This window comes from Fructobacillus durionis (assembly GCF_900112405.1).
In the GTDB taxonomy this organism is placed as follows: Bacteria; Bacillota; Bacilli; order Lactobacillales; family Lactobacillaceae; genus Fructobacillus; species Fructobacillus durionis.
Map to the genome: position 1 here is coordinate 1 of NZ_FOLI01000002.1, position 175,703 is coordinate 175,703.

The 175,703-nt window shown below is 44.5% G+C and carries 161 protein-coding genes, 3 tRNA genes, 3 rRNA genes and 2 other annotated features; of the genes, 143 read left to right on the forward strand and 24 right to left on the reverse strand.

The genetic code is table 11. From position 1 onward, the window contains the following. Both BMZ93_RS02590 and rrf (BMZ93_RS02595) read left to right on the forward strand, forming a co-directional pair. Positions 1 to 142: ribosomal RNA gene (locus BMZ93_RS02590) — 23S ribosomal RNA — on the forward strand; the annotation flags it as partial. A 76-nt stretch (positions 143 to 218) separates the two neighbouring features. Further along, positions 219 to 335: ribosomal RNA gene (gene rrf / locus BMZ93_RS02595) — 5S ribosomal RNA — on the forward strand. A gap of 235 nt (positions 336 to 570) precedes the next feature. Here rrf (BMZ93_RS02595) and BMZ93_RS02600 read toward each other — a convergent pair. Next, on the reverse strand, positions 571 to 1,548 hold the full coding sequence (locus BMZ93_RS02600) for a Ppx/GppA family phosphatase (protein WP_091501946.1): 978 nt from the start codon (positions 1,546 to 1,548) through the stop codon (positions 571 to 573). A gap of 15 nt (positions 1,549 to 1,563) precedes the next feature. Continuing rightward, the gene (gene ppk1, locus BMZ93_RS02605) at positions 1,564 to 3,642 is read right to left on the reverse strand and encodes a polyphosphate kinase 1 (protein ID WP_091501948.1); all 2,079 of its coding nucleotides are present in this window, start codon (positions 3,640 to 3,642) and stop codon (positions 1,564 to 1,566) included. A 234-nt stretch (positions 3,643 to 3,876) separates the two neighbouring features. Here ppk1 and rrf (BMZ93_RS02610) point away from each other — a divergent pair. The 3 genes from rrf (BMZ93_RS02610) to BMZ93_RS02620 all read left to right on the forward strand — a co-directional run bounded on the left by rrf (BMZ93_RS02610) (position 3,877) and on the right by BMZ93_RS02620 (position 5,292). After that, a 5S ribosomal RNA gene (gene rrf / locus BMZ93_RS02610) occupies positions 3,877 to 3,993 on the forward strand. A gap of 123 nt (positions 3,994 to 4,116) precedes the next feature. Then, the gene (locus BMZ93_RS02615; protein ID WP_091501950.1) at positions 4,117 to 4,827 is read left to right on the forward strand and encodes an adaptor protein MecA; all 711 of its coding nucleotides are present in this window, start codon (positions 4,117 to 4,119) and stop codon (positions 4,825 to 4,827) included. 63 nt (positions 4,828 to 4,890) lie between these two features. Next, positions 4,891 to 5,292 (forward strand): rhodanese-like domain-containing protein, encoded by a 402-nt coding sequence (locus tag BMZ93_RS02620; protein WP_159427780.1) that lies wholly within the window; start codon positions 4,891 to 4,893, stop codon positions 5,290 to 5,292. Positions 5,293 to 5,341: 49 nt separating this feature from the next. On the opposite strand, the gene BMZ93_RS02625 is transcribed toward BMZ93_RS02620, so the two are convergent. Further along, positions 5,342 to 5,527: a DUF3042 family protein gene (locus tag BMZ93_RS02625; RefSeq protein WP_091501953.1), complete on the reverse strand. Its 186-nt coding sequence runs from the start codon at positions 5,525 to 5,527 to the stop codon at positions 5,342 to 5,344. 84 nt (positions 5,528 to 5,611) lie between these two features. Here BMZ93_RS02625 and miaA point away from each other — a divergent pair, with 84 nt between their 5' ends. From miaA to trxB, 24 genes are all read left to right on the forward strand, one after another. After that, complete coding sequence (miaA, locus tag BMZ93_RS02630; protein ID WP_091501955.1) at positions 5,612 to 6,514, forward strand: tRNA (adenosine(37)-N6)-dimethylallyltransferase MiaA; 903 nt, start codon at positions 5,612 to 5,614, stop codon at positions 6,512 to 6,514. Positions 6,515 to 6,518: 4 nt separating this feature from the next. Next, positions 6,519 to 6,692: a hypothetical protein gene (locus BMZ93_RS06625; RefSeq protein WP_200769363.1), complete on the forward strand. Its 174-nt coding sequence runs from the start codon at positions 6,519 to 6,521 to the stop codon at positions 6,690 to 6,692. Between the two features lie 96 nt (positions 6,693 to 6,788). After that, positions 6,789 to 7,796, forward strand: coding sequence for a rod shape-determining protein (locus BMZ93_RS02635; RefSeq protein WP_091501956.1), 1,008 nt, complete (start codon positions 6,789 to 6,791; stop codon positions 7,794 to 7,796). Positions 7,797 to 7,862: 66 nt separating this feature from the next. After that, positions 7,863 to 8,717, forward strand: a complete 855-nt coding sequence (gene mreC / locus BMZ93_RS02640; RefSeq protein ID WP_091501958.1) for a rod shape-determining protein MreC — start codon at positions 7,863 to 7,865, stop codon at positions 8,715 to 8,717. Further along, complete coding sequence (gene mreD / locus BMZ93_RS02645) at positions 8,718 to 9,242, forward strand: rod shape-determining protein MreD (protein ID WP_091501960.1); 525 nt, start codon at positions 8,718 to 8,720, stop codon at positions 9,240 to 9,242. It begins immediately after the preceding gene. 38 nt (positions 9,243 to 9,280) lie between these two features. Beyond that, positions 9,281 to 9,509, forward strand: a binding site (T-box leader). A 47-nt stretch (positions 9,510 to 9,556) separates the two neighbouring features. Beyond that, a complete protein-coding gene (locus BMZ93_RS02650) occupies positions 9,557 to 10,198 on the forward strand; it encodes an amino acid ABC transporter permease (protein WP_091501962.1) in 642 nt (213 codons plus the stop codon). Positions 10,199 to 10,200: 2 nt separating this feature from the next. Further along, the gene (locus tag BMZ93_RS02655; protein ID WP_091501963.1) at positions 10,201 to 10,839 is read left to right on the forward strand and encodes an amino acid ABC transporter ATP-binding protein; all 639 of its coding nucleotides are present in this window, start codon (positions 10,201 to 10,203) and stop codon (positions 10,837 to 10,839) included. Further along, positions 10,836 to 11,699: an amino acid ABC transporter substrate-binding protein gene (locus tag BMZ93_RS02660; protein ID WP_091501965.1), complete on the forward strand. Its 864-nt coding sequence runs from the start codon at positions 10,836 to 10,838 to the stop codon at positions 11,697 to 11,699. Before BMZ93_RS02655 ends, BMZ93_RS02660 begins: the two co-directional genes overlap by 4 nt. Positions 11,700 to 11,761: 62 nt before the next feature. Continuing rightward, the gene (locus BMZ93_RS02665; protein ID WP_091501967.1) at positions 11,762 to 13,057 is read left to right on the forward strand and encodes a M16 family metallopeptidase; all 1,296 of its coding nucleotides are present in this window, start codon (positions 11,762 to 11,764) and stop codon (positions 13,055 to 13,057) included. Beyond that, on the forward strand, positions 13,054 to 14,307 hold the full coding sequence (gene yfmH / locus BMZ93_RS02670) for an EF-P 5-aminopentanol modification-associated protein YfmH (protein ID WP_091501968.1): 1,254 nt from the start codon (positions 13,054 to 13,056) through the stop codon (positions 14,305 to 14,307). The genes BMZ93_RS02665 and yfmH overlap by 4 nt, the downstream gene beginning before the upstream one ends. Further along, positions 14,307 to 15,158 carry a helix-turn-helix domain-containing protein gene (locus tag BMZ93_RS02675; RefSeq protein ID WP_091501970.1) on the forward strand — a complete coding sequence of 284 codons (852 nt, stop codon included), beginning with the start codon at positions 14,307 to 14,309 and terminating at the stop codon, positions 15,156 to 15,158. Before yfmH ends, BMZ93_RS02675 begins: the two co-directional genes overlap by 1 nt. Positions 15,159 to 15,169: 11 nt before the next feature. Next, entirely contained in the window at positions 15,170 to 15,745 is a 576-nt protein-coding gene (gene pgsA / locus BMZ93_RS02680; RefSeq protein WP_091501972.1) for a CDP-diacylglycerol--glycerol-3-phosphate 3-phosphatidyltransferase, read from the forward strand. A 127-nt stretch (positions 15,746 to 15,872) separates the two neighbouring features. Continuing rightward, complete coding sequence (gene recA, locus BMZ93_RS02685) at positions 15,873 to 16,988, forward strand: recombinase RecA (protein WP_091501974.1); 1,116 nt, start codon at positions 15,873 to 15,875, stop codon at positions 16,986 to 16,988. A 169-nt stretch (positions 16,989 to 17,157) separates the two neighbouring features. Beyond that, positions 17,158 to 18,039, forward strand: a complete 882-nt coding sequence (locus tag BMZ93_RS02690; RefSeq protein WP_091501976.1) for a phosphate ABC transporter substrate-binding protein PstS family protein — start codon at positions 17,158 to 17,160, stop codon at positions 18,037 to 18,039. A gap of 17 nt (positions 18,040 to 18,056) precedes the next feature. Then, the gene (pstC, locus tag BMZ93_RS02695) at positions 18,057 to 18,980 is read left to right on the forward strand and encodes a phosphate ABC transporter permease subunit PstC (protein ID WP_091501978.1); all 924 of its coding nucleotides are present in this window, start codon (positions 18,057 to 18,059) and stop codon (positions 18,978 to 18,980) included. Continuing rightward, positions 18,980 to 19,864: a phosphate ABC transporter permease PstA gene (gene pstA / locus BMZ93_RS02700; RefSeq protein ID WP_091501980.1), complete on the forward strand. Its 885-nt coding sequence runs from the start codon at positions 18,980 to 18,982 to the stop codon at positions 19,862 to 19,864. Before pstC ends, pstA begins: the two co-directional genes overlap by 1 nt. 85 nt (positions 19,865 to 19,949) lie before the next feature. Beyond that, positions 19,950 to 20,714, forward strand: coding sequence for a phosphate ABC transporter ATP-binding protein PstB (pstB, locus tag BMZ93_RS02705; RefSeq protein WP_382419390.1), 765 nt, complete (start codon positions 19,950 to 19,952; stop codon positions 20,712 to 20,714). Continuing rightward, positions 20,711 to 21,478: a phosphate ABC transporter ATP-binding protein PstB gene (pstB, locus tag BMZ93_RS02710; protein WP_091501983.1), complete on the forward strand. Its 768-nt coding sequence runs from the start codon at positions 20,711 to 20,713 to the stop codon at positions 21,476 to 21,478. The genes pstB (BMZ93_RS02705) and pstB (BMZ93_RS02710) overlap by 4 nt, the downstream gene beginning before the upstream one ends. A gap of 48 nt (positions 21,479 to 21,526) precedes the next feature. Continuing rightward, the gene (gene phoU, locus BMZ93_RS02715; protein ID WP_091501985.1) at positions 21,527 to 22,201 is read left to right on the forward strand and encodes a phosphate signaling complex protein PhoU; all 675 of its coding nucleotides are present in this window, start codon (positions 21,527 to 21,529) and stop codon (positions 22,199 to 22,201) included. Positions 22,202 to 22,309: 108 nt separating this feature from the next. Next, positions 22,310 to 22,666: a phage holin family protein gene (locus BMZ93_RS02720; protein WP_091501987.1), complete on the forward strand. Its 357-nt coding sequence runs from the start codon at positions 22,310 to 22,312 to the stop codon at positions 22,664 to 22,666. Position 22,667: 1 nt separating this feature from the next. After that, positions 22,668 to 23,633 (forward strand): HPr(Ser) kinase/phosphatase, encoded by a 966-nt coding sequence (gene hprK / locus BMZ93_RS02725; protein WP_091501989.1) that lies wholly within the window; start codon positions 22,668 to 22,670, stop codon positions 23,631 to 23,633. After that, on the forward strand, positions 23,626 to 24,636 hold the full coding sequence (locus tag BMZ93_RS02730) for an NAD(P)H-dependent glycerol-3-phosphate dehydrogenase (protein ID WP_091501990.1): 1,011 nt from the start codon (positions 23,626 to 23,628) through the stop codon (positions 24,634 to 24,636). Before hprK ends, BMZ93_RS02730 begins: the two co-directional genes overlap by 8 nt. 69 nt (positions 24,637 to 24,705) lie before the next feature. Further along, the gene (gene galU, locus BMZ93_RS02735) at positions 24,706 to 25,578 is read left to right on the forward strand and encodes a UTP--glucose-1-phosphate uridylyltransferase GalU (RefSeq protein WP_091501992.1); all 873 of its coding nucleotides are present in this window, start codon (positions 24,706 to 24,708) and stop codon (positions 25,576 to 25,578) included. Positions 25,579 to 25,650: 72 nt separating this feature from the next. Continuing rightward, positions 25,651 to 26,628 (forward strand): thioredoxin-disulfide reductase, encoded by a 978-nt coding sequence (gene trxB, locus BMZ93_RS02740; protein ID WP_143404270.1) that lies wholly within the window; start codon positions 25,651 to 25,653, stop codon positions 26,626 to 26,628. Between the two features lie 108 nt (positions 26,629 to 26,736). Here trxB and BMZ93_RS02745 read toward each other — a convergent pair whose 3' ends face one another. Genes BMZ93_RS02745 through BMZ93_RS02755 form a run of 3 tightly spaced genes read right to left on the reverse strand, consistent with a single transcriptional unit; the run spans position 26,737 to position 28,901 of the window. Then, the gene (locus tag BMZ93_RS02745; RefSeq protein ID WP_091501995.1) at positions 26,737 to 27,123 is read right to left on the reverse strand and encodes a VOC family protein; all 387 of its coding nucleotides are present in this window, start codon (positions 27,121 to 27,123) and stop codon (positions 26,737 to 26,739) included. Positions 27,124 to 27,159: 36 nt separating this feature from the next. Beyond that, positions 27,160 to 27,873 carry a DUF6198 family protein gene (locus tag BMZ93_RS02750; protein WP_091501997.1) on the reverse strand — a complete coding sequence of 238 codons (714 nt, stop codon included), beginning with the start codon at positions 27,871 to 27,873 and terminating at the stop codon, positions 27,160 to 27,162. An 11-nt stretch (positions 27,874 to 27,884) separates the two neighbouring features. Next, positions 27,885 to 28,901 carry a zinc-dependent alcohol dehydrogenase family protein gene (locus BMZ93_RS02755; RefSeq protein ID WP_091501998.1) on the reverse strand — a complete coding sequence of 339 codons (1,017 nt, stop codon included), beginning with the start codon at positions 28,899 to 28,901 and terminating at the stop codon, positions 27,885 to 27,887. A 475-nt stretch (positions 28,902 to 29,376) separates the two neighbouring features. Here BMZ93_RS02755 and BMZ93_RS02760 point away from each other — a divergent pair, with 475 nt between their 5' ends. From BMZ93_RS02760 to BMZ93_RS02785, 6 genes are all read left to right on the forward strand, one after another. After that, positions 29,377 to 30,054: a DedA family protein gene (locus BMZ93_RS02760; RefSeq protein WP_091502000.1), complete on the forward strand. Its 678-nt coding sequence runs from the start codon at positions 29,377 to 29,379 to the stop codon at positions 30,052 to 30,054. A 1-nt stretch (position 30,055) separates the two neighbouring features. Then, on the forward strand, positions 30,056 to 31,762 hold the full coding sequence (locus BMZ93_RS02765) for a phospho-sugar mutase (protein ID WP_091502002.1): 1,707 nt from the start codon (positions 30,056 to 30,058) through the stop codon (positions 31,760 to 31,762). A 124-nt stretch (positions 31,763 to 31,886) separates the two neighbouring features. After that, positions 31,887 to 32,246, forward strand: coding sequence for a 50S ribosomal protein L19 (gene rplS / locus BMZ93_RS02770; protein WP_091502003.1), 360 nt, complete (start codon positions 31,887 to 31,889; stop codon positions 32,244 to 32,246). Between the two features lie 71 nt (positions 32,247 to 32,317). Beyond that, positions 32,318 to 33,412 carry a DNA polymerase IV gene (gene dinB, locus BMZ93_RS02775; RefSeq protein ID WP_091502005.1) on the forward strand — a complete coding sequence of 365 codons (1,095 nt, stop codon included), beginning with the start codon at positions 32,318 to 32,320 and terminating at the stop codon, positions 33,410 to 33,412. A gap of 75 nt (positions 33,413 to 33,487) precedes the next feature. Next, the gene (locus BMZ93_RS02780; protein WP_091502007.1) at positions 33,488 to 34,450 is read left to right on the forward strand and encodes a DHH family phosphoesterase; all 963 of its coding nucleotides are present in this window, start codon (positions 33,488 to 33,490) and stop codon (positions 34,448 to 34,450) included. 63 nt (positions 34,451 to 34,513) lie between these two features. Then, positions 34,514 to 35,875: a DEAD/DEAH box helicase gene (locus BMZ93_RS02785; RefSeq protein ID WP_091502009.1), complete on the forward strand. Its 1,362-nt coding sequence runs from the start codon at positions 34,514 to 34,516 to the stop codon at positions 35,873 to 35,875. A 50-nt stretch (positions 35,876 to 35,925) separates the two neighbouring features. Here the strand turns inward: BMZ93_RS02785 and BMZ93_RS02790 are convergent, their stop codons facing one another. Further along, complete coding sequence (locus BMZ93_RS02790) at positions 35,926 to 36,759, reverse strand: YslB family protein (protein ID WP_091502011.1); 834 nt, start codon at positions 36,757 to 36,759, stop codon at positions 35,926 to 35,928. 108 nt (positions 36,760 to 36,867) lie between these two features. On the opposite strand from BMZ93_RS02790, the gene murI reads away from it, so the two are divergent. The 9 genes from murI to BMZ93_RS02835 all read left to right on the forward strand — a co-directional run bounded on the left by murI (position 36,868) and on the right by BMZ93_RS02835 (position 42,718). After that, positions 36,868 to 37,686: a glutamate racemase gene (murI, locus tag BMZ93_RS02795; RefSeq protein ID WP_244269338.1), complete on the forward strand. Its 819-nt coding sequence runs from the start codon at positions 36,868 to 36,870 to the stop codon at positions 37,684 to 37,686. Positions 37,687 to 37,699: 13 nt separating this feature from the next. Further along, entirely contained in the window at positions 37,700 to 38,305 is a 606-nt protein-coding gene (gene rdgB / locus BMZ93_RS02800; RefSeq protein WP_091502018.1) for an RdgB/HAM1 family non-canonical purine NTP pyrophosphatase, read from the forward strand. 82 nt (positions 38,306 to 38,387) lie between these two features. Further along, on the forward strand, positions 38,388 to 39,440 hold the full coding sequence (ruvB, locus tag BMZ93_RS02805) for a Holliday junction branch migration DNA helicase RuvB (protein ID WP_091502020.1): 1,053 nt from the start codon (positions 38,388 to 38,390) through the stop codon (positions 39,438 to 39,440). Positions 39,441 to 39,469: 29 nt separating this feature from the next. Continuing rightward, positions 39,470 to 40,531 (forward strand): tRNA preQ1(34) S-adenosylmethionine ribosyltransferase-isomerase QueA, encoded by a 1,062-nt coding sequence (gene queA, locus BMZ93_RS02810; RefSeq protein ID WP_091502022.1) that lies wholly within the window; start codon positions 39,470 to 39,472, stop codon positions 40,529 to 40,531. An 87-nt stretch (positions 40,532 to 40,618) separates the two neighbouring features. Beyond that, positions 40,619 to 41,074 (forward strand): tRNA (adenosine(37)-N6)-threonylcarbamoyltransferase complex ATPase subunit type 1 TsaE, encoded by a 456-nt coding sequence (tsaE, locus tag BMZ93_RS02815; RefSeq protein WP_091502024.1) that lies wholly within the window; start codon positions 40,619 to 40,621, stop codon positions 41,072 to 41,074. Next, complete coding sequence (locus BMZ93_RS02820) at positions 41,071 to 41,628, forward strand: GNAT family N-acetyltransferase (protein ID WP_091502026.1); 558 nt, start codon at positions 41,071 to 41,073, stop codon at positions 41,626 to 41,628. Before tsaE ends, BMZ93_RS02820 begins: the two co-directional genes overlap by 4 nt. Further along, positions 41,625 to 42,158 (forward strand): 3'-5' exonuclease, encoded by a 534-nt coding sequence (locus BMZ93_RS02825; RefSeq protein ID WP_091502028.1) that lies wholly within the window; start codon positions 41,625 to 41,627, stop codon positions 42,156 to 42,158. The genes BMZ93_RS02820 and BMZ93_RS02825 overlap by 4 nt, the downstream gene beginning before the upstream one ends. Before the next feature lie 224 nt (positions 42,159 to 42,382). Beyond that, positions 42,383 to 42,556: a class IIb bacteriocin, lactobin A/cerein 7B family gene (locus tag BMZ93_RS02830; protein WP_091502031.1), complete on the forward strand. Its 174-nt coding sequence runs from the start codon at positions 42,383 to 42,385 to the stop codon at positions 42,554 to 42,556. A gap of 9 nt (positions 42,557 to 42,565) precedes the next feature. Then, a complete protein-coding gene (locus BMZ93_RS02835) occupies positions 42,566 to 42,718 on the forward strand; it encodes a class IIb bacteriocin, lactobin A/cerein 7B family (RefSeq protein ID WP_091502033.1) in 153 nt (50 codons plus the stop codon). 258 nt (positions 42,719 to 42,976) lie between these two features. On the opposite strand, the gene BMZ93_RS02840 is transcribed toward BMZ93_RS02835, so the two are convergent. Then, the gene (locus BMZ93_RS02840) at positions 42,977 to 43,744 is read right to left on the reverse strand and encodes a helix-turn-helix transcriptional regulator (protein ID WP_091502035.1); all 768 of its coding nucleotides are present in this window, start codon (positions 43,742 to 43,744) and stop codon (positions 42,977 to 42,979) included. Between the two features lie 239 nt (positions 43,745 to 43,983). On the opposite strand from BMZ93_RS02840, the gene BMZ93_RS02845 reads away from it, so the two are divergent. From BMZ93_RS02845 to BMZ93_RS06580, 4 genes are all read left to right on the forward strand, one after another. Continuing rightward, on the forward strand, positions 43,984 to 46,146 hold the full coding sequence (locus tag BMZ93_RS02845; RefSeq protein WP_091502036.1) for a peptide cleavage/export ABC transporter: 2,163 nt from the start codon (positions 43,984 to 43,986) through the stop codon (positions 46,144 to 46,146). Positions 46,147 to 46,159: 13 nt separating this feature from the next. Further along, positions 46,160 to 47,263 (forward strand): HlyD family efflux transporter periplasmic adaptor subunit, encoded by a 1,104-nt coding sequence (locus tag BMZ93_RS02850; RefSeq protein WP_091502038.1) that lies wholly within the window; start codon positions 46,160 to 46,162, stop codon positions 47,261 to 47,263. A gap of 365 nt (positions 47,264 to 47,628) precedes the next feature. After that, positions 47,629 to 47,796, forward strand: a complete 168-nt coding sequence (locus tag BMZ93_RS02855) for a class IIb bacteriocin, lactobin A/cerein 7B family (protein WP_091502040.1) — start codon at positions 47,629 to 47,631, stop codon at positions 47,794 to 47,796. 15 nt (positions 47,797 to 47,811) lie between these two features. Next, complete coding sequence (locus BMZ93_RS06580; RefSeq protein ID WP_159427781.1) at positions 47,812 to 47,967, forward strand: hypothetical protein; 156 nt, start codon at positions 47,812 to 47,814, stop codon at positions 47,965 to 47,967. Between the two features lie 267 nt (positions 47,968 to 48,234). Here BMZ93_RS06580 and BMZ93_RS02860 read toward each other — a convergent pair whose 3' ends face one another. The 3 genes from BMZ93_RS02860 to BMZ93_RS02870 all read right to left on the reverse strand — a co-directional run bounded on the left by BMZ93_RS02860 (position 48,235) and on the right by BMZ93_RS02870 (position 50,755). Beyond that, positions 48,235 to 48,936: a class I SAM-dependent methyltransferase gene (locus tag BMZ93_RS02860; RefSeq protein ID WP_091502041.1), complete on the reverse strand. Its 702-nt coding sequence runs from the start codon at positions 48,934 to 48,936 to the stop codon at positions 48,235 to 48,237. Between the two features lie 118 nt (positions 48,937 to 49,054). Continuing rightward, positions 49,055 to 49,873 carry an exodeoxyribonuclease III gene (locus BMZ93_RS02865; protein WP_091502043.1) on the reverse strand — a complete coding sequence of 273 codons (819 nt, stop codon included), beginning with the start codon at positions 49,871 to 49,873 and terminating at the stop codon, positions 49,055 to 49,057. A 21-nt stretch (positions 49,874 to 49,894) separates the two neighbouring features. Beyond that, positions 49,895 to 50,755 carry an NAD(P)H-hydrate dehydratase gene (locus tag BMZ93_RS02870; protein ID WP_091502044.1) on the reverse strand — a complete coding sequence of 287 codons (861 nt, stop codon included), beginning with the start codon at positions 50,753 to 50,755 and terminating at the stop codon, positions 49,895 to 49,897. Between the two features lie 115 nt (positions 50,756 to 50,870). Between BMZ93_RS02870 and pepV the strand changes: the two genes are divergently transcribed. Further along, the gene (gene pepV / locus BMZ93_RS02875) at positions 50,871 to 52,286 is read left to right on the forward strand and encodes a dipeptidase PepV (protein WP_091502046.1); all 1,416 of its coding nucleotides are present in this window, start codon (positions 50,871 to 50,873) and stop codon (positions 52,284 to 52,286) included. 70 nt (positions 52,287 to 52,356) lie between these two features. On the opposite strand, the gene BMZ93_RS02880 is transcribed toward pepV, so the two are convergent. Next, positions 52,357 to 52,788: a GtrA family protein gene (locus BMZ93_RS02880; protein ID WP_091502048.1), complete on the reverse strand. Its 432-nt coding sequence runs from the start codon at positions 52,786 to 52,788 to the stop codon at positions 52,357 to 52,359. Positions 52,789 to 52,967: 179 nt separating this feature from the next. Between BMZ93_RS02880 and tig the strand changes: the two genes are divergently transcribed. The 21 genes from tig (at position 52,968) to BMZ93_RS02985 (ending at position 73,001) form a co-directional block, all read left to right on the forward strand. Then, a complete protein-coding gene (gene tig / locus BMZ93_RS02885) occupies positions 52,968 to 54,260 on the forward strand; it encodes a trigger factor (protein WP_091502050.1) in 1,293 nt (430 codons plus the stop codon). 72 nt (positions 54,261 to 54,332) lie between these two features. Next, positions 54,333 to 55,580, forward strand: coding sequence for an ATP-dependent Clp protease ATP-binding subunit ClpX (gene clpX / locus BMZ93_RS02890; protein WP_091502051.1), 1,248 nt, complete (start codon positions 54,333 to 54,335; stop codon positions 55,578 to 55,580). Between the two features lie 3 nt (positions 55,581 to 55,583). Further along, positions 55,584 to 56,168 (forward strand): ribosome biogenesis GTP-binding protein YihA/YsxC, encoded by a 585-nt coding sequence (gene yihA / locus BMZ93_RS02895; RefSeq protein ID WP_091502053.1) that lies wholly within the window; start codon positions 55,584 to 55,586, stop codon positions 56,166 to 56,168. A gap of 60 nt (positions 56,169 to 56,228) precedes the next feature. Further along, entirely contained in the window at positions 56,229 to 56,753 is a 525-nt protein-coding gene (gene msrA / locus BMZ93_RS02900; protein WP_091502055.1) for a peptide-methionine (S)-S-oxide reductase MsrA, read from the forward strand. Beyond that, positions 56,750 to 57,187, forward strand: a complete 438-nt coding sequence (msrB, locus tag BMZ93_RS02905) for a peptide-methionine (R)-S-oxide reductase MsrB (RefSeq protein ID WP_091502057.1) — start codon at positions 56,750 to 56,752, stop codon at positions 57,185 to 57,187. Before msrA ends, msrB begins: the two co-directional genes overlap by 4 nt. Positions 57,188 to 57,300: 113 nt before the next feature. Further along, positions 57,301 to 57,609, forward strand: a complete 309-nt coding sequence (locus tag BMZ93_RS02910) for a PadR family transcriptional regulator (protein ID WP_091502059.1) — start codon at positions 57,301 to 57,303, stop codon at positions 57,607 to 57,609. Positions 57,610 to 57,611: 2 nt separating this feature from the next. Next, the gene (locus BMZ93_RS02915) at positions 57,612 to 58,184 is read left to right on the forward strand and encodes a DUF1700 domain-containing protein (protein ID WP_091502061.1); all 573 of its coding nucleotides are present in this window, start codon (positions 57,612 to 57,614) and stop codon (positions 58,182 to 58,184) included. Beyond that, positions 58,181 to 58,888 carry a DUF4097 family beta strand repeat-containing protein gene (locus BMZ93_RS02920; RefSeq protein WP_091502062.1) on the forward strand — a complete coding sequence of 236 codons (708 nt, stop codon included), beginning with the start codon at positions 58,181 to 58,183 and terminating at the stop codon, positions 58,886 to 58,888. Before BMZ93_RS02915 ends, BMZ93_RS02920 begins: the two co-directional genes overlap by 4 nt. 138 nt (positions 58,889 to 59,026) lie before the next feature. Further along, the gene (locus tag BMZ93_RS02925) at positions 59,027 to 60,142 is read left to right on the forward strand and encodes an AAA family ATPase (RefSeq protein ID WP_091502064.1); all 1,116 of its coding nucleotides are present in this window, start codon (positions 59,027 to 59,029) and stop codon (positions 60,140 to 60,142) included. Positions 60,143 to 60,228: 86 nt separating this feature from the next. Next, positions 60,229 to 62,652 carry a primosomal protein N' gene (gene priA, locus BMZ93_RS02930; RefSeq protein WP_091502065.1) on the forward strand — a complete coding sequence of 808 codons (2,424 nt, stop codon included), beginning with the start codon at positions 60,229 to 60,231 and terminating at the stop codon, positions 62,650 to 62,652. Between the two features lie 86 nt (positions 62,653 to 62,738). Continuing rightward, positions 62,739 to 63,710 (forward strand): methionyl-tRNA formyltransferase, encoded by a 972-nt coding sequence (fmt, locus tag BMZ93_RS02935; RefSeq protein WP_091502067.1) that lies wholly within the window; start codon positions 62,739 to 62,741, stop codon positions 63,708 to 63,710. Beyond that, a complete protein-coding gene (rsmB, locus tag BMZ93_RS02940) occupies positions 63,703 to 65,049 on the forward strand; it encodes a 16S rRNA (cytosine(967)-C(5))-methyltransferase RsmB (protein ID WP_091502069.1) in 1,347 nt (448 codons plus the stop codon). The genes fmt and rsmB overlap by 8 nt, the downstream gene beginning before the upstream one ends. 5 nt (positions 65,050 to 65,054) lie before the next feature. Next, positions 65,055 to 65,924 (forward strand): PP2C family protein-serine/threonine phosphatase, encoded by an 870-nt coding sequence (locus BMZ93_RS02945; protein WP_091502071.1) that lies wholly within the window; start codon positions 65,055 to 65,057, stop codon positions 65,922 to 65,924. Next, entirely contained in the window at positions 65,924 to 67,771 is a 1,848-nt protein-coding gene (pknB, locus tag BMZ93_RS02950) for a Stk1 family PASTA domain-containing Ser/Thr kinase (RefSeq protein ID WP_091502073.1), read from the forward strand. Before BMZ93_RS02945 ends, pknB begins: the two co-directional genes overlap by 1 nt. Before the next feature lie 82 nt (positions 67,772 to 67,853). Beyond that, positions 67,854 to 68,771 carry a ribosome small subunit-dependent GTPase A gene (gene rsgA, locus BMZ93_RS02955; RefSeq protein WP_091502075.1) on the forward strand — a complete coding sequence of 306 codons (918 nt, stop codon included), beginning with the start codon at positions 67,854 to 67,856 and terminating at the stop codon, positions 68,769 to 68,771. A gap of 33 nt (positions 68,772 to 68,804) precedes the next feature. Next, positions 68,805 to 69,461 (forward strand): ribulose-phosphate 3-epimerase, encoded by a 657-nt coding sequence (gene rpe, locus BMZ93_RS02960; RefSeq protein ID WP_091502077.1) that lies wholly within the window; start codon positions 68,805 to 68,807, stop codon positions 69,459 to 69,461. A gap of 67 nt (positions 69,462 to 69,528) precedes the next feature. Beyond that, complete coding sequence (locus tag BMZ93_RS02965; RefSeq protein WP_091502079.1) at positions 69,529 to 70,173, forward strand: thiamine diphosphokinase; 645 nt, start codon at positions 69,529 to 69,531, stop codon at positions 70,171 to 70,173. A gap of 2 nt (positions 70,174 to 70,175) precedes the next feature. Then, the gene (trxA, locus tag BMZ93_RS02970) at positions 70,176 to 70,493 is read left to right on the forward strand and encodes a thioredoxin (protein ID WP_091502081.1); all 318 of its coding nucleotides are present in this window, start codon (positions 70,176 to 70,178) and stop codon (positions 70,491 to 70,493) included. 90 nt (positions 70,494 to 70,583) lie between these two features. Next, the gene (gene rpmB / locus BMZ93_RS02975; protein ID WP_010691569.1) at positions 70,584 to 70,784 is read left to right on the forward strand and encodes a 50S ribosomal protein L28; all 201 of its coding nucleotides are present in this window, start codon (positions 70,584 to 70,586) and stop codon (positions 70,782 to 70,784) included. A gap of 150 nt (positions 70,785 to 70,934) precedes the next feature. Continuing rightward, the gene (locus BMZ93_RS02980; protein ID WP_091502083.1) at positions 70,935 to 71,294 is read left to right on the forward strand and encodes an Asp23/Gls24 family envelope stress response protein; all 360 of its coding nucleotides are present in this window, start codon (positions 70,935 to 70,937) and stop codon (positions 71,292 to 71,294) included. Between the two features lie 6 nt (positions 71,295 to 71,300). Beyond that, positions 71,301 to 73,001: a DAK2 domain-containing protein gene (locus BMZ93_RS02985; RefSeq protein ID WP_091502085.1), complete on the forward strand. Its 1,701-nt coding sequence runs from the start codon at positions 71,301 to 71,303 to the stop codon at positions 72,999 to 73,001. 96 nt (positions 73,002 to 73,097) lie between these two features. Here BMZ93_RS02985 and BMZ93_RS02990 read toward each other — a convergent pair whose 3' ends face one another. Next, positions 73,098 to 73,325 carry a DUF4044 domain-containing protein gene (locus tag BMZ93_RS02990; RefSeq protein WP_091502087.1) on the reverse strand — a complete coding sequence of 76 codons (228 nt, stop codon included), beginning with the start codon at positions 73,323 to 73,325 and terminating at the stop codon, positions 73,098 to 73,100. Between the two features lie 103 nt (positions 73,326 to 73,428). Between BMZ93_RS02990 and BMZ93_RS02995 the strand changes: the two genes are divergently transcribed. From BMZ93_RS02995 to cls, 23 genes are all read left to right on the forward strand, one after another. Continuing rightward, the gene (locus tag BMZ93_RS02995; RefSeq protein WP_091502089.1) at positions 73,429 to 73,767 is read left to right on the forward strand and encodes a hypothetical protein; all 339 of its coding nucleotides are present in this window, start codon (positions 73,429 to 73,431) and stop codon (positions 73,765 to 73,767) included. A gap of 170 nt (positions 73,768 to 73,937) precedes the next feature. After that, entirely contained in the window at positions 73,938 to 74,369 is a 432-nt protein-coding gene (mraZ, locus tag BMZ93_RS03000) for a division/cell wall cluster transcriptional repressor MraZ (protein ID WP_091502090.1), read from the forward strand. 41 nt (positions 74,370 to 74,410) lie between these two features. Further along, positions 74,411 to 75,367 carry a 16S rRNA (cytosine(1402)-N(4))-methyltransferase RsmH gene (gene rsmH, locus BMZ93_RS03005; protein WP_091502092.1) on the forward strand — a complete coding sequence of 319 codons (957 nt, stop codon included), beginning with the start codon at positions 74,411 to 74,413 and terminating at the stop codon, positions 75,365 to 75,367. Positions 75,368 to 75,420: 53 nt separating this feature from the next. Beyond that, positions 75,421 to 75,789, forward strand: coding sequence for a hypothetical protein (locus tag BMZ93_RS03010; RefSeq protein ID WP_091502094.1), 369 nt, complete (start codon positions 75,421 to 75,423; stop codon positions 75,787 to 75,789). A gap of 2 nt (positions 75,790 to 75,791) precedes the next feature. Then, on the forward strand, positions 75,792 to 77,933 hold the full coding sequence (locus BMZ93_RS03015; protein ID WP_091502096.1) for a penicillin-binding transpeptidase domain-containing protein: 2,142 nt from the start codon (positions 75,792 to 75,794) through the stop codon (positions 77,931 to 77,933). Between the two features lie 3 nt (positions 77,934 to 77,936). Then, positions 77,937 to 78,893: a phospho-N-acetylmuramoyl-pentapeptide-transferase gene (gene mraY / locus BMZ93_RS03020; protein ID WP_091502098.1), complete on the forward strand. Its 957-nt coding sequence runs from the start codon at positions 77,937 to 77,939 to the stop codon at positions 78,891 to 78,893. A 59-nt stretch (positions 78,894 to 78,952) separates the two neighbouring features. Further along, the gene (gene murD, locus BMZ93_RS03025; RefSeq protein WP_091502100.1) at positions 78,953 to 80,314 is read left to right on the forward strand and encodes a UDP-N-acetylmuramoyl-L-alanine--D-glutamate ligase; all 1,362 of its coding nucleotides are present in this window, start codon (positions 78,953 to 78,955) and stop codon (positions 80,312 to 80,314) included. 3 nt (positions 80,315 to 80,317) lie between these two features. Further along, positions 80,318 to 81,415, forward strand: a complete 1,098-nt coding sequence (gene murG, locus BMZ93_RS03030; protein ID WP_091502102.1) for an undecaprenyldiphospho-muramoylpentapeptide beta-N-acetylglucosaminyltransferase — start codon at positions 80,318 to 80,320, stop codon at positions 81,413 to 81,415. Positions 81,416 to 81,424: 9 nt separating this feature from the next. Beyond that, on the forward strand, positions 81,425 to 82,126 hold the full coding sequence (locus BMZ93_RS03035; protein ID WP_091502104.1) for a cell division protein FtsQ/DivIB: 702 nt from the start codon (positions 81,425 to 81,427) through the stop codon (positions 82,124 to 82,126). Between the two features lie 111 nt (positions 82,127 to 82,237). After that, positions 82,238 to 83,578, forward strand: a complete 1,341-nt coding sequence (gene ftsA / locus BMZ93_RS03040) for a cell division protein FtsA (RefSeq protein WP_091502106.1) — start codon at positions 82,238 to 82,240, stop codon at positions 83,576 to 83,578. 21 nt (positions 83,579 to 83,599) lie between these two features. Beyond that, positions 83,600 to 84,880, forward strand: a complete 1,281-nt coding sequence (gene ftsZ / locus BMZ93_RS03045; protein ID WP_091502108.1) for a cell division protein FtsZ — start codon at positions 83,600 to 83,602, stop codon at positions 84,878 to 84,880. 13 nt (positions 84,881 to 84,893) lie between these two features. Then, positions 84,894 to 85,340, forward strand: a complete 447-nt coding sequence (locus BMZ93_RS03050) for a cell division protein SepF (protein WP_091502109.1) — start codon at positions 84,894 to 84,896, stop codon at positions 85,338 to 85,340. Between the two features lie 15 nt (positions 85,341 to 85,355). Next, a complete protein-coding gene (locus tag BMZ93_RS03055; RefSeq protein WP_091502244.1) occupies positions 85,356 to 85,610 on the forward strand; it encodes a YggT family protein in 255 nt (84 codons plus the stop codon). 1 nt (position 85,611) lies between these two features. After that, a complete protein-coding gene (locus BMZ93_RS03060) occupies positions 85,612 to 86,406 on the forward strand; it encodes a YlmH family RNA-binding protein (RefSeq protein ID WP_091502111.1) in 795 nt (264 codons plus the stop codon). 27 nt (positions 86,407 to 86,433) lie between these two features. After that, complete coding sequence (locus BMZ93_RS03065) at positions 86,434 to 87,156, forward strand: DivIVA domain-containing protein (protein ID WP_091502112.1); 723 nt, start codon at positions 86,434 to 86,436, stop codon at positions 87,154 to 87,156. A gap of 275 nt (positions 87,157 to 87,431) precedes the next feature. Next, positions 87,432 to 90,230 carry an isoleucine--tRNA ligase gene (gene ileS / locus BMZ93_RS03070; protein WP_091502114.1) on the forward strand — a complete coding sequence of 933 codons (2,799 nt, stop codon included), beginning with the start codon at positions 87,432 to 87,434 and terminating at the stop codon, positions 90,228 to 90,230. A gap of 120 nt (positions 90,231 to 90,350) precedes the next feature. Then, positions 90,351 to 90,806 (forward strand): 30S ribosomal protein S16, encoded by a 456-nt coding sequence (rpsP, locus tag BMZ93_RS03075; protein ID WP_091502116.1) that lies wholly within the window; start codon positions 90,351 to 90,353, stop codon positions 90,804 to 90,806. 116 nt (positions 90,807 to 90,922) lie between these two features. After that, positions 90,923 to 91,441 (forward strand): ribosome maturation factor RimM, encoded by a 519-nt coding sequence (gene rimM, locus BMZ93_RS03080; RefSeq protein ID WP_091502118.1) that lies wholly within the window; start codon positions 90,923 to 90,925, stop codon positions 91,439 to 91,441. After that, the gene (gene trmD, locus BMZ93_RS03085) at positions 91,441 to 92,184 is read left to right on the forward strand and encodes a tRNA (guanosine(37)-N1)-methyltransferase TrmD (protein ID WP_091502120.1); all 744 of its coding nucleotides are present in this window, start codon (positions 91,441 to 91,443) and stop codon (positions 92,182 to 92,184) included. The genes rimM and trmD overlap by 1 nt, the downstream gene beginning before the upstream one ends. Before the next feature lie 26 nt (positions 92,185 to 92,210). Then, on the forward strand, positions 92,211 to 93,161 hold the full coding sequence (gene rnz / locus BMZ93_RS03090; protein WP_091502122.1) for a ribonuclease Z: 951 nt from the start codon (positions 92,211 to 92,213) through the stop codon (positions 93,159 to 93,161). Beyond that, complete coding sequence (recJ, locus tag BMZ93_RS03095; RefSeq protein WP_091502124.1) at positions 93,154 to 95,205, forward strand: single-stranded-DNA-specific exonuclease RecJ; 2,052 nt, start codon at positions 93,154 to 93,156, stop codon at positions 95,203 to 95,205. The genes rnz and recJ overlap by 8 nt, the downstream gene beginning before the upstream one ends. A gap of 18 nt (positions 95,206 to 95,223) precedes the next feature. Continuing rightward, positions 95,224 to 95,757, forward strand: coding sequence for an adenine phosphoribosyltransferase (locus tag BMZ93_RS03100; RefSeq protein ID WP_091502126.1), 534 nt, complete (start codon positions 95,224 to 95,226; stop codon positions 95,755 to 95,757). A gap of 34 nt (positions 95,758 to 95,791) precedes the next feature. Further along, positions 95,792 to 97,246: a cardiolipin synthase gene (gene cls / locus BMZ93_RS03105; RefSeq protein WP_091502129.1), complete on the forward strand. Its 1,455-nt coding sequence runs from the start codon at positions 95,792 to 95,794 to the stop codon at positions 97,244 to 97,246. Positions 97,247 to 97,281: 35 nt separating this feature from the next. Here cls and BMZ93_RS03110 read toward each other — a convergent pair whose 3' ends face one another. Then, a complete protein-coding gene (locus tag BMZ93_RS03110; RefSeq protein WP_091502132.1) occupies positions 97,282 to 98,016 on the reverse strand; it encodes a hypothetical protein in 735 nt (244 codons plus the stop codon). A gap of 79 nt (positions 98,017 to 98,095) precedes the next feature. Here BMZ93_RS03110 and BMZ93_RS03115 point away from each other — a divergent pair, with 79 nt between their 5' ends. The 7 genes from BMZ93_RS03115 to asp3 all read left to right on the forward strand — a co-directional run bounded on the left by BMZ93_RS03115 (position 98,096) and on the right by asp3 (position 106,490). Further along, positions 98,096 to 98,770, forward strand: a complete 675-nt coding sequence (locus tag BMZ93_RS03115; protein WP_091502134.1) for a uracil-DNA glycosylase — start codon at positions 98,096 to 98,098, stop codon at positions 98,768 to 98,770. 63 nt (positions 98,771 to 98,833) lie between these two features. Continuing rightward, positions 98,834 to 99,823, forward strand: a complete 990-nt coding sequence (gene pta / locus BMZ93_RS03120) for a phosphate acetyltransferase (RefSeq protein ID WP_091502136.1) — start codon at positions 98,834 to 98,836, stop codon at positions 99,821 to 99,823. A gap of 34 nt (positions 99,824 to 99,857) precedes the next feature. Beyond that, a complete protein-coding gene (locus tag BMZ93_RS03125) occupies positions 99,858 to 101,327 on the forward strand; it encodes a glycosyltransferase (RefSeq protein WP_091502138.1) in 1,470 nt (489 codons plus the stop codon). Further along, positions 101,317 to 102,150, forward strand: a complete 834-nt coding sequence (locus tag BMZ93_RS03130) for a hypothetical protein (RefSeq protein ID WP_091502140.1) — start codon at positions 101,317 to 101,319, stop codon at positions 102,148 to 102,150. The genes BMZ93_RS03125 and BMZ93_RS03130 overlap by 11 nt, the downstream gene beginning before the upstream one ends. Before the next feature lie 39 nt (positions 102,151 to 102,189). Beyond that, a complete protein-coding gene (gene asp1, locus BMZ93_RS03135) occupies positions 102,190 to 103,608 on the forward strand; it encodes an accessory Sec system glycosyltransferase Asp1 (RefSeq protein WP_091502142.1) in 1,419 nt (472 codons plus the stop codon). A 29-nt stretch (positions 103,609 to 103,637) separates the two neighbouring features. Further along, the gene (asp2, locus tag BMZ93_RS03140; protein ID WP_091502144.1) at positions 103,638 to 105,176 is read left to right on the forward strand and encodes an accessory Sec system protein Asp2; all 1,539 of its coding nucleotides are present in this window, start codon (positions 103,638 to 103,640) and stop codon (positions 105,174 to 105,176) included. Further along, positions 105,177 to 106,490, forward strand: a complete 1,314-nt coding sequence (gene asp3 / locus BMZ93_RS03145) for an accessory Sec system protein Asp3 (protein ID WP_091502146.1) — start codon at positions 105,177 to 105,179, stop codon at positions 106,488 to 106,490. A 36-nt stretch (positions 106,491 to 106,526) separates the two neighbouring features. Here the strand turns inward: asp3 and BMZ93_RS03150 are convergent, their stop codons facing one another. Further along, on the reverse strand, positions 106,527 to 107,321 hold the full coding sequence (locus BMZ93_RS03150) for a sulfite exporter TauE/SafE family protein (RefSeq protein ID WP_091502148.1): 795 nt from the start codon (positions 107,319 to 107,321) through the stop codon (positions 106,527 to 106,529). Between the two features lie 180 nt (positions 107,322 to 107,501). Further along, positions 107,502 to 107,585: transfer RNA gene (locus BMZ93_RS03155), tRNA-Leu, on the reverse strand. 333 nt (positions 107,586 to 107,918) lie between these two features. Between BMZ93_RS03155 and BMZ93_RS03160 the strand changes: the two genes are divergently transcribed. Then, the gene (locus BMZ93_RS03160) at positions 107,919 to 108,698 is read left to right on the forward strand and encodes a phosphatase PAP2 family protein (protein WP_159427782.1); all 780 of its coding nucleotides are present in this window, start codon (positions 107,919 to 107,921) and stop codon (positions 108,696 to 108,698) included. A 128-nt stretch (positions 108,699 to 108,826) separates the two neighbouring features. Beyond that, complete coding sequence (locus BMZ93_RS03165; protein WP_091502152.1) at positions 108,827 to 109,552, forward strand: YebC/PmpR family DNA-binding transcriptional regulator; 726 nt, start codon at positions 108,827 to 108,829, stop codon at positions 109,550 to 109,552. 38 nt (positions 109,553 to 109,590) lie between these two features. On the opposite strand, the gene BMZ93_RS03170 is transcribed toward BMZ93_RS03165, so the two are convergent. Further along, positions 109,591 to 110,049 (reverse strand): flavodoxin domain-containing protein, encoded by a 459-nt coding sequence (locus BMZ93_RS03170; RefSeq protein WP_091502155.1) that lies wholly within the window; start codon positions 110,047 to 110,049, stop codon positions 109,591 to 109,593. A 293-nt stretch (positions 110,050 to 110,342) separates the two neighbouring features. Then, positions 110,343 to 110,550 (forward strand) — a binding site (T-box leader). Between the two features lie 102 nt (positions 110,551 to 110,652). On the opposite strand from BMZ93_RS03170, the gene thrS reads away from it, so the two are divergent. The 5 genes from thrS (at position 110,653) to BMZ93_RS03195 (ending at position 117,434) form a co-directional block, all read left to right on the forward strand. After that, positions 110,653 to 112,617: a threonine--tRNA ligase gene (gene thrS, locus BMZ93_RS03175; RefSeq protein ID WP_091502156.1), complete on the forward strand. Its 1,965-nt coding sequence runs from the start codon at positions 110,653 to 110,655 to the stop codon at positions 112,615 to 112,617. Between the two features lie 64 nt (positions 112,618 to 112,681). After that, the gene (locus BMZ93_RS03180) at positions 112,682 to 114,052 is read left to right on the forward strand and encodes an amino acid permease (protein ID WP_091502158.1); all 1,371 of its coding nucleotides are present in this window, start codon (positions 112,682 to 112,684) and stop codon (positions 114,050 to 114,052) included. A gap of 64 nt (positions 114,053 to 114,116) precedes the next feature. Beyond that, a complete protein-coding gene (locus BMZ93_RS03185) occupies positions 114,117 to 114,773 on the forward strand; it encodes a VTT domain-containing protein (RefSeq protein ID WP_091502160.1) in 657 nt (218 codons plus the stop codon). Positions 114,774 to 114,932: 159 nt separating this feature from the next. Further along, a complete protein-coding gene (locus tag BMZ93_RS03190) occupies positions 114,933 to 116,345 on the forward strand; it encodes a nicotinate phosphoribosyltransferase (protein ID WP_382419198.1) in 1,413 nt (470 codons plus the stop codon). Positions 116,346 to 116,570: 225 nt separating this feature from the next. Beyond that, positions 116,571 to 117,434, forward strand: a complete 864-nt coding sequence (locus tag BMZ93_RS03195) for a fructosamine kinase family protein (RefSeq protein ID WP_091502162.1) — start codon at positions 116,571 to 116,573, stop codon at positions 117,432 to 117,434. A 183-nt stretch (positions 117,435 to 117,617) separates the two neighbouring features. Here the strand turns inward: BMZ93_RS03195 and BMZ93_RS03200 are convergent. Beyond that, a tRNA-Arg gene (locus BMZ93_RS03200) sits at positions 117,618 to 117,690 on the reverse strand. 157 nt (positions 117,691 to 117,847) lie between these two features. Here BMZ93_RS03200 and upp point away from each other — a divergent pair. Next, positions 117,848 to 118,477: a uracil phosphoribosyltransferase gene (gene upp / locus BMZ93_RS03205; RefSeq protein WP_091502165.1), complete on the forward strand. Its 630-nt coding sequence runs from the start codon at positions 117,848 to 117,850 to the stop codon at positions 118,475 to 118,477. A gap of 66 nt (positions 118,478 to 118,543) precedes the next feature. Next, positions 118,544 to 119,932, forward strand: coding sequence for a D-alanyl-D-alanine carboxypeptidase family protein (locus BMZ93_RS03210; RefSeq protein ID WP_159427783.1), 1,389 nt, complete (start codon positions 118,544 to 118,546; stop codon positions 119,930 to 119,932). A gap of 52 nt (positions 119,933 to 119,984) precedes the next feature. On the opposite strand, the gene BMZ93_RS03215 is transcribed toward BMZ93_RS03210, so the two are convergent. Then, entirely contained in the window at positions 119,985 to 120,314 is a 330-nt protein-coding gene (locus tag BMZ93_RS03215; RefSeq protein WP_091502169.1) for a hypothetical protein, read from the reverse strand. Between the two features lie 179 nt (positions 120,315 to 120,493). Between BMZ93_RS03215 and map the strand changes: the two genes are divergently transcribed. The 8 genes from map to BMZ93_RS03255 all read left to right on the forward strand — a co-directional run bounded on the left by map (position 120,494) and on the right by BMZ93_RS03255 (position 129,238). Then, entirely contained in the window at positions 120,494 to 121,282 is a 789-nt protein-coding gene (gene map / locus BMZ93_RS03220; RefSeq protein ID WP_091502171.1) for a type I methionyl aminopeptidase, read from the forward strand. A 27-nt stretch (positions 121,283 to 121,309) separates the two neighbouring features. Further along, positions 121,310 to 122,671 (forward strand): RsmF rRNA methyltransferase first C-terminal domain-containing protein, encoded by a 1,362-nt coding sequence (locus BMZ93_RS03225; protein ID WP_091502173.1) that lies wholly within the window; start codon positions 121,310 to 121,312, stop codon positions 122,669 to 122,671. A gap of 24 nt (positions 122,672 to 122,695) precedes the next feature. After that, complete coding sequence (locus BMZ93_RS03230; protein ID WP_091502175.1) at positions 122,696 to 123,034, forward strand: cysteine desulfurase; 339 nt, start codon at positions 122,696 to 122,698, stop codon at positions 123,032 to 123,034. Then, on the forward strand, positions 123,031 to 123,687 hold the full coding sequence (locus BMZ93_RS03235) for a histidine phosphatase family protein (protein WP_091502177.1): 657 nt from the start codon (positions 123,031 to 123,033) through the stop codon (positions 123,685 to 123,687). The genes BMZ93_RS03230 and BMZ93_RS03235 overlap by 4 nt, the downstream gene beginning before the upstream one ends. A 51-nt stretch (positions 123,688 to 123,738) precedes the next feature. Next, positions 123,739 to 126,273, forward strand: coding sequence for an SF1B family DNA helicase RecD2 (recD2, locus tag BMZ93_RS03240; RefSeq protein WP_091502179.1), 2,535 nt, complete (start codon positions 123,739 to 123,741; stop codon positions 126,271 to 126,273). Between the two features lie 66 nt (positions 126,274 to 126,339). Then, a complete protein-coding gene (locus tag BMZ93_RS03245; RefSeq protein ID WP_091502180.1) occupies positions 126,340 to 127,302 on the forward strand; it encodes a ribose-phosphate diphosphokinase in 963 nt (320 codons plus the stop codon). 3 nt (positions 127,303 to 127,305) lie between these two features. Further along, positions 127,306 to 128,235, forward strand: a complete 930-nt coding sequence (locus BMZ93_RS03250; protein WP_091502183.1) for an SGNH/GDSL hydrolase family protein — start codon at positions 127,306 to 127,308, stop codon at positions 128,233 to 128,235. Between the two features lie 10 nt (positions 128,236 to 128,245). Then, positions 128,246 to 129,238 carry an aldo/keto reductase gene (locus BMZ93_RS03255; protein ID WP_091502185.1) on the forward strand — a complete coding sequence of 331 codons (993 nt, stop codon included), beginning with the start codon at positions 128,246 to 128,248 and terminating at the stop codon, positions 129,236 to 129,238. Positions 129,239 to 129,274: 36 nt separating this feature from the next. On the opposite strand, the gene BMZ93_RS03260 is transcribed toward BMZ93_RS03255, so the two are convergent. Beyond that, complete coding sequence (locus BMZ93_RS03260) at positions 129,275 to 129,817, reverse strand: YiiX/YebB-like N1pC/P60 family cysteine hydrolase (RefSeq protein ID WP_091502186.1); 543 nt, start codon at positions 129,815 to 129,817, stop codon at positions 129,275 to 129,277. Between the two features lie 166 nt (positions 129,818 to 129,983). Between BMZ93_RS03260 and brnQ the strand changes: the two genes are divergently transcribed. Next, entirely contained in the window at positions 129,984 to 131,357 is a 1,374-nt protein-coding gene (gene brnQ, locus BMZ93_RS03265; protein ID WP_091502188.1) for a branched-chain amino acid transport system II carrier protein, read from the forward strand. Between the two features lie 47 nt (positions 131,358 to 131,404). Here brnQ and BMZ93_RS03270 read toward each other — a convergent pair whose 3' ends face one another. Further along, positions 131,405 to 132,355: a sugar-binding transcriptional regulator gene (locus BMZ93_RS03270; protein WP_091502190.1), complete on the reverse strand. Its 951-nt coding sequence runs from the start codon at positions 132,353 to 132,355 to the stop codon at positions 131,405 to 131,407. A 290-nt stretch (positions 132,356 to 132,645) separates the two neighbouring features. Here BMZ93_RS03270 and BMZ93_RS03275 point away from each other — a divergent pair, with 290 nt between their 5' ends. The 11 genes from BMZ93_RS03275 to BMZ93_RS03325 all read left to right on the forward strand — a co-directional run bounded on the left by BMZ93_RS03275 (position 132,646) and on the right by BMZ93_RS03325 (position 151,520). Further along, on the forward strand, positions 132,646 to 133,794 hold the full coding sequence (locus tag BMZ93_RS03275) for an NAD(P)-dependent malic enzyme (RefSeq protein ID WP_091502192.1): 1,149 nt from the start codon (positions 132,646 to 132,648) through the stop codon (positions 133,792 to 133,794). A 2-nt stretch (positions 133,795 to 133,796) separates the two neighbouring features. Further along, positions 133,797 to 134,861 carry a [citrate (pro-3S)-lyase] ligase gene (citC, locus tag BMZ93_RS03280; protein ID WP_091502194.1) on the forward strand — a complete coding sequence of 355 codons (1,065 nt, stop codon included), beginning with the start codon at positions 133,797 to 133,799 and terminating at the stop codon, positions 134,859 to 134,861. Beyond that, positions 134,851 to 135,141: a citrate lyase acyl carrier protein gene (gene citD, locus BMZ93_RS03285; protein ID WP_091502196.1), complete on the forward strand. Its 291-nt coding sequence runs from the start codon at positions 134,851 to 134,853 to the stop codon at positions 135,139 to 135,141. Before citC ends, citD begins: the two co-directional genes overlap by 11 nt. Continuing rightward, entirely contained in the window at positions 135,141 to 136,052 is a 912-nt protein-coding gene (gene citE, locus BMZ93_RS03290) for a citrate (pro-3S)-lyase subunit beta (RefSeq protein ID WP_091502198.1), read from the forward strand. The genes citD and citE overlap by 1 nt, the downstream gene beginning before the upstream one ends. Then, on the forward strand, positions 136,042 to 137,580 hold the full coding sequence (citF, locus tag BMZ93_RS03295; RefSeq protein WP_091502200.1) for a citrate lyase subunit alpha: 1,539 nt from the start codon (positions 136,042 to 136,044) through the stop codon (positions 137,578 to 137,580). The genes citE and citF overlap by 11 nt, the downstream gene beginning before the upstream one ends. Positions 137,581 to 137,725: 145 nt before the next feature. Beyond that, positions 137,726 to 139,144 (forward strand): citrate lyase holo-[acyl-carrier protein] synthase, encoded by a 1,419-nt coding sequence (citX, locus tag BMZ93_RS03300; RefSeq protein ID WP_159427784.1) that lies wholly within the window; start codon positions 137,726 to 137,728, stop codon positions 139,142 to 139,144. Positions 139,145 to 139,156: 12 nt separating this feature from the next. Continuing rightward, complete coding sequence (locus tag BMZ93_RS03305) at positions 139,157 to 139,945, forward strand: alpha/beta fold hydrolase (RefSeq protein WP_091502204.1); 789 nt, start codon at positions 139,157 to 139,159, stop codon at positions 139,943 to 139,945. A gap of 72 nt (positions 139,946 to 140,017) precedes the next feature. Next, positions 140,018 to 141,331: a 2-hydroxycarboxylate transporter family protein gene (locus BMZ93_RS03310; protein WP_091502206.1), complete on the forward strand. Its 1,314-nt coding sequence runs from the start codon at positions 140,018 to 140,020 to the stop codon at positions 141,329 to 141,331. Between the two features lie 175 nt (positions 141,332 to 141,506). Then, on the forward strand, positions 141,507 to 142,823 hold the full coding sequence (locus BMZ93_RS03315) for a 2-hydroxycarboxylate transporter family protein (RefSeq protein ID WP_091502208.1): 1,317 nt from the start codon (positions 141,507 to 141,509) through the stop codon (positions 142,821 to 142,823). A 235-nt stretch (positions 142,824 to 143,058) separates the two neighbouring features. Next, complete coding sequence (locus BMZ93_RS03320) at positions 143,059 to 149,886, forward strand: coiled-coil domain-containing protein (RefSeq protein WP_091502210.1); 6,828 nt, start codon at positions 143,059 to 143,061, stop codon at positions 149,884 to 149,886. Positions 149,887 to 150,044: 158 nt separating this feature from the next. Further along, positions 150,045 to 151,520 carry an ABC transporter substrate-binding protein/permease gene (locus BMZ93_RS03325; RefSeq protein WP_091502211.1) on the forward strand — a complete coding sequence of 492 codons (1,476 nt, stop codon included), beginning with the start codon at positions 150,045 to 150,047 and terminating at the stop codon, positions 151,518 to 151,520. Positions 151,521 to 151,615: 95 nt separating this feature from the next. Here BMZ93_RS03325 and BMZ93_RS03330 read toward each other — a convergent pair whose 3' ends face one another. Beyond that, positions 151,616 to 152,647 carry a lactonase family protein gene (locus tag BMZ93_RS03330; RefSeq protein ID WP_091502213.1) on the reverse strand — a complete coding sequence of 344 codons (1,032 nt, stop codon included), beginning with the start codon at positions 152,645 to 152,647 and terminating at the stop codon, positions 151,616 to 151,618. A 130-nt stretch (positions 152,648 to 152,777) separates the two neighbouring features. On the opposite strand from BMZ93_RS03330, the gene BMZ93_RS03335 reads away from it, so the two are divergent. The 6 genes from BMZ93_RS03335 (at position 152,778) to BMZ93_RS03360 (ending at position 158,464) form a co-directional block, all read left to right on the forward strand. Further along, positions 152,778 to 153,296, forward strand: coding sequence for a tRNA (cytidine(34)-2'-O)-methyltransferase (locus BMZ93_RS03335; protein ID WP_091502215.1), 519 nt, complete (start codon positions 152,778 to 152,780; stop codon positions 153,294 to 153,296). Positions 153,297 to 153,391: 95 nt separating this feature from the next. After that, positions 153,392 to 153,463, forward strand: a tRNA-Glu gene (locus BMZ93_RS03340). Between the two features lie 308 nt (positions 153,464 to 153,771). After that, the gene (locus tag BMZ93_RS03345; RefSeq protein WP_091502217.1) at positions 153,772 to 154,419 is read left to right on the forward strand and encodes a Fic family protein; all 648 of its coding nucleotides are present in this window, start codon (positions 153,772 to 153,774) and stop codon (positions 154,417 to 154,419) included. 2 nt (positions 154,420 to 154,421) lie between these two features. Further along, complete coding sequence (locus BMZ93_RS03350; protein WP_091502219.1) at positions 154,422 to 154,601, forward strand: hypothetical protein; 180 nt, start codon at positions 154,422 to 154,424, stop codon at positions 154,599 to 154,601. A gap of 130 nt (positions 154,602 to 154,731) precedes the next feature. Beyond that, positions 154,732 to 157,134 carry a DNA translocase FtsK gene (locus tag BMZ93_RS03355; RefSeq protein WP_091502220.1) on the forward strand — a complete coding sequence of 801 codons (2,403 nt, stop codon included), beginning with the start codon at positions 154,732 to 154,734 and terminating at the stop codon, positions 157,132 to 157,134. Between the two features lie 292 nt (positions 157,135 to 157,426). Continuing rightward, positions 157,427 to 158,464, forward strand: a complete 1,038-nt coding sequence (locus BMZ93_RS03360; protein ID WP_091502222.1) for a trypsin-like serine peptidase — start codon at positions 157,427 to 157,429, stop codon at positions 158,462 to 158,464. A gap of 96 nt (positions 158,465 to 158,560) precedes the next feature. Here the strand turns inward: BMZ93_RS03360 and BMZ93_RS03365 are convergent, their stop codons facing one another. Together BMZ93_RS03365 and ade are read right to left on the reverse strand one after the other, a co-directional pair. Continuing rightward, complete coding sequence (locus BMZ93_RS03365; protein WP_091502225.1) at positions 158,561 to 159,064, reverse strand: hypothetical protein; 504 nt, start codon at positions 159,062 to 159,064, stop codon at positions 158,561 to 158,563. Between the two features lie 10 nt (positions 159,065 to 159,074). Next, positions 159,075 to 160,733, reverse strand: a complete 1,659-nt coding sequence (gene ade, locus BMZ93_RS03370; protein ID WP_091502228.1) for an adenine deaminase — start codon at positions 160,731 to 160,733, stop codon at positions 159,075 to 159,077. 247 nt (positions 160,734 to 160,980) lie between these two features. Here ade and glmS point away from each other — a divergent pair, with 247 nt between their 5' ends. From glmS to BMZ93_RS03410, 8 genes are all read left to right on the forward strand, one after another. Next, positions 160,981 to 162,789, forward strand: coding sequence for a glutamine--fructose-6-phosphate transaminase (isomerizing) (glmS, locus tag BMZ93_RS03375; RefSeq protein ID WP_091502230.1), 1,809 nt, complete (start codon positions 160,981 to 160,983; stop codon positions 162,787 to 162,789). 148 nt (positions 162,790 to 162,937) lie between these two features. After that, the gene (locus tag BMZ93_RS03380; protein WP_091502232.1) at positions 162,938 to 163,729 is read left to right on the forward strand and encodes an undecaprenyl pyrophosphate synthase; all 792 of its coding nucleotides are present in this window, start codon (positions 162,938 to 162,940) and stop codon (positions 163,727 to 163,729) included. A 20-nt stretch (positions 163,730 to 163,749) separates the two neighbouring features. Then, positions 163,750 to 164,553: a phosphatidate cytidylyltransferase gene (locus BMZ93_RS03385; protein WP_091502234.1), complete on the forward strand. Its 804-nt coding sequence runs from the start codon at positions 163,750 to 163,752 to the stop codon at positions 164,551 to 164,553. Positions 164,554 to 164,583: 30 nt separating this feature from the next. Further along, positions 164,584 to 165,840, forward strand: coding sequence for an RIP metalloprotease RseP (gene rseP, locus BMZ93_RS03390; protein ID WP_091502236.1), 1,257 nt, complete (start codon positions 164,584 to 164,586; stop codon positions 165,838 to 165,840). 54 nt (positions 165,841 to 165,894) lie between these two features. Next, positions 165,895 to 167,610: a proline--tRNA ligase gene (locus tag BMZ93_RS03395; RefSeq protein ID WP_091502238.1), complete on the forward strand. Its 1,716-nt coding sequence runs from the start codon at positions 165,895 to 165,897 to the stop codon at positions 167,608 to 167,610. Positions 167,611 to 167,665: 55 nt separating this feature from the next. Next, positions 167,666 to 171,979, forward strand: a complete 4,314-nt coding sequence (locus BMZ93_RS03400; RefSeq protein WP_091502240.1) for a PolC-type DNA polymerase III — start codon at positions 167,666 to 167,668, stop codon at positions 171,977 to 171,979. Positions 171,980 to 172,088: 109 nt separating this feature from the next. Then, positions 172,089 to 173,540 (forward strand): NCS2 family permease, encoded by a 1,452-nt coding sequence (locus BMZ93_RS03405; protein WP_091502242.1) that lies wholly within the window; start codon positions 172,089 to 172,091, stop codon positions 173,538 to 173,540. Positions 173,541 to 173,775: 235 nt separating this feature from the next. Beyond that, on the forward strand, positions 173,776 to 175,703 hold a 1,928-nt coding region (locus BMZ93_RS03410; RefSeq protein ID WP_143404272.1), incomplete at its 3' end, for a KxYKxGKxW signal peptide domain-containing protein.

The window sequence follows — 175,703 nt, forward strand, 5'->3', positions numbered from 1 at the left end:
GTGTGAAACTCGCCTCGAGATGAGATTTCCCATCTAATTAATAGAGTAAGACCCCTCAGAGATGATGAGGTAGATAGGCTAGAAGTGAAAGTGCTGTGAGGCATGGAGCGGACTAGTACTAATCGGTCGAGGACTTAACCAAAGAGTCAAATGAGTGGTTTGTTTAAGGAAAAAGAGAAGTAAGGATTATTTAGTTTTGAGTGTAAAAGCTCAAAAGGTGTCGTGTCGATGGCAAAGAGGAACCACCTGTTCCCATCTCGAACACAGAAGTTAAGCTCTTTAGCGCCAAAAGTAGTTGCCGGAACGCTGGCTGCGAGGATAGGACGATGCGATGCCTGTACATAGTAAGGAAGAACCTAATCATTAGGTTCTTCTTTTTTTGTCTTCATTTGTTTTAATTGGCGGTCAATACGTACGTGTCTATCATTTTAAAGGAATTAACTGTTGGCACGTTCTATTACTACTTGATTGTCTTAAAGTGCTTCAGAGCTATTTTAAGGATAATAAAAAGACCAGGCCTAGCAATTTATACTAGGCCTGGTCTTTTTGCTCTTATAGGACGTTTACTGTCTAATTAAAACGTGGTCCGTTTTTCTCTGCGTCATCCTCAGCATGGTTAGCCTTGCGGATGTTTGCTAACCGTTCATGCAAAATACCAAAGCGAACGCCGCGCTTTGAGAAAATCATGCGATCGGAATTCAAACGGCGCATCAAGGTCATTGCTGGTGCAAGTCCACCAATAATGATATCAGCACGTTCCTTTGAAAGACCCGAAATGTTCTTTCGTTCATCCAAATTAGAGGAAAGCATGTTAATAAAGATTGACTTCACTTCTTGAATGGACATGTGGAAGCCATGAATATCTTCCCAGTCTTTAATGGTGTCATCGTTACGACGCTTAATCTTAGCTAGGGTACGGTTTGAACCACCTAGTGCGATGAGTGGAAGGTTTGTTCCACGGTTTAACCACCAGATATCATTATAAATGGTATTCAAATGATCGAAGAGTTGGAAGAGCTGGCTAGCAGATGGTACATCAGTATCCAGTTGTGCCTCTGTCAACGTCACAGCACCTTGTGGAATACTGATGGCGTTTATTTCTTCACCGTTTTGGATAAGAACCAATTCGGTACTAGCACCACCAGTATCCATAATGATACCGTTTACGATTGGTAGGGAGTTAATAACACCTAAATAATCGTAGTGGGCTTCTTGCTGTCCAGTAATAACCTCTAGTTGAATGCCGGTCTTCTCGAAGACTTCTTCTAAGAACTCAGCCTGGTTGGTTGCATTTCTTGTTGCTGCTGTACAGATAGCCTTAATGTTTAAGTTTGGTAGATTTTCAAACTTCTTCTTAAAGGAGGCAATCGCTTCAATCGTTCGATCAATGGCGGGCCGTTTTAAGGTGTTTTCGGGACCCATGTTTTCAGATAGTCGAACAACTTCTTTTGCTTCTAAGATGGGCTGATATGAGGCATCGTCATTAATTTGATCAACTTCTAATCGGATTGAGTTGGAACCCAAATCAATAATGGCAAAGTTTTCCATGTACGATTCTCCTTTTTAATTTTCTTCTTTCATTATACCGGTTTCAAACAATCGCTTGTTCATAATTGGAACCTGATTTTCCACTAGGTAGTCTTGAACGTTGAATGATTTAATGCCACGGTGAGAAATTCGTGTCCACTTGTCATTTGCTTCGAGGTTTCGTGCTTTCACGTTGTCCTTGCTAAAGTCATTGAAAATCTCTCGAACATCTCGATTAAGGACTTTGTTCAAAACAGGGAAAAGAATTTCAACACGGCGGCTGAGATTGCGCTTCATCAAATCGGCACTTGAAAGGTGAACCGTTGGCTTACCAGCGTTTTCGAAAATGTAGATTCGGCTATGTTCAAGTAGTCGACCAACAATTGAGTGAACGGTAATTTTGTCACTAATTCCTGGAATGCCAGTACGAAGATTACAGATACCACGAATGATCAGTGTGATTTTAATCCCAGCTGCATTGGCTTCGTAAAGTTTCTTAATCATCTTGGTATCGGATAGAGAGTTCATCTTCATCAAAATACCGTTTGGCTTGCCGGCTTTGGCGTTTTCAATTTCTTCGTCGATTCGGTCCATTAAGTAGTCTCGAATGTTATTTGGAGAAATGACTAACTTCTTTAACGTTGGCTCTTGTGTTTTACCAGCCAAGTAATTAAATATTTTTTCTGCGTCGTCGCCAATTACCTGGTCGGCCGTAAAGAGTCCCATGTCAGTGTAAAGCTTAGCCGTTTTATCATTATAGTTTCCAGTTGCTAAATGAACATAATGCTTCTTAGCTCCAGCGACTTTACGGGTAATTAAACAGAGTTTTGAATGAACCTTCAATCCTGGAATTCCATACAAGACCTTACATCCGGCTGCTTCAAGTTCATCCGCCCACTTTAAGTTATTTGCCTCATCTGATCGAGCCTTTAGTTCAATCATGATGGAAACTTCTTTGCCGTTTCGAGCAGCTTCTAGTAGAGACTTGATGATTGGGGACTTTTTCGATACACGGTAAAGAGTCATCTTAATTGCAGTGACCGTTTTGTCCATTGCTGCTTGGTTAATGAAACGGAGGACTGGTTTAAATGAATCATATGGATGGTGGACTAAAAGATCGTTCTTATCAATGTTGTCAAACATTGGTGTTTCTTGGAAGACCTCAGGATCATAGGGAATGACTTTTTTGAAGAGTAAATCTGCATGTCCTTCGATTTGATCAATCATTGAATTAACAAAGGTTAATTCCAAAGGAGTGGCCAATTTGAAAATATAGGCTGGCTTCAACTTGTAGCACTTTGCTAACCAATCGATTAAAGTCAGATTTGAATTCAGAGTGGTTTCCAAACGAATGACGCTGCCGTGTTCACGTTCTTCGAGTGTTTTGACAACGGCCTGCTTATACTTCTTAGAATTACGATCATTAATATCGTAATCCATATAGCGTGTAATCTTGAAGAGTGCCCAAGCATCAACTTGCTGACCAGGAAAACAACGCTTCAAGAAGTGGCGAATGATATCTTCGATGAGAATAAATTGGTTTGAAACGCCAGGAATGGCCTGAACACGTTCCATATCTTCTGGAAGTGGGATAATCACACGTGAGTGCTTATCTCCACGGTGTGTACGAACGATAAAGTTAATGGAGTCGTTTGCTAGGAAGGGAAGAGTTTCCGAATCATCCACTTTGAGTGGCGTGATGTTCGGGAAAATATCTTCTTCGAAAACTTCTTCAAAATAGTCTTTCTGTTCATCAGTCAACTTGGACCAGATTAATAGTTTAATCTGGTGACGGCTCAACTGGGGTAAAACCATGCGACGTAGTATATGTCCCTGCTGAGAGATGAGCTCCTGCGTTTTTGCTAAGACCATGTCTAACTGTTCATGAGGGGTATGCCCCGCCGCATCTTCGGGTTCTTTTTCCTTCTTCTTCTTTAGAAGGGTAGCCACACGAACATTGAAAAATTCATCAAGATTATCCTGACTAATTCCAAGAAAGCGCAGGCGCTCTAAAAGTGGATTTTTTTTATCTTGTGCTTCTTCTAGAACACGGAAATCAAAATCCACCCAGGATGTCTCGCGACTATTGAAATATTTCGGATTATCTAAGTTCATTCTGTATACCTTATATATATGTTTAAATAATGTTTCAAATATCTATTAATATAGCACGTATTCGCTTTATAATGGGCTTTTTTTCCGAATATTAAAGGAAATATACACCTATTATTACGTTTATTTCGAACGTTGTTACAAACGTAATTTTACAATTAGAATGGTTATAAAACAAGGGTTAGAAAGTAGACAAATCAGAAAAAATGGGATAAAATTTAAGCATAAATATTTAGGTGTCGTGTCGATAGCAAAGAGGAACCACCTGTTCCCATCTCGAACACAGAAGTTAAGCTCTTTAGCGCCAAAAGTAGTTGCCGGAACGCTGGTTGCGAGGATAGGACGATGCGATGCTAATGTTATTGAAAGCAGCAGTAGGCGACCGGCCCACTGTTGTTTTTTTAGTTAATTTTGGATAAAATGTAGTAAATACAAGATGAAATTCAAGTAGTCTTCTGGTAGAACAGAGGTGATCTGATGGAAATGGAACGTATCAACGATAACACCATCCGGGTAATGGTCGAAAACGACGACTTGAAAGACCGCGGTACTTCAGTACGCGATTTACTATCTGACCGGAATAAAATTGAAAGCTTCTTTTACAATATCTTATCTGAACTTGATACTGATCAAGATTTTGCTGACAATGATAAGGTTTCTTTTCAGGTGCTACCAAATCAAAATGGTTTAGAGCTCTTTATCTCCCGTCTTGATGACGAAGAGGCCCTTGGTTCCTTACTTTCGACTCTTTCACAGCGTGAGGAGAATGAGGCGGCTAATCAAGAACAAGCTTCGGACAGCATGTCACCAATTGATGATTTGTCCTTTGAGCAAAAACAAGCGCTTCAAGAAAGTGACCAAACACAAGAAAACGCAGTTTCCGTATCTTCAGCGGGCCGTATCGACGTTGTCGAGTTAAAGGATTTTGAAGACTTACTGTCCTTGGTTGCACTTTTAAATGACTTTGAAGGTAACTCTTCAGCCTACCAATATAAGAACAAATACTATCTTTCAATTGATAGCCGTTTCTTGAACCTTTCTGCATCTGAGTTAAATAGTTTCTTTGCAACATTAATCGAGTATGGCCGTTTTGCTAAGCAATCCGATTCATTCTTATCTGAGCATGGTGACTTACTCTTCAGAGGAAAGGCAATTCAGTCATTGAATAAGATTTTTGCTTCCGCCTAGATTTTTTCCAACTGACCTGCAAAGTCGGTTATAATGGCTTTATCATCTTTTTTGGAGAGAATAATGCAAATTTTAAATACCATTACGCTTATTTTAGTTTTCTTCTTGCTTTTCTATGTTGTCTCAGCCTTGACTTCAAAGTTCTTGGCCCGTCAACGAGCAACGGTATTGAAGGCTGACGCTTTTATTGAAAAGCAGCAAGAATTGCACGGCCAGTTGATTGATGTGCGTGAAAAGCAACCCTTTAAGCGTTCACACCTGCGCGGTGCGCGGAACATGCCAGCGATGACTTTTTCACAAGGAAAGTCTGGTTTGCGTCAAGATATTCCCGTATTCGTTTATGGTGATACATTGGCAAACGCCTTAGGCGTTGCTAAGCGCTTGCGTAAGGAAGGCTTTAGCAAGTCCAACCTTTACTTAATGGCAGGTGGGTTCCGTCAATACACTGCAAGAAAAAATCGCTAAGAGCACAAAAAAAGAATCGCCCTTGAGCGATTCTTTTTATTTATCAGTTTTAGAAACGTGATTGGTGTGCAGCCTTTGAACGACGAACAGCTTGCTTTGAAACTTCTTCGTATTCTTCTTCGGCCTTTTGTTGAGGAGCAACAACGGCCTTCTTGTAACCAAATGCGGTTGCTGCAGCAGCAATAGCTGAACCTAGAATACCAGTTGCAACACCTGACTTAAATCCCTTAGCCATAACAATCTCCTTTTTAGTTATATCTTATTTATTATCGTTTATTTTATGACATTTGTAAACGGCTAGTCCATGAAAGGCACTGAAATGAAAAAAATCAAAGTTATTGTGATTGCTGGACCGACAGCTTCTGGTAAATCAGATCTTGCAATGGATTTAGCTGAAAAATACAATGGTGAACTGATTTCTGCTGATTCTCTCCAAGTATATAAGCAATTAGACATTGGTACAGCGAAGGCTAGCAAAGAAGAGTTGAAGCGAGGTCCGCAACACTTAATCGACATTGTGCCCTTTGATGCTGACTATTCAGTGGCTGACTTTGTGGAAGATGCAGATGAAGCGATTGAGGAAGTGGTAGGCCGTGGTAAAGTGCCGATTATCGTTGGTGGTACTGGCTTTTATATTAAGGCCTTACTTGGGCAGCAACAGCTAGATTTTGCACCGTCTGTGGCTGCAGAGGTAGCGGTTGATCAGCAAAAAGATTTAAAGGACTTGGTTTCTGAGCTAAAAAACAGTGCTGATTCTGAACTAGTTAGTCGTGTTGATTTGCATAATAAATCCCGTGTGATTCGAGCACTGCAAATTGCTCGACACGGAAGTAAAGATGCTGTTAAAGTCCGTCCTGAATATGATAGCCTTGTCTTAGCAATTGATTGGCCCAGAGAGGTTCTTTACGAACGAATTAATCAACGAGTCTACAATATGGTTGAAAAGGGTTTGGAGCAGGAAGCCCGGTTGCTCTATAACGCTGGGGGATTAAACGTACAAGCCGGACGGGGAATTGGTTATAAGGAATTTTATCCTTACTTCGATGGCAATCTGACCCTCGAACAGGTGATTGAAGATATTCAACAGGACTCGAGAAGGTATGCCAAACGTCAATTAACGTATTGGCGCCATCAGATTGAGGGCCTTGAGTGGATTGCTGGTGACAATCGTGAGGCCAAAGCAAGCGCACGCGTTCATGACTTTTTATTAAACAAGGAGTGATCAAATGGATTACGAAAAAGCATTATTGGATTTAAAAGACGGTAACATTGAGGAAATTGAAATTGAACCCGAAAACTTTCCTGCCTTTCAAAAGGCCTGGTCGGCATTTCCCTATCAAAACACTGTTCGAGGCATTGCTCACCGTGCTGGAAAAGTCACTTACGTTCGCGCAAAATAGGGTGTTCCTAGCAGTCTTTTGTGCTACAATATTAGCAAGTAAAGTAAAATTAAAAATGGCCAGCTATCGGCTTGGCCCTAATTGAGAGGCAAGATTGTGGCATTATCATTTGGACAACATAATATCGGTATCGATTTAGGAACCAGCAACACTTATGTATACGTTGAAGGTAAGGGAATCGTACTCCGTGAACCTTCAGTTGTAGCACGTAATACTGAGACCAATGAAATTATCGCAGTTGGTGAAGAGGCCCGTGATATGCTTGGCCGTACACCTGCATCAATTGCAGCAATCCGTCCAATGCGCGACGGTGTTATTGCTGACTACGACACGACTGTTGCAATGATTTCATATTACATGAAGAAGGCACTTGGTGGCCGTGTTGGGAAGCCTTTCGTTACCTTGGGTGTTCCAGCAAAGATTACTGCTGTTGAACGTCGTGCGGTTATCGATGCAGCCCGTGTGGCTGGTGCTCGCGATGCTTACGTATTAGACGAACCATTTGCAGCCGCTATTGGAGCTGGTTTGCCAGTTATGGAACCTACTGGTTCAATGGTTGTTGACTTTGGTGGTGGAACAACGGACGTTGCCACAATTTCACTTGGTGGAATTGTTTCTGCACGTTCAACCCGTTTTGCCGGTGATAAGTTGAACGAAGCCATCATCTCTTATGTTCGTAACAACAACAACCTGGCAATTGGTGAATCAACTGCTGAACGCTTGAAGATTGAAGTGGGAACTGTTTCACTTGAAGAAGCAAAGACATTGCCTGCATGTACGGCACGTGGACGTGACTTGTTGACTGGTCTTCCAAAGACTGTTGAAGTTCCTGCCATCGACATTGCACAGGCTATCCAAGATCCAATTAACGAAATTGTGAATGCAATTCGTGAAACTTTGGAATCAACACAACCTGAAATTGCAGCCGATGTCATCGACCACGGAATGGTTTTGACCGGTGGCGGTGCTCAATTGAAGGGCTTGCCTGAAATTATCGAAGGTGTTACTAAGGTTTCTGTACACGTTGCAGAGGACCCAATGGATGCCGTTGTTAAGGGTGTCGGTGAATCATTGAAGTCACTTGAAGTCTTGCGCCGAAACTAATGTTTTTAAAGAAAGCGTAGCGCTTGCGCTACGCTTTTATTTATAAGCGCAGAGGAGAATCAGAGCATGCGTAAAATCTTTTCATCTAAGACTGTTGTCTTATTGATGCTGGGGTTCCTAGTTGTAGTCGGCTTAATTGTCGGTTCTAACTGGTGGGCAAAAAGAACGAATAATCCACCTTTCTTCCAGCGAGCAGTGAATGATCTTACTGGAGGGGCTGCCAAAATTATCTCAATTCCAACGAATGCTGTTGGTAACCGAGCAAATTCTTTGGCGAACTTATTAAATACTTTTTCTGAAAACAAGGCTTTGAAGTCAAAGCTGGATGGTTATGCAGAAAACAAGGTGAAGTTACAAACAGTTGAAGAAGAGAATCAATCATTGAAGAAACAGCTTGATTTGAAAAAGACTCTAACTGATTATGAAACCATTTCAGCTGTGACGATTTCCCGTTCACCAACCACTTGGAACTCACAGTTGGTTATCGATAAGGGTGCTAAGTCTGGAATTAAGAAGGGGATGCCCGTTCTCGGTGATTCAGGAATTATCGGCCTGGTTTCCGAAGTAAACACGGTTAACTCAAAGGTTACTTTAATTTCAAACACTACGGAAGATACCAACCAGATTGCCATCACCGTTAAGGGCTCTGCTGGTGATACGAATGGTATCATCACAGACTATGATGCGGATAAGAAGATGCTTGTTATGGGTTCTGTGTCAAACACAGCGAATGTGAATAAGGGTGATACGGTGGTTACTTCTGGATTGGGAGGACGTGTTCCTTCTGGTTTGTTGGTTGGAAAAATCTCTGAAGTGACAACGGATTCTTATGGATTATCAAAGAAGATTTACATTGAACCTTCGTCTGATCTTTCAAAGATTTCAACAGTCCTAGTTGCAAAAAGTAGTATGGAGTCCTAAATGGCAGGCTGGCAATTTATACGTTTTCAATTTATTTTTCCATTAATTCTCTTGGTTCTATTTCTAGTAGACGGTAATTTGGCTGCTTCCTTGGGATTCTTAATGAAAGAGCCTTTCCACACCATCCCAATGTTGACCTTTACTTGGCTCTTTTACGCCATTCAGTTTGGAGCGTACAAGTCTTTGCCATACTACGTTTACGTTGTCATTTTCGGTGTACTATTTGATATTTTTTATACCGGTATCTTAGGAACCTATACGATTGCCTTTTTGTTGGGCACCTTGGTGATGGAAAAAATCCGTCCATTCTTTGATGAAAAGATGATGTCTGGATTGCTATTACTCTTGATTGGACAGGTTGTCTATTTGATTGTGACTTTCTTATCCGGTTATCTAATTGGTTCTGCTAATTTGTCAATTTTGTCTTTCTTCGTTTACCTTTTGTTACCAACGGTATTCTTAAATTTGGTGGTCGCTGCGATTTTCTACTATCCAGCATGGTCGTTGTTGCAGCGAATTGTTTAAACTTGCAAAGTGTTCTCGACCTCGTTATAATTAAGCAAGTTAAATCGTGGATTAGGCGAGTAGTTATTAAGTTCTTTTTAGGAAGCTTACGGTGATTGAGAGTAAGCAAGACTTAATAACGAAACACACCTAGGAGTGTGTTAGTGAACAGTATAGTAGCTAACATCGGTTGTGCCCGTTACGCACGAACGTTCAACGAACGTTTTGAGGCTTATCTAGTAATAGGTAGGCAATTATGAGGTGGGACCGCGTCTATACGCCCTCTAAGCAATTGCTTAGAGGGCTTTTTATATGCTTTAAAGTAGGAGAATGAGATGGAAAATATGTTGACTTTCTTACCCGGAATTTTATCTGGGTTACAGATGACGCTTGGTGTTTTCTTTATTACAATTATTGGTTCTATTCCCTTGGGAGTTCTTGCTTCACTGGGGATGAAGTCACCATACTTCACCATCCGTTGGTTGGTGAATGGCTACATCTGGATTATGCGTGGCACGCCACTGCTTTTACAGTTGATTTTTATTTACTACGGGTTGGCAATGGTCGGTGTACCTTTTACTCGTTTTGAATCAGCTGCTTTTGCTTTTATTATTAACTATGGTGCTTACCTGGCTGAAATTTTCCGTGGTGGGTTGCAGTCCATTCCCCAAGGACAGTTTGACGCTGCAAAAGTCTTAGGACTATCAAAGTCACAGACTTTCTTCAAAATCGTTCTTCCTCAGGTGATTAAGATTGTTGTGCCATCCTTTGGAAACGAAGTGGTGAACTTGGTTAAGGATACTTCCTTGATTTACGTTATTGGATTGGGCGATATCTTGCGTGCTGGACAAATTGCAGCCTCCCGTGACGTCACCCTTGTCCCATATTTGATTGTTGGTGTCTTGTACTTGCTGATGACGGCCATTGTGACAATTATTCTGCGTCGCAGTGAAAAGCGCCTGAATGTTTGGAGGTAATTATGATTGAAATCAAAGACTTATCAAAGCAGTATGGCGATAAAGTTATTTTTAAAGATTTGTCCATGACATTAAAAGATGGCGAAATCTTAGCCATTCTTGGGCCTTCAGGAATTGGAAAAACAACATTGATTAAGACCTTAACTGGTTTGGAAGAAGCGCAGTCTGGTCAAGTCGTCGTGGATGGAGAAAGCTATGCCGTTTCAGATCCTGCCATGACTTCTCAAATTGGTTTGATTTTCCAGGACTTCAATCTTTTTCCACACTTAACGGTACGTGAGAACATTAATCTGGCGCCCATGAATGTGAAAAAAGTTAGTCGTGTAGAGGCTGATAAGAAAACAGATGATTTGTTAGCTAAGTTAGGGTTGACTGAACAGGCTGACCTTTATCCATACCAGCTTTCAGGTGGTCAGAAGCAACGTGTCGGAATCGCCCGTGCTTTGGCGATGGATCCACAAGTGATCGCCTATGACGAACCAACTTCTGGTTTGGATGAAAAGGCCACGGAACAAGTTGTTGACATCATGCTTGCTTTGAAAAAAGAGGGTGTTAGTCAATTAGTGGTTACCCACGATTTGCCTTTTGCTGATAAAGTCGCCGATGAAACCTTCGACTTTGAAAAAGAGGTTCAGAAATGATTTCGATGAAGAAAAAAATAATTGTTAATTCAATTGTTTCACTGGTCTTTTTTGCCTTAGTTGGCTGGATGATTTTTGTTATCGCACAGCCAGGTTCTGAAACGGGTGTTGCCCGAGAAGACAAGTGGTCTGAGATTAAGGAAAAAAAGTCGATTACCATTGGGCTTGATGATACCTTTGTGCCAATGGGCTTCCGCGATAGCTCAGGAAAAATTGTTGGTTTTGACGTTGATTTGGCCGAAAAAGTCTTCTCAAATCTTGGAATTAAGGTGAACTGGCAGCCAATTGACTGGTCGATGAAAGAGACGGAATTGAATACCGGAAACATCGACGCCCTTTGGAACGGTTACACGAAGACGCCAGAACGTGCTAAGCAAGTAGCCTTTTCATCTACTTATCACCGCGCCCGCCTGGCATTGGTTGTTAAGAAGAGCTCGGGTGTTCGCTCCTTCTCAGAAATGAAGGGAAAGGTCCTTGGGCTTCAAACCGGTTCTTCTGGCGAAACAGCCTTCAACAATGAACCATCCGTTTTGAAAAAGTATGTTTCTGGAAATAAGGCGGTCGGTTATGATACCTTTGACAAGGCCTTTACCGATTTGAATGCCAACCGTATTACCGGGCTATTGGTCGATGAAGACTATGCCCGCTATTACATTAAGCATCAAGCCAATCCAGATGACTACCAAATTATGACCGGTGGCTTTACGGTGGCAGACGACGTTGTTGCCTTCCGAAAGGGTGACACAAAGCTTAAGAAGGCTGTTAATGAACAGCTTGCTAAACTTGAAAAGTCTGGTTACATTAACGAACTAGAATTGAAGTGGTTTGGTCAAACAAGTAGTAATCTTTCAAGCAAATAAAAGATAAAAAGGTCGCGCGCTGGAATCCCGGCAGCGACTTTTTTAGCAGAAACAGGTGAAAAATGATGAAGACGGATGAATTCATGGGATACCGTGTCAAACAGGTTCATAGCCAGCAGTTTAATAGTAATGTGATGATGTTGGCTTTTGCACAGCCTGCCCGAAAGCATGCGACAAGTGCGCGAGCTTTGCTTTCATATTTGATGGCGGTTTCATCCACAACGTATCCGAATCAGCAGGTGGTATCGAAAGAGCTGATGGAGCTGTACGGCGCTTCCTACTCTGTGAAAGTGCTTGCCTACGGGGATATGAACCTAATTCTCTTTTCCGTCACCTTCGTCAAGGAGGAGTGTCTGAAGAATCTGGGGCTCGCTGGCCAAAAAGTGTTAACTCGAGTATTTGAATTTCTGCGTTCGATGGCCTTTGGACTCGATTTCAAAGCCTTAGAGGAAAACCCTGCGTTGCTATCTATTGAAAAGCAAAACTTGATTCAAGCTATCTTGTCCCGGCAGGATGATAAAGTCGCCCAGGCCCTTGATGAATCACGTGTTCGGCTCTTTGAAGATGAGGCGCTGCAGGAATCCATCCTTGGGGATGTGTCGGAGATTGAAGCAGTCGGTATTCCGGAGTTGGAAGAAGCATACACCGAGATGTTGAATTCCGATGAAAGATTGTTATTCACGCATGGGGCCATCCAGGAAGACGAAGTAAGGGCGGCCTTACGTTCTTGGCCGATGAAGGATAGCTCAGAATTGCCCCCTCGTTTTGCTAAGGTGCCGCGTTTGAAAGCGAAGAATTCGGAAAAAATTAAGGTGGCTGGTTTCCAACAGGCGGTAACAATTATGAACTATCAATTGCCTGTTAAAAAGGATGATATCGCAGCAACCCTTGTCTTAAACGCGCTGTTCGGGGCGGGCCCTTCTTCACTGCTCTTCACGGAAGTTCGAGAGAAAGAATCCTTAGCTTATAACATTTCCTCTCGACTGCAGGTTGACCTCAACCTAATCACTGTATTGGCGGAGTGCCAGCCAGAACAGGCAGAACGGATAAAGGCTCTGGTAGAAGAGCAGCTAGCTAAAATCCAAGAAAAGTCTGTTGGGCTGGAGCGCTTTTCTCAGGCGAAGCAGGCCGTCTTGTCCGATAGAATTCGACTGGAGGACCATGCTCAGGGACAAGTGGTCGAAGGCCTATTAAAGATGCTAGCGGAAGAGTCGATTTCTTCGTCTGATTTGTTGAAGGCGGTGGAAGAGATTTCATTGGATGCTGTGTCGACTTTGGCAAAGAAGATGATTGAAAAAGCAAGCTTAGTTCTTGCTGGTCAAAGAGATGAACAAAAGGAAGAGGAGGAAGGCCGATGACGGATTCGATTAGAGTTTTTCATACAAAAGACGGACTCGAGGTCAACCTAGTCCAAAAGAAAGGCTACAAACAAAGTGTTGTTTCCTTAGCGGCTAAATTTGGTTCCTTAAGTGACCATTTTATTAATGAAAAGGGAGAGCTTGAAAAGATACCAGCCGGGACTGCTCACTTTTTAGAGCACAAACTCTTTGATAAAAAAGATGGCGATGCTTTAGTTCAATTAGCAAACGTGGGAGCCGATGGCAACGCTTTTACGTCCAACGGGTTAACGGCTTACTATTTTTCGGCCTATCAAAATATTCAAGAAAGCTTATCCATTTTAATGCACTTTGTTCAGGAGCCTTACTTCACTGAAGCAAGTGTGGAGCGAGAGCGGGGGATTATTGAAGAGGAGATTGCTAGCTATCAGGATGATCCTTTTACTGTCTTGTACCAAGGGCTTTTAACAACAGCCTATCCCAAGACCGCCCTGGCAGAAGACATTGCTGGAACGGCTGAATCCTTGCAGGAAATAACACCGGAACTACTGTACCGGGTGCACCGATCCTTTTACCAACCGAGAAATTTAGTTTTAACGTTGGTGGGGGATTTCGACTTTGATACGGTTCGCCAGTGGGTGGAAAACATCCAAGAAGAAGTAAAAGTCGAGCCAGCCTTGCGTCAAGAAGGACTTCCAGTAGGCCCGATTAACGCTCGTTCAAATGGGAGTGGGCAAAAAGAGATGGCGGTCTCTTTGCCCCGGATGGGACTCTTGAAGAAGCTTCATCGAGTACCTGGAATGTCGACCGTTGAACAGGTTCAACTAGCTGAAATGGTATTAGATATCGTGCTTGGTGAACAAAGCGACTGGTACCAGGACTGTTATCAAGCCGGGATAATTGGGGATGACTTTGACTATGAGGTGACGATTGTCGATTCTTATGCCTACATGACCTTCTTTGCTGCAGGCGAAGAGCTGGATAAACAGGAAAAATTGATTCGTGAGCGACTGGAAAAAATAGAAGAAGTTATGGCACGGTCGGGTGATGACCTTCGGTTGTTACAAAAGGGCTTAATTGGTGAGAGTATTCAAAGCCAAGACCGCTTGTCCAGACAGGGTTTAGATGAAGATTTTCTCTTGTACGGTTATTCACTCTTTGATAAAATGAAACTAATAACACAGTTCAAGCAAAGTGACCTGCTGGCGTATTGCCAAGTCGCTTTGGAACAGGGTCCGCTGACCCGATTTATTGTAAAGAAGTCGAGATAATGGTTGAAAATTTAACGAGTGAAGTAAGGCAAGAATTGAAAGAAGCCCGTGAGGCGAAGGGGTACTCCTTTGAACAACTGGCAGAAATCACTAAGATTCAGCCAAAGTTTTTGAAGGCGATTGAAGAAGACGATACAGATGTTCTTCCTAGTCCTTTTTACACGCGTGCTTTTGCAAAGAAGTTTGCAAAGGCCGTTGGATTAAACCCTGACGACTTATTTGAAGAGGTTGAATTTGATCCTTATGTGTCATCAGATCTCTCCTATGCTCATCGTGATGACGATGGGGTTGTTCGTGCTGGAACAAGTTCGAATGAAAGCATGAAGTCACGCTTTCGTGGGTGGATTCCTAAGATTTGGCTATTGATTATCGTGATTGCCATTCTTGGTGTTGTCTGGTTTGTCATTACTCGAATGGGTGGTGGAAACGGTAGCTCAACAAACGATACAGTTCAAGTGGCCTCATCTTCAGTTCCACAGTCATCTTCTGTTGTTTCCTCTTCTTCAGCAAATACGTTGAAGTTGGAGAACCCACAGACGGATACAGCAAACCGTAAGACAACCTACAACGTTGCCAACGCCTTGACGCAATCACATAAGTTGGTGGCCAAGGGTCAAAACGGAGATACGACTTTGAAGGTGACGGATGGAACCGGTAAGGTACTCTTCAACAAGACTGTCACAAAGGATGCGGAAGAAAACATTGATCTGCCAGCTAATACGGCATCAATTACCATTACTGCGGGACAAATTAGCCACTTGACTTTGACTTTGAATAATACGCATGTTGATGTGCCAAACTTGCCAACTGGTGCCACAGTTTGGAACGTATTAATGAACTTTAGTAAGTAAGGGGCTGCTTGATGAATTTACCTAACAAATTAACCGTATTTCGAATTATCTTAATTCCTGTCTTTATGATTATTCTTTCATGGCCAGGACAGGATGAGTCAATCTTTATGACAGAGCCTAATTTAAATTGGGTGATTGCAGCGATTGTCTTTGCGGTTGCTTCATTAACTGATTTCTTAGATGGTCAAATTGCTCGTCGTAAGCATTTGGTTACAAACTTTGGAAAGTTCTTTGATCCATTGGCTGATAAACTATTGGTGATGACGGCCTTGATTTACCTTACGGCCTTCTTACAAATCCCTGCCTGGGTAACAACGGTAATCGTTGTTCGAGAACTAGCTGTTACTGGGCTGCGAACATTGGTTGTTGAAAACAACGGCACTGTTTTGGCAGCAGCATGGCCAGGTAAGATTAAGACCTTCTCCCAAATGTTTGCCATCTTCTTCCTCTATTTGAAGGATTGGCCATTTGCAGGTATGGGATTCCCAATTGGGGAAGTTCTCTTGTACATCGCCGTGTTCTTTACAATTTATTCAGGAATTGATTATTTCTGGCAGAACCGCTCGGTTTTTGCTGACGGACTATAAGCGCATTAAGCGCTTTTTTCGTTTAATGAAATGAAGGCGGAAAAGATACGAACAAATGTTCGAAAAAGTCTTGCATTTTAGAAAGATTATCCGTAAACTAGTTGATAGACAATAAGGAGTTTTCAAAATGGTTGCAAAGAAAACGAGTGATAATAAGAAGGACGGCCGCCAAGCTGCCTTAAACGAAGCACTTAAGAAAATTGAAAAGAACTTTGGTAAGGGATCAATTATGACCCTTGGTGATAACCAAACAACGCAAATCGAAACGTCGCCTTCTGGCTCTGTTAAGTTGGATGTGGCTCTTGGTGTTGGTGGCTATCCAAAGGGACGAATCGTTGAAGTTTATGGTCCTGAATCATCAGGAAAGACAACGATTGCATTACACGCTGTTGCTGAAATTCAAAAGGCCGGTGGTACTGCTGCTTATATCGATGCTGAAAACGCATTGGACGTGAAGTATGCAGAAGCCTTGGGTGTTAAGAAGGATGAATTGCTTCTTTCACAGCCTGATACCGGTGAACAAGGATTGGAAATTGCCGATGCCTTGGTTCAGTCCGGTGCGGTGGATATGGTTGTTGTCGACTCTGTTGCGGCCCTTGTTCCCCGTGTGGAAATTGAAGGGGAGATGGGCGATGCCCACGTTGGTTTGCAGGCCCGTTTGATGTCCCAAGCTTTGCGTAAGCTAGCTGGAACGTTGAACCGTACCGGAACCATTGCCATTTTCATTAACCAGATTCGTGAAAAGGTTGGGGTCATGTTTGGTAACCCTGAAACAACACCAGGTGGTCGTGCCTTGAAGTTTTACTCAACTATCCGTTTGGAAGTTCGTCGTTCCACCCAAATTAAGGACGGTTCCGATGTCATGGGTAACTTAACCAAGGTAAAGGTGGTTAAGAACAAGGTAGCGCCTCCATTTAAGGTTGCTGAAGTCGACATCATGTATGGAAAGGGAATTTCACAAACTGGTGAAATCCTGGACCTTGCCGTTGACCAAGACATTATTGATAAGGCTGGTTCTTGGTATGCTTACCAGGGCGAGCGAATTGGTCAGGGACGTGAACGTGCCAAGGAATACCTCGATGATCCAGAACACGCTGAACTCCGTGAAGATTTGTATCGTCAAGTTCGTAATGCCTACGGTATTGGTGATGAGCAACCTGCTGAAGAAGGTACGGATGAAAACGCAGCTGATAAGGCTAAGCCGGCAGATGATGATCAACTGACCGATGAACCAATTATTTAAAAGTTAATATTAAATTAATTTCAAAAAGCGTCCGGTACGCTTTTTTTTGTTATAATGTGCTTGTTCCTTAGTATTTTGTTTCGTGTTTGCGTAACAATCGAAATATTTTCAGGAACATTTTTTCTGTTGTTAGTTTATCTTTTGCACACAGTGGGGGAAAATAGCGCTCATGCAAAGATCGCATCGCGGGTCGATCATAACGACCCTTGTCGTCGTTTTCATTGGAGCTTTACTCGTATTTGCTTATCAAACACGAGATAAGAATGGAAACAATGCACCAATCACTGCCGTTGGTTCAACGGCACTTCAGCCATTGGTTGAAGCTGCCGGTGAAGACTTTCAGAAAACACACCCAGGTGTTTCTGTTACGGTTCAAGGTGGTGGTTCTGGAACTGGGTTGTCGCAAATTGCACAAGGAGCGGTTTCTCTTGGAAACTCAGACCTTTATGCTGAAGAAAAGAAGGGGATTGACAGTAAGAAAATTGTCGATCACCGAGTCGCCGTTGTTGGAATTATGCCAATCGTTAATAAAAACGTTGGTGTTAACAACCTGACCCTTAGTCAGTTGACGGACATCTTTACTGGTAAGATTACCAACTGGAAACAAGTTGGTGGTAATGATCAGAAGATTGTTCTTGTTAACCGTGCTGCTGGTTCGGGAACCCGTGCCGCCTTTGAAAAGTGGGCAATGGGTGGCAAGACTTCAAAGGAAGCACAGGAACAAGATTCTTCTGGAATGGTGAAGTCCATTGTTCAGAGTACGCCTGGTGCCATTTCTTACGTAGCCTTCGCCTATAAGTCGAACGATGTGACGACAGTTAGCGTAAACGGGGTAACTCCAAATGATACTAACGTTGAAAACGGTACTTACCCAATTTGGTCTTACGAGCACATTTATACCAAGGGTAAGCCAACTGGTGATACGGCAAAGTTCTTGGAGTACATGAACTCAGCGGATTTCCAGAAGAAGTATGTTAAAAAGTTGGGTTACATTTCAATGCATAACATGCAAATTGATCGTGACTTAAACGGTCGAATTACCCGGAAATAAAAGGGGTAGACTGAATAATGGATTTAATTACTGAAAAAATTAAAAAAACTTCCTTGTCGACGAAACAAGATCGATTTGGAAAAGCTATCTCAATTTCAGCCTTGATTTTGATTGCCGCAATCGTGGTCTTGATCTTTGGCTTTGTGATTACACGTGGAATGGCGACTTTTACAAGCGATAAAGTCTCTGTTTCAGAGTTCTTATTTGGCACTCACTGGAACCCCAGTGTTGTCAATAAAGCGACTGGTAAACCAGACGTTGGTGCTTTGCCACTAATTACTGGTTCACTGGCCGTTACCTTCCTAGCTGCTATCATTGCCACGCCATTTGCAATTGGAACGGCCGTCTTCATGACCGAAATTGCTGAAAAGCGCGGGGCTAAGATTATGCAGCCCGTTATTGAATTGCTTGTTGGTATTCCATCCGTTGTTTACGGTGTTATTGGCTTAACAGTTGTTGTACCAGCTGTCCGAAGTGTTTTCGGTGGTACTGGATTAGGAATTCTTTCCGGAACTGTTGTTCTTTTCGTTATGATTCTACCAACGGTTACTTCAATGACAGTCGATACCTTGAAGGGTGTGCCACGTCACTATCGTGAATCAGCTTTGGCCATTGGGGCAACTCGCTGGCAAATGATTTACAAGGTGGTTCTTCGTGCAGCAACGCCAGGTATTTTAACGGCCATTGTCTTTGGAATGGCCCGCGCCTTCGGTGAAGCTTTGGCCGTGCAGATGGTTATCGGTAACGCGGCCAACATGCCTGATTCACTAGTTTCACCCGCTGCGACTTTGACGTCCGTGTTGACCATGGGAATTGGTAACACGGTCATGGGATCATTGCAAAACAATGTTCTCTGGTCACTAGCGATGATTCTTTTGTTAATGTCACTACTCTTTAACATTTTGATTCGTTTTATTGGAAATAAAGGAGCGATGAAATAATGAACGCAAAGACTGCCGATAAAGTCGCAACAGGTGTGATTTACGCAATCGCTGCCTCCGTTGCCCTCGTCCTGGTTGCCATGCTAGCCTTTATTCTCGCTCGTGGTTTGCCACACTTGTCCTGGCATTTCTTAACAGGGGCCGCCCGCTCTTTTGAAGCTGGTGGTGGAATTGGAATTCAACTATTTAATTCCTTTTACCTGTTGATTTTGGCCATGTTGATTTCCTTCCCAATTGCTTTGGGAGCGGCGATGTATTTGAATGAATACGCTAAGCCAAGTCTATTTATCTCAATTATTCGAACGGCCATTGAAGTGATGTCTTCATTGCCTTCAGTTGTTGTTGGCCTTTTCGGTTTCTTGATTTTTGTTGTGAAGTTCCACTTTGGCTTCTCAATCTTGTCAGGGGCGATTGCCTTAACAATCTTTAACTTACCAATTTTGACTCGTTCAATTGAAACGTCATTGAGTCAGATACCAAACTTGCAGCGTGAAGCTGGTGCGGCTTTGGGATTGTCTCGTTTTGAAACGGTTATTCACATTATTTTGCCAGCGGCAGTGCCGTCCATTGTGACTGGTGTTGTTATTTCAGCCGGTCGAGTATTTGGTGAAGCGGCCGCCTTGATTTACACTGCTGGACAGTCTGCGCCAACTTTGGATTTTGGTGATTGGAACCCATTTAACTTGGCTTCTCCTCTTTCACCATTCCGTCCTGCTGAAACGTTGGCCGTGCACATCTGGAAGATTAACTCTGAAGGAATCATGCCTGATTTGTCAGCGGTATCTGCAGGGGCTTCAGCGGTCTTGATTATCGTTGTACTCTTGTTCAACTTCTCTGCACGTCGTCTTGGTACTTTACTGTACAAGAAGTTAACGAATTCGTGAGGTTAACATGACACATAAACAGCAAGAATTAAAACCAGTTTCAGAGTTTATTTCGGACACGCGTCCTGAACGCTTTGTTTACCAAATGGATAGCGATCGTCATGAAATCGCTTTGTCGACTGAGGACCTTCAAGTTCGATACGGTGATAAGTTGGCCCTTTCCGAAGGGGACTTATCATTTGAACGTTATAAGATTACCTCATTGATTGGGGCGTCCGGTTCTGGTAAGTCAACCTTCCTCCGTTCCTTAAACCGAATGAACGATGGTGTGGCCAACGTTACTGGGAAAATCATGTACCGTGGTTTGGACATCAACTCAAAGGACATCGATGTCTACGAGATGCGGCGCCACATTGGGATGGTTTTCCAACGTCCTAATCCATTTGCCAAGTCTATTTACGACAACATTACCTTCGCTTTGACCCGTCGTGGTAAGTACAGCAAGGAAGAGTTGGACGAGATCGTTGAAACGACACTAAAGCAAGCTGCTTTGTGGGACCAGGTGAAAGACGAATTGAACAAGTCTGCCTTGGCACTGTCTGGTGGTCAAGCACAGCGTCTTGTGATTGCTCGTGCCTTGGCTTTGAAGCCTGATATTTTGTTGCTCGATGAGCCATCATCTGCACTGGACCCAATTTCATCAGCGAAGTTCGAAGAGACTTTGATGGAATTGAAGCAGTATTACACTATCATCATTGTGACGCACAATATGCAGCAAGCGGCTCGTATCTCTGATTACACCGCCTTCTTCCACCAGGGAAAAGTCATTGAATATGACTTGACTCGTAAGATTTTCACACGACCAAAGGTCAAGTTGACCGACGATTATATTTCAGGTAATTTTGGATGACAAAAGAAAATGAAACAATCTTAGAAACAAGTAACGTGAAGCTCTGGTACGGGAAAAAGGAAGCCTTACACGGAATCGACCTCGACTTTCCTAAGAAGGGGATTACGGCTTTAATCGGCCCTTCCGGTTCTGGTAAGTCAACCTACTTGCGTGCCTTGAATCGCATGCACGATTTGGAAGATAACGTGACGGTTACTGGTTCCTTTAACTTCATGGGACAGGATATCTACGCGCCAACAATGGATACTGTTGAATTGCGTAAGCAAATTGGAATGGTTTTCCAACAGCCCAATCCATTTCCATTCTCAATCTATGATAACGTTGCCTTCGGTTTGCGCCTCTCAGGCGTGAAGGATAAGGCCGTTTTGGATAAGGCTGTCGAAGAATCTTTGAAGGCTGCTTCCATCTGGGATGAAGTGAAGGATGTTTTAGGAAAGTCCGCCTTGGGCTTGTCTGGTGGACAGCAGCAACGTGTTTCAATTGCGCGTGTACTTGCTACTCAGCCAAAGCTACTTTTGTTGGATGAACCAACGTCCGCTTTGGATCCAGTATCTGCTCACAACATTGAAGATACTTTGCTTGAACTACGTGATAAGTACGCCATGATTATCGTGACGCATTCTTTGTCACAGGCATCTCGTATTTCTGACCGGACCGCCTTCTTCATGAATGGTGACCTAGTTGAAGTTGGGGATACACGAAAGATTTTCATTAACCCTAAGAAGCAGGAAACGGCAGATTATATTTCTGGTCGTTTTGGATAATGATTGACTTGCTTTACATTGGCTATTTAATTTGAAAGGAACATTGCCATGCGTCGACTATTTGATGATGAATTAGCAGATTTGGACTCATCCTTTACTGAAATGGGTGAATTGGTTGCCAAAACAATTCAAGCGGCTGTGCAGTCCTTTATTAAGCACGACCGTGAAGGCGCTCGTAAAATCATTGATAACGATTACAAGATCAATGAACGTGAAGCGGCTTTGGAAAAGAAGACCTTTGAAATGATTGCTCTTTACCAGCCAGTGACAACTGACTTGCGTGAAATTGTGACCATCTTGAAGGCGGTTTCTGTTCTTGAACGAATGGGTGACCAGGCACGTAACGTGGCAACGTCAACCATCCGTGTGAAGGGAACAAAGCACATGAAGCCAGTTGAAAAGCAACTGGGTGAAATGGGTGAATTGGTTTCAGGTATGGTTTCTGAAGTTATGTCTTACTACGTTAAGAATGACGCCTTAGGGGCCGAAGCAATTGCGTCTAAGAACCACCAGTTGTCAAACGCGGCCGCTAAGGTTCGTACTGAATCCGTGAAGGGAATGAAAGAAGATCCTGAACTCGTTGACTCAGCTGCGGATTACTTGGTGATTGCTGGATACATTAAGCGAATCGGTGATTATACAACCGATATTGCTGAATGGATCGTTTATAAGCGAACGGGTAAGATTATCGAATTGAACCCTGGTTACAACTACTTTATTTAATAAAAAGTCCGAGAAAAGCCCTATTTTAGGGCTTTTTTCTGTGTTTTAATTTAAGCTATACTTAGATTTTGCTATAATAGAGCTAGTACAATAATCAAAGGAGAGCCTATGCGTTTTATTATGCAAGCGGCCATTAACATGGCCGTATTCCTGGCCTGTGCCTTAATTTTTCCAAGTGGATTTATCCTAGCAAATATGACGGCGGCTGCCATAGCAGCCCTTGTGTTAGCTGCTTTAAACCAATTAGTAAAACCTCTGTTAATGATTTTATCCTTACCGTTATTAATTATTAGCCTAGGTGCGTTTTCGTTGATTATTAACGCAATGATGTTGGAATTAACCGCTTGGTTTGTTCCGGGCTTTCATTTCGAAAGCTTCTGGTGGGCTTTCCTCGTTGCTCTATTCCTCACCATTGCTAACGTAATTTTTATGAACCCAACACATATTCAGATTAGGAGACAATGACATGGCAGACAAAACTGTAACTGTTAAAGAGCTGGTTGATAACACTCGGCTAAACATCGTATCTGGTACTGAATATTTAAATCGGCCAATCACGACGGCTGACATTTCACGTCCTGGATTAGAGATGACGGGATACTTCACGTATTATGCTCCAGAGCGTGTTCAGCTACTTGGTATTACTGAAACTTCTTTCTCAAAGCGTATGTCACACGATGAACTATTAATGGTTTACCGTAAGATGGCCGATGCACAGACACCTGCCTTCGTTGTTTCAACGAACCTGCCAATTGCGGATGAATTGAAGCAGGCTGCCGATGAAGCACACATTCCAATTCTGACGACTCATTTGACTTCATCACAAATCTTGTCGAACATGACCTATTACCTGGGGGGCGAGTTAACTCCCCGTCAATCTGTACACGGTGTTTTGATTGATGTCCACGGATTAGGTGTTTTGATTACTGGGGATGCCGGTATTGGAAAGACTGAATCGGCCTTGGAATTGATTCAGCAAGGGAAGGCTCGTTTGGTTGCTGATGACCGAGTTGATATTCACCAAGAAGATGAGCAACGTTTGATTGGTCAACCTTCAGAAGTGTTACAAAATTTGATGGAAGTCCGTGGTGTTGGAATCATTGATGTTCAGCAGGTTTATGGAGCGGTGTCTGTTCGTTCCCATGCATCCGTTCGATTGAACATTCACCTTTCAAACGGAAAGATTGGTGAAGAAAATTTTGACCGTCTTGGAAATGAAGATGAGACCCTAGAAATCCTGGGTGTCAAAATAAAAAAGATGGTCGTACCCGTTACGCCAGGCCGAAACACGGCCTCAGTAATTGATGCGGCGGCTGTTAAGTTCCGTACACAAAACATGGGCTATGACGCCCTAAAGACTCTCGAACAGCGGATGGATAAGGCAATTTCGGCTAACGAGAAGGAAGACGCAGAGGAAAAGAAACATGACTAAAGTTGCTGTACTTGGAGCTGGTTCTTGGGGAACAGCTTTAGCCAATACGATGGCTAAAAATGGTAACGAAGTTGTTATCTGGTCCCATAAGGCAGAACAGGCTGCAGAGATTAATGACAGTCACCGTAACGAACGTTACCTACCAGGAGCGGCTCTTGATCAAAAGTTACTTGCGACCGATGATATGAAGGTCGCAGTTGATGGTGCCGCCATCGTCTTGTTCGTTGTTCCAACGAAGGCCATCCGAATGGTAGCTAAGCAATTAGCCGAGGTACTGGCAGAACTTGACCAACAAGTGATTCTGGCCCATGCAGCTAAGGGCTTGGAGCAGGGGACACACTTGCGCATTTCACAAATGATTGCAGAAGAAGTGCCTGCTAAGGATTATACGGGCCTCGCTGTTATCTCAGGGCCATCCCACGCGGAAGACGTTGTGAAGGGTGACCTAACGGCCATCTCAATTGGTTCTGATGATGCGACTGCAGCCAAGGCTTTACAGCAGGCGCTTGCTAATAAGGACTTCCGTCCCTATACGAACTCTGACCTAATTGGTTCCGAACTCGGGGGCGCCTTGAAGAATATCATTGCCATTGGTTCTGGAATGCTAATTGGAAAAGGCTATGGCGCTAACGCGCAAGCCGCCTTGCTAACGCGTGGCTTGGTTGAAATTCGCCGTGTTGGGCAAGCCCTTGGCGCACAGCCCGAAACCTTCTTAGGTTTAGCTGGTATTGGGGATTTGATTGTGACGGGGATGTCACCTAACTCCCGTAATTACCGTGCCGGTGTTGCCTTGGCTTCTGGTAAGCCTCTATCTCAGGTAGAAGAAGAGATGGGGATGGTTATTGAGGGTGTGAATACCATCAAGGCCGTGGTTGACTTTGAAAAGGAATTTAACTTGGAATTGCCAATTACTCGGACACTTTATCAAGTGATTTATGAAGGTAAGACGATTGACCAAGGAATTACTGATTTAATGACTCGACCTTTAAAGGCTGAAGATTAGCGATTTTTTTGGTATAATAAAAAAGAATACGGTGGTAGATTACTATCTCCGAAAAGAAAGTAGGATACAATGAAACCTGTACGTAAAGCTATTATCCCAGCGGCCGGTTTGGGAACACGTTTTTTGCCAGCAACAAAGGCTTTGGCAAAGGAAATGTTGCCAATCGTTGATACACCAACGATTGAATATATCGTTCGTGAAGCGATTGCTTCTGGAATTGAAGATATCGTTGTTGTCGATGGAAAGTCAAAGCGTTCCATCGAAGATCACTTCGATTCAAATCCTGAGTTGGAAAACAACTTGCGTGAAAAGAATAAGTTGGAATTGTTGGAATTGGTTGAAGAAACAACTGATATCAACATGTACTTCATTCGTCAATCACATCCTAAGGGATTGGGTGACGCTATCTTGACTGCCAAGGACTTCATTGGCGACGAACCATTCGTTGTTCTCTTGGGCGATGACTTGATGCAAGATGAAGTGCCATTGACAAAGCAATTGATTGACCGTTACCACGAAACTGGTGAATCGACTTTGGCTGTTATGGAAGTGCCACACGAACAAGTATCTGAATACGGTGTGATTGATCCAGCCGCTAAGGTGAAGGATGGTCTTTACCGTGTGAAGTCCTTTGTTGAAAAGCCAAAGCCAGAAGAAGCACCATCAGACTTGGCAATCATCGGTCGTTACTTGTTGACCCCTGAAATCTTCGAAGAATTGGAAAAGACAAAGCCTGGTAAGGGTGGCGAAATCCAATTGACGGATGCAATTGATACATTGAACAACCGTCAACATGTTTACGCTCACAAGTTTACTGGTGACCGTTATGACATCGGTTCAAAGATTGGCTTCCTTGAAACAAACATTACCTTTGGTTTGAAGCACCCACAAGTGAAAGACGAGTTGCGTGCTTATATTAAGGAATTGGCTGCAAAGCTCTAATTCTTTTTCTAAGAAGAGGTCTAGATAACCTCTTCTTTTTTTGTGGACTATTGTACCTTTTAAATGTACAATATGGTTACGCTAATTCTGAGTGGTAAAGGAGAGACCATGGCTGAAATTAAAAAGTATGATGTCATCATTGTCGGAGCAGGTCCTGCGGGGATGACGGCCGCTACCTATGCCTCACGAGCTGAATTAAAAACCGTGATGGTTGACCAGGGGATCTATGGTGGTCAAATGAATAATACCGCCGAAATTGAGAATTATCCCGGCTACAATCAAATTATGGGACCAGACTTATCTGAAAAGATGTATGCTTCCTCAACTCAATTTGGTGCTGAATACAGCTTTGGTTCTGTTTCTGGTATTGATATCCTAGATAACCAAGAAAAAGTCGTTCATACAGACATGGGAGACTTACAGGCCCCTGTTGTCATTATCGCCACTGGATCTGAGCACACCCACCTTGGTGTTCCTGGTGAAGAAGATTACCAGGGAAAGGGTGTCTCCTACTGTGCGGTCTGTGACGCTGCTTTCTTTAAGGGTGAATCAGTTTCTGTTGTTGGTGGTGGTGATTCGGCAGTCGAAGAAGCCATCTACCTGGCTAACATCGTAAAAGATGTGACGGTTTTTGTTCGTGGTGATCAGTTGCGAGCACAACCCATTTTGCAGCAACGGGCTATGAAGAAGGAAAACTTGCGATTCGTTTACAATACTTCGGTTACTGCTATCCAAGGAGATGGTGAAGAAGTACAGTCTGTGGAATTGGTTAATAACAAGACCGATGAACGCTCGACTTTTGAAACCGCTGGAGTCTTTATCTATATTGGATTAAAGCCAAACACAACGGCGTTAGAGAGTCTTGGTATCACGGACCAGCAAGGATGGGTTCAAGCCAACGAGAAGATGGAAACAAAGGTTCCAGGGATCTTCGCAGCTGGTGATGTGCTAGCTAAGGAACTACGTCAAATTACGACCGCTGTTGGTGATGGTGGCTTGGCTGGTCAAGCAGCTTACAATTATATTGCTGCTAATCGTTCTGAAGCCTAAAAATAATGTTTTGACAGAAAAAGCATAGCTAATTAGCTATGCTTTTTTGTTTTATACAAATAAAAACAACCTCAAGTATGAACTTGAGGTTGCTTTGTTTAGCTTTGATTAGCCTTTGACTTTTTCACAGAATTCAACGATAACACCGTCAGGGTTGCGAACGTTGAAGAACTTGATACCGTGTTCCCAGAAAGGCAAGTGCTGCACTTCTGTATCGATAAGATCAAGTCCCATCTTCTTAGCTTCTTCAAATGCTGCATCTGCGTCTGAAGTATTCATTGAAATATGGTTGATAGCACCAGGCTTACCAGTACCTTCATCACCAAGCCATGTCTCGATAACAAGGTGACCATATTGCATGAACTTAACAGGACCAGCTGCAAATTCACCAATCTTCTTAAAACCGATGCTTGACCAGAACTTTTCAGCACGGTCTAAGTCAGTGGTTGGAACACCAACGTGTTGGATATCGTCAAAATAATCAGTTAATGCCATGTGAACACATCCTTTTTTTATTAACAGTATACTATTTTACTCGATTGTAATGCCTTGGTGCTTGAGGTTCTTGAAAATCGCTTTATCAGCCCATCCAGTGATATTTCCCTGGAAGAGGAAGGCGAAGATTGTTCCTAAACCATAGTTTGAAAAGTCAGGAACGGCGATGAGGGCGATAATACCAATAATAGTAGGGGGAATATAGGATACCCACATCGCGATTCCAGCATTACCCTTGAAGTACTTAAATCGTAGAATTTGCATCAAATCATCGGCAGGGTGCAAAACAATGTTTGTTCGCTGATAGATTGAAATAGCAATGGCGATTAAAGCCACTCCAAGGAAATTTAGTACCACATAAAGCATCATCATACCAAAGCCGTGGGCATCTGGCATAATCTTGTTGAACCAGCCTGAGAAAGCACCAATCAACATTGAGAAGGGAACCATAAACGCTAAGTTTCCGAAGAAACGGATTAAATCAACCTTACGGTCTAGCACCATGTTCAATAGGGCGATAATGACCCCAACAACGAAGAAAGTGATGGATAGACCGAACGATGTATTTCCCATGAAGGAAATGTTCCAGCCGTTTTCGGCGGCCGTCCAGTAGGCTGAACCAAGGAATGCAGGGTGAATCTTTTGACTCGTTGCAATCGTTAGCACGTTACCCATGGAGTTAATGACCAGTGAAAAGGCGAAGAAGGAAAGGGATGCACCCCAACCCAGTGTTCGTTTACTTTTCTGCATGATACTTACCTTTAGGCTTCTTCTCCACCGACCTTAACGACAGCCTTTGACACTACGCCAAGCTTACCGTTAACGAAGTCATCAACTTGTGCCAATGACAATTCGTGTGACATCAATGGCTTAACGTTCAACTTACCAGATGAAAGCAAGGCCAATGAATCTTCAAAGGCGTTAGGGTTGATGAATGAACCTTGGATAGTCAATTCCTTTTGGAAGATTTCGTAAGTGTTCATTTCGAACTTAGCTTGAGGTCCACCAACACCGAACATCAAGACCTGACCACCACGGGCAGCTGATTCAACGGCTGATTCCTGTGTTTGTGGCATTCCAACGGCTTCGATAACGATGTCGTATTCTGAAGCAGGGATCTTGTCACCGTTCATTGTGTTGTAAGTGTTCTTAACACCGAACAAGTCCTTGTTCATCTTCAACTTTTCGTCAACGATTCCAGCCAAATCAACTTGGTGAATACCGTAGGCTTGCAAGATTTGAACGAAGAGTTCACCCATGAAACCGTCACCGATAACCAAAGCCTTTTGGTAAGGAGATGGCTTCAACAACTTCATACCGTGGATAGCACATGAAATTGGTTCAACAATGGCAGCTGACTTCAAGTCAACGTTGTCAGGGATTGGATAAACAACTTCTGCAGGGGCTGTGAAGTATTCTTCAAAACCACCATCACGGGTAACACCAACAGCTGAAAGGTGCTCACACAATTCAGGACGGTTTGTGTGGCAGAACTTGCACTGTCCACAGTAGATGTTAGGGTCAACTGACACGCGGTCACCGACCTTCAAGTTTGTAACAGCTGAACCAACTTCAGCAACAACACCTGAGTTTTCGTGTCCCAAGACGATTGGTGGAACAGCGCTAGCTGATCCTGGTTCTCCGGCGTACAAAGCGTGGTCAGTTCCACAAACACCAGCAAAGGCAGTGTGGATCAATACCTCGTTAGGCTTAACTTCTGGCTTATCAATGTTCTTGATTTCCAATTGCTTCTTACCAGTTAAAACAAGTGCTTCCATGACTTGTGTCCTCCAATATTCTTTGTTCTTCTTTACACAATATATAATAATAATTGAGCAAACTTTTGTCAATACCAATTTAGAATTATTTTTTAATGCCTTCTTAATAGCTTTTTATGGGCTTTTCACTAATTATTTATATTGCATAATATGTAACAATGTTGCGATATCGTTTCAATCAGCTGATTTGCTTTTAATTATAGAAGGAAGGTTTTGAAAATGTGATGACTGATGAGCATAAAAATAGAAACCCTTTGACGATTAATGTTTAATAGAAAGATTCTTTAAGTAAAATCAAGAATTGGAGGAAGATTTTGACTGGTTCTTAGCGTATGATGGGAATAGGTAAAGAAGTAGAATTTATTTTTGGTTAATCTTTTTTTCTTAGAATAGTAGGGAGAAGATAAGAAAGATTTTTTTGCTTTTTTACTAGTGTGTCGACTGTTGAACCAGTCAAAAGAGGAGAAAGAAACACATGATATTAGCCTTTAGCTCTGTGGCTGATTGGGTGACCCATATTGGCCATGCAGATGCAAACTTTTCTTTAATCGAATTATCAATACTCTTTCTATTGATATTGATTGAGACCGGGGCCATTGTTGCCGGATTTATTCCAGGGGATGCTCTGGTGATGACGGCAGCGGGGTTGGCTGGCCGTCACCATTCAGTGACTGAGTTTGCCATTTTAGTGGTTTTATTTGCTGTTGCTTCAGCGATTGGCGATTCAATTAACTACTGGCTAGGAGCATGGATAGTCAAACAGGTGGATAAGATTGCCTGGGTGAAAAAACATGTGAATGATGATTTGTCTGAAAAAATTGCAGAGAATCTAAATCCTAAGCGCTGGCGTTTGTTTATTATTATGGGACGGTTTATTCCTTATGTTCGAACCGTAGTTCCTCTCTCAGCGCACCGGTTGAAGCTCCCCTTTAAACTCTATGTTCAAATGTCGGTTGAAGCATCGGCCCTATGGTCCTTAACGATGGTCACGGTTGGCTATTTCTTTGGCCACCTGATGCTGCCAAAGGGCGTCTTGCCAGCAATCATTGTTGCTGGATTTATTGCAGCGGTTTTGACATTGCGTTCAAAGCGCTTTCGTCAAGCCATCCTTCGCTTAATTATGAAGCCTAGTCAAGAGAAAGAAGAAAAATAACATGACAACTTATCAAGAAACTTCTAACGAGTGGAAGCAGGCGGATTTACCTGCTGACCTAAAAACTGAATTGAATAACATGCCAGCAGATGCTATTGAAGAAGCCTTCTATCAAGATATGGCCTTTGGTACTGCCGGTATGCGTGGCCACATGGGCGTTGGAACCAACCACATTAACGTGGTAACGGTTGCTAAAGTCACGGAAGCGTTGGCTACTTACATTGATCAAAACGGTCAAGCAGCAAAGGACCGTGGTGTTGTGATCGCCTTTGACTCACGCCACCACTCCACTGAATTTGCGATTGAAGCCTCACAGGTTTTGTCAGCCCATGGCATTAAGGTTTACCGTTTTTCATCTTTGCGCCCAACGCCTGAACTATCCTTTGCCGTTCGTGATTGGAAGGCCTTTGCCGGTATCATGATTACGGCCTCTCATAACCCTAAGGAAGATAATGGTTATAAAGTCTATGGTGAAGACGGGGGTCAGATGATTCCTGAAGCGGTCCAAGCAGTTATTGATGCTCGTGCCGCCATTACAAACCCATTCGATATTAAAAAGGATGCGTCCGAAAAGACGGTACAAGTCATTGACGATGTTGTCGATGATGCCTACCTGGCACAAGTTAAGACAATTTCAGTTGACCATGACCTCATTAAGAAGGAAGGGGCGGCCTTGAAATTCGTCTACACACCTTTGCACGGAACGGGTCAGTACATTGGTGAAAAGGCCTTGCAACAAGCGGGTTTCACGAACTATACAATTGTGAAGGAACAGGCGATTTTGGATGGGGACTTCCCAACGGTTAAGAAGCCAAATCCTGAAGACCCAGCCGCACTCGCTCTTGGTATTGAATATGCCAAGAAGGAAGAGGCTGACCTTGTGGTGGCGACCGACCCAGATGCTGATCGTATGGGTGCCGCTGTTCGTTTGGCCGATGGTTCTTACCAAGTGTTGACTGGTAACCAGATTGCCGCATTGATGGTGAACTATTTGTTGACGGCTAAGAAGAAGACAAAGACTTTGCCAGATAATGGTGCCATTGTCACGTCAATCGTTTCATCACGTTTTGCCTCTGAAATCGCCAAGTCATTTGGCGTGACAACCTTTGATGTCTTGACTGGATTTAAGTACATCGCGGCCATGATTGATCGTTTCGATGAAAAGAAGGACTACACATACCTCTTTGGGTTTGAAGAGTCATTTGGTTACTTGATTAAGCCATTCTCACATGATAAGGATGCCATTCAAGCCTTAGTACTCTTTGCCGAGATGGCTGCTTACTACAAGTCTGAAGGTCGTTCATTTGCCGATGGTTTGGAAGACTTGTACAAGAAGTTCGGTTACTTCAAGGAAAAGACGATTGCTTACGAATTCCCAGGTGTTTCTGGTCACCAGGAAATGGCAGACCTCATGACAAAGTTCCGTAACGAAAAGCTTGAAAAAGTCGCAGGACAATTGGTATTGGCGACACAGGACTTTGCTAGTCAAACACAGGTTGACCGCGCTGGTGCCGTTAAGAAGATGCCACAGCCAAAGGCCAACGTATTGAAGTACTGGTTGGTAGACGGCTCTTGGATTGCCCTTCGTCCTTCAGGTACGGAACCAAAGTTGAAGCTCTACCTTGGTGTTGTGGCTGATTCTGATAAGGAAGCCGAAGAAAAGTTGGTTGCCTATGAAACGGAAATGGCTGCCAAGGTTCAAGGTTAAGCGACCGTTGCAAGAAAGTTTGCCCTTTGGTATACTATTAAAAGGCAATAAGCCATAAATTAACGGTAATCCGCTGTGCGTTAGTCGGTTCGGCAAGCATAAGATTGGCGATTAGGAGAATGACATGCGTCAAAACATTTTGTTAGAAAAAGTTACTTCAGCCCAATTGCGGAACGATATTCCTGAATTCCGTGCAGGGGACACTGTTCGAGTTCACGCTCGAATCGTTGAAGGTACTCGCGAACGTATCCAGCTCTTTGAAGGAGTTGTGATCAAGCGTAAGGGAACTGGAATCCAGGCCACTTACACTGTTCGTAAGATCTCTTCTGGTGTTGGTGTGGAACGTACTTTCCCAGTACATTCACCACGTGTTGACAAGATCGAAGTTACTCGCTACGGTCAAGTTCGCCGCGCCAAGCTTTACTACTTGCGTGCATTGCAAGGTAAGGCAGCTCGTATCAAGGAACGTCGTCGCGACGTCTAAGTTCGAGTTAAAGTCTCCACTTCTAGTGGGGACTTTTTATTTTGCTTAAATAGTTGGAAAGGGGGACTGCTATGTCAGAGTTTTTGCAGGCAAAGGATCATCGGCGAATTTTACATGTTGATATCGATGCTTTTTACGCCCAAGTCGAAATGCGTGATAATCCGAAACTGCGGCAGGTCCCCCTTGGTATTGGACGCGATCCTGACCAGCACCACGGGCACGGTGTGATTGCCACGGCCAACTATATTGCCCGAAAGGCCGGGGTTCACTCGGCCATGGGCGCGATTGAGGCTAAGAAGGCCTGCCCGAATTTAGTCTTTGTTGCACCAAACTTTGAGAAATACCGGGCTATTTCAGCGCAGATTCATGCCATTTTTCATGAGTTCACCGATATGATTGAACCGGTTGCTTTGGATGAGGCTTATCTAGATGTGTCGGCCAATAAGATGGCCGCGCCAACCCTGGCGGCACAGCTGCGCCATCGCATTTGGGAGGAGACTCATCTGACCTGCTCGGTGGGAGTTTCCTACAACAAGGTGTTGGCGAAGCTTGGTTCTGAGCACCATAAGCCAAACGGGGTGACGGTGATTCCCCATGACTTGGCCCAGGACTTCATGTTGAACTTGCCAATCCGCAAGTTCCGTGGTGTTGGTCAAAAGACCCTAGAGAAGTTTGAAAAGCTGGGGGTTAAGGATGGCCGTGATTTATTTGCCATGTCCTTAGACGACTTGCGTGTGCATTTCGGTTCTTTTGGGGATGTTTTGTACTGGCAGGCTCGGGCAACCCACTTTTCCCCAGTGAAAGATCGATCGGTTCGCCAATCCGTTGGGAAGGAATCGACCTTTGAGTTTGCTCTACACGACCGCTCACAGATTGAAGCAGCCTTTAAAGATTTGGCTGAAAAAGTCGTCGCGAATATGACGAAGCGGAAACTATTGGGACGAACCCTGACGGTGAAAATTCGTGACGAGCAGTTTAAGACGCAGACCAAGGGAATTACCCAGTCAACGACTTTTGATTTGGACCCAGCCTTTATGGCTCGGCAGGCCATGTTGATTTTTGATGAACTGTATCCAGAAGAATTCGCCATTCGCTTGTTAGGAATCACTTTCTCTAACATTGTGGAGCAAAAGTATGAGGCGGTATCGCTCTTCGACCAGTTCTAAGGATTGATTTCCCTTTGGTTCCAGACTCTAGCTAGGGTATAATAAAAAGTAGACAAAAAAGACAAGGATATATTTATGGCAAGCATCCAAGAAGATATTTTGGCGCAAATTAAGCGTTACGACACAATCATTATTCACCGCCACCAACGACCTGACCCTGATGCCTATGGTTCTCAGCTTGGATTGCAGGCTATTTTGAAGGCTTCATTCCCTGAAAAGAAAATCTATGCAGCAGGGAAGCAGATTCCTGGTTTGGCCTGGATTGGTGATGGTCAGCCAATTGCGGATGATGTGCCGGATTCAGCCTATAAGAAAGCCTTGGTTATTGTTGTCGATACAGCTAACGACCCTCGTGTTGATGATCAACGTTGGCGCAACGGGATGGAAGTGGTTAAGATTGACCACCATCCAAACGTGGAACCATACGGTGATTGGCAGTGGGTCGAAGATGATGCTGCGGCGACCGCTGTTTTGATTTACAAGTTCTATGAAATGTTGAAGGACCAGGGACTAAAGATGACAAAGGAAGCCGCCCGCTTCCTTTACATCGGAATCATCGGTGACACTGGTCGCTTTATGTATTCTTTGAATGAAGATGTCTTCAACGTTGCTGGAAAGTTAGTTTCCTACGGATTTGACTACCAGAAGATGTACACACAGATGACAACGCTACCAGAAGCGGCAGTGAAGTTGTCTGGTTGGGTGATGCAGCACATTACGGTTTTGGATTCAGGCTTCGCCTACGTGATTTTGGACCGTGATTTGCTCGAATCCTTCCACTTGGGGGATGCTGGTACTTCTTATACCGTTTCAATTCCATCACGAATTGACCGCGTGAAGGCCTGGGCTATTTTTGAAGAACAAGATAACGGAGATTACCGAGTACGTTTGCGCTCCCGTTCCGTTGTCATTAATACCATTGCACAAGACTTTGATGGTGGGGGACACCCACTGGCATCTGGTGCTTGGGCATATGGTAAGGAGCAGATTCAAGAGGTCGTTGACCGCGTGGATGCTGCCCTTAAGAATGCGAAGTAAAAGTCTTTAACCGTTTGAAGCGAATTGTCGTTATACGGGCAAAGACAAGAAAGTAAGGACAATATGTCAGATCAAAGCCAACAATTTGGCCAATTTAATCTGAAGCCGGAAGTGCTGTCAGCACTTAAGAAGATCGGCTTCGACCAACCAACACCAATCCAAGCAAAGTTGATTCCAACGGCTTTGCGTGGTGGAGATGTCGTTGGTCAATCTCAGACGGGGTCGGGGAAGACCCACGCCTTTTTGGTGCCCGTCTTTAATAACTTAAAGCCTGAGTTGCAAAAGACGCAGGTTGTGATTACCACGCCTTCTCGTGAATTAGCGGCACAAATTGCCAAGGCAGCCCGTGTGTTTGCGGAAGCCATGGAAATGGAAAAGGTTTCCATCGTCGAATACGTTGGGGGAACCGATAAGGCCCGTCAAATGCGACAGTTACAAAAGCATCAACCACAGGTTGTTGTGGGAACACCTGGCCGTTTGGCCGACTTGGTCAAGACAGGTGCTTTAGTTGTTAACCAGGCTGAAACGCTGGTTGTTGATGAAGCCGACATGACTTTGGACATGGGATTCTTGCCAGATGTTGATTTCTTGGCAGCCGCTATGCCAAAGGATTTGCAGACTTTGGTCTTCTCAGCTACGATGCCTGAAAAGTTGAAGCCTTTCTTGCGTAAGTACTTGGAGAACCCAACCTTTACGACCATTCCAACGTCAGCTACGATTGCGGATACGATTGACAACTGGTTGATTTCAACCCGTTCAAAGGATAAGGAAGAAGTAATCGACAAGTTGTTGTCAATCTTCAACCCATATCTGGCCTTGATCTTTGGTAACACAAAGGAACGTGTGAAGGAATTGGCCATGCACCTTCGTCACCAAGGCTTGAAGGTTGCCGAAATTCACGGCGATATTCCACCTCGCGAACGTCGTCGTGTGATGAAGGGAATTATGAACCTTGAGTATCAATACGTGGTGGCCACTGATTTAGCTGCCCGTGGAATTGATATTGAGGGAGTATCCCACGTTATTAACGATGGAGTTCCTGGTGAATTGGAATTCTTCGTGCACCGTGTTGGCCGAACAGGCCGTAACGGTTTACCTGGAACGGCGGTAACGCTCTATGGGCCTGACGAAGAAAAGAAAATTGCTGAACTGGAAAAGTTAGGAATTGTTTTCCAGAACAAGCAGATTAAGAACGGTGAGATTGTTGATATTAAGGACCGTAAGGCCCGTTATCAGCGTCAAGCTACCACCAAGAAGCTTGACCCAGAAATGGTCGGTATGGTGAAGAAGAAAAAGAAGAAGGTTAAGCCTGGCTATAAGCGTCAGATTAAGAATAACCTGAAGCGTAAGCAACAAATGGACCGTCGTATCGAAGCGCGTCAAGAACGCCGGAATACAATGCGTAAGAACAAGCAAAACGGTTAATGATTTGCATAAAAAAGCACCCGAATTGATCGGGTGCTTTTTTAATATGTTTAGTAATCTAAAGTACTCTTTGAATCACGGTTCTTTTTAGCCTTTGGATCGAAGGCTAGAAGGGAGTTCGTAATGGATTGTTCCACTGAGAGTTCTTCCTCTTCTTCGGACATGGCCACGTGTTCGTCAACTTCAGCTTCAGAAGCAAGGGATGCAGCCTGTTCCAATTGGCTCTGGCTGTCTTCTGTGGATTCTGGCGTAGTGGAGTTCACACTAGCACTTAAGGCTTCATCCGTTGACAGCTCTGTTTCCTCATCAATGAAGTGTGATTCGGAAGCGGGCTTAATTGTACCGGATTGTTCAATCTGTTCTTGAACGGATTCCGTCTTGGCATCCATCATATCGAAGAAACGGTCACGAAAGGTAACCTGTTCGGATGACGTTAGTGAGTTAATCTTATGTTCGTTATCGACCATGATAGTGATGGTAACGGAGTTTTTACGGTTCACAACCTGGAAGTATCCTTCAGAGATTGCTTGGTTTTGCATTTCAACCTGCTGCGCTAGAAAACCGGTTTCCAGTGAAAAGTCAGCCTGACGGTTAAGTGACAAACGGTCAGCTACCACTGGACCAGCCAAAACCCATTGCTGTTCGGATTCACCCTGGTAGGCAATTTCAAGCGTACCAAAGGAGGCGTTATCAAAGAACTCTGATAATTCACCAATTGATTCCAATGGGAATTGACGGGCTAATTCCTTACCAGCCCAGTAAGTGATGTTGGCGTAATCATCTGTTAATAAGTTTTGCAATAAACCGTCTCGCAAAAGAAGGGATGCGAAGGCGTTTTCTGTCCGGTTAGAACCGATTCTTTTATTGGCTTTAGCGTTTGGCATTAGGCAAAATCCTTTCTTCTAACCATTATAACAAAAGCCAGGCAAAACGACGCAGTCTCTCTTGCTTTTTTTCATGAATCTTCCATAATAGGAAGTATGAAAAAATCGATGAACGCAATTGGAATGATGGATTCTGGTATCGGTGGTTTGACTGTTTTAAAAGCAGCGAAAACCCTGTTACCACAGGAATCGATTGTCTTTATTGGCGACAATGCCAGAAACCCATATGGGCCCCGTCGGCCTGAAGAAGTAGTGCAATTTGCCCGACAGATTGCGCATTTTCTGGTTGAAAAATACGATATCAAGGTTTTCGTTATTGCCTGCAATACAGCCACGGCTTGTGCTTTGCCGGTTTTACAAGCAGAACTCGAGATCCCCGTCATTGGGGTGATTGATTCGGGTGCCGAAGCGGCTGTTAAGACCAGTCAAACGGGTCGAATCGGTTTGATTGCAACTGAAGGAACCGTGAAGTCTGGTAAGTACCAAGATGAGATTAAGACTTTGCAACCGGAGGCGAAAGTCTTTGCACAGGCCGAGCCGGACTTTGTTCAGTTGGTTGAAAAAAATACCTACCAGACGGCTGTAGCTGAAAAAGAGGTGGATGAACACCTAAAGACTTTTGCAGCTGATGATATCGATACCTTGATTTTGGGCTGCACGCACTTCCCATTGCTGACAGATTCAATTCAGAAGGCGGTTGGAAAAAATGTCACCTTGGTTGATGCGGGCTCAGCGACGGCTGTTGATTTAGCTGATTATTTGAAGAATGCTGATTTGTTGAATAATGAACCGGTATCGGCTGCAACCTATGACTTGTACACCACCGGTCCGGTTGATGCCTTTGAAACCATTGCCAAAGATTGGCTTGGTGATGGGGATTGGCACTTTGCCCATCTACCAGTAAAAGAATTAGAACAAAAAGATTGATTGAGGGATTGTCATGGCACGATTGATTATTGCAAGTAAGAACGCCCATAAGGTAGAAGAAATTGAAGCGGCCTTAAAGGATGCTAAGATTGATTTAGACGTTTTATCATTGGCTGACTTGCCAGAACTACCTGATGTTGTGGAAGATGGTCAGACTTTTTTGGAAAATGCTAGCAAGAAGGCGGAAGCAATCGCTGCTGTTTACCCTGATGACTACATCTTGGCCGATGATTCTGGCTTGGTCATTCCTTCTTTGAATGGTGAACCGGGTGTGTACTCGGCCCGCTATGCCGGTGACCACGATGATGTGGCGAATAACCAGAAGGTTTTGAAAAAGATGGCCGGTCTTCAAGCGATTGACCGGGAAGCCTTTTTTACAACAGTAATGGTGGTAGCTGGTAAGGGCCGTTCAAACTTGGAAGCGGCTGGTCGCGTGGACGGCTTTATCACCGAGGATTGGGACGGCCGGGAGAGCTTTGGCTATGATCCAATTTTCTACTATGCACCCGCAGAAAAGACTTTTGCGGAAATGACGATGGATGAAAAGAACGCCGTTTCCCATCGTGGTCGTGCCTTGAAAGAAATGATTGCAAAATTGCCAACATGGTTGGCAGAATAAGTCGGGGAACCGACTTTTTTAATTGGGAAAAGTCTGTTTGCGGGCGGGCAAAAGTAGCGCTGATTAGGTTATAATAGGACTAATGACTGACGAAAATCCACAATTTAACGCCTGGTATGAAGGGCAAAACGAGACGGATGAACTTTTGAAGAACGCTTCGGCTAATCAAGAGGAGCAGGAGAACGAACTCTCGCTGCGTCCAAAGAAGCTGTCGGAATACATTGGCCAGCGGGCATTGAAAGAAGAGCTTTCGGTTTATTTGCAGGCAGCTAAAATGCGTGAAGAAGCGCTGGACCACGTTTTGCTATTTGGACCTCCGGGACTTGGTAAAACAACCTTGGCGATGATTATCGCTAATGAGTTGGGTGTCCACTTGAAGACGGCTTCTGGTCCTGCCATTGAAAAGGGCGGTGATTTAGTGGCCCTTTTGAACGGGCTCGAACCAGGAGATGTGCTCTTCATCGATGAGATTCACCGTCTACCAATGAACGTTGAAGAAATGCTCTATTCGGCCATGGAAGATTACTACATCGATATCATGGTTGGACAGGGACCAACGGCCCGGGCCGTGCACTTCCCACTGCCACCCTTCACATTGGTGGGGGCGACGACCCGTCCAGGAATGTTGTCAAAGCCACTGCGTGATCGTTTTGGTATCATCAACTCTTTGGCCTACTACGAGCCGGAAGATTTGGCGGAGATTGTCAAACGTACGGCGGCGATTTTTGAGGCACCAATTACGAAAGAGGGAGCCTTGGCCGTGGCCCTACGTTCCCGTGGGACGCCAAGAATTGCCAACCGCTTGTTAAAGCGGGTGCGCGACTTTGCCCAGGTGGCCGGTAAGACAGCGATTGAACCGGAACTGGTTGACATGGCCTTGGATAAGCTACGTGTCGATCAAAAGGGCTTGGATGAAACCGACCACAAGTTGCTGCTGTCGATGATTGATTTGTACAATGGTGGACCGGTTGGTCTGGCAACGATTGCCGCTAACATTGGTGAAGAACAGGACACCATTGAATCAATGGTCGAACCCTACTTGCTACAAATCGGTTTTTTGAAACGGACACCTCGTGGCCGTGTTGTGACAGAGGCGGCTTACGAGCACCTTGGTCGACCATATCCTGAGAAATAAATTTGATAAATTAAAAAGGGGGGCCTTCCATGACGGAAGCACCACATTACCAACTATCTGATTTTGACTATGATTTACCTGAAGAATTAATTGCGCAAACACCTTTGAAGGACCGTTCGTCATCCCGTTTGCTGGTTCTGAACGCTTTGACGGGTGCTTATGAAGACAAGCATTTTTACGACATCATTGATTATTTGAACCCGGGCGATGCCTTGGTTATGAATAACTCACGTGTCTTGCCAGCCCGTTTGCACGGTATTCGTCCAACAACTGGCGGGCATGCCGAAGTGCTCTTGCTCCGTCAGGATCACGACGATGTCTGGGAAGTTTTGGTTAAGCCAGCGAAAAAATCACCGGTTGGTTCAACCATTGTCTTTGGGGATGACCCAGAGAACCCAGTGATGACTGGTACCATTGTCAAGGAATTGGAGCACGGTGGCCGTTACATCGAATTCAGTTACCAGGGCATCTTCATGGAACGCTTGGAAGAACTTGGTGAAATGCCACTGCCTCCATATATTAAGGAAAAACTTGATGACCAGGAGCGCTATCAGACCGTTTACTCAAAGGTGGATGGTTCAGCGGCTGCACCAACGGCCGGCTTGCACTGGACGCCGGAGCTCTTGCAAAAAGTCGCCGATAAGGGTGTTGAATTGGTGGAATTGACTTTGCACGTTGGACTAGGAACCTTCCGTCCGGTGGACGAAGAAAACATTGAAGATCATAAGATGCACTCCGAGTTCTACCAGTTGTCGGAAGAGGCTGCCGAAAAGTTAAACAAGGTGCGTGCCAACGGTGGCCGTGTGGTTGCCACTGGTACGACTTCAATTCGTACCTTGGAAACAATTGGAACGAAGTTCCATGGTGACTTAAAGGCGGATTCTGGCTGGACTGATATCTTCATCAAACCTGGCTACGACTGGCAGGTTGTGGACGCCTTCATTACGAACTTCCACTTGCCAAAGTCAACCCTTGTGATGTTGGTTGCGGCCTTTACCGGTCGTGATAACATCTTGAACGCCTACAAGCACGCGGTGGCGGATAAGTACCGTTTCTTCTCCTTCGGGGATGCCATGTTCGTGCATAAATAAATGATAAATAAAAGCAGCCTTTATTGGCTGCTTTTTGCTTGATTCGGTTCAGACCGTCTCTTTGTGGACCATGTTATAATAGACTCTATGAAAAAATACGAAAGCAAAAATGCAAAAGAAACCCAGGCCTTGGCAGAACAGATTGCCAACCTTGCACAGCCTGGTTTGGTCATTACCTTGAACGGTGACCTCGGGGCTGGGAAGACGACTTTTACGAAAGGGTTTGCCCAAGCTTTGGGGGTTGAAGACCGTGTGAAGAGCCCAACCTTTAATATCTTGAATACCTACGAATCTGGTCGAATTCCTTTGTACCACTTCGACGCCTACCGTTTGGAAGAATCCGGTGCGGCTGACCAGGGATTTGAAGATTACTTGGGAACCGATGGGGTCACTTTGATTGAGTGGCCACAGTTTATGGCGGACTTACTACCAAACGACCGCTTGGTGATGACCTTTGAGCGAACGGGGGAGTCTGAGTCTGACCGTGTGATTACCGTCAAGGGCCTCGGTTCTGCTGCAAGTATTGAAGAGGATTTGTCATGATGGCGGAAAAGCGGGATGGGGATGAAGTGACTTTAACCTATAGTTTAAAGGGGATGGACCTGTCCAATGCTCAGGCTGCTCAAGATTTATTAGCCGTGCTGAAGCAGGAGTCCGATACCTTTTTACTAGCCGACGAATTGGCTCGCCAACAGTCCCAGTCCTTTGATGAAGATGACCTGGACCCAGAGGACGATTTACCGGCAAAGTCTTGGTTGATTTGGGCGGAAGCTGAATCGGATGCTGATTCAGCTGATAATCCTGCTGTTTCTTATCCGGTTGGCATTGGATCAATTTCAGCTGGTGAAGTGGGGATTGCCGTTTTGAATGACTATCAGAACCAAGGCTTAGGACGTCTGACGATTGAAGCCATGATTGATTGGGCTGAGCAGGTTGGGTACGACCGGCTCTGGTTGGATGTTGACGTTAGCAATGCGCCGGCCCGTCATCTTTACGATGAACTGGGCTTTGAAGTACAGCCTGGGGATGAGCAAGAGGTGAAGTTACCCAACGGACGGGTGGCAGAATTAGAGCGAAGGGAGTTGAGTCTAGCATGAACTTTGTAGCAATTGACTTTGAAACGGCCTCTGGCCAGCGGCATTCTGCCGTTTCGCTAGCTCTTGTTGTTGTTCGCGATGATAAAATTGTTGACCAGTTTTATACCCTGTTGAAGCCGGATACACATTTTTCGGCTCGCAACTCACAGATTCATGGTATTTACGAAAAAGACGTGGTGGATGCACCGACTTTTAAAAATATTTGGCCAACAATTGCACCTTTCTTTACCGAGGATAAATTGGTAGTAGCCCACAATGCGACTTTTGATGTATCCGTCTTGAAGGCCTGCCTGGACTATTACGACCTACCGGATGCGCACTTTCAGGTCTTGGATACTTTGCGCACTTCTCGTAAGTTAATGCCGGACCTACCTAACCATAAGTTGAATACGGTTTCGGCTTCCTTAGACATCTCATTGAAGAACCACCACAACGCCTTAGCTGACGCGGTGGCCTGTGCTGAGATTTTAATTCGACAGGGTCAACTCTTTGGAACGGCACCATTGAAGCAGGCGGTAAGGTATAAGTAATAGTACTCATTCAAATTAAAAGCCATTCGTTCGAAAGAACGGATGGCTTTTATGATGCAATTGGAAAATACGTAATAAAAAATGAGATGCACAAGCAATAGTTGGTGATGAGTTTGCTATTTATTTAGCAGAATGTTTCTAAGAGCTTGTTATGCTAAATGTGTTAGCTAACGCATTAAATAATTATTAGTTGTATTTTCGGTTAATAAAAAGGAGTGACACTTATGTATGAGTTAAGTTTAAACGATAAGGTATTATCAAATCATGAATTAGAGAATATTAATGGGGGCTTATTTCCAATCGTAATTGCTGGAATGGTGATTACTGGAAAGTCAGCAGCATGGGGAGCTGGAGCTCTGGCGGCTGGAGCAGCAACAGGTTATTTGTTAAACAGATAGGGGAATAATATGAACGTTAATAATGCAATTATGGAAAAGAAATATTTGTTAACTGATAAAGAGTTATCTGACGTTAATGGAGGAATCGCACCCGGAATTTTGTTAGGACTCTATATGGCAGGATATACGATGGGGAAAGATTTTGCATCGCGAAAAAGGTAAAAGTTTCAACTTTTTGATTGCCGTATTTATAATTTATTTGCTTGCTATTATATTGAATGATTTAAATTTTATTTCTTTGCCTAGTATTTTAGAAAAATCTTATGGTGGCTTTCTGGTGATTTATATATGTTGTATTACTATCCAAGAGTCTAATAATGTAAGCGGTAAACGGTAATTGTTAAATATATTTTTTCAAATTCTTGGTTATTAATCTAAAAAAAGCTTCTCAATTTATTTGAGAAGCTTTTTTAAGAATGATTAATTTTCTAATAGAATTTTAGTTGAATAATAGCTGAATTGTTTAAAAAGTAATTGAATATCTCTTAAAGATGGGGAAGTTGGATGACGCATCCATGTTTCGATAAAAGACATTAGTTGACGAGATACTAAATATATTTGAAAAGACCGATCAATTAGTAGATGAGTCAACTGTCGTTGTTGTAATTCTTTGTCAATTATTTGGTTAAAAACATTCTCGAGTACTTCATTCCAATATGCTCGTGAAATTGCATTTTGATATAAAATCCGGATATTATCTTGTTGTTGATAAAGGACGGGGAAAATTCGGTTTTGTACTCTAGCTAAGGAATCTGACTGCTCATGAAGCGAATGATTTAATTGTATGTAAATGCTTTTCTCAATGTTTTTAATGATGTCGATTAGAACATCTTCACTGTTTAAAAAGTACAATTGTACTTCATTCTTTTTTAGGTTACTTTCCTTAGCGATATCTTGTAGAGTTTCTAAAGTATTTTGTGTACGGACTAGTGATTGTAAAAAAGCCTGTTTTATTTTTTCTTTTTTAATTTCTGAGTTTTTTAAATGATTATTTTTATTGTATACATCCAATTCATCTATATCCATGTTAAATAATGTGGCAATTAATTTTTTATTCTCTAGACTAGGTTCACTTTTATCTTGTTCCCAGTTTGAAACCAATTGTCTCGAAACAAATATTAAATCAGCAAATTCTTGTTGTGACAACGAGTGCTTTTTTCGTAATTCTAAAATAAAGTTTCTTTGCATCACTATGCTCCTTTTAAACGGGGCTGAATCTTACATAAGCATGAGAACTACTAATTTTTTTAAAGTTATCATTTTAAGTTTGGACAGGCAAGATAAAATTGGTGTTTGCTTGCTATTTTTTTAGCAATTCTTAGTTATTTTTCTTGTTATATTTTGGGTGCCTTAAAACAGAAGATAAAAATTATAAGCAATATAAAAAAGTAAATACTGGTTTGTATTAGTGAAAAACGGAGGAAAGAGTGTTTTTTAAATATATTTCCCAAGTGGATGAACGAGATTGTGGTGTTGCTTGTTTAGCTATGGTACTAAAATCATATAAACATATTGTATCCATTGCCCGGTTACGGGAATTAGCAAAGACTAATTTGGAGGGAACAACTGCACTCGGCATTAAACGTGCAGCCGAGAAAGAAAATTTTACCGTTCAAGCAGTTCAAGCAAACATGACATTATTTGATGAATATAAAAAATTACCTTTGCCCTTTATCATTCACGTTCAAAAACCTGATAAAGGGCAAATTGTAGAACATTACTATGTTATTTATAAGGTTGGCCACAACCGAATATATATTGCAGATCCTGATCCGAATGTAAAAAAAATGGCAATGTCATATGTCGAAATTTCGAAACAGTGGACAGGAGTTGCATTGTTTTTTGCTCCTAATCCAGAGTTTAGTCCAGAAAAAATGCATGATAGTTATTTGTCATCAATTTTTTCGATTATGAAAAAGTACAAAGGTTTGATTGTTAATACAGTGATAGCTGCTTTATTTGTCACTCTTGTAGGCGTTGTGGGTTCATATTTTGTCCAGTTATTAGTCGATGAATATGTGCCAAATAGTATGACAAGTACATTAACAATAGTGAGTTGTGGATTAATCATTGCATACAGTTTTCAACAAATAATGTCCTATACTGAACAATATCTTTTGATAGTTATAGGGCAACGTTTATCAATTGATTTGATTCTTTCTTATATCAAACACCTTTTCCAACTGCCAATGAGTTTTTTTTATAATCGAAGAATTGGGGAGTTAACTTCACGTTTTAATGATGCTAATTCAGTTATTGAAGCAATAGCTTCTTCGATTCTTTCACTACTTATTGATGTGATTGTAGTTTTAATGATGGCAATTATTTTATTAAATTACAATGCACAGCTTTTTTTAATAACAATATTATCTATTCCGATTTATTGCATAATTATTATGCTTTTTGTTAAAAAGTTTTCGCGATTAAACCATGAAGTGATGAGTGCTGGAGCTAATTTGGAAGCTTCAATTATTGAACGCTTGAAGGGAATGGAAACCGTTAAGGCTTTGGGGGCTGAACAAAAAAGCTATGGAAGCATTGATCATGATTATGTTGTTTTTTTGACAAAATCTTTTTTGAAAGAAAAAGCTATAGCAATTCAAGAAGCAGTTAAAGGGTTAATAAAATTAATGTTGCAAGTCATTATTTTATGGGTTGGTGCTCAACTAGTGATTAAGGGTGAGATGACGATTGGAAAATTAATGGCCTATAATGCTTTACTAAGTTATTTTACTGATCCATTACAGTCAATCATTAATTTACAAAGTAAAATCCAAATGGCCATGGTTGCTGCTCATCGATTACAAGAAGTGTATGAGGTGCAATCTGAATTTCAATTAAATGATGAATCTTTCACATTAAGTGCAGAAAAAATAGAAATTGAATTTAAGTCTCTTTCATTTGGATATCAATATAATCACTCAATTTTTAACCACCTTGATTTATTAATTAAAGCCAATCAAAAAGTAGCTTTAGTTGGATCAACAGGATCTGGAAAATCGACTTTAGTAAAGTTATTAATTCGTTTTTTTGAAGTGGAAAATGGAAGTGGGGAAATTAGGATAAATGGTCATAACATTAAACACGTTAATAAGGAATCACTTCGTTCGATTATTTCTTACGTTCCACAAGAATCGCAGTTCTTTTCTGGAAAAATTATTGATAATTTACTTTTAGGCGTAGAAAGTGAAATTGATATTAATGATGTTTTCAAAGCTTGCGAAATGGTTGAGATACGAGCTGATATTGAGGCAATGCCAAATGGTTTTTTCACTGAACTGTCAGATACTACTACACTTTCTGGAGGGCAGAAGCAAAGGCTAGCGATAGCTCGAGTACTATTGAGAAATTCTAAAGTACTAATTTTAGATGAATCAACCAGTAACTTAGATCGACTGACAGAAAAAAAGGTTATTAGCCGATTAATGGCTATTCAAGACAAAACTATCATTTTTGTAGCCCATCGTTTAACCATTGCTGAATACGCTGAAAGAGTCGTAATGTTAGAGAAGGGAAATGTTGTGGCAGACGGGTCGCACGGTTTATTACTTAAAAGTAATAAACACTATCAGACGCTAGTTCAAAAATAAGTGAGGTGGTTTTTTGAACGATGAAATGAAATTTGAGAGTGCTGAGTTTTATCATCGTCGGTTTGGAAGTTTTGCAACAAAGATAATTTGGCCAATTGTTACAGTGTTCATTATTTCAATTCTTATTTTATTTATTACTAAAAAGGAAATAACTGTTAAGTCAGTGGGTAAAATCATTCCGGGAGAAGCAATTTTGAAAATCTATTCCAATGCAGAAGGTGTGATTATTGAAAATAATTTGAGTGAAAATAAAGTGGTCCATACGGGTGAGACTTTATTGAAATTATCTAATCCATCAATGAAAATTAATTTGAAAAATAATATACAGAAACAAAAGGAAATTCAGAAACAAAAAGAGGAGTTAGAGGGTTATAAAAATAGTGTCGAATCGAATAAGAAACCCTTTTCAGTTAGTAATCATTATGGTTATGAGGAGCTATTTGCTGAATATCAAAACCATATAAATGAAGTCGATAGACAAAACCAAAATAATATTGATGAAATTAACAAAATGGATTTGAGTATCGAAGAGAGAAACAAAAAGATAGCACAATGTCATGAATCATTTTCTCAAGAAAAGATGGGCTTGAAACTAAAAACATTGGCAGGAATTAAACAAGATATTCAAGGTATAAAAAATAAAATTATTGGTTTAAAGGGTGAGTATGAATTTTTGAATAGTAATATGGAACACTTGACGGTTAGAGCTCCAGAAGATGGTATATTGCATTTGAAAAATAGCAATTTTAAATCTAAAAGTATTTCTCTTGGTACAGAAGTTGCCGATGTTTATCCTAAAATTAACAAGAAAAATAAGTTGATAATCCAATTTTTTGTCCCTGCTAACAAAATGAATGAATTGAAGGTAAAACAAAGTGTTCGTTTTAAAGCGAATCAAACTGGTCCGACTCCCCTTGTTGCCACTGGCAGCATTCGTAGTATTCAGGTAGCACCTACAGAGACGGAAAGTGGAAGTCTATATCAAGTACAGGCTTTGATTCAGACGGAATCAAAAGACATTTCTAAGGTGCGCTATGGTTTAGAAGGAAGGGTATCGGTTATCACTGGTAAAATAACATGGTTTAATTATTTAAGGAATTTGATTTTTAACGATTAAGAAAAAAAAGAAAATATTACTATTAGAAAATACTTTATTCTATACCATGGGAAATATTCCATTGAAAAAAATAATTCAACTGTTTAGTGTTGAGAAATTAATGACAGAACCTAAATTACTTAGTAGTAATTTAATTGCGAGTATCGTTTAAAATTAATTCTTTAACATTGACTTTTTTGATCTGAGTTTAAGTTGATGGTTGATATTTTTATCGATAAATTGATGAAAACTAATTATTAAAAGGTTTTTATATAAGTCAAGATAATTTTTAAGTTACAGTTGCTAAGTTATTATCAATATACATGTATTTTTATTGTTACAGTTGTAGTGTTAGCTAACAAATTTTGAGTATAAAGGAGATTTACATGGATTCTAATGGTTTTCAAATTATGGAAGAGTACGAATTAGCAAAAGTGAATGGGGGAATATTTCCAATTGTTATTGGTGGTGTGTTAATTACAAAGGGTGCTGCAATTGGAGCAGGTTGCTTTACTGCTGGAATTGGTGCTGGTTTGTATTTGGGATTGCGTTAAAAAAGGAGCCATATTATGACAATTAATCTTAAAGATGAGAATTTAATCAATGTTACTGGGGGAAAAAGATATTATAAAGTTTCAGGTAAAAGTGTAGCTATGGGTGCAGGTTTATTTACAGGCGGATTTGAGCTTGGCTATAAGATTGGAAAAGCAATGCGGAGAAAATAATTTGAAGAAAACGAGAGTTGTTAATCTACAGTCAATCGTTAATTTTATTTTTGTCATTGATTTACTAGCTAGTGTTATTTATTTCATAATGGTTGTTATAGGTATTCAGAAATTAGATATTTTAGAGGTTATTTTATTACTAATAACAGGCATCTTGCTATATTTTTCGAGAAAATAACCAGTAACTTGGAATATCAATACAATAATTAATCGGATGTTATGAGGCTAAAAGAAAAAGGTCTATCAACAATTGTTGATAGTACCTTTTTACTTGTTTTTTTGAGCTGTAATAATGGTGGTTGCCATCCACGGCCCACCCCACCAACCGTTGTAACCATTTTTTACTGATTGAACGGTAGTGAATTGATTACTATGTAGTAATGTTTCTTGATATTCGCGAGCATATTTTAAGTCAATGATGAGAAGCTTACCGTTTGGCTTTAAAACGCGTGTTGCTTCTGTAAGGGCGATTGCTCTTTCTGTATTCGATTTAAGGTTGTGAATGGATAAGCTAGCGGTGATAATGTCAAAACTATTATCTGGGAAGGGGAGTGCAAGCATGTTTGCCGTCATAACGTTTGCGACTTTTTCATACCCCAGTCGATGAATGTTTGATGTTGCCGATTCACTGGAGTTATTCGATTGATCGCTACTACGCCAGATATCAATCCCAGTTGCTTTACCAGGAACTTTTAAATATTTAGCAACTTCAGTTAGGACAATGCCATGGCCTGTCCCCAGGTCTAAAATTTGATTATCTGTTTTAATGTGTAGTCGTCGTACAGCAGCCTCTATAATTTTATACTTTCCAAAGTAGGTTGTATGAAAGTATGTAACAGCTGAGAAGGATAAAACAATGGTAGAAATCCAGAAAATCAGATTATTGGTTCGAATGGCTTGAAAACAGAACAGTATAGCTGCAAAAGTCATCCCAAATAATGCATATGGTGCATCGACACCTTTTTTCATTGTGCTTCTCTCCGTTGAAAGTTTTATTTAATATACCATACAAGACGTTCAATATTTTGCATTGTTGAATTAAGTAAATAAAAAAGCCTCACAGTTATTAGTTGCGAAGCTTCTTTATTTACATCTTAATATCTAATTCCAATGGCGCGTGATCCTGACGGGCACCAGTGTCAACGACATGGATGTCTTCGACTTTATCGGCGATGCGGTTTGAGACCAAGTAGTAGTCAATCCGCCAGCCGGAGTTGTTGATCTTCGAAGTTTTTGAACGCTGTGCCCACCAAGAGTAGATGTCTGGTTGGTCAGGGTACATAGCACGGAGAGTGTCCGTGTAACCAGCATCCAAAAGCTTGGTGAAGTGCTCACGCTCTTCGTCGGTAAAACCAGCGGAGTGGTGGTTTTGCTTAGGATGCTTCAAATCGATTTCTTCGTGGGCAACGTTGAAGTCCCCGGAGAAAATGACTGGCTTCTTTTCGTTTAACCCATCGATGTAATTGCGGTAGGCATCGTCCCAGAGTTGGCGATCATCTAGACGGGCAAGTTCGCCACCGGCGTTTGGTGTGTAGACGGTTGAAACATAGCAGTCTTCGAACTCTGCCGTGACGATACGTCCTTCCTGATCCATTTCACCGGGGGCACCAATGGCTGGGAAGTCGACCATGATTGGTTCGTCCTTAGTAATGAGCATCGTCCCCGCATAGGACTTGCGGGCTGAAGATGAGTTGGCGTAGAAATGGTAGCCGGGGAAGAGGCCTTCCAGGGCTTCCTTTTGCTTTTTAGTCATACCATCGACTTTAAGTTTTGTTTCTTGAATGGCAACAACGTCGGGTTGCTTAGCCGCAATCCCTTCGAGTACGCCCCAGGTCATGAGACCACGGTCGGATTTGTGCTCGACAGCTGCGTTGATGGAATCAATGTTCCAGGAAATCAGTTTCATTTGAGTGCGCTTCCTTTATGCTTATTCTTCTTGTTCTTCATCAAGCCCGGTGGCCGAGAGGGGCATGTCCGCTAACTTGTTCATGTAGGCGGGGATGGCTTCGGCAATCTTCGATGGCAGCGTCACGTAGGCCGATTTGCTGAGTTCAGCGGCGATGGCTGAATGGCAGTAAACGGCGGATAGAACGGCTGGACCAAGTGGGTGGAACTGGGCAGTAAAGCCAGCAATCATGCCGGCTAACGTATCGCCCATGCCACCCGTCGCTTGGTAAGGACCACCAACCGAAAGTTGATAAAGTTCATGTTCTAAGTATACCTGGGTGGCATTTGATTTCAAAACTAAGATTGGTTCTGGATGAAAACTAACCAGGGCCTCCCAGTTGTTGTCCTCACGACTTTGGTCGGCAATCGCCACTTCACCTAAGCGTTGCCATTCCATTTGATGGGGGGTGAGCACGACTTGAGCCTTGGGGAGGTCAAGGTTGTGCTCGGCCATCATGGTAATCGCCGAACCATCAATAATAACAATTTGATTTTCTTGTACGGCTTTGAGACAGGTTTTTAAGATGTCAACTTCCTCACCGAGCCCGGATCCAATCAGCACAACGTCGGCTTTTTGAATATAATCTGCTAAATGATCATGGTAGTCAACTACCATGGCCTCGGGTAGGCGGGCGTGAATGGCGGTCTTATTCGAAAAGTCCGTGGCCACCGTCACTAGTCCAGCACCGGATTGGACAGCCGCTTGGGCGTTCATGATGACGGCGCCACCAAGGTTGGCGTTTCCTCCAATGATGAGGACGCGACCGTAGGTACCCTTGTAACTCTGTGACTTACGTGGCTGAATCACATTGGCTGCGATTTTTTGTGAAAGTTGAATCATAAAATTTGTCCTCCTATGCACATTTTAACGCGGAGTTGTGTATAATTAAAATCAAATCATTAGAATATTATGAAAAAGCCCGGAGCGACTTTTCAGATGACATGAGGAGGTTTCCATGATCAATTGGCAAGAGAAAGCAAAGGAAGAAGAGGCGGCTTATTTAGCTGACCTCGCTGATTATTTAGCAATTCCTTCCGTTCGTGATGATAGTAAGGCAACAAAGGATGCACCATTGGGTCCTGGCCCACGTGATGCTTTGGTACATGTTTTGTCCTTGGCTGAACGTGATGGTTTCAAAACGAAGAACATCGAGAACATTGTTGGCTACATTGAAATCGGTCCTGAAGACAGCGACGAATACGTTGCCCTCTTGGCCCATGCCGATGTCATGCCAGCCGGTGAAGGTTGGGACACCGACCCATTTACGGCGGTTATCGAAGACGGTAAAGTCATTGCCCGTGGGGCTTCCGATGATAAGGGGCCTGGATTGGCCGCTTACTACGCCTTCAAGATGATTCGTGACTTGAACTTGCCTTTGAAGCGCCGCGTTCGTTTGATCTTCGGTACTGATGAAGAAAACGACTGGACGGGAATGACTCGTTACTTCGAAGTCGAACCAGCGCCAGCCTTTGGCTTCTCACCCGATGCCGAATACCCAATCATCAATGGTGAAAAGGGAAACATGCAGGTTAACGTGACGGCCGCTGGTACGAACGGAGATAAGGCCCAGTTGTTGAACTTTGAATCCGGACTTCGTACCAACATGGTGCCAGGTGTGGCCCGTGCGACGGTTAGCGGTTTGACTTTTGACCAAGTGGATGACGATTTCAAGGCCTTCTTGGCAGCCCATCCTCAAGTGCACGGAAAAGTCACATTGGACGGCGACGAAGTGCAACTCGAAGTAATTGGAAAGCAAGTCCACGGCTCATTACCTGAAACGGGTGAGAACGCCGGTACTTACTTGGCTCACTTCTTGGAAAAGTATGAATTTGGCGGATCAGCTGCCGGATTCTTGGCCTACTTGGGGACTTGGTCACACGATGACCCAACCGGTCGTCAATTGGGCGTTGCCTTTGAGGACGAAGTGATGGGTGCCTTGTCAATGAACGTCGGAATCATCCGCTTCAACGAAGAAGAGGGTGCCTTCATCAACTATAACTTCCGTTATCCAAAGGGTATCTCACCAGACTTCATCCGTGGACAGTTGGCAAACGCCGTGTCATCATGGCCACACGAAGCCAAGATTGGTGGCCACTCACAGGTACCTCACTACGTTGCCCCTGATGATCCAGTTGTTCGGACGCTTTTGAACATTTACCATGATCAAACAGGTTTGCCTGCCTATGACCAAGTGATTGGTGGTGGAACTTACGGTCGTTTGATGGATCGTGGTGTCGCCTTTGGTACCTTGTTCCCAGATTCACCAGAAACTATGCACCAGGTGAACGAATTTGCCTTGGTTGACGATTTGGTTCGCTCAATGGGAATCTATGGCCAAGCCATTTACGAATTGGCAAATTTGCCTGAATAATGAACTGTAATAAAAAATGCTGTGCAATTGATGCACAGCATTTTTATTTTTTTTAAAATTAATCTTCCACTCAATCAACCTGAGTTTCAGCTTGTTCCTTTTTCTGCTTATCACGGAAAACATAGAACTTTGCTAAGTAGTAGTTCGGAATCAGTAGCATGGCGTTACGGGCGATGTTGACGTAAAAGTCGTTGAAGGACATTAGGTAAACACCAATCCACATGATGACCAGTCCCAGCCAGAAAGTCAGGCCACGGGATGAATAGTACTTGATGATTTCGGGGATGATTTGCCAGCCAGAAACCTTGGATTCAAAGACCCACTGCCGGTTTGTAACGTAGGCAAAGAGAACGGCAATTCCCCAGGCTAGTGTGTATGCAATGGAGTAGTTGGCCACCTTTGAAATGAAACCATAGGCCCACATGTTCACTAAAAAAGTCCCAAATCCTAGAATAAGGTAACGAATGATGCGGTCGTATTTGATTAGTAACTTTTTAACCATGGCTCTTCCCTCTAAACCGTGTTATTTCAATATATAATAGCAAATATTAACAAAATGAACATTAAAAATTTGTAAATTAGAAATATGATGGAACTTTCTAGGAAATCGGGGCAGAAACCTTGTGATAATCGTCTATTTAGTCTAAAATTAGTAGGAAGAAATAACTTGGAGGATTTACTATGTCTAAATGGACAGCAGCTGCGGATGCAAACCGCGGAACATTAGAATTTTCAATCGCACAAGCGGATGTACAAAAGGGCTTGAAGGCCGCTTTTGAAAAGAACAAGGACAAGATCGCCGTTCCTGGTTTCCGTAAGGGTAAGGTACCAATGTCACTATTCTTGCAAAAGTTTGGTGAAGAAGCTTTGTACCAAGACGTAATGGACTTTGTTTTGCCAGCCGCTTACCAAGCTGCTGTTGCAGAAGCAGGTATTACGGTTGTTGGACAACCTGACATCGCTCCAGTTTCAATGGAAAAGGGTGCTGACTGGGAAATGAAGGCTGAAGTTGCCGTTGCCCCAGAAATCAAGTTGGGTGACTACACTGGTTTGACTGTTGAAAAGCAAGATGCCACTGTTTCAGATGCAGACGTTGATGCTGAAATCAAGCGTATGCAAGAAAACCAAGCTGAATTGGTTTTGCAACCTGAAGGAACAAAGGCTGAAAACGGCGATACTGTCGTAATCGACTTTGACGGTTCAATTGATGGTGACCACTTCGAAGGTGGACAATCAAAGGACTACTCACTTGAATTGGGTTCAGGCTCATTCATCCCTGGCTTCGAAGACCAATTGGTTGGACACGTTGCCGGTGACGATGTTGACGTGAAGGTAACCTTCCCAGAAGATTACCAAGCAAAGGACTTGGCTGGTAAGGAAGCTTTGTTCGAAGTAAAGCTTCACGAAATTAAGCGCAAGTCATTGCCTGACTTGGATGACGAATTTGCTAAGGATGTTGACGAAGACGTTGACACACTTGACGAATTGAAGGCTAAGACAAAGAAGAACTTGGAAGAAGCTCGTGAAGAAGCAGCCAAGGATGCCTTCGAAGACGCAGCCGTTGAAGCTGCTGTAAAGAATGCCGAAGTTGTTGGTGGTGACATTCCACAAGAAATGATCGATGAAGACGTTAACCGTCAAATGCAACAATACCTCGGTCAATTGCAACAACAAGGTATCTCACCACAAATGTTCTTCCAAATCTCTGGTCAAACAGAAGATTCATTGAAGAAGCAATTTGCTGAAGGTGCTGACAACCGTGTTAAGACTAACTTGGTATTGGAAGCCATCGTTAAGGCTGAAGATGTTCAACCATCAGACGAAGAAGTTGCTGCTGAAGTGAAGGATTTGGCTTCACAGTACAACATCTCTGAAGAACAAGTTAAGCAATCATTGTCAGACGCTTTGTTGAAGCATGACATCGCCATGAAGGCAGCGGTTGATAAGATCGTTTCTTCTGCTAAGGCAAAGTAAACGAGATTAAAAGCCCATTGCGGGCTTTTTTTCTTATAAAGAAGTTTTGAGTAAAAAACGAAAGGACGGCTTATGGCTGAGCAAAATCAAGGACCTATGATTCACTGTTCCTTCTGTGGGAAGGGTGCTGATGAGGTTAAAAAGTTAGTTGCCGGACCTGATGGCTTGTACATCTGTAATGAATGTACTGACCTGGCTGAACAGATCATTAAAGAGGACTTAGCTATTGATGCTAAGGAGGAGCAAATTGACTTGCCAACTCCAAAGCAAATTGTTGAATCACTGGGCGACTACGTGATTGGACAAGATGATGCTAAGAAGACTCTGGCAGTGGCTGTTTATAACCACTACAAGCGTGTTAATGAAAACGCCTTGAAGACGACGGATGTCGAACTGCAAAAGTCAAACATCGCCTTGCTTGGACCTACTGGGTCCGGTAAGACTTACTTGGCTCAGTCATTGGCTAAGATTCTGCAGGTGCCATTCGCTATCGCAGATGCCACGACTTTGACAGAAGCCGGATATGTTGGGGAAGACGTGGAGAACATCTTGTTGAAGTTGCTGCAAACAGCGGATTTCGATGTTGAATCTGCCCAACGTGGTATTATCTATGTCGATGAAATTGATAAGATTGCCAAGAAGTCCGAAAACGTTTCCATTACCCGTGATGTTTCCGGTGAAGGTGTTCAGCAGGCCTTGTTGAAGATGCTAGAGGGGACAATTGCCTCCGTTCCACCTCAGGGTGGACGTAAACACCCCAACCAAGAGTTGATTCAGGTGGATACGACCAACATTCTCTTTATTGTCGGTGGAGCCTTTGCAGGTTTGGATACCATTATTAAAGAACGCCTGGGTAAGCGAGTGATTGGATTTGGCTCTGCTTCTTCTGAAAACGCAGAAGCTTTGTCAAAGGATAATATTCTACAAAACGTCGAACCAGAAGATCTTTCAAAGTTCGGGTTGATTCCTGAATTTATTGGTCGTTTACCAATTATCACGGTCTTGGACGAGTTGACAGTCGAAGATTTGACTCACATCTTAACCCAGCCTAAGAACGCCTTGGTTAAGCAGTATAAAGCCCTCTTGGGATTGGATGGCGTGGACTTAGAGTTCCAACCAGCCGCTTTGAAGGCAATGGCTGATTTGGCCATCTCCCGTGGTACCGGTGCCCGTGGCTTGCGTTCCATTATCGAAAAAGTCATGAAGGACATCATGTACGAAATTCCTTCCCGTGACGACGTTGAAAAGGTAGTCATTACCAAGGCTGCCGTTGAGTCTGGTAAAGAGCCAAAGCTGGTTCTGAAGAAAGAAGAGAAGTAAAACATGGATGTTCATAACGTTGAAATGGTCATGTCGGCCGTTTCCCCAAGTCAATATCCAGAGGATGGACGTCCTGAATTTGCCCTTGTTGGCCGTTCAAACGTTGGAAAGTCCTCGTTGACAAATACCCTAATTAACCGAAAAAACTTTGCGCGTACTTCTAGTCAGCCTGGTAAAACACAGACTTTGAACTTTTATTCAGTCGAAGATGAAATGTACTTCGTTGATGTTCCGGGTTATGGTTATGCCAAGGTTTCAAAGAAGAAGCGTGAAGAGTTCGGCCAAATGATTGAAACCTACATTAGTACCCGTAAGCAATTACGAGGCGTGATCTCACTGGTTGATGCTCGCCATAAGCCTAGTGAAGAAGACGTGATGATGTATCAGTGGTTGGATTACTACAATATTCCAATTCTCTTGGTTGCAACCAAGGCGGACAAGATTGCCCGTGGTAAGTTGAACCAGTCGGAATCAATCATCAAGAAGGCGGTTGGTTTTGATTCAGCCAACTCCGACTTTTGCTTCTTCTCGTCCATTACGAAATCTGGTAAGGACACGGTTTGGAACTGGATTGAAGAACGAATGTAAGATAAGAATTGACCTAAAAGACCTCCTTGGTACAATAGAGTACCAAGGAGGTCTTTTCATATGGCAGAAGATAGTGCAATTTTTGCGGGTGGTTGTTTTTGGTGCATGGTCGAACCCTTTGATTCCCTACCAGGGATTATTAAGGTTCGTTCCGGTTACACCGGCGGCCACGTCGCAAACCCAACATACGAAGAAGTTTGCTCACACACGACAGGGCATACGGAAGCGGTTAAGATTGACTTTGACCCAGATGTCATTTCCTACCGTGAACTAGTGGACCTATATTGGCAGGTAGCGGATCCAACCGATGCCATGGGGCAGTTTGCAGACCGTGGGGACTCTTACCGACCGGTTATTTTTGTGAATTCTCCTGAACAACGGAAGGTGGCGGAAGAATCTAAGAAAGCCTTGGAAGAATCTGGAAGATTCAAGAAGTCAATTGTGACAACGATTGAGGATGCCAAGCCCTTTTATGAAGCGGAGGAGTACCACCAGGACTTCTATAAGAAAGACCCATTGCGTGAAGCCATGATGATGGTGCCAAGGCAGCAGTACCGGGCTAAGTATTGGAGGGATAAGCGATGACAAAGTACAACCAAGAAGACTTGAAAAAACGACTAACTTCTGAGCAGTATGAAGTGACGCAAAACGCTGGAACGGAGCGTCCTTTCACTGGAAAGTACGATCAATGGTGGGAGGATGGCATCTTTGTTGATGTTGTTTCGGGTGAGCCACTCTTTTCATCAACTGATAAGTACGATTCAGGCTGCGGTTGGCCTGCCTTTACAAAGGGAATCGATGAGGCTGATTTAAAGGAGAATACGGATAGCTCCTTCGGAATGGTGCGGACTGAAGTTCGTTCAGCTGAAGCGAACTCTCATTTAGGCCATGTTTTCCCCGATGGACCTGCTGACCAGGGTGGTCTACGTTACTGCATTAATTCCGCTGCCTTACGTTTTGTTCCAAAGGCGGACATGGAAAAAGAAGGTTACGGCCGTTACTTAAAATTATTTAAGTGACCCTTTTAGAAAAGCCCTTGCGTGAATGCAAGGACTTTTTAATTTGAATTTTTTTAATTAGAATATTTACCTTGAATACTATATCTTATATAATATTGTATGAGGAGAGTAGTATGGCTATTAAGATTCCTAATCGAGTGCTCGAAGCAGTGATTCTTTCTGTTTTACAAGAAGAACCTTTGTACGGGTACGCCCTGACAAAGAAGATTCAAAGTGAGGTGCCAATTTCAGACTCAACGACCTATCCGGTATTACGTCGTTTAGAGAAAGAGGGTTTGGTGACAACAAGTTCTAAGGTATTTGCGGAGCGGATTCGTAAATACTATGAATTAACTGACGCGGGACAGTTACACCTAAAAGAAGCCTGTGCGGACTGGCTGACTTTTGAAGAGCAGATTAATTCGTTTCTGGGAGAAGGGTAAGTATGACCTATTTACAAGAGCTCGAGCAGGCCTTAACAGACCTGCCTCAAAGCGAGCAAGAAAATATTATCGATTACTACCGAAACTACTTTGCTGACGGGAAGTTATCGGATACCGCAGCGCGTGAAAAGTTAGGTGAACCCGCTGCACTGGCAAAGAAATTACGAGTGGAATTTGTTCCTGACGAGGAGCAGGATAACAGTGCAACTGGTAAAACGGCATCGCTTTTTAGACGCGATGGTTGGCTCTTCTGGTTGATGGTGTTAATTAGCGCCCCCATTTGGTTCCCACTGCTCATTACTGCCTATGTTTTGATTATCATTTTGCCATTCATGGCATGGGTGGTGGCGATTGCCTTTATTTTGGCTTCGGCCTTTGTCGTGATTGCCGGGGCGGTTGTTTGCCCGCAAAACCTTTGGGCCGGTTTATTTTACATTGGAATTGGCCTCGCTTTACTGGGTGTCCCGATTATTGCCTCGTCTTATGCCAGTTGGCTGTCGTTAAAGGCCAGTGACTGGGCCAAGTCTTTGACCCATACCCTTTACCGATTGATTCGAAAGGTGGCTAAACGATGAATAAAAAAGTCTTAGTCGGCCTTGTCTTTATTGTGGCTGGTTTATCCCTATCTGCTCTAGCCGTTTGCCGTGGTGGACTGCCTGGTGAGCTGTATTGGAATAACGGCCCCATCTATTTGTCCGATCAGGATGAAAAGGGGACGGCAGATATTACCCCCGACCAGGTAACAACTGGGAAACAGGATGTTACTGCGCTGGATGTGACGAGCAAGGATGCGGATATTGTTTTGAAGCATGGCGAGCACTTCGCTGTGTTAACGGATCCTGCTGAAAAAACTAGCGTAACAGTTTCTGCAATCGACGGAACTGTTAAAGTCACTGGTGATGAAAAGAATAATTGGTCCTTTGGTATTAAAAACCATGGTCGTCATCAGATTACAGTGGTTGTTCCCGAGAAATTTGACTTGAAGAACGTTGCTTTGGGAAATATTAATGGCGATATTCACTTGTCAAAGATAGAGACGGAGAATATTCAGATGACCAATGTCAATGGTGATATCTTCCTTTCAGATAGTAAGGTTAACAAGTCTGGTGATGTTGAAAACCGGAATGGTGATATTCAAGTTCGAGATTCAACCCTACCTAAACTAAAAAGTTATAGTCGTAATGGCGATATTAACATTACCAATTGTTACCAAAATGTTCCGGCTAACCAAGCGGTCCTTTCCTTTAGAAATTGGAATGGCGATATTTCACTCACTTAAATAACGATGACATGCAGGCGCTCTCATTTTGAGGCGCTTTTTTATTTGATATTTGAGAAGGACTTTTTCAGTCCTAGTTGTAATTTGATATAATAAAAGCAATTCGGCCCTTGGGCCAGTCAACTTCGGTAGGAGAAAATGGTTAAAGCAAATCTAATAAAAGAAAACCTAGCAGGAGATCGCATTGGGGTCTTCTTTGGAACCTTAGCACCCATGCATATCGGACATCAGGCTGAAATCTATAAGGCGGCTGCCTTAAATGATGGTGTTGTGGTGATTACCTCTGGCTACACGGGGGACCGTGGCGACCAAATCGGTCTTCCAGTTGAGAAACGCTTCCGCTACTTGCGTGAAGCTTTCAACGATGAAAAGCGCATCAAGGTTGATTACATTAACGAAGATGATATTCCACAAATGCCTAATGGCTGGCAGGAGTGGACAAACCGTTTAGTCGAAACGATTAAGCGTAACATTACTAATCCAAACGCCCATATCACTCTCTATACTGGTGAAGAAGACTATAAGGAGAGACTAGAAACGTTGCTGCCTGATGATGAACACTGGTCCGTTTCATTGATGGATCGGACGATTTTGAAAGTTTCTGCCACAGCAGTCCGTAAGGATCCACTTGGAAACTGGGACTACATTAATCGTGTTTTTCGCCGTCATTTTGCTAAGAAAATTTTGGTTGTTGGGGCACCACAAACCGGTAAGTCAACTTTGACAAGGCGATTGGCCCGTACCTCGAACTCGCCATTCTCCGTTGAGTTTTCAAGAACCTACCAAGAGAAGTCAAACGTCTTTGATTCCGAGCTTTTGTTAAAAGACTACTCGCGAATCATTCAAGGACAGTACGATGCGAATTCGGCTGAAATTAATTCACCGGCCAACAACGGCCTGACCTTCTTTGACACGGACGCTATGGTCACCATGGCCGAAACTCGGGCCTGGTTGTCGGATGCAGATAACCAGAAGTTAAAGGCACTCTTTGACAATACAATTGGCGAAGAGGAGTTGGACCTTATTTTGGTTATTCCACCAGAGGTCGCGGTTGATAACGGAGCGGATGAAGACTATTCCCGTCTCTTTGATAAGCATCTTTGGCAGATCATTAAAGAGTATGGCTTTGAAGACAAGGCCGTGGCTTTGAAGCACGAGGGCCAAGGTGTTGACCACGATGGTTATTACGCCCGTTACCTACAAGCTTTACACATTATTGAAGAACGTGTTGGTGTGAACCTGACAAAGGTTTAATGCCTGAGAGGGGGCTGCCGTTTGGTAGGCCCCTTTATAGTATTTTAATTTGAATTCTGTATAGTATTTTTAACGAAAGGAGTGTCATGAAGCAATCATATGCACAGGTTGTCGTCGATGTACCGACACAGCAGACAAACCGACCATATACCTATTTAATTCCAAGTGAATTAGCTGACCAAGTGCGACCAGGTGTACGTGTTTTGGTTGCCTTTGGGCACCGTTCGGTATTGGGCTATGTCGTGAATTTAACAGAAGAACTACCTGCTGATTTAAAAGAGGAACAGGTCAAGGATGTGTTGACGGTACTGGATGAAAAGCCGGTACTCTCAAAAGAGCTATTGACGCTAGCCCATGACTTGGCAGAAAGTAACTTTTCCTACTGGGTCTCCTTTTTAGCCTTGATGTTACCAACGGCTTTAAAGGCGGATTATCGGAAGAAGTTAACGGCCTTAGAAGGCTTGTCCGACGAAGACCGAGTGACTTATTTGGATGGTCAGCAAGAACGCCTGGTTAAGACCAAGAACTTCACGGCCAAGGGCTGGCGGGCCATTCGAGAATTACAAAAAGAAGGCCAGCTGGCCGTTGTTCCAGTTATTGAGAATAAGGGGAAAGTCAAAACCGTTTTAGCCTACCAAACGAATGCTGATCACGAGGCTTTAGAGGCCATCCAAGAGCAGCTGGGGAAGGGCGCGAAGCAGCAACAACGTTTGCTAGACTTTGCAATGGCACACCCTGGGCAAACCTTCTCTAAGCAGGAGTGGCTTAGTCAGCTCGATACTTCAGTTGCTTCTTTGAATACCGCCGTTGAAAAGGGGACTTTGAAAAAAGTCCAGGTTGAAGTGAAGCGTCGTCCGGATAGTGTTTCCGGTAGCTGGGTTGAGCAGGAAAAGGTGTTGAATCCAGAGCAAAGGGCTGCCTATGACGCCATCACGACAGCCATTGTTAAAAAGAAAAACGAGACTTTTCTTTTAGAGGGAATTACCGGTTCTGGTAAGACCGAGGTGTACCTACAGGCTGCTCAAGAGGCCATTAATCGGGGTGAACAGGTGCTTTTCTTAGTACCAGAAATCGCACTGACCCCACAGATGCAAAAACGGGTACAGGACCGTTTTGGCGATAAAACCGCTCTCTTGCACTCTGGCCTTTCCGCCGGTGAGCGCTATGATGAATGGCGTCGTATCCGAGAAGGAAAGGTGCAGGTGGTTGTTGGGGCTCGTTCGGCGGTGTTTGCGCCGCTGGACAAGTTGGGTTTGATCATCGTAGACGAAGAGCATGAAGCTTCGTATAGCCAAAGTGAGAATCCCCATTATTCAGCCCGCGACGTTGCCCTTTGGCGTGGCGCCTACCACCATGCGCCGGTTGTACTTGGATCGGCCACCCCATCGTTGGAAAGTCGGGCCCGTGCGCAAAAGGGTGTCTACCAATTGTTGACGTTGACAGCCCGCGCCAATCCGGCTGCTAGTCTTCCTAAAGTCGACATTGTCGATATGCGACAGGAATTGTTAGACCGTGGTGATACAAACTTCTCTCAGGAACTTTTGGATAAGTTGAAGGAGCACTTAGGACGGGGTGAACAGGCGGTTTTGATGTTGAACCGGCGTGGCTTTTCTTCCTTTGTGATGTGTCGTGACTGTGGTTATGTCCCACGGGACCCGAACTGTAATTTGGCCATGACACTGCACATGGACACGCGCACTTTGAAGTGCCATTACTGTGATTACCAGGAAGCCATTCCTCAAGTTTGCCCTGCCTGTGGTTCCCGTCGTATTCGTTATTACGGGACGGGCACTGAAAAGGTGGAGGCAGAATTAAAAGAATTGCTGCCGGAATACGCTGTTATTCGATTAGACCAGGATACAACGCGTAAGAAGGGGGCCATGGCTAAAGCCTTGGCCGACTTTGGTAAAAAGAAGGCTCAAATTCTTTTGGGAACTCAGATGGTTGCCAAGGGATTGGATTTCCCTGATGTCACTTTAGTTGGTGTGTTAAATGCCGATACGGGTTTGGGTTTGCCGGATTTCCGCGCCTCTGAAAAAACCTTCCAACTCTTAACGCAGGTGGCTGGCCGTGCTGGTCGTGCTGAACAGCAGGGAGAGGTGGTCATTCAAACCTTTAACCCAGACCACTACGTTTTGAAGTTCGCTCAAAACCACGATTACGAGGGATTCTACCGGCAGGAGATGCAGATTCGACACGCGGCGGAATTTCCACCATACTTCTACACGATTCAAATTCAGTGTTCGGATCTTGATGAATCGAAGGTTGCCTTGCAGACGGCAAAGATTGCTGCCTGGCTAAAGAAGCGCTTGCCGGAAGATGTTTTGGTGCTGGGACCGTCACCTCGTTCGATTGCGAAAATGCAGGGACGCTACTTCTTCCAAATGATTTTGAAGATGAAAAAGCCCAATGAGGCAGACGAACTGCTGCGGGACTTAGTGGACCGTTCGCAAAAAGCAGAGAAGGGCTTCCGTCTGGAAGTTCGACGTGACCCGGTTTCTTTCATGTGATTGCTCTGGTCGTTTTGGCCCTTAGTAATTTTTGTTATAATGTAAATATTGAGACTTTTTTAGAAAATAGAGTGAGGTAGAAGAACATGGCTTTATCAATCGTCTTTATGGGGACCCCACAGTTTGCGGTTCCAACTTTAGAAGCCCTAGCTTCAGATGATCGTTTTGACGTCAAAGCTGTGGTAACGCAGCCTGACCGTCCTTTTGGTCGTAAGCGCCAGTTGAAGGCCAGTCCCGTGAAGGAAGCGGCTGAAAAATTAGGACTACCTGTGTTACAGCCAGAAAAGATTTCTGGTTCAGAAGAAATGGCAAAGGTCATTGAAATTGCACCAGACTTCATTGTGACGGCGGCCTTTGGTCAGTTCCTGCCAGTCAAGTTATTGGAAGCTGCTAAGTACGGTGCCGTGAACGCCCATGCTTCCTTGCTACCAAAGTACCGTGGGGGAGCGCCTGTTCACTACGCCATTATGAATGGTGATCAGGAAACCGGTGTGACATTGATGTACATGGTGAAGAAGATGGATGCTGGGGATGCTTTGGCGGTTGTCAAAGTCCCAATTACGCCATCTGATAATGTCGGTACGATGTTTGATAAGTTAGGGGCTGCAGCTGTTAGCCTCGTGACTGACAACTTGGAGAAGATTGCTTCTGGTGAGTTGAAGGGGCAAGCACAGGACGAAGACAAAGTGACTTTTTCACCTAACATTGCCCGGGAACAGCAGGAATTGCACTTTGATAAGGAAACGGCACAGGAGCTGGACTGGCACATTCGAGGCCTCTATCCAACGCATCCTGCCCACGCTAAGTCAAAGGGGCAGTCAATTAAGTTTGTCAAAGTCAGCCCACTGGCTGAAAAGACGGATGCTCAGCCTGGTGTCATCACTTTGAAGGATAAGAAGCACTTACACGTGGCGGCGGCCGATGGTAGCCAAATCGCCGTGGAAGAATTGCAACCAGCCGGTAAGGCTGTTATGCCAATTGCAGCATTTTTGAACGGGGCGGGTCAGAACCTAGCCGTTGGGGATGCTTGGATTGATTTAGGAGAGGCGAATGCCTAAGAAAACGTTACGTTCAAATAACCCCCGTCTGTTAGCGGCTGTGACTTTGGCCAAAGTGAAAAACGGGGCTTACTCGAACTTACAGTTGAACCAGATTATTAAGCAAAATCCTTTGAAAGATTCTGATAAAGGACTCTTGACCAGCTTGGTTTATGGGACAATTCAGTATCGTTTGCTACTAGAATACTGGTTGAACCCCTTCGTTAAGGGAAAGAAGATGGAACCCTGGTTGAAGGAGTTGCTATTGACGGCCCTTTACCAGTGGAAAGAGTTGGACCGAATTCCAAAGCACGCCATCTTTAACGAAACGATTGAAGTGGCGAAAACTTTGGGAAACGTTGGTGCTGGAAAGTTTGTTACGGCTATCTTGCATAGCATGGACCGTCATGGCTTGCCAGACCCAGCAAAGATTAAGGATGAAACAAAGCGCTTGTCCGTCACGTATTCAGTGCCTGAATGGCTGGTTGCAGAATTAAGCAAGCAATTGGGTGATAAGAAGACAGAAAGCATCCTGCAATCGTTGAACCATGCACCGGAACAGTCCGCCCGCGTCAATACGGCAAAGACAACCAAGGCAGCTGTGAAAGAGTCTTTGGAAGCAGAGGGTTACAAGGTCAAGGATGGTCCGCTGGCAGCGGACGCCTTGATTGTATCCGGTGGACACGTTGCCTCATCAAAGGCATACCAGGAAGGCTTATTGACGATTCAAGACGAATCGGCCATGTTGCCCGTTGAAGCCTTGCATATTGATGATTCAGTTAAATCTGTTTTGGATGCAGCTGCTGCGCCCGGCGGTAAGACGACTCAAATCGCCCAGTATCTCTCAGATGGCGCGCGTGTGACCGCCTTGGATATTCACGACCATAAGGTGAAGTTAATTGCTCAAAACGCCGCTCGGATGGGGGTGGCGGACCGTGTCGATGCCATGGCCCTGGATGCCCGCAAGGTGCCAGAAGAACTTCAGCAAGAATTCGACCGTATTTTGGTCGATGCACCTTGTTCAGGTTTAGGATTGCTACGTCGTAAGCCGGAAATTCGCTATGATAAAACCATGGCGGATGTTGAGCACTTGGCGAAGTTGCAGCTCGACATTTTGGAAGCAGCAGCTTCCAAGTTAAAGAAGAATGGGTACCTCGTTTATTCAACTTGTACCATTTTGAACCAGGAAAATGACGGCGTTGTGGCCGCTTTCTTGGCTAAGCACCCCGACTTTGTTCAGGTGAAAACCGAAACCAAGTTGGCAGTGCAGGCTGACCGGGAAACGTTGGCCTTGAAGTTGTATCCAGATGATTATCAAACTGATGGCTTTTACATCGCCACCTTTCAAAGAAAGGAATAGCAGTTATGGCAATTGCCTACCAAAGTGACAAAGGACCGGTTAGGCCTGACAATCAAGATGCCGTTGGCGCTTTTTACAACCGTGCCGGCGATCCTTTAGTGATGGTTGCGGATGGTGTTGGCTCTCAAAAAGGTTCTAAAAAGGCCGCTCAAATGGTGGTTATGGCCTTGGGACGGGCTTGGGAACAGGTTGCCATAAATGATGAACAAAAGGTAAAGGAATGGTTGATTCACCAGGCAGATTTAGCCAATCAATCCATTCTCCTGGTCGGACAACATGATCAGGGAATCAGTCAAATGGCGACGACAATCGTCTTGGCCGTTTGCTTGCACGGAAAAGTACTGGTGGCCAATGCCGGTGATTCTCGGGCTTATTTGCTACGAAAGGGTCAGGCTCGGTTACTGACTTTTGACCATACCTTAAAGAACGAGCTGGAACGTCAGTCAGGGGAATTGGTGGATACTGATTTACCAGATGCGGATTCGCTGACTCGTTATTTTGGTGTTAATAAAGAGGTTGACTTAGAATGGACCACGGTGACACCGGAGAAGGGCGATTGGCTCTATTTGACATCCGATGGTTTTGGAAAAGTCTTATCGATTAAAGAGCAGATGGACTTCATACAACCTGGTGAACGCCGACCGGGCAATAACCCAATCTTGGGTTCTGTCTTAGACATTTCCGAGCGCTTGTCCGTACTGACGACGGCTGCCATTGCCCGGCATGTACCAGACAATGTGACGGCACTGCTGGTGACTGACATGGCCAAGTCTGAGCAGCCCTCAGGACAACGCTTGGCGATGAAATCTGCTGAAGTACCAGCTAAGGCGGAAGAGATTATTCTAAAAGATGGATTAAAGGGGAGACTAGACTAATGGAACAAGGCACGTTAATCGATAATCGTTATAAAATCGTGCGCTCCTTAGGTGAGGGCGGTATGGCCAATGTCTACCAAGCCTTTGATACCTATTTGAAGCGTGATGTCACGTTGAAGATGATTCGATTGGACATCAAGAATCAGCCGGAAGCTTTATCCCGTTTCCAAAAGGAAGCCAAGGCGGCAACAACGTTGGTTAACGACCACATTGTGCAGCTCTATGACATGGGTGAAGCAGATGGCTGCCCATACTTGATTATGGAGTACGTGGATGGGATGGACCTGAAGGACTTCATTAAGCAGCACTTCCCAATTCCTTATCAAGAAGTGGTCGATATCATGGAACAGGTCTTAGATGCTGTTTCTGCCGCCCATAAGGCGGGTATCATCCACCGTGATTTGAAGCCACAAAACATTTTGATCAACAAGCAGGGTCAGGTGAAAATCACTGACTTTGGAATTGCTTTGGCTCAAAATAAGTATGGGATGACCGCGTCACAGGAACCGGTGATTGGTTCAATCCATTACTTGGCTCCAGAAGTTACTCGTGGGCAATCGGCATCTGAAAAGTCTGATATTTATGCACTTGGTGTTATTTTATACGAGATGTTGACCAACCAGGTTCCTTATCAGGGTGATTCAGCAGACCGAATTGCCTACCAGCACGCGGAAGTGCCAATGCCCTACGTGCGCGACTTTGATCCACAGATTCCACAACCTTTGGAAAATGTTATTCTCCGTGCAACGGCTAAGGATGCTAAGGATCGTTACTTCTCAACGGAAGCGATGGCGGATGATTTGAAGACCTCCCTTTCGAAGCGCCGTTCTGGTGAAGGGCGTTTCGTACCTGAGGCTTCGGATGAAACAAAGCTGGTTACGCCAGATTGGAATGCTCATCCATTCGTTGAGGACGACCCTATCGAGGATGAACCGGAGGAAGAACAGCCGGAAGACGTCACGGCCCAAATTATTGACTTGGGTAAGAAGGGGTATTCAGTCAAGGATATTTCTGACCGGGTGGATCGCACACCGAAATTTGTTCGTGATGTTTTGAAAAAGAACGGGATTAAGTACTCTACAAAGGGAAAGTGGTTCTTCTTATTCATCGTGTTCTTGGCCGCTGTGGGGGCGATTTCTTACTTTGTCGCCCAGTCACAGTCAAGCACGGTGACGGTACCGGATGTTGCCAACCTCTCTGAGTCTTCTGCTAAGTCAAAGATTGAGGACGCTGGTCTTTCTGTCTCTAGTACCAGTACGACGAGTTCCCGTTCCGTTGACAAAGGAAACGTGATTAAGGTTAAGCCTGGTGTGGGAACTTCGGTTAAGAAGGGGGCATCGGTTAAGTTAATCATTTCTTCTGGAAGTGATTCCGTGACGCTTTCGGATTACACAGGGCTCTCTTATTCAGATGCAGCCAACCAGCTGACTGATAAGGGGATTACCGTTAAGAAGAAGACGGAAGATTCAAGTTCCGTTGCTTCTGGACAGGTCATGGAACAGTCGATTGCTGCGGGAACCCGCGTTGATCCAGCGGATACGACGATTACTTTGACGGTTTCGTCAGGGGCAAAGTCAATCAACCTACCAAACTTGACTGGCTGGTCACAGTCGGCCGCAATGTCTTGGGCCAACCAAAACCAAGTGGCCTTGTCTTTCCAGATTAAGGACTCTGATAAAGAGGCCGGTACGGTTTTGTCACAAAGTCCAGCGGCCGGTTCTAAGTTTAGTTTGGACCAAACGTTGACTTTGACGGTATCTTCGGGTGCTGCTTCGTCATCAAATAGCTCTTCGTCGAGTTCAAGTTCTAGTTCAAGCGCTAGTTCTTCCTCTTCATCGAGTCACTAAATAGCAGTTTAAAAAGGAATTCCGTTTGGAATTCCTTTTTTTATTAGAATGATTGCTGGGATAGCCGTGTTATAATGGCTCTATGAAAACAGGACGAATTATTCGGTCATTGGCCGGTTACTATGATTTAATGCTTGAGGACGGGAAGGTTGAACGTACCCGTGCTCGAGGACAATTTAGAAAAAAGGGGCAAAAGCCCTTGGTTGGCGATTGGGCCGACTTTGAGTCAGAAAATGGGGAAGGGTTAATCTGGGCCCTACATCCTCGTGAAAACAGCCTGGTTCGCCCACCAGTTGCGAATGTTGATTTAGCGATTGTTGTGACATCCGTTGTGGAACCCGCCTTTTCTCAAAATTTGCTGGACCGACAGCTAGTAGCTTTGGAAGCAGAGCAGGTCAAGCCAGTTCTTTATTTTTCAAAGCTGGACTTACTTTCTGATCAAGAGCAAGCCGCCTTTCGTGAAAAAGTCTCGCTTTACCAGTCAATTGGTTATCCAGTGATTTTTGCGGGGAATGATTTAAAGACTTCCTTTGGACCGCTACTGAAGGATAAAGTAGTGGTGGCCATGGGGCAAACAGGTGCTGGTAAGTCAACGCTACTGAACCAGCTAGCCCCAGAGTTGAAGTTAGAGGTTGGTGAGGTTTCACAGGCCCTTTCCCGTGGAAAGCACACGACCCGGCAGGTTTCCTTAATTCCGGTTAAGGAATATGAAACGTTAATTGCGGATACACCGGGCTTTTCGTCCTATGAAGTTTTTGACTTTCCAGCAGAGGAGTTAGGAAACTACTTCCCTGAATTCCGCGAAGTGGCTGTTAACTGCCGTTTCCGGACCTGTTCCCATTTAAATGAACCCGGTTGTGCGGTGAAAGAGGCCGTCAACCTTGGCAGCATTAGTGCCGAGCGCTATAATAGTTATGAACTCTTTTACCAAATTATTAAGGGTAAAAGGCCGGTTTATCAAAAGAATTCGGCTAAGTGGAAAACAGACCGTTTGAACTGATTTTACAAAAGACAACAAAGAAAGAGGAATGATATGGCAGGAATTATTGCCCCATCAATTTTGAGTGCTGATGTTACAAAGTTGGGTGAAGACGTGACTTTGGTCGAAAAGGCAGGAGCTAAGTACTTGCACATTGACCTAATGGACGGTTCATTTGTGCCTTCAATGGCTTATGGGCCAGCCTGGGTTAAGCAATTGCGTCCAATGACGAACTTGTTCTTGGATGTCCATTTGATGGCTGTCCACCCTGAAAACCATGTGCAAGCATTGGCAGATGCCGGTGCTGACTTGATTGGGGTTCACGTTGAAGCAACGCCACACATCCATCGTGTCTTGCAAATGATTAAGAAGGCCGGTGTTAAGGCTGAAGTTGTGATCAACCCTGGAACACCAGTTTCTGCAATTGTTCCCGTTCTTTCAATGGTTGACCAAGTTTTGGTTATGACGGTTAACCCTGGATTTGGTGGACAGGCCTTCCTACCTGAAATGACTGATAAGATTAAGGAATTGATGGTTTACAAAAAGGAACTTGGTTTGGACTTTGATATCGAGGTTGATGGTGGTATCAATAACGAAACGGCTAAGTTGACGGCGGATGCCGGCGCAAATGTTTTCGTTGCCGGTTCATACGTTTATGATAAAAAGGATCCAGCAGCTAAGGTGCAAACTTTGTTGGACGTCACAAAGTAATGACTAAACAGCCGGTTGGCTGCAAGCGGGCTGATTGTTCAGCTCGCTTTTATTTTGGAGGATGAGGATGCGAATTAACATTTTAGCTGGGGGCCCTAAGGATAACTGGCCTGATAATCTTTTTCAGGAACCGGGTCAATGGATTGGCGCTGATCGTGGTGGCTTCTATTTGATGCAGGAAGGGGTTGAACCCTTGCTATCCGTTGGTGATTTTGATTCCTTGAGTTCAGCTGAGAAGAAGGAGTTGGAAAGCTATCAGGCGGAGCGCGACTTTCGTGTGTATCCACCTAAAAAGGATTACACGGATACTGAATTGGCAGTGGCCTATGCCCTAGAACAAGGTGCCGATGAAATCATGCTATACGGTGCAACTGGTGGACGCTTGGATCACGAACTATCTAATTTATCAATTCCCCTTCACGAGGATTTTCCTGGTTTACCTGGCCGTTTCTGGATTGTTGATTGCCAGAATACGGTTGGTTATTTAGACCCAAAACACGAGGTTGTGAAGCGCCTTCCTGGACATCACTACCTTGGATTCATGCCATTAGGTATAGTTGATAATTTTAAAATTATCGATGCTGAGTATCCTTTGACTCTAAGAGAAACAAGCGGTAGAATGTACTCATCAAATGAATTTGTTAATGAATTGGTACACGTTTCCATTGACAGAGGGATTGTACTGTATACACAGTCAGTTGATAGGGGGTAGTGATGGCAGTTGAAGCACTAACAGATAATAATTTCAAAGAGAAAACTCAGTCGGGCGTTTCGATTGTTGATTTTTGGGCAACCTGGTGTGGTCCATGTCGAATGCAATCACCCGTCATTGATGCATTGGCTGAGGATTCGACTTTTAAAAACATCGATTTCTTTAAGATTGATGTTGATCAAAATACGATTGTACCAGCGGAATTCGCCATTCGCGCAATTCCGACTTTGGTTGTTTTGAAAGATGGCCAGGCGGTCGAAAAATTGACTGGTTTCCACAATAAGGAACAGTTGAGCGAGATTTTGCATAAATATGCTTAATTTCTTGCTAATTTTGTATGGCTCTGGTAAAATATTTGATGTTGATAAGAAGAGCAAGCACGTCGTGCGGCTCGGATAGGAGGGTCACACATGGCAAAAGATGCAATTAACGGTGCACGCACCCGCTTTGGTAACCAACGTTCACACGCCTTGAACTCAAGTCGTCGTAGCTGGAAGCCAAACTTGCAAAAGGTAACAGTTAAGATTAACGGTTCCGCACCTAAGAAAGTTTACTTGACTGCACGTACTTTGAAGGCCGGTCTTAAGAACGGCTCAATCGAACGTGTATAAAAACCACTCCACTGGGTGGTTTTTTTATTTTGATAAGGCCCTTGAAAAGTCTTGACCTGAGTTGGGGCTTTTTACCGAATCATGTTAAAATATAAGTAAGTAATTTGAAAGGAAAGTGGAGCGAGATTCTGGCTTCACAACAGCAGTGCGATGGCAATTAAAATTCGAACAAAAAACGGTGATGTCACGGTTGAAAACGACGTAATCGCTTCCGTTGTCGGTGGAGCAACCATTGCTAACCCTGGAGTGGTTGGTATGGCATCTCGTTCCGCTTTAAAAGATGGTGTTAACCAAATCTTGAATCGCGAAAACTACGGACGTGGTGTCGTGGTTTCAGAGCAGGAAAAAGGGTTAACAATCGACGTCTACATCGTTGTGCAACACGGTATGAAGTTGGCTGATATTTCAGCTTCCGTTCAAGCCCGTGTTAAGTACTATCTCAACGCCTATCTAGGCCTACAAGTACCTGAAGTGAACGTCATTGTTCAAGGGATTGAAACCGAGGATTAAGAGAGAATGACTGAAGAAATCACGACCATTACGCCCCTTGAATATGGCAAGATGGTGAATGCTGCTGCAGCAAAGTTGTCTGCTAACGCTGAAAACATTAATAAATTAAATGTCTTTCCTGTGCCTGATGGCGATACAGGAACCAACATGGCCCTTTCGATGGCGTCAGGTGCCGAATACGAACGTGAGTCGCAGGATCAAACCGTTGGACAATTGTCCAAGGCAACAGCCAAGGGCCTTTTGATGGGGGCCCGTGGAAACTCTGGGGTTATCTTGTCACAGATTTTCCGTGGAATGTCTAATTCGATGGCTGATAAGGCGACTTTGTCAGCCCGCGATATGGCAGATGCTTTGATGGAAGCTGCTAAGGTGGCTTACAAGTCTGTCATGAAGCCAACCGAAGGAACGATTTTGACGGTAATCCGCGAAGCTGCTGCAGAAGCTGATCGTTCAGCCTCTGCTGGTGATGCTTTGCCAGTCATGATGAAGAATGTCCAGGTTGCCGCTCAAAAGGCCTTGGATTCAACTCCTGACCTATTGCCTGTTTTGAAGGAAGTTGGCGTTGTTGATTCTGGTGGACAGGGATTGGTAATAGTTTTGTCAGCCTTTACTGATGTTATCTTAGGCACTTTTGACGAAAATAACTTGGAAGCACCCGATAACGCAGAGTTGGACCAAATGGTTTCTAACCTCCATGCTGGTGCGCAGGCCGATGAATCATTGAATCCAGATGATATTCAATTCAGTTACTGTACTGAAATCATGGTTGATTTGGGCCAGGGAACAACTTGGACCAAGGATTTTGACTACGATACTTTCTACAACTTTATCGCTGATAAGGGTGACTCACTCTTAGTGATTAACGATGATGATGTTGTGAAGGTGCACGTCCATACTGAAGATCCTGGAACAATTATCCACTGGGGAACTGAATTCGGTTCCCTTCGTAAGGTGAAGGTGGATAACATGCGTAACCAGCAGCAAGCCGTTATTGACGAACAGGCTGCTGAAAATAAGGCTAATGCTCAAAAAGCAGAAAAGGCTGAAGCGCCTGAATTAGCTGTCTTTGCAGTTGCTTCTGGTGACGGTGTTGCTAAGCTCTTTGATTCACTCGGTGTTTACCAAGTGATTACCGGTGGTCAAACAATGAACCCTTCTACAAAGGACTTTGTTGATGCCATTCAAGAGTCTGGCGCAAAGAAGGCCATTATCTTACCAAACAACTCAAACATCTTCCTTGCAGCTGATCAAGCCAAGGAAATGGCAGATGTACCAGTGGCTGTTGTTAAGTCTCGTTCAATCCAGCAGGGATTGACAGCGATGATGGCTTATAACCCTGAGGCATCAGTTGAAGATAATGAAGCAGCCATGACGGATGAACTGGGAACGGTTGTTTCTGGTGCTGTTACACAAGCGGTTCGTGAAACTAGCTTGAAGGGGCATGATATCAAGAAGGGTGACTGGCTTGGAATGAAGGATGGCGAGATTGTCGTCGTTGGTAAAAAGTTGGTTGATACTTCTAAGGCCTTGCTCGAACAAATGTGTGATGATGATTCAGAAATCGTTACCATTATTTCTGGTAAGGGTGCTAAGCCAAAGGAAGAAAAAGCTTTGGAAGAAGCGATTTCTGAGATTGACGAAGACCTTGAAATCGAAGTTCACGATGGTGGACAAGATTTGTATCCATTCTTGCTTTCTGTTGAATAAAAGAAAAAGGCAAACCAATATGGTTTGCCTTTTTTTAGTTCTGGATAAATAGTAAATAAAAAAAGTTCTGTCTCTTTGTTAGCAGAACTTTTTTCATTAACGAATTGCTGAGATAGCAGCGTAAATAACTGATCCAGCCATCACGATGACCATGAAGATTGACATAAAGAGCGTCCATTTTTGGTAACGCGTCTTCTTTTTCTTTTCAACCTTTGGAAGAGGGCGCTTTTCAAGTTGGCGATTGACTTCTTCTTCCAATGCTTTATCGACTGCTGATGAGGAAGGTGCCTCGGCAACTACCTGCTTCTTTTTCTTCTTTGACATAATCCCGTGTTCTCCTGAATGTTCTAGGGATATCTTAACACAGGAATTTGCAAAATTGAAATTTTGGCTTTGGCTTGGTAAAGTAAACGAGAGGTGAAAACGAATGGTATGGTATGTTTGGACTGGAATATGGGTAGCTGTATTAATGTTAGTGATGCTTTGGCGCTTTTTATACCGTGCCTTTCCAAAAGTATCCTTTGTTGATCTAATTACACTACCAACTTGGTTAGTTCTTTACGAGATCGAGGGAGCAGCTTTTTATCGATCGGATGTGCTGGCAGCCGTGGTGTTGTACTTATTACTAGCCGGGGTTTGGGCCTTTTTGGTCATTGGACGGAATGGTATGACATTTTTACGATTTATCCACATCGCCTGGCGAACATCGGGATTACTCGCGACGGTTCTATGTCTTATCACCATTATTTGGGCTATCCTTGCATAAATTGAATAAAATTAGGGAAAATTCCCCACAGGGCTAAAAGCTTGATATATCAAGGCTTTAGCCCTTTTTTGTTACCATTCTTTAAAAAAGTCTTAAAGAAAAGTGGAGGGAAGTGGGGGAATGTGGTAAATTATATGTAAGTAATCCACAGAAGGGAGGAGTGGGCCATCATGTTCATGGGCGAATCATCACATAACTTAGATCCCAAGGGCCGGCTCACGATTCCTGCAAAGTTTCGAAACCAATTAGGCGAAACTTTTGTGATTGCAAAGTGGATGGAACATTCCTTACGTGCAATGCCTTTGGATGTCTGGAACCGACTGGAAGAGCAGTTGAATAATCTACCAATCGGGAAAAAAGACGCCCGGGCTTTTAAGCGTTTTGTAATGGCCGGTTCAATGCAAGCTGAATTTGATAAGCAGGGACGTGTCATTATTCCTACTAATTTAAAAGAGCATGCGGGACTGGAAAAGGAAGTTGTTGTTACTGGTGTCGGTGATTCTTTTGAAATCTGGTCAGCAGATAACTGGCAGGCTTATACTGCAGAGACTGCTGAAAACTTTGATGAAATTGCCGAAGGATTGGTTGATTTCGACTTTTAATAGTGAATGAGACGATTCGGACACCGCGAGGAGGGGGAAAGATGACATTTGAACATATAACCGTTCTCCAAAAAGAGGCCGTTGATTTATTAAACGTTAAGCCTGATGGTGTATACGTTGATGCAACCCTTGGTGGCGGTGGACATACTGGTGTTATTTTGTCCCGCCTGACAACCGGTCGACTCTATTCCTTTGACCAGGATGAAACAGCCATTGCTTACAATAAGGAACAGTATCGAGAAGAGATTGCTTCCGGTAAGTTGGTGCTGATTTTTAACAACTTCCGTACCCTCACATCATCACTAGCAGACCAAGGTGTTACTGCTGTCGATGGGGTTCTTTATGATTTGGGTGTGTCATCCGTTCAATTCGATCAGGGCGACCGTGGCTTTTCTTATAACCACGATGCACCCTTGGACATGCGAATGGATCAGCGTCAAGAGTTAACAGCTAAGACAATTGTTAATGATTGGCCATTTAATGACTTGGTGCGAGTCTTGACCCGTTATGGCGAGGACCGCTTCGGTAAAGCGATTGCTCGTAAAATCGAGCAACACCGTGAAGTAGCACCAATTGAAACAACTTTTGAGTTAGTTGAAATTATTAAAGAGGCCATTCCGGCTCCAGCCCGCCGACACGGTGGACACCCAGCAAAGCGTTCTTTCCAAGCTTTGCGCGTGGCCGTCAACGATGAGTTGGGAGCGTTGGAAGATTCCTTAGCACAGGCCTTGGATCTCTTGGACGTTGGTGGCCGGATTTCAGCCATCTCCTTCCAATCGCAGGAAGACCGCTTGATTAAGCAAATGTTTAAGGAAAAGTCTCAGGCACCAGAATTGCCACGAGGCCTTCCGGTCATTCCGGAAGAAATGCAACCAGATTATAAGTTATTAACTCGCAAGGCCATTAGGCCAAGTGAAGAGGAACAAGAAGAAAATCACCGTTCTTCTTCAGCACAGCTGCGAGGGATTGAACGGTTAAAAGTATCGGACGAAAGTTAACTTTAAATTTCTGAAATGATTGAAAAGTAATTCGCAGAAAAGGAGAGAATTCAATGGCACAAAACGCATACCATTACCAAGATGCGGCAAGAGCACTGCCTAAGCAAGCTGCCCGTAAAAAAGTTAAGGTTAAAAAGCGCTATCAGCCTGCTGTCTGGACAAAGCAAGAACGTTCACTTGTGATTGTCATGGCAGTAACGGTTCTCTTCATGATGTTGGCAACCGTTTGGACAACCGTTTCAATGCAACGTGTTGATGCACGAAATCAAGCTGTTAGCGAAAAAATCGACAAGGTGAAGGAAGAAAACGATTCCTACCGTGGCGATATTCAGGCGAAAACGAACAAGGATAACTTGGAGAAAGTTGCGAAGTCAGCTAACATGGAACAAAGTACTAATAACGTTCGCAACGTCAATCAATAATAATGAAACAAAGTAAAAGACGACAACTCGGTAAAAAAATCACTGGTAATGCCAAGAAATTCGGCCTCCTTTTAGGCCTTTTTGCATTAATCATCATTGTGATTATGGGTGGTCGTCTTTTTCAAATTGCCGGGGTGAAAACGGTTAATAACCACAACCTAACTGCTGCTACTCGGATGACTTTTATGCAAAAGTCAACGGTACCAGCAACCCGTGGACAAATCCTTTCTTCAAATGGGTCAGTCTTAGCGGACAATTCAACGGTTTATGATATGTACGCCGTTTTGGATAAGAAACAAAAGGTGAATGGTAAGGCGGATTACGTTACAGACCCTAAAAAGGCTGCTGAAGAAATTGCACCAATTATCGGGGCGGACCAAAACGATTTGTATAGCCTTCTTTCATCGAATAAATTACAGGTTGAATTGGGGGCAAAGGCGAAAAACCTTTCTGTTGACCAATATAATCAGATTAAGAAGTTAAACTTATCTGGAATTAAGTTTACGGCTCAACCAGCCCGTTATTATCCAAACAACCGAATGGCCTCCCATATTATTGGCCTAACGAATTCTGTTTCAAATAACGTTGGTCAAAAGACTCTAAACGGGGTTTTGGGTATCGAAGATTATAAGAATACCGCCTTACGTGGTAAGGACGGCTTGACGACAACACTTGGTTCCGACGTTCAAACTTCGAAAAAGAACCAAGTTAAAAACGGTTCGAACGTGACTTTGACCATTAACGAAAAGTTACAAGCCACACTTGAAAACCGAATGGATGTTTTGTTTGCTGGTACAAAGGCCAAATCTGCTTCCGCCTTTGTGATGGAAGCTAAGACTGGAAAGATTGTGGCTGCTACTCAGCGTCCAAACTTTGATCCGAATACGCAGGACGGTTTGTCTGATGCTTGGGAAAATCTTTTGAACCAGGGAGCCTTTGAACCCGGTTCGACGATGAAGACGATTACCTTGGCCGCGGCTATTCAAGAGAAAAAATGGCAACCAAATGCTACTTATAAATCCGGTACTTTGGATATTAACGGGCAAAAGGTTACCGATGCCTTTGGAAATAACGCCGGAATGTTGACTTACCGCCAGGCCTTCGAACGTTCATCAAACGTTGGTTTTGCTAAGATTGAGCAGTCCTTAGGGGCTAAAACTTGGAAGTCATACATTAACCGTTTCCACTTCTTAAAGAAGACGGGTATTGAACTGCCAAACGAGCAATCTGGTTCCATGTCATTCGAACAGCCAATTGATCAGGCTAACACTTCTTATGGTCAGGCCATTCGAACAACACCAGCCCAAATGCTTCAAGCTTATTCAGCCTTTGCTAACAAGGGAACGATGATTAAGCCTTACTTAGTTGAAAAGACGACTAATCCGACAACTGGTAAGACAATTTCAACTGGGAAAACAACCGAAGTTGGTAAGCCCGTTTCCGCTTCAACGGCCAAAGAGGTTTTGTCCAACATGGAAGGGGTTGTCAATGCCGATGATGGTACTGCAAAGCAGTATTCACTTTCAGATGTTGGTTACCAAGTAGCGGCAAAAACCGGTACTGCCCAAGTTGCTGAAAACGGAAAGTACCTGGACGGCCTAACGAACGCGATTCACTCGGTTATGGCCTTGGTCCCTGGTGATAATCCAAAGTACATTATGTACATTGTTGTTCGTCAGCCTCAGGTATTTCCTGATGCTAACATCCAGATTACCTTGAACAATGTTTTCCGTCCTGTGATGTTGCAGGCCTTAAACGATAACGATGCCACTGTGAAATCCGCTACTAAGACGGTTGAAATGCCAGATGTTCGTGGTAAGTCCATTGAAGATGCTGAAAAGACTTTGACAGACCTGGGCATGAAAGTGGTTACTGTTGGAAGTAAGGGGAAGATTACCGCGCAGACGATTAAGGGTGGTCAATCCGCCGTGAAGGGACAGCTTGTTCTGCTGTCTGCTTCGGGAACGGTAACCGTACCTGATATGTCTGGTTGGACAAAAAGCGAAGTTTTGTCATGGGGTAATCTTGCTGGTGTTAAAATAACATTATCAGGATCTGGTTACGTTGAGAAGCAGTCGGTCAAGACTGGTAGTGACGTATCCGGCCATAAGAATATAACCGTAACGTTTAAAGAGAAGGATTAGGGAATGCTTGTATTAGAATTTCTGTTGGGGATGGTGCTAACGGCCATTGCGATGCCAACTGTGATTAAGAAGTTAAAAGAGAGTAAGGAACAAGCCGCGATTCGAGTGCTTGGACCTGATCATCAACAAAAGGCTGGTACACCATCGCTTGGTGGGGCTGTCTTCGGACTAGTAACAGTTGTGATTGTTTTCTGTTTACCATCGACCTACCAAGACCACCGTTCATTGACAACCATCTTGGCACTGTCAGTTGGTTTTGCTTCCTACGGTGTGATTGGTGCTGTGGATGATATTTTAAAGCAGATTCACCATGCAACTGATGGCTTTGCCTTTAAGCCAAAGTTAGCTGCACAAACTGTTTCGGCCGTTGTGGTTATGCTCTTACTCTGGGCAATGCACGTTCCTGCCGAATTGAACTTGCCATTCTTTGGTGTTGTTCATTTGGGATTCTTCTACGTGATTTTCCTTTGGTTCTGGTTAGTTGGTTGGTCAAACGCAACGAACTTAACGGATGGTTTGGATGGCCTTTTGACAGGGTTAGCCTTGATTGCATACGGTGCCTATACCATCATGGCGGTTCACGTTGAGAACTGGGCGATGGTTTCCTTTAACTTTGTTTTGATGGGATCCCTTGTTGGTTTCCTTTTGTTCAACAAGCCTAAGGCTAAGATCTTCATGGGTGACTGTGGTTCCTTAGCCATTGGGGCCGGCTTGGCAGTTGAATCTATTCAGTTACACGCGGTCGTTTCCCTCTTGATTATTGGTTTGATTTTCGTTATTGAAACCCTTTCGGTTATTATCCAGACGATTTCTTACCACTTCTTCAAAGTCCGTGTCTTTCCAATGGCGCCAATCCACCATTCCTTTGAAAAGTTTGGTTGGACGGAATGGCAAATTGACGCTGCCTTCTGGACGTTCGGTTTGCTATCCGCAGCCTTTGGATTATGGTTATTTCAATAATATTTAAAATGGTGGTTTAACCACCGTACATAAAAAAATATAAATGGGGAGTAGTACTTATGTCAGCCTTAACGTTTAATGGTAAAAAGGTCCTTGTCCTTGGTTGGGCAAAGTCAGGAAGGGCAGCTACGAAGCGCCTGGTCGATTTGGGAGCGGATGTCACTGTTGCCAATCGTGATGCAATTAAAGAAGATGCCGATGTTGTGGCTTTGAAAGAAGCGGGTGTGACTTTTATTGAAAACGATAAGGCGGAATCGCTTGCAGCTAACAGCGACTACCTTGTTAAGAACCCTGGTATCTTTTACAACCATCCAATTGTGGAAAAGGCTGAATCACTCGGTGTACCTGTTTTGACAGAAGTTGCCGTTGCCCTGTCCACTTTTAAGGGACGTTTGATTACGGTAACGGGTTCAAATGGGAAAACGACGACGACCTCACTACTAGGTTTGATGTTGCAACATGATCCCAAGCAAGGCAAAGTCGTTATCGCCGGTAACATCGGAACACCTGTCTGTGACGTTGTTGGCGACATGGGCGAAGAAGATACCCTTGTTTTGGAACTTTCAACCTTCCAATTAGTCGGTATCCCAGAGATTTCTCCTGATATCTCAGTGATTACGAATGTTTTTGCCAACCACTTGGATTTCCACCATAACCGCGATAACTACTTGGCTGCTAAGGAACGTGTAGCTATCCACCAAAAGCCAGGGCAGACACTTATCTTGAATGGAAACGGGAAGGATACACCAGCCATTGCTCAGTTAACTGCTGGTCGTGTGTTGATGTTTAACCCTGATGATCAAAAGGCCTTTGCTCATGAAAATAAGGCGGGCGATTTGGTCTTGGATGGCCAAGAATTGATGCCATTTGCTGACGTTAAATTGGTTGGTCGTCCAAACTTGGAGAACGCGCTGGCAGCAACTGCCGCAGCAACGGTTGCCGGCTGCAGTCAAGACGCCATGCGTTCTGTTCTAAAGACTTTTGCTGGTGTTAAGCACCGCTTGCAATTCCTCTTTAAGAAAAACGACGTCATTTACTACAATGATTCAAAGGCAACGGATATTGAAGCAACGCAGGCGGCTTTGTCAGCCTTTAAGCAGCCAACCATCCTGTTAGCCGGAGGATTAGACCGTGGGGATGATTTGAACCGCTTGGTTCCGGATTTGAAGCACGTCATTCAAGTCATTGCTTTTGGGCAAACAAAGGACAAGGTGGTGGCCATGGCAAAGGCTGCTGGGATTCCGGTAGAAGTTGTTGAAAACGTTGAAGAAGCGGCGCCGGTTGCTGTGAAGATGGCTAAGCCGGGTGAAGTGGTCTTGCTCTCACCAGCCGCTGCTTCTTGGGATCAGTACCCTAATTTCGAGATTCGTGGTGACAAGTACGTCGCTGCCTTAGAAAAAGCTTTGGGAAAGAAGGATTAATTCATGAAAGTCATGCTCTCAGGTGGCGGCACAGGCGGTCACATTTATCCAGCACTTGCATTAGCAGATGTTATTAAGCAGAAGGAACCTGACGCAGAGTTTATGTACGTTGGTTCATTCCGTGGTGTTGAAAAAAACATTGTGCCTAAGACTGGCATTCCCTTTAAGCAGTTACACGTGCAAGGCTTTTCTCGCTCACTTTCAATGACAAACTTTAAGACTGTTTGGCTTTTCTTAAAGGCAGTCTCACAGGCGAAGAAGATTATTAAGGATTTTCAACCGGACGTTGTCGTTGGAACAGGTGGTTATGTTTCAGGCGCTGTTTTGTACGCGGCACAACAGTTGGGTATTCCAACTGTTATTCATGAACAAAATTCAGTGGCTGGTGTGACCAACAAGTTCTTGGCTCGTAAGGCAACAAAAATTGGAATTGCCTTTCCAGATGCAAAGGCCTTTTTCCCAGCTGAAAAGACTGAACTGATTGGAAACCCACGTGCGCAAGAAGTGGCGAACATGACGTCAGACTTTTTATGGAAGACCTACGGTCTATCCGACGACAAGAAGACTTTGTTAATCTTTGGTGGTTCTCAAGGAGCACCAGCCATTAACTTAGCCACCTTGGAAGCTATTCCAGAGTTCAACAAGCGCAACTACCAAGTGGTCTTGGTTGCTGGCCCTAAGCGTATTGATAACTTTATGCGATTACTAAAGGAGCAAGGCAAAACCCTATCCGACAACATCAAAGTGTTGCCTTACATTGACAATATGCCAGCCGTGATGCAGAAGGCTTCGGTCTTAGTTTCACGTGCGGGGGCAACGTCAATTGCTGAATTGACGGCCTTGGGATTGCCATCAATCTTGGTTCCTTCACCATTCGTTACAGGTGATCACCAAACAAAGAATGCCAAGTCCTTGGTTGATGCCGGTGCGGCTTTGTCAATTAAAGAACCCGATTTGAACGGTCAGTCCCTTGTGAAGGCTGCTGATGTTTTGTTGGAAAACGATGCACAGGCGCAGGCAATGGAAGGACAATCAAAGAAGGTTGGTATCACAGATGCCGGCGACCGTTTCTACAATTTGCTTAAGTCCGTTATTAAGTAGGAGAGAATCGTGCAAGAAGAGTTAGGCAGAATAACAAAAAAAGATATTCTGACCAGTGCCTGGTGGGCCCTGGCTTTTTTTGCTGTAGCTGGATTAATTTTGTTACTTTGGCGACCATGGTTGCCTCTTAAAACCGTGACGGTGGATTCAGGTAACATCCCAACCGAAACAATTGAGAAGCAATTAGGGATTAAAACAGGGTCTTATCGCTATGAAGTGGCCCTGCAAGAGGCTTTCTTAGCACGTAAGTTGAAGTCTAAGAATGCTAAAGTCTCTCAAGTCGAGATGCATTTATCCGGACAGAAGTTATCAATCATCGTTTCTGAAAAGATTAATGCAGGTTTTGTGAAGTTAAAGGGACACTGGTATCAGTTAGATTCCAACGGTAACCGTCAGTCGGTTAAGGAGCCGGATGGCCGTGGGCCAGTTTATTCTGACTTCCAGTCAACGACTCGAATTAAGGCCGTTGCGAAAGCGGTGGCTTCGCTTGATAAGGTGATTCGTCAGGACATCGGTGAGATTCGTTTTGCACCGGATAGTAATAACGATGACAAATTAATTTTAATTATGAACGATGGTAATACCGTTTACGCAAGTCAAAAAACCTTAGCTGAAAAAATGCGGTATTACACGGGAATTGCCCAGTCAATGAATCAAAACGGTGTCGTTGATTTACAGGTCGGTTCGTATTCATATAGTTATGGTTCTTAAGCTGAAAACTTTCTAACAAATTCGCCCTAAAACCTACCAGATAGGCGGTCGATATGTTAAGATTATCTTTAGGTTTAGTTTCAAAATTTTAAATTAAAAGGGGACAAGTACATGACCCAAAATGGCGTGATAGTTGGTTTAGATATCGGAACAACCATGGTAAAAGTGGTTGTTGCCCAAAATAATGGCGGCCGATTCAACGTCATTGCTACGGGTTCAGCGGCCGGTGCCGGTTTGAAGCGAGGAGTAATCGTCGATATCAACCAGACTGCTGAAGCTATTACAAAGGCTGTTTCACAGGCTGCCGCTAAGGCAAATGTTTCAATCGAAGAAGTGGTTGTTGGATTACCTGCTAACCAGGTCACAATCCAAAAGATCTCTGGCCTTGTTTCAATTGAAAATCAAAATAAGCAGATTACAGGTCAAGACGTTGTTAATGTAACGAACCAAGCTTTGAATTCGCTTTCACTAGCTGAGCAAACGCCGGTTGAATTTATTCCATCACAATTCATTGTCGATGGCTTTGACGGGATTAAGGACCCAACCGATATGATTGGTGTCCGCCTTGAAGTTCAAGGCCTTGTCTACCTAGCACCAAATAAGGTGGTTGATGGCATTAAGACTGCTGTTAAAAAAGCAGGTCTTCATCTTGCTGCGATGGATTTGGCACCAATGGCTTTGGCACCATCCTTCCTATCTGATGCCGAACAAAATTTTGGAGCAATCTTAATTGATATTGCGGGCGGCCAGTCAACGGCTTCTGTTATTCACGACCACAAAGTCAAGTACATGACGGTTGATTATGAAGGTGGCGTAAACGTTACCAAAGATATCTCAACGGTGCTTAGCATTTCAGAGCGAGAAGCCGAAGCCGTCAAGGTCAAGTACGGTTCAGCCGATTCTAAACAGGCATCAGCTGAACAAATCTTCTACGTTGATGCTGTCGGCTTAACGGAAAAGAAGGCAGTTGACGAAAAGTACTTGTCAGAAATCATGGAAGCACGTTTTGATCAGATTTTTGACCGACTCGACCAACAGTTAGACAACGTTGGTGCCGATGACCTCCCAGGTGGTTACATCATCACGGGTGGCTCTGCTGCAACACCAGGACTTCTGGCAAAAGCACAGGAGCACTTCGGTGAAAACGTACAGATTGCACGTCCTAACCAAATCGGTTTGCGTCATCCAAGTTTTGCCCGTGCCCTTGCCTTTGCTTCCTACGAAGCGTTCCAATCGGACCTTCAAAAGATGATTAAGTCCGTTTTGATGGGACAACAGGTATACCAAGCGGTTGCCAAGCCTTATCACCAGGCTGAAACTAGTGAACCAGTCATACAAACGACTGAAGAAGATGAGACTTTTATTGAAGAAGATGCGCCTAAAGAAGGAATCTTTAAGCGAATGAAGAATTCTTTGAGCTCATTATTTGCAGAAACAGACGACGAAGACTAACCAGACCAAAGGAGTATTTTCATGGACTTTACAATCGACGAAACGCAGGGAACAGCCGGCGCGGTAATTAAGGTCATCGGTGTTGGTGGAGGAGGTTCAAACGCCATTAACCACATGATTGAAGATGATATCCAAGGTGTGGACTTCATCGTGGCCAATACTGATGTTCAGGCTTTAGACAAGTCTGCTGCCAAGCAAAAGATTCAAATCGGGCCTAAGTTGACCGGTGGATTGGGCGCAGGTTCCAACCCAGAACGCGGTGCAAAGGCGGCCGAAGAATCACAAGAAGAAATTGAAGAAGCACTGAAGGGTGCTGACATGGTAATTATTACTGCCGGAATGGGTGGTGGAACTGGTAACGGTGCTGCGCCAATCGTTGCTAAGATTGCCAAGGACATGGGGGCTTTGACAGTTGCCGTTGTTACCCGTCCATTTGCTTGGGAAGGACCTAAGCGTTCAAAGTATGCGACTGAAGGACTACAAGCCCTTTCTGAACAAGTGGATTCATTGGTTGTTATTACCAACGAACGCTTGAAGGATCAAATTGATTTGAAGTTGCCAATTATCGAAGCCTTTAAGGTTGTTGATGATGTTGTGGCTCAAGGTGTTCGTGGTATTTCAGAATTGATTACCAACCCTGGATTCATTAACTTGGACTTCGCGGATGTGAAGACGGTGATGGAAGATGCCGGACCTGCCTTGATGGGTGTTGGTTCTGCCACTGGTGAATCACGTGCCGTTGATGCAACGCGTTCAGCCATCTCTTCACCACTTTTGGAAGTTGATATGACTGGTGCCTCTGAAGTTCTCTTGAACGTTACTGGTGGGCCAGACCTATCCGTTTATGAAGCGCAATCAGCTGCTGATGTAATTAACCAAGAAGCTGGTCGTGACGTGAACGTTGTCTTTGGAACGTCAGTTGATATGGACATGAACGATGCCATCCGTGTGACGGTTATCGCTACTGGTTTGCAAGACGGTAAGAAGCGTCCTGCTACTCAGGCAAAGCCTGTTTCTGCACCAAAGGTTGAAAAACCTGCTGCTGAACAGACACAAAACAATAACCAAGCTGGATTGTTCTCACGCTCTGCTTCAGATGGTGCAGAAGGTGTTGATGCAAAGAACGACCCATTTGCTGACTGGGATATTACCACAAAGCAACAACAACCAAAGCAAGATGAAAAGCAATTCGATGGCGTTGCCAAGCAAGCTTTTGATCCCGTTGAGCCTGTTAACCAAAACATTGACCTCGACCTATCTTCAGAAGACGATGACAAACCACCTTTCTTTAAGAAGCGATAAGGAGGAATGACAGATGGCTTTTGATAAGATTAAAACCCTCTTCTCTGGTGATGATGATTACTACGAGGAAGAGTACGAAGAAACAGCGCAAGAACAGGAAAAGCCTGCTCCTGCAAAGACTAACAAGCAGATGACACCAGTGAAGAAGCAAAGTAAGAACACTATTAACGCGGCTGAAACAAGCGATGCCATTGCGCGAATCGCATTGTTTGAACCAAAGGTTTATGCTGACTCACGTGCCATTGCTTCTCAGGTGATTGAAGGCGACGCAGTAATTGTCAACTTCTCTCAACTTGAAGAAGACCCTGCACGTCGAATTTTGGACTACATTGGCGGCGCTGTTTATGCTGTTGATGGTTCCATGGAACGTATTGGTGAGAAAATTTTCTTGCTGACACCATCAACTTATGAAGTTGCTGGTTCAATGAGTGAAAATTTGGACAACCAAACTCGGTATTAATATATGATTTTATCGATGATTTTCATCATCCTTAGTTATGTCATTCAGATATATTCTTATGCTCTGGTGATATACATTTTAATGTCCTGGTTACCTGGCTTATACCACACTTGGTTTGGCCGAGAATTGGGAAAGATTATTGAACCATACTTAGCTTTATTTTCCTTTATTAAGCCGCTTGGCATTTTGGATTTGCGTCCACTTGTTGCCTTCTTTGGTTTGGAAGCCTTGAGTTTTGCTTTGGCATATCTCCAGGCTTTGGTGAGTTAAGATGGTTGATAATCAAGCAGTAGCCCAGCACTTCGAACCTGAAGAGCGGGCTTTTGTTTCACAAGCAACTGATTGGCTGCAAACAGTTTCAAATGAATACCGGCTGGTTCTAACGCATTTTTTGAATCCGAGAGAACGACATATCTTATCGATTCTAATTGGTGACCGAACGGATATAAAATTTGAATCCTTCGGGATATTTGACCGTGCTGAAAAAGAGCGGGTAGTGATTGCTCCAGAGTTTATCGAGATTGAACAGCCTGATTTTGAAGAAACGCTTTTACAAATTTCTTTTCCAAAAAAGTTCTTAGAACTGCGACATAAAGACCTGCTCGGTGCTTTTCTCTCAGCTGGAATTGATCGTGCCGTTTTTGGCGATATCTTACTAGATAAAGAAAAGGGCATTGCCCAGGTTGCGGTCGAAAGACGGCAAGAGTTCTTCATTGAACAAGAGATTTTACAAATTGGAAAAGTCAGTGCAAATTGGCAGTCGGTTTCCTTTGATCAGGCTTTGATTAAAGAGGATGAGGGGGAGGAAGAGTTTTTGCTCGTTCCTTCCTTGCGCTTAGACGCTGTCATTGCAAGTTGCTTTAATCTCTCTCGAACTCAGGTTAAAGAGATGATTGAAAGCGGATTTGTTGCTGTGAACTGGTCCAAGTCATTAAAGACGAATCGAACGATTCACTTACATGATGTGATTTCTGTTCGAAAAAAGGGGCGAATTTCCTTACAAAGCTTGGCAGGGCACAGTAAAAGCGATAAAATAAAAGCAGTTTTTCAAATCATTCACCGTTGAGTAGAATGATGCAGAAAGGAAGAACAGATGGCATTAACACCTGATGAAATTTTAAATCATGAATTTACCCGTAAGGGATCTCGTGCATATGTTGCTCGTGAAGTTGATTCCTTCTTAGATGAAGTGAACAACGATTACCGCTCTGTCCTTGCAGACTACCAAGAGTTGCAAAAGAAGAGTCGTCAGCAACAAGAGCGTATTGAACAATTGGATGCACAAAAGGACCAAGTGAACGAATCAATTATGTTCGCTCAGTCTGCGGCCTCACGCCTTCGTTCTGAAACAGAAGAAGAAGTGAAGTCACAATTGGAAAAGGCTCAACAAGAAGCTAAGGAAATTGTTGATAACGCTCGTCGTAAGGCAGAAGAAGAATCAAAGCGTTTGGCTCAACAAAACGTTGATTTGATTGATGAACAAAACCGTTTGCGTGAACGTGTTGATTCATTTAAGAATTCATTTATCGAATTGATTGATGAACAAAAGGCTCTTTTGCAAGAGGATAAGTTGACTCAGGCTGTTGAAGCCTTGCCTGCTTCTATTATTTCCGACCAAGTGTTGGAAGAATTAGACGGGGAAGAAGAACTCGAATTGCCAACTGATTTGGATGAAATCCCTGACTTTGCAAAGGGACCAATCGAAAAGCAGGCCGATTCTGAAGTTAGTAATGAAGACGATGAAGAGGACGATGCGGACGCGGAAGAGTCTGCTGAACCAACGGTTGTTGTTTTCCCAGAGTCAGAAGAAAAGTAAAGATTGAAGCGTAAGACGCGCTAGAACAAGATATTGATAGCGAGCCATGTCCGGTGAAAGATGGCCAATCCCTCGAGTTCTTAGTATCACTTGCGTTATTCCGAGGTTGAATTCTAGTAGGCCTTGGCGAAGGACAGCCCGTTAGAGCTGTATGAAGCACTAGTTTTTTAACTAGTGGAAGAATAGGTGGTACCACGTTCGCTCGTCCTGTTTACCCTTCGGGGTAAACAGGACTTTTTTATTACCAATTTTAAAAAATAATAGAGGAGAATCCCATGAAGTACAAAGACACCCTGAACCTCGGAAAGACAGCCTTTCCAATGCGTGGCTCTTTGCCAAAGACTGAACCAGAACGTCAAAAAGTCTGGTTTGAAGAAGACCTTTACGGTCAACGTTTGGCCCAAAACGAAAAGAAGCCTCACTTTAACTTGCACGACGGCCCTCCATACGCCAATGGTAACATCCACATTGGTCACGCTTTGAACAAGATTACCAAGGATATCATCGTTCGCTACAAGAACATGTCTGGTTTTTACGCACCATACGTTCCTGGTTGGGATACGCACGGTTTGCCAATCGAACAGCAGTTGACGAAGGCTGGTCATGATCGTAAGGCCATGCCAAAGTCTGAGTGGCGTAACTTAGCCAAGGACTTCGCCTTGGAACAAGTTGCAAAACAAAAGAAGGACTTCAAGCGCCTTGGTGTCATGGCCGACTGGGACCATCCATACATTACTTTGCAACCTGAATTCGAAGCCGCACAATTACGTGTCTTCGGTGAAATGGCCAAGAAGGGCTACATCTTTAAGGGTGCCAAGCCAGTTTACTGGTCATGGTCATCTGAATCAGCCCTGGCTGAAGCCGAAATTGAATACCATGATTTGAAGTCAACGTCACTCTTCTATGCCAACCAAGTTAAGGATGGCAAGGGTGTCTTGGATAACGATACCTACTTGGTTGTTTGGACAACGACGCCATTTACGGTTACGGCCTCACGTGGTGTGACGGTTGGCCCTGACTTTGAATACGTTGTTGTGAAGCCTGAAGGTTCTGACAAGAAGTACGTGGTTGCCAAGGAATTGCTTGAAAGCATCGCACCAAAGTTTGGTTGGGACGACTACGAAGTTCTTGAAGAGCACAAGGGTTCAGAACTTGAAAACATCACAGCCTACCACCCATGGGACAAGGATGCTACCGAAGTTGTCATGGTTGGTGACCACGTTACCTTGGATTCTGGAACTGGTTTGGTCCACACGGCCCCTGGTTTTGGTGAAGACGATTACAACGTTTCAAAGCCTTATGGTTTGGAAGTCATTGTTACCGTTGATGAAAAGGGAATGATGACCAAGAACGCCGGGCCTGACTTTGAAGGCCGCTTCTATGATGATGTGACTGGAACGGTTATCACAAAGTTGCAAGATGCTGGTCTCTTCTTGGCCAAGGAAAGCATTACCCACTCCTACCCATTTGACTGGCGTACAAAGAAGCCAATCATCTGGCGTGCCGTGCCACAGTGGTTTGCCTCAATCGACAACTTCCGTCAAGATATTTTGGACCAATTGGATAACGTGAAGTTCTACCCTGCATGGGGACAGAAGCGTTTGCACAACATGATTGCCGGACGTGGCGACTGGGTTATCTCCCGTCAGCGTGTTTGGGGTGTGCCATTGCCAATCTTCTACGCAGAAGACGGCGAAGCCATCTTGGATGCTGACATCATCGAACACGTTGCCAAGCTTGTTGAAAAGCATGGATCAAACATCTGGTTTGAAAAGGAAGCCAAGGATTTGCTTCCTGAAGGCTACACAAACGTTCATTCACCAAATGGTATCTTCAAGAAGGAAGAAGACATCATGGACGTTTGGTTTGATTCCGGTTCTTCATGGAACGGTGTGATGCGCCAACGTCCGAACTTGGACTACCCAGCTGACCTTTACTTGGAAGGTTCTGACCAGTACCGTGGATGGTTTAACTCATCCTTGATCACGTCAGTTGCTGTTACGGGTAAGGCACCTTACAAGAACTTGCTATCACAAGGATTTACTTTGGATGGTAAGGGAAACAAGATGTCAAAGTCCCTTGGAAACACGATTTCACCTGCTGAAGTTGGTGACCAATTGGGTGTTGAAATCTTGCGTTTGTGGACTATCACGGTTGATACTTCACAGGATATGCCTGTTTCAAACGAAATCTTGAAACAAGTGGCCGACTCATACCGTAAGATCCGTAACACCATGCGTTTCTTGTTGGCTAACACGTCAGACTTTGACTATGCCAAGGATGCTGTGCCATTCGAAGACCGTCAAGCACACGATAAGTATGCAACGGTTCTCTTGAACGACCTCGTGAAGGATTTGGAAGACGCCTACGAGAACTACCGCTTCAGCGATGTCTTCTCAAAGTTGATTAACTTTATCAACGTCGACTTGTCAGCCTTCTACTTGGATGTTGCCAAGGACGTGGTTTATGTTGACGCTCCTGACTCTGCGGAACGTCGTTCAATGCAAACAGTCTTCTACGAAACAGTACAAGCATTGACGAAGTTGATGCTCCCAGTTTTGCCTCACACGGCCGAAGAAATCTGGTCATACTTGCCAGATGATTCAACGAAGTTTGCCTACTTGCAAGACATGCCTGAAGTCCGTGACTTACCAGGTTCAGAAGACATCAAGGAAAAGTGGCAGACGGTCTTTGCCATCCGTTCTGCAGCTAACAAGGCTTTGGAAGAAGCCCGTTCAGCCAACTTGATTGGTAAGAACGCGGAAGCGGCTTTGACTTTGTACTTGTCAGACGAACAAATCGCAACGGTTGATGCCTTGGGTGTGAACTTGACCTTGGTTATGATGGTGTCACAGCTTGACATTAAGAAGGTTGCTGATGCAACAGCTGACGTGAAGGAGTACGATGGCATCAAGGTTGAAGTGGAAAAGGCCCGCGGTGGTTTGTCACCACGTGACCGTCGTTACCACGAAGATTTGGGTGTTGATCCTGCCTTCCCAGAATTGGCTGGATACGAAGCAAAGATTGTACGCGAGTACTATCCTGAAGCTGTTGAAGAAGGATTTGAAAAGTAATTTTCTTTCTGACTTTACCTAAATAAAATCAAAATTAAAAGCATGTCAAGTAAATTAGCTTGACATGCTTTTTGATATCTGGCATACTATAACTTGTAAAGAAATCGGAGGAAATTATTCATGTCAGTTAAGATTCGTTTGAAGCGCATGGGTGCAAAGAAGCGTCCATTCTACCGTGTTGTTATCGCCGACTCACGTTCACCACGTGATGGTCGTTTTATTGAAATCGTTGGAACTTACAACCCAATCACTGTTCCTGCCCAAGTTAACTTGGACGAAGAAAAGATCATGGGTTGGTTGGCAAATGGTGCACAACCTTCTGACACAGTTCGTAACTTGTTGTCAAAGGCTGGAATCATGGCTAAGTACGCTGAAACTAAGGCAGGTAAGAAGCCAGCTGCTGCAAAGCCAGCAAAGAAGGCTGCCGCTAAGCCAGCTGCTAAGAAGGAAGCTGCTGCTTCATCTTCAAAGCCAACAACTAAGAACACTGTTGCTGAAATCAAGGCATACTTGGACGCAGCAGGTACTAAGTACCCATCATCAGCTAAGAAGGCTGACTTGTTGGACTTGGTTTAATCAAGTGTTAAAGGACTACCCTCGGGTAGTTTTTTTATTTTCTTTGAAAAATAATTCGGCTTTCGGGTAATCTTTTAAATAGGAGTGATAGCAAATAATTTGCTATAATAGACGGTATGGAAAGTACAAATTATTTTAAAATTGGAAGCATTGTGAATACCCACGGAATCCGTGGGGAATTAAAAGTGAAGGCCATTACGGACTTTGCTGAAGAACGCTTTGCAAAAGGGGCAACGGTCTACCGCTTGTCAAACAACCAGTACATTGCGGAAACGGTTGAAAAAGCCCGTGTCCACAAGGGAATGTGGTTGATTACCTTTAAGGGGATTACCAACATTAACGAGGTAGAAGCTTATAAGGGCGAAGACCTTTACGTAGCTGAAGCAGACCGTGACGACCTGGATGATGGTGAGTACTATTATTCAGACATCATTGACTGTACCGTTCAAGATGAAGAGGGACAGGTCATTGGTACTGTGAAGGAAATCATGGAAACCGGTGCCAACGACGTTTGGATTGTGAAGCGTCCAAAGGGTGCCGATGCCTTGATTCCGGTTATCGCTGACGTTGTCAAAGACGTGAATATCGATGATAAAGTCATTACGATTGACGTTTTGGAAGGGTTATTAGACTAATGAAAATCGACGTGCTCTCACTTTTTCCAAACATGTTTGCGCCAATGCAAGAGTCCATTATTGGGAAGGCCATTGACCGTGGTTCACTGTCATTTTCCGTAACAGACTTTCGTGACTACACAACCAACAAGCACAATAACGTGGATGACTATCCCTTCGGCGGTGGGGCAGGAATGCTTTTGATGGCACAGCCAATGTTTGATGCCATTGAAGCCATCAAAGAAAACGATGACAAGAAGTCCGCTGGCCATGTTGTTTTGCTTGATCCAGCTGGAAAAAAGTTTGACCACACCGATGCGGAACGCTTGGCTTCCTATGACCATTTGACCTTTGTCTGTGGCCACTACGAAGGTTACGACGAGCGAATTAAGACTTTGGTAGACGAAGAGCTATCACTTGGTGACTACGTGTTGACCGGTGGGGAACTCGGAGCCATGGTCATGATTGATGCTACGGTTCGCTTCTTACCAGATGTTTTGGGCAACCGCGAGTCAGCCACTGGGGACTCATTCCAGGATGGTTTGCTGGAGTACCCCCAATATACGCGTCCTGCCGACTTTCGCGGGATGAAGGTGCCGGAAGTGCTCACTTCTGGTAACCACCAAAAAATTGCAGAATGGCGTTTGAAGGAGTCGTTGAAAAAGACCTACTTACGTCGCCCAGACTTACTAGAAGGACGTCAGTTCACGAAAGAGGAACGTGACCTTCTGGATGATATTAAAACAGAGTTGGACGAAGGGTAACCGACGACCAACAGAGGGGTAGAATGATGGAATTAGAATTCTTAGGGACCGGATCTGGTCAGCCATCAAAATTTCGCAATGTTGCAAGCATTGCCCTCCGTTTGCTAGACGAGCGAAACGCCGTCTGGCTTTTTGACGTTGGTGAAGCAACACAACATCAAATTTTAAAGACGACAATTCGTCCTCGAAAAATCGAAAAGATTTTTATTTCTCACTTACACGGTGATCATATCTTTGGGTTGCCAGGCTTGCTTTCTTCCCGTTCTTTTCAAGGAGCCGATAAGAACGAGCCTTTGACCATTTACGGGCCAAAGGGTGTCCGATCTTTTGTGACGGCTGCTTTACGAGTTTCCGAAACGCATCTTTCCTATCCAATTAACTACGTGGAATTGGAAGAAGGTGTTATTTTTGAGGATGAAACTTTCAAAGTGATTGCAGAACCTTTGCGTCACCGGATCGAGGCCTGGGGTTTCCGTGTCGAAGAAAAGCCACATCCTGGTGAACTCTTGATTGAGAAGGTTAAGGCTGACAAGATTCCTTCTGGACCGGTTTACGGTCAGTTGAAGAATGGTGAGACGGTTACTTTGGAAGATGGTCGCGTCGTGAACGGGAAGGACTACCTCGGTCCAGCACAGCCTGGACGTGTCATTACCATTATCTTTGATACCATGCCAGCTGAGGCTGAATATTCGCTGGCCAAGGATGCCGATGTCTTAGTACACGAGGCAACCTATGGTATGTCAAAGGAAGAGGGAAAGATGGCCCGTGCCCACGGTCATTCGACTTCAAGAGACGCTACTAACCTGGCTAAAAAGGCCGGCGTTAAGAAGCTGATCTTGACCCACATTTCGGCCCGTTATATCGGACCACTCTTACAGAAATTTATCGCAGACGTACATAAGAACTTTGCTAACACCTATGTCGCCCGTGACATGGACATTGTGAATGTCCCATTTGAAAAGGAGCAGCATGACTAGGAAGTGGCAAGTACTTGCACAACCAGATAGTAATAAGAGTCGGATCTTACAGGACGGTTTGGGCCTTGGCCCCGTCACTGCCGGTTTTTTAGTTCAAAAGGGAATTGATACGGTGAAGGCGGCACAGGCCTTCTTGAATCCGTCCTTTGAACAGCTGCATGACCCCAACGACTTTTACCAGATGGATGTGGCGGTGGAACGGATTCAAGAGGCCGTTTTCTCAGGTGAAACCATCCTAGTTTACGGCGATTACGACGTCGATGGCTTAACCTCAACCACCATCATGACGGAGGCTTTGACCTCCCTTGGTGCTGATGTTGTCCCTTATATTCCAAACCGTTTTACCGATGGATATGGTCCCAACCAGGCTGCCTATGAGCGATTAATTGATGAGACAGGCGCTAGCCTAATCATTACCGTTGACAACGGTGTTTCCGGTAAGGAACCGATTGCTTGGGCCAAGAGTCAGGGCGTTGACGTTGTCGTAACAGACCACCACGCTCTACCCGATGAACTACCTGACGCAGTGGCAGTTATCCACCCCCGTCATCCTGAAGGGAAGTATCCCTTCAACGACTTGTCCGGTGCTGGCGTGGCCTTCAAAGTCGCCCAGGCCGTTCTGCAAGACGGGATGCCCGCTGAAAGTCTAGCCGACTTGCCAACGGAATTCTTTGACCTGGTGGCCATGGGTGCCATCGCCGACGTGGTGTCGTTGACTGATGAAAACCGGGCCTTTGTGACCTGGGGTCTCAAAGAAATTGAGCAGAACCCTCGTCCGGGCTTAAAAGCCCTTCTGAAGTCTGCCAAGCATGCGAAAGATGCGCCCGTATTGTCCGAAACGGTTGGCTTCAAGATTGCGCCCCGCCTAAATGCCATTGGCCGGTTGGGGGATGGTAGCCTTGGGCTCGATCTCTTACGGACCAAGGATGAGGACAAGGCAAAGGAACTGGCTAAGCTGGTTGAAGAGATTAACAACCAACGCCGTGAGTTAGCTGACCGAGTCTTTGAGGAGGCCAAGGTTCAGGCTTTGTCAGAGGAGCAAAAAAAGCAGCCCGTTCTACTGATTGCCGGTGAAGATTGGCATCAGGGTGTGCTTGGAATTGCCGCGGCCCGTTTAACCGATGTGGTTGCCAAGCCGGTTGTCGTCATGACCAAGGTGGATGGCCTCTATAAGGGGTCTGGCCGTTCTTACGGCGACTTTGACTTACATGCTTTCCTATCCGAATTTCAAGACGACTATGCTTCCTTTGGAGGGCACGCCGGTGCTTTAGGAATTGCCATTGAGGAAGATAAGCTTGAAAAGGTGCGTCAACGCGTTTTGGCTGCTGGTTCTACTTTGACTTTTGAAGAGGAACCGCTGGCCGTTAACCTCTTGATGGACCCTTCGATGGTGACCAAAGATTTCTATGATCAAACGACTCGTTTGGAGCCCTTTGGTCAGGATAATGAGCAACCGGTTATTGGTTTAAAAAACGTTTGGCTAACCAACGTTCAGCCTTTGGGGGCTGAAAAGAAGCACTTGAAAATTAGCTTTAACGGTGGTCGCGGCCCTGTTGAGGCGCTGGCATTTAATGATCCAGACCTGGTTCAGGAATCTGAAGGTAAGCGCGAAGCAACCATGGCTGGAAAAGTCGGTGTGAACACCTTTGCTGGTCGAACGCGACTCCAGTTAATGTTGGAAGATTTGAAATTTTCAAATGAAAAAACAGACGCTAATGAGCAGCAGGAAGAAGCTCATCAGGCATCAACAGCTGCCAAAACAGAGAACCATTCACAATCAAAGGGACAGTTTTCTTCGACAAAGGCCGACTTTGCAAGAATTTATAAGTACCTTTACGTTCATCAAGAAGAAAACGTGGTTGATGGTTTGAGTCAAGTATTAACCGACTTGACGATTCAAGAAATTGAATTTAAATTAATAATTCAGGTTTTTTTGGACCTTGGTTTTGTTAAAATGGAAACAGGACGTATTCGTTGCTTAAAGCAAACCGAAAAACGAGCACTAACTGATTCAATAACATATCAACGCTATTTTGCCGGTTAGACCGGTGTGAGGAATAATATGAATAAGATTGATTTACATGACTACGTTGCTTCCGTAAAGGATTATCCAGAAGAAGGCGTTATCTTCCGTGACATCTCACCATTGATGGGAAACGGTGAAGCCTATAAGGAATCGATTGACCAAATCGTTGACTTTGCTAAGGATTTGAACGTTGATTTGATTGCTGGACCAGAATCACGTGGATTCATTGTTGGTTCACCATTGGCCTACGCCATGGGCATCGGCTTTGTTCCAGCCCGTAAGATGGGAAAGTTGCCACGTAAGGCTGTTTCAGCATCTTATACTTTGGAATACGGTGGCGTGAACGAATTGGAAATTCACGAAGATGCCATTAAGCCGGGTCAACGTGTGTTAATTGTTGACGATTTGCTGGCAACTGGTGGTACGATTAATGCCACTCGTAAGATTGTTGAAGAACTTGGCGGTGTTGTTGCCGGTGTGGCCTTCATCATCGAATTGAAAGACTTGCATGGACGTGACAAGATTATGCAAGCGGGTCAGGTACCATTCTTGGCCTTGATGGAATACTAAAAGAAGAGAGTTATAAGAGGGAGAAGAAAGACAGATGCTATGGTGGGCGTTGTTCATTATCATTATTGTCAACGGCCTGTTGGCCTTGATTACTGTCTTTCGTGAACCGCGGGATATCGCAGCCACCTGGGCTTGGATCCTGGTGCTGATTTTTATCCCGGTTATCGGATTCCTGATTTACTCTTTCGCTGGTCGAAAGCTGCCCCAAAGGCAGCTTTTTGCGTATCAAGACCAGGATATATCGGAGATTGAAAAGCTCATTCGAAAGCGAATGGCGGACGGGCCAGGGCCATCTGTTCCCGAAAAAGTCGCCTTGCTTCCTCGCTCCGCACAATCCTTAGTGACGCTCTTCCAACGGATTAATAAGACGCCCTTGGCTACCAATAACCAGGTTCGGTTGTTAACTTCTGGTCAGGATTTCTTTGACCGCTTGAAGCGGTCACTTCGTGAGGCCCAGTCGAGTATTAACCTGGAATTTTATACCTTTTATTCGGATGAAATTGGTCATGAAATTCTAGACATCCTAGTGGAACGGGCTAAGGCCGGTGTTGAAGTACACGTCTTGTACGATTCACTGGGTTCAACCGGTACGACTTTGCGCTTCTTTGCACCCTTGCGGGCGGTTGGTGGACATGCTGTTCCCTTCTTGAAGCGTCGCTTTAACATCGTGAACTTCCAGCTGAACTTCCGAGATCACCGTAAAATTGCCGTCATTGATGGGAAAGTCGGTTACGTTGGTGGCTTTAACATCGGCGACCAGTATCTGGGTCGGAAAAAGAAGTTTGGCCATTGGCGCGACACTCACTTGAAAATGGTGGGTTCAGGTGTTTACTATCTGCAAGCACACTTCCTGCTTGATTGGAACGCGTCGGCCTTAACAAAGCCCATGCATGTATCGGAAGAGCACTATTTCCCCGAATTGCCAGATTATAAACTGGGTAATGCTGATTTACAAATTGTGACTTCGGGACCAGATTCGGACGATGAACAAATCAAGATGGGCTACATTCGTTTGATTCAGCTAGCTAAGAAGCGTTGTTGGATTCAAACACCCTATTTGATTCCGGACGATTCGACGATTGATGCCTTGCGAATTGCTGCTAATTCGGGTGTTGACGTTCGAATCATGATTCCCTGTATGCCGGACCACATGTTTGTTTACCGGGCGACTCAGTACTTTGCTTCCCAGCTGGTGAAGGACGGTATTAAAGTCTATTGCTACAACAACGGTTTCTTACACGCTAAGACAATGGTTGTCGATGACCAACTTTCATCAGTTGGTTCGGCTAACTTTGATTTTCGTTCCTTTAAGTTAAACTTTGAGGCTAATGCCTTTCTCTACGATAAGGAGATTGCTCAACAGTTAGCTGCGCAATACGAAAAGGACATTGAGTGTTCAACGGAACAAACGGTGGATAGCTTTGCTGCACAAAGCCGTTGGTTGCGCTTTAAACAAGTATTTTCACGGTTATTAGCACCGATTTTATAAAGAAAAAAGAGCCGAATGGCTCTTTTTTTGTGCTTTTATTTGGCTAGGTAGATTTTATCATTGAAGGCATCAAAGGCCTGGTAGTGGGCGTTTAATTCGGCAGGAAGGGTAAGTTGTGCCTCATCCCAGAAAGCTTGAGAATTAGTTGATGGACCCTTTTCGCCGATGACAATGAAGTCGAAAGAAAGGCCAGAAGCCCTTAATGCCTTTAGTATTTCAAAATCAAAGGTTAGACCATTGGGCGACCAGGCGAGTAGAAAAACAGGGAGGATATCCGTCTGTCCGGATTGGACGGATTGAATGGCTTCCTTCACAGCTTCCAAGGCATCCTGCTTTTTAATGGGGGTCCAAGGCTCAGCCTTTTCAACGTCTTGTCCAGCCCAGTCGAGTTTGTCAATTGGAATAGCCTGTTGACCGAGGGCATGCAGTCCAGAAGAAATGGCTGCGTTGCCAGCGGCCAATTCGATAAGGGGACGGCCGTCTAACCATGTGGCAAGGTCCTTTAGAAACTCTTTATTTAACAAGAACCAAATGCCGTACTTGTTAATCACTGTTTCCCGTAACTCAGACATGGCTTCGTCAAGGGGGAGAAGGCTGGGATCGCGGAGTAATTGTCTTTCACTGTATAGCAAGGGAGGCAGCGGTTGGTCAGGGATTGCTTGCTTTTCCAAGGCGTTGAGGGTGTGTTCAACTGCTTGGATTTGCCTTAACTGTTTTGTCCGTCTTGCATAGCGTTCTTTTAACTCGGCTAGCCGTGTGGAATCTAACATTTTTAATCTCCCTGATATTGATTCATAATCTACCTCTGGTAAAGTAGAAAGAAAGGTTATTTCTAGGAGTTAGTATACCATGGCGACATTTCACTTAACGGATTCAACTTGGGACCAGGGGCTCGGACAGCTCCTGCCAGACAACTATGAGGAGCGGGCGACTGCTTTTTTGAATCGGATTTATAACGAAGAAACGCCGACGTATCCAGCGCGTCAGCGCGTTTTTTACGCCTATCAGGAAACACCCTTAGAAAAGACCAAAGTCATTATCCTAGGCCAAGATCCCTACCACCAACCAGGACAGGCGCAGGGCCTTTCCTTCTCTGTTCCAGATGGTATGAAGACGCCACCATCACTCCGTAACATTTTAAAGGAGCTGGATGATGACCTTGGTGCCGTTCGTTTGCACCAAGACCTGACCCCCTGGGCAAAACAGGGTGTTCTACTCTTAAACGCCGTTTTAACTGTTAAGGACTCACAGGCTAACGCCCATCAGGGACAAATCTGGGAAACGCTCACCGATGCAACCATTCAGTTAGCATCCGATGATCCCAGCCCAAAAGTTTTTATCCTTTGGGGCAGCTTTGCACAGAAGAAGGCCAAGTTGATTGATACGAGTCGCCACTGTATCATTCAATCGGCCCATCCAAGCCCTTTGTCAGCTTACCGTGGCTTTTTTGGTTCCAAGCCATTTAGCCGAGCCAATGACTTTTTAAAAAAGTCTTTACTTTCGCCAATTAACTGGTTGGAATGACTTCTTTTTAAAGGGACTTTGCTATAATTTAATTAAGTAATTACTTTTTTGAGGAGAGCCATCATGTCACTATTTGATGAACTAAAAGAAAAGATTCAAGACGAAAACATTCGCCTTGTTTTTCCTGAAGGAGAAGACGTTCGTATCCAGGGCGCTGCGATTCGTTTAGCCGATGAAGAACTTATCCAACCAATTTTATTGGGCGATACAGCCGCTATTCAAGAAACTGCCGAAACGGCTGGCTATGATTTAAGCAAAGTCCAAGTGGTTGATCCGGAAAAGCAAAGTGCTGCTGACCAGTCTGCCATGGTGGAAGCTCTGGTTGAACGTCGGAATGGAAAGACAGACGCAAGCACTGCCAAGAAATGGTTAACGGACGTGAACTATTTTGGAACCATGATGGTTCAAATGGGGCAGGCGGATGGAATGGTTTCCGGAGCCGTTCATCCAACGGGTGATACGGTTCGACCAGCTTTGCAATTGATTAAGACAGCACCTGGTTCACGCCGAATTTCTGGTTCTTTCTTCTTGCAAAAGGGTGAGCAGCGCTATGTCTTTGCAGACTGCGCCATTAACATCGAGCTTGACGCCCCAACGATGGCGCAAGTGGCCATTCAATCAGCCCAAACGGCTAAGGCCTTTGGGGTCGACCCAAAGATTGCCATGCTTTCATTTTCAACAAAGGGCTCTGCCAAGGGTGAAATGGTTGAGAAGGTTGTGGAAGCTACTCAAATGGCTAAGGAAATGGCCCCTGAACTTGCTGATGACATCGATGGTGAATTGCAGTTTGATGCTGCCTTTGTTCCTTCTGTTGCCAAGGCCAAGGCGCCTGGTTCAGCAGTGGCTGGTCATGCGAACGTCTTTGTGTTCCCAAGTTTGGAAGCGGGTAACATTGGTTATAAGATTGCACAGCGTCTGGGTGGTTTTGAGGCAATGGGACCAATCTTGCAGGGATTAGCAAAACCTGTCTCTGACTTGTCACGTGGTTGTTCAGAAGAGGATGTCTATAAGGTGGCGATTATCACCGCAATCCAGTTTCAGAACCAAAAGTAATGAACGTTGCCGGTAGCATACTTTGGAGGACCAGATGAACTTCTTTTTAAATAAAGGATTAGGGCATGGAAACTCAGGGGTTGAACACGCCCAATTCTACCGGCAGCAAGCTTTTTCGGACTTGCATCAGCCAGTTAAACTAGTCTATTCAGATCTACTCCCAAAACTGCATGAGCACATGCGGGAGTGGCATTTAGCAGAATCAGATGTCATTAATCTCTATGATTATTTAATGGCCGCTGATCCAGAAAAATACCTGGAAGAGGGTTTGACTGAATCGGAACAAGAGTCCTATGACCAAACGGTTCTTTCTGACTTTAGTAAAACCAACCGGGTTGTTATTGAACAGGCAACGTCCGGTTATATCATTCGGCGAATGAAGGAAAAAGTCTTTAACGAGAAGAAACAGTTGTACATTGTGTCTGACGCGCAAGTGGTGCTGACTTCCGGGAAACGGCGCTTATCTTGGTCATACCGTCTGGTAGATGAAACTCGGGAAATGACGGCTATCTTCTTGGAAAATTTCCAGGGAAAAGACTATTACTTTCAAAACTTTTACCAGCTTTTGGCCTTTTTCATGGATAACTTGCAGGAACATTTTGGACCAGCCCGTTATTTCTTTGACCGGGGCTTAGATTATGATGAGTATCTTGTGGCCAACCGAAAGCAGCACCAGCATGATCAATTGGTTGCTGTTGTTCACGCCAACCACCGCTTAGCAAACATCGGGAATCGAATTGTTTTCAACCAGTTTTACCAGTATTTAGCCAACCATATTTCTGCTTACGATGCGGTGGTGGTTGCAACTCGCCATCAGCAGGTGGCTTTGCAGTCGGATTTAGGATTGCTTGGTTACGATGTTTCAGAAAAGGCGAAGGTGCATGCTGTTCCTGTTGGCTTTGTGAAGCAGGTTCGGGATGGCGCGAAAAGTTCGGTTGATTCTGATAGAACACTACGTTTGGTGACGGCTTCTCGCTTACACCAGGAAAAGCATATTGACCAGATTATTCTAGCTGTTGCTGCGTTGCGGCGAGCAGGGGTCCAAGCTGATTTAACGATTTATGGTTCCGGCCAAGAAAAAAAGGCTTTAGAACAACTGATACAAGAGCAAGGGCTCGAGCAAAACGTACACCTTGCTGGGCTTTCACAGAACCTAGCGACTGATTTAGAAACGTTTGACCTATATGTGTCGGCTTCCTATTCTGAGGGCTTCGGTTTGACCTATTTGGAGGCGCTTAGTCAGCGATTACCAATTATCTCTTATGCCAATGAATACGGAGCTCAGGAATTGGTCTCAGATGGTTATAATGGTTATTTAGCCCCCTTCTCGGTTGATGACAATCAAATCCCTGAGAGCGTCGACGCTCTGGTCTCAGCGATTATTAAGGCCGAGAGTCAGTTAGAACAATTAAGTCAGGGCGCTGGTTTAACAGCGCAGGGTTACCTGAAAGAAGCGGTAACAAAGTCTTGGCAAAAGTTATTGGAGGACCTTCATGAAAATTGAGTTGATTGAATCACTTGATAAGCGTGCGGAACCTTCAGTCGCTTGGCAAATTAACCAGGTCCGGAAGGGGCAGGCAGACTGTCTTTTCTTGTTAAATCCCCATGAGGATGCTAAAACTATCTGCCGTACACTGGGGTTAAAGGATAGTCAAGTTTTTGATATGGCTAGTCGGGAGTCCTTAGAATCTGTACCTGATGGTGACGGTCGCTTTCTCTTTAATATTAATGTTCCAAATCAAGGACAAATTAATTTAGATGAGGAGGGTGCCGTTAATTTTTCTTCTGCGGGACAGCGGATTGCCAACGTTGTCTTATTTTCAAATAGTCATTACCTGGTGCAAGCCATTGCCTGGCTTGACCAAGATGGCCACGTGAGTCGAAAGGACATCTACCGGCGAAATGGTCAACTCTTTGCCCGGCAGTATTTTAACCGAGGTGAATTGCTGGAATCTGAATTTTATTTCGGACATGGGTTGGCGGTTTTGTCTGACTTTTACTTCCTGGGTCGGCGTAATTTTTCACGTGTCTTTGGTACTAGTTATCCTAGTTATGAGGCAGCTCAACAGGATTACTTTGCGAAGATTGAGGGTGAGAGTGAAGTTGAAATTACCAAAATCGGTAGTTTGGGCACGATTGCCAAGAAGGCCGTTCTGACTTTACCACAGGGGCTATTCGATGAGAATGAGTCCGTCGATGCAGAGGTTCAAATGATATTGGAGAACCCGAGTTATCCAATTGATGAAGTCAGGGTATCAGCCGATGATTACAAAATGGCTGAACGGCTTGGATTGCCTTTATACAAATTGAAAGTAACAAATTTTTAAGCCCGTACGGGCGTACATAGTAGTGAAAGAGGATTCGTCGTGTCATTTGCTGTCATTCCTGGTTGGCCAAATAATTTTCAGATTGGTCAAGAAGATAAACAATTAAACGCATTGATCAAGCAGGTTGCATCACAAACCGAGCCTTTTTTAGTTTTGCCAACTTATTTGCCAAAGTGGCAGTCAATGCGGCAGCAGTTAGGTTTGGTTGATATACCATATTGGTCGGCTTTTGACGCCCTACAAAAGGTAAGCGTGCAAGAAAGACGACCTATGCAGCTGGAAGACTTAACCTGGCCAAAGGATGCGCAGTTTGTTCGAATGTTTGATCGAATTGTCGTCCTTTCGGGTACGTCAATCTATGGAACGGTCTTTTTCACCTATCCTAAAGCTGACCAAATTGATCGCATTGATTTGTTGAAAAAGGGCAAGTTGAGCCAGCAGTTGACGGTTGATGACCGAGGCTTTATTTCACGGGTTTTAGACTACGAAGAGGGACAACTAACGAAGGCCTCCTATCTATCACAGTCAGGTGCAGTAGTTGCTGCACAAGATTGCTTGACGGGTCAAGTGCAAGCCATTTTACCTGATGGCCGTAAAGTCTCCTATCCAAAAATATCTGATTTAGTTCAAGAACTGACGGTTGCCTATCTGAAGGCACACCATTACCAGGAAGGCTTGATTGCTAATTCAGAATTAAACTACCAGATTGCCAAACAAGTTGGCTTTAACCGGCTTTTCTTGTGGTCTGGACAGGAGACGGCGTCAAATTTGCAGGATAATTGGCAGTCGTTATCGGCTGAAGTAGAGCTTTTAGTGAGCCAACAAAGTACTACAGCCGAGGAAGAGTTTGACTCAAGTGCTTTAATTGCGCCCTATCCTGTTCAAGGAAAAGAAGTTGTTCAACGGAAGAACCAAACGGTTTTGTACGTTAAAATTGGTGACTTAGATTTTTCAAAGCAAAGCGCTTTGATTCAGCAGGCCGTTCAGCTCTTTAGTGATGATGAAAATCGGACCGTGATTTTTGAGGGGGTCAACGTTCCGGCGACTTTCCCAGCACTTCTTGAAGAAGCTATCGAAAAGCAAGTGATGTCAGCAGCTAATGAACAGCTCTTAGCAGAAGCCAAGGCACACTTCGTCCTCTTAGGTGAACAGTCAGAGAAGAGCCGTTTGCAGTACTTGTTAACTAGCTCGCTATACGTTGATTTGTCACAGCAGCCTGACTTAGAGGCGGTTGCAGAGACGGTAGCCCTGGCTTTGCCAACTTTTACAGCTGTTAAAACCGCCTACTCACTGCTGGATGGATTTGATTCGGTTGAACCAGAAGAGTTGGCTGCGAAAGTAAGCGACCTATTGACAGCTAGCGGCTGGCAGCAAGCCCAAGAACAACTAATTCAGCAACAAGCCAATCTATCTTCTGCAGTCTTAGATGAGCAGTGGCGGTTGCGTTTAAAAAAATAAAGCATTCTATTTTGCTTTAAGGAGTAGCCATGACACAAACTATGTCAATTTTACAAATTGGGGGAACTGATTGGACTAATCAGGTGGCTGACTATCCACTGGATTGGACATTTTGCCAAAACATTGACCTCCCGGTTTTGCTGGCTCGTCAAAAAAGTCCAAAGAGCTTGCCTTTTAATTATGTTTTGTTAACGGACTCCATTTTGGATTCGGCTGTTTTAGCGCGGCAGATTCAGGAGTGGCCGGCCTATCGGGTTCTCTACCTAGGTGAACTAAAAGACTTTACCCCAACGATTCAAAAGGCCCTAGTGGAACGCCGGGCCTTTTCGTTGAGCGAGCAGACAGCGGAATCCGTGGCCGAGAAGATTTTAAGAGACTTCTACCAAGGGCAGGCTGGTTTTGCGACTCGTTTTTCAGAAAATCAGCTTCTGCCAGAAAACAATTACGCTTGGCACTGGCGCCGAGCGGGGCGTTTTGAAACGACGGTTTCTGGTGACTTTGGCGATAGTTTCCAACAGATTGCGACTTTAAAGACTTTTCCGGGGGACTTTCAGCCTAGTCAGGAGAACCTTCTCTACGCTGACTATTCAACGACCGGTAGCGTGGAATTAGCACTGTCCTTTGTCTTCTTTCAAAACGGTGGTTTGCAACAGTTAAAGCTTTTTCAAAATCCGGATGCTCGAAAACTTCCCATGGTCCGTGCACCAAAGGATTATCAAGATTACCAAATTATGGTACTCGCTAAGGGGATTGGGAGCCTAACACTTCGTAACTTACACCAGCGTAAGTCTCGTCATGGGGTTGGATACTTCATTCCTGGTGGCGAACGATTCCTGACAGCTGATGGGCAGGAAATTCATTCCTACTTCAATCCAGGCTGTAAGAAGGGGCCGCTCGTGGTTGCCTTTGCAGGCACCCGTTTGCACGTGGAAGGCTTTGAAATGATGGGCCCCTTAGATGAACTTGGTTACCCATACCTACTCTTTACCGATACACGGGCACAGGGTGGGGCCTTTATGGTTGGAAATGAAGAATTTGAACAATTGGTCATGGCACGTATTTCTGAAGCGGAGTTAAGTCTGGGTCAGGAGGCTGAAAATACAATTTTCACCGGTTATTCAATGGGTTCTTATCCAGCCATGTACTATGCTGGTAAAATGAAAAGCCGTCATTTGGTTATTGCAAAACCAATTATTAACTTGGGAAGCTTTACTGCCAAGGGCAGCTTTGCCCACCAGGGAATTAACCATGATTGGCCAATTGATGTTCGACAGGTTTTGACTGGGCGTTTAGACGAACGTGATACTGGTGCCTTGAATCGAAAGTTGTGGTCAGCTCTTGATCAGTTAAACTGGCCAAAGACACATGTCGATTTATATACAATGCAGCAAGACGAGTATGATGGGGAATCATTCCCTCAGCTGTTAGACTATTTGAAAGAGAAACAGGCTCAGCTACACCACGTCGAGGTTCCTGGCCGCCATGAAGAAAAAATTGCGGTCATGATTGACTTCATTCAGAAGTCAATTGAAAAGCAAGCACAGCAGCAAATGGGAGGGTTCAGATAAATGCAAACTCAAATTTACTGGCAACCCCAGACGATGCTACATGAATTACAAGGGGCGGTCATTGATTTTGTAAAAGAGGACGAAGTACACTATCAAAATCATTTTTTGCCTTCTGGAAAAGTCATTGCTTCTTGGACTGATTCGGATAACTACTTTCAAAACAAAGCGATTGGGGAATTGCCCCAGTTAGAGGCCGGGAAAGAATACAGGGCAAAGCGTTTTATTGAAAACTCCGATAAAATGCATGCCTACTTATCCTGGCGCTTCTATGATGAGAAGGGGAAATTGATTGATCAGCACTACCAAAACGGGGATGAGGATACCTTTGTCGTTCCTAACCATTACGCTAGTTACCGCTTAGATTTACTCTCTGCCGGTGTTGGTTCCTTTGTTTTTCACGAAATTCAGTTGTCCAAAGCGGTTGATGGTGTGCTGGTCGACGGTGACCATGCTTTAACTGATCATCTAACAGCCTATTTGGATCTTCCTGAAAAAATTGTGTCAAAAACACTACGGGTTGTTCTATCCGAACCCCGTTTCCGAACGATGGATTATCCAATCAAAGATATTCAGTCTTCGCCACAGGCCGTTTTGTTCTTAGCCACTGACTTAATGCACTGCCAGTCTTACTATGATGAAAAGGCACTCGATTACATCCGACAGGCTAAGAAGGCAGTAAGGGCTAAGAACATTGAATTCATTGGTTATGGACCTATTTCTTCCTTAACCGCCTTACTCTACCGAAAGGCAGTGAATGGTTCAACAGCTGTTATCCCAACAAAGGAGGAGTTGGCTCTTCCGGCTGGCTATAACCGTCGGTCACCGGGGTTAGCGACTTTTCTGGAGTCACTTCCAAAAAAGATTGAAGAAGAACGCACTAGTGAAGACGGGCTTTTAACGCAACCGTCATTACTTGCCAACGATGCACCAGTACAAGCACTGGCTGCAAAAGGCGAGCTCCTTGCTTCTTTGGAATATTTAGATTGGCCGCTTGATAAGAAGGCTGAGAAGAAGCGAAAAGCAGAAGAACACGCTGCCCATGTGCAAGCCGAGAAGGCCGAAAAGCTACGTGCTAAGCAGGATAAGAAGCAGGCTGCCGGTCAATCAACCACAGAATTGGGTTCAGCCAATATTCGCGCTGTGCAGGAGAAAAAGGCGGCTGCAAAAGAAGAAAAGAAAGCGCCAACGAAGAAAACATTCTTTAAACGAGGTCACGGTTTCCGTAAGCGCCAGTTAGAGCGGGCTGAGGAAATGAAGGAAAAACCATCTTCTAGTCAGCTTCTACAAGACTTTTTCACCAAAAATCGTTCATAAAAAAAGACACCCCAACGGGTGTCTCTTTTTTTATGGTTAAAAGTAAGCTTCCATGAATAGGTTGATTGCCAGTCCGATAGCGGCTAAGGAAATCAGTATTTTAAGAATCTTTTCAGGAATAATTTTGACGATGTGGGGACCAATCCAGCCACCAATGAAGAGTCCGATGCCCATTGGAATGACGAAGGCCCAGTAGATGTGCGAAGAGAACATGTAGATGACGGTGGCAATTAAGTTCGCAGCACCCAGTGACAGGTTCTTCAAGGCGTTGTATGAAGAGAAGGGCATTGTGGTTGTTGCTGACAGGATGGCCAATAATAGGACACCTCCAGCAGCACCGAAGTACCCACAGTACATACCAACGAGTAAGATACCGATGGAAACGACGACTTTGTAAACCGGATGATGGCTATCGTTCTCGATTGAATCGTCACGAGTTAAGTTTGTTTCTGCTGTTTTGGATTTATTGACCTGTGACATCAAGAGTAGGCCGGCTAACAGAACAAAAAAAGGAACGGCTTTTTCAAAGGTTGAAGCGGGTGCGGCAAGTAGCAACCAGGCACCGATGATGGATCCACCAAGGGTGAGTGGTAGGATTTGAAAGAGTTCCTTTTTATGCTCGCCAATGTCCTTACGGGAAGAAACAGTTGCACCGAGGCCTGTCATAACCAGGGCTGCCGTGTTCGTCACGTTTGCAAAAAGTGGTGGAATACCAACCGCTAGTAGGGCGGGATAGGAAACAAGTGAAGCTAATCCGGCAGTTGTTGAAACAATACCAGCTAGTATTCCCATTGGAAGTAGAAAGAGAAAATGCTGCCAATAGTCAGCCATCGATAAATACCTCGTGTAATCTTTGAATTTATTAAATAACGCTTGAGAAAAGTTCTAAATAACATATTTAAGTATAGTCTTGATTAAAATGGGGCGCAAGAAAGTTCATCAACCTTTAATGAAAGATTAAGTTTTGAAATAAAAAAGCACTCACGGTTGTGAGTGCTTTTTGTTAATTAATGCCGATGACAGGAATCGAACCTGCACGGAGATAACTCCATACCGACCTGAACGGTACGCGTCTGCCAGTTCCGCCACATCGGCAATAAAACAATCATTATTATATCCTTTGTGAAAGTCTCTGACAAGCAAAAGTGGCGAATTCGAATCAATTATGAAAATTCATCTTATTATACATATTGTTCCATCTAGTGTCTGTGCAGGGGAAGTATGGGCCGATATAATGGGATTAACAAATAAAGGAGAGATGTTATGTATCATTCAGAAAACCAATTCTCGAACTCTTCCACCTTTTCTCTTGGAAAAGAATTTCATACGAAACGGTATGAAAAAAAGATATTTATATCATTCTTATTCGTAACTTTATCTGTGCTAATTTTTGCCGCTTTTTTTGATCAAGATGTCACCAGGCTCGTGATGAATCGGTCATCACTTGTCGGTGATTTCTTTCAGAAGTATGGGACTAAGGGTCCCAACATTGTTTTGTTTTCCTGCTTTGAAATCATTGCCTGGACCATTTACTGCTCGAAAAGAGCCCGGCTCGAACGGCTTTTGCTAACGGCAACCTTTTTGATATTTGCCATGCACCAGGTTTTACTAGGGGTCAATGGTTATTTTGCTTATACTTTGGCTCGATTGTTAAATGAAAACATTAAGACGGTAGCTGATGTGGGGCTGCAGGAATGGATTGCTGCATTTGCCTTCACTGTTGTGATTTCATACTTTTTCTACCGCTATGTTGAACAGCAGGAGGGTGCTGAGCGAGCCTACTTGTTAAAAGCAGCGGTCTTTGGAATCGCCCTGGTCTTCATTGTTTCGGTCATTATCGGTGATTTGAAACTGCACTGGGGACGGTACCGTCCATTTCAGATGGACGCAAACATGAGTCAATTCACACCCTGGTACCAGCCGAATGGTTCCAATGGGCACTTCTCCTTCCCATCTGGGCACACAACTTCGGGTTGGCTGCTGGTTTATCTGACTTTCTTATTGCCACGCTCCTATCGACAAGCACAAAAATATGTTTTAATTCTGACAGTCATACTGGCGGTTACAATTGCGCTTAGTCGAGTTCGCTATGGTGCTCACTGGCTGTCGGATGTGACGGCGGCTAGTTTAATTGTCGGTTCCATGATTTTCATTACATCCCGAGTATTGAAAGCGCATTTGATTGAAGAGGCGCTACCCAACTCCTAAACTTCTCTTGAGTCGGTCTAAATTGACCGACTTTTTTAGTCGGCTGAAGATTTGAGTGAATTAACTAGTAATCAATCAACAACTTTGTTACAATAAGTAAGATTTTTAAATTTTAAGGAGAAGACACAATGTCAGGACATAGTAAATGGCATAACATTCAAGGTCGTAAAAACGCCCAAGATGCTAAGCGTGGAAAGATTTTCCAAAAGCTTGCGCACGACTTATATGTTGCAGCAAAGGCTGGCGGTGCTGATCCCGAAATGAACGCCTCACTTCGTTTGGTAGTTGATAAGGCCAAGGCCGCCAACATGCCAAAGGACAACATTCAACGTGCCTTGGATAAGGCATCCGGTGCTGGTGGTGCAAAGTTCGAAGAAGTTACTTACGAAGGTTATGGTACTGCCGGTGTTGCCGTGTTGGTTGAAGCATCAACTGATAACATCAACCGTACTGTTTCATCAGTTCGTAACTCATTCAAGCACTTTGGTGGTTCACTCGGAACTTCAGGTTCAGTGGCCTTCCAATTCGACCGTAAGGGTTACTTGGTGATTGATCGCGAAGAAAACCCAGAAGCCGATGAAGATGCAGTTTTGGAAGTCGCTCTTGAAGCTGGTGCAGACGATGTACAAACTTCAGACGAAGCTTTCGAAATCTATACGGCACCATCTGACTTCCAAGCAGTGGAAGCTGCTTTGACTGAAGCTGGATACACGTTGGCTGAATCAGAAGTAACGATGATTGCTCAAAACCCAATGTCAATTTCTGATGAAGACCGCGAAAAGCTTGAAAAGCTGGTTGATGAATTAGAAGATAACGAAGACGTTTTGGCTGTTTATACAACTGCTGAAGACTAATCGTCAAATAAAAAAAGACCGCCGAAAGGCGGTTTTTTTTATTGAGCTTCTTTTAAGACGGCATCGACCAAGGCAGTTAACCGTTCCTTGTCTTTAGGGGATGGGTAAAGGTTGATGCGCACTAGTTCGCCAGCACGCTTTGCCCCAGTCTTTTGGATTTGCTTGTCGAACTTATCCAAGGCCATGCAGTAGTATTCTTCGTAGAAGGTATCTCCAGAACCGGCAATGCCGTATGTTAATTCTGGTAAGTCAACGTCTGCCAAATCATCAAAGTAATCCAATCCTTCTTCAGGAAGGGAGCCCTCATCGTAAGTATAAGGCACCAAGAAAGCGACATCGTAGTCGGCTAGTTCTTCCGGTTCGGTTTGAGAGATTTCACTCTTAGTAACTTGAAGTCCTTTATCCGTTAAGATTTCAACCAGGTTATCCGCTACCGCTTCGTTGTTACCCGTGATTGTGGCAAAAACAACTTGTGCTTTTAATCCGTCTGTAGACATATTGCCTCCCATGAAACGTTTATTTAGATACTATTATACAAGAAATGTTGGGGGACTTCTGAGACAATTTTAATCATAGACTGGTATTTTGAATTTCACTGCTTTATAATAGTCAAAAATACTTGGAGGAGAGAACGATGGCATTATCAAAAGAACAAGTGGCTGCATTGCAAAACGTATACGACCACGGAATTTTGGATCATGATGACAAGGCGCGTCAAGCACTTGCCCAAGTTTTAGAGGATAATAAGTAATTCCTTGTAACTTTTTAAAAAGTGTGTAATAATTAGTTCAATAAATTGCTGATGAGGATAACTTGTCTTGCTTAACTAGAAAAGAGAGCCAACGGTTGGTGTGAGTTGGTCTAGTGGTGAGATTAAGACTACCTCGGAATGGTGAAGAAGTAGGTTTTGAAACTTCACCCGGGTGACACCGTTAAACGTTTCTTGAGTCTGAGTTTACTCAGAGAAATGGGTGGTACCACGGTTTAACGTCCCTTTTGCTTATTTTTAAGCAAAAGGGACGTTTTTCTTTTTATCAATCATTTTCAAGGTGAAAACGGTTAATCGTCAGCAAGGAGAGAAAAGAAAGAAGGCAGTACAAATGGCAGAAATTACCTTAACATTCCCAGATGGGGCCAAGAAGTCCTTTGATGAAGGGGTCAAGCCAATTGAAGTTGCAGAATCAATTGCGAAGTCTTTGGCTAAGAAGTCCGTTTCAGCAAAGTTGAACGGTGCTTACGTTGGAATGAACGACCCAATGAACGAATCGGGTGACTTTGCATTGATTACAAAGTCAGATGAAGAAGGTTTGAAGATTCTTCGTCACTCAACCGCCCACTTGTTGGCACAGGCTCTTCGTCGCATGCCAAAGTTTGCGGACATGCACTTTGGTGTTGGACCAGCCATCGAAAACGGTTTCTACTATGACACTGATAACGGTGCTGGTAAGCAAGTTTCTGTTGATGACTTCCCAGAAATCGAAGCAATGATGAAGAAGATTGTGAAGGAAGACCTCCCAATCTTGTCACACCAAATTTCACGTGAAGAAGCCCTTGAAACTTTCAAGAACGATCCTTACAAGGTTGAATTGATTAACGATTTGCCTGCTGATGAAAAGATTACTGTTGCCGTTCAAGGTGAACACGTTGAATTGGACCGTGGTGGTTTGGTACCATCAACTGGTTGGATGAAGCACTTCAAGTTGGTTTCTGTTGCCGGTTCATACTGGCGTGGTGATTCTGACAAGGCTGTTATGCAACGTATCTACGGAACAGCCTTCTGGAACGCGGATGACTTGGAAGCTGATTTGCAACGTCGTGCGGAAGCCAAGGAACGTGACCACCGTAACATCGGTCGTGACTTGGACCTCTTCTTTACTAGCCAAAAGGTTGGTTCTGGATTGCCAGTTTGGTTGCCAAATGGTGCAACCATCCGTCGTCAGGTAGAACGTTACATCGTCGACAAGGAATTGGCTAACGATTACTTGCACGTTTACACACCAGTTTTGTCAAACTTGAACCTTTACAAGACTTCAGGTCACTGGGATCACTACCGTGAAGACATGTTCCCACCAATGGACATGGGGGATGGCGAATTCCTTGAATTGCGTCCAATGAACTGTCCTTCACACATCGCCGTTTACCAACACAAGCCACGTTCATACCGTGACTTGCCAATGCGTGTTGCTGAACTTGGAATGATGCACCGTTATGAAAAGTCAGGAGCCTTGACTGGTTTGTCACGTGTTCGTGAAATGACTCTAAACGATGGTCACACATTCGTTGCACAAGAACAACTAGAAGAAGAATTCAAGTCAATCTTGGCCATGATGATGGAAGTTTATGAAGACTTTAACATCACGGACTACCGTTTCCGTTTGTCATACCGTGACCCAGAAAACACGGAAAAGTACTTTGATGATGACGAGATGTGGGAAAAGTCACAGGCACAGTTGAAGCGTGCCATGGACGACATGGGCTTGGACTACTTCGAAGCGCCCGGTGAAGCCGCCTTCTACGGTCCTAAGTTGGATGTTCAGACAAAGACTGCCCTTGGTGGGGAAGAAACTTTGTCAACCATCCAGTTGGACTTCTTGTTGCCAGAACGCTTTAACTTAACTTACGTTGGAGAAGATGGTCAAGATAACCACCGCCCAGTTATGCTCCACCGTGGAATCGTTGGAACGATGGAACGATTCACGGCCTACTTGATTGAAATGTACAAGGGCGCTTTCCCAACATGGTTGGCACCACTTCAAGTACAAATCATTCCTGTTAATGCTGAAGCACACGGTGCTTACGCAAAGCAAATTCAAAAGGATTTGGCAGCTGCTGGTCTACGTGCAAACGTTGATAACCGTTCTGCAAAGATGGGTTACTTGATTCGTGATGCACAAACCAAGAAGGTTCCATACACGCTTGTTCTTGGTGATAAGGAACAAGAAGATGGTACTGTAACGGTTCGTCGTTACGGACATCAGGAAACAGAGGCAATGGCTGCTGCAGACTTCAAGGCCCTTGTCTTGAAGGATGTTGCCCGTTACTCACGTCCTGACGAAGAGAAATAAGAAGTAAAACAAAGGACACCTGATATTGGGTGTCCTTTGTCGGAAATACGAGAGAGAAAAAATTATGTCAAAAGAAAATGAACCAAGCTTGCAAAAGGGCTTGCAAAACCGCCACGTGCAATTGATTGCCATTGGTGGAACGATTGGAACTGGTCTCTTCATGGGTGCCGGAAATTCAATCCACTTTGCTGGACCAGCCATTTTGCTTGTTTACGCAATTATCGGTGCCATGATGTTTGTGATGATGCGCGCCATGGGGGAAATGCTTTATCAAGATCCCTCACAACCAACTTTTATTTCATACATGACCAAGTACTTGGGTAACCGTGTTGGTTTCTTTGCCCGCTGGTCTTACTGGTTAACAACCATCTTCTTTGGAATGGCTGAATTAACAGCCATTGGAAAGTATGTTCAGTTCTGGTTCCCATCCATGCCAGAGTGGCTAATTCAAATCATCTTCTTGGTTGCCTTGGCTGCCGTGAACTTGATTGCTGTTGCCGTCTTTGGGGAAATGGAATTCTGGTTCTCAATGATTAAGGTGACGGCCATCTTGGCTTTGATTGCCACTGGAATCATGATGGCCTTCGGACATTTCAAGACGCCGGTTGGATACGTTGAGTTCTCAAACGTCTGGCACAACTTCAACTTGTTCCCTAACGGAATTGGTAACTTTGTTAACGCCTTCCAAATGGTCATGTTTGCCTTTGTTGGTATGGAATTCATTGGAATGACGGTTGCCGAAACGGAAAACCCACGTAAGATTTTGCCAAAGGCGATTAACCAGATTCCTTTCCGTGTCTTGTTCTTCTACTTGGGTGCCTTGTTTGTCATCATGACAATCTACCCATGGAAGCAAATTCCTGCCCACCAATCACCATTCGTTATGGTCTTTGAATTGGTTGGCTTGAAGGGTGCCGCTGCCATCATCAACTTCGTTGTGTTGACTGCTGCTGCTTCATCATTTAACTCAATTCTTTTCTCAGCTGGACGTAACTTCTACTCACTGTCAAAGGAATCACACGCTAAGTTCCTAAAGCCATTTGCTAAGTTGTCAAAGTCAGGCTTGCCATCAAAGGCATTGCTCTTCTCTGCCTTGGTATCAATCGGTTCACCAATCTTCTCATCAATTCCTGCCATCAACGATGCCTTCGTTTTCGTGACGTCAGCAGCCACTGATCTCTTCTTGATGATTTACATCATGATTTTGTGGGCATACTGGGAATACCGTAAGTCATCTGACTACATGCCAGACGGCTTCTTGATGAAGGCACCACGTGTCTTTGTTCCAATGGCGGTTATCTTCTTTGTATTCGTTTACATCACGCTTTTCTTCAACGATTCATCCGTTGTGCCTGCCATTGGTGCAACTGTTTGGCTGGTTGTCTTTGGAATTATTTCTTACTTCCAACCAAAGGAAGCACCATCAAAGCAATAATTTTGCTTTGATTTAATGTAAACAAGGTATAAATAGTCTTATAAATCTAGAATGGAGACGTTGAATGTCTTTTTTGATCAACTTTATCTTGCATATTGATGACCATATTGCGAACTTAGTGCAGCACTTTGGTGCTTGGACCTACTTAATCTTATTTGCGGTTATCTTAATTGAGACGGGAGCCATTATTTTACCCTTCTTACCAGGGGACTCCTTACTCTTTGCGGCTGGTGCCATCTCAATGACGCCAGCTGGTCAGGCCGCGGGCTTGAACCACTGGGTCTTTATGTTGGTTTTCTTCGTAGCGGCCGTTACTGGCGATACGTTGAACTACACAATCGCTCGCAAGGGTGGCCGTGCCTTACTTGATAAAAAGCCCTTTTCGACTTTTATTAAGCCAAAGAACATTGAAGAATCGGAAGCATTCTTTCAAAAGCACGGTGGTGTGGCCGTGATTATGGGACGTTATATCCCAATCATCCGTACTTTCATGCCATTCGTTGCTGGGCTATCTGCCTTTTCATTCCGACGTTTTATTGAATATACCTTGATTGCAGCCTTTTCCTGGTCATTCTTGATGACCGGAGCAGGTGCCCTCTTTGGAAACATTCCATTCGTGGCCAACCACTTCTCCGCAATTATTCTTGGTATCGTCTTTGTGACATTGTTGCCATCAATCATTGCCTTGTTCAAGTCAATTATGGCTAAGAAAAAGAAATAAGTTTATACAAAAAGCGCTATGCCTGTTGGCTTAGCGCTTTTTTGGCTTTTTAGACTGAGCTTCGCTATAATAGAAACAACGTTTTATCGAGAGTTAATGATAAGCAATTGTGCTTTTGACCCTCGAAATACAAGGCAGAAGATGGAGAGGAACATCCTGATGAACTTGATTTTGGCAACTGATGCTTACAAGTTAACCCACCACTTGCAGTACCCACAAAATATTAACAAGCTTTATTCATACGGGGAAGCCCGTGTGGGTGGAAAGTACCCAACCGTTTCTTGGTTTGGTATGTCCATGATTTTACATGATTATTTCCAAACAAAGATCACAACTGAAATGATTGACGAGGCTGAAAAAGTCTCTGAAGAAACCTTCGGAACAAAGGACTACTTCAACCGATCCGTTTGGGAAAAGGTTCGTGACCTTGGTTACTTTCCAGTGAAGGTGAAGGCTTTGCCCGAAGGGTTGGAAGTACCAACTGGAACGGCACTCTTTACCATCGAATCAACGGAAGACTGGTTTGCCACGTCATTGAACGCTCTGGAAGTCATGCTCATGCACGTCTGGTATCCAACGACCATTGCAACCAACTCTTTGTACATTAAGAAGCGTTTACTGCCATTGGTTGAGAAAACTGGAACGGTCGATATGCTGCCTTTGATGGTCAACGACTTTGGATTGCGTGGAGCGACATCACTTGAATCTGGTGAACGTGGTGGGGCAGCCCATCTCTTGCATTTCCGCGGTTCTGATAACCTAGCTGCTTCGAACTACTTTGCTAAAGTCTATGGTAAAGAAGGCCGGGCCTTGTCCATCTGGGCAACGGAACATTCGGTTGCAACATCCTATGGATCTGGTCAGGGAGAGTTTGATTACTTAAACGCTCAATTAGACCGTACGCCGGATGATGCACCACTCTCAATCGTCATTGATTCCTATGATACCTTTAACTTTGTTCGCCACGTCGTTGGTTCAAAGCAAATGGTGGAACGAATCAAGAATCGTGAAGGCCGTGTTGTTTTGCGCCCTGATTCTGGTGATCCGATTACCATGGATTTGGCCGTGCTTGATATTTTGGCCGAAATCTTCGGAACCGAGGTTAACGACAAGGGTTACAAGGTTTTGAAGCACAACGTCGGTCTGATTCAGGGAGATGGCATGAAGGCCAACACCATTATTAAGCTGTATGAAGCTTTAATTGAACGTGGTTGGTCAACGGATAACTTAGTTGTTGGTTCCGGCGGAGGACTTTTGCAGGAAGGTTTCACACGTGATACGGAACGTTTTGCCATTAAGGCTGCATACGCTCACACGATTGAAGGGGCTGATCTTGATATTAAGAAGCAGCCTAAAACGGACCCAACTAAAACTTCTAAGGCCGGTTTGCTAAAGGTAATTGTAGACGGTAGTGGGCAGTTGCAGACTGTGCCACAGCATAAAGAGGGGACAGACCTCCTACAGACAGTTTACGAAAACGGTGTAAATACGCCGGTTTCTGCCGATGATATTTTGAAGCGCGCAGCTGAGCCTCTAAAAGAAAAGAATAGTCTTGGCCGTGAAAACGGTTAAGTGGTTGAAGGTTAACTAGGATTTCTAGTTAACCTTTTTTGTTGAAATTATTCCCCATATAGGTATTTCTGTGGTACAGTGGAATTAAAGAAAAGAGGCCTTATGTATCGATTAAACGTGCAATCAATTCTTGATGAACTTGTCTTACCTAAGGCCCTTATTTGCTCAAAAACAGCTTTCGTTTATTAACGAAGGCTGTTTTTTATTTATTTTAGGAGGTACTTTATGCTGTCTTCAGCAAAAGCTAATTTGATTGGACCTGACTTTTTAACTCGTTTAAATTTGCAGAATCCACACGATTTAAAGCCAGTTTCTGGTGGTGATGTCAACCTGGCCTATTCACTCTATTCCGGTAACGACCGTTATTTTTTGAAGGTCCAACCCAACCATGATAAGCACTTCTTTGATTCAGAAGTTGCGTCTCTAAAGGCTCTAGGCAAGCATGTGACGGTGCCAAAAGTAATTAAGCAAGGGGAGTGCCAAGGCTTTGCTTACCTACTTTTGTCATGGATTCCATCTGGTCCTGCTAACCAAGGTGACTTAGGACGTGCCTTGGCGGTCTTGCACCAAACAACCTCGAGTCAATTTGGCTTTGATCTTTCCAATGAATACGATTTCGTACCAAAGGACAATACTTGGAATGATTCATGGGGTGACTTCTTTGTTCACCAACGTTTGGAACCACTAATGGAACAGGCGATCAAGAAGGGCTTCTGGTTGACGCAACGTGGCGATCACTTTGATAACCTGAAGAAGGCAATCTTAAACGATGAGCACGTCAAGAACGTTAAGCCATTTTTGCTACACGGCGATTTATGGGCTGGAAACTTTATGTTTGATGAACAGGGGCAGCCAGTCTTTATCGATCCAAACGCCTTTTACGGAGACCGAGAGTATGATATTGCCATTACCAAAGTCTTCCCAGGCTTCAACAAGAAGTTTTACGAGGGATATGAGGATGCCTATCCACTCGACGAGGGTTATGAAGACCGTTTCAAGTGGTATGAATTCTATTACATTTTGATGCACTTCGTCCGTTTTGGCGATATCTATGCACCACGTTTGAACCGTTTGCTCTTACAGTTCTAATTTAATTGGGAAATCAAAAGCGTTGTCAGCTAAACCTGTGGGTTTGGTTGACGGCTTTTTTTATTGAAAGAACCAACAAACAATAAAACCACCCTAATCTGAATCAGCGAGGGTGGTTTTTAGTTTAGGCATGAAAAAAGTCGTGCACACATCTGCTAAGCCGCATTATATCAACGTTATTTATGCACCTGCCCAGACTCGAACTGGGAGCAAAGACTTAGGAGGTCCCCGTTTTATCCCGTTAAACTACAGGTGCAAAGTACTTATTATTATAGCGAAAATACTGATTAATAACAATTAGAAGGGGTTTGTGCTGATTTTACATATTCTTAACCATTTTTTTAAGCATTCGAAAAGAACTTCTGGTAAATATCTGCTACACTTAGTTAAGTATGGATTGAAAGGAATTGGTTATGGCCGATATTATCGAAGTGAAGCACCCCTTGGTTCAGCATAAGCTAACCATGATTCGAAACAAAGCAGTTGGGACAAAGGACTTTCGCGCGCTCGTTGATGAGCTTGCAATGCTTTTGACCTATGAAGCATCACGCGATTTACCATTGGAAACAGTCGAGGTTGAAACCCCTGTTGCCGTTACAAAACAACAATCCCTAGCAGGTAAGAAGTTGGCCGTTGTGCCAATCTTGCGTGCAGGACTTGGTATGGTTGATGGAATCTTACAGTTGATTCCAGCCGCCAAAGTCGGACACATTGGTATGTACCGTGATGAAGAAACGTTACAACCAGTGGAATACTTTGTGAAGTTGCCAGACGATATTGATCAACGTGAAGTTTTGTTGGTTGACCCAATGTTGGCGACTGGTGGTTCAGCCATCGATGGTATCTCTGCTTTGAAGAAGCGTGGTGCCACACAAATTAAGTTGATTACCTTGGTATCAGCTCCTGAAGGTCTAAAGGCCGTGCAAGAAGCTCATCCTGATGTACCAATTGTTACTGCTTCAATTGATGAGAAGTTGAATAACGATGGATACATCGTTCCTGGATTAGGGGATGCTGGTGACCGTTTGTTTGGAACCCATTAATAAATAAAAAAGAATAATTGAAAAATGAATTTAAGAAATCCATTTAGAAAAAAAGCCACTTTGGGGATGAAGTTTCGCCCAGCTTATAAATCAGAAACGAAGAAGAAGCGTCGCCTTCCTCTTTTTTTGCGCATTCTTATCTGGGTCCTTCTTCTCATTCTGATTTTAGGAACGGGTTCATTTTTCGGTCTAGCTTACTGGTCAAACCGGGATCAAATTGTTAACAGTTCGTCAAAGCTTGATGGTTCTGCAATGAAGCTCAAGGTGAATGCAAAATCAGCCCTTGTTATTGATGGGACGACCGGACAAATCTTGGGGGAGAAGAATCCTAACCAACAGATTGGTATCGCTTCTCAAAGTAAGATGTTGACGGCCTATGCTGTTTTGCAGGGGATTGATAACGGTGACTACCAGTGGACAACGCCAGTGACGATTTCGAAGTCTGCGGATTGGTCTGAGAAGGACACTGCCATGTACGCCCATTTGGATGTTCATGAGGGTCAGACTTTGACGGTAAAGGAACTTTTTGAGGCCATGTTTACCACGTCTGCCAACGATGCTTCCTTGGCCTTAGCAGACTTTGCTAAGAAAAAGTCCGAAACGCAGCAGGAATTCTTGAACCGCTGGTCGAAGAAGTTGAAGTTAAAGAATACTGTTTGGTATAACGCCGCGGGTCAGGTCAATGATGACGCCTTCGATTACGAAGTGAAATCTGCGAAGAAGAACGCCGAAAATAAGGCAACGACAACCGACTTGGCCATTCTTGCTTACAACATTTTGAAGGACTATCCGGATGTTCGTGGGTACTACGATAAAATCGGTTTGGTATACAGTCCGAACGGCGATGAAACCGCCACAAAGATTAAGCTGACCGAAGGTGGTAAGTTCGAGCGTGAGATTAAGAGCCAGTTAAACAATCCAAAGAATTTGACTTTTGAAGGATTGAAGACGGGTTCTACACCTGACTCGGGTGGTGGTTTGACCGGTATCGTTAAAGACCAAAGTGGTCATGAATTCATCACGGTGGTTTCGGGTGCTGGTAAGTATACCGACTCCAAGGAACGTTACCAAGTTACGATTGATGCCGTTAATCAGGTTCTGGATAGCTACAATAACCAGTCGGTTGAAGCTAAGCAGATTTTACCTGGTCAGGGTAAGACGAAGAACGCCTGGGCCAAGGGTGGGAAAGTTCAGTTGATCACCCAGGAAAAGCGGACATACTGGATTAAAAAGTCCGAAAAGGGTCAGCTATCCTTTGCCAAAGTCAAGCGTTACAACAGTCAGTCACTAAGTGATGATGACGTGGTCTTGTCTGTTGCGCCAAATCTAAAGGCTTCTTACTTGGATGGCGTTCCTGATTCACAAAAGAAGTTGCCACTGACGAACCAGGAAATGGTTGAACAGTTGGATGATAAGGGGTATCGTCAAAACTGGTTGTCTTTCTGGAAATCATAAATTGTGCACAAAAAAAGAGCTAGGGTCAAAAGGCCTTAGCTCTTTTTTATATTTACTTAGCTAGGTGAGCGTCAGCACGTTCTTTAAGTTGAGCTAATTGTTCGTCCAAAGAATGTGTGGCTTCGTCCTTCTTAACTGCGGCTTCAGCCTTAGCTAAATTTAACTTGTTCTTAGCGCGGTTTGCCTTATCCTTACCTGCTTCAGTTAAGTCGTTTGCGCGTTGCTTGCCAAGGGCGATGAATTCCTGTCCCTTTGACTTGCCAGATTCAACCGCGTCGTTGGCCTTCAACTTAAGGTCAGCAACTTGATCGCTATCCTTTAACAATAGGTATGCTAATGCAGCATTACCAAACAATGAGGCACCAAGTAAAAAGTTCTTCATATCAGACACACTCCTTTTCTTTTCTTACCTCTATTATGGTTACCGACTTTAGAAAAGTCAACGGGTAGACCGGTAAGAAAGGATGGTGGCAGCCATCGAAAAAAGCCGGTAATAGCAACTGCCAGACAAGTTATAAAATGATATAATAACAATAGTTTAAAGATGAGAAAGGGACATTCATGATTAGTTTGAAATCACCACGTGAAATTGAAGCAATGCGCAAGTCCGGCGAGATTATGTCGGGTATGCACCACATGCTTCGCGGCTTAATTAAGCCTGGACTAGATACTTGGGAAATCGAGACCAAGTGTAAGGCATATATTGAGGACCACGGCGGTGTGCCCCTACAGATCGGTTATGAAGGCTTTAAGTACGCCGTTACCATTTCAATTAACAACGAAGTGGCTCACGGATTGCCTCGTAAGGGATTGAAGCTAAAGAACGGTGACTTGTTGAAGGTTGATACAGTGATTGGCCTTGATGGGGCGATTTCTGATTCAGCCTGGTCATATGCCGTTGGTGAAGTTTCACCTGAAGTTCAAAAGTTGATGGATACGGCCAAGAAGGCTCTTTACCTTGGAATTGACCAAGCGGTTGTTGGTAACCGTGTTGGTGATATTGGGGCTGCCATCCAAAAGTATACTGAAGACGAAATGGGTTACGGAGATGTTCGTCAGTACATCGGTCACGGCGTTGGCCCAACGATGCACGAAGATCCAGCTATTCCTCACTTTGGTAAGGCCGGTCACGGCCTTCGCTTGAAGGAAGGAATGACCATTACCATCGAACCAATGATTAACATGGGTGGTTGGGAAGTCACAACTGACACAACTCCTGAAGATGGTTGGACGGTTCGTACGGCTGATGGTTCATGGTCTGCTCAATATGAGCACACTTTGGCAATCACCAAGGATGGCCCTAAGATTTTGACTTCACAGGATCCTGTTGAAGACGCAAAGTATTTGTAAGAGATTGACTCAGAACACGAGGTAAGCATGGCACTTCCAGAAGCTTTCATCGCAAAATATCAAGACCTGCTCGGTAACGGAAGCGGGCCTTTTTTTGAGGCACTGGCGGGACCAATTGATAAGGGCTTTCGCTTGAATCCTTTGAAGGCCAATCAAGAGCCCGTCGACTTATCCTTGGATAATCCCATTGCCTGGTCCAAAAATGGTTACTTTGGTCAAGTATCTGGAAAGAGCATTGATCATACCACTGGCTTGGTTTACTCTCAGGAACCATCGGCCCAGTTTGTAGCCGAGGTGGTGGATGCCAAACCTGGTGAACGTGTCCTTGATTTGGCAGCCGCTCCCGGTGGAAAGTCCACCCAGTTAGCTGGTCAAATGCAGGGGCAGGGCCTACTTTGGACGAATGAAATTTTCTTTGGCCGTGCCAAGATTTTGTCCGAAAACATTGAGCGTTTTGGCGTACGCAACGCCATCGTTTCATCAGCAGATTCGAAGGACTTAGCCAAGGCTTTGCCGGGCTACTTTGACCGCGTACTATTGGACACGCCTTGTTCGGGCGAGGGGATGTTCCGAAAGGATCCTGATGCCGTTTCTTACTGGTCAGAGGGTTATCCACGCGAATGTGCGGACCGCTCAGAGGGTATTTTGGATAACGCCGTGAAGATGCTACGTCCAGGCGGTATTCTGGTTTACTCCACCTGTACCTTTGCGCCAGAAGAAGACGAGAAAATGATTGCCTGGTTACTAAAAGAGTACCCAGAGTTCGAGCTACTGCCCATCGATAAAGTCGCAGGTTCCGGAATTGCGGATGGTCGGCCTGAATGGGCTGACGGTAACCCCGATTTGAAGAAGACGGCTCGACTTTGGCCACAGGATTTGCCTGGTGAAGGGCACTTTGTGGCAAAGTTGCAAAAGAGTGCGGCTGCTGAAGAAGTGAAGGCACCAAAGGAGCAGAAGGCGGATAAGCTGTCTGCGGAAGAGGCGAGTTTGCTAGAGAGTTTCTTAGCTGAAACGGTACCGGGATTGCCGGTCGATTTGTCACGCTTGGTACGCTTTGGTGACCGTGTCTTCCTTCTGCCAGAAGGTTGTCCAGCCTTTGGTAAGGTTAAAATTTTACGTGCTGGGCTCTGCTTAGGAACCTTTAAGAAAAAGCGCTTTGAACCTGACCATGCTTTGGCATTGGCGGTTTACCCGGACGAAGCGAAGCAGACTTTTGCAATTGATGACCCAGCGAACTGGGCAGCTTACATTCACGGAGAGGCTTTGACTACTAAGGCTGATTTGGAAAAGGGTTTTGTGCTAATGACTGCCGGTGGCAACGGAGTTGGCTGGGCCAAGTTTGTGAACGGTCAGCTAAAGAATTTTTACCCTAAGGGATTACGTCATTAAGATTCGAAATTGAAGGAGAAGAGAATGGCTTATCAAAAGACAGTTACAATCAAAGATTTGGGCGAATTTACGATTAGTCCTGCAATTAAGAAATTTACTTTAATCGATTTAGGTTTCATCACAAATAATGCGGGAACTTACGTTTTGAAGCGTTCCTTGCAGCCTGATATGCCAGTTGATCAAGCAATCTCTTTGAAGGTTGTCTTTAAAAAGGACCTATCAGCCATGAAACTTGAAGTCATTGGTGCCGCTGGCGGACCTGTTGATATCTATGCCCGCGAAGATGCCAAGGACATGCTTGAACTCGTTGGCTTCTTCTTGAAGGAAATGACAGAACGACAGGTTTTGGAGCAAATTGCATGACAACTTTTTACTTTGTACGACATGGACAAACCGAATGGAACCTTGAAAAGCGCTTCCAGGGTGCCCATGGTGATTCACCACTTTTGAAGACTTCCTTTGAAGACATGGATAAAGTCGCGGCCTTTTTGAAAGAAAAGGGGATTTCCCGTGCCTTTTCTTCGCCACTACCCCGTGCGCAGAAAACGGCTGAAACCATTGTGGATAAGCTTCCTAAGCGGCCTAAGTTATCCCTCCATTCCAACATTGTTGAAGTTGGTTTGGGTGACTGGGAAGGTCAGAAAAAAGAAGACGTTGCTCGCGATTATCCAGAGGCTTACGATACCTACCGTAACCACTTGGAAAAGTTCGAGGGTGAAGGCTTTAATGGCGAGGGCTATACCCGTGCCGTTCGTCGTTTCCGCCGTTTTATCGAACAAGTCGCGGTTGACTACCCGGATGAATCCGTTCTGGTTGTGGCCCATGGTTTGATTTTGACCTTTGGTATGTCCAACCTCTTGGATGTAAAGCGTGAGGATATTCGTTCAAAGTTGGGCGGCCTTTCCAACACATCAACGACGACGATTCAAACAAATGATGGCAAAGACTTTCAACTTGTCGAATGGAACCAAACGGATTATCTCGACAAGGCCCAGGACGCGTCAACGACGATTTAATGGGTAAATGGTACAGTTTTGTACCGTACATATACGAAGAAGTAGGACAAAATGGCACGAACAGTTTCAGAGGACAATCAAGTAAAGGGAATTCTGCAAAACGTGATTTTTGCAGCCAAGGATTCTTATTTCAAGATTCTTTCAGTCCAAGTTGAAGAGGATGACTTTGACTGGGACGCCGACGAATTGATTGTCACTGGGACCTTTGCCTCCGTAAAGCCAGGCTCTACCTATGCTTTTTATGGCCAACTTGTCACCCATCCCCGTTACGGCCAGCAGTTTCAGGCTGCCCGTTACGAAAACCAGCTGGCAACTGATGAGAAGGGCTTGATTGCCTTTTTCTCCTCGGGCGACTTTGCAGGAATTGGTAAAAAAACGGCAGAAAAGATTGTGGACGCACTGGGTGAGGATGCCCTAGATAAAATCTTGGCTGATCCTTCCGTTTTAACTGGTTTGGTGAAACCTAAGGTGGCTGACAACCTTGTCGAAACCCTACAAAACAACATGGGCTTAGAACGTCTCTTCGCCCTTGGACATAAAGTCGGACTCTCTGCTGACTTAGCGGGGAAGATGTACGACCGTTACGGTGAAGAAGCGCAAACAATCTTGCAAGAAGACCCATACCGCTTGGTTTATGACGTTGATGGCTTACCTTTCAAAAAGGTCGATGCCATTGCGAAGACGGCTGGGTATGAAGTTGATAGCGTGGAACGTGTGAAGGCCGGTGTCTTTGCCGCCATTCAAAACGCTTGTTTTGCACACGGTCATACCTATTTGACGGTGGAACAGGCTAAGTCTGCCGCCTGGTCAATGTTGGGCAACGATTTACCGGACCCTGAAGCAGCCATTGATGCGGCATTGGGAGCCTTGGTGGCCGAAGGTCGTTTGACCTACTCAGACAATAGCTACCAACCTAAAGATTTGGCACTGGCCGAAAAGACAGTGGCTGATAAGATTGAGGAACTCTTTTCAAAGCGCTCTGATGTTGCCGCCGACACGATGAGCATTGACGATGTCTTTGTCGTGCCTGATCAATTACAACTAGATGACGTACAGGAAGAGGCGGTTAAGAAAGCCCTTTCCAGTCAGCTCTTTGTTTTGACGGGAGGACCTGGGACCGGTAAAACGACGGTCACGAAAACCCTAGTTAAGACCTGGGAAGCGCTTGTTCGCAACCAGCGGGATCGAGACGGTCATGACCAGGAATGGTTGAAGGAGCACCGTGTTCGTCTAGCTTCACCAACCGGCCGTGCTGCCAAGCGGATGACTGAAATCACGGGCTATGAAGCCACAACTATTCACAGGTTACTGGGAATTTCAGACGGAGATGATGCGGAATTTAACGCGGATAACCCGCTGTCCGGCGGTTTGCTGGTCATTGATGAGGCCTCAATGCTTGATATTTCGTTGGCCGCCGCTCTGTTCGAAGCAATTCCAAAGACCATGCACGTCGTGCTGGTGGGGGATGCCGACCAACTACCTTCGGTTGGCCCTGGTAATGTTTTGTATGATCTCATTCATTCTTCCAAAGTCGACCACGTCGCTTTGCAGCGGATTTACCGCCAGGGTAAGGGCTCCTCGATTTCTACCTTGGCGGCATCCATTAACGAGGGACATTTACCAGGCGACTTCCAAGATAAGCAACGGGACCGCTCGACTTTTCTGACGACGGCTAACCAGGTGCCGTCGGCTGTGGGACAAGTTTTAACTTCTGCCATTAAGAAGGGCTTTACCGCCGACCAGGTACAGGTCCTAGCGCCCATGTATAAAACGCCAGCAGGTGTGAAAGCGCTGAATCAAATTGCCCAGGACCTCTTTAATCCGGTTAAACCCGGACAAAAGACGCTCCAATATGGCGATAACGTCTTCCGGTTAGGTGATAAAGTCTTGCAACTGGAAAACGATACCGAACGGGATATCTATAACGGCGACATGGGTGAAGTTGTTGCTGTTCATAATCAGGCGGATAAGGGCGTTTCAGCCGATGCCTTGGTGGTTGACTTTGGTGGACAGGAAGTCTGGTATACAACAAAGACGTTAAACCAACTGACGCTAGCCTATGCAACAACTATTCATAAGGCACAGGGTAACGAGTTTAAGCTGGTTATTCTGGTTTTGACTTCGCAGTTTAAGATTATGTTGAACCAGAATTTGGTTTACACAGCCATTACCCGTGCCAAGGAAGCGTTAGTGATGGTAGGGGATTATGACGCCTATCAGTACGCAGCGGAGCATGAAGTGCCACACCGCCAGACGCATTTGGAAGAACTGCTAGAGGGGACGGCGAAGGCTGTTGCACAGAAGCCGACTAAAAGTGAGCCAGTAATCAAGCAGGAAAGCCCTGCGGCTAAAAATGAAACGGTTTCTACTGAATTTGTTCAGCAGAACGAAAAAAATGTTTCGCATCAGCCTGAAATTACAGCGGAAACTTCTTTGCAAAATGAGAAAACAGGATCGGATAAAAAGGTTTTATCTGAAAATTGTTTAACGGCTGCTCATTTAGCTGCTGGAATTGACCCGATGGTGGGGATGGACAACTTAAGTCCCGCTGATTTTATGCCAGATAATCAGCAAAGTTTAGTATAATGAATGAAGATGGTTTACTTGTGATGAGTAAACGGAAATAGAAAAAGAATTCTCTTGGAGCCAATGATGACTGCTAATCCAAAATTTCGTCTTTTTGATTTAGGAATTAACCCGGAATTATCCCAAAAAATTGCGGCGCAATTAAACGTAGAGCTTTCGGATGTTGATATTCGGACTTTTGCCGATCATGAAATCTACGAACGAATCGTTGATTCAGTTCGTGGAAGTGATGTGTACGTAATTGCTCCCATTGCGGACCCAGTGAACCAAAACTTCATGAAGTTGATGATTTTCATTGATGCCGTGAAGCGGACATCTGCTAAGTCCATCAACGTTGTGATTCCTTACATGGGTTATGCTCGTTCTGATCGAAAGAGCAGTTCCCGTGAACCAATCGTCGCTCGTTTGATTGCCAACATGCTTGAGAGCCAAGGCATTAAGCGTGTGATGACGATGGACTTGCACACTGCACAAGTACAGGGATTCTTCGACATTCCAGTTGACCACTTGATTGCCTTACCAGCACAGGTGGATTTCTTGGAAAAAGAAGGATTGGTTGGACAAGAAGTTGTTTGCGTTGCCTCTGGCCCTTCAACATTAAAGCTTGTACAACGTTTGGCTTCTGAAATTGGTAGTCAGTGGGCGATTCTTGATTACAGTCGCGGTTCAAACGAAAAGGCCCGCGTGACTGGTAAAGTTGCTGGTAAGCATGCCATCATTGTTTCAGACATGATTGACACCGGTGAAACGATGATTAATGCCGCTGCTGCCCTGAAGGAATCGGGCGCTGCAGCCATTGAAGGTCTTGCGACCCACGGCGTGTTCTCAGCACAGGCTTCTGAAGATTTACAGGAATCAGACTTGGACCGTCTATTGGTTTCTGACACTGTTGCCATTCCAGAAGAAAAACAGTTCCCTAAGTTAAAGGTCATTTCTGTTGCCCATCTTTTCGCAGAGGGTATTCAGCAGGTGATTGCACAAAAGTCCTTGGCCAAGGTTTTGCAGACCAAGGAGAACCGGGAGGATTAACTCGTGAAGAATGAACGATTACTTGAATTCGCTTCACCGGAATGGTCAGCCAATCCGGAAGGGCAAGGGGTAATTTGTTCCCAGTACGGCGCCTACTTAGCTTTTCAAGCTAGTGGTGTTGGTGAAGTTCGATTAACCTTTGCAGACGAATATTCAGGGCTAACTTGGACGTTGATGGTTGATGGCCAGGATGAACAGCAACTAACTGTTGATGGGACTAATTTGGTTATTGCCCTTCGAGAGGAAAAACATCAATATCAGTTGATTCTTGACCAGTGGGACACGAACCAAGTTGCCTTTTGGCAGCAGGGGTTGATTCTATCGAATTTGGCCTTTGAGGGTGTTGCTGACGTGATGGCAATTTTGCCTAACGAAGAGGAGTCGGAAAGCCGTCCTTACATCACCTTTGTTGGTGACTCAATTGTTGCTGGCGAGTTAATGGCGGGAGTTGCCCATGACCGACACCGCCCAAGCCAATCTTTCCCAGCCATTGTGGCCAGGGATTTGAAGCAGCCCTTGAACCGGATTGCTTACGGCGGTACTGGATTGACAAATTCAGCGCCATTTCAAGAACCAAAGGCGATTGATGCGCTTTGGCGTGTTGGCCAGGATGTGCCACGCCGTCGGGTTCACACCGATAAGGTAGTGGTCGCCTACGGACTAAATGATGCCAACTATGGTGCCACGGCTGAAGACTTTGCCTTCGGCCTACGAGTCTATTTGTTGGAACTGGTGAAACGTTTTCATCAGGCCCATTTTTACCTCTTAACCCCCTGGAACGGTCAGTTTAAGGAGATTTTTGAGGAAGAAGCCAGTCGCTTTGATTGCTTTACAATTGTTGATACAAGTTCCTGGCAAATAGCAACGCGCCCAACCCATCCGGATGTGGCTGCGCACGCTAAGATTGCCAAGGAATTAGAATTGATTTTATAGGAGGAAACACATGGTTTACCAAGCAGCAGAAGATCGTTACGAGAAATTGCCTTACCGCCGCGTCTCAGATTCAGGGTTGATTGTACCGGCTGTTTCCTTTGGTCTCTGGCGTAACCTTGGGGATACGATGCCCCTTGAGAATTCCCGTAAGGTCATTTTGAAGGCCTTTGACTCAGGTATTTTCTCTTTTGATAACGCCTTTAATTACGGTCCAAACAACGGAACGGCGGAAGAGACTTTTGGACAGGTTTACAAGTCTGATTTGAAGCCTTACCGTAATGAATTGGTGATTACAACCAAGGCCGGCTACCACATGTGGCCAGGACCACTAGGTGAGTTTTCTGGTCGCAAGACTTTGATTAACGCCTTGGATACGTCTTTACAAAAGATGAACCTGGACTACGTTGATATTTTCTACGCCCACCGTTTTGATCCAAATACCAACTTGGAAGAAACTGCCCGTGCTTTGGATGACCTTGTTAAGCAAGGAAAGGCTTTGTACGTTGGTGTTTCAAACTATAACGCCGAACAGACAAAGGCCATTGCCGAAATCTTTAAGGATTTGGGAACGCCATTCATTGGTAACCAGGTATCTTACAACATGTTGAACCAGCAGGTGAAGGATTCAGGTATGCTTGATACTTTGGACGAGCACCACGCCGGCCTCTTTGCCTATGGTCCACTATCGGAAGGCTTGTTGACGGACCGTTACTTGAAGGGAATCCCTGAGGACTTCCCAATTCACAAGACAAACGGTTTCCTCTTTGACGATGGTCGTGATGCCCTTGTGACTAAGTTGAACGATTTGAATCACTTAGCTAAGAACCGTAATCAAACGTTGTCACAGATGTCTTTGGCCTGGCTCTTGCAGGATAAGTGTGTGGCTTCAGTTGTCATTGGAACCTCTTCCGTTGACCACTTGCAGGATAACTTGGAATTTACTAAGAACCTTGATTTTACAGCTGATGAATTATCAGCCATTGAAAAGATTATCAAGGGTTAATGCATATAAAAAAGACCGTTTAGACACGGTCTTTTTTTATTGGATTTTTTGAAGTTGATGGCTAGCGATGAGTGAGTTGGGGGAAGAACCCACTTGATTAATCGGCACCTTTTTACCGAGTTCTTGATAGTACTGAACCCAGTGGAGGAGAATTGTGCCGTTGGGCCCAAAGGAAAGGGGCGTTTCGCAAAAGATGTTTTCATCTTTGTAGGCTTCGATAACAAGCTGTGAACAGTAGTATCCCGGTCCCTCTTGAAAGAAACCGTGGTTGTAGGGTTCGCCAAGGTGGGCTTTAGCCCGCTGAATAATGTTCTTTACATCTTTTAATGGATTAATTGTCCGGTAAAAGTGAAGGTGATTCTGATGTTCATTGATGAAATCTTGCAAGGGCCGTCGGATAACGCCACGTTTTCCAGTGGATTCAATAATAAAGAAGTGATTCTCTTTAGTTTTTTCAATAAGAGCAACATGTACGTAAGAGCTGTCACTATCAGAAAGTGTACTATCCGAAATGGCTTGATCTAATTGTTCTTTTTTTGGTAAAACAAAGGCTAAATCAGCGTTTTGTAGTTCTGTCATATAGGCTTACCTCGATAATGATAGGATAGCAGATTTTCTTGTTAATTTCGCTTCCTTTTACGTTAGCTTTCCTACCAATTCACGTGGCGTAGACGTGAGAAAACGAGTACAATGGATAGATGTGAGTAACGTTTGACCACGATTCATTAAAATTGGAGAGTCACAAATGGAAAAGAAGTTAACATGGCGCCAGAACCTACTAATGGTGTCTTTGATTTTCGGGATGTTCTTTGGTGCGGGTAACCTAATTTTCCCAGTTCACCTTGGACAGTTAGCAGGGGCCGCATGGGGACAAGCAACGTTTGGTTTCATCCTATCAGCCGTTTTGCTTCCCTTATTAGCCTTAGTCGCTTTAGGTGTTACACGATCTAGTTCAGTCTTTGATTTAATTAAGCCATTAGGTCCCCGTGTATCCGTTGTTTTTGTTGTTGTATTGCATTTTTGTCTTGGGCCACTGGTTGTGGCACCCCGTACGGCAACCGTGGCTTATTCCTTTTCATTTGAGAATTGGCTACCAGCAAACTACCAACAAATTGGACTGTTTGTTTTTGCCCTCGTGTACTTTATTTTGGTTTATTGGTCTTGCTTGAAGGCTGATGCCATTACCTCTGTGATTGGAAAGTACTTAAATCCGGCCTTCTTAATCTTGTTAGCCATTGTCTTCATTTTGGCACTTGTTTGGCCAATGGGAAACTTACACCAACACGTGACATCAAGTTATCAGACAGCACCAATCCTTTCTTCTGCAATTGAAGGATACAATACGGTGGATGCCTTGGCTTCATTAGTCTTAGGTGTTGCCATAGTGCATGCTATCGAAAACATGGGTTACCATAAGCCTGCCCACGTGGCGAAGATTATTGTTAAGACGGGTACTTGGGCCTTAATTGGTTTGTCCCTTGTATACGTTGGTTTGATTATGTTGGGAACGTCTTCTCTTGGTAAAGAAAGCATTTCCTTGAACGGGGCGATTGCTCTAACACAAATTATGACCAACTACTTTGGTTCCTTTGGCCAGGTTTTCTTGGCCATTATGGGACCGGTAGCAGTCTTTACAACGGCGATGGGGGAGTCCTCTTCCTTCGCCCACGACTTTCATAGAGCCTTCCCAAAGATTTCTTATGAAAAGTGGTTGGCTTTAGCCATCTTCATCGCCTTCCTTGTGGCCTTGCTAGGACTAGATAAGATTATTGAATGGGCTGTGCCTGTTTTGATGATTATGTATCCAGTGGCTATTATTTTGATTTTCTTGAACCTAATTTCACCATGGATTGGTCGCACAAGTGCGCTCTTTAAGTGGTCCATCGGGTTAACCTTGATTGGGTCAATTGGTGATGGGTTAACTCAGGTACCATTCGCTAAAATGCTAGGTGGCTTTGTTAGTTATACTGAGGCCGGGGTGCAACACATCGGTTGGTATCAGCAACACCTTTTCTTGGCAAACCAGGGCTTTTCATGGGTTATGTTTGCAGCCCTTGGATTAATTATTGGTTCTATTGTGCAGCATGTGACCAAGTCACCATCTGTTGATGCTGAATAAGTAAATAAAAAAGCAGCGACTCAATTGAGTCGCTGCTTTTTTGTGTATTACATGTTTTCTTCTTCGTGAAGAATACGGTAGGCAATTGATTCTGAAATAACAAGATCAGTTAAGAATTTACCGCGAAGTGCACCGATGGTTGCTCGGGACTTAAACTTGCGACGAACAATACCAACACGCTTATGAACACCTAAGATGGTTGAAAGAGAAAGACCAACCGTCTTATCTGTATCGATGTTCAAGATTTTACCGTTAATGTCGTATGGACGTCCATAAATCATACCAGCAACTTCGCCAAGACGAACTTCAGGGAAGAGACGGTTGATGTTTTGGTTCCAGATTGGAATTGATTCCAAAGAAGTGATGGTTCCCAATCCAGTAACGATGGTATCCATCTCCCTTGATGCATCCAAGGTCTTCTTGATTGAAACGGCATCGTAGAGGCCGTTTCGAACGTCATCGTTTGCCAAGTAAAGTGGAGCGGGCAAAGTCAAGAATTCACCTGAAACCTTCTTAGCAGCGCGTTCAACGATACGAACTGTACCGGCAGTAGAGTTGTACTTCAAGTTTTCTCCGATGAACTGAACGAACTTGATTTGATCCAATGGGTTAGTAGTAATGGCATCAATCAATGAATACGTTGTTTCACCCCATGTCAACCCAACGGTATGAGGACCCTTTTCGAGGTGCTTAACCATGAGGTTGGCAGCGTAGTTTGATAGTAAATCATCTGTCGCTGATGTTGTGGTGTCATCTTGAATAATGTAGCAAGTAGTGTCAGGATACTTTTCCTTGAATACTTGTTCTAGTTGGGAATTACGTGATGCTGTCGAAGCGATTTCGATTTTTACGATTCCGCTTTTAACTGCCTCGTTGAGATACTTGTTAATTAAATATCGAGATACTTGATATTTATCAGAAATCTCTCCAAAGGAAAGCTTATTTAAGTAGTAGTCCTCGGAGATTTGCGCGAGCAAACTCGGATCAGTGGTTGACATAGAAATCCCTTCATTCTGTTCTTTTATTTTCCTTATTCAAAAAGTAAAGTCTTTTTTTCAAAGAAACGATTATCATTATTCTACACTATTTTTCACTATTTTTGCAATTTATCTAAATTTTTTTGATAAATAGGACGACTTAAAAAAATTATATTACTTTAAAAAATTGAAAATCGAGTAAAAAATAGCTGATTTTATGAAAATATCAAGATTAACTCTTTACTTCACAAACAAAGAGTTTTAGAATGAGAATAACATCACTGATATGTTGGTGAATCCAAGGAGGTCATATGGTTGATATGAACGAAGTGCAACAAATGCACGAGAAACACACAGGCGTCTTGGAAGTTCAAGGAACTTTCGATATTAAGACACCTTCTGACTTGGGAAAGGCTTACACGCCAGGTGTTGCTGGTTTGGCAAAGGATATCGAAGCACATCCTGAAGACCAAGCAAAGTACACAATGTCAGGTAAGTTGATTCCTGTTATTACAGATGGTACAGCTGTTTTGGGACTTGGAAACGTTGGTCCTGGTGCTGGATTGCCAATTGTTGAAGGGAAGGCTTTGATTTACAAGTCATTTGCCGGTGTTGATGCCATTCCAATGGCATTGAAGCAAGTTTCTGTTGACGACATCGTCAAGACTATCGAAACAATGGCACCTTCATTTGCTGGTATTCACTTGGAAGATATCGCTGCTCCTCAATGTTTTGAAATTGAGCGCCGCTTGTCTGAAGATCTTGATTTGCCAGTTTACCACGATGATCAAACTGGAACTGCCATCGTTGTTTTGGCTGGTTTGATTAACGCCGCTAAGGTTGTTGGTAAGAAGTTGGAAGACTTAAAGGTTGTTATGAACGGTGTTGGTGCTGGTGGTGTTGCCACAGCCAACTTGTTGATTGCTGCTGGTATCAAGCACATTACATTGGTTGATATCCACGGTGTTGTTCGTTCAAACGACGAATCATACAACCACTTCCAACGTGAATTGGCTGACCAAGTGGAACAAGCAGATGGTAAGACTTTGGATGACATCATCGATGGACAAGATGCCTTTATCGGTTTGTCAGATGCCAACGTTTTGTCAAAGGACCAAGTAAAGCGTATGGCTGATTCACCAATTGTCTTTGCCTTGGCAAACCCAGTTCCTGAAATTTCACCAGATGACGCCCATGAAGCAGGTGCTGTTGTAACTGCTACTGGTTCATCACAATGGCCTAACCAAGTTAACAACATCTTGGCATTCCCTGGTTTGTTCCGTGGATTGCTTCAATCAGGTTTGAAGCACGTTGACATGCAATTGCAAGTTAACGTTGCCCAAGGCTTGGCTGGATTGGTTGACAATGTTGCCGCTGACAAGATTGTTCCTTCAGTATTTGATGACGGTGTTGTTGATGCCGTTACAAACGCCGTATTGGATTACGCAAAGAAGGCCTAACCATGGCTGATCAGATTAAAGACCTTTATTTGTTCAATCCCAATGTGAAAAAGCAATGGGAAAACTTCTTACAGGAGAAAGGCATTTCTGTCTTTTCAGACCAAGAGGTAAACGCAATTGACCAAACGATTGGTCTCTATGATGATCAGGGTCAATTGGTTGGAACCGGGTCAATTGCTGGTAAGACGATTAAGTATATCGCCGTTGAAGATGATGGCTCCGGTGCTTCCGGTGCCCGCTTCAACCAAGTGGTATCCGCCCTTGAAATGAACTTGGCGCAAGCCGGTCACTTTCAAATTTTCGTCTTTACAAAGCCACAGTATCAAACTTCTTTTGAACACGTTGGCTTTCATACACTGGCGAAAACCGATTACGGTTTGATTCTTGAAAAGGGAACGCCAAACATTGAAACTTACCGCGCCGGATTAACAAAGAAGCCTGCGGATGCTAAAACAGTCGCTGCTATTGTTATGAACGCCAATCCCTTTACTAAGGGGCACCGTTACTTAGTCGAACAAGCGGCTAAGAACAACGACTTTGTTTACGTCTTTGTTGTTAATCAAGACGTTTCACTCTTCACTACTGAAGAGCGAACAATGTTAGTTAAGGAAGGAACGAAGGATTTGCCAAACGTTGCCGTTGAAAACGGTGGTGACTACATGGTTTCTTATCTTTCATTCCCTGCCTACTTTATTAAGAACCAAGATACAGCAATTAAATTCCAAACGGCTTTGGATGCAACGCTCTTCAAGGAGCAGTTGGCTAAGCCACTTGGTATTCAGAAACGTTATTTGGGAACAGAACCAACTTCCCACACTACCGCACTTTATAACGAGACCTTGCAAACCATCCTGCCACCAGAAGTGGAAGTGGTCATTGTGCCACGGCTGACTCAGAGTAGCGGGCAAGACGTGGTTTCGGCGACAGAAGTTCGGGCTATGATTAAGTCAGACCAGATTGATCAATTGAACAACCTGGTTCCTGATACGACCTTGGCCTTTATTAAGAACCATCGAACCGATTTACAGGATCGTATTTCGAAAGGACAGAAAATCAATGGAAATTAAGCAAACAGCCATGGCTGGTACGCTGGAATCTTCTGATATCCAGATCGTACTTAGCCAAGGCAAGGGAGTCGAATTTGACTTGACTTCAGACGTCGAAAAGCAATTCGGCGATGCCATCAAGGCAACAATCAAGTCAGTGTTGGACGCATACCAAATCGACAACGTACTCGTTAAGGTTGTTGATAAGGGTGCTTTGACACCAGTTATCAAGGCACGTGCAATCACTGCTGTACAACGTGCCTTGGACTTGAAAGATCAACCAAACTGGGAGGTGCTCTAATGGCTGCAGATGAACGACTACGTCGAACAATGATGTTCGTTCCTGGTAACAACCCAGGTTTGATTAAGGATGCAGGTATTTTCGGTGTTGATTCAATCATGTTTGATTTGGAAGATGCCGTTAACATGAACGAAAAGGACTCAGCTCGTTACCTTGTATACGAAGCTTTGCAAACATTTGATTACGGAAACGCTGAATTGGTTGTTCGTATCAACGGTTTGGACACTCCTTTCTACGAAAACGATATCAAGGCTATGGTTAAGGCCGGTATCGATGTTATCCGTTTGCCAAAGACTGAAAGCGCCGACATGGTTCACGAACTTGAGAACCTTGTTGAAGCAGCCGAAAAGGAATTCGGTCGCGAAGTTGGTTCAACTCACTTGATGGCTGCCATCGAATCAGCCATGGGTGTTGTCAACGCCTACGAAATCGCTTCAGCTTCTGATCGTATGATCGGAATCGCTTTGTCAGCCGAAGATTACACGACTGACATGAAGACTCACCGTTACCCAGACGGTCGTGAATTGTCATATGCACGTAACGCTATCTTGCACGCTGCCCGTGCTGCTAAGATTGCTGCCTTCGATACTGTCTTCACTAACTTGGACGATGAAGAAGGATTTATCCGCGAAACTGAATACATTCACCAACTTGGATTTGACGGAAAGTCATTGATCAACCCACGTCAAATTGCCCCAGTTAACAAGGTTTACCAACCTACTCAAAAGGAAATCATTAACGCTCAAAACGTTATGGCTGCTATTGAAGAAGCAAAGCGCAAGGGTTCAGGTGTTATTGCCATGAACGGTCAAATGGTTGACCGCCCAGTTGTTTTGCGTGCCGAACGTGTGATGATGCTTGCTAAGGCTAACAACCTTATTGATGCGGAGGGAAATTACATTGAAGAATAATGTCAACCGGGAAATTCCGGACTCAATTTTGAAAGATTATAACTACGAAGGTTTCAAGACAACCGAATTTGGTAACAAGGAAATCCAACGTGTAGCACCTAAGGTTACTGCACAAGTGGGTCCTTCAAAGGTTGTTGAATCAATCAAGAAGGTTGTTTCAGAAACTGTTAAAGATGGTATGACAATTTCATTCCACCACCACTTCCGTGAAGGTGATTTCGTCTTCAACATGGTGATGCGTGAAATTATCGATGCAGGTTACAAGGACTTGACTTTGGCACCTTCATCATTGACAAACGTTATGAACGATATCGTTGTTGAAGCCATCGAAAAGGGAACTGTTACGAACATCACGTCATCAGGTATGCGTGGATCATTGGGTGACGCCGTTTCTCACGGTGCCTTGAAGAATCCAGTTATCTTCCGTTCACACGGTGGCCGTGCTCGTGCCATCGAAGAAGGTAAGGTTAAGATTGATGTTGCCTTCTTGGGTGTACCAAACGCCGATGAAATGGGTAACGCTAACGGTATGTACGGTGAAACTGCTTTCGGTTCACTTGGTTATGCCTTGATCGATGCTCAATACGCTGACAAGGTTGTTTTGGTAACTGATAACTTGATGCCATACCCTAACACACCTGCTTCAATCAAGCAGACGCAAGTTGACTACGTTGTTAAGGTTGACAAGGTTGGTAACCCTGACAAGATTGGTTCTGGTGCAACTCGTTTCACTAAGGACCCTAAGGAATTGAAGATTGCCAAGATGGTTAACGATGTTATCGTTCACAGCCCATACTTCAAGCAAGACTTCTCATTCCAGACTGGTTCTGGTGGTGCTGCCTTGGCCGTCACTCGTTTCTTGCGTCAATCAATGCTTGACCATGGAATCACTGCTTCATTCGCTCTTGGTGGAATTACAAAGCCAACTGTTGACTTGTTGAACGAAGGTCTTGTAAAGCGCATCATGGATGTTCAAGACTTTGATAAGGGTGCCGCTTCTTCAATGAAGGATGACGCTAACCAACAAGAAATCGACGCTTCTTGGTATGCTGACGCAGCTAACAAGGGTGCCATGGTTGACAAGTTGGACGTTTCAATCCTTTCTGCTTTGGAAATGGATACGAAGTTTAACGTTAACGTTATGTCAGGTTCTGACGGTGTTATCCGTGGAGCCATCGGTGGTCACCAAGATGCCGCAACTTCAAAGTTGACAATTATCTCAGCTCCATTGGTACGTGGACGTATTGCTACTATCGTACCTGACGTTACAACTGTTATCACTCCTGGTGATTCAATTGACGTTGTTGTTACGGAAGCTGGAATTGCCATTAACCCTAAGCGCAAGGATCTTATCGATGCCTTGTCTAAGGTTCCTGGTTTGCCAATCTTCACTATCGAAGAACTCCAAAAGAAGGCCGAAGCCCTTGTTGGCGAAGCAAAGCCTTTGGAATTCACAGACCGTGTTGTTGCCTTGGCTGAATACCGTGATGGTTCATTGATCGATGTCATCAAGGAAGTTAAGGACTAATTTTCCATTTAAAGGGCCAGTGTTCACTGGTCCTTTTTATGTTAATGCGTCAAAACGAGAAGAAATTCTCGTTGTACATATTAATTAAAGCTAAAATAATAAGAACGAAATGAAAACCGAAATTGAAAGGCGATGGAAGTTTCCAATGAATGAAAAAGTAGACGTATTTAAACAAGGTCAGTCGGTCACGCTAGAAGAAGTCTTAGAAAACCGTGAGTGGCGTTCTTATAAACAATCTCAGCTTGAAAAAGTCTATCCTGACGACACGGTCGTTGCGGTTAAGCTCAACATGCCTGGTGCGGTTAAAAACTCTCCTCAGATTGAACAGCTCTTTCAGGCTGGTTGGCGTGTTTTGCTATCTGATTTTGAGGACCTGCCGATTAAGAAGATTGTTCTCGATTTAAAACGCAAGACAGGTCCTGAGGGATTTATCGTATTACAGGCTGCCTTAGTGGACGTTAAGAAGGTTTCAATCACTTTTGAAGAAAGCTTCTTTTTAGGGCGACTCTTCGATTCCGATGTGATGTCGAATCAGGATTCTGCCTATCAATTGTCACGAACTGCTCTGGGATTTAACCCACGTACTTGCTTGGTTTGCGGAGATAATGCGAAAGCCTGTGCAAGGGATCAGCGCCACGATTTGAATGACTTGCATGAAGTGATTAACTCGCTTTATAACGAGTATTTCGTTGACGATGTTTTGCTTCCTGTCTTTTCAACAAAAGCCGTTGTGAAAGCAGCCTCCTTTGGCTTTTTGGCTGAAGCGGTAACCAACCCGAAGCCAGGTTTGGTTGACCCCGTTTCCGTTGGCGCTCACAATGATATGAACATCTATACTTTTGTGGATTCGACGCTGGCCTTACAAGACTACTTCAAACAGACATTTGAAGCTGGACAAACCTTTTCAGATTGCGATCTGAAAAAGCTCCTAGCTAAGATTCGTCCTTTTGGTATTGCAGCAGAAGAGTCGATGATTTTGGCTACAAATGGGATTAATACCCATAAGGGCGCTATTTTTACAGCCGGAATTCTCTTAGCCGCTTACGGTTATGCTAGTCGTGGAAAAGACTTAGTGGCACTATCTGACGTACAAGAAATTGTTTCTCAGATGGGCGCCGATTTGGTTGAAAAAGAATTGGATTCGCAGCCTGCAAAGGATACGACGACTTTAACGGCCGGTCAAAGTCAGTTCCACCAGTACAAATTGACGGGGGTTCGTGGCGAAGTGCAGAAGGGCTTACAGCCTTTGCGTCAGTTTGGATTGAAGGCTCTGCGTGAGAGTACAGGTCATGAGAATGACCGTCTGCTAGATAGCCTGATGGCATTAGCCGGTGGAATTGAGGATTCGACCCTTATTAAACGGGCTAAGACGCCTGAAATCACGAAAGAAATGGTGGAATACGTTGAAACCTTCCAAAAGATGGGGGGCGCTTCAACTGTAGCAGGAAAAGCCTTTCTTTCAGAACTAGATGACATCTTTATTGCTCGCCATCTTTCAATTGGCGGTGCTGCAGATTACTTGATTTTAACGGCACTTGTTGGTCGTCTAAACGGTTTGATTTAAAGGGGAGTAAAAATGGCATTTTTTAAGACAAGTGATGGCGTTTCCATCAGTTATGAAGACCACGGGGGAGAAGGGCAGGTCGTTGTGCTGCTTTCTGGATTTTCCGGGATTCAAGAGGAGTGGCAGGAATACATTCCTTTCTTACAAGAGAAGGGCTTTCGACCAGTCACTATGGATTGGCGTGCACATGGGCAGTCAGAACGGACACCAAAGAATTTGCGGATTGGCCGTTTAGCTGCAGATCTGCACGAACTCTTTTTGCTACTGCACTTGACCAACATTGTTTTGGTTGGTCATTCAATGGGGGGGGCAGCATCATGGGCTTATTTGTCCCTATTCGGTGAAAGTCGAATTGATAAGGTGGTGATTATTGATGAATCACCAAAGTTGGTCAATGATGAGACTTGGTCATCTGGAATTGTTGGGATGAACTGGAACACGTATCCTGTGATGATTGCAACATTCTTGCAACAAAGACTGACGGTTTCACCCATCAATCAAAGTTTAAAAGATAACTTGCAGGTTCAAAAAGTTAAGAACCCGTTTAATTTCGACCTTGCTTTGCCCCTGTTAAAGAACCATGTTTTAGAGGATTGGCGAGGAAATGTTTACGATATGACGAGGCCTTTTCTCTTCGTTGCAGGAGAAGAGTCACCCTTATGGAAGTCTGAGTATTACAATGATTTCAAGGGGATGATGGGGGAGAACGACCAATTAGTTGTAATTCCTAAAACGGGTCATTTACCCCATTTGGAAAAGCCTGAGCAATTTAAGGAAATTTTAGCAAAATTCATAATGTAATTTGTCACAAAGAGTGTTATATTGTAATTGTGATTAATATGGACAATTAATAGATAAAGGGGAATTTTAATCATGAGTGAACAAAGTTCGAACCAGGAAGGTTTCTGGTCGAAAATTGAAAATAAAGTTCAAATTGATGGAATTGGTGGAATCGCCTTTTTGATCATGCTGGCTTTGCTATTGGGTATCATCCAATTGGGTGCTTTGCCTAAGAACATGGGTGGGGCGTTGTTCGTCCTTGTTTCAATCGGTGGTATCTTGTACTACCTAGGAAACAACTTGCCTATCTTTAAGTCATACCTTGGTGGTGGATCTGTCTTTACAACCATTGGTGGTGCAATTTTGTCTGGAACAGGTCTTGTTCCTCACTCAACCATTTCAACGATTAAAGCTTTTATCTCAACATCTAACTTCTTGGAATTCTATATTGTTTCCTTGATTATTTCGGCCATCTTTAAGATGGACCGTAAGATGGTCTTGAAAGCCGCCGTACGTTTCTTGCCAGTTGCCTTCTTGACGTTGATCATTACGTTCTTCGTTGTTGGTATCGTTGGTATGATTCTTGGACTTGGATTCGAACACACGTCTCTATACATTACCTTCCCAATGATGGCTGGTGGTGTTGGAGCCGGAATCGTTCCATTGTCTTCAATCTACGCCTCAGCAATGCATGCAAACGCTGGAGACATCTTGTCTCAATTGTTCCCAGCCCTTGTTTTGTCAAACCTTTTGGCAATCATCTCTGCTGGTTTGTTGGTTGAAAACACTAAGAACTCAAAGATGAACGGTCAAGGTGAATTGATGAAGGAATCTGCCGGCGAACATGCTGAAGGTGTTAAGGTTCCTGCAATGAATGCTCAACAGCTATTGGTTGGTATGATGACATCACTTTCTTTCTACATGATTGGTATCATGTTGAACAAGTTGGTTCCATCAATCAACGCCTTTGCTTTCTTGATCTTGTTGGCTATCGCTATCAAGGCCTTGGGAATTGTTCCTGAATACTACGAGCAATCAGCCGTTATGTTTGGACAAATGATTGTTAAGACGATGACACACGCATTGCTTGCCGGTGTTGGTCTTGCCTTGTTGAACTTGAACAACTTGCTTTCAGCCTTCTCATGGCAGTTGGCCGTCTGTGTTGTTGTCTCAGTCTTCACGGTTACTGTTGTTGCCGGATTCTTGGGTAAGCTCTTCGGATTCTACCCAGTTGAATCAGCAATTACTGCCGGACTTGCTAACAACTCAATGGGTGGAACGGGTAACGTTGCTGTTTTGTCAGCCGCTAACCGTATGAACTTGATTGCCTTTGCTCAGATGGGTAATCGAATCGGTGGTGCCCTTGTTTTGGTTATCGCTGGTTTCTTGGTCACAATCTGGGGCTAAAAACTAAATTTTAAAAAAACTTAATTGTCTATTCAATAAAAGGCGCCCCTAGGGGCGCCTTTTATTTTCATTTAATAATCAAACAGTTTTTTTGAATTGTTGCTTAAAAAAAATTAATCATGATGTTATACTGCTTTTTGTAATTATTTCAAAAATTCACAAATAGGAGTGTACTATGTCAGACGAACAGTCTTCAGCACAGAATGCTGGCTTGTTTTCAACAATTGAAAACAAGTTGAAAATTGCTGGCATCGGCGGAGTAGCTTTTACCATTATGTTGCTTTTGCTTGTTGCCGTTCTTGGAATGAACGTTTTGCCTAAGAACATGGGTGGTGCTTTATTTGCTTTGGTTATTCTTGGTGGAATCTTCTTCTACCTTGGAAATAACTTGCCAATCTTTAAGTCCTACTTGGGTGGGGGATCTGCTTTTGCTTTGGTAGCTGGTGCTATCATGGCTGAAACAGGTGTCGTACCTCAAGCGGCCATCAAGAACATTTCAACATTTATTTCTTCCAACAACTTCTTGGAATTTTATATTGTGTCCTTGATTACGTCGGCTATCTTTAAGATGGACCGTAAGTTGCTCTTGAAGGCTGCTGTTCGATTCTTGCCAGTTGCCTTTGGTGCCATGATTATCACTTTCTTCGTTGTTGGTGCTGTTGGTGCGGTTCTTGGCCTTGGCTTTGGACACACATCACTTTACATTACCTTCCCAATGATGGCTGGTGGTGTTGGTGCCGGAATCGTGCCATTGTCATCAATCTATGGATCTGCTTTGCATGTTTCATCAGGTTCCATTTTGACACAACTTTTCCCATCTGTTGTTTTGGCGAACTTGTTGGCCATTATCGGTTCATCACTTTTGGTAAAGTTCACTGATAAGTCAAAGATGAACGGACACGGTTCATTGTTGAAGACGACTGACGGTGTTGTAAACAATGCTGCCAAGATGCCTGAAATGAACTCACCACAATTGTTGGTTGGTATGATGGTTGCTTTGTCCTTCTACATGGTTGGAACAATCTTGAACCACTTTGTACCAGCAGTTAACCCATTTGCCTTCTTGATCTTGATGGTTATCGCCGTTAAGGCAACGGGTTGGGTACCAAAGTACTACGAAGACTCAGCCGTTATGTTTGGTAACATGATTACTGCGACAATGACACAAGCCTTGTTGGCCGGTATCGGTCTTGCCATGTTGAACCTTTCTGGTTTGATTGCTGCCTTCTCATGGCAGCTGGCAATCTGTGTCATCGTGTCCGTTGCAACGATGGCCGTATCAGCTGGATTCTTGGGTAAGCTCTTCGGACTTTACCCAGTTGAATCAGCCATTGCTGGTGGAATGATTAACAACTCAATGGGTGGAACTGGAAACGTTGCCGTTTTGTCAGCTTCTAACCGTATGAGCTTGATTGCCTTTGCCCAAATGGGTAACCGTATTGGTGGTGCAATCATCCTTGTTTTGGGTGGCCTTTTGATTACAATCTTGTAAAAGTCATTCAATATTTAAAGATATAAATACCCCTAAAAGTTTAAAAAACTTTTGGGGGTATTTTTTTAGAAAATAGACTTTTATTTGACTTTTGTAACCGTAATTTAATAATGGCTGAAACCCTTGCTAATGCCTTTTTATAGGCGTTAAGCGGAATTGATGGGCTCTTTTTTTATTGCCTGGGTGTTACAATGAAACTGTTCTAATTAACGAGAGTTCTCGGGAGGGGGTCCTTATGGTTAACCGCTTTATTACAGATGAGAATAATTTTGACAAAGCGCTTCTAACTGATGGTGTGACATACAGTCAGGTGGAAGTAGCTGCGGACGAAAAAAATGAAAAGTTGGATAGTGAGCAACTGGCTGTTCAAGAAGAAAAGAAATCTTTGCTGACGGATGTTAGTAAGGAAAAAGAAAATTTACTGCAAATTAAAAAAGCGGTTGCCCAAGAAATTAATCAAGATCAGGGCTTAGACGGTAATCAGCGCAGTATTCAGTTAGCTCAACTACGGGGAAGTTACCGGGAACTCTTATCGAAGATTTCCGATGCTTTTTGGGCGGATAAAAACGGGAGCTTTATTCAATACGCTGAAAAGCAGTTGCGTGCACAACATCAGCCAGGCGCTAGTGTTTTGCAATGGCAGGAAGCTTCAAAGAAGGTAGCAGAAGATAGTGCGCGTCTGACCATTGAAAAGATTAATCAGGATAACACTCTGACTTCAGCAAGAAAAAGTCAGCAAATTCAAAGGGTCAATGAGGCCTTAGCCAGTGCTGAAAACTCTCTAACAAATGTCAATAATACAGGGTCAATCCTTGCAGCGGAACACAATGCTGTGACGACCATTACCATGCAGCATCAGTCCGAAAACTTGACCAAACGGTTGCAAGAGGCGCAGGTAACACTCGATAATTTGAAGCATGAGACAGATAACCAGATTTACGCTGAAACGACACTTTCGTCAGTAGAAAAACAGTCGGAATACAACCGCGTATTGACGGAATGGACAAAGTTTAACCAAGCGTTGAATGGTGAAAACGTTTCTGCCCAAAACATTGTCGATATGTTGGCTTCGGCCAAGATTAAATTAGTGGATAGCTTTGAAAAGGGGACAAGTCTGGACCAAGTCCGTAGTGAAGTATTAAGTTCACTAAAGAAGGTTTACGATCAAGTTTTCTCTAAAATCCAATCGGATATCAATTTAACCGATGCGGAAAAGCATTTAATGACCATTAAGTTATCCCAAGCATTGGCTAGTGCCAAAAACGATCTGATGGCTATGGCCAACATTCAGGATATGATGACGGTTAAGAGCCCGGCTGTAAAGGCGATGAAAGCCGCCTATCGTTCCGCTGAAAAGTCACGTTACGATCGCCAAGAGGATGCGCAAGCTGAATTAACAAGTTTTTATCAAGAAACGGTTCAGGTTATTCAAAACGATCAGACTTTGGATAAGGAGCAAAAAGAGCGTGAGGGTGAAAAACTTGCTAGCCTGTATGGTCAACTCTTAAAAGAAGTGACAAATCAGGATGCCGAATCACAAACTGTTATTAACGTAATGACAAAGGCCCGTGAACAGGTAGCGGATGGCCATATTGCTGGGCTCTCAGTTAACATGCAAAAGGCAGCGGCCAATAAGTCACTGGCTGATGCAGTACAGGATGTAAAAAATCTTGTCCAACGGGATAAAACCTTACTAACTGTCGAAAAAAATTATATGCAGGCCATGGCTTTTGCTGCTCAAACCGCAGCGGAACAGGATGTTGCCTATGCCACTAATGCTGATGAAATCGAAATTGCTAACCAGAACGGTCTGGCTGCGATTAAGGAAAGCTATGGGCGTCCCGCAAAGCCAGCGACAGAGCGTAAGTCTGAAGCGGTCGACAAGTTAAAAAAGCGTTATGAAAAAGACAGCCAAGCCATCGCTTCGGATGTCTTACTAACAAGTAAGGAGCGGGCAGAACAGCTTAACCAATTAAAGCGGGATTATCAAGCTGGAAAAACAGCCATTAAGAACGCTGCTTTTGATGTACAAAAAATTACCGATGCATTAAACCATTCCTTGGCTGACATGCGCACAGTTCACCAGACAGCTGAAGGGCTGATGGACCAAATCCGTGATGCTAAAAATAAGCTGAAGGTGCAGGCAGTTAAGGAAGAGACAGCCATTGTTCAAGACATCAATTTAACGGAAGCAGAAGTGGAAGCAATGCTGTCCAAGTTAGATAGTAATTTGGACATGGCTTTGCAGGAACTGTCCGTTAAACCAAATGCGGATGCCATCGAAGAAGGATTGCTTGATGGAAAAGCACTCCTTTCAGCGGCTAAAAATAAGCCGTCGTTATCATTAGAAAAGCGGCGAGTAAATGCAGAGCGGTCTTTGGCCATCGCTCTTGAGAACTGCCATTCGAAAATTAATTCAGACTCGACTTTATTAAGTGCTACAAAGCGTCAACAGCTAGAGCAGGTTCAAGCTGTTTATGACCAAGCAATGACGGAAATAGGTCGTCAGAATGTTACCAGCCAAGATGTTCTTCAGATAGAGCGTAGAACAGAACAGGAAATTCAAAATTGCTACCGAACAGGCCACTCCCTGGAAGAATGGCGTCTGCTTACCAGCCAAACTTTGGAGGCAGCTGGAAATAGTATCCAGCATTCAATCCAAGGGCAGGACAATGTAGCAGATAGTAAGAAAAAACTTGCTTTAGAAAAGCTCGGCCTACAACTTGAAAAGTCAAAAACAGCGATTGGGCAAGAAGAGAACGCAGAAAACATTCAGCAGTCTTACCAGGCCGGGATGTCTGCTATTTTGAAGTACTCACCTGACCACCGTTTACTTAATTTTGGAAAGAAGAGAGAACAAGCTGAACTACCTGAATTGACTTTTACAGGCGTTGAAGACCCAGTGTATAACTTACAACGGGATGCTATGCAAAAGCTCTTTGTAAAAGTGGAGAGTTTCCGTGAAAAGGAGAACGCTGTTGGTAAAAGTGCGTTAGACAACTTTTATCAGGAGGTCGCCGAACGACTACAGGACTGTCAGAATCGAGCAGCAGTTGAGGCAGCTTTTAGTGAACAATTAGCTACTTTAAATAACTTAATGGCTGCTAAGTCGTCGGCCAAACGACAGTTGAAGCAAAGCATGACGACAGCTCTTCAACTGATTGACCAGCAGAAGCAGTTGACTGAAATTGAGAAGGTTAATCGTCAGAACGCCTTAAAGGAAAGTTTGCGTGCTGCCCTTTCTGCAGTTGATTTGGAAGAGTCAGCAAAGAATATGGCAGACTATATGAACGAGTCTGTAGGCAAGCAGATGGATGGGCCTTTCAATCAGCTAGCAAAGGGCGTTCAAACAAACACTGATTTTGCTGATTTTAAAACATTAGATCAACAAAAAGAGGAGGCGGTGAACCGTCTACAAAAGAGTAGTGAACAGTTCCTTCTCGATAACGATCGTATTGAGCAGGATGCACAGAAGAACTTATTAGAGCAAACTTGCCAAGCCATTCGTAACTGTCTCAATGCCGACCAAGTTAATCAGTGCTTAACTAGCAGTTTGCACGCGTTATCCGAATTGAATAGCGAACTTGATTTAACAAGGCATCTACTTGAAAACAAGCTGCAGCGGGCTGAGAAAAACATTAATAAGAATCCTAATTTTGTTTCTGCTGAAAAAGCTAAACGAATTAAACGTGTTAAGGAAGCCTATCAAAATGCCAGTCAAACACTAGCTGAACGAGTCTCTTTGGCACACGGTGGTTCCTTTAAGTTTAGTGTGGACTTTGAAAAAGTCATTGTGTTGCAGGAAAGTAATTCTGGTCTGACACTTGCCGAACAAAAAGAAGAGGCGAAAGATGCTGTCGCCGCAGTAGCTGCACAGCAAAAGGCGGTTCTTTCTAAAGTTGAGCGAGCAACAGTCGACCAGGCAGTGATGGATAGTGAAAGCATTATTAACTTGGCAATGGATGCTGACCGTTTAGCAGAGGTTCGCCAGACGAGCCTAGCTAATTTGCGAGAACTATTACCTGCGCAGAAGTTGGCTAATCAACGAATGAAAGAGAAAGCCGAACGGGTGGTTGCTCTAATTCAAAAGCAGGAGCAGCTCAGTGCTATTGATCGAGAGAGCCGTATTGCGGATGTTCAAGCAGCCTTAGAGATGGCACTGACCAATGTTGCCAACCAAAGTCAATCTCAAAAGGTTAGCGATGATGATGCACAGTTAGATCGTGCGGTTTTGCTGAACGGTGATTTTTCTGGGCTTAGCCTATCTGAGCAAATTGCAGAGGCTAAAAAACAGATTCAGCGCATCAGTCAAGAAGAAATGCACGGGCTATCAGAAACACAGCGCTTAGCCATGGATAGCGCCTGTCAGCGATCACTTTTGCTGTTGGAGAATCAGAAGACAGCGGATGACCTCGGTTTGACTTTGGTAAAGGAAATTCAAAATATTCAAGAATTAACCAGAGCCAAGCAGGAAGCCCATTGGGCACTGGACCAACAGGATTACGCAGCCGAACAGGCGGTGATTAATCGAAATGATTTGACTGCAAAAGAAAAAATTAAACGAATCATCACCGTACAGGATGCTTTGAAAAACGCCTTTGAAAACGTGGACCAGCAAATTAGTGTCGAAGCTGCTGAACAGTCAGCCCATTATTCTGCGCTAAATATGGCAATTTTTAAGGCTAAGCAGGCCAACTCCATTTCGCTTGACCTACAGAAGGCGGCACGTGAAGCGGCCATTCGTCAAATGCGTGATTTGCAGCAGTCCTTACTGGTAAAAAAGCAGGGATTGCCACATAAGGCAGAGGAAAGTCAGGAACGGGCACTGGAGAACGCTGCGGCAAGGGCGATTGTTAATATCGAACGAGCCACAGATGCCGATGCGACTTATTCTGCTTTCCGAATTGGTTATTTGAATTTAAGTCAATTACTTCAAAAGAAAATGGCTTGTCGCGCACAAATGTTTGCCCAGTCCAACCAGGCTGTTCACCGGATTCAAACAAACGATGACTTAACTGTTGCTGAAAAGATGGACAGGGAAAAACAATTGAAGAAGGTGCTTAGGGAAACATTAGCGTTTGTTGATGAGGCGGAAAGTGATTATCAAATTACAAACGTTTTGCAGAACCCAAGCTTTAAGATGGGCTTGGATAAGGCGACGGACTTCACTGGTATTGCCAGGGTGTTTGATCGTAAGAAAAAAGCCATTGGTAAGTTAAACAATCTCTTGCTTGCTGCTGCCGAGCGGGTCCGCCAGTTCCCAGTAAATGATGGCGAAGGGGTACCTGTAGCTGATAGTCTGACGACGGATGAAAAGTCTGAAATCCAGCTCTCTCTTGAGAAAGTGTTAAGACATTCGGAGACTGAGCTCGAGCAAGCTGAATCGGCATCCGAGGTGGATGACCTTTTGGATGGAGGAAAAAAGTGCCTGGATTTGCTTTTTGACGATATGCTACAGGCTCGTTTGACCCTTATAAACACGGCTAAGCAAGCAATTCAAGATTTGGCCAATGTTCCTGAATTGAATGATGTCGAGCGGGAAAAACGTACGGATAAAATTCAAGAAGTCTTGCGATCTGCCCTAGAGCGTGTGTTGCGACAACAGGATTTGGTAACAGTTAAACAATCCGCTCATCAATTACCTTTGATTCAAGAAATAATGGACAGTCAGCAGTCTGAGGATCAAAGCTTAGTCGATGTTCGTAAGACAGCAGCGCGTTACCTACAAAAACAGTTTGAAGAATATATTCAAGAGAATCTTTTGGAATCCAAGCAGGAAAAGGTCCTTGTAGAGGCAGAAAAGCAAGCAATGGAACAGTTGCTGAACGCTTCTGAAAATGAGCTGTACCATCGAAAGGGACGAAAAGAAGTTGCTCAGTATTGTGAGGAAGTTTTGGCGGATATTGTCGCTTTTCAGCAGGCCAAAAATGATAGTCTGAACTTGATTTTCCGTGACAACCAGCTGGCAAAAGAACGAATTAAGCACAGTGTCGATTTGGTCGAAGCCGAGAAGGAAAATCGGATGGAACAGATTGCCTTGGCCAAGAAAGAGAGTTTGGCTAAGATTGGTCAGTTTGCTAGCTTTGATTTGCAAGGGCTTGAAGACTTAACTGGCCATTACCGGGATTTGGTTCAAGAGGCCTTGGACTTCAGCTCAGTTCAGCCCCTAGAGAAGCAACAAACCATTCTTGAAGAGATGGCGCAGGAGACTTTCCGAAAAGAACGTGACGATTTGAAGCAAATAGATCTCGCCAAGCAGGTGAAGAACGTTATTTCAGAGAATCTAGCAGTTCTTGAAAAAGATTGGCTGGCAGAAATCAAGGCAGGTCGCGATGCTAATCAATTAGTAGTTATCCATTCGGACTTACAAGAAGTAGTACCGGGTATTGTGAAGGCCATGCTATCTGCTAAGCAGTTACTTAGGAACAAGGCTCAAGAAGCTGATCAGCAAATCGAGTCCAACCAGACTTTTACTTCTCAAGAAAAGTCAAAGCGCTTGGAGATGGTTCAAAAGGCCGAAGGCCATGTGGAAGCAGCCCTTTATCAAGGAAAGACACGTTCAACCGTTTTGCTTTTGGCAGAATCGGAGGCATTTCAATTAGTTGTTAAGAACGCCCAGTCTGTTATGGATAGCCAGCCTTTGAATGAGCGAAAGAAGGCGGGCTGTGCTCAGATTGATGCTGCTGTTCAAAAGTCCCAGGAGTTTGTCGAACAATCAACGGATTATTCTTCCACTCAAAAGCAGACCCAGCAATCGGCTTTGGATTTGATTGGGCAATCTGCCAAGGACCGGGTGAATGCTGACGAAGATTCAGCAAGTATGGTTCAAAGTATCAAGACTGCGGTCGACCAAATTAATCAGTTGTCACAAATTAAGCAGCATCTTTATCACTACTTGCGTAAGGAAGCTGTTGTGGAAAAGGATCAGATTTGGACTGACCGACAGTTAACTGTACAGGATAAGAAAATGCGTATGGCAGCAATTGATGCAAGCCTTAACCAGCAATTACGTAAGATTGATAGTCAACAAAGCGTTCGAGAATTAAAAGCCTTGGGTGAGTAGTTCTTGAATTAAATTGGAGCAGAGAAAGTGATTTCTCTGCTTTTTTTGTGGCCTGGTTCGCGACTGTATATGTGAGCACTTACTATCTTAGGGCAGACAAAGAATGAATTTTTTTGTATAATAACAAAGGTAAAAATCCACAAATTAAAGGATATGTCATGCTAAAAAAGCAATATAAAAAATGGTCAGGGCTCTTATTTGTTCTGGCACTAGTATTGGGGATGGTGATTTCTCCAATCGCGGCGATGAAGGCTTCGGCTGCCGATACTGATCCGACTTTGGAAAAAATTCAAAAGAAGGGGACGTTGGTGGTTGGTTTGTCAGCCGATTACGCACCCTACGAATTCCATACGCAAAAGAATGGTAAGGACAAAATCGTTGGGTTCGACGTTTCTTTGTCTGAAGCCATTGCCAAGAAGTTAGGCGTAAAGCTTGAAGTCAAGGACATGGGATTTGATGCGCTGCTTGGTGCTTTGAAGACTGGAAAAATCGACATGGTTGTTTCAGGGTTCTCAGCAACACCAGAGCGTAAGAGCCAGGTGGACTTTTCAAAGGTCTACTTGAAGGCACCACAAACCATGTTGGTCTTGAAGAAGAACGTCTCAAAGTACAAGACTTTGGCGGACTTCTCTGGTCAAAAGGTTGGAGCGCAAACGCAAACCATTCAAGAAGAACAGGCGAAGAGCATCGAAGGTGCTTCCGTGGTTTCTTTGCAAAAGTATCCTAACTTGATTTCACAGTTGACGCAGGGGATGATTGCTGGTGTTGTGGCGGAAAAGACGATTTCAGAAGCCTATGTGCAGCAGAATAAGAACTTGGCCGTTGTGAACCCAGGCTTCTCAGCTGACGCGACTGGTGCTTCTGCTGTTGCCGTTCCTAAGAACTCACCTGCATTGGTGGCTAAGGTCAACAGCGTTATTGACAAGGTGACAACAGACGGAACCTTTGATAGTTGGAAGAAGCAAGCTAATAAAGAGATGTTTGCTGGTGAAAACAAGTCTTACTGGGACAAGTACGGTCACTACTTCCTTTCTGGAACCGGGATTACTCTGGCCTTGGCGGTTGTTGCTGTTTTGATTGGAACGACTTTGGGGACGCTCTTTGCTTTGTTGAAGTTGTCATCAAATTTCCTTTTGAAGGCGATTGGAAACATTTATGTTGAGTACATCCGTGGAACGCCATTGTTGGTTCAGGCCTTTATGGTCTTCTTCGGAGCTCAGATACTTGGGTTGAATCTTTCTGCCTTTGCTTCTGGGGCTTTGGCAATGGGATTGAATTCAGCGGCCTACGTTGCTGAAATTATCCGTTCTGGTATTGCATCCGTTAATGAAGGCCAGATGGAAGCCGCTCGCTCACTTGGTTTGACCAAGAATAAGGCGATGCGTCTGGTTATTTTGCCACAAGCCGTGCGGACAATTTTGCCTGCCCTTGGAAATGAATTTGTTTCAGTGATCAAGGAAGGTTCTGTTATCTCCGTTATCGGTGTTGGAGAATTGATGTTTGAAACATCCGTTGTCCAGGGTGCTTCCTTTGAACCATTTGTTCCATTGATGATTACATCAATGATTTACTTCGTTTTGACTTTCTCAATTTCACGTATGTTAGGTGTTGTTGAAAAGCGAATGAACCGTTAATAATTATATAAATAAAAAGGCTTCGAACCCAGGTGGTTCGAGGCCTTTTTTGTCTAGTAAAAAAGCCGCCCTAGAAAGGGCAGCTTTTGGAATAATTAGTCTTCGAATGTGACGCGAACGCCTTCAGGAATAGCAAAATCCTTTTGTACAAGTGACAATTCGCCGGTTTCGGCATCACGTGCAAATACGGAAACGTTGTCCGTGTTTTGGTTAGCAACAATCAAGTGCTTTTCTTCAGGATCAAAGTTCATGTCACGTGGGAATGAACCTTCGACTGAAATATTTTGGATGAGCTCAATTTCGGCCCCGAGGTTTGAAACCTTAAAGACTGCTACTGAATCATGTCCACGGTTTGATGTGTAGATGAAGCGACCGTCTGATGAAACACGAATGGCAGCAGCACCGTTATGCTCTTCCCAATCCGTTGGAATGGTTGAGGCCGTCATCAAGTGGTCAAATGACCCATCTTCTTTGTTGTACTTCAACACGGAAAGAAGTGATGATAGTTCCCCAAGAAGGTAGGCGTATTCGCCATCCTTTGAGAAACGGATGTGACGTGGGCCAAAGCCTGTAATGGTTTCAAAACGAGCAATTTCAGTTAGCTTACCGTCAACGGCAACGTCAAAAGTGATGACTTCATCGGTTCCAAGGTCAACGGCTACCAAACGCTTGTCCGGTGTCAGGTTGGCGAAGTGAACGTGGGATGAACCCTGTTCTGGACGAGGACCTGAACCAGCGTTTTGCCAAGTGTCCTTCAATTCCAAAGTGCCATCTTTTTGAATCTTGTATGATTCAACGGTTCCACGGTGGTAGTAGCCGGCAAAAACTAGTTGACGGTCTTCATCAACACCGATGTAAGCAGGTGTTGAACCTTCTGACATGTTGGCGCCAATTTCTTTCATTGGGCGTTGGTTATTGTCAGCAACAGCTAAACCACCTTGGTCGCCGCGCTTGTCAACGACATATGCCTTATTTGCCTTTGAAAGGGCAAGGTAAGTTGGGTTCGTTGCGGGAAAGACCAATTGTGCATCGCTCAATTGACCTGTTTCTTCGTCAAAAGCTGCCTCATAGACACCCTTTGATGTTTTCTTTGTATAGGTTCCAAAAAGTACGTGGTGAACAGTCATGTTCAGAAAGACTCCTTTGCTATTTCTTGTATCTTTACTATTATAACATGGAAAAGTCGAGCCCACCTGTGGCTAGCTCTTATCCTGTGCTAGAATAGAGTGAATTCATTACATGTAAAAAGGATAAAAAATGACTAATCATATCGTATTATTTGAACCAGTGATGCCCGCTAACACTGGAAATATCGCACGAACAGCTGCTGGGACAAACGCTGTTTTGCATTTGATTGAGCCACTTGGTTTTGATATTTCTGATAAGGCCGTCAAGCGTGCCGGCTTGGATTACTGGGATCACGTGAACTTGGAAACCCACCCATCCTTGCCAGATTTCTTGGAAACGTTGGGTGACAACGATCATCTCTACTTAGTTTCAAAGTTTGCCAATCAAGATTATACGGATCCGGACTATAGTGAAAAAGCCGGGGCGGGGGATAACTACTTCCTCTTTGGAAAGGAAACGACCGGTTTGCCTGAAGTCTTCATGCGTCAGAACCCAGAGAAGGCTATCCGCATCCCCCAAAACGACAAGAATATCCGTTCCTTGAATTTGTCTAACACGGTAGCCATCGTCTTATTTGAGGCTTTGCGTCAGCAGGACTTTGCCCAGTTAGATAAGATTCATACCTACGAACAAGATAAGTTGAAATAAAACGAAAAAAATTCTAAAAAAGGGTTGCGTGAGTAAAATATCCTTGCTATACTAACATAGTTGTTTGATAGCGATATCAAGTAACAACTGACCATGGCCCGTTGGTCAAGTGGCTAAGACGCTGCCCTTTCACGGCGGAATCGAGAGTTCGATTCTCTCACGGGCTACTAAAAAGTCGCAAGCATTTGCTTGCGGCTTTTTTGTTTGCATTTTTAGGCCTTTCAGCGGGTAAGTGTACTATATCAAACATTGTTCTTTTTAATACTTTCAAACGTTTTTAGAATAAATCACTGCAAAATCACTGTAAAAAATAAGGGGCTTAGTGTCTCTTTTTTTTGTTCGTAAAATTAAATGGGATGTTATACAAAAGTCTGTTGAATCGTCTTTGGCAGTACAGTTATACTGACAGCAAGAAATAAAGGAAAATGATGGAGTTGTAATCGTCTGAAAAGTGAAAGCTTTTTGGAGGTTGTTGATGAACACTGATAAAATTGCTGGGGCCTTAATTTATTCCCATGATACAGCGACTCAGTTTGAAGAATTTAAAGAATTATTTGTTCGGTCAGGCATCAGCGTTGGTTCCAAGCTCAACGATTTAAGCATTGAGCAGCGGGGTCCTTTACGAATGCTCGTTGTCAATGGCGAGAAAGAGGTTGAATACTTTTTACTTCGCGTGATGCCTTTAGAGTATTTTTCAGTGGCTACGATGAAGCATTTAAATGAGGTGGCGGAGACAATTTTGAAGAGTGAGAGTCTCTATGGCTTGAAAGATTTAGCAGGATTGGAACAAATTCTAGCATTGACGAATCAATACACGTTTGGACGGGAATATCACCCGAGCGTTATCGATAAGTCTGCCTATTTATGGACAGCTCTGGCAACGAAACAGCTTTTCCATAATGGAAATAAGCGAACTGCCTTGTTGACCGGGATGCTTTTGTTAGAAAGAAACTTTATTACGTTGAAATATCGAGATGTGCAGCAGCTCTATGATCTATCTGTTGCTTTAGCTAAACGAGAAGTGAGTGAATTTGATTTAAGGAATTTCATCAAGGAAAATACACAGCTGAATCTAGAGAGTATGAGATTTTACAGCAAGTTCTATGGGTTAGTTAGGAGCTAAAAATGATTAAAAATTGTGAGAGTGCTGGAAAGAATTTAGATGAAATAATTGTGAATACAGCTGTTGATTATCAGAGCGTGGAATTCCAAAGGATTCGACAGAATGCCAATCAAAAAATTAGTAATCGATTATTCGCAAATAAGGACATCCAAATGGTACTAAGAATGCTGGCCGATACCTGAGAAAGGGAAGTAGAAAAGGCTTTTTCTAGCTATAAATATGTAGAGCCATCTTTTTGCTTGTGCTAAGATAGGAAGCGTAAGTAATTTGACTTTACGGGTACTTTAACTCGTATTAAAAGAGGAGTTTTCCATGGCAAAGCGGGCTAGAAAAAATAGTCGAAGTGGTAAACAATCAAATAGTAAGATGACTCGTTCTGGTGCAGCCAGTCAGGTCATTACCTTATTGGCAGTGATTATTCTGTCCATTTTTGCGATTTTCCAAATAGGTCTTTTTGGTGTGTACTTAGCCGATATGGTTCGTTTCCTAATTGGAAATCTCTACCAGGTAACCCTCGCCGTTTTGATTGTGTACTTGGGCTACTACCTGATTATGGATAAGTTCTTCTCATTGCCGGGGCGTATTTACGCCGGAACGGGGATGTTCTATTTGGGCGCGCTTCTACTATCTGCCTTACTTTTTAACACAGAAGCGGACTTACCTGACGGCTCACCAATTTCTCAGGTAACACGGATTATTGCGCAGGAGTTTACCAATCAATCTGCCCATACACCAGTTGGTTCTGGAATCATCGGTGGGGCACTTTATCAGGTGACTTCGGCTTTTCTATCCAATGTGGGAACGGTTATCATTATTGCGGTTCTTTTCATCGCTGGATTGATTGTGACTTTTAAGTTACCAGCCAAGGATATGGCTCAAAAGTCCGTTAAGAAAGCCCAGGAAAAAGCGGTTGAAATGAAGGAAAAGCAGGAGCAGCGTCGCGACCAGCGGGCGCTGTTGATGAAGAAGGAACGACAGGACCTGACTGATTTCGGCAATGACCCCTTTGGTTCTTCAAAAACCGAGCCAACAGGACAGGATGATGATCCTTTTGCACCTGCCTCGAAACAGCAAGAAAACAGCTCGAATCAAGATGAACCTGTCGCAGAGCCAAAGATTAACTGGCAACAACCAACGCCTGCTTCGCATGAGGAAGAGCCCATCATCGATGGCACAAAGGGTGTTGAGCACGTGCTACCTGACACAACAGCGGCATCTGCTAAAGAAGCGGATAAAGACAGTGACTTCAACATGGAGCAGGGCGAAGTGGCCGATGACGACTACCAGTTGCCACAGACGTCTTTGCTAACAAAGACGAAGGCAACCGACCAATCAAAGGAAGCAAAGAGTTTGAACGCGAAGTCCCGTTTGGTTCATGATACCTTGCAATCCTTTGGGGTGGAAGCTACCGTTTCCTCCGTTTCACTTGGCCCAACGGTTACACAGTATGAGTTGAAGCCAGGGCAGGGAGTGAAGGTTAACCGAATTGCCAACTTGGCGGATGATTTGGCCTTGGCTTTGGCGGCTAAGTCCATTCGTATTGAAGCGCCAATTCCTGGTAAACCCTACGTTGGAATTGAAGTGCCCAATGATACGCAGGCGGTGGTTGGTTTCCGTGACATGATTGAACAATCGGACACGGTTCACCAAGACCTGTTAACTGTTCCATTGGGACGTGATGTTTCTGGTAACATCGTTTCTGTTGATTTGGCAGCGATGCCCCACCTGTTGATTGCAGGTTCCACTGGTTCTGGTAAGTCCGTTGGATTGAACGGCATTATCGTTTCTTTGCTTTTGAAGGCCAAGCCTTCTGAAGTGAAGCTGATGATGGTCGATCCGAAGGTCGTTGAGCTTTCCATTTATAATGGCATTCCACACTTGCTAACGCCAGTGGTTTCGGACCCTCGAAAGGCTGCTAAGTCATTAAATAAGTTAGTTGACGAGATGGAAAACCGCTATGATTTGCTGGCTCAGTTCGGTAAGCGAAACATTGGTGAGTACAATGCCGCTGTCGAAGAAAATAACGCCCATGCCAAGGAAACGGGTAACGCGCTAATGACGAAGCTGCCATACATTGTGGCGATTGTTGATGAGTTTGCGGATTTGATGGCGACGGTTGGTTCAGAAATCGAAGTGTCCATTGCCCGTTTGGGTGCCAAGGCTCGTGCCGCTGGTATCCACATGATTTTGGCAACGCAGCGTCCTGACGTCAAAGTCATTAACGGAACAATTAAGTCCAATATTCCTGGACGAATTGCCTTTCGTACCGCTTCGGGAATTGATTCCCGTACGATTTTGGATACGAACGGTGCTGAAAAGCTGCTAGGTCGTGGTGATATGATCTTTGCCCCACCCGGTAAGCCACATAAGCGTCTGCAAGGGGCTTACATTTCCAATGCCGATGTCACGGCTATCGTTGACTTTGTTAAGGATGAGCAGACAGCGTCATACGACGATAAGATGACGGTTACGGACGAAGAAATTGCCCAGGATGACGCGGGCGTTTCTGGTCAATCTGACGATGAACTTTTTGATGAAGCACTTGAGTTTGTGATTGACCAGCAGAAGGCATCAACTTCCCTGCTGCAGCGTCGTTTCCGAATTGGCTATAACCGTGCCGCCCGTTTGATTGATGATTTGGAGAACGCGGGGTACATTGGGCCGGCTGACGGAGCACGTCCTCGTCAGGTCAATGTAGCGAAAAAAAGTGAATAATAAACAAAAGAGTCGACTATGTATAGTCGGCTCTTTTTTTAATAGACAGATTCCTTGAAAATGCCTGAGCATCTAGACCAAGCGGCTTTGCCGGCCTTCTTAACCATGCTATATTGTCACCGAAAGGGGGCTTTATGATGATTCAGAATAAACATCAACTTGGGATTCTGCCATGGCAACAGTATAACTGGCTTCGAAATGTTCTTTCTCGCTTTACCGCCCTTGGTTGGAATCCCTTCCTTTGGTAGAAAGACCTTTTCTTTAAAAAATTTTTTAGGAAAAGGAGAAAGCGATGAATAAAATAATCAAACGTTCAGTCTTACAGGCGGGGATAATTGCTATAGCAATGGCGGGCACGACTGTGACGGTAGCACCCGCAGCGGACGCCTATGTCTTTGACGCGGTTAAGTTTCAAAAGGGGCTGGTACCGGATACCAGGCAAGCACCTTTTTCAGCGGTGGTTTTCCTGCTGAATACGGAGACGGGGGAGTCTGGTTCCGGTGTTTTGATTGGACCTGACACAGTGCTGACAGCCGCCCATGTGGTTTTGGAAGACCGTGAGAACGCCCGGCCGGAAGATTGGCCAACGCGAATGGTGAATCCAAATAATCTCTCGGTTCGGCCGGCTTACGGTGGGGCGACCGGAGCCACTGCAGAGCGTTATCCATTTGGCCACCACTACCGGGGTGCCGCCATTTCAATTCCGCCTCAGTACTTCCGGACTGCCTTGCAGCCACAGGCACCTGGTGCTGATCCGGGGGACTACGACTTTGCCATTATCCACTTAAACCGACCGGTTCGTGATGCTGAACCGCTGGCTTTGGGAGAGCTTCGTCAGGCCGATGCCCGTCGGGAGTTAATTTCAGTTGCTAGTTTCCCAGGCGCCTTAGGTCCTGGCCACGATGGCGAACCAGAAAATAGTAACGATAATATGTACGTCGATTCCGGCCATGCGGATTCGATTTCGGATCACCAAATTATGACGACCTCTGTGAATTGGTCTCATGGTAGTTCGGGTGGACCGGTTTTGAATCAGCAAAATCAGGTCGTTGATGTTGTCAGTTCATCCAATGCGCACGGGAACTTTGCCAGTCGAATTGATGCCAACATGAACTGCTGGATTCAGGAGGCGATGGCGGATGTTAGTTTGATGCTGACGAATGAAAACGTGCGGGGGCGCTGGGTGGACTTTGGTAAGGAGAAGGTCTACTTTGATGATTCTGGGGCAGCCACGGAGGCGATGGCATTGGAACCAAGTAACTTAGGCGTGCTTGACCTGTCGATTCCAGGAACTTCTGGTAACGGCAGTAAGGGACACGATGAGCTATAGGGTTGTTTAGCCTGATTGCCCAAATTAACTGATTAGCATATTTAACAATTAAAAATAAAAAAGCAGGCGAACATTTTGTTCGTCTGCTTTTGACTTTTATTTTGCAGAAAAGATTGGCTTTAATTGCCTCTTCAATTCGCCGTCTGGGTCGTTAGCGTACTTCAGGTAGTCCGCCCAGTAGGCGTCTTCGATGAGTAGGGGCTCGGCCAACTCTTTTGGCATCTTAGAGCGGGGAATACTTCCCTTTTCATCGCGGGGACCCTTGTAGTTTTTGACAAAGTCGGCAAAGCGTTTCTCTAAAACGATGGCTTCTGGTCCGAACCAGTTATGGGGTTCGACGGATAGGAAGGACTCATCAAATTGGTAGGGAACCCAGGCTGGCTGGTCAACGGCCACACGGAGGGGATGGACCAACTTTTGTAGCTGCACCTGTCCAATGGCGATGTCAGCAATGGCTGCGGCCATCCCCGATGGTAATCCCTTTTCAGAGTTTTCCTCGGCTACTAATAGGAAAGTCCCCTGGATGTGTTGGTCGACGTTGACCTCTTGGCCAACGAGAACGCGCATTAATTCTTTTGCTGGAATATTGATTGCTTTCATGGCTACTATTCTAATCTTGAATGCCGATAAACTCAAACTTTTCGACATCGAAAAGTCCCTGGTCAGTAATCTTGAGGCTTGGAATAACCGGTAGGGCCATGAATGAGAGTGTTAAGAATGGATCGAAAGTTAAATCAGAAATTTCTGCAAAGGCAGCGTTTAAGCGATCTTGTCCTTCAATTAGTTCTTCATAGGACTTATCGGACATGAGACCACCGATTGGAAGGGGAAGGGCGGTAACCTTTCCGTTATTCACAACAACCTGGCCACCACCGATTTTCTTCAATTCGGTTACGGCAATTGCCATGTCCTTGTCGTTTTGCCCAGCAACGATGACGTTATGGGAGTCGTGGGCAATGGTGGAAGCGATGGCTCCCTGACGGAGGTTCAACCCCTTGATAATTCCTAATCCATAACCGAGGTCGTGGTAGCGTTCGATAACGGCGACTTTGGCATGGTTAATATCTGGTGTAAACTGACCGGATGCATCGACCGACACCTTCTCAATGACGTGCTTAGTTGTGATGTGGTGGGGCTCGATTTCGATGACATGGGCTGACTTATCTGCATCCAATGGTAAGGCTAAGTTCGATTCTTCAAAGCTTAAGTTAATTTGCTGACCAGGTAACCAGAGAACTGGTTGCTTTTGGTCTTCAAAGAATTCACCGCTAACCATTGTGCGGGCAACCGCAACAGCCTTCAAGTCATCTAAAATGACAAGATCAGCTTCAAAACCAGGGGCGATGGCTCCAACGTTTTGAAGGTGGTGGGCCTGAGCAGCGTTTAAGGAAGCCATGGTGTAGGCCATTTCAGGGGCGATGCCTTCTTCAATTGCCAAGGCTACGTTAAAGTTAATTGAGCCTTCGTCTTGAATATCCTTTGCGGACTTGTCGTCTGTCGCGAAGGCGAAGTGCCGTTGGTTAGCTTCTGAAACGGCAGGCAAGAGGGCCTTTTCATCACGTTCAACCGTTCCTTCACGGATGAAGACGTTCATGCCGGCTGATACGCGGTCGAGTGCTTCCTTAACAGATGTGGCTTCGTGATCGGTATCGATGCCATAGGCGCGGTAAACAGCGAGTTGGTCAGGACCCAAACCGGCACCGTGTCCGTCAACGTGCTTGCCAGCTTCCTGGGCATCCTTAATCTTTTGGAGCATGTCATCGTCGCCGTTGGCAACGGCAGGGTAGTCCATGACTTCGGCTAAACCGGCCACTTCCTTATGTTGGTAGAAGGGCTTCAAAGCTTCAGCATCCAAAGTCGCACCAGCATGTTCAAAGTTTGTGGCTGGCACGGATGAAGGCAGCATGTAGTGAATGTGTAGTGGTGTCTTCTTGGCTGAATCAATCATGTATTGAATACCCGAAACACCAGCAACCGAAGCGATTTCGTGTGGGTCGGCAAAGATGCGTGTTACCCCTTGCTTCAATGAAAGACGGCCAAATTCGGATGGAGTTAACAAGGAAGACTCGATGTGTAGGTGGGCGTCAATTAAACCAGGCACTAAATATTTGCCAGAGCAGTCGATGCTTTCCTTGGCTTCGTAGGCTGATGAGTCACCGACGAAGATGACTCGGCCCTGATCAATCCAAACAGTGTTTTCCTGAAACTCCTGTGTGAAGACGTTGAGAACTCGTCCGGAATGAAGGCGGTAATCGACTTTAATTGACATGTGACGCTCCTTTAGATAAGTAAATTTTATATAGTTTAGCATAGATTTATTTAAAATGTTCGTATTTAATAGTGCGATTTCTCATAAAGACAGAGAATTTGATAGATTAACTCAACTTTCGTTCATCCTTTTTGTCTATACCAATCGTTAAATTGGTCTTTAACAAAGTCGTCAACCTTGCTAAAATAGCGGTATACGATAATTTAATTTTAAAAAACCAATTTTTATATGAAAGCGAGATTCAACCATGTGCGGAATTGTTGGTGTTACAGGGGTTGGGGATGCACTACCTTACCTTTTGCAAGGATTACAAAAGCTTGAGTACCGCGGCTATGATTCAGCCGGGGTCTATTTGTCTGACGATTCAGGCAAGGACGCTTTAATTAAAGAAAAGGGCCGCGTTTCAAAGTTGGCCGAAAAGGCCATTGCTGAAACAAAGGGCTTCAAGGGAACGGCTGGGATTGCTCATACCCGTTGGGCAACGCATGGTAACGTGACTGTTGAAAACGCTCACCCACAGAAGTCTGCGGATAACCGTTTCTTCTTGGTTCACAACGGTGTGATTGAAAACTACAAGGAATTGACTGACACTTATTTGCAAGGCGTTCACTTCGTATCTGAAACGGATACTGAAGTTGCTGTGCAATTGGTTGATAAGTTCTCAAAGGATGGTATGTCAACACCTGACGCCTTCCGTAAGATGATTTCTCTTTTGGACGGTAACTCAGCCTATGGATTCCTTTTGGTTGACCATGAAGATCCAGAAACTTTGTACGTTGCCAAGAAGAAATCACCACTTTTGGTTGGTGTTTCTGACCATGGTAACGCTGTGACGTCTGATGCCGCAGCTATGATTGACTTGACGAAGAACTTCATCGAATTGCGTGATGGTGATATGGCCATTGTGAAGCCAAAGTCAGTTACTATCTACGATGCAGCTGGTGAAGAAGTTAACCGCGAACCATTTACTTTGGAAATTGATCCAGAAGACACGGACAAGGGTGCTTACCCTTACTACATGTTGAAGGAAATCGATGAACAAGCCGTTGTGGCTCGTAACATTTCCGGTCATTACTATGATGACGAAGGAAATTTGCAGGGAATTGACCCTGAAATTACGGATGCCATCAAGAAGGCTGACCGCCTCTACATCGTTGCTGCGGGTACCTCATATCACGCCGGTTTGATTGGTAAGCGCTACTTCGAACAGTGGGCTAAGATTCCAACGGAAGTTCATATCGCTTCTGAATTTGCTTACGATCAACCAATGTTGTCAGAAAAGCCATTCTTCATCTTCTTGTCACAGTCTGGTGAAACGGCTGACTCACGAGAAGTTTTGGATAACGTGAAGAAGCAAGGCTTCCCAGCTTTGACTTTGGCCAACGTGATGAACTCAACTTTGACTCGTGAAGCGGACTTCGCATTGCCTGTCTTAGCTGGTCCTGAAATCGCCGTTGCCTCAACGAAGGCCTACACGGCTCAAGTTTTGGTACAAGCCATCTTGGCCTCTGCCTTGGGTAACCCTGGCTTCGATTTGAAGGCTGAATTGGCAAAGGTTGCCGTTGAAATTCAGGCCATCACGGACGAAAAGGAAAGCTTCAAGAAGATTGCTGAATCCGCATTGAAGGATCAGCACTCAGCCTTCTACATTGGCCGTGGCTTGGATGCCGCCGTTGCTTTGGAAGCTGCCTTGAAGTTGAAGGAAATTTCATACATCCAGACTGAAGGATTCGCCGCTGGTGAATTGAAGCACGGAACGATTTCCTTGATTGAAGATGGCACACCTGTCTTTGCCTTGTTGACGCAAAAGAAGACGGCTGGTTTGCTCCGCGGTGAAGTTGCCCAAGTGGCCGCCCGTGGTGCCAACACCATTGTCTTTGCCTCAGAATCTCTGGCAAAGGATGGGGATGCTTATGTCTTGCCTGAAGTGAACGAACTCTTGATGCCACTTTTGGCTGTTATCCCAGCTCAATTGATTGCCTACTATGCAACCTTGGACCGTGGCTTGGACGTTGACCGTCCTCGTAACTTGGCCAAGTCTGTGACGGTGCAATAATTATTTTAATAAAGTCTGACGCAGGCCTATCTGATAGGGCTGCGAGAAGATAAGAAAAGCCGATGAATTTTCATCGGTTTTTTTGTTTGTCTTCCTCAATTCTGGTAAAATAGTGAAGAGTATTTTTCAAATTTTAGGGGTATCATTTATGTCATTCTTTTCTGGAATGTTTTCTACGAAAAAAGCTGCATCACCAAGCTTTGAAGCTGCTTTAGCGGCGGGTGAATACAAGGTACCAAAACACTTAGCCATCATTATGGATGGTAATGGCCGTTGGGCTAAAAAGCGGCATCTTCCACGTGTTGCCGGACATAAAGAGGGGATGGAAACGGTGAAGCGTGTCACTCGCCTGGCAAGTAAAGCCGGCGTTCAGGTTTTGACCGTTTACGCCTTTTCAACTGAAAACTGGTCCCGTCCAAACGATGAAGTGAAGTTCTTGATGAAGTTACCCGTGACTTTCTTTGACACTTTTGTGCCTGAATTAATTGAACAGAATGTCAAAGTCGAAACGATTGGTGACATTGACCGTCTTCCTGAAGCCACGAAGCAGGCGGTTATCGAAGCTAAGGCCGACACAGCTCAAAACACGGGCTTGATTTTGAACTTTGCCTTGAACTACGGTGGCCAGCAGGAAATTGCGGATGCTGCTGCCGCACTGGCAGAACGGGTGGCTGCAGGCGAACTACAGCCTGAAGATATCAATAAGGATTTGTTAGCTTCTGAGTTAACCACCGGGTTCCTTGGGGACTTAGCTAACCCGGATTTGATTGTGCGTACTTCTGGTGAAGAACGTCTATCGAACTTCCTGCCTTATCAGGCTGCTTATTCAGAGTTCTACTTCACGGATGTGTTCTGGCCTGACTTTGACCAGGCGGATTTCGAAGCGGCTCTGGCAGCCTATACGAAACGCGATCGTCGTTTTGGAAAAGTAAAAGCTTAAATTGAAAGAGAGAATTTAAAATGCAAACGCGCATTATTACGGCCATTGTGGCATTGGCGGTCTTCGTACCCCTTGTTGTCATTGGTCATTTACCATTGTTGTTGTTGACGATTGCCTTGGGTTGGGTAGCCATGGGCGAGATGCTTCGCATGACCAAGACACTCTTGGTTTCCTTTGAAGCTTTGCTTTCTCTAACGGGGGTTGTGGCACTGGTTGTGCCAAACAACTTCTGGATTTGGGTTTCTGACAACTGGCCAATGACGGTCACTTCTGACACGGTGGTTTCAACCATCGCCTTCCTGTTCCTCTTGCGGACGGTTTTGTCAAAGAAGTCCTTTAACATTAACGATGCCGGTGTGCTCTTCCTTTCAATGGTTTATATCGGTAAGGGATTCCACTACTTCTACTTAGCCGACCAAAAGGGCTTGGCTGTTTTGTTCTTCGGAATGTTGACGGTTTGGATTACGGATTCCTTTGCTTACTTCTGTGGAAAAGCCTACGGAAAGCACAAGTTAGCCCCAACCATTTCACCAAACAAGACTTGGGAAGGTTCTGTATCAGGTTCTGTGATTGCCATCGTAGTCATGACGGTTTTGTATTCCGTAACTGGTTGGTTGCACCGTCCCGTCTTGGAACTCTTGTTAGCCACAGTCTTCCTATCAATTGGTGGACAGCTTGGTGATTTGATTGAATCATCTTTCAAGCGTCACTTTGGCGTAAAGGATTCTGGAAACATCTTGCCAGGCCACGGTGGTATCTTGGACCGTTTCGATTCGATGCTGGTCGTGATGCCAATGCTTTCAATTCTTGGTTTCTTGCAGTAATACCTAGCTCTTTAGTAAGGAGGATGCCCAATGTCAGTGACAGCCATCATTGCCTTTTTAATTGTCTTTGGCCTACTGGTTTCATTTCACGAATTCGGTCATTTCATCGTGGCCAAAAAGTCCGGTGTGCTCGTTCGTGAATTTGCTATTGGCATGGGCCCAAAGATTTTTGCCTGGTACAAGAACGACACGGCCTATACGATTCGCTTGCTACCGGTTGGTGGCTATGTTCGAATGGCATCGGAAGAAGATCATGATGATTTAGAGGCCGGTCAGCGCTTGTACCTTCAGCAAAACGAAGCGGGTTTGGTTACTAACATTGATTTGCGTGCTGACCAGGAAGAAGCCGGCTTCCTTTTCCAAATTGACCAGGCGGACCTGGTTGATGCGATGACCTTAACGGGTTTCCGTTATGGTTCGGAAGATGTTGAAACACTTTCTGTTTCAACAGATGCCACCATCGTTGATGATTCTGGTCAGGAAAACCGAGTTGCTCCCCGTTCTTCTTGGGTTGAGTCAGCGCCGGCAATTAAGCGGGTATTCATTAACTTAGCTGGACCTGCGATGAACTTTATCCTCGCTATTATTGCCGCCTTGGTTCTGGCCTTCTCCCTTAGTCAGGTTTCATTGAATGAACCGATTCTGGGGCAGGTTGTTAAAAATCAACCAGCCGCTCAAGCTGGATTGAAGGTAAACGACAAGATGAAGGCCGTTAACGGTCAGTCCGTTAAGACCTTTACTGACTTTGCCACAGAAGTTGCGGAGCAAAAGGGTAAGACCATGACTGTTCGCTACGAGCGAAATGGTCAGGAAAAGACGGCCAAGGTGACGCCAGAAGCCGTGACGATTTCTGGACAAAAGGGCTACCGGATTGGTGTCGTTGCCAAGGGTGAAACCGGATTTGGTGATCGCCTAGAATACGGCTTCTTGATGTGGAAGTCCTGGTTTACCCAAGTTTCTGACGGTATCGTTAACCTGTTCACCACGACTTTCTCATTGAACAAACTAGGTGGACCGGTCATGTTGGCCAAGGCTACCTCCACGGCGACGAACCAAGGTTTTATGACAGTCTTAGCCCTGCTCGGGATGCTGTCCGTCAACCTTGGCTTGATTAACTTGTTACCAATTCCGCCATTGGATGGTGGTAAAGTCTTCTTGGATCTCTATGAGTCAATTTTCCGCCGGCCATTCCCAAAGTTCTTGGCAAATGGTTTAATAATGGTTGGAACAATTGCCCTAGTCATCCTGATGATTTTGGTAACGGCCAAGGATCTGATTCAATTTTAAATTCATGGGGAGTTTTCCCCGTACATAATCTAACCAACAGGAAAGAAGGAAATTATGAAACAAACACAGCTTTTTATGCCAACATTGCGTGAAGTACCTGCTGATGCCGAAGTGAAGTCCCACCAGCTTTTGTTGAAGGCCGGTTACATTCGTCCGGTATCTGCCGGGGCCTTTGCCTACTTGCCACTGGCACAACGTGTTTTGAATAAGGTGGAAGCCATCGTTCGTGAAGAAATGGCGGCCATCAACGCCAACGAAATGTTGGTTCCTGAAATCCTACCTGCTGAACTTTGGCAAAAGTCTGGCCGTTACGCAACTTATGGTCAAGATTTGTATAAGTTTAAGAACCGCCAGGACCGTGACTTCATCTTGGGTCCAACCCACGAAGAAACCTTCACCGAATTAATTGGTAACGACATCAAGTCATACAAGAAGTTGCCATTGGTTGTTTACCAAATCCAACAAAAGTTCCGTGATGAAGGTCGTCCACGTTTCGGCTTGCTCCGTACCCGTGAATTCATCATGAAGGATGCTTACTCATTTACGGCTGACTACGAAGGTTTGGATGCCATCTTTGACCAGATGGAAGGGGCTTACCGCAACATCTTCGACCGTGTTGGTTTGTCATACCGTGCCATTGTTGGGGATGCCGGTGCCATGGGTGGTTCTGATTCAAAGGAATTCTCAGCACCTGCCGCAGCTGGTGAAGACATCATTGCCTACTCTGATGGTTCTGATTACGCCGCTAACTTGGAAATGGCCAAGGATTTCTACGAACGTGTTGACCGTTCAGGCGAAGCACAGGCTGAACTTGAAAAGATTGATACGCCAAATGCGAAGACAATCGAAGAATTGTCAGAATTGTTGAACCGTCCTGCTGAAGAATTAGTGAAGACGATTTTGGTTAGCGGCCCAGAAGGTGAATTGGCAGCCGTTGTGACAACGGGCGACTTTGAAGTGAACCTGGTGAAGGTTCAAAACTTCTTGGGATTGCCTGAAGTAGAATTGGCAGATGAAGCCCTCGTCCAAGAAAAGTTGGGCGCTTCATTTGGCTCATTAGGACCAGTTGGTTTGCCAGAAGACGTCAAGCTCTTGGTTGACGAACGTGCCGCTGACTTGGTGAACTTTGCAGCTGGTGCCAATGAAGACGGTAAGCACTACTTGAACATTAACTGGAACCGTGACGTTGACTTGGCTGATGACCAAGTAGCGGACTTCCGTACTGCAAAGGAAGGCGATCTAGCCGTTGACGGTAAGGGAAAGCTAGTCTTCACCCGTGGAATCGAAATTGGTCATATCTTTAAGTTGGGAACCCGCTACTCCGATGCATTGGGTGCCAAGGTCTTGGACCAAAACGGTCGTTCAATCGATATGATCATGGGATGTTACGGAATCGGAATTTCCCGTTTGTTAGCCGCTGTTACGGAACAAAAGGCCGATGACAAGGGCTTGGTATGGCCAGCAGCGATTGCGCCATACGAAGTGCACATTGTCCCAGTGAACATGAAAGATGATGCCCAAGCTGCTCTTGCAGCTGACCTTGAGAAGGTCGTTGCCGATGCTGGCTTTGAGAGTCTCGTTGACGACCGTAAGGAACGTGCTGGCGTGAAGTTTGCCGATTCAGAATTGATTGGTTTGCCAGTTCGTTTGACGGTTGGTAAGAAGGCCAGCGAAGGAATCGTTGAAGTAACCCTTCGTCAAAGCGGTGAAAGCTTTGACATGCCTGCTTCAGAAATCGCCGCTCACTTAAACGAATGGCTAGCAAAATAAGTACTCATTAAGTCGACAAACTGTCGGCTTTTTGCCTTTCAATAAGGATGGTTCAATGGCTCTTAGTCGAAGAGAACAATTAGAAAAATTAATGGAACAGGCGGAACTGCCTGATAACTTGAAGGCCGTTTTACAGGACGCCTCCTTGGGTTCGGTTGTCGTTGACCCTGATGCCAAGTCTTGGCGCTTTGTTGTGAATAGCAAGCGGGTTTTGACTTTTCCAGCCTATTTGGCCTTTTATCGAGGCTTAGCTGCCAACTTTAAGCAGGTTGACGCCGTCTATTTGACGATTCAACCTGAAGAGGCTGGATTTGGAGAAGAAGAGGTTCAGTCATACTTCCACTTAGCTCTGCGTGAAACAGGCTTGAACTACGCAACGGTGCAGCAGCTGGCTTCGGCTTCTTCTGTTCAGTTGAAAGGGCAGCAGGAAGTGGTCATTGCCACGGCAATGCCAACATTGGCCGCTGCTTTGACGGACGAGGTGCTGGCTTCGTTGACGGATATCTACGCGACCTTTGGAATGGCTGGTTTGACTTTTACGGCAATTGTCGACGATAACCAGCAGCAACGACTCCAGGAAAACTTTGTCTCCCACCAACAGCAAGTGCAGGCCGATATTAATCAGGCCATTGAACGAGCTGAAAAAGCCGCCCCTAAGAAGTCTGCTGAAGGTGTGGCCCTCCGTTTGGGACGGGCCATCAATCCAGATGCTGAGATTACCCGTTTGGAAGATATCGATGGGGAAGAATCCCGCGTTGTGATTGAGGGATATATCTTTGCTGATGAAGTCCGTGAATTACGGTCGAAGCGTAAGTTGCTGACGTTGAAGATTACGGATTACTCTTCTTCAATTTCTGCCAAGAAGTTTTCAAATAACGAACAGGACGAGGCCGTCTTTGATCAGTTGAAGGCTGGTTGCTGGATTAAGGCTCGTGGAAACGTGCAAGAAGATACTTACGCCCGTGAGTTGGTTTTGAATATTTATGACCTCCAGGTTGTTGATCACCAGAACCGTCAGGAAGAATATCAGGGCGAAGAAAAGCGCATTGAGTTACACGCCCATACCAACATGTCTGGAATGGACGCCGTGACGGACTTTGGTCAGGTGGCTAAGCTGGCAAAGTCCTGGGGACAGGAAGCCTTGACGGTGATGGATACCGGAAATGTTCAAGGTTATCCACAGGCCATCGATGCTGCTAAGAAAAACGACATTAAGATGATTTTTGGAATGGAAGCCAACGTTGTGGAAGACGGGGACCCCATTGCTTATAACACACGCGACCAAGTCTTAAACGACAAAGAACTAACCTATGTCGCCTTCGATTTGGAAACGACTGGTTTGTCAGCCGTTTCCGATCGAATTATTGAATTGTCTGCCGTTAAGATGCAGATGGGAAACGTCATTGATAAGTACTCCGAGTACATCAATCCTGGTTTCCCACTTTCTGAATTTACGACGAACTTGACCTCCATTACTGATGCGATGGTGGCCAACGCCAAGCCTGAGCAAACGGTCATTGATAACTTCCGTGAGTGGATTAAGGGTTCTGTTCTGATTGGTCACAACGTGACTTTCGATGTGGACTTCATGAACGCGACCTATGCCCGTTATCAAGAGGGGCCAATTGAAGAGCCCGTTATTGATACGCTGCCATTCACTCGCTGGTTATACCCAGACTACAAGTCTTATCGTTTGGGAACCTTGGCCAAGAAGTTTGGAATTGAACTGGAGCAGGCCCACCGTGCCATTTATGATGCGGAAACAACGGGACATTTGGGTTGGAAGCTGATTAAAGAGGCAATCAAGTCCCATGATGTGACGAACTTGAACCAGTTGAATGATCACATGCTGGATGGAGGAGCCTGGCGACATGGCCGTCCTTTCCACGCTTCGATTTTGATACAAAACCCGGTTGGACTGAAGAATTTGTACCGACTCGTTTCAGAGTCAAACGTTTCTTATTTCAATAAAGTACCGCGGATTCCGCGTTCCGTTTTGGTGAAGTACCGTGAGGGCTTGATTATTGGTTCCGGGGATACCTCTGGTGATTTGATTGTGACCCTGATTGAAAAGGGTTACGAACCAGCTAAAAAGAAGGCCGAATTCTATGATTACATCGAAATTCAGCCTTTGGCTAATTATCAACCAATGTTGGACAGTGAACTAATCGCCGGTCCAAACAAGTTGAAGGATATCTTAGCCGACATGGTTAAAATTGGGGATGAACTGAACAAGCCCGTTGTTGTGACGGGGGATGTGAAGTATACCAACCCAGAAGACCACATTTACCGGGATATTTTGATTGGTTCACAGCCTGGTAACCCATTGAACCGGCAGGCTTTGCCGCACGTGCACTTCCGGACGACCCAGGATATGCTGGAGCAGTTCAGCTTCTTGGGTGAAGAAAAGGCTAAGCAAGTGGTTATCGACAATACCCATGTTGTTGCCGATATGCTGGAAGACATTCATCCTTTGAAGGAAGGGTCCTTCCCTCCACAGATTCCAGAAGCCGGGGATGAGCTGCGGGAAAAGACTTTTGCAGCGGCGAAGAAAGCCTATGGTGATCCATTACCTAAGTTGATTCAAGACCGAATTGATCAGGAATTGAGTTCAATCATTGGAAACGGTTTCGCACCGCACTACATGATTTCTCAGCGTTTGGTGGCCAAGTCCAACAAGGACGGGTACCTGGTTGGTTCCCGAGGTTCCGTTGGTTCTTCCTTCGTGGCCACTATGTCTGGAATTACCGAAGTCAATCCTTTGCCACCGCACTACCGGTCGGCCCACGGGGACTACTTTGAATTGGCAGATCCGAAGGAATACGGTTCCGGTTATGATTTGCCTGAAAAGGAAGACCCAAACCACCCCGGTGAAATGCTAATTGGGGACGGGCACAACATTCCTTTCGAAACCTTCATGGGCTTCACCGGAAACAAGGTGCCCGATATCGATTTGAATTTCTCTGGTGATTACCAGCCAATTGCCCACGATTACATGAAGGTCATGTTCGGGGTGAAGAAAGTTTACCGTGCCGGAACAATTGCCACGGTTGCCGAAAAGACGGCTTTTGGTTATGTGAAGGCTTACGAGCGTGACCATGATAAAGTATTCCGCGGAGCGGAAGAGGAACGTTTGGCTCAGGGTGTAACCGGCGTTAAGCGAACGACCGGTCAGCACCCGGGTGGTATTTTGATTGTTCCTGCCGATTACGACATCTATGACTTTACCCCAGTGCAGTACCCAGCCGATGATCAAACCGCTCTTTGGCAAACGACCCACATGGATTACCATTCCATTCACGATAACTTGCTGAAGATGGATATCCTGGGACACGATGATCCCACGATGGTTCGTACCCTAAAGGATTTGTCCGGTATTGATCCACAGACCATTCCGGTTAACGATCCGGGTGTTTTGGGACTCTTTACTTCGACTGAGCCTTTGGGTGTTACATCGGACCAGATTTATTCCAACACTGGAACACTGGGATTGCCCGAATTTGGAACCGGCTTTGTCCGGAACATGTTGGAAGATACCCAGCCACACACTTTCTCTGAGTTGCTCCAGATTTCTGGACTTTCCCACGGAACCGATGTGTGGTTGGGCAATGCCCACGATTTGGTTGAGAACGGAACGGCGACCATCGCGACCGTGATTGGAACCCGTGACAAAATTATGACCGATTTGATTAACTGGGGCTTGCCTTCTGCCGATGCATTTAATATCATGGAAAAGGTTCGTAAGGGTAAGGGGATTACGGATGAGTACCAAGCTTTGATGCGAGAAAACGGTGTGCCCGAGTGGTACATCGATTCTTGTTTGAAGATTAAGTACATGTTCCCCCGTGCCCACGCTGCTGCCTACGTTTTGATGGCGCTCCGAATCGCCTACTTTAAGGTTTATTTCCCAGCTGCTTATTACGCCACTTACTTCACGGTTCGTGCTAACAACTTCGACGTTGTGGCCATGGCCCGTGGTAAGGAAGCCGTTAAAGCGGCCATTGCGAAGATTCGCGACATGGGAAACGATGCCTCGAAGGGTGATCAGGATTTGTTGACTGTTTTGGAGATGGCCAACGAAGCGCTCGAACGTGGTATTTCATTCAAGATGGTTGACCTCGAACGTTCTGATGGAACGGAATGGGTCATTGACGGAAACGAATTGATTCCGCCGTTCTCAGTCATTCCGGGGCTTGGGGACAACGTGGCCAACCAGATTGTTGCAGCACGTGCTGAAAAGCCATTTATCTCGAAGGAAGATTTGAAAAAGCGTGGTAAAGTCTCACAGACAATCATCGATTTCTTGACTCTACACTCCGTTGTTTCGGATTTGCCGGATGAGAACCAATTGTCGCTCTTTGACTTTTAATAAGGAAAAGGGACTTGCTGTTTTAGCGTGACCGTTATCTGTGATAACGATTGTCGACCAGCAAGCAAAAAGTAAAAACTAAAAGGAGTGGGCGAAAGCCCTCAGAAAAATGGATAAATTTTTTAAACTGAAGCAGAATCAAACTTCTGTTAAGCAGGAAGTGATTGCCGGGTTGACGACCTTCGTGTCAATGGCCTATGTTTTCTTCTTGAACCCTCAGATTCTTTCCCAAGCGGGGATGTCACAGTTAGCCGTCTTTATCGCGGCCATCATCGTTGCCGTTTTCGGAACATTGTTGATGGGATTGTACGCTAACGTACCATTCGCCCTTGCACCTGGAATTGGAATGCAGGCCTACTTCACTTATACCATTGTCTTCGGATTTGGTTTCAAGTGGCAACAGGCTTTGGCCATTGTTTTCTTGGTTGGAATGCTAGACATTGTGATTACCTTGACGCACGGACGTCAGGCAATTGTGAAAGCCATCCCAACGGAATTGAAAGCTGCCATTGGTGGTGGACTAGGGGTCTTCGTTACTTACATTGGTTTGAAGAACGCCGGTTTCATTAACTTTGTTATCTCAGGTTCAAACATTATCTCCGTTAACGACAAGCCATACGCTGGTGGAGCTGTTAAGGGTGGTTTGGATTCATTGCTAGCCTCTGGTGGCGTGACTCCTGAATTGACAAAGTTTACACAATCATCTGCTTTGTTAGCTTTGATTGGCCTCTTGATTTTGACTTTCTTGGTTATCCGTAAGGTGCCAGGTGCTTTCTTGATTACCTTGATTGCAACAACGTTGATTGGTATTCCAATGGGTGTGACAAACACTCACATGTCCGCTGCTACTTCATTGCCAAACGCCTTTAGCGATTTCGGTCACACATTTGGTGCCGCCTTTGGTGCCCACGGAATGGGAACGCTTTGGTCTTCATGGCCACAAGCATCCTTGGCCATTGTGACGGTCTTTGCTATGGGATTGACTGGTCTCTTTGATGCCATTGGTACTTTGATTGGTATCGGTAACCAAACGGGTATCTTCTCAAAGGAAGATCAAGAAGCGTTCGTTGCTGATAACTCATTTAACTCAAAGATGGATAAGGCTTTGGTTGTGGATACATTCACAACGACTTTGGCTGGGGTTGTTGGTACTTCAAACACGACAACATTCATCGAATCAGCCACAGGTGTTGCTGCCGGTGGACGTACTGGTTTGACTAATATCGTGACGGCCCTTGGATTCTTGGCAATGCTTTTCTTGTCACCATTGGTATCTGTTATCCCAACGGCGGCTACTGCACCACTTTTGATCGTGGTTGGAATCATGATGATGGGTGAGTTCAAGAAGATTGACTGGTCAGATTTGGCTGTTGCTATTCCTGCCTTCTTTACTTCAATCTTCATGGGATTCTCTTTCTCAATCTCATACGGAATTGCCGCAGGGTTCATCTTCTACATTGTTGTGAAGGTTGCTCAAGGAAAGTGGAAGGAACTGTCACCAATTCTTTTGGTTATCACCGCCTTCTTCTTGGCTAACTTTATCTTGTTAGCCTTTATCTAATTTAAATTAATAGACAAAGTAAAAGAACCTGTATCGAAAGATGCAGGTTCTTTTTGTGTTTTCACTGCTTTTAAAGTTAAAAAAAGTCAAAGTCGTTTTTTTATATTCTCATTCTAATCTATTTAAAAAAGACAATATTTAAAAATATTTTAATGTAATGGTTGTAATAAAACAGTAAACCATGTAACATAACGGAAGAACGAATTTCTCAAAAGTACAGAAATAGGTATAAAAGATGACCAAAAAAGAACATTACAAGATGTATAAATCCGGCAAGAACTGGGTTTACGCTTCACTGGCAACCATTGCCCTTTTGACAGGTGCAACGGTTGTTGCTGAGCAACATCATGGCCATTCGATTGCTGGTATCTCAGCGAAGGCTGATGATACTGACTACAACACAAGAGCAGCTGCAGCAGTAAACGACGCAACGACTACGCATGATGAAGTAGCATCTGTTGAAGATGTTACATTCAACTCACCTGAAGAAGCCGTTGTTGGTAAGTGGGTAAACTTAACGACAGTAACTGGTGTGGCCAAAGATGGTGATCAGTCCATCGATTATAAGGTTAACAACGTTTACGTTCGTAAGGACCAGTCAACTGGTAAGTTGATTGCCGCCTATGTTGGTGGAAAAACACAAATTACCATTACCCCTCGTGGTGCAAATAATTCTGTGTCGGTTGAAATTGGTAAACGCTCAGATACGGATGGAAATGTTGGTACTTTTTCAACAATTAAGCGTTATTCAACTGATACAGATGCTGACGGTAGTAAGACAGATCCTAATGGCGCAGTTGTTTATGTAAAAGATTCATTGAACAATCCTTTGTCATTTACTTTGCCAAGTACATTTAATGCCACTGATGATACACTTCGTGTGGCGTATATTCCTGATACACGTGCTCCTCATACAGCAAAGACCACTAGTCAGGCTTATCCAACTCCTAAAATTCAGATGCGTACCGCGGATGCCTTGAAGACTGAAATTGCGGATGCTTTGAAGCAGTCTGATGATTCAAAGGCTGCGAAAGCAAGTGCAGCGGCAGCCATTGATAACGCCAAGAAGGAAATTGAAAACAAGATTAACAATGATCCGACTTTGGATGATACGGCGCGAGATGCTCAAAAGAAGAAGGCGGAAGAGACTTTCAAGAAGGCCGAAGAAGACATCGCCAAGATGGACAACAAGACGGATGTCGATAACCGTTCAAATCAAGCAATTACTGATGCAACAAATGCTTATCAGCCTGGCGAAAGCATGGACAACCAAAAGACAGATGCAACCAATGCTTTGAACGCGGCGGTTGCTGATGAATATAACAAGGTTGACAGCAACAATGACCTGACTCAGGCTGAAAAAGATTATCTCCATGACTTGATTGAAGCTGATAAGAAAAAACTTGTTCAAGCGATTACGGATGCGAAGGATAAGAATGACTTAAACGCTGTGAACGCACAGTTGATCAAGGGAAACGATGGCTTGCGTCCTGGTTTCTCTGATGTAAAGGTTACCCCAGCTGAAACAGTCGCGGATCGTAAAACAAACGCTGAAACGGTTTTGAATACTGCATACAGTAAGGCCCAAAACGATATCAATGGCAACAAGACTTTGTCAGATGCTGAAAAGACTGAGCGGTTGACTCAGCTTAAAGAAGACTATGATAAGGCAAAGACTGCTATTCAAAACGCCACGAATGCGCAAACTGTTGTTGATGCTTTGGCACAATCTCAGACTGACTTCGCAAACGATAACAAGGACAACGACCTTGCTCAGCGTAAGTCAGATTTGATTAACGATTACAAGAGTCGTGAAAAAGTCCAAGAACGCCTTGACGCGATTAAGAATGATGACACCTTAACGGATGCTGAAAAGATTTCGCAAACGAAGCAGATTACTGATGCAGTTGATGCTGTATCAAAGAATATTTCTGCTCAAGAAACAGCTCAAGATGCAATTAACGCGGCTGCTGCAACGAAGACGAAGGAACAAGACGACATCATTGAAGGTGCCCATGTTCCTGGTAAACCACTTGCAGACCAAGTGACGGATGCTAAGAATGATATCCATAAAAAGGCTGACGCAGCTCGTACTGATATCAATAACAACAAGAACTTGACGGATGATCAAAAGGCAGCTGAAACGAAGAAAATCAATGACGC

What these genes read in the sequence shown, in the direction of transcription:
- BMZ93_RS02660 (WP_091501965.1), top strand. Translation starts at nt 10,836, where the DNA reads ATGATTTCGATGAAGAAAAAAATAATTGTTAATTCAATTGTTTCACTG.
- rnz (WP_091502122.1), top strand. Translation starts at nt 92,211, where the DNA reads ATGGAATTAGAATTCTTAGGGACCGGATCTGGTCAGCCATCAAAATTT.
- asp3 (WP_091502146.1), top strand. Translation starts at nt 105,177, where the DNA reads ATGCAAACTCAAATTTACTGGCAACCCCAGACGATGCTACATGAATTA.
- BMZ93_RS02750 (WP_091501997.1), bottom strand. Translation starts at nt 27,873, where the DNA reads ATGCAGAAAAGTAAACGAACACTGGGTTGGGGTGCATCCCTTTCCTTC.
- BMZ93_RS02655 (WP_091501963.1), top strand. Translation starts at nt 10,201, where the DNA reads ATGATTGAAATCAAAGACTTATCAAAGCAGTATGGCGATAAAGTTATT.
- yihA (WP_091502053.1), top strand. Translation starts at nt 55,584, where the DNA reads ATGGATGTTCATAACGTTGAAATGGTCATGTCGGCCGTTTCCCCAAGT.
- msrA (WP_091502055.1), top strand. Translation starts at nt 56,229, where the DNA reads ATGGCAGAAGATAGTGCAATTTTTGCGGGTGGTTGTTTTTGGTGCATG.
- BMZ93_RS02625 (WP_091501953.1), bottom strand. Translation starts at nt 5,527, where the DNA reads ATGGCTAAGGGATTTAAGTCAGGTGTTGCAACTGGTATTCTAGGTTCA.
- priA (WP_091502065.1), top strand. Translation starts at nt 60,229, where the DNA reads ATGAAGCAATCATATGCACAGGTTGTCGTCGATGTACCGACACAGCAG.
- ftsZ (WP_091502108.1), top strand. Translation starts at nt 83,600, where the DNA reads ATGGACTTTACAATCGACGAAACGCAGGGAACAGCCGGCGCGGTAATT.
- glmS (WP_091502230.1), top strand. Translation starts at nt 160,981, where the DNA reads ATGTGCGGAATTGTTGGTGTTACAGGGGTTGGGGATGCACTACCTTAC.
- ade (WP_091502228.1), bottom strand. Translation starts at nt 160,733, where the DNA reads ATGTCAATTAAAGTCGATTACCGCCTTCATTCCGGACGAGTTCTCAAC.
- rsmB (WP_091502069.1), top strand. Translation starts at nt 63,703, where the DNA reads ATGCCTAAGAAAACGTTACGTTCAAATAACCCCCGTCTGTTAGCGGCT.
- BMZ93_RS02790 (WP_091502011.1), bottom strand. Translation starts at nt 36,759, where the DNA reads ATGCCAAACGCTAAAGCCAATAAAAGAATCGGTTCTAACCGGACAGAA.
- BMZ93_RS03050 (WP_091502109.1), top strand. Translation starts at nt 84,894, where the DNA reads ATGGCTTTTGATAAGATTAAAACCCTCTTCTCTGGTGATGATGATTAC.
- BMZ93_RS02825 (WP_091502028.1), top strand. Translation starts at nt 41,625, where the DNA reads ATGAACTTTGTAGCAATTGACTTTGAAACGGCCTCTGGCCAGCGGCAT.
- ftsA (WP_091502106.1), top strand. Translation starts at nt 82,238, where the DNA reads ATGACCCAAAATGGCGTGATAGTTGGTTTAGATATCGGAACAACCATG.
- BMZ93_RS03190 (WP_382419198.1), top strand. Translation starts at nt 114,933, where the DNA reads ATGAACTTGATTTTGGCAACTGATGCTTACAAGTTAACCCACCACTTG.
- BMZ93_RS03180 (WP_091502158.1), top strand. Translation starts at nt 112,682, where the DNA reads ATGTCAAAAGAAAATGAACCAAGCTTGCAAAAGGGCTTGCAAAACCGC.
- BMZ93_RS03110 (WP_091502132.1), bottom strand. Translation starts at nt 98,016, where the DNA reads ATGTTAGATTCCACACGGCTAGCCGAGTTAAAAGAACGCTATGCAAGA.
- BMZ93_RS02985 (WP_091502085.1), top strand. Translation starts at nt 71,301, where the DNA reads ATGACTGAAGAAATCACGACCATTACGCCCCTTGAATATGGCAAGATG.
- BMZ93_RS02870 (WP_091502044.1), bottom strand. Translation starts at nt 50,755, where the DNA reads ATGATTCAACTTTCACAAAAAATCGCAGCCAATGTGATTCAGCCACGT.
- rimM (WP_091502118.1), top strand. Translation starts at nt 90,923, where the DNA reads ATGGAAAGTACAAATTATTTTAAAATTGGAAGCATTGTGAATACCCAC.
- BMZ93_RS03350 (WP_091502219.1), top strand. Translation starts at nt 154,422, where the DNA reads ATGATTAAAAATTGTGAGAGTGCTGGAAAGAATTTAGATGAAATAATT.
- BMZ93_RS02675 (WP_091501970.1), top strand. Translation starts at nt 14,307, where the DNA reads ATGGTTGAAAATTTAACGAGTGAAGTAAGGCAAGAATTGAAAGAAGCC.
- BMZ93_RS03160 (WP_159427782.1), top strand. Translation starts at nt 107,919, where the DNA reads ATGAATCGGTCATCACTTGTCGGTGATTTCTTTCAGAAGTATGGGACT.
- BMZ93_RS02720 (WP_091501987.1), top strand. Translation starts at nt 22,310, where the DNA reads ATGCGTTTTATTATGCAAGCGGCCATTAACATGGCCGTATTCCTGGCC.
- mreC (WP_091501958.1), top strand. Translation starts at nt 7,863, where the DNA reads ATGCGTAAAATCTTTTCATCTAAGACTGTTGTCTTATTGATGCTGGGG.
- rpsP (WP_091502116.1), top strand. Translation starts at nt 90,351, where the DNA reads ATGTCAGTTAAGATTCGTTTGAAGCGCATGGGTGCAAAGAAGCGTCCA.
- thrS (WP_091502156.1), top strand. Translation starts at nt 110,653, where the DNA reads ATGGCAGAAATTACCTTAACATTCCCAGATGGGGCCAAGAAGTCCTTT.
- BMZ93_RS02785 (WP_091502009.1), top strand. Translation starts at nt 34,514, where the DNA reads ATGTCAGATCAAAGCCAACAATTTGGCCAATTTAATCTGAAGCCGGAA.
- rdgB (WP_091502018.1), top strand. Translation starts at nt 37,700, where the DNA reads ATGGCACGATTGATTATTGCAAGTAAGAACGCCCATAAGGTAGAAGAA.
- galU (WP_091501992.1), top strand. Translation starts at nt 24,706, where the DNA reads ATGAAACCTGTACGTAAAGCTATTATCCCAGCGGCCGGTTTGGGAACA.
- rsmH (WP_091502092.1), top strand. Translation starts at nt 74,411, where the DNA reads ATGACATTTGAACATATAACCGTTCTCCAAAAAGAGGCCGTTGATTTA.
- BMZ93_RS03335 (WP_091502215.1), top strand. Translation starts at nt 152,778, where the DNA reads ATGACTAATCATATCGTATTATTTGAACCAGTGATGCCCGCTAACACT.
- pstC (WP_091501978.1), top strand. Translation starts at nt 18,057, where the DNA reads ATGGATTTAATTACTGAAAAAATTAAAAAAACTTCCTTGTCGACGAAA.
- pknB (WP_091502073.1), top strand. Translation starts at nt 65,924, where the DNA reads ATGGAACAAGGCACGTTAATCGATAATCGTTATAAAATCGTGCGCTCC.
- msrB (WP_091502057.1), top strand. Translation starts at nt 56,750, where the DNA reads ATGACAAAGTACAACCAAGAAGACTTGAAAAAACGACTAACTTCTGAG.
- BMZ93_RS02965 (WP_091502079.1), top strand. Translation starts at nt 69,529, where the DNA reads ATGCGAATTAACATTTTAGCTGGGGGCCCTAAGGATAACTGGCCTGAT.
- BMZ93_RS02745 (WP_091501995.1), bottom strand. Translation starts at nt 27,123, where the DNA reads ATGGCATTAACTGATTATTTTGACGATATCCAACACGTTGGTGTTCCA.
- BMZ93_RS02650 (WP_091501962.1), top strand. Translation starts at nt 9,557, where the DNA reads ATGGAAAATATGTTGACTTTCTTACCCGGAATTTTATCTGGGTTACAG.
- citX (WP_159427784.1), top strand. Translation starts at nt 137,726, where the DNA reads ATGAATGAAAAAGTAGACGTATTTAAACAAGGTCAGTCGGTCACGCTA.
- murI (WP_244269338.1), top strand. Translation starts at nt 36,868, where the DNA reads ATGAACGCAATTGGAATGATGGATTCTGGTATCGGTGGTTTGACTGTT.
- BMZ93_RS06625 (WP_200769363.1), top strand. Translation starts at nt 6,519, where the DNA reads ATGGATTACGAAAAAGCATTATTGGATTTAAAAGACGGTAACATTGAG.
- dinB (WP_091502005.1), top strand. Translation starts at nt 32,318, where the DNA reads ATGTCAGAGTTTTTGCAGGCAAAGGATCATCGGCGAATTTTACATGTT.
- hprK (WP_091501989.1), top strand. Translation starts at nt 22,668, where the DNA reads ATGGCAGACAAAACTGTAACTGTTAAAGAGCTGGTTGATAACACTCGG.
- BMZ93_RS02980 (WP_091502083.1), top strand. Translation starts at nt 70,935, where the DNA reads ATGGCAATTAAAATTCGAACAAAAAACGGTGATGTCACGGTTGAAAAC.
- BMZ93_RS02860 (WP_091502041.1), bottom strand. Translation starts at nt 48,936, where the DNA reads ATGAAAAAAGGTGTCGATGCACCATATGCATTATTTGGGATGACTTTT.
- BMZ93_RS03270 (WP_091502190.1), bottom strand. Translation starts at nt 132,355, where the DNA reads ATGTCAACCACTGATCCGAGTTTGCTCGCGCAAATCTCCGAGGACTAC.
- BMZ93_RS02945 (WP_091502071.1), top strand. Translation starts at nt 65,055, where the DNA reads ATGGCAATTGCCTACCAAAGTGACAAAGGACCGGTTAGGCCTGACAAT.
- BMZ93_RS03315 (WP_091502208.1), top strand. Translation starts at nt 141,507, where the DNA reads ATGTCAGACGAACAGTCTTCAGCACAGAATGCTGGCTTGTTTTCAACA.
- BMZ93_RS02835 (WP_091502033.1), top strand. Translation starts at nt 42,566, where the DNA reads ATGAACGTTAATAATGCAATTATGGAAAAGAAATATTTGTTAACTGAT.
- BMZ93_RS03230 (WP_091502175.1), top strand. Translation starts at nt 122,696, where the DNA reads ATGGCTTATCAAAAGACAGTTACAATCAAAGATTTGGGCGAATTTACG.
- BMZ93_RS02780 (WP_091502007.1), top strand. Translation starts at nt 33,488, where the DNA reads ATGGCAAGCATCCAAGAAGATATTTTGGCGCAAATTAAGCGTTACGAC.
- BMZ93_RS03275 (WP_091502192.1), top strand. Translation starts at nt 132,646, where the DNA reads ATGGTTGATATGAACGAAGTGCAACAAATGCACGAGAAACACACAGGC.
- asp2 (WP_091502144.1), top strand. Translation starts at nt 103,638, where the DNA reads ATGACACAAACTATGTCAATTTTACAAATTGGGGGAACTGATTGGACT.
- BMZ93_RS02665 (WP_091501967.1), top strand. Translation starts at nt 11,762, where the DNA reads ATGATGAAGACGGATGAATTCATGGGATACCGTGTCAAACAGGTTCAT.
- BMZ93_RS02925 (WP_091502064.1), top strand. Translation starts at nt 59,027, where the DNA reads ATGGTTAAAGCAAATCTAATAAAAGAAAACCTAGCAGGAGATCGCATT.
- BMZ93_RS03245 (WP_091502180.1), top strand. Translation starts at nt 126,340, where the DNA reads ATGACTGCTAATCCAAAATTTCGTCTTTTTGATTTAGGAATTAACCCG.
- BMZ93_RS02690 (WP_091501976.1), top strand. Translation starts at nt 17,158, where the DNA reads ATGCAAAGATCGCATCGCGGGTCGATCATAACGACCCTTGTCGTCGTT.
- BMZ93_RS03015 (WP_091502096.1), top strand. Translation starts at nt 75,792, where the DNA reads ATGAAACAAAGTAAAAGACGACAACTCGGTAAAAAAATCACTGGTAAT.
- BMZ93_RS02620 (WP_159427780.1), top strand. Translation starts at nt 4,891, where the DNA reads ATGCAAATTTTAAATACCATTACGCTTATTTTAGTTTTCTTCTTGCTT.
- miaA (WP_091501955.1), top strand. Translation starts at nt 5,612, where the DNA reads ATGAAAAAAATCAAAGTTATTGTGATTGCTGGACCGACAGCTTCTGGT.
- pstB (WP_382419390.1), top strand. Translation starts at nt 19,950, where the DNA reads ATGGATAGCGATCGTCATGAAATCGCTTTGTCGACTGAGGACCTTCAA.
- pstA (WP_091501980.1), top strand. Translation starts at nt 18,980, where the DNA reads ATGAACGCAAAGACTGCCGATAAAGTCGCAACAGGTGTGATTTACGCA.
- BMZ93_RS03310 (WP_091502206.1), top strand. Translation starts at nt 140,018, where the DNA reads ATGAGTGAACAAAGTTCGAACCAGGAAGGTTTCTGGTCGAAAATTGAA.
- BMZ93_RS02760 (WP_091502000.1), top strand. Translation starts at nt 29,377, where the DNA reads ATGATATTAGCCTTTAGCTCTGTGGCTGATTGGGTGACCCATATTGGC.
- trmD (WP_091502120.1), top strand. Translation starts at nt 91,441, where the DNA reads ATGAAAATCGACGTGCTCTCACTTTTTCCAAACATGTTTGCGCCAATG.
- rpmB (WP_010691569.1), top strand. Translation starts at nt 70,584, where the DNA reads ATGGCAAAAGATGCAATTAACGGTGCACGCACCCGCTTTGGTAACCAA.
- BMZ93_RS03125 (WP_091502138.1), top strand. Translation starts at nt 99,858, where the DNA reads ATGAACTTCTTTTTAAATAAAGGATTAGGGCATGGAAACTCAGGGGTT.
- recA (WP_091501974.1), top strand. Translation starts at nt 15,873, where the DNA reads ATGGTTGCAAAGAAAACGAGTGATAATAAGAAGGACGGCCGCCAAGCT.
- recJ (WP_091502124.1), top strand. Translation starts at nt 93,154, where the DNA reads ATGACTAGGAAGTGGCAAGTACTTGCACAACCAGATAGTAATAAGAGT.
- rseP (WP_091502236.1), top strand. Translation starts at nt 164,584, where the DNA reads ATGTCAGTGACAGCCATCATTGCCTTTTTAATTGTCTTTGGCCTACTG.
- fmt (WP_091502067.1), top strand. Translation starts at nt 62,739, where the DNA reads ATGGCTTTATCAATCGTCTTTATGGGGACCCCACAGTTTGCGGTTCCA.
- BMZ93_RS02730 (WP_091501990.1), top strand. Translation starts at nt 23,626, where the DNA reads ATGACTAAAGTTGCTGTACTTGGAGCTGGTTCTTGGGGAACAGCTTTA.
- BMZ93_RS02915 (WP_091502061.1), top strand. Translation starts at nt 57,612, where the DNA reads ATGACCTATTTACAAGAGCTCGAGCAGGCCTTAACAGACCTGCCTCAA.
- rsgA (WP_091502075.1), top strand. Translation starts at nt 67,854, where the DNA reads ATGAAAACAGGACGAATTATTCGGTCATTGGCCGGTTACTATGATTTA.
- BMZ93_RS03060 (WP_091502111.1), top strand. Translation starts at nt 85,612, where the DNA reads ATGGTTGATAATCAAGCAGTAGCCCAGCACTTCGAACCTGAAGAGCGG.
- murD (WP_091502100.1), top strand. Translation starts at nt 78,953, where the DNA reads ATGTCAGCCTTAACGTTTAATGGTAAAAAGGTCCTTGTCCTTGGTTGG.
- ruvB (WP_091502020.1), top strand. Translation starts at nt 38,388, where the DNA reads ATGACTGACGAAAATCCACAATTTAACGCCTGGTATGAAGGGCAAAAC.
- BMZ93_RS03330 (WP_091502213.1), bottom strand. Translation starts at nt 152,647, where the DNA reads ATGACTGTTCACCACGTACTTTTTGGAACCTATACAAAGAAAACATCA.
- upp (WP_091502165.1), top strand. Translation starts at nt 117,848, where the DNA reads ATGGCCGATATTATCGAAGTGAAGCACCCCTTGGTTCAGCATAAGCTA.
- BMZ93_RS03320 (WP_091502210.1), top strand. Translation starts at nt 143,059, where the DNA reads ATGGTTAACCGCTTTATTACAGATGAGAATAATTTTGACAAAGCGCTT.
- BMZ93_RS02920 (WP_091502062.1), top strand. Translation starts at nt 58,181, where the DNA reads ATGAATAAAAAAGTCTTAGTCGGCCTTGTCTTTATTGTGGCTGGTTTA.
- queA (WP_091502022.1), top strand. Translation starts at nt 39,470, where the DNA reads ATGACGGAAGCACCACATTACCAACTATCTGATTTTGACTATGATTTA.
- BMZ93_RS03395 (WP_091502238.1), top strand. Translation starts at nt 165,895, where the DNA reads ATGAAACAAACACAGCTTTTTATGCCAACATTGCGTGAAGTACCTGCT.
- BMZ93_RS02830 (WP_091502031.1), top strand. Translation starts at nt 42,383, where the DNA reads ATGTATGAGTTAAGTTTAAACGATAAGGTATTATCAAATCATGAATTA.
- BMZ93_RS03305 (WP_091502204.1), top strand. Translation starts at nt 139,157, where the DNA reads ATGGCATTTTTTAAGACAAGTGATGGCGTTTCCATCAGTTATGAAGAC.
- BMZ93_RS03255 (WP_091502185.1), top strand. Translation starts at nt 128,246, where the DNA reads ATGGTTTACCAAGCAGCAGAAGATCGTTACGAGAAATTGCCTTACCGC.
- BMZ93_RS03380 (WP_091502232.1), top strand. Translation starts at nt 162,938, where the DNA reads ATGTCATTCTTTTCTGGAATGTTTTCTACGAAAAAAGCTGCATCACCA.
- BMZ93_RS03130 (WP_091502140.1), top strand. Translation starts at nt 101,317, where the DNA reads ATGAAAATTGAGTTGATTGAATCACTTGATAAGCGTGCGGAACCTTCA.
- mraZ (WP_091502090.1), top strand. Translation starts at nt 73,938, where the DNA reads ATGTTCATGGGCGAATCATCACATAACTTAGATCCCAAGGGCCGGCTC.
- recD2 (WP_091502179.1), top strand. Translation starts at nt 123,739, where the DNA reads ATGGCACGAACAGTTTCAGAGGACAATCAAGTAAAGGGAATTCTGCAA.
- brnQ (WP_091502188.1), top strand. Translation starts at nt 129,984, where the DNA reads ATGGAAAAGAAGTTAACATGGCGCCAGAACCTACTAATGGTGTCTTTG.
- trxB (WP_143404270.1), top strand. Translation starts at nt 25,651, where the DNA reads ATGGTTACGCTAATTCTGAGTGGTAAAGGAGAGACCATGGCTGAAATT.
- ileS (WP_091502114.1), top strand. Translation starts at nt 87,432, where the DNA reads ATGAAGTACAAAGACACCCTGAACCTCGGAAAGACAGCCTTTCCAATG.
- BMZ93_RS02880 (WP_091502048.1), bottom strand. Translation starts at nt 52,788, where the DNA reads ATGGTTAAAAAGTTACTAATCAAATACGACCGCATCATTCGTTACCTT.
- rpe (WP_091502077.1), top strand. Translation starts at nt 68,805, where the DNA reads ATGGCAGGAATTATTGCCCCATCAATTTTGAGTGCTGATGTTACAAAG.
- BMZ93_RS02600 (WP_091501946.1), bottom strand. Translation starts at nt 1,548, where the DNA reads ATGGAAAACTTTGCCATTATTGATTTGGGTTCCAACTCAATCCGATTA.
- ppk1 (WP_091501948.1), bottom strand. Translation starts at nt 3,642, where the DNA reads ATGAACTTAGATAATCCGAAATATTTCAATAGTCGCGAGACATCCTGG.
- cls (WP_091502129.1), top strand. Translation starts at nt 95,792, where the DNA reads ATGCTATGGTGGGCGTTGTTCATTATCATTATTGTCAACGGCCTGTTG.
- pta (WP_091502136.1), top strand. Translation starts at nt 98,834, where the DNA reads ATGTCACTATTTGATGAACTAAAAGAAAAGATTCAAGACGAAAACATT.
- BMZ93_RS03405 (WP_091502242.1), top strand. Translation starts at nt 172,089, where the DNA reads ATGGATAAATTTTTTAAACTGAAGCAGAATCAAACTTCTGTTAAGCAG.
- BMZ93_RS03365 (WP_091502225.1), bottom strand. Translation starts at nt 159,064, where the DNA reads ATGAAAGCAATCAATATTCCAGCAAAAGAATTAATGCGCGTTCTCGTT.
- map (WP_091502171.1), top strand. Translation starts at nt 120,494, where the DNA reads ATGATTAGTTTGAAATCACCACGTGAAATTGAAGCAATGCGCAAGTCC.
- BMZ93_RS02990 (WP_091502087.1), bottom strand. Translation starts at nt 73,325, where the DNA reads ATGTCAAAGAAGAAAAAGAAGCAGGTAGTTGCCGAGGCACCTTCCTCA.
- mreD (WP_091501960.1), top strand. Translation starts at nt 8,718, where the DNA reads ATGGCAGGCTGGCAATTTATACGTTTTCAATTTATTTTTCCATTAATT.
- clpX (WP_091502051.1), top strand. Translation starts at nt 54,333, where the DNA reads ATGGCTGAGCAAAATCAAGGACCTATGATTCACTGTTCCTTCTGTGGG.
- BMZ93_RS02865 (WP_091502043.1), bottom strand. Translation starts at nt 49,873, where the DNA reads ATGAAACTGATTTCCTGGAACATTGATTCCATCAACGCAGCTGTCGAG.
- rplS (WP_091502003.1), top strand. Translation starts at nt 31,887, where the DNA reads ATGCGTCAAAACATTTTGTTAGAAAAAGTTACTTCAGCCCAATTGCGG.
- yfmH (WP_091501968.1), top strand. Translation starts at nt 13,054, where the DNA reads ATGACGGATTCGATTAGAGTTTTTCATACAAAAGACGGACTCGAGGTC.
- BMZ93_RS03345 (WP_091502217.1), top strand. Translation starts at nt 153,772, where the DNA reads ATGAACACTGATAAAATTGCTGGGGCCTTAATTTATTCCCATGATACA.
- BMZ93_RS03360 (WP_091502222.1), top strand. Translation starts at nt 157,427, where the DNA reads ATGAATAAAATAATCAAACGTTCAGTCTTACAGGCGGGGATAATTGCT.
- BMZ93_RS02855 (WP_091502040.1), top strand. Translation starts at nt 47,629, where the DNA reads ATGGATTCTAATGGTTTTCAAATTATGGAAGAGTACGAATTAGCAAAA.
- BMZ93_RS03210 (WP_159427783.1), top strand. Translation starts at nt 118,544, where the DNA reads ATGAAGTTTCGCCCAGCTTATAAATCAGAAACGAAGAAGAAGCGTCGC.
- pstB (WP_091501983.1), top strand. Translation starts at nt 20,711, where the DNA reads ATGACAAAAGAAAATGAAACAATCTTAGAAACAAGTAACGTGAAGCTC.
- BMZ93_RS03325 (WP_091502211.1), top strand. Translation starts at nt 150,045, where the DNA reads ATGCTAAAAAAGCAATATAAAAAATGGTCAGGGCTCTTATTTGTTCTG.
- BMZ93_RS03355 (WP_091502220.1), top strand. Translation starts at nt 154,732, where the DNA reads ATGGCAAAGCGGGCTAGAAAAAATAGTCGAAGTGGTAAACAATCAAAT.
- citD (WP_091502196.1), top strand. Translation starts at nt 134,851, where the DNA reads ATGGAAATTAAGCAAACAGCCATGGCTGGTACGCTGGAATCTTCTGAT.
- BMZ93_RS03065 (WP_091502112.1), top strand. Translation starts at nt 86,434, where the DNA reads ATGGCATTAACACCTGATGAAATTTTAAATCATGAATTTACCCGTAAG.
- BMZ93_RS03150 (WP_091502148.1), bottom strand. Translation starts at nt 107,321, where the DNA reads ATGGCTGACTATTGGCAGCATTTTCTCTTTCTACTTCCAATGGGAATA.
- BMZ93_RS03225 (WP_091502173.1), top strand. Translation starts at nt 121,310, where the DNA reads ATGGCACTTCCAGAAGCTTTCATCGCAAAATATCAAGACCTGCTCGGT.
- BMZ93_RS03115 (WP_091502134.1), top strand. Translation starts at nt 98,096, where the DNA reads ATGGCGACATTTCACTTAACGGATTCAACTTGGGACCAGGGGCTCGGA.
- BMZ93_RS06580 (WP_159427781.1), top strand. Translation starts at nt 47,812, where the DNA reads ATGACAATTAATCTTAAAGATGAGAATTTAATCAATGTTACTGGGGGA.
- BMZ93_RS03170 (WP_091502155.1), bottom strand. Translation starts at nt 110,049, where the DNA reads ATGTCTACAGACGGATTAAAAGCACAAGTTGTTTTTGCCACAATCACG.
- tig (WP_091502050.1), top strand. Translation starts at nt 52,968, where the DNA reads ATGTCTAAATGGACAGCAGCTGCGGATGCAAACCGCGGAACATTAGAA.
- BMZ93_RS03185 (WP_091502160.1), top strand. Translation starts at nt 114,117, where the DNA reads ATGTCTTTTTTGATCAACTTTATCTTGCATATTGATGACCATATTGCG.
- BMZ93_RS02615 (WP_091501950.1), top strand. Translation starts at nt 4,117, where the DNA reads ATGGAAATGGAACGTATCAACGATAACACCATCCGGGTAATGGTCGAA.
- citC (WP_091502194.1), top strand. Translation starts at nt 133,797, where the DNA reads ATGGCTGATCAGATTAAAGACCTTTATTTGTTCAATCCCAATGTGAAA.
- tsaE (WP_091502024.1), top strand. Translation starts at nt 40,619, where the DNA reads ATGAAAAAATACGAAAGCAAAAATGCAAAAGAAACCCAGGCCTTGGCA.
- BMZ93_RS02910 (WP_091502059.1), top strand. Translation starts at nt 57,301, where the DNA reads ATGGCTATTAAGATTCCTAATCGAGTGCTCGAAGCAGTGATTCTTTCT.
- BMZ93_RS03010 (WP_091502094.1), top strand. Translation starts at nt 75,421, where the DNA reads ATGGCACAAAACGCATACCATTACCAAGATGCGGCAAGAGCACTGCCT.
- pgsA (WP_091501972.1), top strand. Translation starts at nt 15,170, where the DNA reads ATGAATTTACCTAACAAATTAACCGTATTTCGAATTATCTTAATTCCT.
- pepV (WP_091502046.1), top strand. Translation starts at nt 50,871, where the DNA reads ATGATCAATTGGCAAGAGAAAGCAAAGGAAGAAGAGGCGGCTTATTTA.
- murG (WP_091502102.1), top strand. Translation starts at nt 80,318, where the DNA reads ATGAAAGTCATGCTCTCAGGTGGCGGCACAGGCGGTCACATTTATCCA.
- BMZ93_RS02755 (WP_091501998.1), bottom strand. Translation starts at nt 28,901, where the DNA reads ATGGAAGCACTTGTTTTAACTGGTAAGAAGCAATTGGAAATCAAGAAC.
- mraY (WP_091502098.1), top strand. Translation starts at nt 77,937, where the DNA reads ATGCTTGTATTAGAATTTCTGTTGGGGATGGTGCTAACGGCCATTGCG.
- BMZ93_RS03400 (WP_091502240.1), top strand. Translation starts at nt 167,666, where the DNA reads ATGGCTCTTAGTCGAAGAGAACAATTAGAAAAATTAATGGAACAGGCG.
- BMZ93_RS02820 (WP_091502026.1), top strand. Translation starts at nt 41,071, where the DNA reads ATGATGGCGGAAAAGCGGGATGGGGATGAAGTGACTTTAACCTATAGT.
- BMZ93_RS02840 (WP_091502035.1), bottom strand. Translation starts at nt 43,744, where the DNA reads ATGCAAAGAAACTTTATTTTAGAATTACGAAAAAAGCACTCGTTGTCA.
- BMZ93_RS03260 (WP_091502186.1), bottom strand. Translation starts at nt 129,817, where the DNA reads ATGACAGAACTACAAAACGCTGATTTAGCCTTTGTTTTACCAAAAAAA.
- BMZ93_RS03235 (WP_091502177.1), top strand. Translation starts at nt 123,031, where the DNA reads ATGACAACTTTTTACTTTGTACGACATGGACAAACCGAATGGAACCTT.
- BMZ93_RS03055 (WP_091502244.1), top strand. Translation starts at nt 85,356, where the DNA reads ATGATTTTCATCATCCTTAGTTATGTCATTCAGATATATTCTTATGCT.
- BMZ93_RS03385 (WP_091502234.1), top strand. Translation starts at nt 163,750, where the DNA reads ATGCAAACGCGCATTATTACGGCCATTGTGGCATTGGCGGTCTTCGTA.
- BMZ93_RS03100 (WP_091502126.1), top strand. Translation starts at nt 95,224, where the DNA reads ATGAATAAGATTGATTTACATGACTACGTTGCTTCCGTAAAGGATTAT.
- trxA (WP_091502081.1), top strand. Translation starts at nt 70,176, where the DNA reads ATGGCAGTTGAAGCACTAACAGATAATAATTTCAAAGAGAAAACTCAG.
- BMZ93_RS03195 (WP_091502162.1), top strand. Translation starts at nt 116,571, where the DNA reads ATGCTGTCTTCAGCAAAAGCTAATTTGATTGGACCTGACTTTTTAACT.
- BMZ93_RS02995 (WP_091502089.1), top strand. Translation starts at nt 73,429, where the DNA reads ATGGTATGGTATGTTTGGACTGGAATATGGGTAGCTGTATTAATGTTA.
- BMZ93_RS03165 (WP_091502152.1), top strand. Translation starts at nt 108,827, where the DNA reads ATGTCAGGACATAGTAAATGGCATAACATTCAAGGTCGTAAAAACGCC.
- phoU (WP_091501985.1), top strand. Translation starts at nt 21,527, where the DNA reads ATGCGTCGACTATTTGATGATGAATTAGCAGATTTGGACTCATCCTTT.
- BMZ93_RS02765 (WP_091502002.1), top strand. Translation starts at nt 30,056, where the DNA reads ATGACAACTTATCAAGAAACTTCTAACGAGTGGAAGCAGGCGGATTTA.
- BMZ93_RS03215 (WP_091502169.1), bottom strand. Translation starts at nt 120,314, where the DNA reads ATGAAGAACTTTTTACTTGGTGCCTCATTGTTTGGTAATGCTGCATTA.
- citE (WP_091502198.1), top strand. Translation starts at nt 135,141, where the DNA reads ATGGCTGCAGATGAACGACTACGTCGAACAATGATGTTCGTTCCTGGT.